This is a genomic window from Streptomyces sp. NBC_00385, from assembly GCF_035917155.1.
Lineage (GTDB): Bacteria > Actinomycetota > Actinomycetes > Streptomycetales > Streptomycetaceae > Streptomyces > Streptomyces poriferorum.
In genome coordinates this window covers 3973625-4200257 of the sequence record NZ_CP107951.1, presented here as the reverse complement: position 1 = coordinate 4200257, position 226633 = coordinate 3973625, and the positions used below count along the sequence as shown (strand labels likewise).

The window sequence follows — 226633 nt, the reverse complement described above, 5'->3', positions numbered from 1 at the left end:
ATCAGGGCTGCCGCCTCCTTGCGTCCGGCCCCCGGGGCCAGGTCGAAGGCGATGAGGTGGCCGCGGGCCTGAAGCGGAGTGGTGATCCCCGGTTGATGTTTCCCGTGAAACATCACCTCGGTGGAGCCCACCGAGGTCAACGCCGCCGGTGCCTCGTCCCGGGTCGCGGCGTAGCCGGTGGCGCCTCCGGCCGCCCCGAGGACCAGGCCGGTGGCACCGGCCGCTCCCGCGGTGCCGAGCAGTCGCCGCCGGGTGATCGCGCCGGTCGCCCGGGCGGCGGAACCGGAATCGCTTCCGGTACGCCTGTTCCGGCCGTCCGCGCCGCCCGACGTGTCTGTGCTGTCTGTGCTGTCTGTCCGGTGTCCGCTCACGGTGTTGCTCAGCCGATCCTGACGTTCTTGTCGACCGTGGTCTGGTCGATGTCCGAGGTCCTTACGGTGACCGCGACGTTCCAGTTGCCCGCGATCGGGATCTGGATTCCGGTGGCGGTCCAGTGGCCCTCGGTCAGCCGGACGGGGACGGCGGGCAGGGGCCCGATGTCCTTGGACTTCAGGGTGAAGGCGAGCTTCACCTCGGGGACGTCCATGGCCTTCCCGTCGATACCGTCGATCCAGAGGTGCACCACGTTGGCTCCGGTGCGCCCGGGGTCCAGGTCCATGCGAACCGTGCCCTTGCCGTTCGCGCCGCCGGTGTCGAAGGGCAGGGTGAGGTTGACGGGGCCGCTCGCCACCGGCGCGGCGGCCGGTGCGGACGAGCGCGCCGCCTCCTCCTCGGTGCGGCCGGGCTCGGTCGAGGTCAGGATGGTGGTCACGGCGAGCAGCACCACCGCGACCCCGACTTCGGCCAGCACCGAGCGGCGCAGGCCGGACCGGTCGGGGTCGGCGTCACGTATCCGCTTCTTCTCCGCGGTGGCCACGGCCGCCTGCTGCCGCGCGAGCTGGGCGGCGCGAGCGGGATCCTCGGGGGCCGCGGCCTGCGGGCTCTCCTTGCCGGCGGTCTCGGGGTCCGCCACAGGGGTGTCCGCGTCCGTACCCCCACTCGTCGCCAGCCGGGCGGTCCACCGGCGCGAGATCCCGGCGAGCCCGACGAGGACGGCGACGAGGCCCACCTTCACCAGGAGCAGCTGCCCGTATCCGGTGCCGGTCAGCGCGGACCAGGAACCGACCTGGCGCCAGGACTGGTAGATCCCGGTCGCGGTGAGGACGAGCACGCTGATGAACGCGATCCGTGAGAAGCGGCGTACCGCACCGGCGGTGATGTCAGGGGTGCGGTACAGCGCGATCAGCAGGGCGGTGAGCCCGCCCAGCCAGGCAGCGACGGCCAGCAGGTGGAGCACGTCGACCGGCATCGCGATACCGGGCTGGATCCCCGTCGAGGCGTGTTCGGCCAGGGCCCAGGTCCCGGCGATCCCGGCGGCGATGACCGCACCGCCGATGGCGAGGCCGAAGGTGAGGTCCTTCTTCTCGCGTTCGTCCTCGCGCTTGGCGTACGCGCCGAACAGCACCGCGATGAACAGCGCACTGGCGCCGAGCAGCAGCAGCCGCGAGACCAGTGCGGCACCGGGCTTGGTGTCCAGCACCGCCTTGAGGCCGTCGAGGTCGAACGCGTCGCCGAGTTTCCCGGAACCGGTGTACGGGCTGCGCAGCAGAAGCATCGCGAGCGTGGCCGCGGTGAGGGTCATCCAGCCTCGGACCACGAGACGCTGCAGCGGACGGGCGCCGGCTCCGCGCTGCCAGCAGGCCAGCACGAACGCGGCGCCGCCCGCGAGCACGATGAATCCGGCGTACGCGGCGTAGCGGGCGATGCCGTAGAGCGTGCCGACCAGGCCGCCGCCGGCCTCGCTGTCCGGGAGGGCGACGGCGGTGTCGGAGGGCGCGCCGATGGAGAAGGTGAATGCTCCGGAGACGGGGTGGCTGTCGGCGGAGACGGCCTGCCAGGCGACGGTGTACGTGCCGTCGGGCAGCCCGGCGTGCAGTGAGACGCCGTACTTCACGGTGGAGCCGCTGCGCAGATCACGCGGCGCCTCCTCGGTGTCCGCGCGCTTCCCGGCGGGGTCGAGGACGCGGATGGAGCCCTCCCCCATGGCGACCTGCTCGGAGAAGGTGAGCGTGACTGCCTTGGGCGCGGTACCGACCACCGCCCCGTCCTGCGGGTCGCTCCCGGTGAGCGCTGCGTGCGCCGACGCGGGGCCCGCGACGGCCAGCAGCAGACCGAACACCACGCCGGCCAGGGCGGCGAGGAGCCCGGCGACGGCGAGCGGCCGGCGTGGGGCGGATGCGGACGGGGAGCGCCCGAAGGGCGGGGCGGTGGCTGTCATGGTGTGTCAGTCCCTCACTGCTTCTTCGGGTTGTGGGTGGTCTCCTTCACGGGAAGATCGACCTTCATGGGGCCGGCCTTCTCGAAGTGCAGTTCCACGGACACGGTCTCGCCCTGCTTGGGCTGCTGCTTGAGCTTCATGAACATGATGTGGTTTCCACCGCGTTCCAGATCCAGCTCACCGCCCGCGGGTACGTCGAAGGACGTCACCATGCGCATGGCCTGGTTCTTCGTCTCGTGGATCGTGACGTCGTCAGACAGCGGACTGGTGACCGAGGTGAGGCGGTCGGAGCTGCCGCCGTCGTTCCGCACGACGAGGAAGGCCGCTGCCATGTCGTTGACGGGCTGCGGCATGAACGCGCCCATGACCTTCAGCTCCGGTGCGTCCGAGGACGAGCACCCCGCCAGCGTCAGCCCCGTGGAGAGGGCCAGGACGCCGGCGAGGGTCGAGCGGCGGTTCACGGCTTCTCCCCCTTGACGAGCTTGGGGAGGTCCTTGGTGTAGTCGTCGGGCGTCGTGTCCTCGCTGTACAGCACGTAGCCCTGGTCGGTCTTCGGGGAGAAGGCGATGACCTGGGAGCCGTGCATCGAGACGACCGTGCCGTCCTTCTCCTTCTTCGGAGCGTCGATACCGATACCGATCTGCCGCGCGCCCGCCTGGATGGTCGGGAAGTCGCCGGTGAGACCGATGAAGGAGGGGTCCTGGGCCTTGAGCCAGGAGCCCAGCGAGGCCGGGGTGTCCCGCTCCGGGTCGGTGGTGACGAAGACGACCTGGAGCTTTTCCTGGTCGGCCTTGGGGAGGGACTTCTTGGCGATCGCGATGTTGCTCATGATGAGCGGGCAGACGTCGGGGCAGTTGGTGTAGCCGAAGTAGATGAGCGTCGGCTTGCCCTTGGTCTGCTCGCGCAGGTCGTACTTCTTGCCGTGGGTGTCGGTCAGGACGAGGTTCGGCTTGGTGAACGGCTGGTCGAGCACCGTCGCGGCCTGCGTCTTCGCCTCCACCGACACGTCGGCGATGGGCTTCTTGCTGTCGTTGTCACTGCCGCCACAGGCGGACAGGGTGAGCGCGGCCGCGGCGACGAGCGCCGCGGCCAGCACAGACTTCTTAACCATGGAGCACTGTTCCTGATGGGTCGGTGGAGCGGGTGGGACTTACGGGTGGGACGTGTGCGTGGAACCGGTGCATAGGTGTTCAGGCGGTACGGCGACGGCCGGCCAGGACGCCGAAGGCGACGCCCGCGACGCCGATGACGATGCCGACGATGCCGAGCACACGGGCCGTGGTGTCACTGGAGGAGGACGCCGAGGCCGTCGTCTGCTCGTCCTTCGCGTGGTCGTCCGTGGCGTTCTTGTCGGCGGAGTCCGAGCCGGAGGCGGCGGTGGCACCGTGCGCGTCCTCGGCGGCCGCGGTCAGCTTGAGGACCGGAGCAGGGCTCTCGGGCTCCTCCGCGCCGTCCTTCTGCTCCTCGATCCAGCGCACGACCTCCTTGTTGTCGTACGTCTGGATGGCCTTGAACACCAACTGGTCGGCGTCCTCCGGGAGCTGGCCGACGGAGAGCGGGAACTGCTGGAAGCGACCGGGCTCGATCTTGCTGCCGTCGGCGGTCCAGGTGACCTTGGAGACGGCCTCGTTGATCTTCTTGCCGTGCATGTCGAGCGGCTTGGCCAGCTTGCTGGTGGTCACCTTGATGTCCCAGCCGGGCACGGGCTGCGGCATGACGGACGCCAGCGGGTGGTCGGTGGGGAAGTTGACTTCGAGCTTGGTCGTCGAGGCGTCGTCGCGCTCGTTGGGGACCTTGAAGTTGATGACGGCGTAACCGCCCTTGGCGGCCTCGCCCTGCGGCTGGACGCTGACGTGGGCCGAGGCCGTACCGGCGAGGATCAGTACGGTGGACGCGGCGACGCCGCCGGCGAGGGCGATGCGGGAAACGTTCATGGCAGGGATCACTCCACAGATGCACGAAGGAAGGGTGCTCCGGCGCGCGGGTGCGCGACGGGGTCGCGACACCTCTTCCTCACGAGCGGCGTGCGTACGAGGACCCGTACCGGCACCGGGGGTGCGTGGCAGGGGCGCGCGGGCATCGCGTGGAGGGCGTCGCGTCAGGCTGCGAGGGTGAATACGGAGGGCGGCCCGCGCCTGATCACCATGTGCTGCAAGGGATCCCCGGTGGCCGGGCACGGCGCGTCCACGGCGGTACGGGAGATGCGCGGCCCCGTCGTCGGCCCGCCGGGAAGCCCCGCGCGCAGCGCGGCCACGAGGACGAGCGCGGCGCGCAACGCCCGCAGCCGCGCTCCGGCCGCCACCTGCTGGGCGCCGTGGAGCGACAGCCGGGCGAGGCGGAACAGGGCGACCTCTCCGCGTCGCAGCAGCCAGCCGGCAGCCAGCGCGGCCAGCAGATGGCCGAGCACCATGGGAAGGTCCGGCAGCATCCCGGCAAGGCCGGCCGTGTCGGTGGAGGGGGCGGCCGCCAGGTGCTGATGGGCCTGCCCGGTCACCGACGCCGGGTCGATGCCCGCGGTGGTGACGATGCGGTGGGCGTCGGCGGCGTTCAGCCGGTCGGGCCCGGCACCGCAGACGAGGTTCGCCGCGAACCGGATCAGCGCGTCCTCACCGGCCGGTACCCGGGGCGAGGCGGTGTGCGTACCCACGCCGAAGAGTGTGTGCAGGACGAGCTGTCCGCCGGCCAGGGCGCCGGCGATGGACGGCAGGGAGCGTTCGCGTCCGGCGAGCGGGGCCGTCACCGCGAGGATCCCGAGGAATCCTGCGAGCAGCGTCCACCAGGGGACCGTCGCGCAGGCGGCCAGCGCGTGCCCGGCTGCGGACAGCGCGACACAGACCGCGGCGAACACCGCGGCCCTCAGCAGCCGCATACCGGCTCCGGCGCGTCCCACAGACGTAGTCATGGCCGAGACATCATCCCACTGCACCCCCCGTCCCCGTACGGCAGGTCCGGAAGGTCGTCTTCCGCCCGAATGGGCGGGAGCCGGGCACGTTCGGACCGGTTACTGACGGGGCAGAACGGTTCTATGGGGCGGGGATGCACAGGTGTGGCGCATACGGGTATCCGCCGAATGAGCGGTCTCACACCCCGCCCGCGCTTACGAACGGCCTCGGGCGGCAATACGTATCGGTATGTCGAGCCGCAGCCAGGAGGCTGGAGCATGAGCATCTGGTGGTCACTCCATTTGCGGCGCGAAGCTGCGAGCGTTCCGCTCGCCCGACGGTTCCTGCTCGGCACGATGGAATCAGCGGGCGTGGACCCGGACGTCTCCTTCGACCTGTCGCTCGCCCTGAGCGAAGCCTGTGCCAACGCCGTCGAGCACGGCGGGGCACGCGGAGACCGGGGCGAGGGAGCGGACACCTGGGAAGCCTGGGAGGAGCCGTCCGGTACCGCCTGCGGGCAGTACCGGGTCACCGCGTATCTGGACGGCGAGAAATGCCGTATCGAAGTCGCCGATTCCGGACCGGGGTTCCCCGCGAGGCGCGCACTTCGCACCGCCGCACAGCAGCACGAGGCAGAGCAGCCGTACGCATCCACGCAGCAGTACCCGCCGCAGTACGCCGAGCACCCGCCGCTCACCGCCGAGGACGGGCGCGGGCTGTGTCTCATCGAGCAGCTCGCCGATCACGTCCACTTCGGCAACCGGCCGGGGCACGGCGGGGCGGTGGTGAGTTTCGACAAGGTCCTGAAATGGCGGGAGGGCGCCCTGCTCATGGTCTCCTGAGCAGGGCGCCCTCCGGCGCGCGGTACGGGGCGGACGGTCAGCCCTTGAGCCGGGCCATCCACGCCTCGACCTCGTCGGCCTGCCGCGGCAGCTTGTCCGAGAGGTTCCGGTTGCCGTCCTCGGTGACGAGGATGTCGTCCTCGATCCGGACGCCGATGCCGCGGTACTCCTCGGGAACGGTCAGGTCGTCGGCCTGGAAGTAGAGGCCGGGCTCCACGGTGAGGCAGACGCCGGGCTCCAGCGTCCCGTTGACGTACGACTCGGTCCGCGCGGCGGCGCAGTCGTGGACGTCCATGCCGAGCATGTGACCGGTGCCGTGCAGCGTCCAGCGGCGCTGCAGCCCCAGCTCCAGGACCTCGTCCACGGTCCGGTCGCCGAGCAGACCCCACTCGATGAGCTTCTCGGTGAGCACGCGCTGCGCGGCGTCGTGGAAGTCGCGGAAGCCTGCGCCGGGCTTCACCGCGGCGATGCCGGCCTCCTGCGCCTCGTACACCGCGTCGTAGATCTTCCGCTGCAGCGGCGTGAACGTGCCGTTGATGGGAAGCGTGCGGGTCACGTCGGCGGTGTAGAGGTCGTTGGTCTCCACGCCGGCGTCGAGCAGCAGCAGTTCGCCCGAGCGCACCGCGCCGTCGTTGCGTACCCAGTGCAGGGTGGTGGCGTGCGGGCCGGCGGCGCAGATCGATCCGTAGCCGATGTCGTTGCCCTCGATGCGGGCGCGGAGGAAGAACGTTCCCTCGATGTAGCGCTCGCTCGTGGCCTCGGCCTTGTCGAGGACCTTCACGACGTCCTCGAAGCCGCGCGCGGTGATGTCGCAGGCCTTCTGCAGCTCAGCGATCTCGAAGGCGTCCTTGACCAGACGTGCCTCGGAGACGAAGACACGCAGTTCCTCGTCGCGCTCCGCGGTGACCTTGTCGGTGAGCGCGGCCTCGATGCCGGCGTCGTGACCACGGACGTTGCGGACCGGGCCGGTGGCCTCGGTCAGCGCGGCGGGCAGCTCGCGGACGTCCTTCGCCGGAATGCCGAGCAGCTTCCCGGCCTCGGTCAGGGAGTGACGGCGGCCGACCCACAGCTCGCCCTGGCCGTCGAGCCAGAACTCGCCGTTCTCCCGGTCGGAGCGCGGCAGCAGGTAGACGGTCGCCTCGTGGCCGTCGTCCTTCGGCTCCAGGACGAGGACGCCGTCCTGGGTCTGGTCGCCGGTGAGGTACGCGTACTCGGTGGAGGCGCGGAAGGCGTACTCGGTGTCATTGGACCGGGTCTTCAGCCGGCCTGCCGGAACGACCAGCCGCTCGCCCGGGAAGCGCGCCGAGAGCGCGGCGCGGCGGTCGGCGGTGTGCGCGGCCTGGGCGATCGGCTCCAGGCCGTGCAGCTCGGTGTCGGCCCAACCGGACTTCATGTTCGCGGCGAGCTCATCGGAGACGCCCGGGTACAGGCCGTTCTTCCGCTGCTTGACCGGCTCTGCCTCTTCGGTCTCCGGGTTCTCCGGGGTGAGCTCCTCAGACACGACTTGTCTCTCCTTGATACGACACTGGACCCCCTCCATCGTACGGGCGTACGGAAGGGGGCCCAGGGCCGGAAGACCTCTTACACAGGGTGGCCCGCCGCTACCGGCCGGCGGGCGGCCGGCTCAGTCGAAACGCGCCGCGAGCAGGACCACGTCCTCGGTGCCGTCGCCCCGGTCGATCCCGTCGGGCAGCACGGTGCGCACCACGTGGTCGGCGACCGATCCGGCGTCGTGGCGCAGCGCCTTCGGGACGCTCGCCGCGGCCGAGTGGAGCCGCGCGAACGCCCGGTCCATCGAGTCACCGGCGCGGCGCAGCAGACCGTCGGTGTACAGCAGGACCGTCTCCCCGGGAGCCGGGGCGATCTCCACGCTCGGCGCCTCCCAGCACGCGAGCATGCCCAGGGGAGCGGAGAGGGTCGTCTCGACGAACTCGGTGCGCCGGTCGCCGACGATCAGCGGCGGGGTGTGCCCGGCACCGGCCAGCAGGATCTTGCGGCGGGTGGGCTCGCAGTAGGCGAAGAGCGCGGTCGCGGAACGGGCCGGTTCGGTCAGCCGCATCAGGAGTTCGAGATCGGAGAGCACGGCGACCGGATCCTCGCCCTCCATCACCGCGTACGCCCGCAGGCCCGCGCGCAGCCGGCCCATGGCGGCCAGGGCGCTGGGCCCGGAGCCGCCGACCGAGCCCACGGAGAGGCCGAGCGCTCCTTCCGGCAGCGCCAGCGCGTCGTACCAGTCGCTGCCGCTCTGCGGCGCGGCGTGATGGCGTACGGCCAGCTGTACGCCGGGGACGCGGGGCAGCCGGCTGGGCAGGAGCTCCTCGGCGATGGTGGCGACGTCGGTCCTGGCCCGTTCCAGTTCCAGCAGCCGGGCCAGGTGTTCGGCGGCGTATCCGGCGTACAGGCCGACGAGGTGGCGCTGGCGTTCGAGCGGCTCGGCGGGTTCGTCGTAGAGCCAGACCGCGGCGGCGAGCCGTCCGGTCCGCTCGGTGGTGATGGGCAGCGCGTAACTGGCGGCGTAGCCCAGACGGGCGGCGACCTCTCGCCTGCGGGGGTCCAGGCTGGTGTCGCCGAGCAGATCGGGGGTGGTCAGCGGGCCGTCGGCGTTCGGCAGACCTTCCAGGATGCGGCCGTAGGAGGTGGCACTTCGCGGAACCGTCTCGATCTGGCCGAGCTCCGCGTGGGCCAGACCGAGGCCGATGGTGCTGACGGGGCCGCGGCGGTCGGACGGCTCGAAGGCGATCAGCCCGCGCCGGGCGCCCACGAGTGCGGCCCCGGCATCGAGCAGCTCGTGCAGGGCGTCGTCGAGGGTGCTGGTTCTGGCCAGCCGCTCGGTGAGCTCGTGCAGCGTCGTGAGGTCGGAGACCCAGCCCGCCAGACGGTCCTGGATGAAGGCGCCGGGCGCGGCCGGAACCTCGGAGAGAGGCCCGGCAGTGTGCGCCGAAACCGGAACTGTGGGATCGATTCCAGCCACTTTCGGCAGGTGTGGGGCGCTCATGGTCGCCGGCTTTCCGACTGGTTTGTTTCGTCGAATAGCATCGCAAACCCCCATGTCATTCTGCGCCGCTATCAGTGCATCCACATGTACACGCACAAGTAAGGCGATGTCCAGCATTGTCCCCACGGGATTTGTGGTGTCCGGGGGGTGAGTAACTTGGCCAAAAAATGCACCCTGCGGCAGTCATTTGCGGTCGACTGATGGTGCTCGACCGGGGGTTGCCCCCGGGTGAAGTGCCAGGGGGAGCGTCATTCCGGGCATGCTGGGTACGTAAATCGGTAGATGGCCAGAGGCGGTTCCGACCGCCTCCGGAACCTGGCAGCGGGCCCGGACGTCCTCACCTGTGACGGCCAACGCCCCACCCCCGAGTGGCGGGGTCGTACGACGGACGGCAGGCGCGATACGCGCCCTGCACCTCGCGACATTCTCGACTGGAACCGGCTCGATTCGGCTCAGCACAGCTCAGGCTCGGTACCGACGACCAACCCGTACCGCAGGCTCGACGGGCATGTACACACAGTGAAGATCCGCACACGTGTTGTGACGCGCGCGTGGTGTGATGTGGACCCTCGGCGTTCAACGGAAAGGAACGAGCGCTCATGCGCGAGATCCTCGGAAGGCGACGCAGGCTCCGGCTCGGACGCAAGGGCGGGACCGCCCGGCTCGACGCGGCCCTGACCTGTGCCACCGCATGGCAGTGGCCCGTGCTCCCGGGGGTGGGCCTCCAGGCGGCCGGCGGCCGTGGTGAGCGCGGCCGCGGCTGCGCCTGCCCCGACCCCGAGTGCGCCGTTCCCGGCGCTCACCCCTTCGATCCCGGACTGCTCGCCGCGACCACCGACGCCCGGATGGTGCGCTGGTGGTGGACGAACCGGCCCACCGCTCCGCTTCTGCTGGCCACGGGCGGGCGCGCGCCGTGCGCGCTGAGCCTGCCGGCGGTGGCCGGTGCCCGTGCACTGGCGGAACTCGACCGGATGGGCATGCGGCTGGGCCCCGTGGTGGCGACGCCGACCCGATGGTCGCTGCTGGTCGCTCCGTACACGCTCGAACGGCTCGGTGAACTGCTGCACGCTCAGGACTGGGTGCCCAGTTCGCTGCGGTTCCACGGCGAGGGCGGCTATCTCGTTCTTCCGCCGTCGGGGATCGGCACGGGGCAGGTGCGCTGGGAGCGGGCGCCGGAGCGGGTGTCCCGGCCGGGCTCCGGCGGCGGGGCGCCGGTCCGGGCGGTGGCGTCGCCGTGGCTGCCGGACGTGGGGGCGCTGCTCGACGCGCTGGTCGAGGCGAGCAACAGCGCCCCGGACGGCGGAAGCCGGCTCGCGTACTGAGCTGCGGGCCGCCGGGTGGTGGGTGGTGGTGCTTCTTCGTCCGCTTCTTGGCCCCCTTCTTGGCCCCTTCTTCGCCCGCCGTCATTACCCAGCGCTGTCGGATCCCCGGCGTATCACTTCCGGGTGAGGTGATCGGCGGGGTTCGTTTCGGTCATTCCGTGCGGGCCGTTTCGGTCATGCAAAGTCTGCCGGTGCAAAGTCCGCCGGTGGTCGGCTTTCTGATGCGCTTTCCGGAAACCGTTCGATCGCTCTTCGAAGATCTCTTCGGGAGCTGTTTCGCGGAGAAATCGGAAAGGGGAGCCTCCGACGACTTCTGTCCGATTCCGAGCGGTCCGGTGATCGTGCGGAGGCGTTGTCGACGCGGGACCCAACAAGGCGTCCGCGGTGGTGGGTTGACGCCGGGCCACGTGGAAGGCGTCTCCAGGCCGTCGAAGGACGGCCGAGGCGGGGTGTGGGGCGGGCGAGGAAGCCGGGGGCGCGACCAGTTGCTGTGCAGGGCCTGTGCGCGGTTCGTGCGCCGTGTGATGCGCCGTGGTGCGCCGTGCCCGGACATGAGGATGCCCGATCGCTGGCGACGGGGGATGCACCAGCGACCGGGCTTCTAGAACGGTAACAAGAGATCTGCCGTTCGCAAATTCGATCTCGCGTATTCGGACAGCGATTTACCTGTGAGTACGGCGAGTTGTGACGGGCGTCACCGTACGGTCCGGGCGGTGGTCACTGTCAGCTGAGGGTCACTTGGCGGTTGGTGAGCCCACCACGTGCCCGACGCTCCTCGGCGGTGAGCGGCGCGTCCGACGCGAGCGCCGTCGTGAGCCGCTCCGCGAACGCGACGGCGGGCTTCTCGCACTCCTCGGCACCCATCGAGCTCGGCAGGTCCCAGACCGGGACCATCAGGCCGTGCGCACGGAAGGAGCCGACCAGTCGGGTCCCTTCCCCGAGTGAGGAGGCGCCGGCGGCGTGCAGCCGGGCGAGCGCGTCCAGGAGCCGCTCCTCGGGGTGCGGCATGACCCAGCGCAGGTGGTTCTTCTCCGGGGTCTCGCACCAGTAGGCGGCGTCCACCCCGGAAAGCAGGACGGTCGGGAGCGCCGCGTCGTTGGCGCGCTCCAGGGACGCGGACACCTCGGCCGTGGCGTTCTCCGCGTCCGGCACCCAGAACTCGAAGCCCGAGTGCACGACGGGCGCGAACGGGGCGTCGGCGTCCAGGAGGTCCTGGAGCCGCGGCCCTTCGGCCGGTACGCGCCGGGCGGCGACGGGCGAGCCGGGATCGGCCTCCAGCGCCCGCTGGAGCGTGTCGGCGAGGTCGCGGCTGAGGTCGCCGGAAGAGGTGTCGTTCTGCAGGGCGAGCAGGACCGACCCGTCGTCGCGCCGCAGTGCGGGCCACGCCATCGGGAGAACGGTCGCGAGCGTCACCGACGGCACGCCCTCGGGCAGTCCGTCCTTCAGGGTCAGTTCGACCGTGGCCGCGGGCACCAGCTCGCGCAGCGCGACCCAGTCGCATTCGCCGGCCAGGCCCTCGAAGGGGCGCTGGACGAGTTCGGCCACGGCCTGGGCGGCGGCGCGGCCGTGGCAGGCCTTGTAACGGCGGCCCGAACCGCACGGGCAGGGCTCGCGAGCCCCGACCACCGGGATCTCGCCGTCGTCAAGCTGCTGCTTCCCGGCCTTGGTCTGAGGGCGCTTCTTCGCCATGGTGGGCTTTCTCCCGATTGCGACAGTGCGGTCTGGGCCGCGAGCCTAGCCGTCCGTGCGCCGTACGGGGGCACGGCCGACCCGGCAGCCGGCTTCCCGGCGACAGCGCTCCCGGCTTTCCGGCCTCCCGGTCTTCCGGCGTCCCGGCTTTCGGGTATCCCGCCGCGACCACCGCGGTGCGCCGCCCAGGTTCAGCCCACGTCGTCGAACGCGCCGGCGAAGTCCAGCCCGTCGAGACCCGCCGCACCGTTCACCCCCGAGCCGCGGCCCGATGGCCCTGTCGTGCCTACGCCCCGTCCATTGCTTCGCGTGCCGCCCCGTGCGGCAGGCCGTTCGTCGGCATGACCGTGCCCCTCGTTGACCAGGACCCAGACCGTGACCTCGCCGGACGAGTTGTCACGCACACCCCACTCCTCGGCGAGGGCGCTGATGATGTTGAGGCCCCGGCCGCCGTGAGCGGTCACCGAAGGAGTGGCTGGAACCGGCCGCGTCGGGCCGCCTCCGTCCGTCACCTCGACGGTCAGCCCGCCCGTTCTGTCGACGCGCCAGGCGGCGCGCACATCACCGTCTCCGACATCGGTGTGCCGGCCCAGCGGCCTGCCGTGCCGGCAGGCGTTGCTGAGCAGTTCGGAAAGGATCAAAACAGCATCGTCGACGACCGAATCCGACACCCCGTGGCTGCGCAACTGCTCACGCATCCGGTGCCGTGCCTGACCCACGCCCGCAGGGCCATGGGGTACGGCCATGCTCGACGACGTGGGCACTTCCTGTGCCACCACCAACGCCACCCCCGAGACCTCCTTTGCCCCACGCCACGGAGTGGATGCCCCCCTGGGCTGGACCGGAAACCGGCCAATGGCCTGCGAGTGACGCACTCGTAACGATCGGGTACGGGGCGAATGCGCCGGTGTACTCCCTGTGACCGAAAGTGCGGGGGTGCCTCCCCGGTTGTTCCCCGGCCGGCGCTCCCGGCCGGCGCCCTGGCTACGCGCGCCCCAGCTGGGCCAGAACCTGCTTCGGACGGTTCGTGATGATTGCCTCGACCCCGAGCCGGATGCAGAGCTCGACGTCCTCCGGTTCGTTGACCGTCCAGACGTGCGCCCGATGACCGGCGCGGTGCAGGCGGTCGATGTACCCCGGGTGACTGCGTACGATCCGCATCCCCGGCCCGGCGATCCGGGCACCGGCCGGCAGCCGTCCGTCACGCAGCCGCGGCGAGACGAACTGCATCAGGTAGACGCTGGGCAGCTGGGGCGCGGCGTCCTGGATGCGGTGCAGCGAGCGGGCCGAGAAGCTCATGATGCGGACCGGCGAGGGGGCGTCGGAGGGCGGCACGTCGAGCGCGAAGCGCTTCAGCAGGTGCAGCAGGCGTTCCTCGACCTGGCCCGCCCAGCGCGTCGGGTGCTTGGTCTCGATGGCCAGCTGCAGCGGCCGGCCGGCGGCCCTGGTCTCGACGAGGAGCTCGAGGAGCCTTTCCAGGGTGAGCACGGAGGTGAGTTCGCCAGGCACCGGGTCCCAGTCCGGGGACTCCGCCTCCTCGCGGTCCTTCCACGAGCCGAAGTCGAGGGCCGCGAGTTCGTTGAGCTCCAGGGCGGAGACCGCGCCTCGCCCGTTGGACGTGCGGTTCACCCGTCGGTCGTGTACGCATACGAGATGACCGTCGGCAGTGAGCCGTACGTCGCACTCAAGGGCGTCGGCCCCGTCCTCGATCGCCTTCCGGTACGCGGCCAGGGTGTGCTCGGGGGCGTCGTCGGACGCGCCCCGGTGTGCGATGACCTGGATGGGATGCTGGCTGGGGCGCTGCTGCCGTGCTTGGGTCACCCGCGTCATGGTGTCACCGGGAGACCAGGGATGCGTACACCTGGTGACGTGAGGCCGTTTTGTCCGATGTAAGGGGCCGTGCACAGATGCACAGGTCCTGCTTACAGTGGCCTGACGTGCTGTGGGAAAAGCTGACTCCAGACACGTACACAGCGGATCTCTTGCCGAATGATGATGTGGAACCGAGGAGTAAAGAGCTGTGAGCACAGAGAACGAGGGCAACGAGGGCAACGCGGCCGAGGCCGCCCCGTCCGTTCCGTCCGCACCTCCAGTGCCGGCCGACGCTCCCCAGGGGCTCCCCGGGAGCGCGCCCGACGCCCCGCCGCACCCGGACGCGACGACCACACAGCACCAGCCGGCCTCCCCCGCCCAGGACCCGCCGACCACGCCCATGGCACCGGTTCCGCCGACCGCGCCGCAGTACGCGCCCCCGGCCGCACCGCAGTCCGCGGCGGATGCCGGCTGGCCCCCGCCCCCGCCGGCGGTCCCGTCGTACGCCCACGGAGCGCAGGGCGGCGGCCCCGTGTGGGGCGCGCCCGCCCAGCCGCACACGCCTGACGCGCCGCGCAAGCGGGGCGCGGGCGGCCTGGTGGCCGCGGTGGTCGTGGCGGCACTCGTCGCGGGCGGAGTCGGCGGAGCCCTCGGCTTCTGGGCCGCCGACAGCAACAACGACTCCGGCTCCTCCGGTTCGACCACGGTCGCCGCGTCGGGCACCCCCCAGGACCTCAAGCGCGACCCGGGTACGGTCGCGGGCGTCGCGGCCAAGGCGCTCCCCAGCGTGGTCACGATCGACGCGCAGGGCGGTGACGGCGAGGGCGGTACGGGCACCGGCTTCGTGTACGACAAGGAAGGCCACATCCTCACGAACAACCACGTGGTGGCCTCCGCGGCGGACAGCGGCCAGCTCACGGCGACGTTCTCCAACGGCAAGAAGTACGACGCCGAGGTGGTCGGGCGGGCCCAGGGGTACGACGTGGCCGTCCTGAAGCTCAAGAACCCGCCGCAGGGGCTCACGCCGCTGCCGCTGGGCAACTCGGACCAGGTGGCGGTCGGCGATTCGACGATCGCGATCGGCGCCCCGTTCGGTCTGTCCAACACCGTCACCACGGGCATCATCAGCGCGAAGAACCGCCCGGTCGCCTCCGGTGACGGCTCCGGAGGCAGCAACTCGTACATGAGCGCGCTGCAGACCGACGCCTCGATCAACCCGGGCAACTCCGGCGGTCCGCTGCTGAGCGCCGGCGGCGCGGTCATCGGGATCAACTCCGCGATCCAGTCGACCGGAAGCACCGGCCAGAGCCAGGCGGGTTCCATCGGTCTCGGCTTCGCGATCCCGATCAACCAGGCGAAGAACGTCGCCCAGCAGCTGATCAAGACCGGTCAGCCGGTCTACCCGGTCATCGGCGCCACGGTGACGATGGACGAGAAGACCGGCGGTGCGGTCATCTCGGACCAGGGCGCCGGTGGCACGGAAGCGGTCACGAAGGACGGTCCCGCGGCCCGGGCCGGCCTCCGGGCGGGCGACGTCATCACGAAGTTCAACGACACCGTCGTCGACAGCGGGCCGACCCTGATCGGTGAGATCTGGACCCACAAGCCGGGCGACAAGGTCACGCTGACGTACAAGCGCGACGGCAAGACGTCCACGGTGGAAGTCACCCTGGGCGAGCGCAAGGGCGACAGCTGACCGGTTAGGCTGTCCTCCGCGTCGAAACCGGTCCTCACCGGCTGCTGACGCGGGGTGGGTTGCCCGAGCGGCCTAAGGGAACGGTCTTGAAAACCGTCGTGGCAGCGATGTCACCGTGGGTTCAAATCCCACACCCACCGCATGTGAACGGCCCCTGACCAGGACGTATGGTCAGGGGCCGTTGCCATGCCCGCTCCCTGCCGGTCACCGCTGTTCCCCCTGGTTTCCCGCTCTATCGGGCACGGAAGGGGCACGCGGGGGGCACGGCTGCGCAGTGCTTTGGAGCTGCCGGGGACTGCCCGCTACCGGCTGATTGGGATCTCGTAGACGATCTCGCAGTGCGCTGCGGGCACCACGATGTCGGCTGTTTCCACGGGACGGCCCTGGTCGCTGTAGTACGTCCGCCGGATGTGCGTCACGAGTGCGGCCTTTTGGATGCCGAGTAGCGACGCCTCCTCGGCGGTCGCCTGCCGGGGCTCCGGCTGCTCCACTGCATGGCTGACGGTCACTCCGATCACGGCCATGCGGTTCACGACACCTGCCCCGGCGTGCGGCCCTCCCTCGGGAAGGACGACGAGAGTGCCCGCGGTGAGGTCGTAGGGCTCCCAACTCGTCGACAGCTGCACCGGCCTGCCGTCCGCCAGGAACTCGTAGGTCGTCCGCACACACAGCTCGCCCTCGGCAATCCCCAGCCGCGCGGCGATCTCGGCCGGGGCCGGCACCTTCGCCTCGGTCCGGCTCTCCCAGTCGCTCTGCCTGCCGAGAGCCTTCATGTCCTGGCGAAACGGGGAGCCGCTGGGCTGTTCGCGTGCGGACGACCGCACGACTCGAACCCGTTTCCGGGCTTCGGCGACATAAGTGCCCGATCCGGCCCGACCCTCCAGCACCCCCTGGGAGATCAGCAACTCCTGCGCCCGGCGCACCACGTTCTCGCCCACGCCGCACTCTTGGCCGATCTGCGCGCGGGAGGGGAGGCGGTCCCCCGGTCCCCAGACGTGCTCCGCGATGCGCTGCCGGAGTTCGTCGGCGATGCGGAGATACGGCGGTTGCTCAGACATATGGAAAATCTAGTCCACTAGCTCTAATCTAGTTAACTAGATTCACTGAAAGTGATCGCTGGTGACGGAGGCTGCCCTGTGTCCGCTTCGGGAGTGAGTGCGGCGGCCATCGCCGCCCGGCTGTCCGCCGCCGGGCTCCCCACGCGCGTGGAGGAGCACACCCGGTTCACGACGGTCGAGGCGGAAGTGCCGGAAACGCTCTCCGCCGAGTCATGGCGGGAGGTCCTGGACGTTGTGGCTGAGGCCGATCGATTCGGACTCCTGGCCACCAGCTTGAACGGCCGCACCTTATGGGCGGTCGTACGCAAAACGGTCCCCACGACAGGCGACGTCGGGGGACCGGACTATCAGCGATAGGAGCTGAACAGCATGCTCAACCGTATCCGCCGTGCCGCCTCGCTCACCAGAGAGCGGCACTTCCCCAAGGGCCGGCACCGCCGCCCCTTACCGCCTTCCCGGCCACTGGCCGCACCCACCTCCACCGTGCCCGCTGACGTATCCACCGTCGTCCTGGGCCAGGCTTCGGTTGGCGCGGTCCACCGTCGCCCCCTGAGAGGTGAGGACGTCGCGCTTGTCCGTCCGTACCTGGTGGCGTGGGAAGCGCGTGTACGGACGCGAGCGGTGGACGTCGCGCCTCGTCTGCCGGCCGATGCCTGGTCGGCACTCGCGGGGGTTCACTGATGCCCCCTCGTCGACAGCCGCCCGCTGCGGACACGACTTCCGTCCCCTACCGCTCAATCGCGTGCCGGATCGGCACGCACTCTTCCTGTGTTGAGTCCTCCCCGCTCTTGGTCCCGGTCGACGTCCCGGTGATCTACGAAGCCTGCGACTGCCCGTGCCACTCGACGCCCGACCTGCCTGCGTCCGGGGAGGTGACGCTGTGAGGCCTCAAGTCCCCATCGGTGCACTGGTTTCCCACATCGAGGTCACCGCGGCCACCGTGCAGCGCGGCGACATCATCCAACTCGGCGGCCAAGCCTGCCGGGTGAGAGACCTCTTTCAACTCCCCCAGGGAGCCAAACAACTGGTCTTCGAGTCGGGCGAGCTGCTGGCCATACACACGCGTACCCGGCTCGTCGCCGTACGACTGCTGAGAAGGCGGTGACCGGCTCCGTGCCCCCTCGTCACCACGACATCGCCGACGATCTCCGTCGCCAGATCACGACAGGCCGCATCAAGCTTGGCGAGCGCCTACAGTCCGAAACCGACCTGGCCAGCCGGTACAAAGTCAGCACGGTGACTCTGCGACGCGCCCTCGCCGTGCTCCAGGGCGAAGGGCTCGTCGAGAAGATCCACGGCAAGGGCAACTTCGTGCGTGGCCCACGTCGCAAGATCATGTACGTCGGTGGCTGGGGCACGCTGGACCCCTGGACCGCTGCTGAGCCCACGGTGAGCGTCACGGTTCGCAGCGCAACGGTTCCGGCCTCCGTGCACCTGACGACGTTGCTGAAGGTGCCAACGGGCAGCCCCCTCGCGGAGTACTCCTGCCTCAGCCTCGAACAAGGGACGCCGCACGGCCTGGCTCGCATCTACATACCGCGCGACCTGGCCCCGGCCGGAGTGTTCGACTACGACTCTGTGAGCCGGGGAGCGGTCACGAGATTCGCCATCCTCGGCCCGTCGCCGGCCACTGTCCGAGAGACGGTCTGCGCCCGCTCTCCAACCCCGGACGAAGCCTCGGCCCTCCGGATCGGATCGACCACGGCCGTCCTCGCTATCACCCGCATTGCCACCGACTCCACCGGCCGCGTCATCGAAGCCGCGATTCTGGCCTTCCCAGGAGACCGCGCCGACGCCGTCTTCACCGCCCACCACGTACTTGACGGAAGGCCGACCCGAAAATGACAGCACCGAACGAACTGCGGCTCCTCCCGTGGTCGGGCCCGGAGGGGAAGCCCTGCTACCTGAGCACCGACGACCGGGGCGGCTACATGTCCCGCCTGGCGGACAACATCGAAGCGGTCCAACTCTGCATGGCCGCACACCTGCTGGAAGAGGCCTGGAAAACCCTGGACGACCAAAGCACGGACTCGGATGACCTGCGCCACCTGGGGCACGACCTGACCGGCGCACTGAGAGACGTGCTCCGCGTTGCGGCCAGCCGAGGACAGCTCCGAGGTTAGTGAACCAGCCCGAACCTGATGAAGCGGCGGTAAAATGCGTTAGCCGAAACTGGCCGTCCTTTTGCGTGGGGAGGGGCACCCGACCACAGATTTGGGGTTCTCCTCCCCATTGCGCTATGCCGGCCTGGCTTCGCGCCGCAAGCCGCTTTATCGCTAAACCTTGATGGGTCGCGGTTGCATGCCAGGTTCACTTGGCAAGCGAACCTGGCATGCTGCTAATGGAGGCGAAATTAGACCAATTGCAGGAGTGGCCTGACGTCCCTGGACGGCGCTTCCATGGCGTAGACCCAGGCCCGCCCATCCATGCGCTATTTAGTTAGTGTTCGTCAAATCTACGAGTGACGTCTCTCCGCGAATCCAACTCTGCAAGAATTCGAATGTTCTTTCGCTCAAGCTCAATGAGCGCAGAGTGGCGAGAGCCCCAGGGACGAACTCTTTTTCGCGGCGAGCCTTGGCCCACTTTGAAATCATCGTTGGAATAACACCGTAGGTTCTTCCAAAGCCGTAAGTCTGCTCGTCTGTGAGCAGCTCGCCCAGCGGGCAGAACATCAAGATCACGCCTTCCAGCTCCTTGCCTCTCAGGTCTGCGCGAGACGCGTAAGAGCTGTGGAGAATGGGGAAGGACAGCTCCTTTAGGGAGTTGCTCGCAGAGAACCAAGGGGTTGGCAAATCGAGGAGGTAGGTACCCACCTCCTCGACGGCCCGTTTCAGAATATTGATGTCCTCATAATGGCTTGAATCTCCATAGAAAGGGCCTCGCAAGGCCGGAATGGAAAGAACGAACGGTCGAACGAAAGGCTGGAATAGATTCGCATCTACTCCATATAGACCCTGTACGCCAAAACGTTGCAGGGTTTCCGTAATCGAAATCTCACCCAAAATAGCCCGCAACTGCGAGGCCCAGTGGCCTTCATCGCTATGCAGTGACAGGTTGCCTCGCACTTGGGTAAAAAGCTCTCGTTGCAAGTCGGTCCAGACCGCGGAATTTGCAGGAGGGAGAGCAGCTGAATGCCCCATCGTCAATTCAGGAATACGCGCCAAGAATAGACACTGACACAATGCGCGCGCATTGTGCGGCTCCTCTGCTACCAGCCTGAGTGCCGCATCTTTAACGGCCTTAGATACAGAGGGAAGGTTTTCCGCGCTTGAGTGTAGAACTGACTCAAGGGGGGCGAAGTCCCTAGGTGTCAGCAACATGTGCGGCTTTTCTCCTTCCCTCGCCACACTGGAAATTCTGACCGCCTGGTCGCAAATTTCCCGAATAATGGCCGGCCGTGGAACGGTGAAGGAGAGTGCCCGCCCGCAAAAGGAGATAATATTTCGCGCTGCCGGGCTTGAACCTTCCTCTGTAGCCTTGTCGAGCGCAAGCTGGAGGAAATCATCGGCACCGTCGTCGACATTATTTCCAAGAATTTGAAGACTCAATTGTGCAACGACATCCCACTCCGCGGCCGCAATTTTCGGGGCAAGCAACGAAAAGAGAGCTTCAGCGGAGGAGTTTTGCCGAACTATTTGGTTAGCTGCGAAGTATTCCAGAAACGTTCGATGAGTGAAACCATAAATGCCTTGATTTGCGTCTGACCCAACGTCAGTGAGTACCCATGCCCGGCCCGTGCAAAAGTCTACGAATTTGGTGGCAGCATTCTCTGCCTCCACTTCGTCATCAAATCGCTTGTCCAGCAGGAACTTGCTGACGAAGGTGATTAGGGCTTCCCTTTTCAAGCCGTGCTGCGCCCCTGGGCTGGAGTACATCCATAGGGCAAGGGCATTTAGAGCATGTTTGACATGGGCGTCGAAAGGAAGCGGGATGCCGATCCCACGCTGTTTGTCCCATTTTTCAAAAAGCAACTCTGCACACTTTTTGTAAACATCAGGGCGATTAGCGGGGATGTAGTTTTCAGAGGCGTAGATGCCGCACATCAAGGACAGCATTAGTGGATTCTTTCGCAGGTCTGATACGAATTCACTATCCTGCAAAAATGACCCTGCAAGCTCAGTCCGGCGGCCTCTCTCAATCGTCTCATCCAGAATGAACCACTTGTTTGCGTAATCTTTAACCTGCTCTCTCCCGAGTTCAGCAAGATTCACGGTGCTGAAAAGGGAGTCATCAAGGGGTGCTTCGTCGTAACCAACCCGTCGAGATGTCACGAGAACAGGAACGCTTGGGTGCATGTAAACAAAGGATTCGACGAACTCGACAACTCGACGCCTGAGCGAGGTGTCAGTTAGTTCATCGAGTCCATCAAAGATCACGAAAGCTCGCCCATTCTGAAGGAGATGTTCAACTGCTCCAGCAGGCGGGTCAACGTTGTATGGCTTCTTGCATACATTCTCAAGGTGCTCAACCAGGGTGAGGTTATTTGCTTTGAAGTCCTCTACATGGTCACGCAAGATAAAGAGAAGGGGGACTAGCGCACTCGTTGCCTGTGCAGTTGATCGTGCAATTTCGTAGGCGAGTTTCAAAGATAGAGTTGATTTACCTCCTCCGGGGTCTCCCAGAATCACGGTCCTGTGAGAGGTCGACAGGACGCTCTGTAGGTCAATAGGGGGTACGTGATTATCTTGCTCTCGTTTGACTGCTACTTCCAGCTTAGGTTCCACGAAAAGCTTGCTGTATGGAACCTTCTTGGTAGTACCCGCGTGCGGGAGTTTCATTGTTGCGTGCAGGTTCTTCACCTGATCACGCAGCTGGTTTTCGAACTGATGAAACTGTGTTAGGTCCTCTACATCGCGCAAGGCTTTGGCCGACTTCGCATCAGAGGCCGCGTAGCAGGCGGCAACTTTGAGCATAGCGGCGCGAGTGAGGGGAGATTCGCCCTGAGTAGCTACAATTCTTGAAGCATTCTCAAGGCTCTTTTCCAGCAGGGCTTGCCATGTTGCTTCACTTACATCACTAAGAAGCTCGGAGTCCGCTTCGACATTCAGTCGAATTGATTTTCCAAGCTTCTCCTTGGTCTCCGTGAATTTTTGTTCCTGTTTTTTAGTTCCGCTGCTCGCCCAAATCTGCGTAACCAAAGATAGGGCGATGGCCTCAAAATCTGGTGAGTTCAGATACTCGGCAAGAGAGTGCGCCGTCTCCGGGGGGAGGTTGAGGCTGATAGATGACTCTGTCTGTCGAGTCAGAGCTGCGCGAGTTTTCCGATTTCGCCACCGCATGGCCATTGCAGCTCCTGGAATGCCAGCAAGCTTAGCGGCGCCTCCACCGGCAGCTCTTCCGGCCGCAGTTGCCAGAGCTTTACCAATTGCAATCTCGACACCAACCACAGTTCACAGCCCCCTAGTCAACGTGCGACTTTTCTATCATGGTCGCCTTGACTGCGCTGGCGTTTCAGTAGTTGAACCACCGAAGGTCGGCGGAGCGGCTTTGGGCTGGAGCTGCTTTGGGGCGAGTGATCTTGGCCCCGTAAGCTGATGGCGAGTCGGGCAGTCTGTGGACCTGCCCGTTAAAGCACGACGCTGGGGCCAAGATCTTAGAGGCTCGCCCCAAAGTGGCTGCCTAAAGCCGTGGAGCCGACCGCCCCAGCCGCAGAGGGTGTCTCCCCACTCCATGCCCGCAGACGCCGAGCGCGCCGCCGGGCGCGGCCAGCCGGGGCGGAGACAGGAGGCAGGCCGCGCCGCAGAGGCGGTGCGCGCCCGCGCCGTGCGCGGGCCTTGATGAAGTAGAGAAAGTCTTATCCCGCTGGGATGAGCTGCTTGCCGTCGTGGCTCCGCACGTGGGGGCCGTTGCCGTCCAGGGCGTCCAGGAGGCGGACCGCGTAGACCTCGGACATGCGCTCGCTGACCTCGTCGGGTGTGAGCCAGGAGACGGCTGTCGACTCGCTTGATGTGCGCTCGGTGCCGCCGGAGGGCTTGCAGCGGAAGACCAGGGCGACGATGCCTCGGGTCGTGTTCTTGTAGACGCCGGTGAGTTGGTCCACCTCGACGCGGATGCCTGTCTCTTCCCAGACCTCTCGGGCGACGCCGGCTTCGGGTGTCTCGTTGATTTCGAGGATGCCGCCCGGGAGCTCCCAGGTGCCGTTGTCGGCTCGGCGAATCGCCAGGAGGCGGCCATCCTCACGCACCACTGCTCCGGCTACGGACACTGAGTGCAGGGGAGCGGGTGGCGCTTCCTGTGATTGACTCATGTAGAGGAGCATAGGAGGCAGGGAAGGACTATGGGAACTGCGGCGGGAGGGGCCGGTTCCGGTCCTCGATATGTGCAGATCGCTGATGACCTCGTGCAGCAGATCCGGGCGGGAGTCCTCAAGGCCGGCGACATGGTGCCGAGCGAATCCGAGCTGGTGGACCGCTACGGCGTCTCCGGCGGGACGATCCGTAAGGCCATGGTCGAGGTACGGGCGAGTGGGCTCGTCGAGACCCGGCACGGCAAGGGCTCGATCGTGAAGAACCGGCCCCCCGTACGGCACCGCTCCTCCGATCGCTTCCGGCGCTCGCTCCGGCAGGGCGGCCAAGCCGCCTACCTCGCGGAGTCCGCACAGTCCGGCGCCACCGCGAAAGTCAGCGTCCTCTACATCGGCCCCATGGACGCGCCCGAGGATGCCGCCGAGCGTCTGGGCGTCCCCGCCGGTACGCAGGTGTTGGCCCGCCGGCGCCTCTACTTCCGTAACGGCACCCCGGTCGAGACCGCCTCGTCCTACCTGCCCTGGGACGTGGTGAAGGAGATCCCGGAGCTGTTCGCCGAGAACCCCGGGGGCGGTGGCATCTACGCCCGACTCGAAGACCACGGGCATGAGTTCGCGGAGTTCGTCGAGACGCTGCAAGCGCGCCCAGCCTCGAAGGTGGAAGCGTCGGAACTGGCGCTCAGCCCGGGTGCGCCCGTGGTTCACCTGATCCGGGAGGCCCGTACGACCGCGGGTCGCGTGGTCGAGGTGTGCGACACCCTCATGGCCGCTGACCAGTTCGTTTTCGAATATCGGATCCCTGCCGGCGACTGACGCGCGCTCAACTCCCCTCAACCCGCCGCGAGTTCTTCTTCGCGGCGGGTTGACTCATGTACAGGAGTGATGCACTCTTCTTCATGTCACTCATGTACATGAGTGGCGGAGTTCAGCATCTATAGAGGAGTGATCTGCTGTGCGTCAGATTCCCGTCGACACCTCCAGCGCTGTCGTGATGGTCGCCAAGACTCCGCAGGTGAAGGTGCGTGACCGTCGTACCGGTGAGATCGCCACCGACATGGAGACCGGTGCTCAGCTCATGACCGTGGACGTGATGTTCGCGGCGAACGAGGAGGTGGAGATCCTTTCCGTCACAGTTCCGGAGCCCGGGATCAGCGGTGAGCTGTCCATGGGTACGCCGGTCGCGCTCACCGGCCTGGTCGCCCGTCCGTGGGAGAACGACTTCAACGGCCAGCGGCGGCACGGCATCGCGTTCCGCGCGGTCGCGGTCACTTCGCTCGCCGACGTCGCCGCCGCAGGGTCGAAGGCGGCCTGATCATGACCGCCTTCACGGTCGCTCTGGTGCTGGTCGTCGCCGCTGCGGGTCTCCTGCGGTGGCGGCGGCCCGCCTGGTACTGGCTGGCCTTCGGTGTCACTCTGGCCGCGCTGCGGGTCTTGGTCCGGTACCGCTCGGTCATGGACGCGTGCGGGATGACCGTTCCGCCGGCGCGTTGGCGGTTATCTCTGGCTCGGGCCACCAACCGTCCGATTCCTGAGCCCCGCCCTCCGCGTATCCGGCGACTGCGGCCGACTCGCACCGGCCTGGTCCTCCGACTCAAGCTCCGTCCCGGCCAGGACGTCTTCGACATCGCTGCGGCCTCGGACCGGCTTCGGCACTCGTTCTCGATGTTCGGCGTGACCTCGCGTGAGGTGCGGTCCGGTGTCGTAGAGGTGCGGATGACCGGATACGACGTGCTGAAGCGGGTGCAGATGCCTGCTGAGACGGAGACCCGGGCGATGCGGGTACCGGTCGCCCTTCGGGAGGACGGGTCGGTGCACTACCGCGACTACCGCGCGATACCTCACGCCCTCACCCTCGGCGCCACGGAGTCCGGCAAGTCGGTCTACCAACGCAACCTGGTCGCCGGCCTTGCTCCTCTGGACGTTGCCCTCGTCGGCATCGACTGCAAGCAAGGGGTCGAACTCTTCCCGCTGGCGCGCCGGTTCTCAGCGCTGGCCGACAGCCCGGACACCGCTGCCGAACTCCTCGATGCACTCGTGGCGCGGATGGCGGACGTCTACCGCCTCATCCGTACCCAGCAGCGCATCACCGTCGATGTGCCGGACGCGGAGATCGCCGCCGACATCTGGGACCTGCCTGATGAGCTCCGCCCGACCCCGGTCGTCGTCCTGGTCGACGAGGTGGCCGAACTCGCCCTGTACGCAACGAAGGAGGAGGAGAGGCGGCGGGACCGCATCATCACCGCCCTGGTCCGTCTCGCGCAGCTCGGCCGCGCCGCCGGTATCTACCTCGAAATCTGCGGACAGCGCTTCGGCTCCGAACTCGGCAAGGGCATCACCATGCTCCGCGCCCAACTCACCGGCCGCACCGCCCACCGCCTCAACGACGAGACCTCCGCCAACATGGCCTTCGGCGACATCGCCCCGGACGCGGTCCTCGCCGCCATCCAGATTCCCGCCGAACTGCGAGGCCTCGCCATCGCGGGAGACGCGTCCGGCGGCTGGCACCGCATCCGCGCTCCGCACACCTCGCTCCGCCAGGCCGTGAACCTCTGCAACCGGTACGCCGACAGAACCCCGGACCTGCCCGAGCTGGCCCCTTTCCGGCCCACCACCGGTACCGCCACCGAGCCTGTGCCATCGGCGAAGGCCTCTCCGGCCACCGTCTGATCTCTCCCCCATCCGGTAGGCGTGACCGTCTTCGCGCCGAGTCCCTACCACTGCCATGCCCAGAGAAGGGAGAACCGCCATGTGCCCCGACTGCGAGGACTTCGCCCGGACCGTGCTTCTGCTCGGCCAACTCGCCCTGTACGCCGACATGGCCGGCGCCGACCTCGACTTCGTGGACGTCGTCAGCCCATCCCTCGTCGTGTCGCTGCCGGAGCCGCCGCCGGGCACGTTCCCGGATGGCTCCGACCCCGCTGAGGACTCCTGATGGGCGCCCGGCACGGTCTTCGGATCGACGCGGTGTTGATCCAGGCGGTCATCGCCGGAGCCTTGTCCTTCGCCCACCTGCACGACCTCGCTGCCGCGGCCGGACAGGACGGCTGGAAGGCATGGGCCTACCCGGTGAGCGTCGACCTGCTCCTTGTCGCCGCCTGGCGTCGGCTCCGCAGTGAGGGCCCGTCCCCGTTGGCCTGGTGCTGGTTCCTGATTGCCCTCTTCGCCTCACTCGGCGCCAACGTCGCCACCGCCGGGTTCCTCGACCTGGCCGACCCGCCGGCCCCGCTCCGGCTCGGCATCGCCGGATGGCCCGCACTCGCCTTCCTCGGTGGCACTCTCCTCGCCCACTCGTCGGGGAAGCCGGAGCCAGCTCCGCCAGCCGCCGTCACGGAGACAAAGGACGTCGGGCCGACGCGTGTGCCTGACGCCGCCCCGATCCCATCCCAGGCCGACGAACCCCCTGCGACAACGGCCCTGTCCTCGCCCCCGTCCCCGGAGCCGCCCGTTCCCGCCGTGCTGATCGACCACGCCCGCAAGGTCGCCGACGAGTACCGCACCCGCACCGGATCACCGATCGACACCGACACCCTCCGCTCCCGCCTCGGTGTTCCGCCCCACCTTGCCGACGCCATCGCCGCCCGCCTCAGCTGACCGCGAAGGAGAACTGAGATGACCCACGATCCCGCCGACCTGACCGTGGCCGACTACCTCGACGGAGCGCGTGAGATGGCTGCAACCGGACGCCCCTTCCTCGCCCACCTGCTTGCCGAGGAAGCCGCCCGACGCGTCGACGACCCGGCCAACGCCCGCAGCATCCGCGCCCAGTACACCGACCCGACGACCGACAGGGGCTGACCGGCATGCCCGCCCGCGACAGCTTCCACTCCGTGATGCGTATCGGCCCCGTGCAGATCGGCACCCACCGCAACCGCACCGGCCGCACCGTCCACGCCGCCGTCTGCACTGCCGACCGCTGCGGCTGGTCCGCCGACTACTCCAGCCGGACCGCCGCCCAACTTGCCGCCCGTACCCACCGCTGCACCGTCCGTTAGGAGACAGCGTCCATGGACGTCCCCCTCTGGATCGCCCTGCTGGTCGTCGGCTACCTCGGCATCAAGCTCTTCCGTCCGCCGGTGTGGCTGATCTGCGTGCTCCTCCTTGGCGGCTACCTCCTCGCCGACAGTCTCTTCGCCTCTGTCATCGACACCGCCGTCAAGTAGCCCGTGCCCGGGAGAGGAGAACCACCCATGTTCCAGCCCAAGATCCCGACCATGCCGCAGCCCTCGGGCCTGGTCACCCAGCCCGCCGTCGTCCAGCCGACCACCATCACGCCCGGCACGCCTGCCCCGGCACCCGCCGCCGCCCCTGAGCCGTCCCGTCCGGTCGTACAGCTGACCCCCGGAACCGCGGTCGCGCTCGTCGGCGCCGGTACCGCCGTCGTCCTGGTCGTCGGGACCGTCCTGGTCTCGCTGCTCCTGGCGGTCGCCGTCACCAGCGCATCGGTCGCCGTCTGCGCGGTCGTCGTGCGCTCCCTGATCGCGTCCGACGCCAAACGCCGCTGACCGGCCCCCGGGCGGCCTCGATACCGCCAAGCATCCGCCGCCCGGGAGCCGTGCCCACCGATCGATCTCGCAACCGGAAGGAACCCCCAGCATGGCCCACCGGCCCTCACCCTCGAAACAGAAGCGGTCCATGCCCGCCCCACAGCTCGACCCGACCGTCCTCGGGGACGTCCTCCGGGTGGCCTCGGCCTCCGACTACACCCGCTGGGAGGACCAGATCCGCCGCACCGGCGGCTGTGCCGACCCCGTCCATCTGAGCGGCTGGGTAACCCACAAGGACAAGACCACGGGCGAGACCCTGCACCGCTACTCGACCGCGTACGAGCCGGGCAGGCGCCTCCGCATCGCCTGCGGCAACCGCCGCGCCTCCCGCTGCCCCTCCTGCGCCTGGACCTACGCGGGCGACACCTATCATCTGATCCGTGCCGGCCTCGCCGGAGACGACCGCCACGACATCACCGCCGCCGTCCGCGACCACCCGCGCGTCTTCGCCACCCTCACCGCACCCTCGTTCGGCGCTGTCCACAACCGCCCCGACTGGGGCACCTGCCGGTGCGGCACGGCGCACGCCTCGGACTCCGGGGACCTGGGCTCCGCCCTTGACCCGGAGACCTACGACTACGCGGGCGCCGTGCTCTTCAACAACCACGCCGGGGAGCTCTGGCAGCGTTTCACCACCCGACTCCGCCGCGAACTCGCCATCCACGCAGGAATCCCACGCCGTGAGCTCGGCGACCATCTTCGCGTCTCCTTCGGCAAGGTCGCCGAATTCCAGAAGCGCGGAGCCCTGCACTTCCACGCCGTCGTACGTCTCGACGGCCCGGAGGGGCCTTGTACACCGCCGCCCTCTTGGGCCACGGTCGATTTCCTCACCGACGCGATACGCGCCGCAGCCGCGCACTCGTACACGTCGGTCTCCGTTCCGGCTGCCGGTGAACAGTCGTCCCGGACCTTTCGATGGGGCCGACAGCTCGACGTCCGCCCGGTCAAGGCCTTCGGCGACGGTTCAGACGTCACCGAACAGGCTGTCGCCTCGTACGTGGCCAAGTACGCCACCAAAGCTGCCGAGAACACCGGGACCCTCGACCGTCGTATCGGTGAACTCGCCGAACTCGACCGCCACCGCGTTCCCGATCACACCCGTCGACTCATCACCGCGTGCCGTGAGCTCGACAGGCTCTATCCGGACCGGCGCCTCTGGGCCTGGGCCCACATGCTCGGCTTTCGCGGCCATTTCTCGTCCAAGTCCCGCACGTACTCGACCACCCTCGGTGCCCTCCGCCAGGAACGCGCCGACTACCGCGCTTCACAGGAAGCGACCGTCCTCGGCCTGGCCGACCGTGAACCTGACACCGTCCTCGTTCTGACGGACTGGCAGTACGTCGGCCACGGGCACACCCCCGGTGAAGGAGCTCTCGCCGCCACCATCGCCCGTGACCTCCAGACCAACCGCGAGACCGCCCGCGACGCGCTGAAGGAACGCACTGCCAACGAGGGGGAGTGGTGACCGTGGCGGACCGACTGCTCACCGTGAATCAGGTCGCCGAACGCCTCGGCACCGGTCTCCGCTTCCCACGGCGGCTCATCGAGGAACGCCGCATCACGTTCGTCAAGGTCGGCCGACATGTCCGCATCCCCGAGAGCGCCGTGGAGGAGTACGTCAGTGCCCACACGGTGGCGCCGATCGTCCTGCGGCCCGCGTCGGCGTACTCGTACCGGAGGGCTGCCTGATGGCCGCCAAGCGTAAGCCCCGCCGCGCCTTCGGCCGGATTCGGAAGCTGCCGTCCGGCCGGTTCCAGGCTCGGTATCCGGGGCCTGACGGTGTGCTGCGTGCCGCTGATCAAACGTTCGCGACAACGACGGACGCCGATCGCTGGCTGGCACGGAAGCGTATCGAGATGGAGGAGGGACGCTGGCTCGACCCCGCCGAGGGACGGACCACCGTCCGCGACTGGTCGGCACGATGGCTCACCGCGGTCTCCCCGCAGCTCAAGCACAAGACACAGGCGTCGTACCGATCCCTGATCAACTCGCTGATCGTTCCGGCGCTCGGTGATCGTGAGCTTTCCAGCCTCCGGCCGATCACCATCGTCGAATGGGTCGGTGCGATGAAGACCCGTGGCCTCAGCGCCTCGCGGATCAGGCAGGCATACCGGGTGCTCTCGCAGATCATGCGGGCGGCCGTCGACAACGAGATGATCGGGCAGACCCCGTGCAGGGGCGTGAAGCTGCCTCGCATGCCGCAGACCGAGCCGCACATCCTCACCCCGCTGGAAGCCTCACGGATCGTGCGGAGCGCGACGAAGCCGCATGATCTGCTGATCTCCTTGCTCGCCTACGCGGGTCTGCGGGTAGGGGAGGCGTTCGCGCTGCGGCGAGCGAACATCGACGTGTCGGGCGGCCTGGTCCTCGTCGATGAGAACCTGGCCGAAGCGAACGGCACCCTGGTCTTCGACACTCCCAAGTCCCATCAGAAGCGGATCCTGCGGATCGGGCCGTCACTGGCGGCGCGGATTGGCCGGCACTTGGAGACGCTGCCCGGCGGGGAGGATGCTCTCCTCTTCGTCACGCCCGGCGGCAAGCCCCTGCGCTACAACCAGTGGCGTAAGGCCTACTTCGACCCTGCGGTGGCGGCGGCCGGGCTCACCGACGTCACGCCGCACGATCTCCGCGCCTCGCACGGCACATGGGTCGCTGACCGGTACGGGGTGATGACCGCCGCGCACCGGCTGGGCCACTCGAACGCGAGCGTCACTACCCGGCACTACGCCCGGCCGGTCGCCGGTCGAGACGACCAGGTTGCCGAAGCGGCTGACACGTGGCTCGGAGGGCAAGAAGAGGATGGGCCGAACAAGGTGCACAAGCCACTGTGAGGCCCTGTAACTCCTGTCGCCCCTGGCCGAGAACATGGCCAGGGGCGCCGCGCTGCACGGCATCCGAATGTCGCTCTACTGCTCGGTGGGGCGGTTCTCACCGTCAATCTCGTAAATCCGCCCCTGAAGCTGTTCACCGGCCCAGTCCAGATGGACGCCCAGGTCAAACCAGTGCCGGTCCTTGCGAATTCCGGGCGGTGAGAGGTTGACCGCCGCCCAGGTGAACACTCCTAGCAGGACCGAACGCCCGTGCTGCGCCGTACGCACGGACAACGCAAACGGCGCGGCGAGTGCCGCGCGGGTGACCAACACGACTTGGTCGTTCTCGGAAGGCTGACGCGCGGCCGTCAGAAACCGGGGTGTTTCAAGGATCTTGATCCACTCGACCACTGCGTCAGCCACCTGGGCCCGCAAGGACTCTTCGATGCCCTTCCGGACGGCGGCCGCGGGGCTGTCGCCTAGCCAGCCAAGCCAGTGATCGGGCTCGGTGAGCTTGCTGAAGTCGTCTTGCGGCGCCCCGTGGCGGGGATTCTCCTGGTACTCGCCTGTCAGTTTCCCGCTGCTGTCCACCAGCCAAGCGCCACGGATCGCCTCCGGAGGCACGTAGCCGTTCGGGTCGTCGATGTACGCCGGGTCGATCTCGGCGACGCTGCCACCGGGGTTCTCAGCAGCCTCAGCCAGTAGTGCTGTGTCCTTCGGTATGCCCTTGCGTTGGCCGCGCCAGCCGAAACTCACCACGTACCCACCCCTGTCATCGCCCGTCCAGTTGTCCGCGATTCTGCCTCACCGGTCAGGACAGGCTGAGGGGCATTTGAGACGGTGACAGGGGGGTGAGGCCTCCCCAGGGGCACGTAGCGGGCACGGTATGCGCGGCGGAGGCTGCGGTGAGACGGTTTCCTGCGTCTGACCTGCACGGGAGCTGGGACGCCACGTGACTTCCGAAAGGTCTTGAAAACCGTCGTGGCAGCGATGTCACCGTGGGTTCAAATCCCACACCCACCGCCAGGTCAGAGAAACAGCAGGTCACAGGGCGGGTCTCCGGTTCGGAGGCCCGCCCTGTGCGTGTGCTGCGGGCGCCTGCACCACGTTCTCACCCGCACATACGGGCCAGGAGCGGGCCCGGCTCACATGCTCCAGCCGGTCTCGGCGGCCCATCGCTCGGCTGCGGCCATCAGGACCTCCGTGGCGGGGGCCTTGATCTGCCCGTAGTCCGAGAGGTCCGGCACGCTCGGCGCCAGCCGCTGCTTGAAGGCTCCCCAGGCCCGGCGGGTGGTCTCGTCCGCGCGCAGGTAGTCCCGGAACAGCAGCGCGAACCGGGCGTTGGCGCCGGCGCTCGGGCGCAGGTGGATGTTGCAGGGGCGCGCGCCGACCGGCGGTGCGAAGACGAGTTTGTGGCACCGCTGACCGCTGGAGACCTCGACGCGGTTCCACGGCTCGGGCCGGCACCGGTAGCCGATGGCTGTCATCAGCGGGGCGACCTGTGTCTCGTCGACGGACCTCATCCGCACCTGCACATCGATGCAGTCCTTGGCGGGCAGGCCGGGTACCGAGGTGGATCCCACGTGATCGATTGCGACAGCGAGGCCGCCCAGCGCATCGCGCAGGGTGCCGGCAAGCGACTCGAACTCCACCGGCCACTGGGGCCGGTAGTCGACCACGAGCAGGGGACCGAGCTCATCGGGAAACGGCATGGCGCCAGACGCTACCTCCAGTCCGGGCGGCTCCGCGGGTGGACGGTACTCATCGTGGGGGCTCGCAGCGGGTGTGGGTGAGGCGGGCGGCGGAGGCGATGGTGGCCCGCGCCTCCTGTTCGGGGAGGCCGGTGCCGACGGCGGCTCGGATGAGGGCGTCGGCCAACGCGTCGCCGAAGCCGTGTTCGTAGGCGCGGCAGGCCGCCCAGAAGAGACGGGTGTTGCGCTGGCCCTCGGCCGCGGCCAGAACGAACTGGACCAGTCCGCGCCCCTGGTCGGGATGACCGTGGCCGGAGCGGGTTCCGTCGGGATCGCCGTGGTGGTGACGTGGGTGCGCCGGAGGCGTCAACAGGTGGAGCAGGGCGCTCGGGCAGGGCGCGGGCGGGAGGCTGCCGGTGCCGGGGACGAGGCGGTAGGTGCCGTGGGCGGTGACCGAGCCGGGGCCGACGAGGTAGCCGCCGGAGCCGCGGATGTCGATGCCGGGGGCGAGGCGGCCGGCGGAGTTCGGTACGGCCACGCCGGGTGGGCCGGACAGCCAGAGGTGGCGGCCGCCGCTGGGGGTGAGCACCGTGACGGTCGGCGGGAGGGTGAACAGGTGCTGCAGGGCCAGTTGTCGCAGGGACGCCACGGAGTCGGTCCGGCCGTCGGAGTCGATGTCGAGGTCGATGCCGATGAGGTGGTGCGGGGCGCGTCCGCAGGCGATGCCGTAGCCGGTGGCCCAGGGGGCGGCGGCGAACAGGGCGCGGACGGCGGTGGGGTCGGTGGTGGCGTCGTGGACGCCGTGTCCGGGACGGCCGCAGGCGCCCCGGCAGCCGGACGAGGGGTGCTCGTCGCGGTGCGGGGATCGCAGGGCGGGGAGCTTGGTGGCGGACAGCGGGATGACGGGGAGCCCGTGCTCGGCGGCGGAGAGCGCGTGGGCCAGGGCCAGGGTGGCGGTTCGCCGGTCGGTGGTGGCCATGGTTCCATGTTCGTACGAATGTTCGAATAAGGGAAGAGGGTGAGGGTGTGACGAGGTGGCTGGAGCTCGGTGGTGGAACGCTTCTTCTCCCGTGGGGCGCGGGCTCGCGTCATGAACCGGGCTGACCTGGGGGTTTGTAGGATCCGGGGGTTTATCTTCGCTTCCTCATGCTTGCGAGGGAATCGGATCGTGTGGGTGGTTCGCCGGTGCGGCGCTGGGCAGCTTTGACCTCGCGACGTCGTGACCATCGCCGGGGCGGTCGGCCAACTGGCCCGGGTTCAGCCTTACTTTCGGTTCCTGGAGGAATAGACATGGCAAGCATCCGTACCGCTCGTGCCCTCGCCGTTGTTGCCGCCCTGCCTCTTGCCGCCGTTCTCTTCAGCGGTGTGGCCCAGGCCGACAACGGCTCGTTCGCGAACGACGGATCGAATGCGGGAGTGGCCACGATCGGCGGCAGTGGGGTCGGTGGGGACAACTTCGGTAACTCGTCCACCTCGCAGCAACAGGCCACCGGCTCCGGGGCTTCGAACCAGAGCAACTCCGCCCAGGTGAACGGCTCGGCGTTCACCGACATCGACCAGTCCACGCACAACCTGGCGGTGAACTTCACCAACCTCTGGTGATCCGGTGCCTGCCGCGGTCCGGTCGGGGGGTCGGGCCGCGGTTGGGGGAACGACGGCCTGCGTGCCGCCACCGCGGTGGCGGCACGCAGGCCGTTGGGTCTTCGGGGCGGGGTGGGAAACCGGAATCGGAACCGCGTGGGGGCGGGGCAGGGGGCCGGGTGTGGAGGTGGAGGGGGGAATCGAGGCGGGTCCGGGCGTCCGGTGCCTTGACAGGTGAACGGAATCTGACGGACAGTCAGAAACCCTGATCCTCAAGCCCGTTACCGGGAGGCAGTCGACGTGCATCTGGCCCCGACCGAGCGCCAGCAGGAGCTGCGCGCCGAACTCCGTGCCTACTTCGGTGAAGTCATGCCCGCAGGCGGCGGGCGCCCCGGACCCGCCTCCCCGGACCCGGACCCGGACCCGGAGAAGGACCCCACCCCGGACGCGCAGCGGCGGCTGCTGCGTCGCATCGGGGCCGACGGGATGCTCGGTCTCGGCTGGCCCGTCGAGTACGGGGGGCAGGGGCGCGGCGCGGACGAGCAGTTCGTCTTCTTCGACGAGGCCTACCGGGCCGGCGCCCCGGTCTCCATGGTCACCCTGAACACCGTCGGCCCGACACTCATGAAGTACGGAACGGAGGCCCAGAAGGAGTACTTCCTGCCGCGCATCCTGATGGGCGAGCTCGTCTTCGCCATCGGCTACAGCGAGCCGGAGGCCGGCACCGACCTCGCCGCGCTGCGCACCCGGGCCGTACGCGACGGCGACTCCTGGGTCATCGACGGGCAGAAGATCTTCACCAGCAACGCGCAGAACGCGGACTGGATATGGCTCGCCTGCCGTACGGATCCGGACGCGCCCAAGCACCGGGGCATCTCGATCCTCCTCGTGCCCACGGACGCGCCAGGCTTCAGCTGGACGCCCATCGAGACGGTGGGCGGGCTGACCACGACCGCCACCTACTACGACGGCGTGCGCGTGCCCGTGACCGCGCTCGTCGGCGCTGAGAACGCCGGCTGGGGGCTGATCACCAACCAGCTGAACCATGAACGGGTGGCGCTCGCCGCGATCGGCATGCAGGCCGAGGACTTCTACGAAGCGGCGCTCACCTTCGCCCGCACCCCCGACCCCGTGACGGGGAGGCGGCCGGCCGACGAGCCGTGGGTGCGTTCCCGGCTGGCCGAGGCGCATGCCCGGCTGGCGGCGACGCGCCTGCTCAACTGGCGGCTGGTGGGGGACGTGGGGGCGGGAGCGCTGGCGCCCGGCGACGCGAGCGGCGTGAAGTTCGCGGGAACCGAAAGCGCCGTGGAGGTGTATCGCATGTGCCAGGAGGTCACGGGCGATGCCGGATCGCTCCGGAGCGGTTCGCCCGGCGTCTTCGGGGGCGGGGAGCTGGAGCGGATGAACAGGGCGGCGCAGATCAACACCTTCGGGGGCGGGGTGAGCGAGGTGCAGCGGGAGATCGTCGCGACGATGCGGCTCGGAATGAAGAGGGGGAAGCGGTGACGGCCGGGCAGGGCGTTCGGGACGAGCTGTACGAGCGGCTCAGGGCGTACGAGGGCCGGGCGGCGGCCACCGAGGGCGTCGGCAAGGACCGCGTCAACGAGCCGATGATCAGGCACTGGTGCGAGGCGATGGGGGACGCGCACCCCGCCTACGGCGGACCCGACGCCGTCGCACCGCCGACGATGCTCCAGGCATGGACGATGGGCGGGCTGTCCGGGCACACGGACCGGAGCGGGGCCTATGACGAACTCTTCGGGCTCCTCGACGGGGCCGGATACACCTCCGTGGTCGCGACCGACTGCGAACAGGAGTATCTGCGGCCTTTGCGGCCCGGGGACCGGATCACCTTCGACGCGGTGATAGAGGCGGTTTCGGAGCGCAAGACGACGAAACTGGGGACGGGTTATTTCGTCACCACGCGCATGGACGTCAGGGCGCAGGAAGAACTCGCCGGTACGCATCGCTTCCGCATCCTCAAATACCGGCCCGCGAAGCCGAAGCCGAGGCAGAAGACCAATCCCGAACCCGGGGTCGAAGCCAAGGGATCGGTAACGGGAAATGGGAATGCGAGAGGGAACGCGCTGCGTTCCAGGCCGGTGGTCAACCGGGACAACGCGGGGTTCTGGGAGGGTGTCGCCTCCCGCCGGCTGCTGATCCAGCGTTGCACCGCGTGCGACGCACTGCGCTTCCCCTGGCTGCCCGGATGCAACGCCTGTGGGTCGCCCGACTGGGACACGGTCGAGGCCTCGGGTGAGGGCACCGTCTTCAGCCACGTCGTGATGCACCACCCGTCCTTCCCCGCCTTCAGCGAGGACGGCGAGGGCGGGCCGTACGCCGTGGCGCTGATCGAGCTCGCGGAGGGGGTCCGGATGGTCAGCAACGTCATCGGGGTGCCCTGCGACAAGGTGCGGGTGGGTATGCCGGTGCGGCTGGAGTTCCTTCGTACGGACCCCGATCTGGTCCTTCCGGTCTTCCGGGGAAGTGAGGGCTGACATGGATTTCACGCCGAGCGAGGAACAGGCCGCGGCGCAGGGTCTGGCCGCCCGGATCTTCGGTGATCTGTCGACGCATGACCGTCTGGTCGCGGCCGGCAGCGGTACGGACGCCGGACTCTGGAAGGAGATCTGCGCCGCCGGACTGCCGGGCGCGGCCGAGGAGACCGGGCTTCTCGGACTGGTGCTGCTGGCTGAGGAGCAGGGCCGGACGACCGCGCAGGTGCCCTTCGTGGCGAGCTGCGTGTACGGGCTCCTGGCCGTCGCCGAGCACGGTACGGACGAACAGCGCGAGCGGCTGCTGCCCTCGTTCCGGGACGGGACGGCGGTGGCGGCGGGGGCGTTCCCGGCCGGCGGCACGGTGCACGCGGAGGCGGACAGAGGGCCGGACGCCGAGGAGGGCTGGCGGCTGAACGGCACTGTCCCGCTGGTTCCGTGGCTGCGGGACGCCACCCATGTCCTGGTCGCGGCCGCGGACCGGAGCCTGTGGGTCGTGCGGACCGCGGGCCCCGGAGTGGTGACGGAATCCGTGGAGACCACGGCCCCGTGGTCGGCGGGGCGGCTCGTGCTGGACGGGGCGCCCGCGGAGCGGCTGGGCGGATCGGGGGCGTACGAGGAGGTGCTGGCCGGCGCACGGACGGCGTTCGCCGGAGTGCAGGCAGGGGTGTGCGCCGGTTCGCTGGCCCGCGCGGTCGAACACACGGGCACGCGCGAGCAGTTCGGGCGTCCACTCTCGACGAATCAGGCGGTCCTGCTGCGGGCCGCCGACGCGTACATGGACACCGAGGCGATACGCGTCACGGCGTACGAGGCGGCATGGCGGCACGACGAGGGGCTGCCCTACGCGGAACAGGCGCTGACGAGCGCGTGGTGGGCGTCCGAGGCCGGAAGGCGGGTCGTCCACGCGGGTCAGCATCTGCACGGCGGCACGGGCGCCGACCTCGACCATCCCGTACACCGCCACTTCCTCTGGGGGCGTCAGCTCGACGCCCATCTCGGCGGCAGCGGCACGGTACTTCAGGAACTCGGCGAACTGCTGGTGAAGGAGGGACCGGAGTGAAGGCCGGTGAGGAACTGGCGCCGCTGGAGATCGCGGTGACCCGCACACTGATCGTGGCGGGCGCGCTCGCCTCCCGCGACTACCAGGACGTCCACCACGACGCGGAACTGGCACGGGAGAAGGGGGCCCCGGACATCTTCATGAACATCCTGACGACCAACGGCCTGGTCGGGCGGTACGTCACCGACCGGTTCGGCCCCTCGGCCGTGCTCAGGCGGGTCGCCATCAGGCTGGGCGCCCCGAACTACCCGGGCGACACCATGGTGCTGAGCGGCACGGTCACCGCGGTGCGCGACGACGGTACGGCCGAGGTGGCGGTCGTCGGCGTCAACGGGATCGGCAGACATGTGACCGGCACGGTGACCGTCGCCGTTCCGGAGGGGGCCGCATGAGCGTGCGCAGAGCCGATTCGCTCGGCGGGAAGGCGGCGGTGGCCGGGATCGGGGCGACCGAGTTCTCCAAGGACTCCGGCCGCAGCGAACTCAAACTGGCCGTCGAGGCGGTGCACGCCGCGCTCGACGACGCGGGCCTCGCGCCCGCCGACGTCGACGGACTGGTCACCTTCACCATGGACACCAGCCCCGAGATCACCGTCGCCCAGGCGGCCGGCATCGGTGAGCTGTCGTTCTTCTCGCGCATCCACTACGGGGGCGGCGCGGCCTGCGCCACCGTCCAGCAGGCGGCACTCGCCGTCGCCTGCGGGGTAGCGGACGTGGTCGTCTGCTACCGGGCGTTCAACGAGCGGTCGGGCCGCCGCTTCGGCTCCGGGGTGCAGCAGCGGGAGCCCACGGCCGAGGGGACCGCGCTCGGCTGGAACCTGCCCTTCGGGCTGCTCACGCCGGCCTCCTGGGTGGCCATGGCGGCCCAGCGCTACCTGCACGCGTACGGGCTGACGCCCGAGGCCTTCGGTCATGTAGCGGTCACCGACCGGCGCCATGCCGCCAACAACCCGGCGGCGTACTTCTACGGGAAGCCGATCACCCTCGCCGACCATGCCGCCTCCCGGTGGATCGTCGATCCCCTTCGGCTGCTCGACTGCTGTCAGGAGACCGACGGCGGGCAGGCGATCGTCGTCACCAGCGCCGAACGGGCCCGGGACCTGCGGCAGCCGCCCGCGGTGATCGTCGCGGCCGCCCAGGGCGCCGGTCGGGCGCAGGAGCAGATGACGAGCTTCTACCGCGACGATCTGACGGGGCTGCCGGAGATGGGCGTCGTCGCCCGCCAGTTGTGGCGGAACTCGGGGCTGGCCCCCGCGGACATCGACGTGGCGATCCTGTACGACCACTTCACCCCGTTCGTGCTGATGCAACTGGAGGAGTTCGGTTTCTGCGGACCGGGTGAAGGCGCGGACTTCGTGGCCGCCGACGCACTGCCCCTGAACACCCATGGCGGTCAGCTGGGGGAGGCGTATCTGCACGGGATGAACGGCATCGCGGAAGCGGTCCGGCAGATCCGGGGGACGTCGGTGAACCAGATACCCGGCACGGACACCTCCCTGGTCACGGCGGGCACGGGGGTGCCGACCTCGGGCCTCGTGCTGGGCCGGGCAGGGTGAGGCGCGCCGGCCCTGTCCCACCGCGGGAAGGCCGGGACCGGTCCGGTGGTCTCGGGGGCGACCCTGAGTTCAGAAGGAGCGCCGCCTCCACCTACAGGAGGTGGAGGCGGCCCCGGCCCTACACCCTGAGGCGGACGTCGTTTCGGGACCTGGGGGCGATCCCCGCGGCGGCGTCCGCTCCTAGCGTGGAGTTATGACCACGCCAGTCTGCACGGGCGCCTCCAGGGGAGCCGCTGCCACCACCCAGGCCGTCCCGCGGAGCCATGCCGTCCCGCGCGTCCACGCCGCCACGCGCCTTCCGGCCACCGCGCGAGGGACGTACGGCGCGCGTGCGCCGCACGTCCCGTATCCGTCGTTCACGTCCTTCGTGAAGGCCCGCGGGCCGGTGCTGCTGCGGGCCGCCCGCTCGCTCACCGCGAATCCCAGCGACGCCGAGGACCTGCTGCAGACCGCGCTGACCAAGACGTACGTCGCCTGGGAGCGGATCGAGGACCACCGGGCACTCGACGGCTATGTCCGCAGAGCCCTGCTGAACACCCGTACCTCGCAGTGGCGCAAGCGCAAGGTCGACGAGTTCGCCTGCGACGAGCTGCCCGAGCAGGAGGCCGCGCCCGGGCCCGATCCGGCCGAGCGGCAGACACTGCACGACGCCATGTGGCGTGCCGTGCTGAAGCTCCCCGACCGCCAGCGGGCCATGGTCGTCCTGCGCTACTACGAGGACCTCAGCGAGGCCCAGACCGCCGAAGTGCTCGGGGTGTCCATCGGCACGGTCAAGAGCGCGGTGTCCCGGGCGCTCGGCAAGCTGCGCGAGGATCCGGAGCTGGCCCCCGTCCGGTGACGCGCAGGTCCGTCGCCGGGGCACCCGCCCGTCCCCCGGGCACCCAGCCGTCACCGGCAGAGGGGTCACCGGCATGAGTGGCACGGACACGCATGTCACGAGCATGCCGAGAAGCGTCCGCCGGACTGTCCGGCTGGAGTGAAATTGACCGGCGACACCGATTCGTTCCCTCGGGAGTAGTGACATACCGCTTGGTATGTGCGCAGAATCAGCGGACCCTTACTGCCGCGTAGCGCCCACCGGGAGGACGCCGTGCTCAGCACCATGCAGGACGTACCGCTGACTGTCACCCGCATCCTGACCCATGGGATGACCATCCACGGGAAGTCGCAGGTCACGACCTGGACCGGAGAGCCCGAGCCGCACCGGCGCAGCTTCGCCGAGATCGGCCGGCGGGCCATCCAGCTCGCCCACGCCCTGCACGACGAGCTCGGTATCGACGGGGACCAGAGGGTCGCGACCCTCATGTGGAACAACTCGGAACACGTCGAGGCGTACCTCGCCATCCCGTCGATGGGTGCCGTCCTCCACACCCTCAACCTCCGGCTCCCCGCCGAGCAGCTGATCTGGATCGTGAAGCACGCCGACGACAAGGTCGTCCTCGTCAACGGCTCCCTGCTGCCGCTCCTCGCCCCGCTGCTCCCCCAGCTCACGTCGCTGGAGCACGTGGTCGTCTCGGGCCCCGGTGACCGCTCCGTCCTGGACGGCGCCGCGGTACGGGTGCACGACTACGAGGAGCTGATCGCCGGCCGTCCCACCACCTACGACTGGCCCGAGCTGGACGAACGCCAGGCCGCCGCCATGTGCTACACCTCCGGCACCACCGGGGACCCCAAGGGCGTCGTCTACTCCCACCGTTCGATCTACCTGCACTCCATGCAGGTCAACATGTCTGAGTCGATGGGACTGACGGACAAGGACACCAGCCTGGTGGTCGTGCCGCAGTTCCACGTCAACGCCTGGGGCCTGCCGCACGCCACGTTCATGTCCGGCGTCAACATGCTGATGCCGGACCGCTTCCTGCAGCCCGCACCGCTCGCGGACATGATCGAGCGCGAGCGTCCGAGCCACGCCGCCGCCGTCCCCACCATCTGGCAGGGACTGCTGGCCGAGGTCACCGCGAACCCCCGCGACCTCACCTCGATGGCCAACGTCACCATCGGCGGCGCCGCCTGCCCGCCCGCTCTCATGGAGGCGTACGACAAGCTCGGCGTCCGCCTCTGCCACGCCTGGGGCATGACGGAGACCTCGCCGCTCGGCACCATGGCCAACCCGCCCGCCGGGCTGACCGAGGAGGAGGAGTGGCCCTACCGCATCACGCAGGGACGCTTCCCGGCCGGCGTGGAGGCGCGGCTGGTCGGCCCCGCCGGCGAGCACCTGCCGTGGGACGGCGAGTCGGCCGGTGAGCTGGAGGTACGCGGCGCCTGGATCTCCGGCGCGTACTACGGCGGCGCCGACGGCGAGGCGCTGCGGCCCGAGGACAAGTTCAGCGAGGACGGCTGGCTGAAGACCGGCGATGTCGGTGTGATCAGCGAGGACGGCTTCCTCACGCTCACGGACCGGGCCAAGGACGTCATCAAGTCCGGTGGCGAGTGGATCTCCAGCGTCGAGCTGGAGAACGCGCTGATGGCGCACCCGGATGTCGCCGAGGCCGCGGTCGTGGCCGTCCCCGACGACAAGTGGGGCGAGCGTCCGCTCGCGACCGTCGTCCTCAAGGAGGGCGCCACCGCCGACTACGAGGCGCTGAAGGCGTTCCTCGCCGAGTCGGGCATCGCCAGGTGGCAGCTGCCGGAGCGCTGGTCGGTCATCGCGTCCGTGCCGAAGACGAGCGTCGGGAAGTTCGACAAGAAGGTCATCCGCAAGCAGTACGCGGAGGGCGAGCTGGACATCACCCAGCTCTGATCCGGCCGGCGAGCCGGAACGCGAAGACGACGAGGGCGGTACGGGAGTGATCCCGTACCGCCCTCGTCCGTGGGTGCCGACGACCGCGCGCGGTCAGTTCGTGCCGATCTTCGCGAGCAGGTCGACGATGCGGGACTGCACCTCGTCGCTCGTCGAGCGCTCGGCCAGGAAGAGGACCGTCTCGCCCGAGCTCAGCCTCGGCAGCTCCGACCGGTTCATGTCGGCCGAGGTGTAGACGACCAGCGGGGTGCGGTTCAGCTGGCCGTTAGCGCGCAGCCAGTCGACGATCCCGGCGCGGCGGCGGCGTACCTGCATCAGGTCCATCACGACCAGGTTCGGCCGCATCCGGGTCGCGAGCGAGACCGCCTCGCTGTCCGTCGCGGCGCAGGCGACCTGCATGCCGCGCCGCTCCAGGGTCTGCGTCAGCGCGAGCGAGATCTCCTCGCTCTCCTCGATCAGCAGGACGCGCGGCGGATGCTGTTCGCTGTCGCGCGGGGCGAGTGCCTTCAGGAGTACGGCGGGGTCGGCACCGTACGCCGCCTCCCGTGAGGCCTGTCCCAGACCGGCGGTCACCAGTACCGGCACCTCGGCCGCCACCGCCGCCTGACGCAGCGACTGCAGGGCCTTGCGGGTGATGGGCCCGGTCAGCGGGTCCACGAAGAGCGCGGCGGGGAACGCCGCGATCTGCGCGTCGACCTCCTCGCGCGAGTGCACGATCACCGGCCGGTAGCCGCGGTCGCTCAGCGCCTGCTGGGTGGAGACATCGGGGGCCGGCCAGACGAGGAGCCGGCGCGGGTTGTCCAGCGGCTCCGGGGGAAGTTCGTCGTCGACGGGCTGCGGGGACGGGCGGTTGGCGACCTCGACGGCGCCGCCGGGCCCGTCCAGCGGCTCCGGTCCCTCGACGGCACCCTCGTCGGGCGCCCCTATCGCGTACGCACGTCCTTCGGCCGCCGGAGCGGCGAGCAACTGCCCCGAACCCTGGCCCTGCACGGTGCCGGCACCGCCGACGGGGCCCGCGGTGCCACCGGGTCCGGTCTGCGCGGCGGGCGGCTGCGGTGCGGGGGCGTGGGCGTGGGGCGCGCTGGTGGCCGCGGGCGGCAGGGCGGCGCGTTCGCTGCGGTCGCCCTCGGGCGGTGCGGCGAGCTTGCGGCGCCGGCCGGCCCCGCCCGCGCCGCCGAGGGTCTGGTTCTGCTGGTGGGCGATGTGCTGGGCGAACGGCACGCCCTGTCCCAGCGTCCGCACGCTGAACGCACGCCCCTGCGTCGAGTCCGGCGACCCGGGTGGCATGGGCGCCTCGGCGGGCAGCGGCTGTCGCCGCGCGTCCGGACCGGGCGAGAGTGTCCGCGGCCGGCTTCCGTCGTGGGCGGCGGACAGGCCTGCCGGGCCGACCGGTTCCGCAGGGCCGTCAGCGCCCTCGGGAGCGGCGCCGCGGGCGTTGCCGGCGGTGGTCGTCCCGGTGGTGTGCGTGGTCCGCCCGGAGGCGGGCAGACCCGAGTCGGCCTCGGGCCCGTCCTGGGCGGCCGGGCCCTGACCCGACGCGTCGTCCATGCCCCAGCCGCCGGGCTGCGCGGGCGACGACGGCTGGTCGGAGGGGCCGGGGCCGGTCGCCTGCCCGCCCTGCTCCTCCTGCGGCGCCTGGGGCGCGTCGGAGTGCCTGGCTCGGCGACGCCCGGTCGGGAGCGGGTGCGCCTGCGGCGGGGTGTGGTCGTGCTCCGGCGCACCGGTCACCGCGTCATGGCGCCCCGGCAGTGCGTCATCCCGCCCGGGCAGTGAAGCGTCCGCCTCACCTGCGGTGGGCGGGATCCGGTCGGCATCCGCCGGCGGGAGCGCGAAGGGGACGCGCGGGCCCGCCTCGGCCTGGGCGGCCCGGTCCTGGGCGGCCGACAGAGCGCGACGGGCGCGCCGCCCGGTCGGCTGCTGCGCCGGAGCACCGGCCTGCGCCTGTCCGGCCTGCGCCTGTCCGTACGCCGGCTGCCCACCCTGAGCCTGCTCGGCAACCACCTGACCGTGCGACGCCTGCCCCTGAGCTCCCTGCCCGTGCGACGCCTGTCCGTGCGACCGGGCGGAGTCGTCGTGTCCGGGGTAGGCCGTGGTCCCCCCGGCCTCCACGGTGGCGCCGGCGGCCGGAAGCGCCAGTTGGTCGCCGCCGCCCCGGTGCGCCCGGTGTCCACCCGCCGGCACCGGCATCGGCGCCTCGGCGGGAACACCCTGCGGCGGGACGGTCTGACCGCGCTGCGGACGGCCACCGGCACCCTGGGCACCCTCGGCCGCCGTCACCACGGACCCCTCCGAAGGCGCGGACGCCGCGGCCGCGGGGAGGGCGAGTGCCTGCCCCGGGCCCTGCTGTACGGCGTCGGCCGGGGCGCCGGTCTCCGCCGGGCTGGGCCGGCCGCGCCTGCGGCCGGAGCCGCTTGCCTGCGGGGCCGGAACGAGTTCGTGCGGGCCCGCCGCATCGGGTGCGGGCGCGTTCGCGGATGCTTCGACGGACTCCGGGGCGGGGTTCGCGCCCGCCTCCCGGCGCGCACGCCGGCGCCCGGTGGGCTCGGCCGCCCCCGTGTCAGAGGCGCCGATCTCGCCGGTGCCGTCGGGGCCGCCCACAGGGCTCTCCAGGAACGCGTCCGTGGAGCTCCGGCGCGCCCGGCGGCCACGCCTGCCGCCCTCGGCGACCGCTACCTCGCCCGACGCCCCGGAGTCGCCCACGGCCTCGGGCACCGGCGGAACGACGGCGGTCTCGGGGGCCATCGGCGGAGCCACGGCCGGGTCGGGCACCATCGGCTGAGCCACGACGGTCTCGGGGGCCATCGGCGGCATCACGGTTCCGGAACCCGCGCCGAGCGGGACTTCGAGCACGTACGCGCTGCCGCTCATCCCCGGCATCTCATGGGTCTGGAGCACACCGCCGTGCGCCCTCACGATCCCGCGCACGATCGGCTCGTGCACCGGGTCTCCCCCGGCGAACGGCCCGCGCACCTCGATCCGTACGACGTCACCGCGCTGTGCCGCTGCCACGACGACCGTCGAGTCGACGTACCCGCCGCCCGGCGTCAGCCGGGCCTTGCCGGTGGAGTCGACCCCGGCGACGTCCGCGACCAGATGCGCGAGAGCGGTCACGAGCCGTCCCGCGTCGACCTCGGCCTCGATCGGCGGCGCGTGCACGGCGAACTGGGCACGGCCGGGGCCGATCAGCTCGACCGCTGCGTCGATCCCCGCCGTCACCACGCCGTCGAGCAGCACGTTCGTCTTGACGAGCGCCTCGGAGCCGCCGTCCAGACGCTGATAGCTCAGCACGTTGTCGACGAGCGTCGTCATCCGCGCGTAGCCCGCGGCCAGGTGGTGCAGGATCTGGTTGGCCTCGGGCCACAGCTGGCCCGCGGGGTCGGCGGCGAGCGTGGACAGCTCGCCCCGCAGCTCCAGAAGCGGCCCGCGCAGCGACTCGCCGAGCACGGCGGTCAGCTGGGTGTGCCGGGCGGACAGGTCCGCCAGCCGTTCGGCCTGCTCCTCCAGCTCGGAGGCGTAGCGCTCGGTGCGGTCCGCGAGTTCGGCCGCGTGCTGTTCCGTCAGTCCGGTGACCTCGGCGGTGTGCCGCTCGGTGAGTTCCTTGACCTCCGCGGTGTGGCTCGCGGTCAGCTCGGCGACCTCGGTCCTGCGCTTCGCGTCGAGCTCTTCGTACGGCCGGCGGTCGGTGAACGTCATGACGGCGCCGACGAGCTGGTCGCCGTCGCGCACGGGCGCGGTGGTCAGGTCGACGGGCACCTGCGCGCCGCTCTTGGACCACAGGACCTGTCCGCGCACCCGGTGCTTGCGCCCCGACTTGAGGGTGTCGGCCAGCGGCGACTCCTCGTACGGGAACGGCTCGCCCTCGGCCCGCGAGTGGAGGATCAGCGGATGCAGCTCCTGGCCGCCCAGGTCGGTGGCGCGGAAGCCGAGGATCTGTGCGGCGGCGGGATTGACCAGCACGACACGGCCGTCCGTGTCCGTGCCGACGACACCCTCGGACGCGGCCCGGAGGATCATCTCGGTCTGCCGCTGGGACCGCGCCAGCTCGGCCTCGGTGTCGACGGTGCCCGACAGGTCGCGCACGACGAGCATCAGCAGCTCGTCACCCGTATAGCTGCCGCTGTACGTGTTCTGGACGTCCCGGTACGCCGCCTGCCCGTCCTCCAGGCTGGCGCTCGTCACCTCGACGGGGTACTCGTTGCCGTCGGTACGCCGCGCGGTCATCCGCGTGGGCTTGGTCCGGCCCCGCTCGTCCGCAGCCTCCGGCCTCCGCATCGACCCCGGGATCAGCTTGGAGTCGAACTCCGGCAGCAGATCGAGCAGTCCGCGACCGACGAGCGCGGTGCCCGGCGTCTCGAACATTTCGAGGGCGATGGTGTTGGCGTTGACGACCGTACCGTTGCAGTTGACGAGCAGAAGCCCGTCCGGAAGGGCGTCGAGTATGGCTGCGAGGCGAGCAGCGCCTCGGGATGGCCTGCTGCTCACGACGACGCTTCCTCCCTGATTACTGCACCTTGCCGACAGCGGGCCCCATCTTGCCCCTCGGGCCTCAGGCTGTCACTGGAGGAGTCTAAAGGCAGGGGAGGGGCAAGAGGCGGCGGATGAGGGGGAGCTCTCACCAAGGTTCTGTGCATACGGTGTACGACTCTGGCCCATTACGTGCCCCGCAAGCTGCCCCGAACCCGGCACAGCCGCAGCTCACCGGACGTTGGGGAGCACCGGCCGCAGGCTGTTCCAGCGCCCGATCTCGCACCCGTTGGTCCGCTCGAACGCGGAGTCGATGCTTCGCCCTTCCCACGTGCCGGTGATCCGCGCGGTGGCCCCTCCGCCGAACTGCTGCGTGCACATCGCGTTCCGGGACACCGGTGCGAACGGGTCCGCGCTCTCGGCCGGCAGCTGCGCCAGCCGGTCGCAGGCCTGCTGCGCCACGGGGTGGCTGCCACCGGCCGGGTCGCAGTCCAGCTCGTACGTCCCGTCGGCCTCCGGGTTCCCCGACCCGGAGACGACCACGGTGAGGTGCGTGCCGGCGTCGTCGTTCTGCAGCACGGGCAGCGGAAGCGGCAACGGCAGGGGACCGGCCACGGCCGTCGCCGCAGGGGCGGCGGCGGACAGCGCGGCCAGCGACACGACGGCAGTGAGGGCGAGACGACGCATCATTGCGGACTCCTGTGGTCGTACGTGTCGCCGGCACCGGCCGGCGACGAAGAAGAACGAAGGGCGGACGCCCCGCCCTGACTAACGCTCCGCACGCCACGGCGTTGCGCAACCGGAGGCGCTTTGCCCTCGCGGCCGACTGCCTAGTACCGTAGGCAGCGATTGGTGACGCAACACTCAGCTGTGTCATCATCTGCACGCACCACTCGCGCTCGCGCGGGGTGTGCTGGAGGCGTCGCCTAGTCCGGTCTATGGCGCCGCACTGCTAATGCGGTTTGGGTCTTAAAGCCCATCGAGGGTTCAAATCCCTCCGCCTCCGCTTGATCACCGAAGCCCCGTGCCACTGGCCGGGGCTTCGGTCGTTCCCGGGGCGGGCGGGGCCTGGGAGGGGTGCGGCGGGGGCCGATCGAGGGGCGTCCCGAACCGGTGATCTCGCAGCTCAGCAGCGGTGCGGCTAATGGATTTCGCGTCACGGCGCAGGTCATGTAATGTTGTTCTCGCAACGCCGACGGGGCAGAAAAAAGCCCGGAACGCACAAGCACTCGTAGCTTAACGGATAGAGCATCTGACTACGGATCAGAAGGTTGCAGGTTCGAATCCTGCCGAGTGCACACAACTCAGAGGCCCCCTGGACATCGTCCAGGGGGCCTCTGGCGTCAGCGGGTGACGGGGTGGGCGGCGGTCTCTTCGTGTCGGAAGAGTGGTCAGGCTCTGGCAGCGGCACCGGCGTCCGCCCTGGGGGGCCTGCCGGCCAGTCCGGGGATCAGCACCGCGGCCACCGCCAGGTGCATGAGGGCGAGGGATGTCCGGGTGCCGCCGTCCATGGTGTCGCCGGTGAACGGTACGAAGGAGACGGCCAGTACGGCACCGGCCGCCCACATCCAGATGGTGCGGGCGCGCCCTGCCGTGAAGTGTTCCAGGGCGGCCAGCAGTCCCCAGCCGGCGAGCGACGCGAGCAGCGCGACGACCGCCACGGGCGCGGCGCCGATGTCGAGCGTCCGGTCGCCGTCGACCATCCGCAGCCGGTGTCCCAGCAGCGGTTCCGTGACCAGCCACACCAGGACGGGGGCCAGGACGGTCAGGGCCGCCGCACCCAGGCGCCTTCGCCGCGGGCTCACTTGGTGGCCCCCGAAAGGGCTCCGTGCAGAAAGAAGTCCACCAGTTCCTGCGGGGTCAGGTCGGGTTCGTCGTCCGTGCGCGGCTGGACGAAGAGCAGTCCGAAGAAGAGGGCCGCGATCTGGTCCGGCGGTCGGCGCAGGGCGGCCCTTTCGGGCTCCAGCAGATCTGCGAGAGCCGCACGGATGCGGGTCGTCGACTCGTCGCGGCCCGCGCCGCGGACCGTGCCGGGGTGCTTGCCGCCGCGATGACCCAGCGAGCCGACGATCGCGCCCATCCTGGCCATGTGCGCCTGCAGCGCCTCGGCCGCCTCCGCGAGCCGGTCGGGCAGCGGTTGGGACACGTCGATCGCGTCGAGCTCGCGGACCGCGTGATCGGGGGAGAGCGCCTCGGCCACGCAGGCCTGCAGCAGTTCGTCCTTGTCGGCGAAGACCCGGAAGATCGTGCCCTCGCCGATGCCCGCGGCGCGGGCGATCTTCGCGGTCGTCACCGCGGCGCCGTACTCGGCGATCAGCGGGATCGCCGTCCGGATGATCATTTCGCGGCGCTGATCCGGCGACATGGCGGGGGCTCGGCGGCGGGTGGTCCGGTTTTCCTTGGGTTCTGTCATGACTCCAAGATACGGAGTGAGTCCTCACTCCGTCAATGAGTGAGGACTCACTCCGCTTGCCGCGTCCACTTCACCTCAACTTCCCGGTCGCCGCCTCCCGCCCGGCAGCCGTGGTGGCGCGGGGATCGTTCCAAGCGCGTCCGTGGGATGTCATGACTCCGTCACTGCCATGGCCCGGGCGCCATCCAGACACCACCATGTGCCTACGTGCATCACGCCAGGGGGGACCATGCGCATCCGTACCACCACCGCGGCCATTGCCGCCGTACTCGCTTTCGCCGTCGTCGGTTGCAGCAGCGGCAACGACAGCGACAGCAAGGCCGACACCGCCCCGAGCAGTGCGGCCGAGGCTTCGAGCGGGGCGGACGACCGTGTCACCACAGCGGACGACAGCGGCGCCGGCAAGGAGACGGTCCTTCCGCCCGAGCCCACGGGAGCCGAGCGGGACGCCGTCCTTGCGGCGGTCAGGGATGTCAACGGCAACCTCACCCATGACGAGGACAAGGCCATCGACGCCGCTCGCAACCAGTGCGCGGCCCTCGACGGCGGAGCCGCGAACGCGGACCACACCGCCGCGCAGCGGTTCTCGTACGACGGCATCACGCTGACCGACGACGACGGCAGCCACATCAACATCGGGCTGCGCAAGACGCTCTGTCCGGCGTCCTGACGTCGGTGGGCGGTCCGGGAGAGCCGGTCCGGGAGGGGCAGACAGGCAAGGGCCCTCAGGAGAAGTCCTGAGGGTCTTGCGCGTTGCCCGTGCAGCGGCGAAGCGCCTCTTCTCAGCCCAGTTGCTCGGCCAGCCCGACGATGATGCCCTCCGGCCCACGGACGTAGCAGAGCAGATAGCTGTCCTCGAACCGGGCGATCTCGCCGAGGAGTTCGGCGCCGTGAGGGCGCAGGCGGGCAACGGTGTCTTCCATGTCGTCGACGGCGAACATGACCCTGTGCGTGCCGAGGATGTTGTGGGGCCGGTTACGCGGCCCGTCGCTGGTCGCCTTGGGGCTCCGGTACTTCGCCAGTTCGAGCCGGCTGTGACCGTCCGGGGTCCGGACCATCGCGATGTCGCAGCGGACGCCGTCGAGTCCGGTGCACTGGTCGGCGACGAGGCCCTCGACCGTCGCCCTGCCCTCCAGCTCCATCCCGAGCTCCACGAAGAACGCGATGGCGGCGTCCAAGTCCTCGACCACGATGCCGACGTTGTCCATCCGCTGAATCGCCATGCTGGCTTCTCCTTCTTCCCTGTACGGCCGGTGGCGGCCCCTGATGCTCCTGGGACGGAGCCGGTGGCACGTTCTCGACATCCCCGGATCGCCGGACTCCGAAGAATCTTGGCCGCTCCGCTGGCGAGATTCGTCCGGATGGACGTACACGCCTGTTCCTTCGGGCAGGAGCGGCGCCCTCGTAGGGCCACTGATCAGGCGTAGCCGTCTCGGGGAGGTGTTGTCAGTCCTCGTCCCTAGGATCACGGCATGCCTGACGCCTTCACCGTCCTGTGGACCCATGACACGTGCCGTGCGCTGCGCAAGGCTGGGCGCGTCGGGGAGCGGCCGCCGGTCGCCTTCAGTGGCGTTCACTCGTCCTTGCCCGCGTGGTCGGGTGCCCGTGCCGGTGACGAGGTGTACGCGCTGCACGTCAACCGGCGCGAGGTCTTCGTGGTGAGCCGGATGCGAGTGATCGACGTGGAACGAGGCGACTGCTGCGGTACGGCTCCCGCGGCCTGGGAGGACCCCGCGTATCCCGGGCACGGTGACTGGTCGATGCTCGGTGCCGAGGGCTGCGGGGCCGAGGCGGTGCATGTGGACGCGTCGCCCGTGCGCTTCGACGTGGCCATCCCGGGCGAGCTGCTTGCGCGCCTGACCTGGCGCAACCGCCGAGGTCGGACCCGTGCGCTGAAGTACGTGGTGGACGGCCGTCTCGAGAACTCGGTCAGTCTTCATGGGTTCTACCGGCTGACCCCCGAGGGCGCCGACGAGTTGGCGGCCCTGCCGGCTGGTTCAGGGACCTGAGCGGACTGCTTCCGGTCAGGTGGAAGAGGGGAGCTGTTCGCGCACCCACGAAGGTTCGGGGTTGGTGTGTGACCGGCCGGCCACGACGACGGTCGGCACCGTCTCGTTGCCCTCGTTGACTGCCCTCACCGCTGCCGCTCCATCCGGGTCCTGCCAGATGTTGACCCAATGCAGCTCGCGGGCACGACGGCCCAACCGGAAGCGCAGGCGAAGGCAGTACTTACACCCCGGACGCCAGTAGACGATCGGCCGGCCGTCGACCGCGCTGCGGCGTTGTGCCTCCGGCGCGCTCATGGAACGCGGGAAGACCAGGGACGAGTGCATGCCTGCGAGCAGCACGAACATCAGCAGGAGCGCTGCGGCTTCGCCGGGGCTCCCACTGAGGACCAATCCGGTCGCAACGAACAAGCCGCAGAGGGCGAACAGTGCCGGCAGGATCCAGGTGCGCATCATGATGGCGCAGGCTATCGGCGAGCCGAGCTGCTTCTCGAACCAGCCCGTTCACGTGGGAGCTCGACGGTTACGAGGCGTCGCGGGAGACGGCGGCCGAGACCGTGGCGGAGGGCAGTACGCCGCGTGCACGGTGAGCGTGCCGCCCGCCCCCGACGCTCCGTGGATCGTCACGCGTTCCTCGGCGCCGGCGGCGACCGGCTCGCCGCAGCGGTCGCATGTCATCGGCACGCCTCTTCCGCCGGGCAGGACGGGCAGCTGCGCGGAAACCACTGGACCACCGATCCGTGCGCCTCGGTCAGCTGCGGGCCGAGGTCGCGGACCGCCCCGGTGTGCAGGGCCGTGCCGCAGAAGACGCAGTGCACGCCGCGCTGCTGCTGGGCGGACAGTGTGACGACCGGAGGCAGCGTGACGAGCCGCCTGTCAGGTGGGGGGTCCGGGGTGGAAGGATGGCGCATGGTCGGTCTCCTGGTGATCTCAGGGTTCTGACTGGCCCCGGCCATATGGAGGTACGAACTCCGGTCCGGGGCCTTTCTGTTGCTGGTGGCGTCGCCACTTGACGGCAAATTTATGGGAGTCCCATAATGCAAGTCAAGCGGCACGCCCGATTCGAAGGAACGGGATGGCCGAGACAGAGAGTGAAGGGCCGGTCGAGAGGGAGGAGGTGCAACGTGTCTTCGATGGCCTGGACGCCGTCGAGTCGATGGAGGACTCGCTAGAGAAGGCGCAGATCATCAGCCGCCTGCTCAGAGATCAGACCGAGCGCACCAAAAGGCTGAAGGAGCACCGTCGGAGGATCGTGCTGCGCCTGCGGTCGCAGAAGGTGACGTACCGGGAGATCGCCGAAAACCTGGGGGTCTCGATCGGAACCGTGCAGGACATCGAGCGCGGCTATTCCGGTTCGGGGAAGAACCGTCCCAAGAAGAGCACCGAGACCTCGGCCGGGTAGCAGAACGGCCGAGCGGTGTAGAGACCGCCCGGCCGTAGTGACCAGCGGGTGATCACCCCGCCGATCCGAAATCCACCCTGAAGAGAAGGATTCGTCCTCGATCGTAGGTCCGGTACCCGCGTGGTGACCATTCCCATGCCCTGAGTCGCCCGGAAAAAGATCTCTTCTGCGGCCCGACGGGCCGCCCCTCACCCACGGACTGTGATGCGCCATCCCACCGGCGCGGCTTCGTGCTGCGCTTCTCCGTCATGCCCGGATCCGGCATGGATTCCCGTTCCCCGCGTCCATCAGGAGCTGGAGGCGACGGCCTCCCGGCAGGCCCGGCCGCGTGCGTGGCTGCGGGCCGTCGTGTGGCTCGTCGAGGCGGGGCTGCACCGCCGGGCAGGGGCGACGACGCTGGCCGTCGCGCGGGACCTGGCCGGGCGGATGGACTACCGGCTCGGCTTCGTGCTGTACGACCTGGAGGGCACCGCTGCCCGGTGCGGGGTCTCGGCGGCGACCGTGAAGCGGCACGTCCGGGTGTTACGGGAACTGGGTGCGCTGGCGTGGCAGCGGCACGGGACGAAGCGGAACCTGCACCTTCCCGGCCGCCGGTACGCGGGTACGGCGACGGTCTACGCGGCGACGATTCCGGCCGTGTACGACGCGGCGATGGGCCACCGGCTGGAGGGCGCGGGGTACAGCGCGCGGGTGTGCGGGGTGACGGACGCGGGCCGGGAGCGTGCGGTCGGGGCCGCGCAGGCGAGGTCCCGTCCTGTGGATAACCCGCCTGCGGGAAACCGCAGTTCAGGCAGCCGTGCGCCCCATTCTTCCGGGCGCCACCACCACGTACCCGAAGCTGATGTGGAGGAGAAGGGGAACTACACGAACGACACCTCGCGCAGGTCCCCGCTTCAGGTCGCCCGGGACATCGCCGTCGCCCGGCAGGTGCGGCCGCTCGTCGCCTGGACCCAGCACGAAGGGCTGCGCCGTCTCGCGTACGCGCTGCGCCCGCTCATCGACCGGGGCCTCGGCGCCCGCGCCATCGCCGCCGAGCTCCACGGCCTGGCTGCCGGATGGCGACCGGTCCGGCCGGCGGCCTGGATCACCGCCGCTCTGGGGCGGGATCGGGAGGAGCCGGTGGCTCATGGGCGTACGGATCCGCCCGAGGCGTTCCAGCGCGCCGTTATCGGTACGCGGGAGCCGGAGTCCGTGGTGGGTGCCGATAGTCCGTCGTACGGTATCGAAGGGCTGACCCGTGGGGAGGTCGTCGATTTACGCTCGGCCGCCGCGTCGGACCCCGGACTGGTGTTGGCTGCCCTGGAGAACCTCGGCGAGCGCGACACCCGTCGGCTGTACACGAACCGGCTCGTGGACGAGGTGCTGCTGTACGAGTTCACCGGGGTGCGCCGTGGGCGCATCGCGGCCGGGCATGACCCCGCCTTCATGTGAGCGGTAGGTGTGGCGAGAGGATCCGCACACCACAACGACGGAGAAGATGAGGAAGAGTTGATGAACAGACAGACCCCGCGCGGCGCTGCGGCTTTGTATGGGTCGGCCGTAACCAGTGCCATCGTCGGAGCCCTGTTGTGGCTGCGCAGCCGGAACAGCCCGGCAGATCATTTGGTCCGGTACGGATCCTCCTCCTGGGAATCCGATGGTCACACTCCGTCGGCCTGGAGGATTTGGTCGCCGGCGATGACCGAGGAACGCCTGGGCATGTATCTCCTTGCGGCAGCACTGGTAATGGCTCTGGCGGCGCGCTTGGTTGCCACCTGGCGCGAAGGACGCGAAGGACGCCAGGTACGCGAGGTACGCGAGGTACGCGAAGGAACCGTGCTGGAGTGATCTTCCTTGCGGCTGTGCCGGCCGGTACGGTGCTGCCGGAGAGCGGGGGCGTGCACGGGGGTGGTGGCGCGGCATGAGCCGACGACGGTACGTGGCCAGAGGGGTGCCCGGGGGGTACCGCATCTGGGACAACAGGGGCGGCCGTTGGTGGGGCGACCACTACGAGCTCTGCCCCGATGATCTCCTCGCGGCGTTGAACAAGGGCGCCGACTACGCGCAGATCACCGCCATGCTCAAGAAGTACCGGGCACAGAAGCGCTGAGCCGCTGCGCCCGGCATGGACTCCGCATGGATTCCGCGCGGACCGGCGCGGACCGGTACACCGCCGTGGGTCAGGCCTCGGCGTTGGCGATCACGGGCGCCTGGGGCTGCTGCTCGGGCCGCACGACCGGGCGGCGGCGGGACGGGACGCCGAGGGTCGGGTGGGCGACGCCCCAGGCTGCGCCCTTGCAGACCAACTCCTTGTAGACCGCGGCGAGACGGCCGGTCAGGGCTGTACTCACGGAGCGGTCGTCGGCGGTGACGTACTGGATGAGGCCTTCCTTGCGGCCCAGCGAGATGCACTGGTTGAAGTAGCGGAGCGGGGTCTTCGGCAGCTTCGTCCCCGTCAGGCGGGCCGCGATGGCGTCGGCGGCCTGCCAGGCGGTGGGGACGCCCGAGGCGCACGACATCCGCAGGGGCTTGTCGCCGGGGCCGGCCACCAGGGCCGCGTCGCCGATGGCGTACACGTCCGGGTGCGAGAGCGAGCGCATGGTGGCGTCGACCACGATCTGGCCGGTGTCGGAGACCTCCAGCGCGGTGGCCTGCGCGATCGGGTGGACCGCGAAACCGGCGGTCCAGACGGTGACGGCGGCGGGGATGGGGGTTCCGTCCGCGGTCGTCACGTGGTCGGGCGTCACCTCGGTGACGGCGGTGTGCTCGTGCACGGTGATGCCGAGCTTGCCGAAGACCTTCCGCAGGTGCCCGCGGCCCTTGGGGGAGAGGGTGTCGCCGAGGCCGCCGCGGACGGCGAGGGCGATGTCCAGGTCCGGGCGGGCCTCGGCGAACTCGGTCGCGGCCTCCAGACCGGTGAGGCCGCCGCCGATGACGAGGACCTGCTGCCCGGCGTCCAGGCCGGCGAGGCGTTCACGCAGCCGGAGCGCGCCTGGGCGGCCGGCGATCTCGTGGGCGTGCTCGGCGGTGCCGGGGACGCCCTGGCTGTTCCAGCCGCTGCCGAGGGCGTACACGAGGGTGTCGTACGGCAGTTCCTCGGCGCCGTCCGCGTCCGCGTCGACGACCGTGACGTGCTTGCGGTCGGGGTCGACGGCGGTCACCTTCGCGTACTTCAGTGCGACGCCGGTGCCCGCGAACATCTCGCCGAACGGCCTGGGTGCCAGCTCCTGGCCGGTCGCCAGCTGGTGCATCCGGACGCGCTCGACGAAGTCGGGTTCGGCGTTGACGAGGGTGATGGCGACGTCTTCGCGGCGCAGCCGCTTGGCGAGGCGGCCGGCGGCGATGGCTCCCGAGTATCCGGCGCCGAGGACGATGATGCGGTGCTGCTGCTGCATTTCCCTGCTCCTGTCTCGCGCGGTTTCGCCCCTTGAACCGGGCAGCCCGCCGTTTCCTGACAGGTGGGGAATGTGAGCCACGTCACATCATGGTCAGAAGGCGCTGAACAGGGGTTCTCCGTGGTCGGATGCCGCCCAGCGCCGGGTGGCGCGTTCGAGTTTGTCGGGGTTGACCTGGCTGCGGAACGCGGCGATGCCCTCCGCGGTGATCTCCGGACAGATGACGCCGATGATGCGGCCGTCGACGACCGCCAGGAGGGCGGAGGTGCCGTTGGCGCTGGTGGCGTAGATGTCGACCGTGCCGCCTGCGAGGGCGCGCTGGGCCTTGCCGGGCTTGAACAGGCCGCGCATGAACTTCGCGACCGCGAGGGCGCCCTCGAACGCCTTGGCGCGGGCCGGGACCTTGCCGCCGCCGTCGCCGACCGCGATGGCGTCCTCGGTCAGCAGCCGTACGAGCGGCTCGGTGCGGCCGCTGGTGGCGGCCGCGAGGAACTCCTCGACGATCCGCCGCGCAGTCGCCTCGTCGATCTCGGTGCGGGCCTTGCCGGCCGTAATGTGCTTCCTGGCCCGGTGGAGGATCTGCTGGGCGGCGGCCTCGGTGATGTCGAGGATCTCGGCGATCTCGCGGTGCGGGTAGCCGAACGCCTCCCGCAGCACGTACACCGCCCGCTCGTTGGGGGACAGCCGCTCCATGAGGGTGAGGACCGCGTACGAGACGGAGTCGCGCTGCTCCACGGTGTCGGCCGGCCCGAGCATCGGGTCTCCGGCGAGCAGCGGTTCGGGGAGCCACTGGCCCACGTACGTCTCGCGCCGGGCGCGGGCCGAGGTGAGCTGGTTGAGGCACAAGTTGGTGAGGACCTTCGTCAGCCAGGCCTCGGGGACCTCGATCCGGTCCACGTCGGTGGCCTGCCAGCGCAGGAACGTGTCCTGCACGGCGTCCTCGGCCTCGCTCGCGGAGCCGAGAAGGCGGTAGGCGATGGCCTCCAGACGCGGCCGGGAGGCCTCGAACCGCTCCACGTCCTGCACGGTCAGTGGCATGGCCCGGATCCTAACGCGCGCGGGGCCCGCCCGGCCGAAGTGGTGTGGTCCGCAGGGTGTTTCACGCTGCCGCGGACGGCGCGATGTTCTGGTTGGCGCGGAAGAAGTTGTCCGGGTCGTACGTGTGCTTGGCGGCGGCCAGGCGGTCGTACGTGCCGCGGTACGTGGACCGGACGCGGTCCGGCTCCTCGGACTCGCCGAGGAAGTTGACGTACGCGCCGCCCATCGAGTGCGGGTGCAGCTCGGTCCAGTAGTCGACGCACCACTGACGGATGAGGCCGGCGTTCGCGGTGTCGGGGTCGATGCCCGCGATGACGCCGGACCACGTGGCGTCCCGGTAGGCCCACGGGGTCGCGTCGGGGGCGACGCGGTGGGCGGCTCCGTCCACCGGGTACAGGTGCATGGTCGACAGGCCGGTGGGCAGGTCGCGGCCGTACTTCGCGTGCACCTCGATCGCCGCGTCGGAGATGGCGTCGAAGAAGTCACCGCGCCAGTACCACTGGAGTCCCTTGGGGAGCAGGCCGTCGAACATGCTCTGGAGGGCTGGGTACGGCATGGGGCTGGTGAAGTGGAAGGCGGGCGCGGCCGGGTCGTTGACCGCGGAGAGGGTCTCCTCCAGGCGGCCGGACGCCGGGTCGCCCGTGTAGCACCAGACGACGCCGCACATCTTCTGTCCGTGGATCGGCTCAGGGAAGGGCGGTGCCGGCGGGACGGTCAGCAGGGCGAAGAAGCCGTACAGGTCGTCCGGTGCGGCGGGAAGGAAGTCGCGGTACCAGCGCAGCACCTCGGCCGTCCGGTCGACCGGCCACACGGTCACCCCGACGCCGACCGTGTTCACCGGGTGCAGCCGGTACGTGAACGAGGTGACCACGCCGAAGTTGCCGCCGCCGCCGCGCAGCGCCCAGAACAGGTCCGGGTGCTCGGTCTCCGAGGCGGTGACGAAGGTCCCGTCGGCCAGGACGACGTCCGCGCCGATCAGGCTGTCGACCGTGAGGCCGTAGGCGCGGGTCAGATACCCGTGCCCGCCGCCCAGCGTGAGGCCGCCGACGCCCGTCGTCGACATGATGCCTGCCGGTACGCCGAGACCGAAGGTGTGTGTGGCGTGGTCCAGATCGCCCAACTGGCTGCCCCCGCCCACCTGCGCCGTTCCGGCCCCGGGATCGACGCGCACCCAGCGCATCGGGGAGAGGTCGAGGGTCAGTCCGTCCTCGACCAGACACAGCCCCGGGCCGCTGTGACCGCCGCCGCGTACGGCCAGGTCGAGGCCCTCGTCCTGGGCGAAGGCCAGGGTGGTCCGCACGTCCGCGACGTCCACGCACCGGGCGAGGGCGGCGGGGCGCCGGTCGATCATGGCGTTGTAGAGGGCGCGGGTCCCGTCGTACTCGGCGTCACCCGGCGCGATGACAGGTCCTCTCAAGGCGGTGCGCAAGCTGTCGAGAGCAGTGCCGTCGATGCTGGTCATGGTCGAACACCTCTGAAGAACCTGGGATCGAATCCACCACCTTCCAGTGTGACGCAGATCACATCAACTGGCCATGTGTGGGAGCATTGCGGGTTCGTCCGTCCGTATCCACGTCCAGGAGTCCGGGAGTTCGCCCATGGGATGGCAGTGCACCGGCCTCCGCTGGCCCGACGCGCAGGGCGCACCCGTCCTCGGGTGGTGCAGGGGCCGGCAGACGCGGGGGAGCGTGCTGGCGTACGGGACGGAGCTCGGGTTCCGGGCGGCGGGGGTGCGGACCTGTATCGGTGCGCGGGGCAACGCCTGCCCGATGGCGGCCCCGGTTCCGGAGCGCAGTACCGGTGCGCGCTGTGCCGAGTGCGGGCGGCTGGACCGGGCGCACTCCGTGGCCGCCGACACGATTCCCGATGATCCGCGGACGTACCGCGTGTACCTGGCCTGGTTCGGGGCCGGGATGGTCAAGGTCGGGATCACCGCCGAGGAGCGGGGCGCGGCCCGGCTGCGGGAGCAGGGGGCGGTGGTCTTCAGCTGGCTGGGTCGGGGGCCGCTGATGGCGGCGCGGCGGGCCGAGGAGGTGCTGCGGGCCGCGCTCGGGGTGCCGGACCGGATTCCGTACGCGCGCAAGCGGGCGGTGCGGGCGGACCTTCCGGACCCTGACGCGCGGGTCGCCGAGGTGGCGGAGCTGTACGGACGTGCGGCGGCGCTCGACGGGCGCGGCTGGCCCGAGGCGCTGGAGCGGCTGCCGTTCGAGGCGGTCGATCACGCGGGGATCTTCGGGATCGGGAGGGCGGACGGGCCGGCCGGACCCGTGCGGGCGGTGACCGGGCTGGTGGACGGGGGTACGGTCGCCGGGCGGCTCGTCGCGGCGGCCGGGCCGGATCTGCAGCTGGACGCGGGCGGGGACGGGGTCGTCGTCGTGGACACCCGGCTGATGACCGGCTGGGCACTGGCGGCGGCCGGTGAAGGGGCCGGGGTCGGTGTGCCGACCGTGGTGGTCGGGGGCGGCGCGTTGCAGACCGGGCTGTTCTGAGACCGTCGGGAGCGATCGAACGAGGGGAGCGCCGTATGAGTGGCGAGTGTGCCGGGCGTGAGGAACGTGTCCCGCGCGATGAACGCGCCGAGCGGGACGACGTGGTGCGGTTCCGGGAGCGGCTCGGGCTGCCCGGGATCATCGATGTCCATACGCACTTCATGCCGGAACAGGTGCTGCGCAAGGTCTGGGCGTACTTCGACGCGGTCGGGCCGCTGACCGGGATGGACTGGCCGATCGCCTACCGCCACGACGAGGACGAGCGGCTGGCGCTGCTGCGTTCGTTCGGCGTGCTCCGGTTCACCTCGATGATCTACCCGCACAAGGCGGGCATGGCGGCCTGGCTGAACGGCTGGGCGGCCGACTTCGCGGCCCGGGTGCCCGACTGTCTGCACACCGCGACCTTCTTCCCCGAGGAGGGCGTCGAGAAGTACGTGGCGGAGGCCGTCGAGGCGGGGGCGCGGGTCTTCAAGTCGCACGTCCAGGTCGGTTCGTACGACCCGAACGATCCACTGCTGGAGCCGGTCTGGGGGCTGCTCGCCGAGGCCGGGGTGCCCGTCGTGATGCACTGCGGGTCCGGGCCGGCGCCCGGCACGCACACCGGGCCGGAACCGATCGGCCGGCTGCTCGCCCGGCACCCCCGGCTGCCGCTCGTCGTGGCGCACATGGGGATGCCGGAGTACACGGAGTTCCTGACGCTCGCGGAGACGTACCCGGAGGTGCGGCTCGACACGACGATGGCGTTCACCGACTTCACCGAGGACTTCCTCCCGTTCCCGGTGGCGGAGCGCGGGCGGCTCGCGGCGCTCGGGGACCGGATCCTACTGGGGACGGACTTCCCGAACATCCCGTATCCGTACGCCCACCAGCTGCACGCCCTGGAGCGGCTGGGGCTCGGGGACGACTGGCTGCGTGCGGTCTGCCACGACAACGCGAAGGCGCTGTTCGACTGCTGAAACCGGGGGCCGGCCACCCCGCACCCTTTCTCAGGTTCTCAGGGAATTCACAGAATCGGGAAAGAACTCTCTCAGGGGCGTCTCACAAGGTTGAGGCATGACGACGACGACCTCGCCCCAGGGGCGTACCGAACTGCTCAGGCCGGACCGGACCCCCGTCCGGGTGCTGGTCGTGGACGACGAGGCCCCGCTGGCCGAGCTGCTCTCCATGGCGCTTCGCTACGAGGGCTGGGAGGTCCGCAGCGCGGGCGACGGCGCCGGCGCGCTGCGTACGGCCCGGGAGTTCCGGCCCGACGCGGTGATCCTCGACGTGATGCTGCCCGACATGGACGGGCTCGCCGTCCTCGGCCGGCTGCGCCGGGAGCTGTCCGAGGTGCCCGTGCTTTTCCTGACCGCGCGGGACTCCGTGGAGGACCGGATCGCCGGGCTCACGGCCGGCGGGGACGACTACGTCACCAAGCCGTTCAGCCTGGAGGAGGTCGTCGCCCGGCTGCGCGGCCTGATCCGGCGGTCCGGCACGGCGGCGGTACGCAGCGAGTCGACGCTCGTCGTCGGCGACCTGATGCTGGACGAGGACAGCCACGAGGTGAGCCGGGGCGGCGCGAACATCCACCTCACCGCGACCGAGTTCGAGCTGCTGCGCTTCCTGATGCGCAATCCGCGCCGGGTGCTGAGCAAGGCGCAGATCCTGGACCGGGTCTGGAACTACGACTTCGGCGGACAGGCCAACGTCGTCGAGCTCTACATCTCGTACCTGCGCAAGAAGATCGACGCCGGCCGGACGCCGATGATCCACACCCGGCGCGGGGCCGGGTATCTCATCAAGCCCGGTGAGTAGCCGCGTGAAACGGCTCGGCAAGGGGCCGTGGACGCTGCGGACCCGGCTCGCCGTGTCCTCGGTGATGCTGATCGCGGTCGTCGCGGCCGTGATCGGGACCGTCACCGCCATCGCGTTCCACACCTACATGTACGGCAAGCTGGACGGCCAGCTGCGGGACATCAGCATCCGGGCCGCCCGCATGCCGGGTACGCCCGAGCCCGGCGGCCCCAAGGACAAGGATCCGCTCGGCTTCATCGGCATGGGCGGCGGCCAGCCCCTCAAGACGTTCGGCGCGCTCACCGCGGACGGCGAGGTCACCGACTCGGCGGTCGCCACGGGCGGCGGCTTCGACGCCTCGGAGAACACCGAACCGCTGACCGGCGCGCAGCAAGGCGCGCTGGAGGCGGCCCATGTCCCCGCGAACGGCAAGGCGCACGACGTCGAGCTGCCCGGACTGGGCGGCTACCGGGTGCAGGCCGCGGCCCCCGCGAGCGACGGCACGACCGTCCTGGTCGGCATCCCGACCTCGGAGGTGAGCGGAGCCCTCAACACGCTGATCCTCGTCGAGGTCTGCGTCACCGGGGCCGGACTGATCGCCGCCGGAATCGCCGGAGCCGCCATGGTCGGGGTCGCCCTGCGGCCGCTGCGCCGGGTGGCCGCCACCGCGACGCGCGTCTCCGAACTCCCTTTGCACAGCGGCGAGGTCACCCTGTTCGAAAGGGTCCCGGACGCCGAGGCCGACCCGCGGACCGAGGTCGGGCAGGTCGGCGCGGCCCTCAACCGGATGCTGGAGCACGTCGGTTCGGCCCTGGACGCGCGGCAGAAGAGCGAGATGCGGGTACGCCAGTTCGTCGCCGACGCCAGCCACGAGCTCCGCACCCCCCTGGCCTCGATCCGCGGGTACGCCGAACTCACGCGGCGCGGACGGGAGAACACCGGCCCCGACACCCGGCACGCGCTCGGGCGGATCGAGTCCGAGGCGCAGCGCATGACGGGCATGGTGGAGGACCTGCTGCTGCTCGCCCGGCTGGACGCGGGGCGCCCGCTCAGCTGTGAGAGCACCGATCTCTCCCCGCTCGTCATAGACGCGGTGAGCGACGCGCGTGTCACCGGCCGGGCCGCATCCGGGGACGGGGCCGGCCCCGCCCATCACTGGCGGCTGGACCTTCCCGAGGCGCCCGCGACCGTATGCGCCGACCCGACCCGGATCCAGCAGGTCCTGGTCAACCTGCTGGCCAACGCCCGTACGCACACCCCGCCCGGGACCACGGTCACGGCCCGGGTGCTCGCGGAGGCCGGGAACCCCTGGGTGACCCTGGAGGTCCGGGACAACGGGCCCGGCGTCCCCCCGGAACTGCTGCCGCACGTCTTCGAGCGGTTCGCGCGCGGGGACGCCTCGCGGTCCCGGCACGCCGGTTCGACGGGGCTCGGGCTCGCCATCGTGCAGGCCGTCGTCGTCGCGCACGGCGGAGTCGTCGAGGTGCGTTCGGTACCGGGGGACACGGTGTTCGCCGTCCATCTGCCGGCGGATCCCGGGCACCCGGAAGACACGTACAAAAGCGGTCCTTCCACCTCACAGCAGGACCACAGGCTCAGCACACGGGTGTGACAGCGGGGTTGGCGAGTGTCGATGTCATGCGAACCGACACTCCTTGGAGCACCTTGCCGGCCCGGGACCACCTCCTGGCCGGCGCGGGCGATGCGGCAGGTGCCCCCGTACTCGATGTGGTGGTACCCGTCTACAACGAGGAGAAGGACCTGGAGCCGTGCGTGCTGCGGCTGCACGACCATCTGGCACGTACCTTCCCCTACGCCTTCCGGATCACCGTCGCGGACAACGCGAGCACCGACCGGACGCCCGAGGTGGCGCAGCGGCTGGCCCGCACGCTGCCGGGGGTGCGTTCGTACCGGCTGGAGGAGAAGGGCCGGGGGAGGGCGCTGCGTACCGTCTGGTCGCACTCGGACGCCCCGGTCCTCGCCTACATGGACGTGGACCTGTCCACCGACCTCAACGCGCTGCTCCCGCTGGTCGCCCCGCTGATCTCCGGTCACTCCGACCTGGCCATCGGCTCGCGGCTCGCCCGCAGTTCGCGGGTGGTGCGGGGGACGAAGCGGGAGTTCATCTCGCGGGCCTACAACATCATCCTGCGGTCCTCGCTGGCCGCCCGGTTCAGCGACGCCCAGTGCGGGTTCAAGGCGATCCGGCGCGAGGTCGCGCAGCGGCTGCTGCCGATGGTCGAGGACACCGGCTGGTTCTTCGACACCGAGATGCTGGTGCTGGCCGAGCGGGCCGGGCTGCGCATCCACGAGGTGCCGGTCGACTGGGTCGACGACCCGGACTCGACGGTCCACATCGTGCGGACCGCCACCGAGGACCTGAAGGGCGTGTGGCGGGTGGGGCGTGCGCTGGCCGTCGGCGCGCTGCCGCTGGACCGGCTGGCGCGGCCCTTCGGCGACGACCCGCGCGACCGCGGGATCGGCGGGGTGCCGCGCGGGCTGGCCCGGCAGCTGGTCGGGTTCTGCGCCGTGGGAGCCCTCTCGACGCTCGTGTACCTGGTCCTGTACTCGCTCTTCCGTCAGGGCGTCGGCCCGCAGATCGCCAACGGCGGCGCGCTGCTCGTGTCCGCCGTCGCCAACACCGCGGCGAACCGGAGGCTCACCTTCGGCGTACGCGGCCGGGGCGGAGCCGTCCGCCACCAGGCGCAGGGCCTGGTGGTCTTCGCCATCGGCCTGGTGCTGACCAGCGGTTCGCTCGCCGCGCTGGGCGCGGCCTCCGGCTCCCCCTCCCACGGCACCGAACTCGCCGTGCTGATCGCGGCCAACCTCGCGGCGACGGTGCTGCGGTTCCTGCTCTTCCGCGCCTGGGTCTTCCCGGACCGCGACCGGAGCGGTGACGCGTCCCGCACGGCCGCGGTACCGGTGGACGCCCCGGCGTCCCGTCCGGCCGCGGTCCCGGCCGACGACACCCACCACGAACTGAGGAACGTCCGATGACCACGCTCGACCATCTCCCGGCGCCGCCCCAGGGCGCGGCGGGCCACGCACTCCCCGGCCCCTCGATGCCGCACCGCGTGTGGCGCGGCCGGCCCGAGGACCCCCGCTGGGCGCGCCCGGCCTTCCTGGCCATGCTGCTGGTCATCACGCTGGCCTACCTGTGGAACCTCAGTTCCTCCGGCTACGCCAACTCCTTCTACTCCGCGGCCGTGCAGGCCGGCAGCCAGAGCTGGAAGGCCTTCTTCTTCGGTTCGCTGGACTCGGCCAACGCCATCACCGTCGACAAGCCCCCGGCCACGCTCTGGCCGATGGCGCTGTCGGTGCGGATCTTCGGCCTGAGCTCCTGGGCGATCCTGGCCCCGCAGGTGCTGATGGCCGCGGCGACGGCCGGGGTGCTCTACGCCTCCGTGCGCCGCAGGTTCAGCGCAGCGGCCGGGCTGATCACCATGGTGGTGTTCGCGCTCACGCCCGTCGCCGCGCTGATGTTCCGGTTCAACAACCCGGACGCGCTCCTCGCGCTGCTGATGACCGTCACCGTCTACTGCGTGCTGCGCGCGATGGAGAACGGCCGCACCAAGTGGCTGGTCTGGGCGGGCGTCGCGGTCGGTCTGGCGTTCCTGTCCAAGACCCTCCAGGCGTTCCTGATCCTGCCGCCGCTGGCCGTGTTGTACGCGGTGTTCGCTCCGGTCTCGGTACGCAGGAGGTTCGGCCAGCTGGGACTCTCGGCGCTGGCGATGGTCGTCGCCGGCGGCTGGTGGGTCGCGATCGTCGAACTGTGGCCCGCCTCCTCACGCCCGTACATCGGCGGCTCGCAGAACAACTCGTTCCTGGAGCTGACCTTCGGCTACAACGGGCTCGGCCGGATCAACGGCGAGGAGACCGGCAGTGTCGGCGGTGGCGGGGGCGGCGCCGGTGGCGGCGGTCAGTGGGGCGAGACCGGCATCGGCCGGATGTTCAACTCCGAGATCGGCAGCCAGATCTCCTGGCTGCTGCCCGCCGCACTCATCCTCCTGGTCGCCGGTGTCTGGCTGACCTGGCGGGCGAAGAGGACGGACACGGCCCGGGCGGCCTTCCTGGCCTGGGGCAGCTCGCTGCTGATGACCGCGGCCGTGTTCAGCTTCATGGCCGGCATCTTCCACCAGTACTACACGGTGGCCCTGGCCCCCTACCTCGCGGCGCTGATCGGCATGGGCGCCACGGTCCTGTGGGAGGAGCGGTCCCGCTGGTGGGCGGGCGCCGCGCTCGCGGTCACCGTGGGCGTGACGGCGTACTGGTCGTACGTGCTGCTGGGGCGTACCCCGGACTACCAGCCGTGGCTGCGGCCGACGGTGCTCGTCGCCGGGATCACCGGCGCGCTGGGGCTCCTGCTCGTGTCCCGGCTGGGGCGTCAACTGGCGCTCGCCGCCGTAGGTCTGGGTTTTGTCGCGTCACTGGCGGGACCGGTCTCGTACACCGTGAGCACGCTGAACACCGGACACCAGGGCTCCATCGTCACGGCGGGCCCGTCCTCCGGCGGGATGGGTGGCGGTCCCGGCGGCGGTGGCGGTGGCCGTGGTCCCGGCGGCGGTGGTGGCGGGATGCAGCCGCCCGGGCAGGGCACCCAGCAGGGCGGCACGCAGGGCAACCGGCAGGGCGGCGGCATGGGCCAGCCCCCGACCGGCACCCCGCCCGGCCAGGGCCAGACACAGGGCCAGACACAGGGCCAGGGGCAGGGGCAGAACCAGGGCGGCCCCGGCGCGGGGCAGAACGGGCAGCAGCCCGGAGCCATGCCCGGCATGGGCGAAGGCACCCGGGGCGGTGGCGGTGGCGGCATGGGCGGTCTGCTCAACGGCGCGACCGTCGACGCCGCGGCGAAGAAGCTCCTGGCGGCGAACGCGGACGACTTCACCTGGGCCGCGGCGGCCATCGGCTCGCAGAACGCCGCCAGTTACCAGCTCGCCACCGGCGACCCGGTGATGGCGATCGGCGGCTTCAACGGAAGCGACCCGTCCCCGACGCTCTCCCAGTTCAAGAAGTACGTCGAGGACGGCCGGATCCACTACTTCATCTCCAGCGGCACGGGCGGCGGTGGCGGCATGGGCGGCAGCAGCGGCACCTCGTCGCAGATCTCCACCTGGGTGGAGAAGAGCTTCAAGAAGGTCACCGCCGGCAGCGCCACCTTCTACGACCTGACCCGGCACACGAGCAGCTGAGGGCTGGTACTCAGGAGGCTCAGCGCCGCAGCAACAGGTCTGCGACAACGGGGCGGTGGTCCGAGGCGAGTGTCTCGGCCACCGCCGCGTCGCGTACCCGCACGGTGTCCTTGGAGACCGCCACGTAGTCGATGCGCTGCACCGGATCCAGCGCCGGGTATGTCGGGCCGCCGGGCTCCGCGTCGGTGAGCGTCTCCCACAGGGGGGCCAGCTCGGGAGCGGCCGGGGCCGCGTTGAAGTCGCCGAGCAGGATCTGGTGCACCGGCCGCCGCTCCGACTCCTGGTCCTCGGCCATGATCCGGCGGGTGTCGGCCACCTGGGCGATCCGGACGGACGGGTCGCCGCGGTAGTCGAGGTGCGTCGCGTACACGTGCACGGGGACGCCCTTCACCCGCACCACGACCTCGCCGAAGCCGGGCGCGAGCGCCGGGACCGGGTTCGGGTCCTGGGTGGAGAGCCGGGTGATGGCGTGGTTCTCGGCGCTCACGATCCGGTACCGGGACAGCACCGCGACGCCGAACTCGCGTCGGGGGGCGCCCGCAGCCTCCGGGTCGAAGCTGTAGATCGGGGCGAACGACACGTGCATGTCCAGCCGTTCGGCCAGTTCGGCCGCCAGGTCCCGCCCCTGACTGCGGTCGCCCCAGTGGACGTCGACCTCCTGGAGCCCGATCACATCCGCGTCCAGCGAGCGGAGCTCGGCCACCTGCCGGTCGACATCGAAGACGTTGTCCATGCCGGACCCCGCATGGATGTTGTACGTGGCCACGCGCAGGGGCACCAGCTGCCCCCGGCCGTGCCCCGCGGCTGCCGCGGGAGGCGCGAGCACCGTCCCCAACAGGCCTGCGGTCAGCAGGACTTCCACCGTGCGACGACGCAGTGACATACCACTCCAGCCCTTGTCGGATCAGCGACCGGAAACGTATCGCGGGAAAGTCGGTTGTATGTGTCCCCTGCACAGCTATACGGTGTACATCTCGTTCCTGTACACCGTATAAGACCTTGATCGCGCCGCTTGCGAGCCCGTACCGAACCGCTTGGAGTCCGTATGACGGCGACCTCCGCCGAGTCGAACCGCCTTTCGGCGCCGAGCCATCCGCAGCGCTGGCTGATCCTCGGCGTCATCTGCCTCGCCCAGCTCACCGTGCTGCTGGACAACACCGTCCTCAACGTCGCGATCCCCTCCCTCACCCGGGAGCTGGACGCCTCCACCGCCGATGTGCAGTGGATGATCAACGCCTACTCGCTCGTCCAGTCGGGGCTGCTGCTGACCGCGGGCAGCTCCGCCGACCGCTACGGCCGCAAGAAGATGCTGATCGCCGGACTCGCCCTGTTCGGTATCGGCTCACTGGTGGCCGGGCTCGCCCAGTCGTCCGCGCAACTGATCGCCGCCCGGGCCGGCATGGGCATCGGCGGGGCGCTGCTGATGACCACGACCCTCGCCGTCGTCGTCCAGATCTTCGACGAGACCGAGCGTGTGAAGGCGATCGGCATCTGGTCGACCGTCAGCTCCCTCGGCTTCGCCGTGGGGCCCCTGATCGGCGGGGTCATGCTCGACCACTTCTGGTGGGGCGCGATCTTCCTGATCAACATCCCGGTCGCGGTGATCGGCCTGGTGGCCGTGGCGCGGCTGGTCCCCGAGTCGAAGAACCCGAGCGGCGAGCGCCCCGACCTCCTCGGCGCCGTCCTCTCCACCATCGGCATGGCGGCGGTCGTGTACGCGATCATCTCCGGCCCCGGACACGGCTGGACGTCCGGCCAGGTGCTGCTGACCGCCTTCGTCGGGGTCGCCGTCCTCACCGGGTTCGTGCTGTGGGAGCTGCACATCCCGTACCCGATGCTGGACATGCACTTCTTCCGCAACCAGAGGTTCATCGGAGCGGTCGCGGGCGCGATCCTGGTCGCGTTCGGGATGGGCGGCTCGCTCTTCCTGCTCACCCAGCAGCTCCAGTTCGTCCTCGGCTACGGGCCGCTGGAGGCCGGTCTGCGTACGGCCCCGCTGGCGCTGAGCGTCGTCGCGCTCAACCTCACCGGTCTCGGCGCACGGCTGGTGCCCAAGCTCGGCACGCCCGTCACCATCGCCTCCGGTATGGCGCTGCTCGCCGCCGGACTGGGCGCGATCGCGCTGCTGGGCGGGGACGGCTACGCGGGAACGCTGCTCGGCCTGCTCGTGATGGGCGCGGGCATCGCGCTCGCCATGCCCGCCATGGCCAACGCGATCATGAGTGCGATCCCGCCCGAGAAGGCCGGTGTCGGCGCCGGGGTAAACGGCACCCTCGCCGAATGCGGCAACGGCCTCGGGGTCGCGGTGCTCGGCGCGGTCCTGAACTCCCGGTTCGCGGCGCTCGTCCCGTCGGCCGTCGGCGCGGCCTCGCTGCCCGCCGCCCTGGCCGCCGCGAGTGGTGACGCGGAGCGGCAGCGGATCACGGACGCGTTCTCCTCGGGCCTGGAGACCAGCATGCTGGTCGGGGCGGTGGCGGTGCTGGCCGGCGGGCTGCTGGCCGCGGTACTGCTGCGCCGGGCGGAGCGGGGAGAATCGGACCGGGCCCGGACCGACCGTCAGCTGGGGGACGCCGCCGCCATGTGACGGTCGGTCCCACCCGGCCGCGGCAGCGGCATAGCATCGGACGGGGGCCTACCGGACCGTACTGCTCCGCTTCCGGGGCAGACGGTACGCGCCCGGTGTGTCCCGCCGGCGAGACGAGGGAGTGCGCCATGGTGTCCGCGGCCGACCGTGCGAAGGACCCTGCCCGGACCAGCGTGTGGCTGAACCACCGGCCACCGTCGCGCGCCCGGAAGTCCGACCAGCCCGCCGGGCTCGACCGCGACCGGATCACCGCGGCGACGCTCCGGCTGCTGGACGCCGAGGGCCTCGCGAAGTTCTCCATGCGCCGGCTCGCCGCCGACCTGAACGTCACGGCGATGTCCCTCTACTGGTACGTCGACACCAAGGACGACCTCCTGGAACTGGCCCTCGACTCGGTCTACAGCGAGATCGACCCGCCGCAGGAGGACGCGCCCTGGGAGACCCGGCTGCGCGCGCTGGCGACGTCCTACCGGGCCCTGCTGGTCCGGCACGCCTGGGTCTCCCCGCTCGTCGGGAAGTTCCTCAACGTGGGCCCGCACGCGATGCTCATGTCGTACGCGATCCAGGACGTGATCCGGGCGACCGGCCTCCCCCTGGGGCGGCAGACCGGTGCGCTCTCCGCGGTCTTCCAGTTCGTGTACGGATTCGGGACCGTCGAGGGCCAGTTCGCCCAGCGCAGCGCCGAGGCGGGGCTGACCCAGGACGAGTACTTCCAGCAGGCGATGGCGGCCATCCAGGGCCAGCCGCACCTGGGCCCGATCGTGGAGGACTCGCAGGACCTCATCGCGGCGCGGGGGGCCGACACCGTGCACGACATGCACGAGCGGGACTTCGCGTTCGCGCTCGACCTGCTGATCGCCGGGATCGACGCGATGCGCGAGCGGGAGCCGGCCCCGGACGCGGAGGAGACCCGGCCCCGTCAGTAACCGCGGGCCGTGTCCACGGCGAGGGCGGGGATCCGTCCCGCCGTCAGTTCCCGCAGGCAGGCGGCGAAGTCCGTGACGATGTCGTCGTCCGCCGTGATGCCCGCGGAGTGCGAGGTGACCACCGTACGGGGCAGCCGCCAGCAGGCGTCGCCGGGTGCGGCCGGCTCGTCGGGCAGCACGTCCAGTACCGCGCGCCCCACCGAACCCGCGTGCAGCGCCGCCTCCAGCGCCGCCAGGTCCACGGTCGCGCCCCGCCCCACGTTGAGGAACGTGGCCCCGCCCATGGCCGCGAACCGGGCCGCCCCGAAGTACCCGGCCGTCGCGTCCGTCAGCGGCAGCGCGGCCACCACCCAGCGGGCGGCCACCGGTTCGTCCGCCACGGCCACCGCGTCGAAGCCCGGCGGGACGGTGCGCGGGGTGCGGACCACGCCCACGGTCCGGATGCCGCACGACCGCAGCAGCCCGGCGACGGCCGAGCCGATCCGGCCGGTGCCGTGCACCACGGCCGTCTGCCCGGCCGCGAGTTCCGAGGGGATGCGGCGCCACTCGGCCCGGGCGTGCTGCGCGGCGAACTCCGGGACCGACTGGCACTCCGCCAGCACCCAGCCCAGCACGTACTGCGCGATCCGGTCCCCCATCCGGCCCACCGTCCGGGTGAGCAGCGCCCCGCCCGGCCACGGCCCGGCGCCCAGCAGGGCGTCCGTGCCGGCGTTCACGCTGTGGAACCACAGCAGACCGTCCCCGCGCAGCGCGTCGGGCAGCGCGGCCCCCACGTACACATAGGGGCCGCCGCCGGCCGGACCGCCGCGCTCGACCGTGCGCCCGGTGGTCCGCTCCAGGGCCTCGGCCACGACGTCGCCCACCTCGGGACCGGCCAGCAGCCGGGCCCGGGCGAGCAGTCCGGGGGGCGGAAGCGTCACCGCGGTCAGCTGCCCGTGGCCAGGTGGGCCGGGAAGCCGCCGGTGGCGACGGGGCTCCACCGCTCGGGGGTGATCCTGATGATCGACTTGCCCTGCTTCACCATCGCCGCCCGGTACTCGTCCCAGTCGGGATGCTCCCCCGAGATGTTCCGGAAGTACTCGACGAGGGGTTCGACCGAGTCGGGTGAGTCGATCACCTCGGCCGAACCGTCGATCTGTACCCAGGGCCCGTTCCACTCGTCCGACAGGACGATCACGCTCACGCGCTCGTCCCGCCTCGCGTTGCGGGTCTTGGCCCGTTCGGGGTACGTCGAGACGACGATCCGGCCCGCGTCGTCGACGCCGCAGGTGAGCGGGGAGCCCTGGGGACGGCCGTCGGACCGGGTGGTCAGCAGGATCGCCCGGTGCCGGGGCCGTACGAACTCCAGCAAGTCGTCGAGTTCCACGGCGGTGTTGGTCGCGATGTTGGATGCCATGGAACCGACCCTACGACTGCCGGGATCAGACGGCGGGCAGGGAGTCGCCCTGCACCGCCTGGATGTCGAGTTCGATCCGCAGTGTGGTGCCGATCGCCGAGATGCCCGCCTGGAGGACCTGGTTGTAGTTCATCGCGAAGTCCTCGCGGCGCAGCTCCGCGGTGGCGCTGAACGCCGCACGGACGCCGCCCCACGGGTCCGGGCCGGTGCCGAGGTAGCTCAGGTCCAGGTCGACCGGGCGGTCCACGCCGTGCAGCGAGAGTTCGCCGTGCACCGTCCAGCGGTCGGGGCCGGCCGGAGTCAGCCCGGTGGAGCGGTAGGTGATCTCCGGGAAGCGCTCGGTGTCCAGGAAGTCGGGCGAGCGCAGGTGCTTGTCCCGCATGCCGTTGCCGGTGTCGATGCTGGCCGCGTTGATGACCGCGTCCACGCGGGACTGCTGGACGTCCTCGGCGATCTCGATCCGGCCGCCGAAGTCGGTGAACCGGCCGTGCACGCTGGAGATCCCCAGGTGCTGCGCGACCGCGCCCACCGAGGAGTGCGCCGGATCCAGCGACCAGGCGCCCGGCGGCGGCAGCTCCACGCCGCCCTGGCGGGCCAGTACCACCGTGCCGGCCTCGACCCGGCCGCTCGCCGTGACGAGGGCGGTGGAGGCGGCGGGGGCGTACCCGACCGCCGTCACGATCACGGTGTACGCGCCGGCGGACAGCGGTGCTTCGGTGCGCACCGCCCCGTCCTCGTCGGCGGCGGCGCGCAGCACCTGCGTCCCGGTCATGTCGGTGACCGTCACGACCGCGTGCTGGACGGCCCAGCCGTCCCGCGTGCGTACCTGTGCGCGAAGTCCCATCCCGTTTTCTCTCCTTGCTCAATGCCCCGCCCCTTCGAGGAACGGGTCACTCAATGAGTCGGGCCCCGGGGCGGGGACGGCAGGCCGTCCCCTGCCTGCCGTCCCCACCGCCGGGGCCCATTTCCGCCGGCCTGGACAGACTCTCCGCTCGAAGTGCCGTCCCGCCAGGGGTCTTACGTGTCCGGGGGAATCCCGGACGGGTTACTCGCCCGGGTGGGCGAGCTCGATGTCGTGGCCGTCGACCCCGTGACCGGCCACGGTCAGGGAACCGGCCACCGGCGGGTAGCCGGTCGCGATGACCGAGTACTCGCCCGCGTCCAGGTCGGCGAAGGCGTACGCCCCGTCCTCCCCGGTCGTCGAGGTGGCGATCACGTTGCCGGCCGCGTCGACCAGCGTGACGCGGGCGTCGGGCAGCGGCCGCCGGCCGGAACCGGCCCGCACCACGCCCTGGACCAGCGCACCGGACTGCAGTGCGGCGTCGACCCGGGTGACACCCTGGCCGCCGATCTCCACCGGCAGGGCCAGCGGACGGAAGCCGGCCGCGTTGACCGCGACGGTCACCGCACCGGGGACCAGCTCACCGAAGGTGAACTCGCCCGCGTCACCGGACTTGCCGGTGGCCAGCACGTCGCCGCGCACATCGGTCACGATGACCATGGCGCCCTCGACCGGCAGACCGCCGTCGGCGGCCCGTACGGAACCGGCCAGGCCGCTCGTACCGGCGAGCAGGATGTCGTACGAGAGCGGCTCGTCGCCGACGACCACGGTCGACGCCTGCGGCTGGAAGCCGTCGGCCGACGCGATCAGCACGTACGAACCGGCGCCCGGGGCGTCCAGACCGTAGGAGCCGTCGGGCTGCGCGACCGAGATGCCCAGCTGCCGGCCGCCGAGCGAGATCAGCGTGACGGCGGCCCGGTCGACGGGTGCGCCCTCGGCACCGCGCACCACACCGCGGACCGCGGTGCCCTGCACGGTCGCCACCGGAGCGGCCACCGGAGCGGCCACCGGGGCGGCCTCCAGGGTGTCGACGGCGGTGACGCCGGCGGCTCCCTCGGAGACCAGCGCGGCCGTACCGTCCGGGGTCTTGGCGAGCTCCACGGCCTCGGCCGGAGCCGGGGCGTCGTTCGCCGCGTTCGTCTTCAGTGCGACCTCCTTGATGAAGATCGTGATCAGGAAGGCGACCAGCGCGGCCGGAGCGGCGTACAGGAAGACGTCACCGACGCCGTGCCCGTAGGCGGCCTCCACGACCGTACGGAACGGCGCGGGCAGCGTGTCCAGGTCGGGGATGCCCCCGCCGCCGGTACCGCCGTGGCCCAGGGCCGCGCCCTGGGGACCGAGGTCCGCCAGGCCGTCCTTGACGTAGTGCGTGACCCGGTTCGCCATGACGGCGCCCAGTGCCGAGACACCGATCGCACCACCGAGCGAACGGAAGAACGTGACGACGGAGCTGGCGGAGCCGAGGTCGGCGGGGTCGACCTGGTTCTGGGTGGCGAGGACCAGGTTCTGCATCATCATGCCGATGCCGAGACCCATCACGAACATGAAGATCGCGATGTGCCAGTACGCGGTGTCGTACCGGATGGTGCCGAGCATGCCGAGCCCGGCCGTGATCAGGAAGCCACCGCTGACCAGCCACGCCTTCCAGCGGCCCGTCTTGGTGATGATCTGGCCCGAGAGGGTCGAGGAGAGGAACAGACCCGCGATCATCGGGATCGTCATCACACCGGACATCGTCGGCGACTTGCCGCGCGCCAGCTGGAAGTACTGGCTGAAGAAGACGGTGCCCGCGAACATCGAGACACCGACGAACAGCGAGGCGAGCGAGGCGAGCGTGATGGTCCGGTTGCGGAACAGCCGCAGCGGGATGATCGGCTCGCTGGCCCGGGACTCGGTGAAGACGAAGAGCAGCGCGAGGACCACGGAACCCGCGAGCATCGCACCGGTCTGCCAGGACATCCAGTCGTACTTGTCGCCCGCGAAGGTCACCCAGAGGAGCAGCAGCGAGACGGCGGCGCTGATGAAGAACGCGCCGGTCCAGTCGACCTTGACCTCACGCTTGACGACCGGGAGCTTCAGGGTCTTCTGGAGCACCACGAGAGCGATGGCCGCGAACGGCACGCCGACGTAGAAGCACCAGCGCCAGCCCATCCAGCTGGTGTCGGTGATGACACCGCCGAGCAGCGGGCCGCCGACGGTGGCGATGGCGAAGACCGCGCCGAGGTAGCCGCTGTAGCGGCCGCGCTCGCGCGGGGCGATCATCGCGGCCATCACGATCTGGGCGAGGGCGGAGAGGCCGCCGACGCCGATGCCCTGGACCACACGGCAGACGATCAGCATGCCGCTGCTGGTCGAGAGACCGGCGACGACCGAGCCGGCGACGTAGATGACGAGTGCTATCTGGACCAGCAGCTTCTTGCTGAACAGGTCGGAGAGCTTGCCCCACAGGGGGGTGGTCGCCGTCATCGCCAGCAGCGAGGCCGTGACGACCCAGGTGTAGGCGCTCTGGCCGCCGCCGAGGTCGGAGATGATCTCCGGCAGGGCGTTGGTGACGACGGTGGACGACAGAATCGCGACGAACATGCCGAGCAGCAGCCCGGTCAGCGCTTCCATGATCTGCCGGTGTGTCATCGGCACGCCGTTGGAGGGTTCGTTCCCTCCGTGCTTGGCGTGGCCGCCCCGCACACCGGTTGGTGTGGTCGTAGCCATTTAAATCCTTGTCTTTGCTTCTGTTACACGGGTGTACGGGTGTACGAGCCGTCGTGGCTGTCGGTGGGCCGGGAGCGGCAGTCGCCGCTGTGCTTTCCGGGGGCGCACCCGCCGGAGCTGCGACAGGAGAAGCTGTCGCGCAGCCGGGCCAGCAACGTGTTGAGCTGTCCGACCTCGTCGTCGGACCAATCCTGAAGGTTGTGGGCGAACATCTCGGTCGTCCGGCAGTTCAGATCCTTGAGTACTCCCTCGCCCGCGGGGGTCAGCCGCAGGATGCGGGAGCGCTTGTCCGCCGGGTCCGGGGAACGCTCGATCCAGCCGCGTTCCGCCACGTGGGCGACGTGTCGGCTGGTCACCGACATGTCGACGGCGAGGAGCTCGGCCAGTCTGCTGATCCGTATCTCTCCGTGCTGGCTCAGCAGAGCCAGTACGGCCGCCGAGCCGGCAGGGCATTCGGCGGGGAGGATGCGGGCCAGGCCCCGTTTGACGGCGCCGACTGCGCTGAGCTGCCGGGCCAGTTCTTCGTACTGACTCCGCGCGGCCACGGGACCCCCAGACATTCACGTCATCTTGTTGCTTAGGGCAACCATAGAAGCCGTTGGTTGCTGCAGGCAAACGAAAAGGGGCTTGCAGAAGTAAAGGAAAACAAAAGGCTCCGTAGGGCGCGGGTCAAACGCCCAGCGTGTGCGGTGCGTACGTGGCAGATGTGTCCTGCGCCACTCCGGATGCGGGCCGGGCAGGCTCCGGGGGCCACCTCCCCCGTCTTATCGGCTTCCGGCGCGGGCGGAGGGTCACCGTTCGCGCATATATACGGGAGCGCGGGGGTGGCCCGGCGCCACGATTCTCAACTGGGTTCCTCTGTGCGGAGGTTGGTCGCCGACCGCCCTCGGCGGCTCCGTACGGGGTGCGGTGGTCCGGGCCGGGTCCGGGCGGGTCTGCCGCGCGGCCTTCACCGGTTCCCCGGTTATGGCCCCGCCCCTTCACCGCCCGGGGGTTGGGCGGTTCCGCCGAGTTCGCTAGGGTCCTGCGACATGGCACACAATCCCCACGCTCCGCAGGGTCCCGAGGGCAACAGCGACCCGGCAGGCAACACCCAGATGTTCCGCGCCTTCGTCGACGAGGGCGAGCCGCAGCGCCGGCAGCAGCCCGCCGCCGTGTCCTCCGGCCCGAGGACCGGACTGATCGCCGCCGTCGTCGCGGTGGTCGTCGTGCTCGGCGCGGTCGCCTGGCTCGCGCTCGGCTGACCGGCACACCGGTCATCGCGTAGTCCCCCGTCACTTCCAGACGGCGGTCACGTCCCGGGTCTCGACATGCATGCCCAGGGGCACCCGCCAGGCGTCCACACAGACGGTGTACGTCATCTTCCGCGCCGCTCCCGCGCCGATGGGCACGGGCAGCGGCGCTGTCGATTCCCGGGTCGCCCAGTCGATCCCCAGCCCGCCGATGATGTGCGTGGCGAAGGTGACGGTCCCCGAACGGGCGGATGAGCCGCCGGTGTTGCGGAACTCCACGGTGACCTTCTCGCACCACCGCTCGTCCGCCGCCGCACGCACCGGGGCGCCGGCCTCGATGACGGCGGGCCCGGCGGGGGCCGTGGAGCCGGGTGCGGACGGTGACGCGGGGCCGGTCGGGTCCGTGGTCCCTGCGGAGCCGTCCGCCGAGCCGGACCCGTTCGACGGAGCGCCGCTCGTCGCTGCGCCGCCCGGTCCTCCCGGGGTCCGTGCCGGGCTCCCGGACGCACCGGGACGCGCCGTGTCCGGGCCGGGGCCGCCCGCAGTGCCCGCACCGCCCCCCGCGTCCGGGGCTCCGGGGGAGGACGAGGGCGAGGCGCCCGAGGGCTCCCCGGCGCCGCTTCCGCTCGGTCTCCCGGCCCCGTCCAGCGGGATCAGCGTGACCTTGCCCGAGGGCGCGACCGCCCCCGAAGGAGCCTTCGCCGGGCCCGTCGCCGCCGCGCCGACCGCCGTGTAGCCGTCGCCGCCCGCCCGGTCTCCGCAGCCTGTCAGGGCACCGCCCAGACACAGCACGGCCGCCGAGGCGGCGATCACTGTGCCCCGGCGGCCGGACCGGCCGAATGTCTGACGTCGCATCGCGACAGTGTGTCTGACGGACCGTCAAATCGGAACCCTCGGGATCGGGGTTCCCGGTCAGTCGGCGATGAGCCCCTCCCTGAGCTGGGCGAGGGTCCGGGTCAGCAGCCGCGAGACGTGCATCTGGGAGATGCCGACCTCCTCGCCGATCTGCGACTGGGTCATGTTGGCGAAGAACCGCAGCATGATGATCTGGCGCTCACGCGGCGGGAGTTTGGCCAGCAGCGGCTTGAGCGACTCGCGGTACTCGACGCCCTCCAGCGCCGCGTCCTCGTAGCCCAGCCGGTCCGCCAGCGAACCCTCGCCGCCGTCGTCCTCGGGCGAGGGCGAGTCGAGCGAGGAGGCGGTGTAGGCGTTGCCGACGGCCAGGCCGTCGACGACGTCCTCCTCGGAGACGCCGAGCGCCTTGGCCAGCTCCGGAACGGTCGGCGAGCGGTCGAGCTTCTGGGCGAGCTCGTCACTGGTCTTGGTGAGGGCGAGCCGCAGCTCCTGGAGCCGGCGCGGCACCCGCACCGACCAGGAGGTGTCGCGGAAGAAGCGCTTGATCTCGCCGACGACGGTGGGCATCGCGAACGTGGGGAACTCCACGCCGCGTTCGCAGTCGAACCGGTCGATCGCCTTGATCAGGCCGATCGTGCCGACCTGGACGATGTCCTCCATGGGTTCGTTGCGGCTGCGGAACCGTGCCGCGGCGTAACGCACCAGCGGCAGGTTGAGCTCGATGAGTGTGTCCCGCACATAGGCGCGCTCCGGGCTGTCCGTTCCGTCGGGGCCCGGTGCGGGACCCAGCGCGGCGAGCCGCAGGAACAGGGAGCGGGACAGCGTGCGGGTGTCGATGGCTTCCGACGAGCTGGTGAGCACAACGGGTGCGGGTGCGCTCTTGGTGAGCGTGAGCACCTTCGAGCTGCCCTGTTCTGCGGACATGCCACCCCCTTGAGGTCGCGGACGGTCGCGGTGGCCGCGACCATCGGAGGAACGCAGCCTCCACCTGAATACCGGAGGGGAGGCAGCGGCAAACGCGGTTCCCGCAGAATGTCACATGTCGGCAACACGCTGTAGTGACTTGTCGACAAGTTCCGGGGGAGTCTGCCCAGTTAACAGGGGGTGTACGGCTTTTGGTCCGCGGGGAACGCCTCAGGACCGGTCTACCCGATCCGGTTACGCTTCGATCCTGTTTGCGGATCGAAGTCGGGCGAAACTTCGGGCGAGGAGTCTTGACACATGCATCTGTGAGACTCCGAGTTCCGCGCTGATCTGGGACTGCGTCAGGTTGCTGTAGTACCGCAGCAGCAGGATCCGCTGTTCGCGTTCGGGCAGTTGTACGAGCAGATGGCGGACCAGGTCGCGGTGCTCGACGCCGGCCAGCGCCGGATCCTCGTAGCCGAGCCGGTCCAGCAGGCCCGGCAGCCCGTCACCCTCCTGGGCGGCTTCGAGTGAGGTCGCGTGATACGAGCGGCCCGCCTCGATGCAGGCCAGCACCTCGTCCTCGGAGATCTTCAGCCGTGCGGCGATCTCCGCGGTGGTGGGGGAGCGGCCGTGGGCGGTCGTCAGGTCCTCGGTGGCCCCGGTGACCTGGACCCAGAGTTCGTGCAGCCGGCGCGGTACGTGGACGGTCCGCACGTTGTCCCGGAAGTACCGCTTGATCTCGCCGACGACGGTGGGCATCGCGAAGGTGGGGAACTGGACCCCGCGTTCGGGGTCGAACCGGTCGATGGCGTTGATCAGGCCGATCGTGCCGACCTGGACGACGTCCTCCATCGGCTCGTTGCGGCTGCGGAACCGCGCGGCGGCGTACCGGACGAGGGGCAGGTTCGCCTCGATCAGTGCCGCCCGCACCCGCCCGTGCTCCGCGGTGCCCGGCTCCAGCCCCTGGAGGCGGCCGAAGAGCACCTGGGTGAGCGCCCTGGTGTCGGCGCCCCGGGTCCTGGCGGGCGCGACGGTGTCGTCGGGCGTCTCGGTCTGGATCGTCTCGGTCGCGACCGCCTGGGCCTGGACCGCCGGGGCCGCCGGGGACGCCGATGTCGGTGACGCCGGAGTCGGCGACACCGGTGTCGTCCGTGCGGCCTGGACGGCCTGCACGGTCTGGGGAGGCACTTGAGGCGCTGTACTGGCCGGCACGATGACGCCACCCCTTTGCGGTCAACTTCGGTCAACTCATCCTTCAAAAGCGGTCATAGCATCACAAGACATGTCCACTATGTGCAAGCACCCCATAGCGCCGTGTTGACCTCGAATCGGTTTAAACACAAAGAAAAGCCCCTCACCGTCATGGTGAGGGGCTCGCAGGGCCGAAGCCGTCAGAACGGGTAGTCGGCGATCACCCAGGTGGCGAATTCACGCCACTGACCGGCGGCGGCCTGGTGGGCCGGATGCTCGATGTAGCTCTTCAGTGCGGCCTCGTCAGCGACCGCGGAGTTGATGGCGAAGTCGTAGGCGATCGGCCGGTCGGTGATGTTCCAGGCGCACTCCCAGAACTCCAGCCCGGGCACCTTGTCCGCCAGTTCCCGGAAGGCCTGGGCGCCCGCGACGACCCGCGGTTCGTCCCGCCCGACGCCGTCGTTCAGCTTGAACAGGACCAGATGGCGGATCATGGGGGGTACTCCTACTTCACGAGCTCGGACATGAAGTCGCCGACGCCCTGAGCGGCGTCCGAAACGCCCTCGAACCCTACCTGGACGAGATCCGCGGCCCGGGCGGGGGACGTGATGATCGTGTAGAGCACGAAGACGACTATCAAGTAGAGAGCGATCTTCTTTGCTTGCACCATCAGCCCCTGACTCCCCTTCGATCCCCTGCGCGATCGGGCGAGTCTATCCGCACACATGGCCGTATCGGCTTGCTGATTCCGATCACTCATGCGGTCTTTAGGGACCAAGGACCCGGCGATCGAGGCCCTTTGCCCGCCCGCGCGGCTTCTGTGGAGGGGCAGGATGGTGAACGAGCCCAGCGGATCCGGCAGGAATCCGAGGGGCGAGGAACAGGACCTCTCTGTGGGGTTCTCACCGCGGCCATCCCCCGATCGCGGTGAGGGCTGGTAGGGCCTGTTCTCATCGGGGGGAGCGGCTTGTCCCCCCGATGCCGCTTCCCCCGACCCAGCCTCGCAGCCGGCCCCGGGCCCGACCTCCGTCGGCCCCGGGGCCACTGTCGTACCCGCACCCGCGCCATGGCGGGCCGACCGTCCGGGCGGAAAACTCGAAGGGCCCGACGCTGTGCGTCGGGCCCTTCACAAGAGCGGTAGCGGAGGGATTTGAACCCTCGGTGAGTTTCCCCACACTCGCTTTCGAGGCGAGCTCCTTCGGCCGCTCGGACACGCTACCGAGAGAGAGCTTAGACCATCTCGGCCGTCCGTCGAAATCCGATTCCCGGCAAGCCCGCGTGTGTGCGGGGGACGCAGGTCAGCGGTCGCGGAAGAAGGCCGTCAGGAGGGCCGCACAGTCCGCCTCCAGGACGCCGTGGATCACCTCGGGGCGGTGGTTGAGCCTGCGGTCCCGTACGACGTCCCAGAGCGAACCGGCCGCTCCGGCCTTCTCGTCCCGGGCGCCGTAGACGACCCGGCCCACTCGGGACTGCACCAGGGCGCCCGCACACATGGTGCAGGGCTCCAGGGTGACGACGAGGGTGCATCCGGACAGCCGCCACTCGCCGAGCGCGGCGGCGGCCCGGCGCAGGGCGAGGACCTCGGCGTGCGCGGTCGGGTCACCGGTCGCCTCGCGTTCGTTGTGGCCGGTGGCGAGCAGGCCGCCGTCCGGGGCGAGGACGACGGCGCCGACCGGCACATCGCCGGCCGCCGCCGCCAGCCCGGCCTCGTCCAGGGCACGGCGCATGGATGCCCGCCACGGGTCCCTCACGGGATCGTGCGGGGGGTGCTGCGCCGGGGACGGGTCGTGCGGGTGCGGTGCTTCGGTCACCCGCGGACCCTAACGGACGGTCTCCAGGACCTCGGCCGCTCCCAGCGCGTCCGCGATCTCGGCCAGGGCCTCCGTCCGCAGCATCAGCAGCTCCGCCTCGGGGAGCCCGAGGTCGGACAGCACCCCGGTGTCGCCGAGCGGACCTGCCGGTACGGCGTCGGGGTCCGGCCCGTCGTCGTCATCGTCGGTGGAATTGTCGGGGGTTTCGGGTTCGCCGTCCTCCGTACCGTCGAGGCCGACGAGTTCTTCGAGGGCGGCAATCGAGTCCTCGGCCCCGGGTTCGCGGCCGAGCAGTTCATCCGTGAGCAGGATCTCCCCGTACGAGGAGCGGGCGGCGGCGGAGGCGTTGGAGACGTAGATACGCGGATCCTCCTCACCGTCCACGCGGACGACGCCGAACCAGGCGTCCTCCTGCTCGATGAAGACGAGCACCGTGTCCTCGTCCACCGAGGCCTCACGGGCCAGATCCGTCAGGTCGGACAGGGTCTCCACATCGTCGAGATCCGTGTCGCTCGCTTCCCACCCGTCTTCGGTGCGCGCGAGCAGTGCGGCGAAGTACACCGTGACTCTCCCACTGGTCTTGGAGGCTCTCGTTCGGATCAGGCCGGATCAGGGAGCGGGGTCCGATCCCAACGAATGCCCTGGGTGTGTCGGTCCGGCGGGAGACAGCCGGGGTCCGGCTGCCCTGCGTCCCGCCCATCGGAATCGTGGCAGAAACGAGGGCCTCGCGAGAGCAGTTCCGTCGTTGCGTCGGCCATCAGTTCTCTCCGGCGCCGCCACCCGGGGGTTCCTCCGACGGATGGCCGGCTACCAGCGGAACGTCCGCATCCGCATGGCCTGGCGCATTCTGGCGGCCTTGACCCGGCGCGGCTGGACCCGGTCGCGGAGCGCCTTGGCCTCGTGAAGCTCGCGGAGGAACTGGGCGCGGCGCCTGCGGCGCTGCGCGTCCGTCTCCGGCGCGTCCTGCGGGTCCGGGCCTTCCCGCTTGTGCTCCGCCCCGTCCGGCATCGGCTCTTCACCCCCAGGCTGGGTCCGTATGCCCCCACCTTCCCCCCGAACGTGCGGTTGATGCCAGCGCACGGGTGCGGGAGGCGCGGCTACTGTGGGTGGCATGCGGATCCACGTCGTCGACCACCCGCTGGTCGCGCACAAACTCACCACCCTGCGCGACAAGCGCACCGACTCCCCGACCTTCCGGCGCCTCGCCGACGAGCTGGTCACCCTGCTCGCGTACGAGGCCACCCGCGATGTGCGCACCGAACAGGTCGACATCGAGACCCCGGTGACACCCACCACCGGAGTGAAGCTGTCGTACCCGCGGCCCCTGGTCGTACCGATCCTGCGGGCCGGCCTCGGCATGCTCGACGGCATGGTCCGGCTGCTGCCGACCGCCGAGGTGGGCTTCCTGGGCATGATCCGCGACGAGGAGACGCTCCAGGCGTCCACGTACGCGACGCGCATGCCGGAGGACCTCTCGGGCCGCCAGGTGTACGTCCTGGACCCGATGCTCGCCACCGGCGGCACGCTGGTCGCGGCCATCCAGGAGCTGATCAAGCGGGGTGCGGACGATGTCACCGCGGTCGTGCTGCTCGCGGCGCCCGAGGGCGTCGAGGTGATGGAGCGCGAACTGGCGGGGACGCCGGTCACCGTGGTCACCGCCTCGGTCGACGAGCGGCTCAACGAGCACGGCTACATCGTGCCGGGCCTCGGTGACGCCGGGGACCGGATGTACGGCACCGCCGGCTAGGCCGGCCCGCCAGCAGTTGCGGGACAGCCCTCAGGAACCGACCGGTGGGACGGCGACGGCCGGGGCGCTCATCGAGCACCCCGGCCGTCGCGTACTGCCGACCCGCGCGTCCTCAGCAGGAGGACGGCGCCGGGGCCGGCTTCGTCAGTGCGGTCAGCGCGGTGGCTGCCGCCTGCGGCGGGCTGAACGCCTTGAACTTCGTACCGATGATCAGATCGATGTCCGCGCCCTTGCGCGCGTCGGTCTTCGTCGCCGCGCCCGGCAGCTGGGTGCCGAGCACCGGGAACGTGCCGTTGACCGCGGCCGGGGCGCCCAGCAGCAGGGCGGTGCCGGCGACCTTCTTGTCGTACGCGGCGGTGGCGTTGCCCACCTTGCCGATGGTGAAGCCGCGCTTCTTCAGCTCGTCGGCCGCCGCCTTGGCCAGCCCGCCACGCGGAGTCGCGTTGTAGACGTTGACCGTGATCTTCGCGGGCTTCGGCAGGACCTTCGCGGGCGCGGACGGCGCGGCGGTCGGGCAGTCCGCCTTGCGGTCGGCGGCGCTGGCCTGTTTGTCGCCGCCCGTGAAGACATCGATGAGCTGCAGCGTGCCCCATCCGGCGAGCCCGAGGGCGACCACGGAGGCGATGGCCGCGAGGACCAGTTTGCTGCGGCGGCGGGGGCGCCGCATGCGCGGGTACTTGTCACCCGTGATGCGGTACTTTCCGCCCATGCCGGGGGGAGTGAGCATGCTCATGGGCGCAGCGTAGTGCGGCCCGGTGATGATGACTATTTGATGATCGACGGATCGCACCCGTCCGAGTGCGAAAGCACCCGAACGAACCCCGTCGGAGTCGAACGCGACCCGGGGAAGCGGCTCAGCCGAGTTCGAGCACGCGGGCGTGCAGAACCTGGCGCTGCTGGAGCGCGGCGCGGACCGCGCGGTGCAGTCCGTCCTCCAGGTAGAGGTCGCCCTGCCACTTCACGACGTGTGCGAACAGGTCGCCGTAGAACGTGGAGTCCTCGGCGAGAAGCGTTTCGAGGTCCAGCTGGCCCTTGGTGGTCACGAGCTGGTCGAGGCGGACCGGGCGCGGCGCGACATCCGCCCACTGCCGGGTGCTTTCCCGGCCGTGGTCGGGATAGGGCTGCCCATTTCCGATGCGCTTGAAGATCACACGGAAAGCCTACCGGTCAAGACCCTCCGGGCGCAGCCATGGGGCGGGACTGCGGTGTGGCCCAGGGCGGCATATAAGCGTCCATTCCACGATTGAGCCAGTGATGAACGAGAGCCCCGGCGGCCCCGGTGCGCGGCCCGGCGGCCCCCGGCGCACACCAGGGGCGCCCCGGGGGCGGGCTCACTTGCTCCTGGCCGCCGCCTTCGCCGCCTTCGCGGCCTGTTTGGCCTCCTGCTTGAACGCACGGACCTCGGCGAGCGACTCGGGCCCGGTGATGTCGGCGACCGAACGGTGCGAGTCCGCCTCCCCGTAGGGCCCCGCCGCCTCCCGCCAGCCCGGCGGCCGGACGCCGAACTGCTTGCCCAGCAGCGCGAGGAAGATCTGCGCCTTCTGGGTACCGAACCCCGGCAGAGCGTTGAGCCGCTTCCGGAGATCGGCCCCGGAGGTGGCCCCGGTCCACACCGCGCTCGCCTCGCCGTCGTACTGCGCCACCAGGTACTGGCACAGCTGCTGCACCCGCTTGGCCATCGAGCCCGGATAGCGGTGCAGGGCGGGTTTGTCGGTGAAGAGTCCGGTGAAGGCCTCCGGCTCGTACGTGGCGATCTCATGGGCGTCCAGGTCGTCCCCGCCCATCCGCTGTGCCAGTGCGTACGGACCGGAGAACGCCCATTCCATCGGCACCTGCTGGTCCAGCAGCATGCCGACGAGGGCGGCGAGCGGACTGCGCGCGAGCAACTCGTCCGCCTCCGGCTGCTGAGCGATCCGGAGGGTGATGTCTCGGCCCTGGTTGCTGTTGGTCATGGCCCGATGATTGCGAGCCGGGGGTGCGACGGCCAGTGAAACCACCGCCGGTCCGGCTGTTTGCAGCCGTTTGCCGCTGTTCTCGGCTCCTGTCGACCCCTTCCGGGGCGCCGCGCACGCCTGACGCGCGGGCGCACGGACCCGTTTCAGCCGTCGAGCCGGTCCGTTTTCAGCCGTCGAGGCGGTCCGCGCGCCCGTACAGATAGCGGGCCTCCGGGATGCTCAGGGTCCCGGAGGCGGCCGCACGGTACGCGGCGCGGGCGCCCTCCGTGTCTCCCGCCCGTTCCAGCAGGTGCGCGCGGACGGCGTCCAGCCGGTGGTGGCCCGCCAGCCGGTCCGCGAGGGCGTCGGCCTCCGCCAGCCCGGCCCGGGGCCCGTGGACCATGGCGACGGCGACGGCGACGGCCCGGCTCAGCCCGGCCATCGGCTCGGGGGCGATCCGTACGAGGACGTCGTACAGCGCCAGGATCTGCGGCCAGTCGGTGTCCTCGGCGTGGGCCGCCTCGTCGTGCAGTGCCGCGATGGCCGCCTGCACCTGATAGGGCCCGGCGGGCCCCTCGCCCAGCGCCTCCTCGACCAGGGCGAGGCCCTCGGCGACGGCCGCCCGGTCCCAGCGGGTGCGGTCCTGCTCGTCGAGCGGGATCAGCTCGCCGTGCGGTCCGGTGCGCGCGGCGCTGCGGGCGTCGGTCAGCAGCATCAGCGCCAGGAGCCCGGTCACCGCCCCGTCCCGGGGCAGCAGCCGGCGTACCGAACGTGTCAGCCGGATCGCCTCCCTGGCCAGGCCGGCGCGGTGCAGGGAACGCCCCGAGGTCGCCGTGTAGCCCTCGTTGAAGATCAGGTAGAGCACCTGGAGCACGGCCGCGAGCCGCTGGTCCCGGTCGGCGGGCCCCGGCTGGACGAAGGCGACGCCCCGGACCTTCCGCTTGGCCCGGCTGATCCTCTGGGCCATCGTCGCCTCCGGCACCAGATGCGCGCGGGCGATCTCGGCGGTGGTCAGCCCGCCGACGGCCCGCAGCGTCAGGGCGATCTGCGCGGCCGGGGCCAGGTCCGGATGGCAGCACAGGAAGAGCAGGGTGAGGGTGTCGTCCTCGGACGGCGCCCGGCTGCCGCCCGGTACGGACGCGTCGGGCGCCGGCGCGGTGAAGGCGTCACGCGGCGTGAGCGCGGCCGCCTCCTCCTCCCGGGCCCGCCGGGCGGCGTCGCTGCGCAGCCGGTCCACGAGCCGCCGTGAGGCCACCCTGATCAGCCAGCCGCGCGGATTGGCCGGCACCCCCTCCTCCGGCCACTGCCGGGCGGCGGCGATCAGGGCCTCCTGCACCGCGTCCTCGGCCGGATCGAAGTGCCCGTACCGGCGCACCAGCGCGCCGAGGACCTGCGGGGCGTGCCGCCGCAGCAGGTCCTCGACCTCGGTCGTCGTCCGTCTCACACATCGCCTCCGCCGTCGGCGATGGGCCGGATGACCACCGGACGGACGGGCGCACCGGCGGGCGCCGGGCACTGTGTGACACGCGCGGCGATCTCGGTGACCCGCTCCAGGCTCTCGCATTCGAGCACCCAGTACCCGGCGAGCAGTTCCTTCGTCTCCCCGTACGGTCCGTCGGTGATCACCGGACGCCCGTCCTCGCCCGCGGTGACGCTCCGGGCCTTCGCCGGTTCGCCCAGGCCCTGGGCGTCGATGAGCTCGCCCGTCTCGGCGAGATCGTTGTTGACCGCGCCCATGAACCCGAACATCGCCTGCACGTCCTTCTCGCTCCAGGCCGGATTGCCGGCGGACGCGTTCCCGCGCATCGCCTCGTAATCGGCCTGCGAGCCCTGCACCATCACCAGGTACTTCATGATTCCGCTCCCTCTCTGTCCATTCCCCCGCCGCCCCTCGTGGGCGACTCTCACAGGGGACGTCGGAGCGGAGCGGTCGTTCTCGACACCGCGCCGGAGAGTTTCCCGGAAGTACCGAGAATTCCCGGAACGGCCCAGGGACGGAGGGGCATGGTGGGCGGGGGCCCGCGGCCGTTCGGGAGACCGCCGCGGCCCACTCGTTCGTACCTGTGGGACCGCCCGTCAAGGGCGTTGCGTCAGCCGTGCGACATCCGTGCGATGTCCGAGTCGAAGGAGCCGCAGTGAGTGCGCGCATATTGGTCGCCGAGGATGACGAGAAGCAGGCGCGGCTGATCCGGATCTATCTGGAACAGGCGGGGGACGAGGTGCAGATCGTCTCGGACGGCCGTTCGGCGATCGACCGGGCCAGGTCGTCGAGGCCGGACCTTCTCGTGCTCGACGTGATGATGCCGAACGTCGACGGTCTCGACGTCTGCCGCATCCTGCGCGCCGAGTCGCAGGTCCCGATCCTGCTGCTCACCGCGCGCAGCACCGAGGAGGACCTGCTGCTCGGCCTGGACCTCGGCGCCGACGACTACCTGACCAAGCCCTACAGCCCGCGAGAGCTGACGGCCCGCGTGCGGGCACTGCTGCGGAGGTCGAAGGCGGCGGCCCCGGCCGTGCCCACCGTGCTGAGCGCGGGGGAGCTGGAGGTGGACACGACGCGCTTCGAGGTACGGGCCGCCGGGCGGCCGGTGGCGCTGACCGGCAAGGAGTTCGCGATCCTGACGCTGCTGATGGGGGAGCCGGAGCGGGTGTTCACGAGGGCGCAGATCATCGACCGGGTCTTCGGGTTCGACCGGAACGTCCTTCCGCGCACGGTCGACGCCCATGTCATGAATCTGCGGCGCAAGCTGGAGAAGGGCCACGAGGGTACGCACTACGTGGAGACCGTCTACGGACGCGGCTACCGTCTGGAGCAGGGCACGCAGGGCACGCAGGGCACGCAGGGCGCCGGGACCGTGCGATGAGTTTCCGGCTGCGGGTGCTCGGGCTGATCATGCTGGTGGCGATGGCCGCCACCGCGGCGACCGCCTGGCTCACGCTCCGCCAGGCCAACAGCCAGGTGGAGGAATCCGCCCGGGCCGGCCGCCAGGAGGTGTCCCGGATTCTCGAAGGGCTGACCGCGTACGGGTACGCGCACGGCACCTGGGAGGGCGTGGCCCCCACCGTGCGTTCCCTGTCGGCGGCCACGGGGCAGCGCATCCGGGTCGTCACGGAGACGGACGTCCTGGTCGCCGACTCCGACGTGCTCGCCGGCCACCGCCCCCGGGAGGTGAGCGGGCAGCCGCCGGTGCTGGCCGATGCCCGCCCCCAGCTCCGGCTGCCCGCGGCCAAGTTGGCGCGCGCCTCCGTCAAACGCACGGTGAGTGCGATGGCGGAGTACCGGACGGCGGTGGCCCATGCGGCCTGTCTGACGAGGGCCGGGGCCGCGGTGACGGCACGGCCCGACAGCATCGGTCTTCCCCGCTTCGGAACGGACCGGCGTCCGGAGCAGTGCAGGGAACCCACGGAGGCCGGCCCCGATCCGTACGCCACGCAGGACAGTTTCGCCGCCGTGAAGTGCGAGAGCGATCCGCGTCTCTCCGCCTGTCTGCAACGGGTCTTCAACGAGCGCACCGCCTCCGTGGCACCCCCGCGCCTCCAGATCAGCCTCGGGGCGCGTGACGAGTCACCGGCGGGCCTGGCCGCGGCGCCCACCGTGGCCGTGGCGGGCGGGGTCGCCCTCGCGGCGATCATCGCGGCCCTGATCCTGAGCCGGGCCGTACTGCGCCCGGTCCGTGCGCTGACCGCGGCCGCGCGCGGCCTGGGCGGCGGCGATCTCGAACACCGCGTCCCCGTGTCCGGCCGCGACGAGATCGCCGAACTCGGTCGGGCCTTCAACCGGATGGCGGACTTCCTCCAGGGTGCGGAGGAGCGCCAGCGACGGATGACCGGCGACATCGCCCATGAACTGCGCACCCCGCTGGCCAATCTCCGCGGCTATCTGGAGGCACTCCAGGACGGGTTCGTCGAGCCCACGCCCGAGCTGCTCGACTCCCTGCACGAGGAGGCGATGCTGCAGCAGCGGATCGTCGACGACCTCCAGGATCTGGCCCTGGCCGAGGCCGGGGTGCTGACCTACCACCGGGCGGTCGCCGACCTGCGGGACGTCCTCGACGCCTCGCGTACCGCGCACCGGGCGGCGGCCGAACGGGCGGGTGTCACCCTGGAGCTGACGGCGCCCCGGCCCGTGCGTGCGGAGGTCGACGCGGACCGGCTGCGTCAGGTCGTCGGCAATCTCGTCGGCAACGCGTTGCGCGCCACGGCGCCGGGCGGCACCGTGGCCCTGGAACTGCGGCAGGAGGAGCGCGCGGCGGTGATCCGGGTGCGGGACACCGGCAGGGGTATACCGGCGGAGCACCTGCCCCACCTCTTCGACCGCTTCTGGCGCGCCGATCCGGCCCGGGGCCGGGCCACCGGGGGCAGCGGCCTCGGGCTCGCGATCGCACGGCAGATCGTCACCGACCACGGGGGCACGATCGCGGTGGAGAGCACGGTGGGATCCGGCACCACGTTCGTCGTCTCCCTCGCGGCCGCCGCCGGCTGACCGGGGAGGCCTCAGACCGCCCGCCGCCGGCTGACCGGGGAGGCCTCAGACCGCCCGCCGCCGGCTGACCGGGGTGGGGTCAGGGCGCGGCCGCTCAGGTGCCGGCCAGCGCCTGTGTCGGGGCGAGCCGCCCGGCGCGTACCGCCGGATAGAGCCCGGCGACCGCGCCGATCACCAGGGTGACGGTGATCCCGGCCGCCGCCGCCCACATCGGCACCGCGGTCGGCCAGTGCCGCACATACGCGTACCCGGCGGTGATCGCCGTACCCAGGACCGTCCCGCCGAGCCCGCCGAGCGCCGACAGGAGCAGGGACTCGGAGACGAACTGCCCGCGGATCTGCCCGCTGGTGGCGCCCAGGGCACGGCGCAGACCGATCTCCGGCCGGCGTTCGAGGACCGAGATGACCATGGTGTTGCCGACGCCGACCCCGCCGACGAGCAGGGCGACGCCCCCGAGCCCGAGCAGCAGACCGGTCAGCGCGGATTCGGTGGCCTCACGGGCGGCCAGCGCGTCCGAGGGCCGGGAGACGAGCACAGCGCCCGGCTTCTGCGGATTCGCCGTGGCGGCGAGCACGCCGCGTACGGCACCGACCCGGTCGTCGCGGGCGCGCACGTACACGGTCGACGGGTGTCCGTCGAAGTGCAGATAGGTACGTGCCGCCTGCAGGCCGACCAGCGCGGAGCCGTCGATCTCCGGTGCGAGGGGGGCCGGCCGCAGCACTCCGACGAGCGAGAACCAGGTGCCGCCCAGCCACAGCCGGGTGCCCGGTGTGTACGCGTCGAGCCGGCGGGCGGCCTGAGCGCCGAGCACGACGGCCGGATACTCCTGGGTCGCCTCGTCCAGCCAGCGGCCGGTCCCCACCGTCGCCCCGATCGCGGTCGGCAGCTCCGGATCGGCGGCCGCCACCCGGATGCTGCCCGTGCGGCCGACGGGTATCCGGTCGTTGCGGTAGACCGCCGCCGCCTTGATCTCACCGGTCGCGGCCACCTCCCGCACCGGCCCGATCCGCCGGATCATCGCCGCCGCCTCCCGGGGCAGCCTCGTCGTCTCTCCGTCGGGCGACTGCCCGGGGGCGACCCGCAGCATGTTGGTGCCGAGCCGGTCGAGCTTCCGGTCGACCTCCGCACGACCGGAAGTGGAGATGCCGACGACGGCGACCATCGCGGCCACTCCGATGGCGATGCCGAGGGCGGACAGGAACACGCGCACCGGGCGTGTGCGCAGACCGGTGCCGCCCAGCCGCACGAAGTCCGCCGGGCTCAGCCGGGCGGGCCGCAGCCCGGACGCGCGGCTCATCCGTGAACCCCCTGCCCGGCCGTCGTGCCGGCACGGTCGCCGACGATCCGGCCGTCCCGCATCTCCACCTTCCGGTCGAACACCTCGGCCATCTCGCGGTCATGAGTGATCACCACCACCGTGGTGCCTGCGGTGTGCAGTTCGCGCAGAAGCGCCAGGACCGCGGCGCCGGAGGCGGAGTCGAGATTGCCGGTGGGCTCGTCGGCGAGGAGCAGGGCCGGTCCACCGATCACGGCACGGGCCACCGCGGCCCGCTGCCGCTCGCCGCCCGAGAGCTGGTGGGGCAGATGACCGAGACGATGGCTGAGTCCGACGCGGGTCAGCGCCCGCGCGGCCCGGCGCCGCCGCTCCCGCAGCGGCTCCCCGGCGTACAGCAGCCCGTCGGCGACGATGTCGAGCACCGGCATCCCGATGGCCAGATGGAACTGCTGGAAGACGAATCCGATGCGCTGCGCGCGCAGGGCGGACACCTCGCGATCGGACAGGTCGGCGACGTCGTGGCCGTCGATGACCACGCGTCCGGCGGACGGCCGGTCGAGCGTGCCCATCAGATGCAGCATGGTCGACTTTCCCGATCCGGACGGGCCGACGATGCAGACGAGTTCGCCGTACCGGACGGTGAGATCGGCGCCGTCGACGGCCGTCACCCGCCCCGGATAGTGCTTGGACACCGCGGCGAACTCGATGACGGCGCGGGGGACTTCCCGGTCCGGGCTCATTCGGGCACCCGCACCTTCATGCCTTCGCGCACCCGGGGGCCGCTCACTTCGACCTTGCCGCCCGCGAACAGCCCGGTTTTGACCGGGACGAAGTCAAGGGACGCGCCGTCGCCGGTACCGCCGTCGCCCTCTCCGGAGATCTCCAGCCCGTATCCGCCTTCCGCGAGTGCCACCAGGGCGGCGACCGGGACGGCCAGTACGTTCCTGCGCTGCTTGACGGCATAGCGCACGGTGACCGGTCCGCTCTGCAGCCTGCCCAGCGACGCCTGGTCCCCGAAGACGATCACCACCGCCACGGTGGCGGCCGGGTCCCCTCCTCCGTCGCCCCCGCCCGCCGTGCCACCGTCCTTTCCTGCGTCCGACTCCGGTGCGGCGGCGTCCTTGCTCACGCTCGCCACGGTTCCCGGTACGGCTCGCCCGTCGGGCAGCTCCACGCTCACCGTGGTGCCGCGCTGTGCCCAACGTGTCTCGGTGGCCTGCGCGTTGACGGTCACCATGCGGGAGGTCCCGGTGTAGGTGACCGGAGTTCCCGTCGCCTCGGCCCCCACCCGGGCAGAGGTGCCGGCGATACGGACCGCTCCGGGCGCGTACACGACGGAGCCGGCGTCGACCGTGCCGGTCTGCGGAAGCCCGAGATCCTTCTGCCAGCGCTCGACCGCCGCGGCCGTCAGCTCGGTGTAGGAGTCGTCGACGGTGAAACCCGAGTAGCCGAGAGCGCTGAGGTTGCTCTCGAACTGCTTGACGTCCATTCCGCGCAGGGAAACCGGCCGCCGGCGCGCATCGGATGCCGGCTGTCCGGAGTCCGGGCCGCCGGACGAACTGCCGCCTCCATCCGCAGCGGGGCCGGACTCCGTACCGGAGGAGGCGCCGTCACCGGAATCCGCTCCGGCTCCGGCTCCGGACTCGGACTCGGACTCGGACTCGGACTCGGCGGCTCCGGACCCGCTCCCGCCGCCCGCGCCGTCCGCCGTCTGCCGCAGACCGAGATCGCGGTACATGGGCAGGCTCCCGTACAGCAGCACCACCGGCCGGTCGTCGATCCGCAGCACCTGCTCCCCGCGCCGCGCGGTGGTGCCGGAGGCGGGGAGCCACGTGATCGTTCCCCGGGCCTTCACCGGGAAGGGCACCTCCGGACCGTGGCCGAGCTGTCCGTCGGTCTCCGTCCGGTCGGTCAGGGTCTCGCGTGACACCTGAACCAGCCGGCCGCCTCTGCCCGGGGCCTCGGCATCGTCCGAACCGCCTCCGCCGAGCCCGAGGGCGCCCACCGTGCTGACCGCGGCGACGAGGAGAACCCCTGCCGTGATCAGGAGCGGCCCGCGCCGGCGCCGCCCCGGCTCCTTCATGTCGTCCATGCGCCTGGCCCCGTCAGCCCTGGGGTGCGGGCGCGTCGTCCGGAACACCGATGATGGAAGCGCAGGTCCGTGCGGCGCGCTTCGCTCCGGCCGACGTCGGGTCCCAGGCGACGTCCTGGAAGTGCCCCGACGCGTCGGTGTCGGGGAAGTCGGGCGCCCCGTGCTCCTGCATGCAGGTGGCGTACCGCTGTTTCGTGCGCATCTCGTCCTTGGACAGTTCGGGCTGCTGCGCCTTCTCGACACTGTCCGGTACGGCCACGCTGAGGCCGGCGCACCTCTCCTGAGCCCGCAGGGCCTTCGGGTCGCGCTTCCACTTCGTCCGGTCGCCGAGATCGACCATGCCCCGGGCGTCCGGGTCGGGGGCGTCGAGTCCCGCCCAGCGCAGACACGAGACCCATCTGCGCTGGGCGTCGACGTACTCGGACAGCTCACTGGAGGCACCCGGGGACGCGGTGGCGGAGCCCTTCGAGGTCGCTGCCGAAGCCACCTCGCCACCGCTGCCGCCGTCACCACCGCAGCCCGTCGTCAGGGCCAGCGCTGTCAACGACACCGCGCCCATCAGCCACCGCCGGCCCTCGGACCTCCGCCGTGCTCGCATCCCCAGGTGCTCCTCACCGCCGTCGCCGGCCACCCACTGCGTCCGGCGGGACGAACGTAGAAGCGCACCCATGAAGGACCTGTGAAGAAGCAATCAAGAAGTGTCCCGGAGCCGGAGCACCTCGTTCAGCCCCGCTGCAGCGCGGCGAGGCCCTTCTGCATGTCCTCGGTGTTCATGACCGGCTGGATCTCGATCTCCGCGCCCAGGCCCTCGAAGAGGGGCTCGGCGATGGACGGCAGGAGCGAACTGTCCTGCATGTCGAAGACGAACGTGCAGCACCGCTTTCCCTCGCTGGGCCCGAAGTAGGCCGCCTCCGGCTTGAGCCGCTCCGCGAGCGACTTCATGATCTTCGGCAGACTGCCGTTCTTGACCGCCTCGTTCGCGAGCTGGGTGTCCAGCTGTGCTCGCAGCATGACCCTCATGGTGTGGCTCCTTCCGTCCCCCGGGGCCGGCGCGGATCCGTCCGCGCGCTCAGGACCCCGGCGACGTCCCGCTCAGCGTCACCGCGGGCGATCGGGGCAGCCAACATCTCGTGCACCATCCGGAGACCCGGCTGACTCATAAAGGTCGCCCCACACGCCATCGGCGCCCTCCGACTGACGTGCTACGGGTGAATATGCGCGCAACGCGGTGCGCCGTGGGCTGGGCACCGGCACTCTGCTGAGTGCGGAGCAGCCGGGGGGATGCGCAGGCCAGGGGCGCGCCGCCGCCGCTCTCCGCAACCGGAGTCACGGTCCCGGCGAAGCCCGGCGGACGCGAGTCGAGGGGGGCGCTTCAGTGACGTTCGGTGCAGCGGGACCATGCGGTCACACGCACGCGACGGGCGAGCCGGCCGACAGAGGCGGCGCGCAGCCGGAGGCCCTCACCGTCGGCACTCAGCCGGGGGTCCCCGCCGTGCGGACGGTTCCGGTGCAGCCCGGCCGCCCGCCCGGTGAGCAGGGGCGGCGGCCGGTGCCTCGCCATGTGGCCTGCGTGATGGACGGGAACGGCCGGTGGGCCCAGCAGCGCGCCCTGCCGCGTACGTCCGGGCACAGCGCCGCGGAGGCGACGGTGATCGATGTCATCGAGGCGGCGCGGTCGGCGGGGGTCGAATGGCTCAGCCTGTACGCCTTCTCCACCGAGAACTGGCGGCGCCCGGACGAGGAGATCGACTTCCTCATGCGTCTGGTACGCCGGGTGGTGCGCAAACACGCGCTGCTGCTGCACGCACGCGGCATCCGGTGCCGGCTCCTGGGGGCCGAGGACCCGAGAATTCCGGCTCCTCTGGCCCGGGACTTCGCCGACCTGATGACGCTCACCGAGGCCAATCGGGGCATGACCTTGACCGTGGCGTTCGACCACGGAGGGCGTCAGGACATCGTCGCCGCGGCACGCTCCCTCATCCGCGCCGGCGTGCCCGCCGATGCCGTCGACCAGGCGTGCTTCGCCGCGCATCTGCCGGTCCCCGACACGCCTGACGTGGACCTCGTGATCCGTACGTCCGGCGAACAGCGCATCTCCAACTTCATGCTCTGGCAGGTGGCCTACGCCGAGTGGATCTTTCCGCCGGTGCTCTGGCCCGACTTCCGTGCTCCGCACCTTCTGGAGTGCCTGCACGAATACCGGCGCCGCGACCGCCGCTTCGGCGGAGTGGCTCCGCAAGCGAAGGGATGACCTCAAAGGTGAAGGACACGGACAGCAGCCACTGCGCGGCGGCCGGGCCCGGCACCGGGATCCCGTACGAAGACCCCGGCGGGGAGACCACCGCATCACCGGCCGAATCCCTGTTCGGGCCCGGCTCGCAGTTCCACCGCTTCTTCAACGATCCCCGTTGGGCACTGGCCGTCGTCAGAGCCACCGTGCTGGAAGCCGCCCATCCGCAGATCGGCGCGGCGCTGGCGGACAACTCCTCCTTCGTGGTGCACCCGTGGCGACGGCTGAGCAACACCCTCGTGAGCCTGCAGCGCATGTTCGGAGCCGACGAACACGTCAGGCAGAGGGAGGCGGCACGGCTCAACCGCCTCCACGCACGGCTGAGCGGCACGGACGCCAGGAACCAGCCCTACGACGCGATGGACCCCGAGGTGCGGGCGTGGGTGGTCGCGACGCTCTTCGAGAGCTCGGTCACCATGTGCCGGCTGAGCGGACAGCCGCTGGACCAGGAGACCATGGAGGGGCTCTACGCCGAATTCCGGGCCTTCCTCGCCGCCTTGGGGGACCGGGCGGGCCATCTGCCGCCCACCCTGCCCGAGTTCTGGCAGTACTACGACCGCATGGTCGCGGAGGAACTGCAGAACACGGAGGCGCTGCGCATCATCCTCTACAAGCTCTTCGAGCACCTGCCGGCGCCCCCGCTGTTCGCAGGGATGCCCACGGTCTGGGCGACCGGCCGTGCGCTCGCGGGGCCGGTCATCGGCACCGTCACCGTGGCCTCCCTCCCCGAGGTCTTCCGCCGCAGGGCGGGCCTGCCGGAGGTCCCCGGTGCCCAGACGCTGATGCAGGGCGCCTATATGGCCGCTCGTCTGGCCCGCGCCCTGCCCGACAACTGGGTTCAGGCGGAGAACGTCGTCAGTCTGCTCAACCTGTCGCCGGACGGCGACGGCCCCTGGGCCGAGACCCTCACCACCCTGCGCGCCCGGACGAAACGGGCCGGCGCACTGTTCCGGCTGATCACGCCGGTACCGGCCCCACAGGGTGCTACGGGCGGCCCGGACGGCGCCGGGAGCCGGCGGGACGCCCGCGCGTTCTTCGCCGAGGTACTGGACCAGACCGGGGACGGCTCCCTGGACTGGCCCGATCTTGCCGCCATGGCCCGGGAACTCTGCTCCCGTCTCGACCTGGACGAGCCGGAGGAGACCCGCCTGTACGACGCCTTCGCCGCGTGGTGGAGGGAACTCCAGACAGCCCTGGACAGCGACGGCGACGGACGGGTGAGCGAGGACGAGTACGTGGCCGCAGTCCCGTCCCTGGCAGGACCGGCGCTGATCAGGGTCGCCGAGACCCTCTTCGACGCCGCCGACGCGGATGGTGATCAGTCCATCGACGCGGAGGAGTACCGGGCCCTGTTCAGGAGAGGCTTCGGACGAACCGTCCTGGACGCCGAGGGATGCTACTCCCGGAGCGCTTTCGTCCGGGACTTCCTGTCCTTCATGTCAGGCCGTCAGCGTTCGACCCCTTACGACCCGCTGCTCTCGGACGCGTAGCACCTCGGACCGCCCGGCCGCCCTCGCCCGCATGTGACCCAGCGAAGCCGGGGACGAGGGACCCGGGCGCCGGGCCTTCTTCGTGCAGGGCGCCTCGCTTCCGAGGAACCCGGAGGCCGCAGCTGGGAGGACGCCGAGGCGTACGGCTTCGTGTCAGCCGGTGGTGGGGACTGGTTCTCCCGGACGCTGCGCTCCCTGCCTGTAGGGGCACGGGTTTTCACTCACCAAGGGCACTATGCGCTCGGACGTCCCGAGCTCTGCGTAGCGTTTGCGCCAGGCAGGAATCGGATCGCTCTGCAGCGCCTCCCATTCGTCAGCGATACAACTTCGCAGCTACCGGGACCTCAACACCGATGGACCGCGAGCCAGGGAGCGATGCATGATGAAGATCATGAAATTCCTAGATCTTCATACATAGCCGTAAACCGGAGTTTGGGTGCTGAGGCCAAATGTGGCAAATCCCGCTCTCGCGCGGCCCACGCCGCGGTAATCCCCTTCTCGAGGGCGATTTTGCAGTCATCGAGGCTCATTTTAGGAATACCCCACTCATCTGCCAGTCGCCGCTGGCGCGAGAAGAAGGATTTTGCAGTTCTGCTGAGGTCGAGAAGGTGTCCCAGTGTCTCTGCGGCTCGAACGCCCGTGGCGAACTCATCCCGCGGTACCTTCTGGTGCATCGTTGCCATGGTTCCACCCACGGCTGCAAGGGCGGTTTCAATGTGACGCGATCCAGGGGAGTCGCTCTCGTGCAAATCCGATAGAGAGATCGATGAGAGCCATATGGAAATGGCCGGGTTCCCGAGGACGCCTTCGGTGGTCGCCCATTCTCGGTAAAATACTCTCTCTTTATTTGAGAGATTCCTGTCCTGCATTGAAGGGAGCATCTTGGATGTTTTCTCCGAGATGAACGCCGCTTCATCGGCCTGCCCCGTCTTGCGAAGAATGTGCGCGAGGTTGTGGATGTAGCCGAGGGAGTTCTTCTCCTCGTCTACGGCCGCTCTTGCTGCGGCAATGGCAACATCCGGCCGTGATTTCTCGAAGAAGCGGCATAGGTTCGTATATTTTTCGTAATCGCGAATAAAGTGATGCCGTCCGACGCGGAAGGCGGACTGCACCAACCTGCTGTATGTCTCTGCAAGATTTGCATTAACCTGTTCCGCGACAGTGATGCATGCTTCGGCGATCAGCCTGTGCCGGGTTAGTACGCCGCCCCCTGCAACAGTGACTGCCGCCTCATCACGGAGAGGGCTCACGATTTCGCTCATGATGCGGGAAGTCGGTACGCCAAGTGCTTCTGCGAGAACGTTTGGCGGGAGTTGCAGACGTGCCAAATGCGCAGCCGCGATGTAAAGGAAGGCGCTGGACAAGGTAGAGCCTGAAGGGGTTCTCTGGGCGGCAAGGGATCTCATCAGATCCCTCACGCGATCCGTGAAGTAGTCGCCATAGCGAACACGAATCATTCCGCCGAGGAGGGCTCCGTCTTCTACGGCTGCCTCTTCGCGAATTGCCTTGAGGAGTTCCGACACCCGTGCATCGTTGTGATCCCACTCGGCAAGGCGGCCAAGCCCCTTTTCGCCATGTCGGCTCCAGGTGGCGACTACCAACTTGGCGTCAGCCTCGTCCAGCCCTGTGAGGTAGGTCTTCCGGTACCCGATGTGCGTCGCCCACGGATACGCATCGCCGCGGACATGGGCCCAATCGATCGTGCGAGCAACTGCGACATAGGAAATATCGGGGCGAGTGACTTTGTTGACGACCTCGAACAGGTCGCGGGCGATTTCTTCTGCGTCGTCGCTAAATAGGATGTAATGTCTACCCGCAGGTAGAGATTGCACAAGCTGCGTGTCGAGGCCTGCTCCTGGATTTCTCCACAGAACGTAGGAATCGGGTGCAGATCTGGCTATTTCTGCCGCGCACTGCATGGCGGCCGTTGTCTTTCCTTCGCCGCTTGCACCGTGGATGAGCCGCAGTCGCCCTACCGGTGATTTCGGCGAGTAGTTCATAAGTTCTGTGGCCAGAGCTTTGGATACGCCTCGCTGCGGAAGGCCTCCATTGACGATGTCGCTCCATGTGGGCGGACGTCCGTCGAAATATGCCAGAATATCCTGTCCGGAATAATCGGAAGGGGTCGGCTGCAGAAAATCGCCATCTAAGCGGAGCCAGCCTTGTTTCAGAATGGACGTCACCTCCCATGTGCTGTGTGCCGTAGTGGCTGCGGCCTGTACCGTTACGCTAGCCGAAGGCTTGCGGTGTTCCTTTGCTTTCCCCGGGAATCGGACCAGGACACCGTGCAGTTGACTTGTGCGGCACTTGCGAGACTGGCGTAAATCTTGAAGCGAACTTCGCTTCGTGGCGCGAGAACACCGAGATCGGGGCTGTCGCCTGTGCGTTCGGTAGCGATCTCCCACGGGTCGCCATTTGAAGAATCCGTATCGACCTCGATACGGACATCCCGGGCCGGCCCATCGCCCGTGTTGTTGAGGACGAGGTACCAATTTCGCTGACCTGAGCGATCGACCGAGTCGACGTGCGGCCACACCTCCGCAGTCGGGCCTCCTCCTGTTTGGGTATTCTGCAATTGGAAGTCGTTTCTGGCCTCCTCGCGAGAGACAGCCGCAACCAGAATTGTTTCCACGTGGCGGGCCAGGTCGGCATCATTGGCATAGTCGAGAATCAGGGCCGATGATTCGATCCCCGCGATATATTCACTCAGGCGCGTCGCTTGAGCCAGATCGATTGTGCTGGCATCTACGGGGCGGCGACATCTGAGGACAGCCACGTACTTTCCACTCTCATTGAGCCGGGAGATCTCCTCTGCAGTACCCGATTCGTGGAGCTTCGTAGCAGTCCCCAGGCGATTGGCGAAGATCGCGATGCATGCATCGCACTTATCGACGAGCTGTCGGTTCAGGATTTTCTGAGGTGGCTGGCCGAACTCTGCTGCCGCGTGAGTTCCCCAGGAGATCGGCATGATGATTGACCCGAATTGCTCACCGTATACGCCGTTCCAGCGGTTGATCGACTGCTGGATGATCGGCAAGTCCGTGCGCGGCACGTCACCGGGCGAGGAGATGAGCAGGCGTCTTACCGAGGCGCTGAAGGCCATGCAAGCTCCTGGTGGCAGTGGTTCCCAAGCCGTGAGCCTACCGAAGAGACCGTCGCGGGGCAGAGGATGTGCACCGAACGACCGCCGGGGCGGCCACACTTGGAGACCGCGTCAAGGGACGATCAGGAAACGTCCTCGCCTCCACCGACGGCGTGAACGTCTCCCGCCGCCTGCCTGCCGGACCCTCGGCCGGACGCCGAGAGTCTCCTGACGATCACGGCGATGGGGTGTCGCGAGAACGGCGCCGCTGATCCCCTCGGGAGACCGGTGATCTGCTCACCGGATCCGCCGGCCTCGGCCGTTCAGCGGACCCGTAGGGCGGAACCGCAGCCACGGAACACAAAGGGCTCCACCGCAAGCGGTGGAGCCTTTCAACGTATTGCCGCGGATGATGGCCGACCAGAGCGGTCGGGCCCTGGTCGAGGTGGTGAGGGCCACCAGAAGAGGCTGCTGGAGGACCCCGGGGTGCGTGAGGCGCGGCTACATGACGCCCGTCACGCCGCTGCCACCGTCCTCATGCTGCTCGGCATCCCGGACCGCGTGATCGACCAGATCATGGGCTGGGAGGCAGGCACGTCCTCCGGGGTGCGCGCGCTACCTGCACGTGCCGGACGCCATGAGGGAGGTGGCACAGAAGCTCGCGGATGCCATCCGGGGCCCCGCACCGAGTGCGCCTGTGGACAAAGACGCAGGACAACGAGAGCTGAGACAACGCCGAAGGGCCCCACCGCGAACGGTGGGGCCCTTCAACGTATTGCCCGGTGAGAGCAATGGCGGAGGATACGAGATTCGAACTCGTGAGGGGTTGCCCCCAACACGCTTTCCAAGCGTGCGCCCTAGGCCACTAGGCGAATCCTCCGCGGCAAACAATACAAGACGTTGAGGAGTGCTCGCGAACCCGTTCCGCCCCGGACCCCTCCGGTCCGCTCCGGAGGGGTCTCCGGAGGCGGGGGAGGTGGACTTGCGGGGGTGGGGATCGGCTAAGGTGGGCGTCAGCCCCTCACGTGGCGCTATCTGACTGAACTCCCCCAGGGCCGGAAGGCAGCAAGGGTAAGTTGGCTCTGGCGGGTGCGTGGGGGGCCCTTGCGTTGTCCGGGCCCGTTCGCGGCAAGGACTTCCGGTCGTGGCAAGGGCCGGGGGTGTTCGGAATCTCCGGGGTGACGTTTCCCGCAGCCGGCGGAGTGCCCGGTCCGGGGCCGGTTGTCAGTCCGCCCCGATAACCTCGTATGTGTGTCGTCCCTTGCGCTGTACCGCCGCTACCGCCCCGAGTCGTTCGCCGAGGTCATCGGTCAGGAGCATGTCACTGACCCACTGCAGCAGGCCCTGCGGAACAACCGGGTCAATCACGCGTACCTGTTCAGTGGTCCGCGAGGCTGTGGCAAGACGACCAGCGCGCGCATCCTCGCGCGCTGTCTGAACTGTGAGCAGGGGCCCACGCCCACGCCCTGCGGGGAGTGCCAGTCCTGCCAGGACCTCGCGCGCAACGGGCCGGGATCGATCGATGTGATCGAGATCGACGCCGCCTCGCACGGTGGTGTGGACGATGCCCGTGATCTGCGGGAGAAGGCGTTCTTCGGGCCCGCTTCGAGTCGTTACAAGATCTACATCATCGACGAGGCGCACATGGTCACGTCGGCGGGGTTCAACGCCCTGCTGAAGGTGGTCGAGGAGCCGCCGGAGCACCTCAAGTTCATCTTCGCGACCACCGAGCCCGAGAAGGTCATCGGCACCATCCGGTCGCGTACCCATCACTACCCGTTCCGGCTCGTGCCGCCCGGGACGCTGCGCGAGTACCTCGCCGAGGTATGCGGCAAGGAGAACAGCTACGTCGAGGACGGGGTGCTGCCGCTCGTCGTGCGGGCCGGTGCCGGATCCGTGCGTGACTCCATGTCGGTCATGGACCAGCTGCTGGCCGGTGCCGCCGACGACGGTGTGACGTACGCCATGGCGACGTCCCTGCTCGGTTATACGGACGGCTCCCTCCTCGACTCGATCGTGGACGCCTTCGCGGCCGGCGACGGCGCCGCCGCCTTCGAGGTCGTGGACCGGGTGATCGAGGGCGGCAACGACCCGCGCCGGTTCGTCGCCGACCTTCTGGAGCGCTTGCGCGACCTGGTGATCCTGGCCGCCGTGCCGGACGCCGGGGAGAAGGGCCTCATCGACGCACCGGCCGACGTCGTCGAGCGGATGCAGGCCCAGGCGTCCGTCTTCGGCGCCGCCGAGCTCAGCCGCGCCGCCGACCTGGTCAACGAGGGACTCACGGAGATGCGGGGCGCGACCTCGCCGCGGCTTCAGGTCGAGCTGATCTGCGCCCGGGTGCTGCTGCCCGCGGCCTTCGACGACGAGCGTTCCCTCCAGGCCAGGCTCGACCGGCTGGAGCGGGGCGCGTCCTTCGCCACCACCGGACCGGGGCCCTCGATGGGGTACGTCCCCGGGCCCGAGGCGCTGGCCCACGCCCCGGTCGCACCGCAGGCCCACGCCCCCGCCGCGCCCCAGGCCGCCCCCGTGCCGCCCGCCTTCTCGCAGCCGGACGCCGGATCGGGGCCCGCGGCCGCGCGTGCGGCGGCGCGTGGGGACGCGCCCCCGGCCGCTCCCGTGCCGCCTGCTCCTGTTCCCGCTCCCGTGCAGCCGCCGCCCGCCGAGGCGCCCGTGGCCGGACAGCGCCCCGGCGCCTGGCCCGCCGCCACCGCGCCCGAGCAGGGCCGGCGGCCCGGAGGCTGGCCCACCGCCTCCACCCCGGGCCAGGCCCCCGCACCCCAGGCCGCCGCCCCCGCGCCGGCTCCTGCCACGTCTGCCGCCGCCCCGGCGCCCGTCGCCGCCGAGCCCGCTGCGGGTTCGACGCAGGGCGCCGCGCAGGTGCGCAACATGTGGCCCGACATCCTGGAGGCGGTCAAGGGCCGCCGCCGGTTCACCTGGATCCTGCTCAGCCAGAACGCCCAGGTCACCGGCTTCGACGGCAGCACGCTCCAGATCGGCTTCCTCAACGCCGGCGCCCGCGACAACTTCGCGAGCAGCGGCAGCGAGGAGGTGCTGAAGCAGGCTCTGGCCGAGCGGTTCAACGCGCAGTGGAAGATCGAGGCGATCGTCGACCCGTCGGGCGGCGCCGGACAGCCCCCGCAGGTAGGCGGCGGCCGCCCCTCCGTGTCCGCGTCACCGGCACCGCAGCGCCCTGCGGCCCCCGCCCCGCAGCAGTACGAGCCCCGGCCCGCGCCGGAGCGGCAGCAGCCCGGCGGCGGATCCGCCCCGGAACCCGCACCCCCGTCGTACACCGCTCCCGAACCGCCCCGGTCGGTCGCCCCCGAGGACGACACCCCCGAGGCCGACGACCCCGACCTCGTCGATTCGGCGCTGTCCGGCCATGACCTGATCGTCCGCGAACTGGGCGCCACGGTCGTCGAGGAGTTCACCAACGAGTAGGGCGCGCGGCGGGGACCTTCCGTGAGCGGCCCCCGCCCTGCCCGTCCGGGCCCCCGCTGTCCACGGAGCGGCGTCCGTCAAGGGGGCGGCGCCCCGGCGGCTAGGCTGCACCCCGTGAAGGTCCTCGTCATCGGCGGCGGCGCCCGCGAACACGCCCTGTGCCGCTCTCTCTCCCTCGACCCCGACGTCACCGCTCTGTACTGCGCTCCCGGCAACGCCGGCATCGCAGAGGTGGCCGAACTGCACCCGGTCGACGCCCTCGACGGCGCTGCCGTCGCGCGCCTCGCCACCGAACTGGGCGCCGAGCTGGTGGTCGTCGGCCCGGAGGCACCGCTTGTCGCCGGGGTCGCCGACGCCGTGCGCGCCGCCGGTGTCCCCTGCTTCGGCCCGTCCGGGAAGGCCGCCCAGCTCGAGGGTTCCAAGGCCTTCGCCAAGGACGTGATGGCCGGAGCGGGCGTCCCGACAGCCCGCAGCTATGTCTGCACCACGCCCGCGGAGATCGACACCGCCCTCGACGCGTTCGGTGCCCCGTACGTCGTCAAGGACGACGGCCTCGCCGCAGGCAAGGGCGTCGTCGTCACCAACGACATCGAGGCGGCCCGCGCCCACGCGCTGGCCTGTGACCGCGTGGTCATCGAGGAGTTCCTCGACGGCCCCGAGGTGAGCCTCTTCGCCATCACCGACGGCACCACCGTGCTGCCGCTCCAGCCCGCCCAGGACTTCAAGCGGGCCCTCGACAACGACGAGGGCCCGAACACCGGCGGCATGGGCGCGTACTCCCCGCTGCCGTGGGCCGACCCGAAGCTGGTCGACGAGGTCATGGAGTCGGTCCTCCAGCCGACTGTCGACGAGCTCCGCCGCCGCGGTACGCCCTTCTCCGGGCTGCTGTACGCGGGCCTCGCGATCACCTCGCGCGGCGTACGGGTCATCGAGTTCAACGCGCGCTTCGGCGACCCGGAGACCCAGGTGGTCCTGGCCCGTCTCAAGACCCCGCTGGCCGGTGTCCTGCTCGGCTCCGCCAGCGGAACCCTGGACGAGCTGCCCCCGCTGAAGTGGCGCGACGAGGCCGCGGTCACCGTGGTCATCGCCTCCCACAACTACCCGGACACCCCGCGGACGGGCGATCCGATCGAAGGACTCGACGAGGTCGCGGCACAGGACGCGCCGCACGCGTACGTCCTGCACGCCGGGACCCGGCAGGACGGCGACAAGGTCGTCAGCGCGGGTGGCCGCGTGCTCTCCGTGACCGCGACGGCCAAGGACCTCGCGGGGGCCCGTGAGCGTGCCTACGCGGCGGCTGCCCGTATCCGGCTCGATGGCTCCCAGCTCCGCACCGACATCGCCAAGAAGGCCGCGGAGGCCTGACCCGTACCTGCCCGGAGAGGGCCGCGGAGGCCTGTCCCGCAACGGTCGGAGAGGGCCGCGGAGGCCTGACCCGTACCGTCCCGACCCACCACTGACGCGCCGCTGCCCTATGGACAGCGGCGCGTCAGCACCTTTGCCCAAAGCCATTCCATCGAGTGACGGCTGAGCCATCCGGATGACGCCCGCCGAAGGCCCAACTAGGGTGCGGCGCAAGCGTTCCGGCACTTGGCCCACCGGCATTGCGATGTCAGTGACGGGTGCCACAGTGGGGGAGTGAGCAACACCGCCGTGGGGGCAGAGGGGGTGACGTCCGGCCGTGTCCGGTACCGGTACAGGTGAGGAGCTGGGTGCGCAGGCAGCGCGTGCCCGGGCTCTCGTGCTGCTGCGCATCCGCAGCAGGGCAACGGCAGTGGCGCTGCTGCCGGCCGCGTTCGCCGTCATGCTGTTCGCCGCGGGCGCGCAGGGCTTCGCCGAGGGCGGCGGCTGGGACGCGGTGCGCTGGGCCGTGACGGCCTGCGCCGTCGTCGTCCTGCTCGTCGCCGCGGCTGTCGCGATCGCGGTCGTACGGGCGAAGCCGGCGGTCAGCCCGACCGTCCCGCTCAGCGAGGAGGCCGCTCCGGATCTCTACCGGCTGGTGCGCGACCTGGCGGAGCGCCTCGGCGTGCCCGCGCCCTCGGCCATAGCGCTCACGCCCGACTGCGACAGCTGGCTGGAGGACCGCACCCACCCGGCTGCGGACCGCGCGGCCCGCGAGGCCGCGAACCGGGACCGGAGCGGGCCGGCGGACGGTTCGGGCCGTCGACCGGGGCGCCGTCGCCGGGTCCAGGCGGCACCCGTGCTGGTGATCGGCTCCCCGTTCCTCTGGTGGATGCGGGTCGCCGAGCTGCGGGCGGTGCTCGCGCCCGTCGTGGCCGGCACCGGCCCCTCCGCCCACCCCGACATAGCCGCGGCCCGGCGCTTCGTACGCGGGCTGGACGGAGCGGTCGCCGATGCGGCGGCACCCGTCCAGGGGTCGCTGCGCAAGGTACTGCGGCTGCCCGGCCGTTTCGTCGGCCGGATCGCCCGGCTGCTGCTGCGCAGTTGCCGTGGCCATGCCGCCGAGATGGAGCGGGGCGTCGCCGCCGCCGCGTCGACACGGGCACAGGCCGTGGACTACGGGCTGCGGGTCGTTGCCCAGGAACAGGTCGGTCTCGCCTACGCGGGCTGGGACCGGCTGCTCACCCGTGTCGCGCTTCCCGCCTGGCGGATGGGGCGCTGGCCGTCCCGGCTGGACGCGGGCGTCGTCTCCGCTCTCACCGAGCTCTCCCGCCGTGACCGGCTGGCCGAGGGGTTCACCACCCGGCTCGGCGAGCGTCCCGCCTGCGACCTCCTGGAAGAGCCGGGAGCGGCCGACGAGGCGGCGTCCCTGCTGGCCGCGAGGCTCTTCCACGGCGGCCCCGCGGAGACCGGGCCCGACTGGGCCCCGGTGGACTGGCAGCAGTATCCGGAAGAGGTCGTCGACCGGAAGTGGCGCACCGAGGCGGCGCGGCTGCACCGGGTCCTGGACGGCATGGGCGTACCCCCCGCTTCCGGCACCGGTTCCGACACCGCGTGCGCAGGGGTGCCCACACTGGCGCGCGTCGTCGAGCACCTCGCCGCGGGCCAGGACGGCGGCGAGGAGCTCGCGGCCGGTATCAGCGCGGCCGTGGCCCGGGACGAGGCACAGGCCCCTCAGCCGGTCAGCGGCGGCGCAGGGGACGCGGGCGGCGATGTGCTGGACCTGTGGGGGCCCGATCCGCTCCCGCTCTTCCCGCTCCAGCCGCCCCGTACCGGTACCGAACTGCTGGCGGACCATGTCGCGGCGATGGTCTGCTGCGCCGCGGTCGACACGGCGGGCGCGGCGCCCGGGCTGGACTGGCTCGACGGACCCGCACTCCTGGTGGACGGTGAACGTCCGGCCGACCTCGGCAGCCCGGTCCTCAGCCTGGTCGAGGACGGGGACGCGGGGCCGCTGCGGTCCTGGCTCGCCTCGGTCGGCGTACGTACCGACAAGCCCGTGCGTCTCGTCTGAAACACGCGAAGGCGGACGGCTGTTCAGGCCGCCCACCCCGGATACCCGGAACGACAGGTTCCGTTCACGTCAATTCGCGACGAACGGTGACGGAGTGCATGCGTTATGTGATGTGCTGGGGATCGGCGCTGACAGTCGGCGCACCACTGTTGTTCCGGGGGCCTGAGGGAGGGATGCGCCATGGGGGCGGAGCAGATTCGTCGTTGGGAGTCGGGTGCCCTGGCGCACGCCGTCACCGATCCCTTCGGCCAGGGACCCCTTCCCTGGCTGCGCGGGAGTGAGAACTACTTCGACGACACCGGTCAGGTCGTGCCCTGGTACGCCGACCCCACCCTGCCCCGCGGCTCCACCGGCGGAGGCACCCGCACCGCCGACGACGTCCGCCGCCAGATCAAGGGATTCATCTCCACCGGCGCCGCGGCCCCTGGCGAGGCGATCGACTTCCACATCACCGTGGACCCGCCCCAGCAGTTCTCCGTGGACATCTACCGGATCGGCCACTACGGCGGCGACGGAGCCGCGAAGATCACCACCAGCCCGCGGCTCTCCGGCATCGTCCAGCCGGCTCCCCTCACCGCCGACCGCACGGTCTCCTGCCACCACTGGTGGCAGTCATGGCGGCTGCAGATCCCGACGTACTGGTCGATCGGCGCGTACGTCGCCGTCCTCACCACGGTCGACGGCCACCGCTCCCACATCCCCTTCACCGTCCGGGACGACCACCCGGCCGACCTGCTGCTGGTGCTTCCGGACATCACGTGGCAGGCGTACAACCTCTATCCCGAGGACGGTGTGACCGGCGCGAGCCTCTACCACGCCTGGGACGAACAGGGCCGGCTGCTGGGGGAGGAGGACGCGGCGGTCACCGTCTCCTTCGACCGCCCCTACGCGGGCGCCGGGCTTCCGCTCCACGTCGGCCACGCCTACGACTTCATCCGCTGGGCCGAGCGCTACGGCTACGACATCGCCTACGCCGATACCCGTGACCTGCACGCGGGCCGGATCGACCCGACGCGCTACCGGGGCCTGGTCTTCCCCGGCCATGACGAGTACTGGTCCGTGCCCATGCGCCGTACCGCCGAACGCGCCCGCGACAATGGCACGTCCCTCGTCTTCCTCTCCGCCAACACCATGTACTGGCAGGTCAGCCTCGCGCCATCGCCCTCGGGCGTCCCCGACCGGCTGCTCAGTTGCCGCAAGCGCCGGGGCCCGGGCAAGCCCGCGCTCTGGCGCGAGCTCGACCGACCCGAGCAGGAACTGCTCGGCATCCAGTACGCGGGCCGGGTGCCCGACCCCCACCCGCTGGTCGTGCGGAACGCGGAGCACTGGCTCTGGGACGCGACCGGCGCCACCGAGGGCGACGAGATCGACGGCCTCGTCGCGGGCGAGGCCGACCGCTACTTCCCCCGCACGACGCTTCCCGAGCACGACAACCGCATCCTGCTCGCACACTCCCCGTACCAGGACAGCGACGGGGTGACGCGCCACCAGGAGACATCCCTGTACCGGGCCCCGTCGGGTGCGCTCGTCTTCGCCTCCGGCACCTTCGCCTGGTCTCCGGCCCTGGACCGCCCCGGCCATGTGGACCCGCGGATCCAGCGGGCGACCGCCAACCTCCTCGACCGCATCTGCAAGCGCGCCTGAGGACACGGCCGCCCCTCTGCCCCAGGCAGCGCGTCCGTACCCCCTGCGCGGCTGTCCGCACCCTGATACGGGACAATCGGAGCAGCTCCTGGATCAACCTACGCGGAGGCAGCGTGTCCGGATTTGTAGAAAAGCCCGAGCCCGTGCAGGTTCCGGGGCTCACCCACCTGCACACAGGCAAGGTGCGCGACCTGTACCGGAACGAGGCGGGTGACCTCGTCATGGTCGCCAGCGACCGGATGTCCGCGTACGACTGGGTCCTGCCCACCGAGATCCCGGACAAGGGCCGCGTCCTGACCAGGCTCTCGCTGTGGTGGTTCGACCAGCTCGCCGACCTCGTGCCGAACCACGTCCTGTCCACGGAGCTGCCCGCCGGCGCCCCGGCGGACTGGGCCGGCCGCACAACGATCTGCAAGTCACTGCGGATGGTCCCCGTGGAGTGTGTAGCCCGCGGCTACCTGACCGGCTCCGGCCTGGTCGAGTACAACGCGTCCCGCACCGTCTGCGGCCTCGCCCTTCCCGAGGGCCTCGTCGACGGCTCCGAGCTGCCGGCGCCGATCTTCACCCCCGCCACCAAGGCGGCCGTCGGCGATCACGACGAGAACGTGAGCTACGAGGAAGTGGCCCGCCAGGTCGGAGCCGAGACCGCCGCACTGCTGCGCCGCACGACCCTGGACGTATACAGCCGGGCCCGCGACATCGCACGCGAGCGCGGGATCATTCTCGCGGACACGAAGTTCGAGTTCGGCTTCGCGCCCACCGCCGACGGCGGCGAGGAACTGATCATCGCGGACGAGGTGCTCACCCCGGACTCCTCCCGCTTCTGGCCGGCCGCCGGCTGGGAGCCGGGCCGTGCCCAGCCGTCGTACGACAAGCAGTTCGTGCGCGACTGGCTGACCTCGCCGGCCTCCGGCTGGGACCGCAAGAGCGAGCAGCCGCCGCCGGCGCTGCCCCAGGAGATCGTGGACGCGACCCGCGCCAAGTACCTGGAAGCGTACGAACTCCTCACGGGCACGCCCTGGAACTAGTGCCTCCCGGTACACGAAGAAGCCCCCGGCCGAAAGGCCGGGGGCTTCTTGCTGAACCGAGCGGACGACCAGGTTCGAACTGGCGACCTCAACCTTGGCAAGGTTGCGCTCTACCAACTGAGCTACGTCCGCAAGCGCCGAAGCGCGAGAACTACTATACCCATCCCCGCTCGCGTGCGAGACGCACTGCGGCATGACGATTCTCCGCCCCGAGCTTCGCGGCCGCCGCCGAGAGGTAGTTGCGCACCGTCCCCTGGGACAAGGAGGCCCGCTCCGCGATCTCGGCGACCGGCGCCCCGTCGGCCGCCAGTTCCAGCACCTCGGCCTCGCGCACGGTCAGCGGCGAGTCGCCGGCGGCGATGGCGTCGGCCGCCAACTCCGGGTCCACATAGCGGTTTCCGGCATGCACGGTGCGGATGATGCCGGCCAGTTGCCGGGCGCTGACGGTCTTCGGTACGAACGCCCGCACGCCCGCCGCGAGGGCTCTCTTGAGATGCCCCGGGAGGCCGTGGCTCGTCACGATCATGGTTCTGCAGCCAGGGAGTTCGGACCGTATCGATGTGGCGACGCTCACACCGTCCGCCCCCGGCATCTCCAGATCCAGGACCACCACATCGGGACGGTGCGCCCGGGCCATGGCCAGCGCCTCGGGACCGGTCGCGGCCTCGGCGACCACCACCATGTCGTCCTCCAGGGCCAGCAGGGCAGCGAGCGCGCCCCGGATCAGGTGCTCGTCATCGGCGAGCAGCACGCGTACCGCGGTCATCGTCGTTCCTCCAGAAGGGCCGTACGCGATCGGTCACCGGCAGCCGCGTACGGGACATCAGCGGACTCCGCGCGGGCCAGCGGGATCCGCGCGCTCAGCCGGAAGAGGCCGTCCGCTGCCGGACCCGCCTCCAGCGCCCCGTCGAGCGCACCGAGCCGCTCGCGCAGCCCGGCCAGCCCGGAACCGGCTCCCTCCGGAGCTGCCGCAGGCGCCCCGTCGTTCTCCACGTCCAGCACCACCGCGTCCGCCGAGACGCCGAGCCGGATGGTGCAGCGGACCGGATCGCCGTGCCGCAGCACATTGGTCGCGGCTTCGCGCACCACCCAGCCGAGCGCCGACTGGACGGGCCCGGGCAGCCCCGTACCATCGCTGCCCGTCACCGCGCACTCGATGCCCGCTGCTCGCAACACTCCTTGGGCCCCGGCCAGTTCCGTGGCCAGATCGGCTTTCCGGTACCCGCGTACGACGTCGCGGACCTCCTGCTGCGAGGCTCGGGCTATCCGCTGCACCTCCACCATCTGGTCCAGCGCCTCGGGCCTGCCCCGCTGAGCGAGTTCCACCGCCAGTTCGCTCTTCAGCGCGATCACCGCGAGATTCCGGCCCATCACGTCGTGCAGGTCCCGCCCGAACCGCAGCCGCTCCTCGGCGACCGCGAGCCTGGCCTGCACATCCCGGGCCTCCTCGGCCTGCCACATCACGCTCAGGCTCCAGGCGCTGGGCCGCACCGAGATCAGGACGAGCACGCAGCCGAAGAGTGTGGCCGGGACCACGCCGGCCAAGGTTCCGCCTCGTACCCCGGCCGCGGCGAGTGCGCCGGTGGTCAGGGCGGCGAGGAGGAGCGACTCGATCACGAACGTGCGGACCGGAACCAGGAGTACCCGCGTGATCACCCATGCCATCGGCGTGTTCAGCCCCATGAGGAGCAGTCCGGCGCCGGCTACGCCGTCCACCGCGGCCAGTATCGCCAGCAGGCCCACCTGGAGCAGGAGCAGGGCCAGTGGTGCCAGCATCCGTCGTCGGGGAAAGACGGAAATGCCGAGGTAGTGCGCGTACGACGACTCCACATTCCGGTTGCTCAGCAGGCACTGCACGAGGCTCACCACAAGCAGCGCCGAGCCCAGCACCAGCGGAAGCGGCTCATGGCGGATGTCGGACTTGAAGGGCGCCAACTGCCACGACAGGGAGAAGAGCCATGGGATCGAGGAGATGGTCATCCGCGAGTACAGATCGATCCGCTCCAGCTTGCTGCGCTCCTGCCAGCTGCGGCGCCATCCCCGTACGTTCATCAACGCGCCACAACCTCTCTCAGCGTCGGGGATCCCAACGGAACCACCGCTGCACAGCAAACACCGCAAGCGCCGTCCAGACCAGTCCGGTCAATGCCGCCCCGAGCAGGTCAGCGCCCTCGGGGACGCCCAGCCAGCCCGAACGTACGAGCGTCATCACGCCGGTCAGTGGAAGGAACTCGCAGGCCGACGCGAGCGGGTCGGGAAATATCTCCAGGGGGACGAAGAGCCCCGAGCCCATCATCGAGACGAGGAACAGCGGCAACGTGGTGAGCTGTGCCGTCTGCACGGTGCGCGTCACTATGGAGGTGACAGCGGCCAGCACCGTCAGCAGCACCACGGCCAGCAGCAGCCCCGCGAGGAGTAGTTCGGGCCGTTGCGGTGCGGTGACGCCGAAGAAGGCCGCGCCGGTCACGATGATCAGCACGGACTGCGTCAGGGCCAGAGCGGCCGAGGGCAGCGCGGTCCCGGTCAGGATCTCGCCGTCGCTGACCTCGCCGGTACGCAGCCGCTTCAGGACCAGGTCCTCGCGCCGGGCCACGTAGGCGGCGACCAGGTTCATGTAGACGGCCTGGATGAGCACCGTTCCGATGCCTCCGGTGAGCGCGGCTGCGGCGACCGTCAGCCCGGTCCCGCCGAGATCCACCTGTTCGAGCGTCGACTTCATCGCCATGATCATGGCCGAGGGCACGAGCAGCGCGACGATCACGGCTGTTCTGTTACGGGCGAGCAGCGTCAATTCGGCCCGGCCAAGGGCCATCAGCCGGCCCCGCGCCGTTGTCGTGGTGCGGACCGTCGCGGTCGGCGTGGTCGTCGTTGCGGTCGTCATCACACGGTCACCTCTTCGGCCTCTGCCGCGGACTTGGCGATATCGAGGAATGCCTCTTCGAGTGAGGCGGACCGGGCGTCGAGGCCGGTCAGCGGAACCTGCGACTCTGCTGCCCAGCGCAGCAGTTCGGTCAGCGACTCCTGGAGCCGATGGGTACGGATCTCGATCCGTCGCCCTTCGGCCGCTGCGCGCAGGCCCAGCGGCAGCTGACCCGGCGCGACCCCGGCGGGCAGCTCGAACCGGATCCGCGCCGGGCGCGCGGCCGTCACCTCGGCAGTGCTGCCCGTGGTCACGATCCGCCCCCGGTGCATGATCGCCAGCCGGTCGGCCAGTGCCTCGGCCTCTTCCAGGTAGTGCGTGGTCAGCAGGATGGTGATGCCGTCCTCCTTGAGCCTTCGCACCAGCTCCCAGGTGTCGCGCCGCCCCTCGGCGTCGAGGCCGGTGGTCGGTTCGTCGAGGAAGAGCACCTCGGGCCGGCCGAGCAGGGCCAGCGCCAGGTCCAGCCGTCGCCGCTCACCGCCGGAGAGTTGCTTGACCCGGACCCCGGCCCGGTGGCCGAGCCCCACCAGTTCCAGAGCCTCGACGGTGGGCCGGGCCCCGCTGGTGCAGCCTGCCCACATCCGTACGGTCTCCGCCGCGGTCAGGTCGGACGGGAAACCGCCCTCCTGAAGCATCACCCCGATCCGCGGCCGGACAGCGGCGCGATCGGCGTACGGGTCGTGGCCGAGCACCCGTATCGCGCCGCTGTCGGGACGGGCCAGGCCTTCGAGGAGTTCGACGGTGGACGTCTTGCCGGCGCCGTTGGTCCCGAGCAGGGCGAACAGTTCGCCACGTGCCACGGAGAACGAGACGCCGGTCACGGCCTCGAAGCCGCCCGCGTAGCTGCGCCGGACACCGTCCACCTCGATCACGGAGGCCTGGGGAATTTCGTCGCTGGTCATGGACTCAAGGTTTCCGCCCGGACCGGACCAGGAGCAGTGCGAGCTGTCATCACTGCCCATGACAAACGTCATGTATCGCCGGCTGATGGCAAACGCCGTGTGTGAAGACGGTCGAAGAGGGGAGGGATATGGTTAGGGCCGAATACGACGAAGGCCCCAGTCGAAATCGACTGGGGCCTTCGATCAAGAGCGGACGACCAGGTTCGAACTGGCGACCTCAACCTTGGCAAGGTTGCGCTCTACCAACTGAGCTACGTCCGCATTGCAGCCACTCGGCTTTCACCGGTGGAGCGAGCACTACTCTACCTGATCCACTGGAGTGGTTGAGAAGAGTGATGCAGAGCGGGTGACAGGAATTGCACACTGCGCCTTCCCCCTGGAAGGGGGATGTTCTACTACTGAACTACACCCGCACGCTGCGTGAGGTTCGGCTTTGCGGCCTTGCCCCTCGGCGTGCTCCAGACTCTAGCCGACCTGCAGGGGTGTCGCGCAAGTCGGCTCCCGCGGGGTGTCGCCCGGGTGGCCGGTGACGGGCGGTCCGACGCCCGCCGATCGGCCGGCCGTCACCGCCCGTCCGCTCAACTTGCTTCCTGGAACGCCTCGTAGACCTTCTTGGGGATCCGGCCCCGGGCCGGCACCTCCATCCGGTGCGAGCGGGCCCAGGCGCGGACGGCCGCCGGGTCGGGCGCGAGCGAGGTGTGCCGGTACGAGACGGGAACCTTGCCGTGCTTGCCTGCGTTTGTCTGCTTTCGGCCGGCCGCCATGTACGGCGCCAGGGCCTTACGCAGCTTCTTTGCATTGGAGGGATTCAGGTCGATCTCGTACGACTTCCCGTCCAGGGCGAAGGTGACCGTTTCCGCCGCTGCTCCCCCGTCGATGTCGTCGGAGAGCGTGACCACTACGCGCTGAGCCACGGATATCGGTCCTTTCCTACGGCATCCTCGTCTGACATGCGTGGATGCCGGCCTTCCGGCTGTGAGCGCGGATGTGGGCCGACCGGTGTCGGCCGTTTAGGGGCAATGTCGCTTTCCCCGGTAATCATTTGTACAGCGGCGGGCCCCGCATTGTGAAGCCCGCCCAATTACCTGCGCGTGTCAACCTGATTTGTGTGCCGCTGGTGGGGATTTTTGTCGCAGGATTTTTCGCCCCCGTTGTCGCGCTCGATATCCCGGCGTGATGTGGTCCGCATCCGGGCGTGATGTGGTCCACCTGATATCTACCCGCGTAGAATTTCCGGCCAGGTACGCTGAGTGGACCCGCGGGGGTCTGGGGAACCCCCCGGAGAAACAGCCGCACCACACCACCACACCGGGAGTGCCAGTGGCACGCGTCGTAGTCGACGTCATGCTCAAGCCCGAGATCCTCGACCCGCAGGGACAGGCTGTGCAGCGTGCGCTGCCCCGTCTCGGCTTCGAGGGAATCGCGGACGTACGTCAGGGAAAGCGTTTCGAGCTGGAGATCGAGGGGCCGGTCGATGACGCCGCGCTCGCTCGTATTCACGAGATGGCCGAGACGTTCCTCGCCAACACCGTGATCGAGGACTTCACCGTGAAGGTGGAGAAGGCCGAGGAGTCGAAGTGACTGCTCGTATCGGAGTCGTCACCTTTCCGGGCACGCTCGACGACCAGGACAGCCTTCGGGCCGTACGGGTCGCCGGTGCCGAACCCGTATCGCTGTGGCACCGCGACAAGGACCTGCACCAGGTCGACGCGGTCATCCTCGCGGGCGGTTTCTCCTACGGCGACTATCTGCGGGCCGGAGCCATCTCCCGCTTCTCGCCGGTCATGGAGACAGTGATCGAGCAGGCGAAGGCGGGCATGCCGGTTCTCGGCATCTGCAACGGCTTCCAGATCCTGACCGAGGCGCATCTGCTGCCCGGTGCGATGCTGCGCAACAACCACCTGCACTTCATCTGCCGCGACCAGAAGCTCCGCGTCGAGAACGCGGAGACGTCCTGGACCTCGGACTACTCCGCGGGCCAGGAAATCTCCGTACCGCTCAAGAACATGGACGGTCGCTACACCGCCGACGCGCGCACGCTCGACGAGCTGGAGGCCGAGGGCCGTGTCGCGTTCCGCTACGTGGACGTGAACCCCAACGGCTCGCTGCGTGACATCGCAGGCATCACCAATGCCGCGGGCAACGTCGTCGGCCTGATGCCGCACCCGGAGCACGCCGTGGAGCCGCTGATCGGCACCGGTCGTACCGACGGTCTCGGTTTCTTCACCTCGATCATCAAGAAGCTGGTCAACGCATGAGCCTGGACACGGTCAAGCACGCGGCCGAAACCCCGGACGTGGAGCAGCCCTGGAAGGAGCTCGGCCTCAAGGAGGACGAGTACGCCAGGGTCCGCGAGATCCTGGGCCGCCGCCCCACCGGTGCCGAGCTCGCCATGTACTCCGTGATGTGGTCCGAGCACTGCTCCTACAAGAGCAGCAAGGTCCACCTCAAGCAGTTCGGCGAGAAGGTTCCCGAGAACGACGCGATGCTCGTGGGTATCGGTGAGAACGCCGGTGTGGTCGACGTCGGCCAGGGGTACGCGGTCACCTTCAAGGTCGAGTCGCACAACCACCCCTCGTACATCGAGCCCTACCAGGGCGCGGCCACCGGCGTCGGCGGCATCGTCCGCGACATCCTCGCCATGGGCGCCCGTCCGATCGCGGTCGTCGACCCGCTGCGCTTCGGCGCGGCCGACCACCCGGACACCCGACGCGTCCTGCCGGGCATCGTCGCGGGCATCGGCGGCTACGGGAACTGTCTCGGCCTGCCCAACATCGGCGGCGAAGTCGTCTTCGACGCCTGCTATCAGGGCAACCCGCTCGTCAACGCCGGCTGCATCGGTGTGATGAAGCACGAGGACATCCACCTGGCCCAGGCCTCCGGCCCCGGCAACAAGGTGATCCTTTACGGCGCCCGCACCGGCGGCGACGGCATCGGCGGCGTCTCCGTGCTTGCCTCGGAGACCTTCGACGACACCAAGCCCACCAAGCGGCCCGCCGTGCAGGTCGGCGACCCGTTCCAGGAGAAGCTCCTCATCGAGTGCACCCTGGAGATCTTCAAGGAGAAGCTCGTCGCGGGCATCCAGGACCTCGGCGGCGCCGGGCTGTCCTGCGCCACGTCCGAGCTGGCCTCCGCGGGCTCCGGCGGCATGCGCGTCGAGCTGGACACCGTGCCGCTGCGCGACTCCTCCCTCTCGCCCGAGGAAATCCTCATGAGCGAGTCGCAGGAGCGCATGTGCGCGATCGTAGAGCCGCAGCACGTGGACCGCTTCCTGGAGATCTGCGAGAAGTGGGATGTCATCGCCACCGTCATCGGTGAGGTGACCGAGGGCTCCCAGCTGGAGATCTTCTGGCACGGCGAGCAGATCGTGGACGTGCCGCCGCGGTCCGTCGCCCACGAGGGCCCGACCTACCACCGTCCGTTCGCCCGTCCGTCCTGGCAGGACGCGCTGCAGGCCGACGACGCCGGCAAGCTGGCCCGTCCGGCCAACGGCGCCGAGCTGCGCGAGCAGGTTCTGCAGCTGGTCTCCTCGCCGAACCAGGCGTCGAAGGCCTGGATCACGGACCAGTACGACCGGTTCGTGCAGGGCAACACCGTGCTCGCGATGCCCGAGGACGCCGGCATGGTCCGCATCGACGAGGAGTCCAATCTCGGCGTGGCCATGGCGACCGACGGCAACGGCCGGTATGCGAAGCTCGACCCGTACACCGGTGCGCAGCTCGCGCTGGCGGAGTCGTACCGCAACGTCGCCGCCTCCGGCGCCAAGCCGCTCGCCATCTCGGACTGCCTGAACTTCGGTTCGCCCGAGGACCCGGACGTCATGTGGCAGTTCGCCGAGGCCACCCGTGGCCTGGCGGACGGCTGCCTGGAGCTGGGGACCCCGGTCACCGGCGGCAACGTGTCGCTGTACAACCAGACCGGTGAGACGGCTATCCACCCGACGCCGGTCGTGGCCGTGCTCGGTGTGATCGACGACGTCACGCGGCGTACGCCGGTCGCCTTCAAGGAAGAGGGCCAGCTCCTCTACCTGCTGGGTGACACCCACGAGGAGTTCGGCGGCTCGGCCTGGTCCGAGGTCGTCCACCAGCACCTCGGCGGCATGCCGCCCAAGGTCGACCTGGGCCGCGAGAAGCTGCTCGGCGAGATTCTGATCTCTGCGTCCCGCGACGGCATGATCGACGCGGCGCACGACCTGTCCGACGGCGGCCTGATCCAGGCGGTCACCGAGTCCTGCCTGCGTGGCGGGAAGGGTGCCCGGCTGGTCGTGCCGGACGGACTGGACGCGTTCACGTTCCTGTTCTCCGAGTCGGCGGGACGCGCGATCGTCTCGATCCCGCGCAGCGAGGAGCTCCGCTTCAACGACATGTGCGGGGCGCGGGGTCTGCCCGTGACCCGGATCGGCGTTGTGGACGGCGAGGAGATCGAGATCCAGGGCGAGTTCAGCATTCCGCTGAGCGAGCTGCGTACGGCGCACGAGGGGACGATCCCCGCGCTGCTCGCGTAGCCGGGCGGATACGTCCGTCACCTTCGCGCAAGCCCCCGTCCGGTTTCGACCGGGCGGGGGCTTGCGCGTGCGGCTCCAGTGCTGCCGCGCGCCCGTTCCGTGGACGGGTTTCCCGCAGGCCCTTGACGGGAATTACGTAATTACGTAATTCTTGGTCTATGGAGCTGGAGGAACGGGTCTCGGAACTGGAGCGGCGGCTTGAGGCGCTCGTGGGTGAGCGTCCTGACGCGCCGTCCCCGACAGGGGTCGATTTCTGGGCTCTGGAGGGGTTGAAGCAGCAGTTGGAGGGGGCGGCCGGTGGTGGGGTGCTCTATACGGGTGCGGTGCGCCTGCCCACGGGTGAGCGATACGAGTGGCAATACGGCGCTCTGACGGAGCAGTTGCTGGACGGGCGAGACGGCGACCCGGAGGAAGCGCACGACGCGGAGGAGGGGGTCGGCCGGGCGCCCGCAGGCCCCGACTGGGCGGATATCGCCGAGTCGTTCGCCGCGCTCGGTCACCCGGTGCGGCTGCGGCTGCTCCGGGAGATTCTCGGCGGCCGGCGCACGGCGGCGGAGCTGGCCGCGCTCGACGAGACCGGGACGACAGGGCAGATCTACCACCATCTGCGCCAGCTGACGGGCGCTGGCTGGCTGCACACGAAGGGGCGGGGGAGATACGAGGTTCCCGGCACCCGTGTCGTCCCGCTGCTGGTGGTCCTCGCGGCGGCGAGGCCCTGAGCCGCGCGGAGGCGGCCGCGCCGCGAACCGAGCGCTGACGCCGGAACCGGGCGGGGCGCCGAACCGCGAGGGAAGCGGAACGAGGAACTGATCGGGTGCGAACCGAGAGCCAGTTGAGTGCGAGTCGAGAGCGCGACGAGGAGCGAGCGAAAGCGAATCGACGACCAGACCGACGATTAGGCCGACGACCAGGCCAATGATCAGACCGACGATCAGGGGAAGTCATGTCTGTCCGTAAAGCTGTCATGGTGCTGTACCGGGTCTGCTGGATCATCTTCTTCGCCATGGTGGTCCTCAGCCTCGTCACTCGCCCGCCGTTTCCGTACTGGCTGACCTGGGTGCCCGCGGCGGTGGCCATTGCGCTGGTCCTGGCAGCGGGCCGCAGGGCCCGCTCGGCTGCCACGAACCCGCGACCCGCGGTGGAGGTCGATCCGCCGGTGTCCGGGCGATGGGTGGCGCTGAACAGTCCGGCGGACAAGGTGCCCAGTCACGGGATACACGGCTACGGGCAGACCTACGCGATCGACATCGTGGCGGAGCCGGAGCCGGAGCCGGAGTCAAGGTCGAAGCCGAAGGTCGAGGCACGGTCGGGGGCTGAGCCCGATGCGGAGGTCGATGCGGGGAAGAGCGGCGGCGTTCAAGGCGGCCCGTCCCGCCCGAAGTTCCGCTATCTCTGGCCCGTCGTCCGGCGCAATCAGCACTTCCCGGCCTTCGGGGCCCCGCTTCTCGCCGTCGCTGACGGCACGGTGGTGCACGCATCGCACAGCCGGCGTGACCATCTCAGCCGGAATTCCGGTCCCGCGTTGATCTACCTGATGCTGATAGAAGCGTCCGTACGGGACGTGCTCGGTCCCGGCGCCATCGTCGGGAACCACCTCGTGCTGGATCTGGGTGACGGTACGTACGCCATGTACGCCCATCTGCGCAGCGGCTCGCTCCGGGTGCGCGTGGGCGAGGAGGTCCGGGCCGGGCAGATGCTCGCCGAGTGCGGAAATTCCGGGAATTCCACCGAACCGCATGTGCATTTCCAGCTGATGGATGATCCGGACCTGGACATAGCGATGGGAGTTCCGTTTACCTGGCGGGGGATAGGCCTTCCGGCCAACGGTGAGGCGTTCACGGCCGGGGATGCCGCTGGCGGGCGCCCCGTTCCGGGTTCGGGTGCGATCCGGGCCCTCTGAGGCCGGCTGGCGCGGAAGCCCAAAGCCGAAGCCGGAAGCCGAAGCGGGGCGGCTGGCCCGGAGTCGGATGACGGGGGTGGCGAGGGTGCCGTGTCGGTGGAAGGTGCCACCCTCTGCGCGGGCATGCGCCTGGGCAAATATTTGCCTTAGTATAAGTTTCATCCTGGTACAGTGATGCCATGCTGACCGAGGGGATGGGCCTGCGCGAGCGCAAGAAGATCCAGACGCGACGCCGTCTGCTTGCCGAGGCCGCGAGGCTTTTCGGAGAGCGCGGATTCGACCAGGTCTCCGTTGCGGAAATCGCGGAAGCGGCCGACGTGTCGAAGATGACCGTCTTCAACTACTTCGACAGCAAGGAAGACCTGGTTCTCGCTCCCATGGAGGAGCACATCGGGGATGTCGCCCAGGTGGTGCGGGACCGGGTGCACGGCGAGTCCGTAGTGGACGGCATGCGCCGTCAGTTCCTGGCCGCTGTCGAAAACCGGGACCCGTCGGTCGGGATGAGTGATTCACCGGTAGCGCTCGGGCTCCTCCAGCTGATCCAGCAGACGCCTGCACTGCTCACCCGCGCCCGTGCGTTCTTCGCCCGCAGCGACGAGTTGCTCGTCGACGTACTGGTCGAGGAGGGGGTGGACCGGGCTGTCGCGCGCATCGTGGCAGCCCAGCTGATCGGTACCCGCAATGCCCTGATCAGCGAGAACCACCGGCGGTTGTTGACCGGCGAGTCGGCCGAGGTCATCGCCTCGGATGCTGCGGTTCTTGCCGGGCGGGCGTTCGATCTGCTCGAGAACGGTTTGGGTGACTTCGCGACCCGGCGCTGACCCCGACCCCGGCGCTGACCCCGGACCCCGGCGCGGACCCCGGACCCCGGCGCTGGCCCGGGACTGGGCTGTGGCGGTGCCGTTGCCGGTGCTGTGGCACTGGATGCGGCGGTACGCCGTAGGCTCCCGTTCATGCCGCCGTCCCAGAAGCGCGCCCGCCGCTACGACCCGGTCAGGACCCGTGCCGCCGTCCTGGCACAGTTCTCCCAAGTCCAGTCCGCTGTACGCACCCTGACGCCCCAGCAACTGGATGGGCCGAGCGGGCTCGGGGCGTGGACGGTGCGCGAGCTCGCCGTCCACCTGACCATGGCGCTCTCGCACGTCAGCAGAAACCTGGAGCTGCCCGAACCCGTCCTCGCCAAGCCGGAGGTGACCCTGCTGGAGTGGCCGTTCTCCACGGCGGGCAGGGCCGGTCGGATCGCCGACGACACCGTGGCGGCTGCCGCCGCCCACCCCGATCTGGACGCGCTGTACGGGGACGTGGCCGACCGGTTCGAGGCGCTGGTGCAGGGCGTCTCCGATGACCGGTTGCTACCCACCCGGGTGGGTGCCATGCGGCTCGGGGACTTCCTGGTGACCCGCACCGTGGAACTCGTGGTCCACACGTACGACCTCAACGAGGCGACCGGGCTGGGCATCCCGTACGACCGTCAGGCGCTCGCGGCCTGCACCCGGTTGCTTGCGGACGCCCTGGCGGAGAAGGCGCCGGGGGGTTCGGTCGAGGTGCGGGTGCCGCCCTTCGCGGTGGTCCAGTGTGTCCAGGGGCCCCGGCACACCCGCGGTACGCCGCCCAACGTCGTCGAGACCGACGCGCTCACCTGGATCAGGCTCGCCACCGGACGTACGCAATGGGCGCGTGAGCTCGACGAGGCCAAGGTCGGCGCCAGCGGTGAACGGGCGGATCTTGCCGCGCTGCTGCCCCTTATGGGGTGACGGGAACCGGATCGCCGGTGCCGGCCGTCCCATGGCCATGCACCGTCAAAGTCTGGCTGTCAGCGTTCTGGCCCTGTTCACCCTTGCCGCCTGCGGTACGGAGCCGGGGGCCGGCCACAGTTCCGGTTCCGGCGACAGTGGCGGCAGCGGCACCGTGCGGAGCGACGCCCCGCTCACCGGCATCCGCTGGGAAATCGAGTCGGTGACGGACGGTGGGAAGCGTTCTGCGGCCCCGGCCGGGGCCCATGTCGAAATCGATGCCAAGGGGCGGGCGAGCGGGAACTACGGGTGCAACCGGTTCACCGCCGAGGCCCGGCTCGAAGGCGACACGCTCACCGTCGAACCCGGCACGACCACCGAGATGGGGTGCGAGCCGGACATCCAGCGGTTCGAGGTCCTGCTCTCACAGGCCTTCAGTGGAAGGCTCACCGCCGCGGTCAAGGGCGACAGCCTCACCCTGACCACGGCGAAGGGCGGCACCATCGCGCTCACCGCACAGCCCCCGGCCCCGCTCACCGGAACGACCTGGCGGATCACCACCCTGGTCTCCGGTTCCATCGCCTCGTCCCTGCCCGCGGGTACGGCGAACAAGGCGCACATCTCGTTCGGCAAGGACGGTTCCGTCCAGGGTGCCCTCGGCTGCAACAGCTTCCGCGGCACCGCGGACGTCTCCGGCACTGCCATCGCCTTCGGTCGTCTCGTCACCACCCGCAAGATGTGCCCGGACCACGAGATGCGGCTGGAGCGCGCCGTGCTCGACGTGCTCGACGGGAAACGGACGGCCTACGGGATCACCCACCACACGCTGTCCCTCACCGCACCGGACGGCAAGGGACTCGCGGCCTCGGCTCAGGAGAAGAAGGAAGAGGCGCCGGAAGGGTAGAGAAGGTGCAGCGGCGGCAGGGGATCAGGAGGCTTTCGGGTAGGGCAGCAGCCCGGCGTCCGTCCGTTCCCAGGCCGCCCGGAGTTCGGCCAGAAGCTCCGGCTCGGCGGCGGCCCGGTCGGCCTGCTCCCGCTGGTCGTGTGCCAGGTTGAAGAGCTGATCCGCCCCGCCATCGCCCCGGTAGTACTTCCAGTCGCCGCGTCGCAGCGCCCGCTCCCCACGCACCCGCCAGAACAGGTTCCGTTCCTTCGGCTGCTCGCCACGCAGCAGGTAACCGGCCAGGCTGATGCCATCCAGCGGGTAGGCCGGGTCGGGCCGAGCTCCGCCCAACTCGAGCAGTGTCGCCGTCCAGTCGGGAGAGAACAGCGGCAGGCCGCTCACCTGGTGTGCATCGATCCTGGCCGGCCAGCGCAGTACGGCCGGGACCCGGATGCCGCCCTCCTGGAGGGAGCTCTTGTTGCCGGAGAGAGGCCACTGGTACGAGAAGCGCTCGCCGCCGTTGTCGCTGGCGAAGAAGACCAGCGTGTCCTCCTCCTGGCCGGACCGCTTCAGCGCCTTCAGCACCTCGCCGACCGACCGGTCCAGGTCCTCCACCATCTCCTTGTACTTGGCGAGCGAGCCCCCGTCGGCGTGGAACAGCCCCCCGAGACCGCCCTCCTTGATCTTCCGTACGATCTCGGCGCTCTCGGCCGTGTCCCCCTCGGCGATCCAGGGCCAGTGGGGGGTGGTGAAGTTCAGGTTCAGCAGCCACGGCTTGTCGTGGTCGCGCCGCACGTACTCGCTCGCCCGCTCGGTGAGGATGCGGGTGTAGTACCGCAGGTCCTTGTACTCGGCATCGCCCTCGTACAAGTCGTACTCGCCGCCGAGACCGAGCTTCGAGTAGTACTCCAGAGCCCCGCCGAAGTTGCCGAAGAACTCGTCCCAGCCGGACTTGGTCGGGCTGTAGTCCGGGAGATAGCCGCAGTGCCACTTCCCGATCAGCGCGGTCGCGTACCCGACGCCGCGCAACAGCGAGGCGAGGGTCGGGTGGGTGGGGTCGAGACCGACCGAGCGGTCGGCGATGGGTTCGGCGAGACCGCCCTTCGTGCGCCCGGGATAGCGGCCGGTGTACAGGCTGAACCGGGTCGGTGAGCAGGTCGCGGACCCGGCGTAGGCGTCGGTGAACCGCACGCCCTGCCGGCCGAGCCGGTCCAGGTTCGGGGTGCGGATGTCAGGCGATCCGTAGGAGGAGAGGTCGGCCCAACCGAGGTCGTCCCCGAGGATGAAGAGGATGTTGGGCCGCCGCGAGTGCCGGCCCCGGGCCGCCCGGAAGGGCTGCGCGTCTGTGGCCGTCGCTGCCGGTGCGGCGGCGGCAGGGGCGGCGGGCAGGCCCACCGCGGCGGTCGCGGCCGTGGCGCCCAAAGCCGTTCCGAAGGCGCGCCGCGACAAGGGACTGCCGGAACCGAGGTTCGAGTTGCGAAGAGGCATGACTGCTCCAGGGCAGGGCTCGGCCGCGCAGGGCGGCAAAGGCGAAGGGGGCCGTCCCGCTCGTCGACGGCGGGTGCCGAAACGGGTGCGGGCGCGGGTGTGGAGGCGTGCGGAACCGGCTGAGGGGTGCCGGACACGTGCGGGCCGGATGGTGAGTTACGGACGCGCAAGGGGTGCAAGGGGCGCAGGGGGTGCAAGGGGCGTAATCGGCGCAAGAAGTCTCAGGGACCTCGAAGACCCGAGTTCACGAAGCCCAGCAAACCCAGCAGGCCCCCGCAGGCCCCGCAGGCCCCGCAAGCCCCGCAAGGCCAGCAGTCCCATCAAGCTCGCCAGTCCCATCAGGCCCGACACGCACAGCGCGCCTGTGGGGCACGGGAGCACGGGAGCACGAGACAAGCGAGAGAACGAGGTGCAGAGAGGCGAAGAGAAGCGAGAGCCCTCGCGCGCGCCGGTGACTCAGGCGTGGCGACAGATGGCGCTCGAGACACGTCCCAGATCGACGTGACGGCGCTCCACGAGCGTGACCGAGTGATCACCGAGGGGCTGCATGAGGCAGGAGCCTGCCAACGAGGCATGCGCCTGTCAACGCCGGTCTCGCACTCCGGACGGGCCCCGAGGCCGGCCGAACGGCTTCCCCGGCTTGCGCAGGAACCTCTTGGGGCGTCGCCAGAAGCCGCATACCGGTCGCGCCCGCGGACACCCGGTGTGAGGCTCACCACGAAACGAGCGTTCGGCCACCCCGTGCGGGGCTGTGGCGAGGCTCCTCACGGAGGGCCACGAACCGGCCCGGCCACTCTGCCGTTCCATGGCCGGAACCCGTCGGTAACCCGCCGTCGATCCGGGCGGCGACTGCCCCGAGGCGTCTGCGGCCGACCGTTCACCCTCGGGCGGTGATCACTCCGCGTCACCCGTCGGCGCGGCTGCGGAGGGGGGCCCGGGGGCGCTTCTTCCGCAGTCCGGCGGGGCGTCCCCAATTCGGACCAGTGGTCGATCTCGCCTACACTCGGTGGCGTGCCTCGTGGTGATGGACGACTCAACCACGACCTGCTCCCCGGAGAGAAAGGCCCCCAGGACGCTTGTGGCGTCTTCGGTGTCTGGGCTCCGGGTGAAGAGGTCGCCAAGCTCACCTATTTCGGACTGTATGCCCTGCAGCACCGTGGACAGGAGTCCGCGGGCATCGCAGTGAGCAACGGGTCCCAGATCCTGGTCTTCAAGGACATGGGACTGGTCTCGCAGGTCTTCGACGAAACGTCTCTGGGATCGCTCCAGGGCCATATCGCGGTCGGTCATGCCCGCTACTCCACCACCGGTGCCTCGGTGTGGGAGAACGCGCAGCCGACGTTCCGTGCGACCGCGCACGGCTCGATCGCCCTGGGCCACAACGGCAACCTGGTCAACACGGCCCAGCTCGCCGAGATGGTCGCCGACCTTCCGCGCAAGGACGGCCGCGCCACCCAGGTCGCAGCGACCAACGACACCGACCTGGTGACCGCTCTGCTCGCCGGCCAGACCGACGAAGACGGCAAGCCGCTCACCATCGAGGAGGCCGCCTCCAAGGTGCTTCCCGAGGTGCGGGGCGCCTTCTCCCTCGTCTTCATGGATGAGCACACCCTCTATGCGGCCCGTGACCCGCAGGGCATCCGCCCGCTGGTCCTCGGCCGGCTGGAACGCGGCTGGGTGGTGGCCTCCGAGTCCGCCGCCCTCGACATCTGCGGCGCCAGCTTCGTCCGCGAGATCGAGCCGGGCGAGCTCGTCGCCATCGACGAGAACGGCCTGCGCACCTCGCGGTTCGCGGAAGCGAAGCCCAAGGGCTGCGTTTTCGAGTACGTCTACCTGGCCCGCCCCGACACCGACATCGCCGGGCGCAACGTCTACCTCTCCCGGGTGGAGATGGGCCGCAGGCTGGCGGCCGAGGCCCCGGTCGAGGCCGATCTGGTCATAGCGACACCGGAGTCCGGCACCCCCGCCGCGATCGGTTACGCGGAGGCCAGCGGCATCCCGTTCGGCGCCGGACTGGTGAAGAACGCCTACGTGGGCCGGACCTTCATCCAGCCGTCCCAGACCATCCGGCAGCTCGGCATCCGCCTCAAGCTGAACCCGCTCAAGGAAGTCATCAAGGGCAAGCGACTGGTGGTCGTCGACGACTCGATCGTCCGCGGCAACACCCAGCGCGCACTCGTCCGGATGCTCCGCGAGGCCGGCGCCGCCGAGATCCACATCCGGATCTCGTCCCCGCCGGTGAAGTGGCCCTGCTTCTTCGGTATCGACTTCGCCACCCGCGCCGAGCTGATCGCCAACGGCATGTCCGTCGACGAGATCGCCACGTCGATGGGGGCCGACTCGCTCTCGTACATCTCGATCGACGCGATGATCGAGGCGACGACGATCGACAAGCCGAATCTGTGCCGCGCCTGCTTCGACGGCGAGTACCCGATGGAGCTTCCGGACCCGGAGCTGCTCGGCAAGCAGCTGCTGGAGACCGAGCTGGCGGCAGGCCCTGCGGCGACCGCCGCGGCCGACGCGCTGCGCCGTCCGTGACCCGGACCGCTCGGCAGCCTTCCCACCAGCCCCGTATTTCCACACGAAAGATCCCAGGCAATGTCTGAGACAACAGGTGCTTCCTACGCGGCAGCGGGCGTCGACATCGAGGCCGGCGACCGTGCCGTAGAGCTGATGAAGGAGTGGGTGAAGAAGACGCAGCGCCCCGAGGTCGCGGGCCTCGGCGGTCTCGGCGGCTTCGCCGGGCTCTTCGACGCCTCGGCGCTCAAGCGCTACGAGCGTCCGCTGCTCGCCTCCGCCACGGACGGCGTCGGTACGAAGGTCGACCTCGCCCGCCAGATGGGCGTGTACGACACGATCGGCCACGACCTCGTCGGCATGGTCGTGGACGACCTCGTCGTCTGCGGCGCCGAGCCGCTCTTCATGACCGACTACATCTGCGTCGGCAAGGTGCATCCCGAGCGTGTCGCGGCCATCGTGAAGGGCATCGCCGAAGGCTGTGTGCTGGCAGGCTGCGCCCTGGTCGGCGGCGAGACCGCCGAACACCCCGGCCTGCTCGGCCCGGACGACTTCGATGTCGCCGGCGCCGGTACGGGCGTGGTCGAGGCCGACCGCCTGCTGGGCCCGGACCGCATCCGCAAGGGTGACGCCGTCATCGCGATGGCGTCGTCCGGTCTTCACTCCAACGGGTACTCGCTCGTCCGCCACGTCGTCTTCGACCGGGCCGGCTGGACGCTGGACCGCGAGGTCGAGGAGTTCGGCCGGACGCTCGGCGAGGAGCTCCTGGAGCCGACCCGGATCTACTCCCTGGACTGCCTGGCGCTGACCCGTACGACCGAGGTGCACGGCTTCAGCCACGTCACCGGCGGCGGTCTGGCCAACAACCTGGCCCGGGTCATCCCGGACTCCCTGCACGCGACGGTGGACCGTTCCACCTGGACGCCCGGCGCGGTCTTCGACCTCGTCGGCAAGGCCGGCCAGGTCGAGCAGCTGGAGCTGGAGAAGACGCTCAACATGGGCGTCGGCATGATCGCGATCGTCCCCGCCGAATCGGTGGACGCGGCCCTGACGACGCTGGCCGACCGCGGCGTCGACTCCTGGGTCGCGGGCGAGATCACCGACCGCGGTGCGCACACGACAGGCGCTGAGCTCGTGGGCGGGTACGCGCGCTGAGTGCGGGCCGCGCAGGATGCCCTCAGGTGGCGGCGGGCGGGCCGCGGAGGCCCGCCCGGACACCACGGCCACCACAGCGCGGACCCGTCCGAACGTCATGGACACGCACGACGGGCGCATCCGAAGGCCATGGACAGGCACGACGCCATGGACAGGCACGACGGGAGTGCCGTCCGAACGTCATGAACACGTATGACGCGGAATACCGTCCGAACGCCATGGGCATGATCCCCGTATCGCCCACGGTGGCCGAGAACGCCGCACGCTCCGGACCGGGACAGCACAGAACCCGGTCCGGGACGAGCCCGGACCGGGTTGATGTGTCAGCGCGAGGTCAAGCGCCGCGGCGCTGTGACGACGGACCGGACTGATCGTCCTCGTCCGCGTCCTCGTCGTCGTTGTACTGATCCGCGTACTGTGCGTACGGGTCATCTTCCTCGTCGTCGTCCTCGAACGGCTCGGCGTTCGGTGGTTGACTCGAAGGTGATGCGCCCAGCTCATTGGCCAGACGCGACAGGTCAGTCCCGCCGCTGCTGTACTTCAGCTGACGGGCGACCTTGGTCTGCTTGGCCTTTGCCCGGCCGCGCCCCATGGCTCGACCCCCTCGGTGACGGGGCTCGACGGCCCCAGAGTCTTGACACGCGTTCATGTTTCAGGACGGACTCTCGGCAGAGAGGCCGTACCTGTGCTTTAACGGTACCTGCTTCCGCGGCCATACGGTACGCCGCCCGCATCACGTGCCTCGGAAGAGGACCCGCGAGGAGCTTGTCCGCGCTGGTCAACTGCGATTTTAACCTCATATTGGCATGCGACCCGCCGACCGGAGTGAGTCTTGTCTCGCCGGTCGGCGGGTCGCTGTGCCTCGCGCGGAGATAAGGCCCCGCTGGGGCCCCGCGCGGTCACCTTCGTGCTCGGCTGTGCGGTCAGCCGCGGTGGGCTTCGGCCATCCGCTGTTCGGCGATCCGGTCGGCCGCCGCGGCCGGCGGGATGCCGTCAACCTTCGCGCGTGCAAAGATCGCCAAGGTCGTGTCGAAGATCTTCGACGCCTTCGCCCTGCACCGGTCGAAGTCGAAGCCGTGCAGCTCGTCCGCGACCTGGATGACACCGCCCGCGTTCACCACGTAGTCGGGGGCGTACAGGATCGACCGGTCGGCCAGGTCCTTCTCGACGCCAGGGTGCGCGAGCTGGTTGTTGGCCGCGCCGCACACCACCGAGGCGGTGAGCACCGGAACGGTGGCGTCGTTGAGAGCGCCGCCCAGCGCGCACGGCGCGTAGATGTCCAGACCCTCGGTACGGATCAGCGCCTCGGTGTCCGCCGCGACGGCGACCTCGGGGTGCTTCTCGGTGATCCGGCGCACGGACTCGTCCCGTACATCGGTGATCACGACCTCGGCGCCGTCCGACAGCAGGTGTTCGACGAGGTGGTGCCCCACCTTGCCGACGCCCGCGACCCCCACTTTCCGGCCACGCAGCGTCGGGTCGCCCCAGAGGTGCTGGGCCGAGGCCCGCATGCCCTGGAAGACGCCGTACGCGGTGAGCACGGAGGAGTCGCCGGCGCCGCCGTTCTCGGGGGAGCGGCCGGTGGTCCAGCGGCACTCGCGGGCCACGACGTCCATGTCGGCGACGTACGTGCCGACATCGCAGGCCGTCACGTAGCGCCCGCCGAGCGAGGCCACGAAGCGGCCGTAGGCCAGCAGGAGTTCCTCGGTCTTGATCTGCTCGGGGTCACCGATGATGACGGCCTTGCCGCCGCCGTGGTCGAGACCGGCCATGGCGTTCTTGTACGACATGCCGCGCGCCAGGTTCAGCGCGTCCGCGACCGCCTCCTCCTCGGAGGCGTACGGGTAGAAACGGGTGCCGCCGAGGGCCGGGCCCAGAGCGGTGGAGTGGAGGGCGATGACGGCCTTGAGGCCGCTGGCACGGTCCTGGCAGAGCACGACTTGTTCGTGGCCCCCCTGATCCGAGTGGAACAGGGTGTGCAGGACGCCGTTGGTCACATCGGTCACTGTGGTGACTCCCAAGTACGAAGCGGCGGGAAGACCCTCCTGAAGGTGGGGAAGGTCCGGGCGGGCCGACCGGCACGGCCGGTCCGTCCGGGCAAGAGCGTAAGTCCTCGGCGGACGTAGATCTGTTCCAGTGCCGAGGATCACCCCCTACAGGAGTACGGGCGTGACACGATCGCTGCATGTCGGTGGTGTCTTCGGTGCTCGTCCCTTACGCGTCCTACCTCCGGGTGTACGAGCCACTGGCGGCCTTCCCGGCGGCCGAACGTGCTCACTGGGCCCGTTATGCGGGCCGCGAGCGGATCCCCACGGCCCAGGACGAACTGCGCCGTTCCCTGGCGGACTTGGCGGCGACCCCGCCGGTCGGCGTGCCGGCGCACGAGAGTGCCGACGCGTTCGTCGCCGAGGTGGACGGTGTGGTGTGCGTCTGTCCGTGGCGGACGCGGCTGCGCGGATGGCTGGCGCTGGACGGGCTGACGGACATGTTTCCCGGTGCGGTGCTCGACGCGGTGCTGCCGCCGGTGGTGCGCGGGCAGGCCGTGGCCGACCACGAGCGGTGGGCGGAGCGCAATCCGGATGCCCGTCCGTGGATCAGGACCGCGGTGTGGCAGGTCCCGGTGCGGTGGTTCGTCCTGTTCTCGGACGAGGAGCGCGAGTACCTGGAGGCGGGGGAGGACGGCGAGCCGCCCCTGCTGCGGTACCGGACGCCGATGGTCCAGGCGCGGCGCCGGCTGGCGCGGGGGCTGAAGACGCTGCGGGACTCCATGGACGACGGCCCGCTGACCGAGGGACTGGTGGACGTCGGGCGGTGGCTCGAGGAGTTCCATCCGCGCGCGCTCGTGGAGCTGGACTACGGAGGGCTGGTGCATGCCCTGCCGGCGAAGCAGCTCGCGGCGGACCGGAGCGCCGCCGACGTGGCCGAGGGCATCGCGGCGCTGGGTGCCGGGGACGCCGAGAGGGCGAGCGAGGCTTACGCGCGTCTCGCGGAGCGATGGCGTGCCGTGAGGGACCGCCAGTTCGCGAACTGACGATCGAACTGACGAGCCATGAACCTGTGACCCGTGTGACACGTGAGGGTGAAGGGGCGGATCGGTACCTCAGTGGCCTCGGGACCTACGTCCCGAACCGGGCCTTTGCCTCAAGCGTGATGGATAGCACTTACGGGGCCCTTGCGTCCTTCCCTACTCCTCGTGCCAAAATAGGACAAGGAGTCCGGGGAGGGCTCCTTCCGTCCAAGTAAGGGCGGAATGCTCAGCATTGCACTCTATGGGGGGTCTGATGACTCCTGATCGCTCTGTGACTGATCGTCACGGTGGTGTGACTGTCCGCTATGGCATGGTCCATCGGCTTCCGTCGCTGATGAACACCTGGGAGGGCAATTCCATCGGTTTGGCCGACGTGGCTGGACGGATGGTGTAGTTGTAGTGCCGAGGACAAGCCGTTCGTCCTATAACCGACTCGGCCCGCGTCCGCCATTTCGGGCAACGCGGGTCAAGGTGCAGAATTTAGAGGAAAGAACCGAGATGGTTCGGTTCTCCCGAGGAGGCCGCTCATGACCGCTCGCACCCCTGATGCCGAGCCGCTGCTGACCCCGGCTGAGGTTGCCACGATGTTCCGCGTGGACCCGAAGACGGTTACCCGTTGGGCCAAGGCAGGCAAGCTCACGTCCATCCGCACGCTCGGTGGACATCGCCGGTACCGCGAGGCAGAGGTCCGCGCACTGCTTGCGGGTATTCCGCAGCAGCGCAGCGAGGCCTGACATACCCCTGTCGCCGCGTCACAACTGGGCTTTTGGGTCCCCCAACCCGCATAGCCCACCCATAGCTCCATATGACGGGCGCCCGCCCCAACGGGCGCCATACCTGTGTCATACGGGTTCCGTCATGAGATCGCGCTGGACTCCGCCGGGTCCAGCGCGATCTTTTTTGTCCGCGCGACCGACGTGGCACCCTCGTCGTGCCCCTGACTCCTGTCCGCGATCCGCCACTGGAAACCGGGCGTCCGGTTGGCTCCGGACGGGCCTCCCGCGGGTGCGGCGGACTCTGTGCGAGGCGTCGAACCTCGCCTTCCCGAGGGTCGGCACGGGGTGAGTCAGAGGATCCTGGGGGCACTCCTGCCGAGTGGTGCAATTGCACATATTAAATTCGCCAGTTGTAGGAAGGGTGTAAAGCCACCCCTTCTGAAAACTGATTCGGTGACACCCGTCACATCGCATGAGTCTTGCCAACTACGAGCCTGCCACTGTTGAGGAGCGGAAGAACACGCCATTGGTCACGCGGCGGGAGGACTTTCGTCCTCCGCCCAGCCGTGGCCGCGCCGCCCGTCGGGGCCCGGATCGCCATCGGCGGGGCTTGCGTGGCCGCCGCCGGGCGACGTCGAGGTGCGTGCGGGGACGAGGCGCGGGGCCGTCCGGGCGGAGGCGGGCCGCCTCGCGAGGGCGTGAGGGCCGGCGTCCGGAGCCGCGGAGTGGGCCGTCGCCGGTCCCGTCACGGGTGACGGAGCGGGGCTCGGTCCCGTGGCGGGTGACGGGAACTGCCTCGATCCCGTCACTGGCTGCACGGTCTGTTCCCGCGCTTCGGAAGGCATCACATGCACTCCGGTCTGTTCCGGTGGCGGCTCCGGGGCCGCCACGGACGGCGGAGCCGCTCCGGGCGCTCCAGGGCCTGCCGGGGGCGCCTGCGCCGTTCCTGTCGGTCCAGGGCTCGTCAGGCCCGCCTGGGGCGGCTCCTGGGGTCCAGGGACTGCCAGGCCCGCCCGGGGCGGCTCGGGCTGCCCGGGGGCCGCCAGGGCCGTCGAGTCCGTTTCCGTCGCCCCGGAGGCCGCCAGGGGCTCCATGGCGAGCCTCAGTAATCGGGCGCAGACCGCGCAGTGCCGGGTGAGGTGGCGATAGCCCGAGGCCGCCGCCAGATGGGCACGCAGCAGGGCCCGGATCTCGTGCCGGGGCGTCCTCCCGCGCACCGGCGCCGGGGCGGTGCCCGAGGGCTGTGCCGGGTCCGGCCCGCGGGCTCCGGACCGGTCCGGCAGGAAGTTCTCGCTCGTGGATGCCGCCATCCGCGCCACCTCCCGGTGGATGCGCGCCGCCCCTCCCGGAAAACCAGGGGCAGCCCTTGGTTCTGAGTACTCGTCGGCGGACACCGGAGTCAAGACGCGCGAAAGCCCGGATCCAGAGGATCCGGGCTTTCGTTACTGCGGTCCTGACGGGATTTGAACCCGCGGCCTCCACCTTGACAGGGTGGCGAGCACTCCAAACTGCTCCACAGGACCAGGTTTTCGCGGCTGCCTTGCGGCTGGCTGCGAAGACAGACTGTACAGGAGGTCGGAGGGTGCGGTCGACCTCACTCCTGGTGGTGGAGCCGTTACGCGCCCACCGCCGGGCGCCCTACGGGGCGGCGGCGTCGATCGCCTTCACGATCCGCTTGTCGGAGACTGGGAACGCGGTGCCCAGGGCGTGCGCGAAGTAGCTGACCCGCAGCTCCTCGATCATCCAGCGGATGTCCAGGACCTCCTGCGGAACGGGCCTGCCCTGCGGCAGTTGCTCCAGCAGCCAGGCGTACTCGTCCTGCATCTCGTGGACCTTCTCCATGCGCGTGGTGTCGCGCTGGACGTTCGTCGGCATCTGCTGGAGCCTGCGGTCCTCGGCGACCAGGTAGCGCATCAGGTCGGGGAGCCTGCGCAGCCCGGTCAGGGTGACGAACCCGGTCGGCACGAGCCGGGCCAGGTGCTCCCGTACGTCCGTGACGTTGTTGATCAGGACCAGGCTGCTGGTGGACTTCAGTCGTCGCTCGCAGGCCTGCCAGGCCGCCAGGATCTGCTGGACCTGGCCGATCGTGCGGACGGTCAGGTCCACCAGGTCGGCACGGACCTTGTCGTACAGCTTCCGGAACGACGCCTCGTCCCAGGCCGGACCGCCGTGCGCGGCGATCAGCCGGTCGGCGGCCGCCGTCGCGCAGTCGTCGAAGAGCGCCTGGATGGAGCCGTGCGGATTACGGGACAGAGCGAGCTTCTGCTGGTTGGTGAGCTTGTCCGAGGCGAACTTCGCCGGGTTCACCGGGATGTTCAGCAGGATCAGCTTCCGGGTGCCGCGCCACATCGCCTGCTGCTGCTCGGCCTCGGTGTCGAAAAGCCGTACGGCCACGGTCCCGCCCTGGTCGACCAGGGCGGGGAAGGCCTTGACCGGCTGCCCCGCCCGCCGCGTCTCGAAGACCCGGTCCAGCGTGCCGATCGTCCAGTCCGTGAGCCCCGAACGCTCGATGGACTCCCCGGACGGCCCCGCGGTCGCCGCGGCGGCCTGGGAGAGGGCCTTGCGGGCCTTGGGGCGCAGCTGGACCCGCAGCGCCTCCAGGTCCTTGTCCTCGGCGACCTTGCGGCGCCGCTCGTCGACGACCCGGAAGGTGATCTTCAGATGGTCCGGGACCCGGCTCAGGTCGAAGTCGTCCGCGGTCACCGGGACGCCGACCATCCGCTGGAGCTCACGGGCCAGGGTGAAGGGCAACGGCTCCTGGAGGGGCACGGCCCGGTCCAGGAACTTGTCCGCGTAGTTCGGCGCGGGGACGTAGTGCCGGCGGATGGGCTTGGGCAGGGAGCGGATCAGCTCGGTGACCACTTCCTCGCGCAGGCCCGGGATCTGCCAGTCGAAGCCCTCGGACGTGACCTGATTGAGCACCTGGAGCGGGATGTGGACGGTCACACCGTCGGCGTCCGCGCCGGGCTCGAACTGGTACGTCACACGGAACTTGAGCTTCCCCTGCCGCCAGGAGTCCGGATAGTCGTCCTTGGTGACGGCCCCGGCCTTCTCGTTGATGAGCATCGAGCGCTCGAAGTCCAGCGCGTCCGGCTCGTCCTTGCGCTTGTGCTTCCACCACGAGTCGAAGTGCGCGCCCGAGACGACGTGTTCGGGGATCCGCTGGTCGTAGAAGTCGAACAGCGTCTCGTCGTCCACCAGAATGTCGCGGCGCCGGGCACGGTGCTCCAACTCCTCTACCTCGCCGAGGAGTTTGCGGTTGTCGTGGAAGAACTGGTGGTGCGTGCGCCAGTCGCCCTCGACCAGGGCGTTGCGGATGAAGAGATCCCGCGAGGCCTCCTGGTCGATCCGGCCGAAATTGACCTTGCGCTGGGCCACGATGGGTACGCCGTACAGCGTCACCCGCTCGTACGCCATCACCGCCGCCTGGTCCTTCTCCCAGTGCGGCTCGCTGTAGGTGCGCTTCAGCAGGTGCTGGGCCAGCGGTTCGATCCACTCGGGCTCGACCCGGGCGTTGACCCGCGCCCACAGCCGGGAGGTCTCGACCAGCTCGGCCGACATGACGAACCGCGGCTGCTTCTTGAAGAGCGCCGACCCCGGGAAGATCGCGAACTTGGCGCTGCGGGCGCCCAGGTACTCGTTCTTCTCGGTGTCCTTCAGCCCGATGTGCGACAGCAGACCCGCGAGCAGCGAGGTGTGCACCGACTGCTCCGGAGCATCGTCCTCATTGAGTTCGATGCCCATCTGCTTGGCGACCGTACGCAGCTGCGCGTAGATGTCCTGCCATTCGCGGATGCGCAGGAAGTTCAGGTACTCCTGCTTGCACATCCGGCGGAAGCTGGAGGAGCCGCGCTCCTTCTGCTGCTCACGGATGTAGCGCCACAGGTTCAGGAACGCCAGGAAGTCGGACGTCTCGTCCTTGAACCGGGCGTGCTGCTGGTCGGCCTGTGTCTGCTTCTCGGACGGCCTCTCGCGCGGGTCCTGGATGGAGAGCGCGGAGGCGATGACCATGACCTCGCGGACACAGCCGTTCCGGTCTGCCTCGATGACCATCCGGGCCAGCCGCGGGTCCACCGGGAGCTGCGAGAGCTTGCGGCCGAGCGGGGTGAGCCGCTTTTTCGGATCCTTCTCTTCCGGATCCAGCGCGCCCAGCTCCTGGAGGAGCTGCACGCCGTCGCGGATGTTGCGGTGGTCCGGCGGGTCGATGAAGGGGAACTTCTCGATGTCGCCGAGACCGGCCGCGGTCATCTGGAGGATGACGGAGGCCAGGTTCGTCCGCAGGATCTCCGGGTCCGTGAACTCCGCGCGGGTCAGGAAGTCGTCCTCGGAGTACAGCCGGATGCAGATGCCGTCCGACGTACGGCCGCAGCGGCCCTTGCGCTGGTTGGCGCTGGCCTGCGAGATGCGCTCGATCGGCAGCCGCTGGACCTTGGTGCGGTGGCTGTAACGGGAGATGCGGGCGTTGCCCGGGTCGATCACGTACTTGATGCCGGGAACGGTCAGCGAGGTCTCGGCGACGTTCGTCGCGAGGACGACCCTGCGTCCGGTGTGACGCTGGAACACGCGGTGCTGCTCGGCGTGCGACAGGCGTGCGTAGAGAGGGAGCACCTCGGTATGTCTGAGGTTGCGTTTGCCGAGCGCGTCGGCGGTGTCGCGGATCTCGCGCTCGCCGGAGAGGAAGACCAGGACGTCGCCGGGCCCCTCGTTCTGGAGCTCGTCGACGGCGTCGCAGATCGCGGTGATCTGGTCGCGGTCGGAGTCCTCGCTGTCCTCTTCGAGGAGCGGCCGGTAGCGCACCTCCACCGGGTACGTACGCCCGCTGACCTCGACGATCGGGGCCTCGCCGAAGTGCCGGGCGAAGCGCTCCGGGTCGATGGTCGCCGAGGTGATGACGACCTTCAGGTCCGGGCGCTTGGGCAGCAGCCGGGCCAGATAGCCGAGCAGGAAGTCGATGTTCAGCGACCGCTCGTGGGCCTCGTCGATGATGATCGTGTCGTACGCGAGCAGCTCGCGGTCCGTCTGGATCTCGGCGAGCAGGATGCCGTCCGTCATCAGCTTGACGAACGTCGCGTCCTGGTTGACCTGGTCGGTGAAGCGGACCTTCCAGCCCACCGCCTCGCCCAGCGGGGTCTTCAGCTCCTCGGCGATGCGCTCGGCCACCGTGCGCGCCGCGATCCGGCGCGGCTGGGTGTGCCCGATCATGCCGCGGACGCCACGGCCCAGCTCCATACAGATCTTCGGGATCTGGGTGGTCTTGCCGGAGCCGGTCTCACCGGCGACGATCACGACCTGGTGGTCGCGTATCGCCTCCAGGATCTCGTCCTTCTTCTGGCTGACCGGGAGCTGTTCGGGGTACGAGAGAGCAGGCATCCGCCCGGCCCGCAGTGCGAGCCGCCCGGCTGCCTTCGTGGCCTGGGCCGCGATCTCGTCCAGCACGGCCTGCTGGGCCTCGGGCTTACGAATGCGGCGCGCGCCTTCGAGGCGGCGGCCGAGCCGGTGCGCGTCGCGGAGCGAGAGCTGCCCGAGCTGGGACTGGAGATCGGCAAAGGAAGTAGACATACGGGTCCCAGGATCTCACCCGGGCCCGAGGAACGGCGAACCTATTTCCCGCGGTCTCGGTCACCGGACCCGTACGGCCGGGGACGGAGCGATCACAGCACGTACCATTCCGGACAGTCGATCTCTGTGCCGAGCCCCTGCCGGAAGGCCTGTCCGCCGTGTCCCGTTCGTCGTGGTGCTGCCTGGTGGCGGCCCTCGCTGTCGTCCTGGGGCTGTTCTGCGGGCCGTCGACGGCTTCCGCGTCGACGCCACCTTCCGCGGGTCCGTCCGTGGTCGGCTCGATGAGCGTCGGGCACGGGGACGGGCTTCCCGGCTGCGGTAGGAAGGGCAAGCACGACGGCACCGAGCCTGCCGTTCCCGGGCGGGCCCGCGCGGCCTACGACCAGGCGCCGGGCCTCGCCGAATGGGGTCTGCCCGCCGCCACCGTCCCGGTGCCGGTGCGCCGGCTCGTGCCGATGACGCTGCGCGGACCCGACGCGGCCGCGCCGAGCCCGGTGGAACTCTCCGTACTGAGGGTGTAGACGGCTGCCCTCTCCCGGCCGTCCCTCTCCTTCCTCTCGCATCACCAGCTCGGAGTTCCGCATGCCCACGTCCATGCCCAAGCCGTCCCCGAAGCCGTCGTCGCCGGGTAAGCCGTCGTCGCCGGGTAAGCCGTCGTCCCGTACGCCCTCGTCCCGTAAGCCGTCGCCCCGGACGCCCAGCAGGAAGCCGCTGGTCTACGGCGCCGGGGTCGTCGTCGCAGCAGCGCTGTTCGGATACGTGTCCTACCGGGCCACCGCCCCCGATTCCGCCGCCTCCTCCTCGACCTCGGTGGCCGACGTCGCCGCGGACCCGGACGAGGGCGTCTACCCGGAACTGGCGAAGCTCGCCCGGCGCGACGCGGGCGACAAGCTCGCGCTGGGCCGGGCGGACGCACCCGTCGTCCTCATCGAGTACGCCGACTTCAAGTGCGGCTACTGCGCAAAGTTCGCCCGGGACACCGAACCCGCCCTGGTGAAGAAGTACGTCGACGCCGGCACCCTGCGCATCGAGTGGCGCAACTTCCCGATCTTCGGGGCCGAGTCCGAGGCCGCGGCACGCGCCTCCTGGGCCGCCGGGCAGCAGAACCGCTTCTGGGAGTTCCACCGCGCCGCGTACGCCGACGGAGCCAAGGAGAAGGGATTCGGCAAGGACCGGCTGAAAGCCCTCGCCCAGCGGGCCGGGGTGCCCGACCTCGACCGCTTCCTCCGCGACACGGACGGCACAGCGGCCGCGGCGGCCGTGAGCAGGGACCAGGAGCAGGGGTACGGAATCGGCGCGACGTCCACTCCGTCCTTCCTGATCAACGGCCGTCCGATCACCGGGGACAGCCGGCGGAGACCTTCACCCAGGCCATCGAGCAGGCGGCCGACCGGGCGGAGAACCTGGGCAGCGCGGGCCAGGACCCCAAGGGCTCCGCCGGTCCGGAGAGCGCGGAAGACCGTGATGGCTCCGCGTCCCCCGATGGCTCCACCTCCCCCGAAGGCTCCGCGAAGTGACGGCGGACGTCGGTTACTTCGCCGCGTTCCTCGGCGGGCTGCTGGCCCTGCTCAGCCCGTGCAGTGCCCTGCTGCTCCCCGCCTTCTTCGCGTACTCCATCGACTCCGCCTCCCGGCTGCTCGCCCGGACCGGGATCTTCTACGCGGGCCTGGCCACCACCCTCGTCCCGCTCGGCGCCGCGGGCTCGTACGCCGGAAGGCTCTTCTACGGTCACCGTGACGCCCTCGTCCTCGGTGCGGGCTGGCTGATCATCGGCCTCGGCGTCGCCCAGATCATCGGTCTGGGCTTCGCCTCGCGCCGGATCTCCGCGCTGAGCGGCCGGATCCGCCCCACGACCGCGCTGTCCGTCTACGCGCTCGGGGCCGTATACGGACTCGCCGGCTTCTGCGCGGGACCGATCCTCGGCAGCGTCCTCACCGTCGCGGCCGTCAGCGGCAGCGCGGCGTACGGGGGGCTGCTGCTCGCCGTGTACGCGCTGGGCATGGCGGTGCCGCTGTTCCTGCTCGCGCTGCTCTGGGAGCGGTTCGATCTGGGCCGGCGGGCGTGGCTGCGCGGCCGTGTCCTGCGGCTCGGCCGCTTCGAGCTGCACACCACGACGCTGCTGTCGGGCCTCTTCTTCATCGGCCTCGGCGCGCTGTTCCTCGCGTACGACGGGACGACGGCGTTGCCCGGGCTGCTGAACGTGGACCAGTCGTTCGCCGTCGAGCAGTGGGCCCGGGGCATCGGCGAGCGTGTGCCGGACGGGGTGCTGCTGGTGGCGGTGGTGGGCGCGGTGCTGCTGGTCCTCGCGGTGCGGTCCGGGCGGCGCCGGGGCCGGGCCGGCGTGGACGGCACGAACACCGCCGAGCGGGAGGGCGCCTGACACGGCGAAGGCCCCGTCCATCGGACGGGGCCTTCGGGTGGTGGCTGGGGCCGGGATCGAACCGGCGACCTATCGCTTTTCAGGCGATCGCTCGTACCAACTGAGCTACCCAGCCACGCAGCTCACAAGGGCTGCAGCGGTCCTGACGGGATTTGAACCCGCGGCCTCCACCTTGACAGGGTGGCGAGCACTCCAAACTGCTCCACAGGACCAAGCTTTGTGCGACTAAGTGTCGCACAGGTTGTGCGTGCCCCCAACGGGATTCGAACCCGTGCTACCGCCTTGAAAGGGCGGCGTCCTGGGCCACTAGACGATGAGGGCAGAACTGCTGTTACAGCTTGCTTCCACGTCTGTCGCCCGAAGGGAAAGTGAAGAAGCGTGTGACTCCGCTTCCCCTCAAGAGGTTCGGCTTCTCCTTCAACCTTTGAGGTTTCAGAACGGTCGAGCCCTGACCGGCGCCCTTGGGCACGTCGGAGACTGTACACGGGGCTTTCGGTGTCAGCCAAACCGAATAGGGGACGGCGTCGCGTCGGGCCTGCTCTCCTTGGGCAGGTGGCGGCTGACCTCGGCGGTCGTCAGGCCGAGGCCGCCCAGGGTGATCTCGTCCCAGGCCTGCAGACGGCGGGTGGAGCGGTCCAGATAGAGCACCGACGCGAGCACCTGCTCCGGCTTCTCGTTCTGTACGGCACGCAGACCACCGCCGCCCGTGGAGCCCTCGACCATCAGCCGTGTGCCGCCCTTCATGACCTCGTTCTGCCGGTGGTGCACATGGCCGGCCAGAGCGAGGGGGACCAGTCCGTCCGTCTGCCTGACCGCCTCCGGCTCATGGGCGACGGCGATGTCCGCCGGAGTGCCCGCCCGCCGCTGGTCGCGCAGCGCGGCGGCGAGCCGCAGGCCCGCCGCCCGCTCGACCCCCTCCGCCTGCTCGGGTCCCGTGCGGTCCGGGGTGAACTGCGGGTCCCCGATGCCGGCGACCCGCAGCCCGCCGACGTTCACCGTGCGGCCCTCGTCCAGCACGTGCACGTTCTTGAAACGCTTGTTCTTCTCCAGATACTGCTGCGTCACCACCGAGTCGTGGTTGCCGCGGACCCAGACGTAGGGCGCGCCCAGGTCGCTGATCGGGTCGAGGAAGCTGTTCTCCACGGCCGCCCCGTGATCCATCGTGTCGCCGGAGTCGATGATCACGTCGATGTCGTACTGCTCGACGAGCGATCCGATGATGTGCCACGCCGCGGGGTTGAGGTGGATGTCGGAGACGTGCAGGACGCGGAGCGTGGCGGGGTCCGGGCTGTACACGGGGAGCGTCGAGGTGGCGTCGTACAGCTTGGTGACGTTGGTGACCAGACGGGCGAGTTCCTGCTGGTAGACGTCGAAGTCGGTGACGATCGAGCGGGCGTCGCCGACGACGGAGGGGGCGCTGGACAGCAGCCCGGAGAACTTCGGCTCCAGGACCGACTCGGGGTTCCAGGTGGCGTACGCCCCGACGCCCGAGGCGGTCAGCAGGGCGAGCGCGAGCCCTCCGGCGGCCAGGGCGCGCCGGGGCCTGCGGTAGACGGCGAGGCCGAGTGCGGTGGCTCCGGAGACGACCGCGACGCAGGAGCGCACGGCGAGCTCGCGGGCCCCGGTGCCGACGTCGGCACCGACCTCGGCCTCCAGTCCGGCGAGCCGTTCGGGGTGCTGGACCAGGGCCTCGGAGCGGACCGGGTCGAGGCGGTCGATGTCGACGTCGAGCCGGACCGGGGCACGGTGCGAGTCCAGTTCCAGGGCGCCGAGCGGGGACACGTTGATCTTGGTGCCGCCGCTGAGGGAGGGCCGCAGGGTCATGGTCGTGTCCATCGGGCCGACAGGCGCGCGGACGCTGCCGACGACCAGCAGCCCCAGCCAGGCGCCGAACAGCACGACGGCGACCAGGCCGAGCGCCCGGCCGAACGGATGCGGAGCCCCGCCGGTACGGGCGCGGCGGCCGGGCCGTCCGGCGGAGCGCGGTCGTGGGCGGAGGCGGATGAGGTGCCGGACACGGGCTGCTGCGGCACGGAACGGGTCGCGGGCCATTGGGCGCGTATGCCCCGGCGAGGAGGCGGCTATGCGTATCCGGCGCACCGGGGCACATCCGGCGGCCGTACGTGACAATGGCGGGGTGCTGGAGATGACGCGAGAAGCGTTCGAGGAACTGGTCGGTGAGGCGCTCGACCGGATTCCACCGGAGCTCACCCGGCTGATGGACAACGTCGCGGTGTTCGTCGAGGACGAACCGGAATCCGATGACCCGGAACTGCTGGGGCTCTACGAGGGCACGCCGCTGACCGAGCGCGGTGAGTGGTACGCGGGCGTGCTGCCGGACCGGATCACCATCTACCGGGGGCCGACGCTGCGGATGTGCGAGTCGCGCGAGGACGTCGTGGCCGAGACGGAGATCACCGTCGTGCACGAGATCGCCCACCACTTCGGCATCGACGACGAGAGGCTGCACGCGCTCGGCTACGGGTGAGGGCGGTCCCGGGCCGGAGGCTGGAGGCCGGAGAACGCCGGGCCAGGGGTGACATGCGGCACACCGCGAGGTGTGAACGAGGTGTGCGGGCCTGCCCGAGGGCGTGTCCCCGGCGGGGCGGCGGGAGTTGGGCACAGCGCTCCCGGCTCGTTTCCGTGTTGCCTCGTCCTTCTTCGCGCCCCCGGAGGTGCCCCGTGCGCCAGTTGCCCCTTCCCGTCCGCTGGGCGGCCGTCACTGCGGTGACGATCGCCGCGTCCACCGGCTGCATGAGCATCGGCTCCGACGGCGGGAAACCGGCGCCCTCCGGCTCCGCCGTACCGAAGGGTTCGGTGGCCGAGCCGGACGGATCCACGGTGGCCGGGACCGGCCACGCCCGTACGGGGGGCGGCGCCGGGGCGCAGTCGGAGCGCAGGGCGGGCCGGTCCGCCGGCCCGAGTGCCTCCGTCACCCCCTCGGGCAGCCCCGGCGCGGAGTCCGGTCGGTCCGGCCCCGCGAAGGGGGGCCGCCCGCCGGCGCAGACGCCCTCGGCGCCGGGCCCCGGGGTCCCCGAGCAGCCGGAACCTCCGGCGCCGTCCGACCCGGGCCCCGGCACCCCCGCGAGCCCGCAGCCGCCGACCCCGCCGGAGCCCGATCCGGAGCCCTCCGAACCGGAGCCGCCGGTGCCGTCCGCGTCACCGGCCGCTCAGCTCCGTCAGGGCACGACAGGCGCGCCGGACGCGGTGTACGCGATGCGGACTCCGGAGGCATCGCCGCAGGTGGGACCGGCCTGAGGGGATGGCCGGACGGAGCCGGTTTGCGTAATGAGGGTAAGAGTGCGTATGGTTATAGATCGTTTGATCCCATTGCCCGGCGCCGACACAGAAGAGCGCCGTGTGGCGCGTACTCTCCCTTGCCGTGGCTGGACCGCATTGAGGCGGTCGAAATTGCGAAAACACGGAGTTACGGGCGCGTGCCGAGACTCCGAGAGGTTTCGCATTTCGCATGTCAATTTCCAGTTCTGACCACACCGTCATGCCCGAGAACGTCGAGAACGACGTCGAGAGCGCCGAGCTCATCGAGGCCGCTGAAGCCGTCGTCGCCGAGGTCGCTGAGACCGTCGACGCCGTCGAGACCGACGCCCCCCAGGCCGAGCAGGCCGAGCAGCCCGACACCGACTCCGCCGACGAGGCGGACGCCGAGCCGACCATCACGTTCGCCGACCTGGGCCTGCCCGAGGGCATCGTCCGCAAGCTCGCGCAGAACGGTGTGACCGCGCCCTTCCCGATCCAGGCCGCGACCATCCCGGACGCCCTGGCCGGCAAGGACATCCTCGGCCGTGGCCGTACCGGCTCCGGCAAGACCCTCTCCTTCGGTCTGCCGACCCTGGCCTCGCTGGCCGGTGGGCACACCGAGAAGAAGAAGCCCCGCGCGATCATCCTCACCCCGACCCGTGAGCTCGCGATGCAGGTCGCGGACGCGCTGCAGCCGTACGGCGACGTGCTCGGCCTGAAGATGAAGGTCGTCTGCGGCGGTACGTCGATGGGCAACCAGATCTACGCGCTGGAGCGCGGTGTCGACGTCCTCGTCGCCACCCCGGGCCGACTGCGCGACATCATCAACCGGGGCGCCTGCTCCCTGGAGAACGTCCAGGTCGCCGTCCTCGACGAGGCCGACCAGATGTCCGACCTGGGCTTCCTGCCCGAGGTCACCGAGCTGCTCGACCAGATCCCCGGTGGCGGCCAGCGCATGCTCTTCTCCGCCACCATGGAGAACGAGATCGGCACGCTGGTCAAGCGCTACCTGAGCAACCCGGTCACCCACGAGGTCGACTCCGCCCAGGGCAACGTCTCCACGATGTCGCACCACGTCCTGGTCGTGAAGCCGAAGGACAAGGCGCCGGTCACCTCCGCCATCGCCGCCCGCAAGGGCCGCACGATCATCTTCGTCCGCACCCAGCTGGGCGCCGACCGCATCGCCGAGCAGCTCATCGAGGCCGGCGTCAAGGCGGACGCCCTGCACGGCGGCATGACCCAGGGCGCCCGTACGCGCGTTCTCGAGGACTTCAAGAAGGGCTTCGTCAACGCGCTCGTCGCGACCGACGTCGCCGCCCGCGGTATCCACGTCGACGGCATCGACCTGGTCCTGAACGTGGACCCGGCCGGTGACCACAAGGACTACCTGCACCGCTCGGGCCGTACCGCCCGTGCCGGCAAGTCCGGTGTCGTCGTCTCCCTGGCGCTGCCGCACCAGCGCCGCCAGATCTTCCGCCTGATGGAGGACGCGGGCGTCGACGCGTCGCGCCACATCGTCCAGGGCGCGGGCGTCTTCGAGCCGGAGGTCGCCGAGATCACCGGCGCCCGTTCGCTCACCGAGGTCCAGGCCGACTCCGCGAACAACGCCGCCAAGCAGGCCGAGCGCGAGGCCGCCGACCTGACCAAGCAGCTGGAGCGCATCCAGCGCCGTGCCGTGGAGCTGCGCGAGGAGGCCGACCGCCTGGTCGCCCGCGCCGCACGCGAGCGGGGCGACGACCCCGAGGCAGCGGTGGCCGAGGTCGCCGCCGAGGCGGAGGCCGCACTGCTGGCCGCCACCTCCGTGCCGGAGCAGCCCGCAGCGCGCGAGGAGCGTCGCGACGACCGCGGCAACTACGAGCGCCGGGACAACCGCGGCGGCGACCGCGGTGGTTACCGTGGCGGCAGCGACCGTGTCGGCGAGCGCAGCGGCCGTCCGGCCGGCAGCAACGGCTACCGCGGCAGCAGCGACCGCCCGTCGTTCCGCGGCAGCAACGACCGTCGCGAGGACCGTCCGGTCGGTGGCGGCTTCCGCTCCGGTGGCGGTGACCGTCGTGACGACCGTGGCGGCCGTTCCTTCGAGCGCCGTGACAACGACCGCCCGTCGTTCAACCGCGACCGTCGTGACGAGCGTCCCTCGGGCGGTTTCCGCTCCGGTGGCGGTGACCGTCGTGACGACCGTGGCGGCCGTTCCTTCGAGCGCCGTGACAACGACCGCCCGTCGTTCAACCGCGACAACGACCGCCCGTCGTTCAACCGCGACCGTCGTGACGACCGCCCCTCCGGTGGCTTCCGCTCCGGCGGCAGCGACCGTCCGTTCAACCGCGACCGTCGTGACGACCGCCCGTCGGGCGGCTTCCGCTCCGGCGGCGGCGACCGCCCGACCGGCCGCCGCGACGACCACCGCGGTGGCACCGGCACGGGTACCGGCACCGGTACCTTCGGCCGCCGCGACGACAAGCCGCGCTGGAAGCGCAACGGCTGATCGTCCGGCCGCGATCGTCTGATTGCTGAGCAGGGCCCGCATACCGCTTCGGCGGTGTGCGGGCCCTGTTGCATGCGACGGGCGAGAACGGTGAGCTGTTTGGGGCAGAAAGCTCCTTCCGGTGCAGGTGGGGCGGCTGGTATCTTCCGTTCACTTGCATGGGGGCAGTGCGCTGGGGGGCCTTTCCCGCACCTATGCCCGGTGGATTCCCCGGGCACGCGGACGCTGCTGATCCCCCGTGCCTCTCATTTGCCTCAGGGGAGGACCCGAGTGCCTCGTAGCGCTCTTCTTCGTCATTCCGTCGCTGCCGTAGCCGCAGCGACTCTTCTTGCCGGTGTCGGACCGCTGTCCTCGACAGCTGTCGCCGCCCCGGTTTCCGCAACGCCGTCCGCCGGCGCGGCTGTCCTCGACCCGTGGGCGGTGTCCGTGCCGCTGACGGACGGCACATCCATCCAGAGTGTTCTCGACGTCAGGACCGCCAGGAACGGTGCCGTCGTCGCCCTGTGGAACCGACTGCCCAGCGACCGCAGCAAGCGCGAGCTCGTCGTGTCGGTGCGCCCGGCCGGCAGCGTTGTGTGGGGGGCGCCGCACGTCCTCACGACGACGGGCTACGAGCGCGGCAACGCGGATCTCGTAGTCGGGGCCGACGGTTCCGTCACGGCGTCGTGGGTCGAGTACCCGAACGACGTCCCGCCGTACGAGGACAGGCCGGGTGCCGCCTTCCGGATGTCCGTCCTCGCAGCCGGTGCCTCGACCTGGTCGGCCCCGGCCGACATCGTGACCGACCCCAGCAACATCCAGGGAGGCAAACTGGCCGGTTCGCCGACCGGGAGGCTCGTCGCCGTGTGGAGGCACAACTCGGATCGTTCGTCCGAGCTGTACGCGTCGGTCCGTGAGGCGCCCGGGCAGCCCTGGTCGCAACCGGCCCGTCTGGACGAGCAGCCCGTGGGCGGGGAGTCGGTCTCCGATCCGGAACTCGTCTACTCGGACCGGGGCACGGCGACCGTCGCCTTCACGCAGTACTCCGGGAACAGATCGGAGATCAAGGTCGTGGACCGGGTCGGTGAGGGGCCGGGCTGGAGCGAGCCGGCCACCGTCTCCGACCCGAAGGTCCACGCGGCGACTGCCACACTGACACTGGGCCAGGACGGTCGCGCCGCCCTCCTGTGGAGTGCCTGGGAAACGTCCGAGGGCGACAGGACGCAGATGTTCGCGGGGCGTCCGGCCGGAAGCACGGCCTGGACGGCAGGGGAACCGGTCACCGGGTTCGATACCGGTGGATGGCGTAAGGCCGTCGTCGGCCCCGAGGGCGACGTCACGGTGCTGGGGGTCGTCTACACCGAGGCCTCCAGCTTCCACGCCCTGACCACCACCCGCTCCGCGGCGACCGGCAACTGGTCCGCGGTGAAGACCCTTTCCACGGGTTATACGGCGGAGGACCAGTTCGATCTCGCGACCGGTCCCGACGGCAGCGTGCATGCGGTGTGGACCCAGGGCGCCACGTCCCGGGGGCTGATGACCTCCTCTCGGGTGAACGGCGCATGGTCCGCGGCTCCGACGCCGCTGAGTACCGGTGACTACGCCATCGGACAGATCACCGTCGGCAGCGACAACCGTCCCGTCGCTGTGTGGACCCAGGCGACCGGGGACTACACCTCGCAGGTGCGTACCGCCACGACCGCGCCCGTCCCTGCCGCGTCGACGCCCAAGTGGCGTGACTTCAGCGGAGACGGCAAGGGCGACCTGCTCGCACTGACGTCGGGCGGAGGCCTGACCGTACGTACCGGCACGGGCACCGGCGACCTCCGGACGGGAGCCTCCGCGACCGGATGGCCGGCGACATCGACGGTGGTTCCGTTCGGTGACCTGTCCGCGGACGGCTGCAACGACGTGCTCGTACGGAACGCCACCGGGGTGCTGACCCGGCACGACGGCAGCTGCGGGAAGGCCTTCGCTCCGAACGGACCCCGGTTGACCATCGGTTCGGGATGGCAGATCTACAACGCGCTGTCCGCGCCGGGCGATCTGACCGGCGACGGGCGTACGGACCTGGTGGCCCGCACGCCGGCGGGAGAGCTGTGGAGGTACGCCGACGACGGCAAGGGCAAGCTGACCGCGCGCGGGAAGATCGGCAACGGCTGGAAGATCTACGACACGCTCGTCGGTGCCGGCGATCTGAACGGTGACAAGCACGGCGACCTGCTCGCCCGGGACACGGCGGGGGTGCTCTGGCGGTACAACGGCACGGGCAAGGGCGCGTTCGCCGGCCGGACGAAGATCGGCGGCGGCTGGCAGGTCTACAACTCCCTCGCCTCCGTCGGCGACATCACCGGCGACGGCAAGGCAGACCTGGTCGCCCGGGATACGGCCGGTGTGCTGTGGCGGTACAACGGCACGGGCAAGGGTGCGTTCGCCGCACGGGCGCGGATCGGTGGCGGCTGGCAGATGTACAAGACCCTGTCCTGACGCGGTACGACCTGAGGCGCAGGGCTCGTACGGCGAGGAGAAGCCGTACGAGCCCTGCGCGTTGGAGCCGTGTCCCGGTCCATTTGAACGGGTTCGAGAAGAGCCGTCGCGGCGCGCCGGATCGTTGCTAGGATCCGCTCAGCTTTCCGGGCTCATGGGGAAGAGCGAGGCGGGGGCCTGCTCGGATCACCACCACCCCGGCCGTTTCCGCTTCCGTGCCTTAGGAGCCGAAAGGCCGCTGTGGCCCCTGCCCGTTTCTGCTCCTGGGGAGGGACACGGACGTGAGGCGTCGTCGTGCGCACAGAGCCATCTCCACCTTGGTGGTGATCGGACTGATTGTGGGGTCGGGACTGGTCGCGGGAGGTTCGGTGGCTGCCGAAGACCGCCCGTCGGGGTTGGCGTCAGGGGGTACGTCCTTCGGCGTCGACCGGTACATCCCGAGAGTGACGATTCCCTACGGGGCGGGCTCCACCGGCGTGCTCTACCGGCAGGAAGGCCACGGCGGGCTGCTGTGGACGAACTGGGACGGCGAGACCCGCGAGGTCGACGTTCCGGATGACCAGCCGGTGACCTCGTACATCGAGGCGTACAACCGTGCCGGTGGAAGCCGGCCACCGCTCTGGCTTGCCGCAGGTTCGGACGTCATCATCACGCCCGACGCCGAGGCGGGTCAGAATGCCCTGAGGGGCACCGACCTGCGTACCGGCGATTCGAGCGGGTTCTCACTGCCCTCGGGGTGGCGGAGGGCAGCACTGGCGGGGCGGCACATGCTGACGGAGAGCGGCGTGTACGGCGCGTATGTGTTCCGCCTCGCCCAGTGGAACGGGGGGAACTCCACCACGGCCGGAGCGACCGTGGACATTCCGCCGACCGCGTTCGTCCAGGGAGCGTTCGCGGCTGACGATCGCACCATTGTGATCAAGTACTCGGACGCCGGTAGGTACCGCCTGGGTCTGATCGATCTCGGCGACGGCTCCTTCACCGCGGGCCCGGCACTGGCGACTCCTTCACCGGTTCAGATGATCCTCACCTCCGAACGGTTGGCGTGGCTGGAATCCGACGGTGATGTCCGCTGGGTACCGCGGGATTCTGTGTCCGCCACCCCGGAGAAGGTCGACCTGACGCCTCCGGTGAGCTACGCGGTCCCCTACATCGGGGCAGCGGGGGACTCGCTCGCGGTGACGTGGTACTACGCGTCGGCGAACAAGGACTTCTACCCCTTGGGATTCCCCTTGAAGCGGGTGCCGTTCACCGGTGGAGCCCCGGAGACGCTGGTTGCCCAAGTGGCTCCGGTGATGGTGGGTGCAGCCGACGGAAGCCTTGTGGTGGCGGGGGGCACGGACGCCGGCCAGTGGGCGTTCCGCAAAATAGGAGGTGGCTCGCCCGCTTCGACCACCGTGCGGCCGATCACCCCCGTACCAGGGCGGATCGAGCGTGTCTCGCTGGCCAATGGTGTGCTGGCGACCAGCGAGCCGGACGACTTCATGGAAGCGTTCTACCGGCGAACGGTGACGACAACACCTGCGGGGCTCACGCTGACCGACCCGAAACGCCTTTCGTACACATCCGAGGATTTCGTGGGCCCCTTCTCAAGCGGCGACGGTCATGTGATCGAGCTGTTCGACGAGACGGAGAACACCGCGGGGGTCGGTTCGGTGGGTGACGAGGACGATCCGCGTTGGTTCCGTATGCAGTCGCACCTGGGCTCACTGGTGGATCTCACCGGGCGCTACGCCGTGGTCAACGGCACCAACCCGGTGCTTCAGCACATCGGTGATCTCGGCGGATACGACACCGAACCTCTGACCCGCCGGGTCGGAGCAGCCTCTGTCTGGGGCACGAAACTGTGGTCGGCCACAACGGTGAAGGGCGTGCTGACCGCGCAGGATCTCAAGACGAAGAAGATCACCCGGACGATCAGCACCGGCCTGCCCTGTGTCTTCAAGGAACTTCAGGCGGTCGGACGCTGGATCTACTGGTCGTGCGGGGCGACCGGACCGGCCGGGGTCTGGGACCTCATGGCCGAGAAGAGCATGGACGTGCCCCACGGCGAGGCCTTGATCGGTGACGGTTATCTGGTTCAGCACGACAAGGGCAGCGGACAGCTGATGCTCTCGAGCTTCCAGGACGGCACAGCGAGCGAACCCCACGCCGTCGGGGAGCTACCCCCCACCGCTGAGCGCGGGGTGACCTGGACGGTCGACAAGTTCGGCGGCCCCGTCGCCTATGTGGCCGAGGACGAGCGCGTTCACCTCGTCCCGACCGGCGTACCGAACCAGCCCGTGGTCCCCATCGAGTCCGAGGTGGGTCTGGACACTGCAGTGGGCGGCGCCCCCTGGAAGGCCCGCTGGCTGATGTCCCGGCCGGTGGCGTCCTGGCAGATCGTCATCAGGAACAAGGCGACCGGCAAGGCCGTCCGCACCCTCTCCGGCAGCCCGAACGCGGGTGGAGGGTCGGTGGCGACCTCCTGGAACGGTCGGACCGACACCGGTGGCTACCCGCCGAACGGCGCGTACACCTGGACGCTGTCGGCGAAGCCGGCCGACGGTGACGGCGCGGCCGCCAGTGCCTCGGGAACGCTGAGAGTGACCGGTGGTGCGGCGGTGCCCCGCGACTTCGTGAAGCGTGATGGGGTCGGTGACCTGCTGGCGTTCACGTCGGCGGGAGCTGCCGACTTCCGGGCCGGTACGGGTACGGGTCTGGTGGATGCCAAGGTGTCGGGTTCGGGCTGGACGGGCGCGAACAGTGTGACGGCTTCCGTTCCGTTCGACGATGTGAGTGGTGACCGGTGCAATGACGTGCTGGTGCGGGTGAAGAGCGGTGAGTTGCGGGCGTACAGGCCTTCGTGCGGTGGTGCGTTGAAGCCCACCACGCCGTTTGCGGAAATCGGCCTGGGCTGGAACATCTACGACACCCTGACGTCGCCGGGTGACCTGACCGGGGACGGGCGTGCGGATGTGATCGCGCGCGAGACGTCGACCGGTTATCTGTACCTGTACGAGAGCACGGGTGTCGGCGCCTTCAAGGCGCGGGTGAAGATCGGTACGGGCTGGAAGGGCTATCTGCTGGCCGGCGCGGGTGATCTGAACGGTGACGGCAAGGGTGATCTGCTGGCTCGGGACAAGGCCGGGGTGCTGTGGAGGTACGCCGGGACGGGGAAGGGGACCTTGGCGGCCCGGGTGAAGGTCGGTGCCGGGTGGCAGGTCTACAACGCGCTCGTCGGCGTCGGTGACGTGAGTGGTGATGGCAAGGCCGACCTGCTCGCCCGCGACACGTCCGGGGTGCTGTGGGCCTACCGGGGTGACGGCAAGGGGCTGTTCGGGTACCGGGCGAAGGTCGGTGGCGGCTGGCAGATGTACAAGTCGCTGGTCTGACCGGATGACCGAGCGCGGGGCCCGTACGGCGTTCTCCGCCGTACGGGCCCCGCGTCTTTGAACGGGTTCGAAATACCCTGTCGGGGTGTCCGTGGCTGCTGTTAGAGTCGCCCCGTCTGCTCGGGGGTGGTGGTGCGAGCGCTATCGGCCGCACCACGAAGACAGCGTGTCCACCACGTCCACTGCGTGCCGCCCCCGTGCCATGTTTCCCGGGGAGGGACTTTCACATTGACTCGCTCATCCAGCGGGTGGAGACGTCGGCGTGCGTCCGGCCGTATCGCCCTTTTGGTCACCCTGGCGATCACCGCCGGGACCAGTGCGGCCACGACGGGGACGGCTGCCGCCGACACGTCTGACGAGACCGTCGTGGTGAGCCCGGGCGCACGCTTCGTGCCCCGCGCCACGCGTGTGCTCAACGCCGGTGAGACCGGCTTCCTGACGGCGCAGGAGGGCGACGACCGCCTGCGCTGGATCGACTACGCCACCGGGGCGGCCACCGTGCTGGCCGACCGGCTTCCGAAGCCTCTTGAGTACGACCCCGAGGAGGGCCGCCCCCGCGGCGGCTGGCCCACCGGATTCGGCCACGGGTCCGACACCGTCGCCGTGTACGCGCAGAGCCCGAGCCCGCACATCACGCTGCAGCAGCGTGCGGGCGGCGGGGCGACCACCACCGTCCCGATTCCGGAAGGCCAGTCCTACGTCGAGACGTACGGCACGACGGTCATCACCCGGACCGGCACCCAGCAGGCGACGACGGGTCTCCATCTGCTGCGGACCGAGGCCGGCGAGGTCACGGACCAGCGGCTGGAAGGGCTTCCCGAAGGGTGGAACCTGACGGTCTCGGAGGGCGACGCCCGGTCGGCCGTCGTCCGGGGGATCCTCTGGGAGGACACCACCATGAAGAACGGGTGGTGGCTGGTCGACCTGGTGAGCGGAGGGGTCACGCCGCTGGCCGCGAACGCGCACCGGGTGACCCTCGGGAAGGACACCCTTCTGCAGGTGGGCCCGGGTGACGGCACGGGTGACCTCGCCGAGGTCTTCGACCGGAACGACCTGTCGGCCCCGCCCCGTGTCCTGGACATCAACAACTTCCCGGGCGACGCGATGCGCCTGGTCGGGAACGCGCTCATCGGCGTCCAGGCCGCCAACTCGGGCAGCAACCAGTACCGCGGGCAGCCGCTGTACCGACTGGGCGCCGACGGCAACACCGGGGAAGAACTGCTGGCCGCCGCTACCACCGAACTCGCCTGGGCTCCCGACGGCTCCGTCCTGGTCGCCGGGGCCGAGACCGTGACCGAGCGGGGCCCCCTGGACTGGGGCTACTACCGGTTCACTGCCGCCGCCGACGGCACCCTGACGCGCAAGCGCGTCGCGGACATCGAGGACATGCCCGCACAACCCGCGGGCATCGCCCTGGGCAGCGGCATCCTCACCACGGCCGACGACTCGAACCTCTTCGAGCCGCACACCTATATCGGCGGCTACCGCAGCACGTGGCTCAAGACCTCGGGTCGTCCCGACGAGATCCGGACCACGGTGGACGGTCTCACCAGCGGCCGGGAAGCGGACTGCGGATGGCTGGAGGCCTCCTACTGCGTCACCATGCTCGCGAGCGGGGACGGATTCTTCGGCCCCCAGGAGGGGACCGAGCAGGCGGACGGCAAGACCAAAACGATCCTCTTCCCGAACGGCACCGCGAAGTGGGGACCCCGGGTCACCACAGGCATGTCCGCTCCGGAACTCATCGACCTCTCCGGTCGGTTCGGTGTCGTGAACGAGTCCGCGACAGCGGGCAGCCAGGCGGTCGTCGAATTCCAGGGCGCCGACTCCGGCACCGTGCTGGAGAAGCGGACGCAGGCCGCCGTGGCGCTGTGGGGAAACACCTTCTGGAGCAGTGCTCCGAACTCGTCCACGGTGTCATCGAAGACGCTGCCGGCGGGCACGGCGGGCACCTCCTTCACCACGCTCAACAAGTGTGTTCCCAGCGAGCTGCAGGCCGTGGGCCGCTGGGTGTACTGGGAGTGCCGGGACAACGCGAACTGGCTTCAGGGCGCAGGCGTCTACGACCGCCAGTCCGGCCGCTCGACGACGGCTCCCAACGCCAAGGTCCTCCTGGGTGACGGCTACTTCGTCGCGTACACGGAGGAAGCCGGACTCACGCTCTTCGACCTGCACAACGGCCTGCCGGCCGGCGGCACGTACACGGACCTGCCCCAGCGCACGCTGGTGAGCGCGGCGGACCTGAGTGAGAACACGGTGCGCCGTGCCGGCTGGACCGTCGACCGCTTCGGCGGCCATGTCGCGTACACCGGTGACGACCGACGGGTCCGCGTCGTCCCCACGGGCGTTCCGGCGTCGCCGCTCTCGGTGATCGACGCGAAGGCGCCCGTGACCTCGCTCGATCTGCGGGCGGCCGCTCCGAGCTGGGCAGGCACCTGGTGGCTGTCCAAGCCCGCCGCTTCGTGGCAGCTCACGGTCAAGAACAAGGCGTCCGGCCAGGTCGTTCGCACGGTTTCCGGAGGCGAGGCCCGCGGTCTGGTCGGTGCTTCGTGGGACGGCAAGGACGCGGCGGGCCGACTCGTCGCCAATGGCGCTTACGCCTGGAGCCTGTCGGTCGTGCCGGCTGACGGGCAGGGCGGGGCTCTGGCGGTGTCGGGCGCGGTGAAGGTGACGGGCGGCGCGGCCGTCACCCGTGACTTCACCGGCAACGACGGCTTCGGTGACCTTCTGGCGTTCACGCCGGCGGGCGTTGCCGATTTCCGGGGCGGTACGGGCAACGGGACCGGAACGGTCGACGCGAAGGTCTCCGGTTCGGGCTGGACGGGCGCGAACAGTGTGACGGCTTCCGTTCCGTTCGACGATGTGAGTGGTGACCGGTGCAATGACGTACTGGTGCGGGTGAAGAGCGGTGAGTTGCGGGCGTACAGACCGTCGTGCGGTGGGGCGTTGAAGTCGACGACGCCGTTCACGAAGGTGGGTCTGGGGTGGAACGTCTACGACACCCTGACCTCGCCGGGTGACCTGACCGGGGACGGGCGTGCGGATGTGATCGCGCGCGAGACGTCGACCGGATATCTCTACCTGTACGAGAGCACGGGTGCCGGCGCCTTCAAGGCGCGGGTGAAGATCGGTACGGGCTGGAAGGGCTATCTGCTGGCCGGCGCGGGTGATCTGAACGGTGACGGCAAGGGTGACCTGCTGGCCCGGGACACGGCCGGGGTGCTGTGGCGGTATGCCGGGACGGGGAAGGGCACCCTGGCGGCCCGGGTGAAGGTCGGCAGCGGCTGGCAGGTCTACAACTCGCTCGTCGGGGTGGGCGATGCGAGTGGTGATGGCAAGGCCGACCTGCTCGCCCGCGACACGTCCGGGGTGCTGTGGGCCTACCGGGGCGACGGTAAGGGGCTGTTCGCGACGCGGGTGAAGGTCGGCGGCGGCTGGCAGACGTACTCCAAGCTCTACTGACGCGGGCGCGGTCCGCCGCTTCCCAAGAAGGCGCGACGCGTTCGGCCCACACACCGGTCCGCGTCCGACGCATGTCGTGCCCCCGGCGAGGGAATCGCTGGGGGCATGACAAGCAACCCACCTGGAGCGCCTTCCGAACAACAACCGTCCCCAGCTACCCCACAGAGCCTGTCGAAGCCCGGGGCCGACACAACGTCCCCGCCCGCCGGCTCCGACGAGGCGCGGCTGGCCGAGCTCGGCTACACGCAGGTCCTCGCCCGCCGGATGTCCGCCTTCTCCAACTACGCGGTCTCGTTCACGATCATCTCGGTGCTCTCCGGCTGCCTGACGCTCTACCTGTTCGGCATGAACACCGGTGGCCCGGTCCTGATCACCTGGGGCTGGGTCGGTGTCGGGCTGATGACTCTGTTCGTCGGACTGGCGATGGCCGAGATCTGCTCGGCGTACCCGACCTCCGCCGGCCTGTACTTCTGGGCCCACCGGCTGGCCCCACCCCGCTCGGCGGCCGCGTGGGCCTGGTTCACCGGCTGGTTCAACGTGCTGGGGCAGGTCGCCGTGACCGCCGGGATCGACTTCGGGGCGGCGTCGTTCCTGGGCGCCTACCTGAACCTCCAGTTCGACTTCGAGGTCACGCCCGGCCGCACGATCCTCCTCTTCGCGGCGATCCTGCTGCTGCACGGCCTGCTGAACACCTTCGGCGTGCGGATCGTCGCGATCCTCAACAGCGTCAGCGTCTGGTGGCACGTGCTCGGCGTCGCCGTCATCGTCGGCGCGCTGACGTTCGTACCCGACTCGCATCAGTCGGCGTCGTTCGTCTTCACCGAGTTCGTGAACAACACCGGGTGGGGCAGCGGCTTCTACGTGGTGATGATCGGGCTGCTGATGGCCCAGTACACCTTCACCGGGTATGACGCCTCCGCCCACATGACCGAGGAGACGCACGACGCCGCGACCGCCGGCCCGCGCGGCATCGTCCAGTCCATCTGGACCTCCTGGATCGCCGGATTCGTCCTCCTCCTCGGCTTCACCTTCGCCATCCAGTCGTACGACGGAGCCCTGGCCTCCCCGACCGGCGCCCCGCCCGCCCAGATCCTCCTCGACGCCCTGGGCGCCACCACGGGCAAGCTCCTGCTCCTCGTGGTGATCGGTGCCCAGCTCTTCTGCGGCATGGCGTCCGTGACCGCGAACAGCCGGATGATCTACGCGTTCTCCCGGGACGGCGCCCTGCCGTTCTCCCGCGTCTGGCACACGGTCAGCCCCCGCACCCGCACCCCCGTGGCCGCGGTCTGGCTGGCCGCCTTCGGCGCGCTGGTCCTGGGCCTTCCGTACCTGATCAACGTCACGGCGTACGCGGCCGTCACCTCCATCGCGGTGATCGGCCTCTACATCGCGTACGTCATCCCGACCCTGCTCCGCCTCCTGCGCGGCGACGACTTCCGCCCCGGCCCCTGGCACCTCGGGCGCTGGTCCCGTCCCATCGGCATCGTCGCGGTGGCGTGGGTGGCGGTGATCACCGTGCTCTTCATGTTGCCCCAGGTCTCACCCGTCACGTGGGAGACCTTCAACTACGCCCCGGTCGCCGTCCTGGTGGTCCTGGGTTTCGCCGCCACCTGGTGGTTCGCCTCGGCCCGTCACTGGTTCCTCAATCCGGATCACAAACGCACGATCGCCCGCGGCAACGGCCGTTGACCGCGGGTGCTTCCACGGTGACGGGGCCCGGCAACCGATACCCGATCGGCGGCCGGGCCACGGCGGGCTATGCTCGGGGGTGATTCGCCGAGGGCCGTTAGCTCAATTGGTCAGAGCAGCGGACTTTTAATCCGTTGGTTGTGGGTTCGAGTCCCACACGGCCTACTACTGGACCCCAGCTCAGAGCGCATGTGAGCTGGGGTCCGCTGTCGTTTCGGGTGGCATGCGTGAGCGCTGCTGGCCCGCTGCTGGCCCGAAAGGCTAGCGATCATGCATGACGAAACCCCGGCGACAGATGGCGGCCGGGGCCTCGATGGTCAGGGGAGCGGGTCCATGAACCCGACGAAGCCGGGCGGAGGGCGCACGCTCTCCCACGCGGCCACAAGGTCCGCGTAGCGCTGGTCAGTCCACTCTGTGGCGACTCGGGCCGCCTCGCCTCCGGGCGGCTCTGTGCCGGGCGGAGGGGGCTGTCGAATGAGGTACAGGGGCACGCGGCCTCCTTCGCTGTGGGTTCGTGGGGGCAGCGCTCATGATCGAATAAGTACCATCGATGGTACTGACATAGATCTCCGCAGACCAGAGCGTTAACGGGGTGCCGACCGACCCCCTACCCGACTGGGTCCCCGCCCGTCGCCGGGTCATCGGGGACCGCATCCGAGCCGCCCGTGTCGCCGCCCACCTCACTCAAGAGGCAGTGGCTGGCCGTAGCGGGCTGGATAGGAAAACCGTGAACCGGCTGGAGCAGGGACACACCTCGCCGCTCCTCGATCACCTGCTCCTCGTCGCCGACGCGATCGGTGTGCCGGCCGCCGACCTCATGCGGGAGTAGCGGGGCCCCGGCCGACCAACGGGGGGTGGCCGACCGGGGCCAGCAAACCGCCCGGACCCCGGCCACCGCCGGCCCCGGGTGCGGGCGGCCCACCCGCAACTGTTGCGCGAACTCCAGCTGCGGGTGGGAGTTCAGCGGGCGGGGGCCTTCTGCGGCCACTCGGCGCCGGGCCCGGCCCATGACGGGCGGGTGTACCAGTCGTAGTGCGGCCCCTGGTGGCCGATGTTCAGGACGCAGCGCCCGGCCGCGGTCGGGTTCTGGTGCCAGCAGTAGTTCGAGATCGTCTTCGTCACGGGGTAGCCACCGTCCTGCTCGCGCATTCCTCCGTGTCGGCGCACGCCCGCGGGAACCAGGAGTACGCGGCACCATTGGCAGGCGTGGCGCGCTGCTCGCCGAGGTCGACGTCCGCGCCGGTCGCGAGCGGATGCCGGCACCAGACACAGCGCCATCCGCGCTGCTGCTGCTCGGTGAGTTCAGTGACTGCTGGTAGGGCTCTGACGCTCATGACGCTGCCTTTCTCCGACCCGACTCGGCTGTGAGCGTCATCGTCCGAGGGGCAACTGGCCGATCCGATATGCAGGCCCTATCAGGCGGGCATATCGTGCCGGAATGAGTAGTCGGGGACTCTGGGCAGACGTCGCTCTGCGCGCCGCCTGGGCGCGCCAGGACTGGGCCGCCATCCTTCGCGAGTACCGCCGGGCCGCCGGGCTATCCCAGCGCGGCCTGGAGCCGCTCGTGGGGCTTGCGCAGCCGGACATCTCTGCGATCGAGTCGGGCCGCCGGCAGGTGACGTCAGCCGAGGTAATGGCCCGCATCACCGAAGGACTACGCGTGCCCCCCGAGTTGACCATGGTGCCTGCCCGATCCGAACTCAGCGGTTGGGAGCCGCCAGCCGAACTACGCGAACGGATCGCGCACGGGCACGCCACCGGCCGCACCGACCTCCGCACCGCCGACTGGCTCGGAGAAGTCCTCGCGCGGCACCGCCGCGCCGAGGACGAGACTCACGGTCTGGACCTGTGGCCCGTCGTCCGGGCCCAAATCGACAGCGTCACCCTGATGCTCCCCGGCACGACCGGCGCGGCCGCGGACCGGCTGCTGCTCCTGGCGGCCGAACACGCGCACTGGCTGTCGTGGGTGGCCGCCCAGCAGAGGCAGATGGGTGCTGCCCTCGCCTGGATTGATCTTGCGCACGGGTGGGCGGTCGACGGCGGGCATACCGACATGGCGTCATGGGTGCACCGCATCCGCTCGTACTACAGCCTGCGCCACGGCGACCCCGTGCGGGCGCTCCGCACCGCCGAGGCCGCACGCCTGGCCGTCGGCCTCTCTCCGGCCGCCGCTTCCGTCGCCACGCACCAGGTGGCCACCGCGGCCGCCGCGCTCGGAGAGCGGGATCGGGCCCGGCGCCTCGCACACGAGGCGGTCGAACTGGCGCTGCAGACCAGCGACGAGGAGGAGCGGCCAGGCTGGTTGTACTGGCTCACCCCGACCCGGGCCATGTTGCAGCTGGCCGACACCGCGTACAGCTGCCAGGACTGGCAGGTCGCGGTCGATGGGATCCGGGCCGCCCTCCCCGAACTCGTCGGCTACCCGCGGGACCACGCCTACTACCAGGCTCGGCTGGAGGACGCGGCCCGCCGCGCTTAGCCCTCGCCCGGGTCTCGCACGGACAGGATCGCCACGCCGGAGCCAGGAGGTAGCAGCGCCTTGACGGTGGAGTGGATGGTGGCCACAGAGGGCTGCTCTCCAGGGACGTCGACGAGATGCTCGCGCTGTTCCAAGTCGGCCGGCTCGTAGTCGTCGGGGCCGAGGCCGGGCGGGATGATGCTGTACCTGATCACGTACTCGCTCATGGCGCCCGATCGTAGCGGTGGCCGCGGACAGGCCAGCGCCCCCCGCGGAGTCGGGTCCGAGGAGGGCGCTCCCGCCAGAGTAGCGGCCAGAGTTGGGGCCTGCCCCAGAACGCAGAAGAGCGCCCCCTGCCCAGCCCCAGGAAGGGGCCGACAGGGGGCGTGCTCATGTGCGGCGGCGGTCGACGGGCAGACCGAGGACGGTCGTGGTCGATGCCGGGTCAGGTGATGTCGGGACGTCCCGCCGGCAGACCAGCGCATCAGGATCGGTCGGCGGCGGCTGGAGCGAATACCCAGCCGGGCACGTCTGGCCGGATGCGCCGTCGCGTCCGTCCGCTCCGTCCTTCCCTGCCGCTCCGTCCTTGCCCGCAGGGCCTGGAGCTCCGGCGGGCCCTTGCTCGCCCGGCGGTCCGGCCGGGCCAGCCGCGCCCGGAACACCCGCTGCACCCTCCTGCCCGGTTGCGCCGGACGGGCCCGGTGACGGGGTGCCCGCGGCACCCGTGGCGCCGCGCTCGCCCGGCTCGCCCTTCGGCCCCGGCGGTCCGGGGATAGGTACGGGCACTTCGGCCCGCGCGGGCAGATCCTCGACCGCCTGCTCCGGGTCGGGTGCCTCGGGGGTGCCGCCCTTCGCCTGGATCTGCGAGCGGAGCGTCCGCACGTCCGTCGCCAGGGTGGACACTGCCCCGCCGCGCCGGTCTGCCTCGGCGGCCAGCTGGTCAGCGCGGGACTCGGCGCGTCCGATGAGCAGGAACGCCACGGCCAGCCCGCCGCCCAGGAAGAGCAGCGCCGCCGTGACCCAGAGGCCGCGGCGGCGCCGGTACAGGAGTCGCTCCGTTCTCGTCATGGCGTCCCCCCGAGCTGGGTGACCAGAATCCGCAGCCGTGACACTTCCAACTCCAGGGCGGCGACCTTCGCTTCAGCCGTCGACTGGTCCAGCTCTGCCTTGTCCCGTTCCTTCACCAACCGATCGGTGAGGCTGTCGTATCCGGTAATGACTCCGCCCTCCCGGGTCGCCCTGGCCGCGCCTCGGGAGCCGTAAGCGGCCGCTGCCGCGGTGAACAGCGCAGCCAGCACCGCAGACAGCGCGGCCGCCATGGCAGCGTCCATACGTACTCCCGTGGTGCTCGGTGGGCAGCTCAGATACCCGTCGGGTGCGACGCCGGGTCCACAGAGGCGGGCAGCGTGGACGCGGTGCCCTTGCGGCCGAGGCGTCCGGCCACCCACGACTTCGCGGCGGCGAGGGCAAGGCCGATGGGTGCGGCCCACCACACGGGGATGTTGGCGAGGTCGGTGATGGCGACACCGAGCGCGGCCTGCGCGCCGGTCCAGCCCGCGCGCTCGGCGCTGTCGAGGAGCAGCTGCTTCGTCACGGGTCAGCCCTTCTTCACGAGGTTGATGAGGGTGGTCATGTCCTTGCGGAGCCCGGCCACCTCGGCGCGCAGCGCGTCGACATCCGCAGCGGTGCCGGTGAGGTAGCCGTAGGCGTCGGGGATCTTCCCCTTCGCGTTCTTGTTGCGGTAGTTCCAGAACTGGAGCGGGGTCGGCATGTCGTCCTCCTCGGACGGTGTGGCGCCGCCGTCGGCAGCGGCGAGGATGGCGTCGATGGGGAAGCGGCCGGGGTCTCCGTGGTCGTTCTCAGGGACGTGCTGGTGCCCGCAGTGGCCCTTGAAGGACAGCCACTCGGCGTTCGTCATGCGGGTCTTCGTGGCCCCGTAGCTGGCCGGGTAGGCGACGAACGTCTGCCCGGAGGAGAGCGGGACGCCGTGGTGGTCGCGGGCCCAGCGGGCGAACGCGGCCAGATCGCGGATGACCCAGTCCGGGAGCTCCGGGGTGTAGAGGTGCGGCCGGGAGCCCCAACGCTTGTGCGCGGTCGGGTCGCACGTGCCGACGAGCTCCACCTGCACGGCGTTGAGCGTGTTCGTTTCCACGCCGCCGGCCTTGTTCACGAGTGCGCGCGACGAGACGTCGAAGTCGAAGTGCTGGTGCCAGCGCAACACCTTCGCGGTGAAGTCGGGCACCGCGGTGAAGTTCGGGGCGCTGGTGCCGCCGCCGTAGGTGGGCAGCGACGTGCCCTCGGTGGTGTGCCAGACGACGACGTTGGACTCCATCACGTCGCCGCCGTAGGTGTCCTGGTACCACGATGATCCGGTAGCGGAACCGGGGTACCTCTGCGGGCCGGTCTTGGCCATCAGCCCTCCAGGGCATGAGAAAGGCCCCGGCCAGGCGGCTCGGGGCTCGGGGTGGTTGGGGGTTACACGACGGGTTCGTACAGCCACACGACGAGCTGGCTGTTTGCACCGACCGCGGTCACGGTGCCAGTGCCGGCCGAGGTACGGGCCGCGGCCAGGCGGATCGTGTGGCTGCCCGCGGCGAGGTTCGTGAGGTCCCACTGCTTGCTGGGCGTGCCCTGGGCACCGATCACGGTGTCGCCCCATCGTGCGAATCCGGGCATCGTCACGCCGTCGAGGGTGAGTTGGGCGCTGCAGTAGCTGGACGCGCTCAGCGTGACGCCGCCGACGAGGAAGTTGACCGATCCGTCGGCGATGATGCGGGCCCCGGCCGTTTCCACGGTGAGGGTGATCTCGCACCCGGGAACGAGGGTGGTCGTTCCGGTGACGGTGAGATCGCTACTGCCCGACGCCGAAACCGGCTCCGGCCGCAGCCGATTGAACATGCGGGCGCTGACGTTCTGCCCTGCGTAGATGGTCAAGGCTGCCTCCTACAGGGCTGCGCGCATCGGGTGGGTGAGAGACAGCGGCGTGCCCGCGGCCTGGGCCTTGGCGATGCCGTTGACGGACCGGGTCACGGTCATCTGCTGCGGGCCGACGCGCAGGTTGTCGAATCGGAACACCCGCGGCGTGCTCGCGGAGCTGCCGAGGAGGGTCCGGACACCGACCGCCGCCGACCCGGTGAGAGCACTGTCCGTGGTGGTGATCTGCCAGTCCGGCTCGGACGCGGCCTGCGCCCAGACCTTGCAGCGCAGGGTGGTGCCTGAGCGGGCGATACGGATCGTGTACCAGGCCCCCGCCACGTAGGTACCCACTGCGTATGAGGACCCGAGGGTGGTTTCCGAGCCGTTTCGCTTCCGGACCGTCAGCGTCATCGCTCCGGTCGTGCTGATCTGTACCCGGCCCAGGTACATGTGGGTGGGGTCGGTGTACTGCAGCACTGCGAAGAGATACGCGCTGTCGCCGACGGGCAGGGCGTTCAGGGAGAAGTCGGCGTACAGGTCGGCATCCGTCGCCGCCCATGCGGTCGTGGTCGTGCGGAAGACGTTCGTCGTTCCGTGGGTGTGCAGGCCCGTGGTCCCGTCGGCGGAGAAGTCCCCGGCGGTGCCCTCTGAGACCGCCCAGGCCTGCCCGCTGTCAGCAGTGCCCCACCCGGACGACACGATCCGGCGGAAGCTGTCCTGCACGCCGCCCGTGACCGCGGCGACGGTGACCTGCTCGCCTCCCACGTTCACGTCGAACGGGAACTGGGCCGGGTGCACGGCGGTCGTCACCCACTGCGGGCCGGCCGTCGTCGTCACCGGCAGGGTGGTGGCCGTCGAGGACACGGCGGCGGCCAGGACGCAGCCTGCCGTGTCGGCGCGGCCGAGGATGGGGTCCCCGGCGATGCCGACTGTCCAGGGCTCGCCGGGCATGCAGGTGTACGTGATCTTCCATGCGCTGGCGCCCACCTCCTCCTCGTATCCGGTCACAATCAGATCGACGTCGCCGGGCTGCTGGTCCGCGGGCAGGCGGCGGAGGCGGATGAGGTCGCCGACGTCCACGGCCAGGGCCTCGTTGACGAGTGCGTAGGCGCGCTCGTTGCCGAGGTCGACGGTGATTTTGGTGTAGCGCAACCCGTCGTAGGTGCCGACGGCCAGGCGCCAATACGCCTGCTGGACGGTCTGCCCGTCGGTGGCGAGCGACACGTCGGGGGCGACGTCGTACCGGCCGATCGCGTCCACGGACAGCGGCCCGTCCGTCCGCACCGCGGTCGAGGACGCCCCGCCCTTTCGCGTCACCGTGACGTCGTTCTCGGTGAGCTTGTCGTCGTCGATCGGCGCGAACGGGGCGCTGATCTCCCCGTTCGCAAAATCCAACGTCAAGGTCGGGACCTGGTTGTACAGGGTGTGCCGGGGCCGGTAGATGAGCGCCCGGGCGTCCCGCTGTTCCAGCACCATCCCGAGGTCGGACGCGGCGATCGTGTCCAGCGTCTCCAGGAAGCGCTGCGGCTCCTGCGTCCCCATCTCCTCCGAGATGTCGACCACGCCGACGAGCGAGGCAGGCACGCCGTTCTCTGCGGACAGGCGCATGGCGCGCGCCCCCGCAGTCTCCCCGGGGAACCCGAGGAGCGCCTGATACATGTCCTCCGGGCTCGGGGCGGTGGCGCCCCAGGCGGTGATGTAGCCGAGCGACAGCGTGTTGCCGAAACCCCACGCATACGAGATCTGCCGCAGCGGCCGCCCGTGGCCGGCCACGGACCCGGCGGCGACCGATTCGCCGTCGACGTACAGGGTCCAGCCGGTGCTGCTGCCCACCTCCTCGACGCTCAGGCGCACATGGTGGGGGCGGTCCTCGAACAGCTCGGGCAGGGTGATGTCGGCGAGCATCGACGTTGAGCCGGCGTCCGTTGTGTACACGTCGCGCGTCAGCTGCACCTTGTCGGTGGTACTGAGAAAGAGCAGGTTCCAGACGGTGAACGGGTCAGCGTCCGTTCCTCGCCCGCTGTCTCGGATGCTCGGGAACTCGGCTGTCGTGGCGCCGCCGCGCACGACGTCGACTGACCATTCGTTGGTCGCAGTCGGCGCCTGGAGCGTCGCCAGGATCTGCCCGCTGGCCTGGTCGGTGGTCAGGAGCGTGGGCTCCAGCCACGATGCCACCTCGCCCCGGCCCCACAGGGGCGGGACGTCGCCGACGAACCGGGCCGCCGGGGACCCGAGCAGGGAAGCGGCCTGGGTGGCCTGCTCGCCGTCGGTGAGGGGCCAGCATTCCGCCGGCACGTTGCCGATGATGTACCGGCGCAGGGCCGAGTCCAAGGGGCGGTTGCCGGAGCCCAGGCGGCGCATGATTCCGGCCGGGGCGATCTGCACCGTGCGGTCCGCACCGGACAGATCCCTACTCGGCGGCCACGCCGGCACCTCCCCCTCCATCCGGATGTGCCGGTTGGACAGGGACGCGCCCCCGGTCAGAGTCCAGACCCGGCCGGTGCCGTCCGTCATCGAGGACGTGCCGGGAGTGGCCTGGTCCTCGGGGGCGACGTCCACGCGCAGGACACCGCCGATACCGGCGTAGACCTGAACCCCGTAGACGCTGCCGACGAGGCGCCCCATCGGGTCCCCGTCGGGCGTCTGGGCGATGGCGACGGGGTCCCCGATGTGCAGGGGCGCGGTGGCGTTGTAGATCGACGTCGTGCCGGCGCGCACGACAGGGTCCCCGAGCTGCACCCAGCCGCCCGTACTGCCCGCCACGTAGAACGTCGTGGTGTTGCCGGAGGCCCCGTTGTTGACGTCGAGGGTGGCGCGCAGCTGGCGGCGGCGCCCGCCCGGAACGGGGATGGTCGACTTCGCCCATGTGGCTCCGGACAGCCCGGTCGCGGACCAGTTGAGGATCAGGTGGCCGTCGGGGGCGAGCATCAGCGACCAGGCGAGGTTCCCGCCGACGGCGTACCGGTTGACGAGCATCTGCCCGCTGGTCCACGTGGTCGGGGCGACGTCGATACGGACGTCGATGTCGCCGAGGATGTCGAGGCTGGACGCGTCCGGAGTCGACAGGGTGTACGTGCTGCTGGTCAGGTCCAGGCGCGGGCCGCCGGCGTTCACGGAGAAGCGCCACGGGGTGTTGCGGCCGATCTTCCCGAACAGGGCGGAGAGCGGGTTGCGGGGGCTGTAGTCCCCGGACCGGTTATCGAGCGTCGCGGTGGCCGCGGTCGGGTCTGCCCGCTTCCCGATCGCGGTGGCGCCCCGGCTGATTTTGACTGGGGTGCTCTCCCGCATGTCGCCGCTGATGGTGTGCCACGCGCCCCCGTAGTACAGCTCGGTGGTACGCGGCGGAGGCAGGCTCGGCATCGGCTACCCCTCTTCTGCGAGTCGGATGATGCTGCCGCCCGCACGGTCGCGGGTGATGGACCGGAGGAACTGGATGAACTCGGAGTCGCCACCCACGAACTCGATGACGCCGGCCGGTGCCTGCTGGCTACCGGTGTTGCGGACTGCCCCGGCGACGGAGCGCAGCATGCCGTCCAGGTTGGACAGCGGCAGTACGGCCTCCTGTTCCCGGCCCTCCCCGATCATTGCGAGCGTTGGCCCGGTCGTGACACCACCCTCGGCGAGGTAGGGAATGTCCGGGGTGGCGAGGGTTACCGATGGGATGTCGACGCCCATGAACGACCCGCCACCGAGAGTGAAGGACAGCCCGTTCCACATGCTGATCAGGGAGTTCACGGCGGACTTGAATCCCGACGTGATCGAGTCCCACATGCCTGATGCGGCCTTGGCGATGCGGCCCGGCAGGCCGGCCACCCAGCCGATGATCTGCCCGAACCATCCGGCGACCCTGCCGGGGAGTTTCGCCAGCCAGCCGACTGCGTCCATCTGGACCTTGACGGCGGCCATGACCTTCTTGGAGATCCAGTCCCACGCGGCGGACGTCTTGTCGGAGATCCAGTCCCAGACCCCGCTGACCTTCGCCTTGATCCAGTCCCACGCCTGGCTGAGCTTGCTGACGATCCAGTCCCACACTCGGGCGGTGGCCGCAGCGATCTCGTCCCACTTGATGATGATCAGCGCGACGACCGCGATCAGCGCGATGATGCCCGCGATGATCCAGGTGCCTGGCCATGCCCAGAGGGACGCATTCCACAGCCACTGCGCTGCCACCAGGATCCCGATAACCGCGGCAAGGCCAAGGAGTGCTGGTACAGCGATCTTGAGGAGGGCGGGGTTCTCTGCGATGAAGTCGCTGAACTTCGTCAACGCGGGCAGGAACAGCTCACCCAGGGTGGTGCTCACCTGTCGCCACACGGTGTCGAGGTTCTTGGATTGCTCGACCGATTCCGTGATCTTCTTCATGGACCCGTCGGCCTGGTCGAGGCCGGCCGCCGCGTCCGCCCCGGTCGCCTTGATGTTCAGCAGGCTGTTGCCCATGTCCTCGCCGGGGCCGCCGAAGAGCGCCGCCTGGAGCTTGGTGCGCTTGGTCTGGTCTTCCACGCCCCGCAGCGCTGTGGTGACCTGATCGAACGCCTTGGTGCCCTGCCCCTTGTTCATGAGGCCCTGGATTTCCTTGACGTTCAGTCCCAGCGCCTTCAGCGGGTCCTTCACCGCGTCGGTGTCCGCCATCAGGAGGGTGAACTCCTTCAGCGCGTCGCCCATCTTGTCGATCTCGAAGGTGGGGTTCTTCGCGGCCTCGGTCAGCATGCCCATCATCTCCGGGCCGGTGAAACCAAGCTGGTCGAAGAACTCGCCGTACTCGCGGACGAGGGTGGGCAGTTCCTCCTGCATGGCCTTGGGCAGCTTCTGTGCGGTCGCGGCCAGGAGGTCCATGGCTTCCGTGCCGTCCTTGGCCAGCCCGGTCTTGAGTAGGGTTCCCATGGCCTGGGTGGACTCGCCCACGTCGAACTCGAACGTGTCCGCCAGGGCAATTGCGCTTTTGGTGAGCTGGGCCAGTTCGGCGTCACCGACCTTGCCCATGCCGCCCATGTTGGACACGACCGCGCCCAGGGCCTCGTTCACGCCCTCGATCGAGTCGGAGAACCCGGCGGTGTACACCTCCCCTGCGATGTCCCCGGCCCGCTGTGCCTCCTCGCTGGTGAGGTTGAGCTGGTTCGTCAGCTTGGTGGTGGCGGCCTTCATGTCCATGCCAGCGGTAAGGCCCTCAATGAACAGGGCGCCGACGGCGGCGCCGGCCGCCGCCATGGCCATGCCCCGGAACGCGCCCTCGGTCTCGGCTGCAGCGTCCGCGGCGCCCTGCGCGGCCTCGTCTGCCGAGGCCCCGACGTCGCCCATGGCGGCGGCCGCCGCGTCGGCCGCGTCCGCGACGTCCCGGGCGGCCTGGTCGGCGGCGTCCCCGATGCCCGCCAGGGACCGCTCCACGTCGTCGGCCGCCCCGGCGGTGCCGCCCGTCAGGTCGTCGGTGGAAACGCCGATGTCTACGAGCAGTTCGGACAGCGTCGTCACGCGCTCTCACCTCCTGTGGTGTGGTCGGCGCCGCCCAGAGCCGCGGTCACGGTGCGGACGGTGGCGAGCATCCGCTCGACGTCGGGCTCGCGGTCGCGGTCCCACTCGGGGATGAAGTCGCCCGGCTTGGCCTTGCGCCCCTTGGCAGCCGCTGTGTTGGCGACGACGGCGGTGTGGATGCCGTGCAGGACGTCGCCCCGGCGGGGGCCAAGCGGGCCCGTCACCCGCTCGTAGGCGATCCACTCGGTGAGTTCGTCCGAGGCGATGTCGGCGAGCATGTGGCGCACCGACCGGGCCCCGAGAGCCAGCGCTAGTCGGAAGTGGAACTGCCGCTCGGGGTCGGTTCGGATTTTCCCGCCGCATCGTCCACGGCCTCCTCGCCGAGCCCACTCACGCGCTTGGCGATGGTGGCCAGGCGCTCCAGGACCGCGCCGTTCTTCGCGCCGAGCCCCTTTACCTGCTTGTCCGTGACGTACAGGCGGCGGAAGTCCTCGTCCACCAGGCACTTGGCCAGGAGGCGGGCGTACTGGTCGGCGAGGTCGACGCCCTGCGGCCGGCCGTTGGAGCCGAGGATGAGCATCTGCTTTTGGTAGGCGTTGCGATCGGTGCCGGACATGGACGCGACGCGGACGGTGCCGCCCCACTCGGGGACATCGACGTCCTCCCAGCGGCGGTCGTCTGCGGCGCCGATCTGGTCGGGGGTGAGCAGTGCCATGGCGTTCCTTAGCTGATGGTGGGCTTGCCGGAGACCTTGTAGGTGATCGACGCGGTCAGCTTGTCGTCGAAGGGTGCGGACGGTTCGAAGCCGGTCATCACGGCGGCGAACGCCCATGTGACGGGCGGGGTGGTGGGGAACACCAGCTGGTAGTTGCCCGGGTCCTCCTCGGTGAGGTCGGCCACCAACTCGTCGTGCTGGGCGGGGTCGTAGTTGACGTCGACCGTCACCTCGCCGGGGTCGACCAGGCTCCCGACGAACTCGCGGTGCTTGTCCGGGCTGTCGTGGGAGCTGACATCGACGGTGTCCCGGGACAGGCCCGGGCCGCTGATGTTGGTGGCGTTGGCGATGGCGGCGAACACCTCGGGTTCCGCGCCGTCGCCTCGCTTGAGTGCTGCTCCGAAGCCGTCGTAGCCAGGCATGGGTGCCTCCTCGGGCATGAAGAACGCCCCGGCCGATAGCGCGGGGCAGAGGGTCAGATGGGTTTCTCTGTGACGATCCGGTGCCTGAGCACCAGGTGCCGGATGTCGCCCGGGGGCTCCGGGTCGGTGAGGGTCTGGGAGAACTCGAACCGGATGGCGATGAGGTCGTACCCGGGGATGGTGAGCCGCTGGTGATCGAGCACTTCACCGATCCGGCTTCCGATCCGCAAGACTCGCGAGTAGCCGCGGTACTGGTCCCAGATGTGCAGGGTGGGAACGGTCTCCCACCCGTACCGGTCCTGCGAGTTGCGGGGTACCTCGGTGGCCTCACCGATCACGATGTACGGGTAGACGGCCGTCTCGGGCACGTAGTCGTATACCCCGGTGATCAGGCCCTTCAGGGCGCTGTCTCCGTTCAGTGCTCCGTACATGGCGGTCTGGATAGGAAGGAGGGGCGACTGTGCGCTCATCGCAGGATCCTTTCGACCTCGGCCCGCAGCCGTGCTTCGAACCGGCGCCGCTCCGCCTCCGCTGCGGGCCCGAGTGCAGGGTGCGCGGGGATGCTCTTCGTGCCGAGTTCCTGCGCGACCGCGTACCAGTCGGCCCGGTTCTTCCACCCGACGGACGCCTTCAGGTGGTCGCTGGAGTAGTGGATGGCGACCTTGTCCCGCAGGTTGCCGGTCTTCACTCGGACGTTCTGCCGGGCTTCGCCGCGGACTGCCTCAGCTGATGCCTCGACTGCCCGCTTGGACGCCTCGATGAGCTCGGGTTCCAGGTCGGCCAGGCGCTCGCGCAGCTGCTCCAGGCCGACGATGCGCACCGTGGCCCCGCCGCGGCCTCTCCGGCGGGGCATCAGCGCCGCTTCGCCAAGGCTCGGCGGAGGGCCACGATTTCGCCAGCCACTGCCAGGACCGCCCACAGCAGGCGCTCCGTGTCCGGCAGGGAGCTGTCCTCGGCCCGCTGACGGCACTCCAGCGGCTCGGCGGGCAGCGGCGCGCGCTGCGATGTCTCGTCCGCCATGTCAGGCCCCTCTCTGTGTCAGTTCGGCCTCGGCCTTGCTGTAGACCGGTGCGGACGGTGCCACGACGTACCCGACGTGGAACACCTGTCCGTCGCCGCGCAGTTCGTCACCACGCTGCACGTCGGCGTCCGGCAGGAGGTAGATGTCGTGGGTGTGTGCGGCCCCGGCCTGCTGGGCCAGCAAACGGTCACTGGCACTGGGCTGGTCGACCTTCGCCGGGACGTCGGCCAGGCGGACGAGGCTGGTCTCTTCCCCGCCCGCCCCGTCCGGGACGGTCGCGGTTCGCCACACCTCAAGAACCCGGTTGAGCAGGTGCGTGATGTCCACGGCTCACCTGCTCTCTGGCCCGCGGCCGTAGGGGCCGAGGATGCGGAGCTCGTAGTCGCTCAGCGCCTCCCCGGTCCGGTCCTTGTCGTAGGTCACCGACCGGTCGCCGAGCGACTCGGCGGCCAGCCCCGTGCTGGGGCGCACCCACGCCCGTCCGGCGACTTGCAGGCAGACCTGCTTCACCGGTGCGGGCGTGGTGGCGTACCCGTAGTCGCAGAGCACGGTGACCGCGGCGTCCAGCGGCCAGCAGCCGCCGAGCCGAGTCAGGATGCCGTACCGGTTCCACCGGTACTCGGTACTGATGAGCGGTGTGTGGCCGTCGATCGTGACCGAGGCGACAGCCGTCACCGGCCTCTCCGGCAGGTTGATGACCCGGCGTCCGTTGCCGACCAGGTCGATCGCGGCGCCCGCCACCGCGTCGATGCTCTGCTGGAGCTCGGCGCGGATGACGGTCTCGGCTGCCGCGATCTTCTCGGCGGCCTGCGCCTCGTCGATGGTGGCCAGGCGCAGGTGGAGCCGCAGCTCCTCCGGTGTGGCCCACGGCTCTGCCACGGCTCCACCTCCCTCGGTCAGTTGTCGCCGGCCGTGCTGTCGTCCTCATCGCCCGCCGGGCCCGATTCGCTCGGAGGCTCGGCGTCGCCGTCGTTCTTCCCTGCCTCGGGTGAGGTGGCCCCGGCCGCTTTCTTCGCGGTGTTGCGCTGCGGCGGCCGGGTGGCCTGCTGGCGGCCGCCGCCCTTGCCGGACCGACGGGCGGTGTAGGCCTCGGCGTGCCCTGCCGCGATCCACGCGGTGGCCAGCTCGTCGGGGACCTCTGGGGTCTGGTCGTGGGTATAGCGGCGGCCAGTCCCATCGGCGACGGAGGTTACGGAGGTGATCCGGATGCGCCTCATCACGAGGCCGCCATGGTGAGGATCCGCAGGGCCTGCGGGCGGACGACGTCGCCGCCCACGCGCTTGCGGATCTTCCAGCCGATCATGCCGTCCTCGGAGTACAGCTCGGTGAGGACCTTGACCGTCATGCCCTGCCGGTCGTAGATCCGGTATCCGGCGTTGAAGTCGCCGAACGCGGCCACGCGCGCGCTGGCTGCGATCGCGGCGATGTCCTCCTGGTTCTCAACCGCGTAGCCGAACAGAGAGTTCGGGCGCCCGGCCTGCGCGTTGGGCTGCCAGATGTACTGGTTGTTCCCGTCCTTGAGCAGGGAGATCGCCAGCTCGGTTCCGGACGGGATGGCGAAGCGCCCGTTGCGCCGGTACTGCGCCGGGGTGGCGTAGATCAGCTTCTTCAGGTCGTCCGTGGTGAGAGCGGCCGCCCCTGCGGCGGCGACGGTGGGAACGCCACCGCCCGCGGTCATGAAGCCGACCGGCTGATGGGCGGCGTGCCCGGTGCCGACGGTGCAGCCGGTGTCCTCCGCCTCGGCGCAGGCCCGCGCGAAGCTGTCGCGGATGAACGCCTCGATGTTCACGTCGGAGTCGTCGAGCTCGTCCTCGCCGACCTTCGCGAGGCCGTAGAGGTCCTCGATGTAGGTGTACTCGTCCGTCGGAGTCGACGGCATCGAGTCGGTGAGGTCCTGCTCGTTGGTCTCCAGCTTGCCCCAGCCCACGGCCACCTCGGCCAGGCTGCGCCGGCGGACCCGGTTGGTGGTGACGGACCGCTGCGAGGCGATGCCGCGCATGATGGTCAGGTCCGGCAGAGCCCGGTTGATCTCGGTCTCCAGGTCCTCCGGGACGAGGATCTCTCCGGCCGTGTTCTCGACGAGGGCGCGCTGCTCCGGAGCCATGCGGGGCAGGCCGCGGCGCAGGGCCTGGAAGAACGCACTGCGCTGCTCCTGCGCTCGCTGGTCGCTGGTGCCGCGGCCGCCGTCGTCGGGCCGGTTGCGGCCGCGCTGGATCGGCTCGGCCATCTCGGCGGCCCGCTGCTCTTCGGCCTCCAGGCGCTCGATGCGCTCGGTCAGGCTGCGGAAGTCGGACTCGTGCCGGTCGTAGGACTGGCGCTCTTCGGCCTCCAGGCCGCGGTTCGCGGTCTCGGCCGCCTCGGTGATGGACCGCATCGACTCGACGACGCCGGCCCGCTGCTGCCGCAGCTCCACGCTGGTGGGCATGGGGTTCTCCTCATGATGGGTTGGGTGGTGCGTCCCGGGCCGGTCGGCCGGGAGGTTCAGAGGCTGGCGAGCATCTCCAGCTCGCGCAGTCGGTGGCGGGCCCGCTCGTGCGGGTACGCCTGGGGGCCTGGGGCGGAACGGTCGGCGGCCTCCAGCAGCGCGCCGAGCGCGTCGTGCGCATCGGCGACCAGCTGCCGGTTCGTGGCGCTGAGGACCTTGCCCGCGCGGACCTCGGCCAGGGCCCGGGTCACAGCCTCCGGTTCGGGTGCGGCCTCCTGCCCGGTGTGCCGCGCGGCCGCACTGCGCAGCTCGGCCGAGGTCGCGGCGAACGCCGGGTACGTCACTACCGAGACGTCGCCGCCGTCGAGGTCGATGCCGAACACCTCGTGTGTGTTCCCGGCCCAGCCGTCGGCGGTGACCCAGAACCCGAAGCTCATCTGTGTGATGTCGCCGCGCTCCAGGGACACGGCGAGGTCGCGGGCGTAGGACACGTCCGCCATGTCCGCCTCGACCATCACCCCGCCTTCGTCCTCGGCCAGGGTGGCGGTGCCGGCCGCCGTTCGGGCCAGCAGGAGGTTGGGGTCGTGGTTGATGAGGAACCGCACATCCGGGGACTGGCCCAGCGTGCGCGTCGCGGCGCCGGGCACGATGCGCTCCCGCCAGCCGCCCATGTCCTCGGATAGCGAGTCGTAGACGATGGCCCGCCCGGTGAAGCGCAGGGTCTGCGCTTGGTCGTCGGCGGCCCGGACTTGGAGATCGGTCAGCGGGAAGGCCCGCACCTCACGTGTCCGCATTGGGGTCCTCCCGGTTGAACTGCAGTCGGCATGTGCACCCGGCGATCTCGTCGACACCGAGCCGGTGATCGTGCGGCCAGCGGCCCTTCCGCTTGCCCACGGTGAAGTCCTCACGGATACCGACGGTCTGTCCGTCGGCCCGCTGGTGGGTCTTGCGCGGGTTCGCGTCCCAGACGCGCCAGGTCTTCGTGCGGGCGCCGCCCTGCTTTGCGCCCTCGTGTGCAGCGAAGTTCGAGGTCTGGGAGACGCGGGCCTGCGCGAGGACGCGCGCCCTGGACTCGGTCATCCCGTCGAACATGGCCCGGGCGTCCTTGCGGACGTCGGCCGGCGCGTCCGCAAGCTTGATCGTGCTCGCCAACTTCTCGACCGTGGTGGCGTTGACGTTCGCCGCGGTCGACGCAGCCGACGCGGCGAGCGCTGCCGACGTCTCACCGGCGGTGAACGTTCCGCCGAGCGAGGCCGCCGTCGCCGCCCCGACCTCCTGCGTGAGGCCGAGAGCAAGCTGATAGAGGATCTCCGTCAGCACCTCGTTGTCCACCACGAGGTCGACGAGCTCCTCGGCTGTCGCGCCCGGTGTGACGCCGAGCGTGGCCAGGACGCGATCGCCCTGCTCGGCGAAGAACGCCGAGATGGCCTCGAAGTGACGGGTGATCCAGGACGGCAGTTCCTCGGCAGACGGCGTCTCGGCCATCTCGCCCGCGCGGACCTGGCGGGCAGGGAGTTCCCGCTGCTCGGGCGGTGCGGTCTGCCCGGCCGGCGACATGTTGAGCGGGACCACGTACTCGTCACCGCCCTCGATCGGCGGCTCGTCCTCCTTGGCCCGGATGTCGTTGACGGAATACCAGCCCCACTGGCGGCCGAGCGCGTACCCGGCGTTGCGCTGGGCAGAGTCGCCGCGCAGCAGAGCGTCCGGGTTGAACTTCATATACAGCGACGGGTCACCGAGCAGGCGCTGCACTGTGCGCTCCATGCGGGTCAGCCACGGCATCAGCGAGTAGATGACGTAGCCGAGGGACTGCTGCTCGATGCCCGAGCCCCACGACGTCGACCGCTCGACGTCCCCGATCAGATGCGGAGGCACGCCGTAGATTCCGGCGATCTCCGACCGGGTCATTTTGTAGACCTCGAGGAACTGGGCATCCGCCGGACTGAGCGACGTCTTCTCCCACTTCGCGCCGCCCTCCATCACCCCGATGCGGTGCGCGTTGTCGAACCCCTCGTGGTTGTCGTTCCACTGCCGCAGCAGGCGCTCGAACTGCCCGTCGGTGAGCGCGCCCGGAACGGAGATCGTGCCGCCCGGGGAGGCGTCCCGCTGGAAGAACGATCCGATGTACGAGGTTGCCGCCCACCCGGTGCCGATCGACTGGCGAGCCATGCCGATCGGGGACAGGCCCTCGGTGCCGCCCACCCCGAAGCTGCGGAAGTGCAGCAGGTTCTCGGCGCGGACCAGGCCCCCGTCCTCGCGGATCGGCGCCCACTCGTCGTCATCGACGGTCACCTGATAGACCAGTTCGCCTGTAGCCCTGACCCGGCGCGTCTCCACGTTGGGCCAGGACACGGGCCACAGACCGACCGGACGCCCGCCGTTGTTCCGCTCGATGTACACCGCGGCGTTGCCCCGGGTGAGCATCCACCCCATGACCTGCGCCCAGAACTCTCCCGCGACCAGCTGGGGGTTGGCCTGGTAGGTCAGCAGCGGCGCAAGCGGGTGTTCCATCGCGGGAAGTCGCGTGTTGCCGGACCGCTGGAACACGCCGGTGGGGAGCATGCTGCCGGTCTCGGCCAGCAACCGGACCGAGGAGAACACGGCGGCGACCTGAAGGGCGCGGTCCGGGGAAACGTTGACGCCGGCGGACGTTGACCGGCCGTCCAGACGAGGGATGCTCGATCGGCTGCGCCTGGTCCGGCCGGTCAGGAGGTTGCGGATGAGTGGCATCAGCTGTCCCCCTTGCGCAGGTTGCCGAGAACCAGGAGCGGCAGCGATACCGCGAGCAGGGAGAGGCCAGCTCCGAGCACGTTCCAGAGCGCGATGGCCACTACCACCACACCGGCCACCGCTGCGATCAAGCCAGCCAGTTCGCACACCCATTGGGCGCGGTCGTTCATGGCACCCCCTTGGGATGGTCAGCCGATGTACCGCACGTTCGGCTCGGGTTCCTCTTCCGGCTCGGCCCGCAGCAGGTGCATCGCCAGTGCATTCAGCCCGGACGCCACACCGTCGATGCGCTTGGACGAGACCTGTCGGTCGGGCTTGACCGGCTTCACGTAGCCGTCCGAGTTGGTCTTGATGCCGACGCAGTCGACGTTCCACCGCAGGATCGGGTGCCCGCCGTGGGAGATGCGCTGAGACAGCACGAAGCGCTGCAGCTGCTGGCACGGCTGGTTCAGGCCCGCGTATCCCTGCGAGACCTGCTCCATTTCCACGCCGGCGTCCATCAGTTCGCTGACGGTCTCGGTGGCGTTCCACCGGTCGTAGCCCACGGCCAGGATGTTGAACCGGGACTTCAGCTTGTCGGTGACCAGGGCGCGCACCGCGCGGTAGTCGACGACATTGCCTTCGGTCAGCCGGAGCGCCGGCCCCTCGTGAGCCGCGGTCTCCGACCAGCGCTTGAGCGGCACCTTCGTGGTGCGCTCCAGGGCCTTGACGTTGTCCTCCGGGAGCCAGAACCAGGGGACCCAGATGTGCGGCTCGGCGGGGTCGTCCGTCTCCGGGGGGAACCACAGGGAGAACGACGTCAGGTCAGTGGTGCTGGACAGGTCCAGGCCGCCGTAGCAGTCCCGGCCCTCCAGGTCCGCCAGGTCGACGGAGATCGGCAGGTTCGAGACCGGCTCCCGGGCCGAGCGGTCCCAGTCGTCCATGCTCAGCCACCTGGTGGTCTGCTTGGTCCTCACGTTGAGGTGCAGGCGCAGGTACCGGTTCAGCTGCGCGGGGGAGCGCTTCGCTTGCGCGGCCTTGCCCGCCAGGTAGTCGGCGAGCACGGTGATGTTGTAGCCGGGGTTCGCCGTGCGCAGTGCGTCCTCGGAGAACGCGTCGAAGTCCTTGGCTTCGTGGTCGGCTCCGAACACGACGCCGAACACGGTGTCGTCCTCGGCGTGCCCGCCCGCCAGGGCCTCGATCTCCTCGCGCTTGGTGGCGTAGACGCTGCCGGTCTCGGCTCCGTCGTCCGCCGTGGTGATGAAGATGATGAGCGGCTGCGAGCGGGAGCCGGTGCCGGTCTCCAGCGCGTCCACGACGTCCGGGTTCTTGTGGACGTGGACCTCGTCGATGACGCCACCGTGGACGTTCAGGCCGTGCGCGCGCAGGCCCTCGGACGAGAGGGCCCGGAAGATCGAGTGTGTGACCGGGTGCTCCAGCAGCTTGCGCTGGATCCCGCGCCTGCCCAACTTCTTCTTCAGCGGCGGGCTCCCGCTCGCCATGTTCGCGGCGGCGCGGAAGACGATGTTCGCCTGGTCGCGGTCGCCAGCCGCGGCGTACACCTCGGCCCCGGCCTCCCGGTCGGCGAACGCGAGGTACAGGCCGAGCCCCGAACAGATGGTGCTCTTGCCGTTCTTGCGGGGGATCTCGAACCAGACCGTACGGATCACCCGGTACCCGTCCGGCCGTTTCAGGCCGAACACCGGGGCGATGAGGTAGCGGACCTGCCAGTCCATCAGCCGGAAGGAGCGCCCAGCGTGACGCCCGATCAGCTGCTTCAGCAGGAGGAAGAACTTCAGCAGCCGCTCGACCGCTTCCGGGTCGAACCAGACGCCGGGCGACGCGGGCAGCGGCGTCACCATCAGTGGCTGGCGACCTTGCGCCAGCCACTCAGTGCCGTCGACCAGGCCCTCATCGACCCAACGCGCGATGGCCTGATCGATCTCGGCGGTGAGCTGGGCCCGCAGGCCCTTAGTCGAGGATGTCGTCTTCCCCATCGTCGTTGTCCTCCGGCTTCACCGACCGCAGGCGCGAACTCGGGGTGATGAACAGCTCCTTCGCCAGCGCGGACACGGTGGTGGCGGCCTCGCGCCACACCTGCCACGCCGGGTGTTTGGCCGGCCCGTTGCCCGCGCGCCGCTCGGCCACGAGGTCGTCCTCCTGGAGCAGCCGCTCGGCGCGCACCCACACGGACCAGGCCGCGCAGTACGTCGACAGGGCGGCCCGGTCGACGAGGGCGAGGACACCGAGGCGGTCCAGGTCCGGCACGATGCGGTCCCACTCGGCCAGGGCCTCGGCGTCCAGCCACTCCGGTGCGTCCGGGACGCCGGGCGCGGCAGTCACGCGCTTCGGTGCGGGCCGGCCGCCGGGGTTACCGCGCAGAGCCCTGACGTTGTCCGGTTGCCCGATGGGTCCGCGCTCGCCCATGACGCACCCCCAGCCCTGTCACGCAATGTGATGGTCGGTCACAGGATCCTCATAAAGGCGGCCCAAACTGGCGGTCGTGCGCGCGGCACCCCCGCCTGCGATTGGGGTCCCCCCCACCGGAAAGATCCGTAACCCCCCTGGGGGTTGGATCACCTCGGTGAGAGGCGGTATCAGTGCTGGTCAGCGCGGTGTGTGCGCCACCATGACTCGATAGCTTCGATCGTACCCGCTGGCCTGCTGTCCTGTCTGGCTCTGCGTACACACTCGTCCTCGTCGGTCGCGAGGACGACAACGGTCGCGCCGGCGGGGGCGAGGCGCTGGCGGTCGGCGTCACGCGGTGCGGTCGCGATGAGCCACGCGTTCTCGACGGCGTGGCTGCGGCCGAGCCGCGCGGTCACTGCGTCGCGCGCCTCGGCGATGAACGGGGTGAGGGGGGCGGGGTGGTCCCAGGGGTGGGGGGACCCCAGGGCCTGGGCCAGTGCGTCCCAGTCGACGACGAGGTCGCCGGGCTGGGCACGGTCGCGGACGTAGGTGGTCTTGCCTGAGCAGGGCGGGCCGCAGACCAGCGTGACCTTGGCCGGGGCGAGGCGCTTGGGGCCGCCTCCTGCGAACCCAGTCTCTACGGCCGTCTTGCTGTCGTGGCACGGCTTGCACATGGCCTGGAGGTTGGCACGGTCGAACGCCAGCTGTTCGTCCCCGCGGTGCGGTCGGATGTGGTCAACGACGCCGGGCGGGCGGCCGCAGCCTGCACGGCACAGTGCCTCCTCGGAGAGGACCTGATCGCGCAACGGCGGCCATCGCTTGTCGTCGTACACCCAGCGCCAGTCAGCTCGGGTGTGGGCGGCCTTGCGCTGCGAAGCGGGGCGGCAGTTGGGGCAGTTGCCCCGGGCGTCGCGGCGGGTGCCGCAGCTGGTGCACCGAGATGGCGGACGAGACGGCATGGTCAGCTCCTGTGAATCGCCCTGATGTGTGGCTCAGGTGACGATCGGCACGCTGGTGCCTCCCGTGGTGAGCGGGGTCTCGCCTGCTGGGTCGGGGTATTCGCGGGTCGTGGTGAGATAGCGGCCGGCCTCGATCAGGAGCTCGCCCAAGCGCCCGCGCAGCTGGTCTTCGGAGATCGCGCCGTCGGTGATATCGAGGTCGATCGTGCCGAGGTTGCGGCCTACGAGGTCGTCGCCGAGCACGTCCACGGTCAGATGGACGGGCACCGTGATGCTGAAGGGCATGGGCTCCTCCTGGCGTGCGTGAGCCCGGCCTGCCTGTGCGGGCCGGGCTCGGGTGCGACTGGGTCAGAAGTCGGGGCAGAGCTGCTTGTGCGTCACGGTCAGGATCTTCTTGGCCGTGGCGAGACCGTGCCCTTCAGGGTGGGTGGGGCTGGACCAGCGCTTGTTGGTCTGGTCGGCCTGCTTGGTCTCGTCGCTGGGGAACCGCTTGATGAGGCCGCAGGTGTCCATGCCGCGGCTGACGGCCTTGTCCGTCTTGCCGTGGGCGATGTCTGTGTCGATGGCGTCGAGCGCCTTGACGTACGCCGCTGCCGCTGCGTCGTCGGGCCGGGGCGGCAGGCCGGCAGCCTTGAGCGCTGCGTCGCGGTCGGCCTGGCTGAGTGTGCTGGGGCTTGCTTCCGGCTTGGCGTCGTCGTCGCTGCTGCCGCATGCGGTGAGCGTGGCGAGGAGCAGGCCGGTCGCGATGGCGGCGGTGGTGATGCGGGTGCGCATGGTCCCCCCTGGGACTGAGTGGTGAGGGGGCCACGCTGCCACATGTGGGGGAAGAGTGAAGGTGCGTCGCTGTTCCGTGACACACGAAAACCCCCGGCGCTGGCCAGGGGTTCGATGTCCGGGCATGCCGAACGCCCCTTGAGTGTTACACCGGGTGATCAGCGGGTCAAGCTGCGTTTGCCGTGGTGGCGGTGGGCTGGAGTTCGTTCAGGTCGACGAGGGCTCGGCCGGCGCGGTCGTGGCCGTGGTGGGTGAGCTTGCCGCGGTGGAGCCAGACGCGGAGAGTTCCGGCCTTGATGCCGGTGGCGGTCTGGGCGGCGTAGATGTCGACGAGGATCGGCATGTGTCCAGTGTGGCTCATGGGTGAGGCCCCGCCCGGGGGGAATTTCGGGCGGGGCCTCGGTCCGAGTAGCTGCGGCAGCCAGCACGCATTCCATTCGGATTTGTGTACTGGTTCCCACGGTACGGCGGGGGTCTGACAACGGGCTACGGAGCAGTGGTGTAGCTACACCTACTCCTTGTCCCCGGCGGCTTTCTCGGCGTCCCGCTGCTGCTGGGACTCAGCGTTGCGACGCTGGAGCTCTTCGATGCTGATCGGGTCCATGGGGTCCTCCTAGTGGGTGGGAACGGGGTCTACAGCCCGCTCTACGCGGGGTCTACGGCCTCTTCTGCGGGCTGCTGACCTGCGTCTACAGCGTCAGAAGGGGTGTCTACGGGTGCGGGGGAGAGGAGCGCCTCGATGTCGGCGGACTTGATGCCGCTGCGGCCGGTCTTGTCCGCGCTGACGCGGACGCTGCGGTGAACGGTGATGCCGCACTGAACGAGGACGGCGCGCAGCCGGGCGTCGTCGAGGTGGGCCGCTGCGGGCCGGGCCTGGAGGGCGTCGTACACGTCCCGGACGAACACGGCGGGGTTGTCGGCGAGCAGCTGCTGCACGCCGAGGACGACCCGGCGGCGCAGCTCCTCTTCGGTTGGTGGGGTCGGTGGTACGGGGCGGCCGGCACGCCAGGCGCTGACCGCGTAGGCGCTGGCCGCGATGGTGAGGAGCTGCGGTTGCTGGTGCCCGGTGCGCCAGGCGAGTAGGGCGGCGGCAGAGAGCCCGGCGATACGGCGCGAGACGGCCGCGCCGCGGGCCGGGTGGTCGGTGGCAACGGTCCAGGCGCGGAGCCGGGCCCACTGGGCGAGGTGGCCGTGGGCAAGGCGCCGGGGGTGGATGCGGTGGGCGGCCCACCGGGGCCTCCCGTTCCCGAACTCGGGGACGGGAGGCAGTTCGATGGTGTCGGCCTCGGGCTCGGCCATGGTCAGGCGTTGCTGGCGAACTGGGCGATCATCTGCGCGAAGGTGCCGAACAGCTGGTTGACCATGGTGCCGATCTGGGTGCCGGACATGGAGAGGCCGAGGCCGAGGCAGACGAACCCGGGGGCGAGGTGGAGCTTCTTCGTCTTGTCGCCGTGCTTGAACATCCACCAGGCGATTCCGCTGAGCACGATGATCAAGAGGACGCTGATGGGGATGGATCCGCCGGCGCCCCCGGCGGCGGGGGGTGCGGCCATGGTGTGCGCGTGGGCGGTGTCGATGGCGGCGATGAGGCTGGTCTTCACGGTGTGGTCCTTCAGTACGAGACGCCGACGATGGCGGCGATGACGAGGAGCGCGCCCAGGACGGCGCGGGCGAGCAGGCGGTGCGCACGGCATCCGTCGGGCAGCAGCGTCAGGAGGACGGCAGCGCCGAGGATGCCGAACAGGCCGTAGTAGCCGAGGTCGTGGTAAGTCATGGCGCACCGCCGGTCTCCGTTGCGCCGGGGTAGTAGTCGGCGAACTGGTCGGCGTGCGCCAGGAGCTGCGCCGCGGTGGCGCGCAGCTCCGTCCACCAGCGCCGGGCCGTCTCGTCGTCGGTGATGGTGTGCGCCGGATCGGCGCCGAGGGCGGCCTGAGCTGCGGCGCTCAGCGCTGCGACAGCTGTCTCAACCTGCGCCACCCGGTACGCCAGGGCCTCCGCCCGCGTCTCGATCGGGGCGGCCAGGATGCGGGCCACGGTGTCCTTGCCCACGCCGACCTGCGCCGCGATGGCGCGGTTCGAGATACCTTCCTGCGCCATCTGGCGCACCTTCGCGCGCCGCTGCGCCAGGGTGAGTGCGCCAGTCATCGGCTTGCCCCCTCGTCTGCGTGGGGGTAGTTGGGCGGGTGCTCGGCAAGCTTCCGGCGGAGGTAGTCGACGTTCCACGCGATGTCGGCCGGGGCCTCGGCGAGGGCGCCGCGGGCGGTGCCGACGGCAAGGATGACCCGCCGGTCGAGGAGCGCGTAGAACTTGTCGAGGTCGCCGCCGGTCGCCGGGAACGGGATGTCGATCGCGTCGAGGACGGTGTCGAGGAGGGCGCGGAGGTCGTCGGTGTTGCTCATCCGGCGCTCACCCCCTGTGCGATGAGCCGGAGCGAGGCTGCGTACTCGCCGCGGGTGGTGCCGGGCCGGACGCGGGGGGCTGCGGCGAGGAGGTCCTGTTCGGCGTCGAACGCGGCCTCGGTCGGTCCGTGGAGCTGCTCGGCGAGGACGAGGGCGCGGGCGAGGCGGATCGGCTCGCTCATCTCGGCGTTGGGGCGGCGGGCGTCGAGGGTGTCGGCGAGGTGGCCGAGCAGGGTGATGGTGTCGTCGCTGAGGACGAGGGGCGTTGTCATCGGGCACCGCCAGCCAGGCGAATGGTGCCGGTGACGCCGACCGGGGTGGCTCGCACGGTGATGGTGCGGCCGCCGCAGCGGCGGGTGGTGCCGACGGCGATCAGGCGCCGCTCGGGCGGGGTGCTGCTCTGCGCAGCGGGCATGCGAAGATGCCGACGGTCCATGAGGAGGTTCCATCTCTCTCGTGGTCAAGTGCCGGAGCGTTGACCCGCTCCGGGGCGTTGGGGTCGGGCGACGCGCGCGCCTCGGGTGTTCCACCACCCGGGAGCTGTCGCCCGGCCCCGTTCTATTCGGTTGTCGGGCTGGGCCCGTTCTTCTTGATCGCCGCGTCAACGGCGTTCCAGCTCTTCCCGAGTTCCCTGGCCACGTCGGCCACGGTCCCGAGTTCGGCTACGCCGTCGAGCAGGGCGATCGCTCGACGTTTGGCGGATTCGGAGACGAGGATTTGCAGCTGTTCCACCAGCTGATCCTCCCCGCGGACCCGTTCCCGCCATGGGATCGCGTTCACGGGGAGACTCTATCTAACCCAGGCTTAGACGCGCAAGGGTTCTGCGGAATCGCGCGCCTTCTCGTCCTCGGTCATCCACGCCTTCAACTGGTGCCAGACGTACGGCGGGTAGCGGGTGTCGCACCACTCGCACCTCACTGCTTTCTCGCCGCGGGGAAGCCACAGCACGGCGCCGCACAGCGTTCCGGACGGGTCCATCGCCGGGCAGTTCCCGAGCCGCTCGCCACGGTCGACGGCGGGCTCCGGCGCGATGATCGAGCGGACGGACCGCGTCAGGTCGCGGATCTCTCCGGCGAATGTGCCGGCCTCGGGCCAGGACACGGAGATCCACGGCATGTTGTCGCGCAGTCCGGCCACGGCGGCCTTGAGCCTGGTCTCGACCGAGCCGACGGGGACCAGCCTGCGCATGCCGCGCTCCTGGCGGACGGCGGCGAGGTGGTCCTCGACGACACCGACCATGCCGCCGGGGCCGCGCAGGTCGAGGGTCTCCGTGCGCACCGGGAGCGGGGCGGGGCCGCCCTTCCCGCTGCGCCCCAGGGCCACGGCCGTGGACGGGGCGAGGAACGGCAGCAGCCCGTCGTACAGGTCGGGCAGGCACTCCAGCCGCACGACGGTGTTCTTGGTGCAGGCGAGGCAGAGGTATCCGCCGGCGCTGTCGTTCGTGTCGCAGAGCAGGCACGTGCCCATGTCGTTCTCCTTGCTGATCTGGCGGGTGTTGTGCGGGGTGCCCGGCCGGGTGGGGTCCGGCCGGGCGACGGGTCAGGCGGTGGGGCGGCGGGGTCCGGGGTGGTTGCGGCCGCAGCGGCAGACGGGCTTCCTTCGGCGGGCCCGGTCGGATCGGTGGTGGGTCCGGAGCCGGTACAGGACGGCGCTCAGCACGGCGCCTCCGTGGTGGTGGGCTGCTGCGCCTGGTCGAGGGCGTCGGTGATGCGGTCGGCGCGGACTTCGGCGTGGGGCCAGTCGCAGAGCGCGAGCTCGGCCCGCACGCGTTCGATGGCGGCCTCGGCCTGCTCGGCGCGCTGCTCCAACCCGGTGATGTGGGCGGTCGCTCGGACCTCGGCAACCTCGGCTCGGTCGCGCATGCGGGAGTGGGCAGCCTCGTAGAACTCGGCTGTCTGCGTGGCGTTGACGACCTCTTCCGTCAGCTCGGCCATGGCGTCGGCGAGCAGTGCCCCTTCGGCGGGAAGGAGCACGCCGCGGCGTGCCCGCTCGGCGAGGTGGAGCAGCTGCTCCCGGGTGGGGTCCTCGGTCACTGTGTCCTCCGTCGTGCTGTTCGCTGTGCTGCTCGTCGCGTGGCCCGGTTCGGGCGAGGCGCGGGGGCGGCGTCATCGACCAGCTGCTCGCCGGCCCATCCGACGGTCGTGGTCGCCCAGGTGACGCCAGGGCGGGGCGCGTGCTCGCCCCGGGGGCTGCTGCTCGGTCGGGTCACAGGTAGCTCCCGGTGGGGACGTCTTCGATGGGTCGGGGTTCGGGTGTGATGTCGTCGTCTTCGCAGGGGCAGATGCCGGCGTCGTCGTCGTAGGCGCAGTTGTTGGTCCAGAGGCAGGGCGGCGGGCTGCTCATCGCTGCGCCTCGGTCTCGGTGTCCGGCTGGTCGGCGGCGGGCTGCTCTTCGACGGCCTCGCGGGCGTGCCATCCCCGGGCGTCGCCGCAGGACGCGCACAGGCCGGGTGCGCGAGGCGTGTCCGGCACGAACCTGCCGCAAATCTCGGCCTCCGGTTGCCCGGTGCAGGTGTGCACCGTGGTGCCGAGCATGAATCGGTGGCCCGGGGCCAGGCAGTCAGCCCGGCCGCAGAACCGCGCGGGCTCGGGCTGCTGCGCCTCGTCGGCCAAGCGGCTCCCGCTGGCCATGAGACCGAGCTCCCACTCGACGGCCCGGGCGCCGCCCGCCCTGTCCAGTTGCGTCTGGGTGGTGCCGTCGCCCCAGAGCTTGGCGACGATCTCCCGCGCCTTCGCCTCGGCCTCCCGGAGCACGGCGGCCCGGTCGGCTCGCAGCTGGTCCCGCTCAGCCTCGGCTCGCTCGGCGCGCTTGCGCAGCGTCTCCGTGCGCCGGGTGAGCAGGGCCTTCGTGTGGGCGGTGACGCTGTCGGCGATGTCGGCCTGTCGCTCGGCCTCGGCGGTTGTGGGCTGCTGGTCGGTGGTGCCGAGGACCAACCGGGCCGGGGGCAGCCCGGCCGCCGCGGCGATCCCGGCCAGCACCTTCGGCAGGTCGCCGACCGGAACGTGTGCCGACTGCGGCTCGTCACTGCCCTCGATCGTGATCGACAGCGTGGCGGGCAGGTTGAACACCAGGTGGGCGGACAGGTGGAAGTCGTCCTCGTCGACGTACCGGAACGGTGCGGGCGTGGTGGGTGTGGTGTCGGGCATCAGGGACTCCTCGGGTGCGGGTGGAAGGATGGGAAGGCGCCCCGGCCGGATAGCCGCCGGCCGGGGCGTACTGCTGGTCACGGGGTGAGGGCGAGCTGCTGTGCGGCCGGTTCGCGGGCCCGCACCAGGAACTGCTCGCCGATGTACTGCGCGTAGGCGGGCGGGATCGCCTCGGCCAGCTCCTTGCGCACGTCGGTCCAGTGGATGCCCATGGCGTCCTGCCACTCGCGGACTGTCCCCTTGCCCCCGCCGTCGCCATACACGGCGACGTACGGGCCGTCGAAGTACTGGCCGTGGCGCCAACCGCGGACGCGGCCTCGGTGCGGGATGTGGGCGGGCTGAGGGGCCTCCCAGAAACCCAGCTCGAAGTCCCGGTGACGGATCACGCCGAGCCCGAACTGCTCGCCGCACAGCGTCAGGTCCTTGCGGATCTTCGCCTTGCCGATGGGCTGCTCAATCACGTACGGGACACCGATGTGGTCCAGCGCTCTCCTGGTCGGCCCCACCAAGTCGATGTGGTCGCTGCCGGCGCCCCACTTGCGCGACCGGTTGGTGCCCACGGTCAGGGAGCACTCGCTCTGGCACGGTGGGCTGGCGTGGATGAAGTCGTAGTCGCGGCCGTGGGCCAGCAGGCACTGGATCGCGTCGTCCAGCGTGAACGGGAACGGGTAGCGCGGGCGGTGGACGATGTCCACGCCGCGGGCCACTTCCAGTCCAGCGGCGTTGTAGCCCCATGCCGCGCCGCCGGAGCAGGAGTACAGGTCGAGTACACGCACGGCGGGGGGTGAGCTGACGGTCAGGTCGGTCACGGTGTGCTCCAGGTCGAGTTGCCCAGGGATGGGGTCGGGTGGCGGGGTGTCGAGGAGGGCACGGGCCACGGCGGCGGTCACGCGGCAACCAGCGAGGTAGCGGAGAGCCGGGCGAGCACGCCGTTCACTCGGTGCACGGCCTGGAGGTCACCGACCTCACCAGCCGTGGCGCCCTGCTGGACAGGGATTCCGCGGCTCCGGCAGTAGCCGATCTGCCGAGACGTCGCGGGCTGGTTCCGCCATCTCGCGTCCTTCGCGACGAAGTGCGCCGGGGCGAGCGCGCGCCCCGCCCGCTCGGCCCACTGCATGGCGTCCGGCAGCGGCATCGACGGGTCCGGGTTCGGCGGCCGTGAGCCCTCACCGGCGTCCCACCGCCGTACCCGGTACGTTCGGCCGCCGGGGTCACGGACCAGGAAGAGGAAGAGGTCCTGGCGGAGCGGGATGAACCACGTGCCAGCCTCGGTGCGGAGCCACTGCGTACTCGACTGGCCGAAGAGGTTGAACTCCTCCATGTGCAGCTGCTGCACAACCAGGCGCCGGGCCTCTTCCACGCGGTACTCCTCGACGACCTCGCGCAGCGGCCGGTCCTCGGGAACCTCGTCGATCTCCTGGGTGGTCAAGTCGACGATGCTGGCCAGCTTGTGGCGGGTCGAGGCGCCGACCACGTCGAGCACCAGGGCGTCCCGCTTCCCGTCGTGCAGGCGCAGACCGCGGCCCACCATCTGGCAGTACAGCCCGGGGGACTTGGTGGGGCGGGCGACGACAACGCACGACGTCCACGGGGCGTCGAACCCTTCGGTGAGCACCATGCAGTTGGTGAGGACCTGCACGGCCCCAGACCGGTACCGGGCAAGCTCCTGCGCGCGCTGGTCGCGCGGCATGTCGCCCCAGATCGGGGCCGAGGAGATCCCGGCGGCAGCGAACGCGGCCGCCATGGACCGGGCGGTCGCCACCGTCGGGGTGAACACCACGCCCGGCCTGTCAGCGGCGTGCTGGGTGTACGCGGCCGCGATGGTGGCGGCCGCGCCGGAGTCGTCGAGCGCCTGGCCCAACTGCCCGTCCGCCAGGTCGCCGTTGCGGGTCTTCACCGCGTCGAGGTCGAGGCCGGCCACGGTCACGCGGCGCCCGCGGACGTCGCAGAGAAAGCCGTCGCCGATCATCTCCAGGATGTCGAGGCTGAAAACGACGTCTTGCCACACCTCGGCCAGGCCGCCGTCGGTGCGCGTCATCGTCGCGGTGAACCCGGCGACCGGCGTGCCGTCCCAGGCCCCGAAGTGCTCCAGCACCTTGCGGTACGTGGCAGCGGCTGCGTGGTGGCACTCGTCGACGATGACCAGCCCGATGTCCTGGATCTGCTCGCGGCGCCGCTTCACCGCCAGCGTCTGAACGGACGCCACGATCACATCCATCACGCGGTGGTGGTTGCGCTCGGCCTTGACGATGCCGACGCGCAGGTCCGGGCACACGGCGCGGATCTTCGCGGCGGCCTGCTCGATGAGCTCCTCCCTGTGGGCGATGACCAACGCCCGCTTGCGACCTAGCTGCTGGCGCATCTGGGCGATGAGGTTGGCGAACACCACGGTCTTGCCGGCACCGGTCGGCAGGACGACCGCCAGGCGGTTCGACGGGCCAGCCCATCCGGCGGTGAGTGCCTGGATGGCGGCGGTCTGGTAGGGGCGGGGGCGGAAGGTCTCGGGCACGGTCGTCGTCACCTCGTTGTGGGTGCTGGGGCTTTGCAGGGAGTGCAGGGAGCCGCAGGGAGTGGTGCAGGGACCTGCGGAGCGCTCTTGCGGCGCTCTGGTCTGCGGTTTTGCAGGGACGCAGGGACTTGCAGGGAGATATCCGTAAGCCAGTGCATTAGTGGAGCTGGAGAACGTCGCACCACATGCAGATGAATGTGTGTTGTGTGATGTGTGTGTGATGCGCGTGGTGTTAGGGGGCTGGGGCCAAGTCCCTGCAAGTCCCTGCCTCCCGGCAGAGGTGCAGGCCAGGGGCCGTGCAGGGAGCTGGCTGGCTCCCTGCACGGGTCCCTGCAAGGTCCCTGCGGTCCCTGCATCGCGCGGGGTCGTCACTGCTCGGCCTCGGGGCGCTGGTGTGCTTCGACGCGCCACTGGTTCGAGCAGCGGTGGGAGTCCCACACGCGGACGATGCGGAGGTTGCCGAAGAAGCGGCCGTCCCGCGCTTTAAGCCAGGCGCCCAGAGCGTTCGCGCTCGGCAGTTCGCCGGTCTTCGGGTGGCGCGGCGCGTGCTCGGCGAGCGTGCTGCCAGCGGCCCCGGCGGTGATCGTCTCCCCGCCGAACCGCTCGTGCCAGGCGATGAGGAAGGCGGCCCACTCCGCGGTCTCGCTGTCCTGCTTCATGGCGTCGGCCCGGTCGGTCATCCACCCGGAGACGCCGAGGAAGTCGAGCAGGCCGGCAATCATCGACGCCCACTCGGAGTAGTCGCCCTTGCGGGTGCGGATGGTGGGGGCTCCGGCGGCGACCCAGGCACGGACCATGGTGACCAGGGCGGCGACGACGGTGGACGCGTTGGCGCGGAGCCAGGGGCGCAGGTCGCCGACCCTGAAGTTGTCGCGCTGGTCGGGGTCGGGGACGTCGGGGTCGAGGCGCACCCACATGGCGCGGCGGGCGTTGTCGCCGCCGGTTTGCAGGCCGTTGCCGGTGAGGATCCACAGCCGGTCGTTCGGCATGGTGACGGAGGCGCTGGCGCCAAGGACGCGGTCGCCCCACGTCTCGGCGGTGAGCAGCGCGGACAGTACGGGGCTTTTTACGGTGTAGCCGTTGGGCAGGTTGTCGAGGACGATGACGGGCTGGCCGGTGGTGTACAGCTGCGTCGTGATGCTCTTGCGGAGCTCGGTGTCGTTCTCCGGCCACGGCGTGTCCGAGCTGCCGTAGGCGTACTTGAAGATGTCCTTCAGCAGCGTCTTCCCTGACCCGGCCGAGGTGGACGAGATGATGAACATCGGGGTGGCCCCGTGGAAGTACGGGCGCAGGATCGGTGTCAGCAGCGCGCCGAGGTAGTGAGCCCCGTCGGACGGCTGCACCCACGGGAAGTCGGCCAGCATTTTGTGCAGGACGATGTCCTTGGCCTTGGCCAGCGAGTCCGCGGTGACCTCGGCCCTCAACCGTCGGAGCGCGACGCGGGGGTGGAGGTAGAGGCCGGTCTCGCGGTCGTACCCGGGGGCCTGGAGCAGGGATCCGTCGGGGCGGATCACGGGGGAGGTGACGATGCCGCGCAGGGTCGGCAGCGGCCAGTCCTTCCGGCCGAGGAGCGTCCCGCACGTCTTGGGCATGAGGAGCTCTCGCTCCTCCGTCTCGATCTCCGTCTTCGGGTCGACGCGCACGGTGTAGCTGGTCAGGTGGTCGGCCAGGTAGGCGCGCAGGTTGTCCGTGCCGAGCGCCTTGACCTCGGGGTTCCCGCTGTCGTCGTGGTGGACCCAGCACGGCCCGCCGGACCGCTTGTAGAGGTCGGGCAGTTGGTCGGTCCGCATGAGATCGAGGACCCCGTCGATAGCGTCGACCTCGTTTGTGATGTCGAGGTCCGGCCGCACGGCCGGGACGACCTGGAGGTCCGGCTGGGTGTGCCCGGGGGCCTGCTCGGCCGCAGTGTCGTGATCGAGCGCGGCGGACCCGTCACTGAATGGGCCGCTCGGCGCCGGGGCGGCTGCCAGCCGGCGCCGAGCGGGTTCGGAACCGAAGCCGCGGCGGCGCAGCTCGGCGGCCGCGGCCTTGAAGTTGCCGCCGTGGTGCAGGTGCGCGTAGGCCCCGAACTTCGAGTAGGGCACCTCGGGCAGGAAATCGGAGCTGGTGGTGAAGACGAACAGCCGGTCCGCGTCGGCGGCGCGGCCGGTGGTGGCCTTCACCCCGCCCTGCCCGTCGGCCCAGCCCCAATAGGTGGTGGTGCCCCGGGTGATGACTGGGCGGAAGAGGCCGTGCAGGATCTCTTCCCAGTCGGCGCGGCGCTCGTAGTCCTCGCCGGGGCGGAGGCCACCGTCGGGCAGGGGAGGCATGGGTCGCGGCGTCGCCTTGGCCACCTCGGGCTTCGGCAGCTTGTCAACCATCCGGCACACCTCGTGGATGGCGTCGAGGACGTCTGCCGCGATGGTGGGGATGGTGGCGGGCCCGCCCGCGATGCGCAGGTACGGGCGGCCGGTGGCGTGCACGGTGCCGCAGCTCGGTTCGACGAGCCCGTATCCGCCCTCGCCCCGCGTCTCGATCTGCACACGGACGATGCGGGAGTTGGGCTTTTCCGCCAGGCGCTGCTTCTCCTCCGGGGTGTACTCCTCCGGCCAGGCGAGCCTGGACGCCAGCTTGATGTTGCCGCTGACAGGCGCGCCGTCGGGACGGACACGGAAGTGCCGGCCGCCGGACGGGGACTCGCTCGCCCAGCCGGTGAGGATGGCCTGCCATTCCTCGCCCAGGCCGGACGCTCCCATGATTTCGGTGACGTCGTCGAGGAGGCCGTCGGCGATGGCGGTCCCTTCGAACTCGATCATCTCGACGTTGCCGGACACCGCGCCGTAGACGACGGCGATGCCCGCCGTGCTGTCCGCCGGGAACCAGGCGTCGTGCTCGGCCACGCTGGAGCGCGTCACCTTGTACGGGGTCCAGGAGCGAACTGCCGGCGCCTTGGTGCCGTCGGCCTTGATGGTGAGTACGCACAGCCCGGCGTCGTCGTACTCGCGGGCGGAGGCCCGCATGTCGGGGTTCTGCACGTCGGTCACAGGTGGGTCTCCTGGCGTGAGGGGCAGACTGCGCGGTGGGCGTCGGCCGCGGTCTCGACGAAGGCGGCTACGGCGGCGGCGCCGGTGACGACATGGCTGCGGTAGTTGCAGGGGACGCACTCGTAGCGAGCGCGCGGGGGGCGCTGTTCTTCTTCGGGGCCCCGGTCGACGCCGAAGTCGACGAAGAGCGCGGCGACGACTTCAAGCTGGGGGGCCGGGGCCCGGCGGCCGGGGGTGTTGCCCCCGGCCGCCGTGGTGCGAGTCATCAGACAGCCACCGCCTGCGTGACGGGGGTGGCGTTGTGCTCGCGGCTGTAGCGGTACTGGGGCGTCCGAGCGTGGGGGTTCTCGCGCCAGTCGATCGGGCCGTGGCACTTCCGGTACGGGTCGTGGAACCACTCGCGGCGCATGGCCTGTCGGCCGCAGCCGGGGCACGCGATGACCGGGCCGATCGGGGCGCCGGTCAGGCTGTCTCGCTGGTAGCGGTCGGCGCGGCGGATCTCGAACCCGCCGTCGATCGCCTGCTCGCCGTCCAGGTCGGGGTACTCACCGCTGTCGGCCCAGTACGCGAGGGCTTCGTCTTCGGTTTCACCCGGCGCCTTGATGACGTAGACGCTGGTGACCTCAACGACGATCGGCCACTGCCGCTCGTCCAGGTCCCAGATGCCGCGCTTGCGGGCGGCCGCCTCGATCAGATCGGCGATCTCCGGGTCCAGACCGTCAGTCGCCTCGGGGCGAGGGAACCTCTCCCCGAAGTAGTCGTGATCCCCGGGGTGGCCCAGCTCCAGCGGGCAGTCGCGGTAGGAGTAGTCCTCACCGGGGCGAGACAGCGGCTCGTCGCACCTCATGCGGCACCGCCAACGGACTGCGTGGTGTCAGTGGTCTCTCGTACAGTGGTCATCGAGCGCTTCCGTTCTGCTTCGCGGCTGTATCTGTGTTGCGTTCGCTCGATGCCGTCAGGGCTGGACCCCTGGCGGCATCGCTGTTTTCCAGGCCGAGGAAGGCCAGGAGGTCGACCCGGCGGACGCGGAGAGCGCGGCCGATGGGGACGACGGTCAGCGGGAACTCCTGCTGGCGGATGAGCTTGTAGCCGAGGTCACGGCCGATCCCGAGCGCGGCGAACGCCTGCTCGGCGGTCGTCATCGCGGGGAGGGCGAGCACTTCGGCTTCCGTCAGTGCGGTGGCGGTCTTGGCGCTCATGCCGGCACCGCCATGGGTGCGGTGGTGTCGACGAAGACGCGTCCGGCCCGCTCGCACGGGACGAAGACGACCATCAGGTCCACGCCGATCGCGGCGGCGATTCGCTGGGCCTTGTCGCGGGAGATGAACCGCTGGTCCCCGTTGAGCAGCGCGCCGACGGTCCCGTGGGGGAGCCCCGCGACGCTGGCCAGGTCACGAGTGGTCAGCCGCGCTCCGGTGCCGGTCCTCTTCATGAGGCGGGCCAGGAGGTCGCGGTCGTAGATGCGGCACATGGGTGCCTCGCTCATGTTCACCTCGCTGAGTGGTCCGTTCATTTTTCTGAACGGTGCGAGGAGCATTGCACGATCTGAACACTCTGTCCAGATAGTTGAAGATGGGGCGCGTCGCGCCCCCAGTGCGCCCTGAAAGTGCTCTAGCGCTTCCGTGTCATTGCCTGAACAATCCGTTCAGGTCGCGCAATGTCGCACGCCTGCGACATGGTGAGATAAGCCAGCACTCAAGTGATCACCCTGAACAGCCATGCACCTGGAGTGACAGGATGAGCGTCATGATCGAGAACGAGGCCGAGGTCGAGACGACGGAGTTCGCCGACCTGATTCGCGGCCGCCGTGCGGAACTCGGGCTCTCGCTCGCGCAGTTCCAAGAGCGCAGCATCGACCCCCGCACCGGGACTCAGGTGAAATCGGGGTGGGTCTACCGCTTGGAGAGCGGAGAATCGGTTATCCCGCCAAGGCTGCCCCAGCTCAGGGCGTTGGCCGCAGCGGTAAACCTCCCGCTGAGTCAGCTGCAGGACGCAGCCTCCGCGCAGTTCTTCGGGATCGAGCGGGTGTGGGCGGAGAGTGGCGAAGCGTCGGCCCTCGTAAGGCGTGCCGGCAGGTTGACTCAGGACCAGCGCGAGCAACTCCTGCGGCTCATCGACGCGTTCGCGCCACCAGGCCAGGAAGACGACTGACCGCCGCCCTTGACCTGAACGTTACCTACGGTGATGCCCCCCGAAAGGGTGTAGGCACCAACCCTTCGTAGTGACATGATGTCGGCATGTGACGGAGCGCACCTAAAGCGGAGTGGAACGCTCCAAGATTCGAACGTATGAGCGAGCGGGGGCGACGATGAACAGTGCATCGACGACGCAGTCCACTGTGAGGTATGCCACGAGCCCGAATCTCCCCGCAGGGCACGGCGTAGTAGTGGTCCAGACGCCCAACGGACCCGTAATGGTTGTACGCCAGGGCAGAATTACGGCAGACCTCGTCGAGGAGATCGTCGAGATGTGGGACGCGCTGACCGCGTGCGGCGTGGTGGAGCAGCCCGAGAAGGAGTGACCTATGGCGACCTCCCGCCGAGCCGGTGGCATCAGTAAGCGGTGTGAATGCCGCGGCCCCGATGGTCGCCTGCTCGGCACGGCATGCCCGAAGCTGCCGAAGAAGGCGCACGGCGCCCACGCTGTCCGGCAGGAACTGCCCCCCACCGCCGACGGCAAGAGACGCACGTTCAGGCGCACCGGGTACGCCATGGTGAAGGACGCCCAGAAGGATCTGACTCGGCTCGGCGCCATCCTCGACCTGGTCGAAGACGACGTGGACGGCGCGGTGCGCGTGGGCGACCTGCTCGCCTCCGTGATGCGCGAGCGCGCTCCCATCCCCGAGGCGGCCGAGGTCCGGCGGCGCCTCGGCGTAGGCGTGGACCTGGACGGCAAGATGACGATGAGCCAGCTGTTCGAATCCTGGCTCGGATCGAAGAAGACACGGCAGACGACGACCAACGGCTACCGCTCGCACATCCGCGTCCACCTCGACCCCGGCGTCGGCCACTACCGCGTCGACCGATTCGGTGTCGGCCAGGCGCAGCAGCTGTTCGACGAGATTGCCGACCGGGCCGACGTCATTCGTGCAGAGAACGCCGCGCGCCGCGAGCAGGTAGAGCGGGCGAAGTGGGCGAAGGGCGGGCGGCCGCCGGCCGCCGAGCGTGAGCGCCTGGCGGAGGAGCGCGCGAAGCTTGCCAAGATGCCGCCGTTCCGAAAGGCCACGGGGCCGGCCACAGTGCAGAGCATCCGCCGCACGCTGCGAATCGCCCTGAACTACGCGATCTCCAAGCAGGTCACGACGTTCAACGCGGCCAAGCACGTCGAGCTCCAGCCCGCCGCCCGGCCCAAGGGGATGCTCTGGACGGACGAGCGAGTCGCACGGTGGCGGGAGACCGGGAAGCGGCCGAGCCCCGTCATGGTGTGGACCCCGGCACAGCTTGGCCAGTTCCTCGACGCGGCCGAGGGGCACCAGTTCTACCCGTTCTTCCATCTCGTGGCGTACCACGGGTTCCGTCGCGGCGAGGCTGCCGGCCAGGACTGGGAGAACATCTCGTTCGAGCGCCGCACGGTGACCGTGGCCAAGGAGCTGGTGGTCGACGGGTGGACTGCGATCGAGACAGACCCGAAGACAGCCGGGTCGGCTGGCACCGTCAAGGTCGACGCCGGAACCGTCGAGGTGCTGCTCGCGCACAAGGAGCGCCAGGAGCAGGAGCGCGCCGCACGGCTTGCGGCCGAGAAGTCGTGGACCGACACGGGCAAGGTGTTCGCGAAGGAGGACGGTTCGTGGGTGCACCCCGAAACGTTCTCCGACACCTTTCGGGAGATCCTCGCCTCCACTGAGCTGCCACCCATCAACCTGCGCGACCTTCGGCACGGCGCGGCGGCCCTGGTGAAGGCCGGCGGCGGCGACCTGCACGACGCGAAGGTGAAGCTGCGGCACTCCACGATCGTGCTGACCAGCGATACGTACATGGAGCTGTTCGAGGAGTACGAGGACGAGCTGACCGAGCGCGCGGCCGCCGTTGTACCGCGGGCCAGGAAGGCGGCCGAGCAGCCCCCGGTGAAGGCGCCGGAGGAGTAGTCTGGTTATGGAACGAGCGAGGCTCCGTCACCGCAGGTGGCGGGGCCTTTCTGCTGGCTCCGTGCTGGCCCCAACGCCACCCAACGGCACCGCACGAGACCGCACGAGACCGCATGTAGGGTGACCGGAAACGGAAACCGCATCCCGCTGACCAGCACGGGAGCGTACGGGGCCGACCGTGGTCAACGGGACCGCACGAGACCCTATGGGGCCTCCGCAGACTTTTAATCCGTTGGTTGTGGGTTCGAGTCCCACACGGCCTACGCGATGCAGGGTCGGGCGCAAGCCCGGCACCTGCGAAGAAGCGCCTCCACCCGGTCCCGGCCGGGTGGAGCCGCTTCGGCCCGAGTCCGCCGCCTGGGACGACCCGGTCGTCATGCGGGCGCGTGCCCGCATCCGCCACCTCGTCCAGCCCGCCGACCAGGCCTACGGCACCGCGGAGGTGCGCGCCCGGGTGGCGTCCTGGCCGGCGGAGCACCCGGACTTCGCGCCCGGGTACGACGGCCCCGCCCGTGAGGAGTGGGAGTCGGCGATGGACACGCGCCAGGACACGCCATGACACGGCACCCCATGACACGCCACGGCGAGACAGGGCACGGCGAGACACGCCACGACACGGCGACGGTGCCGGCCGTGGAGCAGCCGGCACCGTCGCCGTGTCGGGTGGTCAGACGAGGAGCTTCGTCTTCGCCCGCTGGTATTCCTCTTCCGAGATCGCGCCCTTGTCCTTGAGGTCCGCGAGCTTCGAAAGGTCCTCGACGTGGCTGCTCTTCGGCGCGCCGTTCGCGTCGGACGAGCCCGCGGCCTCTCTCACGTACGCCTTGAAGGCCGCATCGCGTTCCTTCGCGTCCTTCACGTCCCGCTGGCCCATGGATTTGCCACGAGCGATCACGTAGATCAGAACGCCCAGATACGGCAGCACCAGTGCCAGGACCAGCCAGCCCGCCTTGGCCCACCCACCGAGGTCGTCACTGCGGAAGATGTCCATGATGACCCGGAACAGGAGGAAGAGCCACATGATCCAGAGGAAGAACCAGAGCATGGTCCAGAACAGGTTGAGCAGAGGGTAATCGTCCATCGTCCACTCCAGGCGCCGCGTCGAATGGCTGAATCTGAAATCAGTCATATCACCGCATTTGGGCGTTCGCCCGTTGAGGTTTCCCCTGTTCCGCCAGGAGGGGGAAGAAGGACGGGCGGGTGTGATGCGGCGCGGCGCGGCGGGGAGCGGTGGCTACTTCTCCGGTACGGCGGCGGTGCCGGAGGCCTCGGCGGAGACCGTGTCGGAGGGCTGCTCGGCGGGATCGGACGGCTGCGGGGCGGCGGGCGCGGTCGTGGCCTCCGCGGCGCGTGCGGCCGCTGCGGACTTTCGGCTGTGCACCAGGATTCCTATGAAGCCGGCGATGAACCCGCTGATCAGGCCCGATATCGCATGGTTGAGCGCGTTGACCGATTCACTGTCCGGGAGGCCGACGGCGACGTAGTTCACCGCCGCGCTCATCACCGCACCCATCAGGCCGCCGATGACGCCGCTGATGACGGCGCCGCGTACGGGCGAGGGCGGTGTGGCCGGTGCGGCCGGGGCAGAGGCGGGAGCGGGAGTGAGCGGTGCGGTCATCGTCGAGGGCCCTCCAGACAGGCTGCGATGAGAGACCGGGAGTGGCTTGTGGGGCGCGGTGACTGCGCGTTCCGGGGCCTGCTCGCACGGGCAGCCCACCGGTCCGGGGGATGCAGCAGTTACCTTGCGGCAGAACACGTGTTCCTTGCAACACCTTCTCGTTTTCGACACGTTGACGGGCCGGTGAAGTCCCTCCACGGGAGGCGGGCTGTCCTCTGCTGCCGGTGTGCGCCGTCAAGGCGGCCACGGGGATGGTTTGTTCGGGTTCGCCGACGTGGATTCGCCCTCCAAGCCGTGTGGTTGGGGGAACGGGTGCCGAATGCGGGTAGGGGTGCACAGGGCGGGCCTGAGGGCGGCCGACAGGTCCGATCAGGGTCCGATCAGCAGGTCCGGGGCGGGTCGGGCTGTGGGCCAGGGCTGTGGGCCCGGGCGTCGCCCGTGGGGGTGCGCGCGCCGGGGTGTACGCCGGGTGGTCATGAGGGTGGTCATGAGTGCCTCGAACATGCCGTAGAGTTGTGTTTACCGACGCGGGGTGGAGCAGCTCGGTAGCTCGCTGGGCTCATAACCCAGAGGTCGCAGGTTCAAATCCTGTCCCCGCTACTGAAGAATCAGGCCCGGCATGCATACAGCGTGCCGGGCCTGATTCGTTTGTACGGCGTGGGCCCCTGGCCCGTCGGTCCGTGGCCCGCCGGGTTGGCCGGTGCGGGGTCGTATCGCGTTCGCGTACCCCCATTGGCCGACGAGGAGTCGCCCCGCGACCCTGCTCCGGGAAGCCTGGGGGTGGTGCGCGGTACCGTCCGCGGCCGTGGACACACCGGGCAGGAGAGCAGTAGGTGGGGAAGCGGGAGAAGCGGCGGACGAGGCGGGCCGGGGGTGTGCGGACCCGCCGGTTCGTCAGGTTGCTGCCCACGCTGATGATCGTCGGGGGCGTGCTGTTCGACGGTCTCACCCCGCCCGTGTTCACCGCCATTCCGTTGTTCGCGGCGGCCCCGCTGATCGCCGCGCCGTTCTTCTCGCTGGCCAGCACGGTCCGTACCGGCGTCGCCGCGCTGCTGGCCGTCGCCGTGCTGCGGCTGTCCAGCGGCACCCTGCTGCAGGTCGTGCCCTCCATCGAACTGCTCACCGTCCTCACCGTCTCCGTCCTGGCTGTCGTGATCAACGGGGTCGTGCGGCGCAGCAACGAGCAGCTTGCCTCCGCCCGCGTCATCGCGGAGACGGCCATGCGGGCGGTGCTGCCGACACCGTCGGACCGGATCGGCGGGCTTCAGGTGGCCGCGCGGTACGAGGCGGCGCAGGCGGACGAGTTCGTCGGCGGCGACCTGTTCTCTGTGGCGGACAGCCCGCAGGGGGTGCGGCTGGTGGTCGGGGACGTGCGCGGCAAGGGGCTGGATGCCGTGGAGGCGGTGGCGGTGGTCATCGGGGCCTTCCGGGAGGCGGCCGAGCAGGAGGAGACGCTGGAGGGCGTCGCGCTGCGGCTGGAGCGCGCGCTGGCGCGGGAGTCGGACCGGCGTGGTGGCCTGGACGCGTTCGAGGGGTTCATCACCGCCGTGCTCGCCGAGGTCCCGCCGGGGTCGGGCCTGGTGCGGATCGTCAACCGCGGTCACCCCGAGCCTCTGCTGCTGCACACGGACGGGGAGCTGGAGGTGCTCGGTCCGTCGGTGCCGGCGCTGCCGCTGGGGATGGACCTGGGGGTGTGGCCGGACCGGGCCGACGAGTGGGACCTGCCGGCCGGGGCGACGCTCCTCCTCTATACGGACGGCCTCTCCGAGGCCCGTAACGTCGAAGGCGTCTTCTACGACCCTGCCGAGCGGCTGCGGGGACGGATCTTCCCGGGGCCCGAGGAGCTCCTCTCCGCACTGACCGATGACGTGCGGCTGCACACGGGGGGCGAGTCGACGGACGACATGGCGCTGCTCGCGGTCGTGCGGCCCGCCGAGGGGCAGCCCGACCGGCGCAGGACCGTGAAGATCGTCGGTCTGGGCGACGGCGGCGGCTGAGCCGGGTCCCCGCGGTCAAGGTGCGGTGGGAGCAGTGGACGGCGATGCCACCGTCCGTAACCGAAGGGCACCCCTCCGCATAACATTTGACGCAACGTCAGAAACCGGGTGATGACCGAGGGGCGATCAACTCGCCCGATTGCACCCGGTTGTGTCCCGTAAAGTCCAGGCCAAGGACGTGAACGATCAGTGGGAACGGCTTGGAATCGGACCCCGGTGTCTATTAACGTTCGATAACGCAGCGCGGTTGTCCCAGCCGCCGTCAGTGGCGGCACCGTGCGCGAGCGCCGAATTCCGCAAGGGAACCGGGGAACCACCTACATGGGGTGAATCGGGCATCTCTGTCTTGTTTGTGAGACGGAGGAACCCGTAGGAGACCTTCCTGCTCCGAACCCGTCAGCTAACCCGGTAGGCGAGAAGGAAGGAAAGGAGTGCGCCCCCGTGGCGTCCAACAAGCCTGCCCCCGAAGCTCCCTCTCGGTTCCGGTCCGAGCACGGCGATGACTTCGCCACCCGGCCCGCCACCGCATTCGGTACGGAGTGCGGGGCCGACTACGCGACCGATTACGGGACCGATCGGGGCAGCGACTTCGGAAACGACTTCCGCACCGACGAGGCCGGGCCCGACAGGACCTGGGAGGAATGGAACCCCACCGAGGAGTCCATCCGTCCCGTGCGCGGCAAGCACCGCGTCGCCAAGCAGCGCAATGGTCTGGCCCGCAGCTCCACCGTCCTCGGTGTCGGCGTCATCGCGGCCGTCGGTGCGGGTGGCATGGCCACCGCCCAGAGCAAGCCGCCGGTCTCCATCTCTCTTCCCGATTCCATCTCGGACAATCTCCCCGACGCCAAGTCCCTCCCGGGCGTCGGCGCACTGTTCTCGGGAGAGTCGGAGTCCGCTGCGGAGAAGGCTGCGGCCGAGACCGCTTCCGCGCCGCTGACGACCGCCGGTATCACCACCGCCGAGGCCGAGCAGGGAACCACGGACGCCGGTGAGGCACTCCGCGCCCGCATCCTCCAGCAGGCCGAGCAGCAGCAGGACGCCGCCGACGCCGAGGTCAAGGCGGCCGCGGAGAAGGCGGCCGCCGAGAAGGCCGCCGCCGAGGCGAAGAAGCAGCAGGACGCGGCCGAGGCCAAGATCGCCGCCGAGAAGAAGAAGGCGGCGGAGGAGGCTGCGAAGAAGGCGGAGGCGCTGCGGCTCGCCAAGCTCGCCGCCAGCTACGCCATCCCCACCTCCTCGTACACGATCACCTCGACCTTCGGTGAGGCCGGATCGATGTGGTCCTCCGGCTACCACACGGGCCTCGACTTCGCGGCGCCGACCGGTACCCCGATCAAGGCCATCCACACCGGCACGGTCAAGTCGGCCGGCTACTCCGGTTCCTACGGCTACCGCACGGTCCTGGAGTTGGAGGACGGCACGGAGCTGTGGTTCTGCCACCAGTCCTCGATCGACGTCAGCATCGGCCAGAAGGTCACGACGGGCGACACCATCGGACGCGTCGGCGCGACCGGCAACGTGACGGGCCCGCACCTCCACCTGGAGGTCCACACCCCGGACGGCACCGGCATCGACCCGATGGCCTGGCTGCAGGCCCGGGGCCTGACGGTCTGAGACCGCTTCCTGCGGAACGGTCCGAGGGGACCGTTTCCCCGGGACGGTCCGAGGGGGCCGCTTTCGGAGGACGGTCCGAGGGGACCGTTTCCTCAGGACGGTCCGAGACCGCCCCCTTCACGCCGGTTCTCCGGCCACGAAACCCCGGCAGCCCTGACGCTCACCCCCCGACGTCAGGGCTGCCGGTCTGTCCCCGCCACTTCCACATCCGCTGCCGGTCTGTCTCCGTCACTTCCGCATCCCCGCGTCCACCGGTTCAGATGTACAGGCCACGGAATAGCGGAGCCCGTGGAGGTGGTTGTTCCACCCATGACTTCTCTCCGCAAGCTCGGTTCCTCCAGCCTCCAGGTCTTCCCGCTCGCCCTCGGGGGCAACGTCTTCGGCTGGACCGCCGACGAGGCGCAGTCCTTCGCGGTGCTCGACGCGTACGCGGCGGCCGGCGGCAACTTCATCGACACCGCCGACGCCTACTCGGCCTGGGTCCCCGGCAACGAGGGCGGCGAGTCGGAGACCCTCATCGGCAAGTGGCTCGCCGCACGCGGCAACCGCTCCGACATCGTCGTGGCCACCAAGGTCGGCTCACACCCTGCCTACAAGGGGCTCTCCGCCACCACCATCAAGGCGGCTGTCGAGGAGTCGCTGCGCCGGCTCGGCACCGACCACATCGATCTCTACTACACGCACTTCGACGACGAGACGGTCCCGGTCGAGGAGATCATCACCGCCCTCGACCAGCTGGTGAAGGACGGCAAGGTCCGCGAGATCGCCGCATCCAACATCAGCCCGGAGCGGCTCCGCGCCTCGCTGGACTTCTCCGAGCGCGAGGGGCTTGCCCGCTACGTGGCTCTGCAGCCCCACTACAACCTCGTCTCCCGCGACACGTACGAGGGCGAGCTCCAGGACACCGCAGCCGACGCCGGGCTCGCGGCCGTCCCGTACTTCGCCCTCGCCTCCGGCTTCCTCACCGGCAAGTACCGTCCGGGTGCGGCTGTGGAGAGCGCCCGCGCCGGGAGCGCGGCCACGCACCTGGAGTCGGAGCGGGGACAGAAGGTGCTTGCCGCACTCGACAGGGTGGCACAGGAGCGGGACGCGGAGATCGCGACCGTGGCGCTGGCGTGGCTGGCCGCCCGGCCGACCGTCGCCGCACCGATCGCCTCCGCCCGTACGGTCGAGCAGCTTCCCGCGCTGGTCGCCGTCGCCGAACTGCGGCTGACGGACCAGGAGCTGGCGGACCTCACCGAGGCCTCCGCCTAGTCCTCCTGGCCCAGTCCTCCTGGCCTAGCCCTCCTGCCCGCCGTATCCCTGCGGGTTCGTGTACGGGGGAGGGGAGGGGGAGTACGGCGGGTTCGCGTACGTACCGGGGAGCGGGTGGTACGGCGCGTTCGCGTACGGCGGCGCGCTGTAGGGCTGCCCGGCGTACGGGTGCGCGGGCTGCGCGTACGCCGCGTGCGGGTACGGAGGGTGTGCCGCGGGTGCGGAACGGGGGCGCAGGCGGCCCGTGGCCTGCGCCGCGAAGGTCAGGGCGGGGCGGGCGGTCTCCTTGCGCTGCCACAGGTGATGCAGCAACTCCCGCTCACGTTCGGCGAAGTCCGGGCCCGCCGTGCCGCGGCGGGCCTGGCGGCGCAGAAAGGCGAGCGAGGTCGCGAACGACTCGTACTCGGCCACCGCCCGGGCCGCTTCCCTGCCCCGGGCCTTCACTTCCTTCCGCGCCGCAGCGGATATCGGAGGGTGGGCGTGCGCGGGGCCATGGGCGTGCGCGGGAGCGTACGCCGGGTGGTGGGCGTGGCTGTGGGGCCTGCCGTACGGGCCTTCGGCCGCCGCTGCCGCCGCGCGTCGGCGGGCGATGTCCCTGGCCATGCCGCGGGCCCGCATCGAGGAGAGGGCGAAGGGCTCGGCGGGGGACAGCCAGCCGGCCGCCGCGTACTCCGGCAGCTCGATGCCGAGGGTGCGCAGCTCGCGCAGGCGGGCCCAGACCGCCAGCCAGGTCACGAGCCCGAAGACCGGGACCATGAAGGCCCCGTACACGGCGTAGAAGCCGTACGGGCCGAACGAGGACGAGCCGTTCCACAGGGCGTGCATGCCCATGGCAAGGAGCAGCCCCAGCAGCGGGAGCGCGAGGCGCCGGACCCGCTGATGGCGCGCACTGCTCGCGGCGATCCCGAAACCGATGCCGGTCAGCACGGTGAAGAGCGGATGGGCGAACGGTGACATCACCGCACGTACGAAGAACGTCGCCGCGGTCACCGAGGCGAAGCCCGAGCCGAGCTGCTGGTCCTCGCCGAAGGCGTTGCCCAGATAGAGGATGTTCTCGGTGAAGGCGAAACCCGTCGCGGTGAAACCGGCGACGACCACGCCGTCGACGATCCCGCCGAAGTCCCGTCGCCGGAAGAGGAAGAGGAGCAGCACGGCCGCTGCCTTGGCGCTCTCCTCCACCACGGGCGCTATGACCGTCGCGCCCAGCGTGTCCGCGCTGCCCGGGTCGGCCGTGGCCGTGGCGATCCACCGCGTCGCGAAGGAGTTCGCGAGGATCGCGACCAGGGCGGCCGCGCAGGCTCCCCAGGCGAAGGCGAACAGCATGTTGCGCCACGGCCCCGGTTCGACCCGGTCGAGCCAGCGGAACGCCGTCATCAGGACCGGGACGGGCAGCACGGCCAGACCCAACCCGACGAGGAACCCGTGCGTCCCCGTCTGGTCGCGGACCAGGGCGAGGATCACCAGGCCGCAGAGCGCCAGCACGGTGAAGACGGCGACGACGCGGAGCGTCCTGCTCCGCCACAGCATGCCGACGCGGCGCGGGCGGTAACGCCACTGGCTCCGGTCCGGCACAGCGGTCAGGACCCCGCCGCCGGCCAGCTGCTCCTCGAGCGACGGGACGGCCGGCTGAGACTGTCGCTGCTGAACAGACCCGTCGGACACCCCACGACCCTAACGAGCGGCACTGACAACGGCCATGGCGCGTGGTGCGCTCCCGCGGACAACGGCCATGGCGCGGGGGCGGCTCCTGCACCGACGGCCGTGACGCGCGGGCGGCTCCCGCGGCCGGCATCCCTGGCGCGGGGTCTACTCCCGGGACCCCGGAAGACCGCCCGGGCCCCTGGAAGACCGCCCGGCCCCCGGTTCCGTCAGCGGCGGGCGAAGAGAAGGTCGTGCACCACGTGGCCCTTGTCCAGGCCCTGTCCCTCGAACCGGGTCAGCGGCCGGAACGCGGGCCGTGGCGCATAGCCGCCGTCCGCCGACGTGTTCTCGAAGCGGGGGTGCGCGGTCAGCACTTCCAGCATCTGCTCGGCGTACGGTTCCCAGTCGGTCGCGCAGTGCAGGACCGCCCCGGGCTTCAGGCGCTGTGCCGCCAGGTCGAGGAACTCCGGCTGGATCAGCCGGCGCTTGTGGTGGCGCGACTTGGGCCACGGGTCGGGGAAGTACACCCGCAGCCCGTCCAGGGCGTCCGGCTCCAGCATTTCGCGCAGCAGGATGATCGCGTCACCGTTGGCCACCCGGATGTTGGACACGCCGTTCCGGTCCGCGAGACCGAGCAGGTTGCCCTGGCCCGGGGTGTGCACGTCGACCGCGAGGATTCCGGTGCCCGGGTCGTCGGCGGCCATCTGCGCGGTGGCTTCGCCCATGCCGAAGCCGATCTCCAGGACCACCGGGAGCCCGTCGAACAGCTCGGGCAGATCGAGGACGCGCAGCCCGTCGATGTCCAGGCCCCACTTCGGCCAGAGCCGCTCCAGGGCGTCCTGCTGGCCGGGCGTGACCCGGCTGCGGCGCGGCTGGAAGCTGCGGATCCGGCGCTCGTGGTGCGAACCGGCCGGATCGGCCGCGGGGCCGCCGGGGAAGCGGGGTTCCTGGCGCAGCCTGCGGGCACGGTCCAGGGCCGCGGCGCGCAGCTCGTCCGGGATTCCGGCGGTGGCGGGCGCGGCGTCGTCCGCACCGGTGGAGGCCGTGCCGTCCGTCCCGGTGGCGGGCGGATCGGTGGGGAGCGTCCCGGAGGGGAGCGTGCTGTCCGTCTCGGCAGCGGCGTCGCCGGGCGTCGCGGGGGAGGGGTTCAAGGGCTCAGACACAATGCCCTGATTCTACGGCGGGCGGCTTCCACCCCGTCCCCTGTGCCCGGAGCAGCGCCCTGCGTGCCACCTCCCGCCCGATGGGCAGTGCGGCCGTGGCGGCGGGCGACGGGGCGTTGAGCACGTGCACGGTGTGCGGGGCCTCACGGATCAGGAAGTCGTCCACCAGCGTGCCGTCCCGCAGCACCGCCTGGGCCCTGACCCCGGAGGGGGAGGGGCGCAGGTCGTCCTCCGTCACCTCCGGCAGCAGCCGCCGGACGGCCGACGTGAACGCGCGCTTCGACAGCGAGCGGTGCACCTCGCCCGCCCCGTACCTCCAGTGCCTGCGGGCGATCTGCCAGGAACCAGGCCAGCTCACGGTGGACAGCAGCTCGCGTGGCCGTACGACCGGCCAGCCGTATCCCTCGCGGGCCAGCGCCGGTACGGCGTTCGGCCCGACGTGGACGCTGCCGTCGTGGCCGCGGGTCAGATGGACGCCGAGGAACGGGAACGCCGGGTCGGGCACCGGATAGACGAGGCCGCGCACCAGCTCGGGGCGGGCCAGCTCGTAGTACTCCCCCCGGAAGGGCACGATGCGCATCCCCGGGTCGTCCCCTGCCAGCCGCGCCACCCGGTCGCAGTGCAGCCCCGTGCAGTTGACCAGCACCCGGGCCCGCACCACCAGGCCGTCCGCCGTCCGTACCGCGACGCCCCACGGCCGCCGGTCGATCTCCGTGACCTCGGCGCCGAACCTGATCAGGCCGCCGCCGCCCCGCACCTCGGTGGCGAACCGCTCGGCGACCGCGCCGAAGTCGCACACCCCCGTCGTGCCCACCCGGATCGCGGCGAGCCCCCGCACCCGCGGTTCGTACTCCGCGATCTGCGCGGGCCCCAGCTCGCGCACCGGAAGCCCGTGCTCCCGGCCGCGCTGCACCAGGGCGTGCAGCCGGGGAAGCTCGGCGCGGCCGGTCGCGACGATCAGCTTGCCCGTCACGGCGTGGGAGATGCCGTGCTCCCGGCAGAAGTCGACCATCTCCGCCGCGCCGCGCACCGCGTACCGCGCCTTCAGCGAGCCCGGGGGGTAGTAGATACCGCTGTGGATCACCCCGCTGTTGCGCCCGGTCTGGTGGCGCGCGGGGCCCCACTCCTTCTCCAGCACGGTCACCCGTGTGCCCGGTGCGGTCCGCGTGATCGCATACGCGGCCGACAGGCCGACGATCCCGCCGCCGATCACCAGCACATCGCAGTCGTACGCCGCGTGCGTCATCATCACGCCACCTCCCACCCCGATAGTGCACTGACCCACTGACAACGCACTCAAACCAATGCGGGCACAGCGTGGCGGATCCCGCACCCGGCCCGGCCGGGCGCGGGATCCGGGGCCGGGCCGGTGCGGGGCCGGCTACGCGGGGGCGACCAGCAGCGGGCGGGCGCGCTCCCGCAGCTCGACGACGCGCGGCTCGTCCCCGTAGGGCTCCAGCCGGTGCAGCAGGTCGCGCACGTACTCGGTGGTCCGTGCGGACGAGATGCGGCCCGCGACCTCCACGGCCCGGGTGCCCGCCGCGCAGGCCGCGTCCAGGTTTCCCGACTCCAGTTCGGCGACGGCCGAGACGACGAGCCGCAGACCGTGCGAGCGGACGAACTCCTCGGTGGGTCTGGACAGCGCCTGCTCGGTGAAGCGCCGCACCTGCCGCGGCGCCTTGAGGTCGAGGTGGCACTCCGCGGCGTCGGCGGCGAAGCGGTCGTACGAGTAGAAGCCCAGCCACGACGGGTCCGCGTCGCCGTCCCTGGAGCGCTCCAGCCACCCCTCGGCGGCCTTCAGCGCGGATCCGGCGGCCGGTGCGTCGTTCGCCTTCGCGTGGGCCCGGGCCTCCACGAGGCGGAAGAAGCTCATGGTGCGTGCCGTCGCGAGACCGCGGTTGCGTTCGACCGCCGCCTGCGCGAGGTCGACGCCCTCGTCGGCGAAGCCGCGGTAGGTCGCCTGGAGTGACATGGAGGCGAGGACGTAGCCGCCGAGCGGTACGTCGGCCGCGGCCCGTGCCAGGCGCAGCGCCTGGATGTAGTAACGCTGGGCCGCTTCCTGCTGGCCGGTGTCGAAGGCCATCCATCCGGCGAGCCTGGTCAGTTCGGCGGCCGCGCCGAAGAGCGCCCGGCCGACCTCGTCGCTGTACGAACCCAGCAGCAGCGGTGCCGCGTCAACCCGTAAGCACTCCGGGACCATGGACGAACGCCAGTCCCCGCCGCCGTACTTGGAGTCCCAGCGGCGCGCGTCCTGAGCGGCCTCCCGCAGTTTGGACACATCGCTGTGGCCGACCCGCAGCGGCGAGACGGCGTGAGCGGAATCCGGGCCCGGCTGGACGGGGATCGACGGGCTGTGCCCGGACAGCAGCGAAGCACCAGGAGGCAGCGGAGCGCCGGGCGGAAGTGCGGCACCGGGCGCGTTCGACGTCCCTTGCGCCCCTGCTGCGCCCTGCGCGCCCTCTGCGCTGTGCGTACCCAGGATCTCTGCCACCGCCGCCGTCGAGGCGCGGGCCACCGACGGGTCGGCGGGGGATATCAGCCAGCGGGACGCGGGGGTCGCGTACGCACTCACCGAGAACGAACCCGCCAGCGACTGCCAGATCCCGCCACTGCCCGCCCGGCGCCCGGCCAGATCCAGCCGGTACAGCTCGGTCGCCGAACGGACCGCCTCACCCACATCGCGGGGGAACGCCAGTCCGACCTCCGGCGCCGGGTCGGCGTCGGCCAGCCCGATCTCGTGCAGCGGGACCGGCCGGCCGAGCTTGGCGCCGATCGCCGCGGCGATGAGATGGGGCGCGGCGCCCTGCGGCACCATGCCCTTGGAGACCCACCGGGCCACCGAGGTCTTGTCGTACCGAAGTGTCAGTCCGCGCTGCGCCCCGAGGTCGTTGACCCGCCGGGCGAGCCCGGCGTTGCTGATTCCCGCGAGGGCGAGAACGGTTCCGAGCTTGTCGTTCGGTCCGCGTTGCTCCCTGGACATGCGCCACCCCTCGACACACAGACGGCAGCCGCGTCACCGATGCGGCGCGCGGCATTCGTACCGGGTTCTCCCCAGGGACGAACCCCGGCACTCCGGCCGCACACGCATTTGGCCGAGCCCCGAGGAATATGCCGCCCTGCTGAGAACATCAGTAAACCCAGCGTAGTTCGCCGCATCCCTACCGTTAAGGGCCGGACGTCCGTATGGCGGGATTGTTGTCCGTACCGGCCACGCGCGGGGGACGGCGGGAAGCCGAGCGGCGCGAGTGACGGAAGTGGCGGGCCGGGCGAGCGGGAGGCGAACGTCGCGCGAAGGAAGGGCGGAGGAACCGCGGAGAGGGCGCGGGGGTGCGGGGGAGGGTCTGTGGAGCCCCTCAGTGCCCCCGCGCGGAGATCGCCGGGGCGGCGCCCGGAGGAATCGGCCGAGACTGTGGACGGGGGCCCGCGAGTGGGCGGGGAGGGGCGGTGCGGGCTCTACGGTCGCCCGCCGACCAGCCAGGACCCGAGCGCCGGGGTGCTTCCGACGCCCGGCCCGTACGGCCTCCGGGAGCCTCGGCGGGGCCCTCGTCCGGGGTGTCGGCGCGTGCTCCTGGTGTGTGGCCGTGCGCCCGGCCGTGCGCTCTGGTCCGGTCCCCGCGGGAGCGCTTGCATGGGTGCTGCGTGGGTCGGCCCGCTGCACTGGACGCGGCGGGCTGGGGGAACACCGTCGCCTCATTCCCCGCAGGCGGCGGACCGGTCCGGGAGGCGGACTGCGCCTCCCGGACCTGGCGTGGAGCTGCTGCGGCTCTCGCTGTTCGTGTGGGTCCCGGGGCGACCGCCGAGTCCGTCCCGAACCCCTCTCTGGCCCTTCCCGACCCGGACGGGGTGTGCCACAGGTCTTGCGGCAGCACAGAGCGAACCGGTACGAATGCCTGCATACATGCCCGTGAGGTGCTGGCCGATCGGTTCCGGAGCCTCCTGAAATTGGCCGGATGTCGCCGGTCGGACGAGGTTGGGCCGACGGATTCGCGGACATCCCGACCGTCCTCCCGGTGGGGTGCCGGCCGTGGCCGGATCCGGGTCGTCACCCCAAGGCATGTGCGGGAACCCAACGCCCGGAATCCGCGACTCCGTTGCCTTCGGGTCCGACGCGCGCGGGCCGTTCACGGAACACCAGGTCCGGCGGCCGCGCTCCGGCCTTTGCCAGGGGCGCATGCGCTCGCGACGTGCGCCGTCCGTAGCCACTCCTGCGCGCCGTTGTCGTGGCAGCATGTCCGCAACGGCGCCGCGCGTTACCGGAGTTCTCCCGATACTGCCCTGCTGCGCCCTTTTGTCCACAGCCTGTGGAGGCGGCGATGCGTTGGTTGGTGGGTTGGAGCAGTATCGCCGCGAGCTTCGGCACGGTCGGAGCGGTCGGCGGCAGCGACGAGGGGCGCACGATGCACCCCGTGGGCTCCCAACTCCTGTGGGGGGACCCGGATCCGCTCTGGGCGGTCGGTGACTGGCGGCCCGACGAGATCCGCACCGTCCGGGTGGACACCGCCGAAGGCGCCCCCACCGCACGGCTCGCGGTGCTCGGCTGCTGCGGTGCCACGGACGAGCAACTGCGCGTCGGCCTGCTCGCCGCACGCGGCGGAGCGCTGCGCCACCTCACGGCCTGGACCGGCAGCTACACGGCAGTCGTCCAGATAGGCCGCCGGATCACCGTGGCCGGAGACCTCGCCGGTGCCCGCCCGGTCTTCTACACGCCCTGGGCCGGCGGCACCGCCTACGCCACCGCCGCGCTCCCCCTCGCCGACCTCATCGAGGCCCAGCTGGACATCGGCCACCTCGCCGCTCTGCTCGCCTGCCCCGAAACTCCGGAGGCGCTGCGCGACGGCACTCCGTACGAGGGGGTGAAGCGCATTCCGCCCGGACACGCGCTCATCCTCCGCGAGGGCTCGCGGGAGATCACGGGGTACGAGGCGGTGGCCTCCCTCGCCGTGGCCGCGCCCGAACTCGACCCGGTGAGCGCCGTCGACGGGGTGCGCGACGCCCTCGTCGAAGCGGTGCGCGCCAGACTCCTGGCCCCCCGCCACGCCCCGGAGACCCTGCCGCCCGACCCCGGCCCCGTCCCCGGAATGGGCCCCGCCGAACGCCGCGCGGCCAGGGGCGCACCCGTCCCCGGAATCGGCTCCGACCTCTCCGGGGGCAGCGCGTCGGCGACGCTGGCCCTGCTCGCCGCCGGGCTGCCCGGCCTGCCCGGGACGATCCTCGGCCACGGCACCGGTGCGGGGGAGCGGCTGCTCGCCGTCACCTTCAACGACCTGACGACCCGCGCCCACGAGGACGAGCTCGAACGCGCCCGGGTCATCGCCACCAATCCGAGGCTGCACCACGTCGTGGTCGCGGCGGGCGAAGAGGCGCTGCCCTACGCCGATCTGGACTTGGAGAGCGGTCCGCTCACCGACGAGCCCGCCCCCTCCCTCGTCCTCGTCGAACGCAACCGCCGCCGCCTCTCCGCGGGCAGCGCGGACCACTTCGTGGGTGACGGTGCCCGGCAGGTGCTCGACGCCCATCCGGCTCGCCTCGCCGACCTGCTGATCGATCGCAGACGGCGCCATCTGGTGCGCCCCGTCGCCGCGCTCGCCAAGGCCGAAGGCCCTTCCGCGCACTCCTTGTTCGTGCCGCTGACCGTCTACCGGGCGGCGCGCCGACTGGCCCGCACGTCCTACCGCACCGGTCTCGAAGCCGCTGCCGGCCGCCTGCCCGACGCCAACCGCCTCACCCCCGACCTGGACACCCCCGCCGACGCCTCGCTCGCCGCGCTGACCTGGTCCCGTCCGGGCCCCGCTGCCCGGTGGCTCACCGGAGAGGCACTGGCTGAAGTATCGGTTCGTCTCCAGGAAGCGGCGATCCGCCCCACCTCCGTCCAGCGTCCGGGCGAGGCCCGGGCCAGAGCCGCGCTCGCCCGGCACGCCGCCGGTCACCGCATTCTGGAACAGGCCGCCGAGGTCCGCAGCCAGCGGCTGCACGCCCCCTTCCTGGACAACCAGGTCGTACGCGCCGCCCGCGCGCTCCCCGAATCCCTCCGGGTCCAGCCGGGCGCCCGCGCGGCAATCCTGCGGCGGGTCCTGGCGGGTGCGGGTATCCACGAGCTGCCGCCCGGCTGGGGTACCCCGTCCCAGGCCACCTCGACCGCCGCCACCCGGACCGGCCTGCGCGCCTCGCTGCCCGAGCTGATCGCCCTGTTCGACGCCCCGCTGCTCGCCGACGCGGGCCTGGTCGAGGCCCGCGTCGTCCGCAAGGCCCTGCGCGCGGCCTCCGAGGGGGAGCCCCTGCCCCTGGACGGCCTGGCCGACCTCGCCTCCACGGAACTGTGGCTGCGCCGCCTCATCTCGCGGCGCGGCACCTGCTGGACGGGGACGGCGGCGCCACGGCAGCGCGCGGTCGCCGGCGGGGTGGCCCCGGCCCGACGGTCGCTGCAGGGGTAGTCGGCGGGGGGCCCGGCCCGACGGGGTCGCGGGTAGTCGGCGGGGGGCCCGGCCCGACGGGGTCGCGGGTAGTTCGGTGGGGTGGCTCCGGCCGACGGGGTCGCCGGGGAGTCGGCGGGGTGGCCCCGGCCCGACGGTTGTCGCAGGGGTGACCCGCAGGCCCGGGTTCGCTGCGCGTGACCTGGTGAGGCCGTCATGGCCCCGTTGCCCGGGCGGCGGGACACAATGGCGGAGTGCGGTATCTGATCCTGGGCATCACGGAGGCGCGAGACCAGCGCGGCGCTGCGCTGCCCCTCGGCGGTACGCGGCTGCGCGCCCTGCTCGCCGCCCTCGCCCTGCGGCCGGGCCGCGCCGTACCCGTCACCGAGCTCGTCGCGGACGTCTGGGCGGACGAGCCCCCGGCGGACGCCACCGCCGCGCTCCAGGCCCTCGTCGGGCGGCTGCGGCGGGTGCTGGGCAAGGACGCGCTGACCAGCGGCCCCGGCGGCTACCGCCTCGCCGCCCGTCCGGAGGACGTCGACCTGTACGTCTTCGAGCAGCTCGCCCGGCAGGGCGGGACTGAACTGGAGGCCGACGCCCCGGCGGACGCCGCCCGTACGCTGCGTACCGCACTCGCCCTCTGGCGCGGACCCGCACTCGCTGACCTGCCCGACGGGGACCATGGCCACGCCCTGCGTCCCGAGGCCCATCGACTGGCCGCACTGGAGCGCCGGATCGAGGCCGACCTGCGCTGCGCGGCGTCCGGGATGCCCGTGGCATCGGGGGCGTCCGCGGTTCCTGGGGCAGCTGCGGCGTCAGGGACCCCCGATGCCGCTCCCGCCCCTACCCCCGCGGCTCTCGTCGCCGAACTGACGGAACTGACCGCCGCCCACCCGTACGACGAACGCTTCCGTGCCCAGCTCATCCGCGCCCTCCGCGCCGACGGCCGACAGGCAGACGCGCTCGCGGCGTACGAGGACGCGCGCCGCACCCTTGTCGACGGCCTCGGCACCGACCCGGGGCCCGAACTCGCCGCTCTGCACCACGAACTGCTGGCCCCCGCATCGGCCAACCCCGCCGCGACCGGCACGTTTCACGTGAAACCGGCCCGGGGCAACCTGCGCCCCCGGCTCACCTCCTTCGTGGGGCGCGAACCGGAACTGCGCGCCATCCGGGACGACCTGGCGCGGTCTCGCCTGGTCACCCTGACCGGCCCCGGCGGCTCGGGGAAGACGCGCCTCGCAGAGGAGTCCGCGGCTCGAGAGGACCGGACGGCCGCCGAGCCCCGAGACGTCTGGCTCGCCGAACTCGCCCCGGTGGAGGATGCCGACGCCGTCCCGGGAGCCGTGATGTCCGCGCTCGGGTTGCGCGAGACGGCGCTGCTGCGGGACGGCAGCCACGACGGGCCCTTCACGCGCGCCGACCCGGTCGACCTGCTCGTCGACCGCCTCGGTTCGCGCGCACGGCCCGGCGCTGCTGCGGGACGGCAGCCACGACGGGCCCTTCACGCGCGCCGACCCGGTCGACCTGCTCGTCGACCGCCTCGGTTCGCGCGCACGGCCGGTCCTCCTCATCCTCGACAACTGTGAGCACGTCATCGGCGCGGCCGCCACGCTGGCCGAGACCCTGCTGACCCGCTGTCCGCAGCTGCGCGTCCTCGCCACCAGCCGCGAACCGCTCGGCGTGCCCGGCGAGTCCGTGCGACCGGTCGACCCGCTGCCCGCCGCCCCCGCCCACCGCCTGTTCACCGAACGCGCCAGGGCCGTTCGCCCCGGATTCGACCCCGAGCACGAGCCGGAACACGATGCGGACGTCGTCGACGAGATCTGCCGGCGGCTGGACGGTCTGCCGCTCGCCATCGAACTCGCCGCCGCGCGGTTGCGACTGCTCGGCCCACGCCAGATCGCGGACCGGCTCGACGACCGGTTCCGCCTGCTGACGGGGGGCAGCCGGACCGTACTGCCCCGCCAGCAGACCCTGCGGGCGGTCGTCGACTGGTCCTGGGACCTCCTCGACGAGGACGAACGCACCGCTCTGCGCCAGGTCTCCGTCTTCGCGGGCGGCTGGGACCTGACGGCCGCGGAAGCCGTCATCCGTACTCCTGCCGGGGCCGGCCCGCACATCCGCGCCGACACCGCCGACCTGATCGGTGCCCTGGTGGACAAATCCCTGGTCGTCGCCGCCCCGGCCGCCGACGGCACGATGCGCTACCGCCTCCTGGAGACCATCCACGAGTACGCCGTCGAGCGCTGCGCCGAGACCCCGGACATACGGACGGCCGCCGGACGGGCGCACACCGCGTACTTCACCGCGCTCGTCGAGGAGGCCGAGCCACGTCTGCGCTCCGGCGACCAGCTCCCCTGGATCCAGCGCCTGGAGACGGACCTCGACAACATTCGCGCCGCACTGCACCGCACCACGGCGGCCGCTCTCCCCTGCGAGCAGGACGCGACACGACTCGTGCTGGGCATGGGCTGGTTCTGGTGGCTGCGCAACTACCGCCCCGAGGGCCTCTCCTGGACCGAGCGGGTCCTGGCGCTCGGCCCGGATGCCGCGGACGACACGGACCCGCGGTACTGGGACCGGATGAACCTCCACATCCTGTGGTTCTTCTACGCGGCGGAGCGCGGGGAGACCGGCATGGACCAGAACGAGGCCCGGCTCCACGCGTTCGTGGAACGGGTGGCCGGGGCGTTCGCCTCCGCCGGGACGCGGGGTGCCCGGTTCCCCGGCCTGCTCTGGCCGATGACCTCATTCCTCACCGGGACGCCGGACGACGTACGGAGAAAGATCGACGCAGCCGTCGACAACGCCCGTATCCACGGTGGCGCGTGGGAATACGCCATCACCCTGATGTTCCGCACCCACATGATCGTCGACATGCCGGGCGGCATGCCCGGCATCGACGACGACCTCGCCGAACTGCGCGCGCTGAGCCGCCGCATCGGTGACCGGTGGATGCGTGCCCAGGTCGCCGGCGCCGCGGCCGAGGCGGGCATGATGCGCGGGCGCTACGACGAGGCGCGTGCGGCCTACGAGGAGGCGCTGCTGCTCGCCCGCGAGGTCGGCGCCCACGCCGAGGCCCCGTTCCTCCTGGCCCGGCTCGCCGAACTCTCCTATCGCACCGGCGACCTGGAAGCCGCCGCCGAGGGGCTGGACCGGTCGGAGGCCGAGGCGGAGAGCCATCAGGTGCACGAGGCCGCCGCGTACATCCACTACATCCGGGCCATGATGGCGTTCCACCGCGGCGATGCGGCGGTGGCCCGGCAACTGCTCGATGCCGCCCAGGGCGAGGCCGGGCGCGGTGGCCCGCCGTCACACTTCACCGTGGCGCTGGAGGGGCTGTCGGCCCGGATCTCGGTGTGCGAAGCCGGGCCTGCGGGCGGTCCCGTCGCCGGGCTGCGGGGGCTGCTGGCGGCGCTGGTCGCGGCGAGGGAGGCGCGGTGCCCCGAGATCGTCACCGGATACCTGGCGGACGGCGTGGCAACCGTGCTGCCGCAGCTGGGCCGCTACGAGGCCGCCGTACGCGTCCTGGCCGCCGCCGACAGCTGGCGGATGTCCGGCCCCAGGGCCGCGGCGGAGCAGACCGATGTGGACGCGGCCGAGCGGCTGGCCCGCAAGGAACTGGGGGAACCGCGGTACGAGAAGGAACGCGACGCAGGCCTCGGGCTGACCCTCGACGACGTCATCGGCCTGCTGGAGGGCATCACCGCTGACCTTCCGTGACCCGCGAGATCACGGAGCCGCCATGCCCTCCGAGGGCACGGGGGCGGGGCCCCGGCCCACATCCGCCACCAGGTACGGGACTGCTCCTGCCGCTCATCGGCAGCTGATACGCGATTCGGCCCAGTCGGCGAGGGCGAATCCGCCGAACGGGGTCGTCGGCTCCACGACGAGCCGGATCCGCTCCTGGCCCTCGATGCCGACGTCCACCGGAACAGCCGGGTCATCGCCCTGCATCACAGGGGACTGCCACAGCCGCGCCCCGTCGCCGTCGAACACCGAGAACCGCACCGAGCCGAGCCCCATGGTCAGGTCGTCCACGCCGACCATCGCCTCGTAGCGCGTGCACGAGCGGTTCAGCTGGATGGAGACCGAGGAACGGCTGTGGACGGTCACCCCGTGCGTGTACCGCGTGCCACCGATCGACATACCGGAACGCTGCCAGACCCAGCTGCTCTCACCGAGCACCACCTCGGGGCCGGTGTGGTCGCCGAGCAGGGTGTAGTCCAGCTCGCTGACCTGGTACACCTCCGGGGCCGGAGCGGGAGGTGGCGGAGCCGGCGCCGAGGGCGTGGGTTTCGGGGTGGGGGACGGTGGAGGCGTGGGGGTCGGAGTAGGTGCCGGCGTCGGGGTCGGCGTAGGCGTCGGGGTGGGTGTGGGCGTCGGGGTGGGCGTGGGCGTGGGATCCGGCGGTGCGGGAGCCGGTGGAGCGGGAACGGGGGGCGTCGGTGTCGGCTTGGGAGGCGTGGGGGTCGGCACCGCGGGCGCCACGGCCGGGGGCCGGGCGACCGGCTTCGCCTCGGGGCGTGGCTGGTCGTCCCCGACCAGGGCCCAGACCAGCCCGGCCGCGGCAGCGACGGCGACCGTGGCCGCGATGCCGGCCTTCGCCGGAGCCCCGAGCCCCTCGGAGGCGGCGGCGCCTCCGGCGGAGCCCGCCGACGAGCTGCCTCCGGTCGCCGCGGCGGCGGCCCCCGCACCGGCGGCACCGACAGCGCCCCCTGCCACGACTCCGGCTGCCTTGAGCGCGTACCCGGCTGCGAACCAGCCGATGACCGCGACCGGCAGCAGCGCGGGGATCCCGGCGTTGACATGGGCCAGTTCGCCTGCCGCGAGCCGGCACTTCTCACAGGCGTCCAGATGGCCGCGCAGACCCCGCTCGGCCCGCATCCGAAGGCCCCCACGGGCGTAGGCGCCGAGCCGGTCCGCGTAGCGGGCGCAGTCGCCGCCGGAGGTGAGCGCCTGGCTCACATGGGCCTGCAGGTAGGCCTGCTTGAGCCCTTCACGGGCACGGCTGGCCAGCACCGACGTGGCGTTGGCCGTCAGTCCGAACAGCGGGGCGATGTCGCTGGGCGACTCCTCCTCGACGGTGGTGTGCCACAGGACGGCCTGCCAGCGCTCGGGGAGGCTGCGGAACGCCTGCATCGCCATCGACTGTTCGGCCTCGTGCATCGCCATCACGTCGGCACCGAGGTCGAGCGTGTCCGCGTCCGACACCTCGGAGGTGCGCGATGCCTGCGCGGCGAACACCGCGAAGTCGTCGACCAGGTGCTCGCGCTTCGCGGTCTTCGTCCACGCGGCGGCGACATGCCGGACCGCCGTCATCAGGTAGGCCCGTACGGCCTCCTCGGGTCCCTTGCCGCCCCGCACCGCCTGCAGGGTCCGGGCGAAGACCTCGGCCGTCAGGTCGTCGGCGGTGTGCGCGTCCCGGCAGCAGGTACGCGCATAGCGGCGCACGGCGTCGGAATGGCGGCGGAACAGCTCCTCGTACGCGAGGTCGTCGCCCTCACGCAGCCGCCGGATCAGCTGGGCGTCGGAGGGGGCGAGCCCGGAGGCGTCCCCGGCAGGCGTGCTGAGGGGCGCCCGCTGCATGGGTACCGCGGCCGCCGCGGCGGCATCGGTCGCGTCCGTGTCCACAGCCGGCGACTTCTCGACGGGTGCGGGCGGCCACGGCCCGGGCAGGACGGTGCCGCCGCCCTCGTCCCCGGCGTCCTCTTGGCCGGTGACGTCGCCGCCGGCACCCGGGCGCCGGGGCCCGGCCTGGCTCGGCACCTGATGCCCGGACAGTCCGCCCGTCTCCGTGCCGCCGACGGCGGACCCACCGTCGAGCGACTCTTCCTGCTGCCCGTCACCGCTCATCGCGGACGCCCCCGTATGCGCTGTCGGACCCGAACACCGGGCAAGCGTGCCACAGGGCGCACGCACGGCGGCCCCTCAGCCTCGGCAACCACTCATCCGGGGCGCATTCCCGATTGCGCGCACTAGTGGGCACCCTTTTGGGGAAGGAGTAACGGGATAGGTTGACGGGGCAGTTGGGGCGGAACACCACGATCGCGACGGAAGTGCCCTATCCGGACCCAGGCGGCCCACCGAGGCAGGAACGCCTTCATCCGGACCGGGGCGGCCCCGGCCGGGGCCGCCCCACCACCGGGCAACACCACCGGGCAACACCACCCGGCTGCACCACCGGGCAACGTTCACCCGGCAGCACCACCACCCGGCAACGCCACAGGGCAGCACGCCCTCACACGGGGCGCGAGCGCAGTCCCTCCAGCAGGATGTCCAGCAGCCGGGCCGAGGCCGCCGCCTGCTGGGCCGCGTCGGGCAGCGAGGGCGCCGCCGTCGCGATGACCAGCAGCACATCGGCCACCGTCACATCACGGCGCAGCTCACCCGACGCCCGAGCCCGGTCGACCAGCCGGCCCACGACCTCCAGCAGATCGGCAGCTCCGGGGCCGAGGTCCTCGCTCCCGTCCGCCGGTACGGACGGGTGATCGGCCACCCGCAGACCCGCCTGGCCCGCGGCCTGACCGGTCTCCTGGCGCTGCTGGGGCACCCGGGGTTCGTCCCACGAGTCACCCGGCGCCGCGTCCGCGGCCCGCGCGGCCGCATCGCCGACCACCGCGGACTCGTCGGCCTCGACACCGACCCGCAGTATCTGCGGAGGCAGCAGCCGCCCGGCACCCGAGGCCACCGACGTCCGCAGGAAGCGCGACAGCGCCGACCACGGCTCCTCCTCCTGACCCAGCGCGGACCGGGCCTGGTCGGTCAGCCGGGCAGTCTCCTCCTCGGCTATCCGCCGCACCAGCACGTCCTTGCTGGGAAAGCGCCGGTACACCGTTCCGACCCCGACCCGGGCGCGCCGTGCCACGTCCTCCATCGGAGCGCCGTAGCCCAGCTCGCCGAACACCTCGCGCGCCGCCCGCAGCACATGCTCCAGATTGCGCTGCGCGTCCACGCGCAGCGGCGCCGAGCGGCCGTGTGTGCCGGCCCCGCCGACCTGCGCGCCGAGCGCGGCTCCGAGCGTGCTCACGGTCCCCGGCGATGCGCCGGGCCCGTCCGCCCCGAGCCCGCTCACTGTGCCGACTGCCCCGATCCGTCCGTTTCCTTCGGACGTGACCGCAGCAGTCGGCCAATGCGATTCCTGAATATGCATAACTGTTCCCCCGGTTATGACGTCTCCCCCCGGAGACTCCCGCCGTATCAGTCGAGGGTGGACCGATGGTCACCGTCCGACACCCCGACGACACACGAACATAGTTGAGCCAGGGTCAATTCAGAAGGGGGCAGCCCCCCGGGAGCGCCCTCCGGCCGGAGCGCCGACCGGCCGGTCACCCGCCCGAACCCCTTCCGCCGCCCTCCCCGCAACCTCTGACCTGCGGTACTTCCGCACATACGGCACTGCCTCGGGCCGCGGCCCGTACAGAACCTCCGGTCACACAATTTGCCGGGGCTGTGGACAAACTCCTGCGCACGTTGCGTCATGGGGTGGTGATGGCTTCAGATTCCGGGGGAACACCCCCCGGCCCCCCGCCGGGTGTGCGCATTCTCGTCGTCGGTGGGGGCTATGTCGGGATGTACACAGCGCTGCGTCTCCAACGGAAGCTGAAGCAGAGACTGAGAAGCGGTGAAGCGGAGATCACCGTCGTCACCCCCGACCCTTATATGACGTATCAGCCGTTCCTCCCCGAGGCCGCCGCAGGTTCCATCTCACCGCGTCACGTCGTCGTGCCGCTGCGCCGGGTCCTGCCGCACTGCACCATCGTCGTCGGGGAGGCCCGGCGCATCGATCACACCAAGCGCACCGCGACCGTCACCACCCTCGCCACGGCCGAGGACGGCACCGGCGCCGTGGAGATCCCGTACGACGAGCTCGTCCTCGCCCCCGGCTCCGTCTCTCGCACCCTCCCGGTCCCCGGCCTCGCCGAGCACGGCTTCGGCTTCAAGACGATCGAAGAGGCCATCGGGCTGCGCAACCACGTGATCGAGCAGATGGACATCGCGTCGGCCACCCGCGACCCCGCCATCCGCGACGCCGCCCTCACCTTCGTCTTCGTCGGCGGCGGATACGCGGGAGTGGAGGCACTCGCCGAACTGGAGGACATGGCCCGCTACACCGCGCGGTACTACCACAACATCAAGGCCGAGGACCTGAAATGGATCCTCGTCGAGGCGACCGGCCGCATCCTCCCCGAGGTAGGGGAGTCGATGGGCAAGTACGCGGTCAGAGAGCTGCGCGGCCGCAACATCGACGTACGCCTCGACACCCGGCTGGAGTCCTGCGAGGACCGGATCGCCGTGCTCAGTGACGGCTCCCGCTTCCCGACCCGCACGCTCGTGTGGACCGCCGGGGTCAAACCCGCCCCGCTGCTCGCCCACACCGGTCTGCCCCTCAACGAACGCGGCAGGCTCGTCTGCACCGCCCGGCTCACCGTCGAGGGCACCGAACACGCCTGGGCCGCAGGTGACGCCGCCGCCGTCCCCGACCTGACCGCCGCCGAACCGGGCAGGGAGACCGCGCCCAACGCCCAGCACGCGGTCCGCCAGGCCAAGGTCCTCGCCGACAACCTCGTCGCCGCGATCGACGGCAGCCCGCTCAAGGAGTACCGGCACAGGTACGCGGGATCCGTCGCCTCCCTCGGACTCCACCAGGGCGTCGCGCATGTGTACGGCCGCCGGCTCAAGGGGTACCCGGCCTGGCTCATGCACCGCACGTACCACCTGAGCCGCGTCCCGACGTTCAACCGGAAGGCCCGGGTGCTGGCCGAATGGACCCTGGCCGGACTCTTCAAGCGCGAGATCGTCTCGCTGGGCTCCCTGGAACACCCCAGGGCCGAGTTCGAGATCGCCGCAGGCAGGCGCCCCCGTCCGGACGACGGCGACTGTCAGTAGGGTCCGACACACTGGACGTGTGACCATAGGTGGGCTCACATCTGCACAGAGTGACCCGGCAGGCAGCGACCGACAGTGACCATCGAGGAAGACCGTCCCAGGGGCAACAGACCGCCACCGCATACTTGTGACGCCCCGGCAGAGGAAGCAGCCCGCCCGAGCGGACCAGACCGACACACGAGGCAATGGATTCCGTGAACTTCACGCGTTGGAGCGCCCGCCTACCCGGTACGCAGCGCCGAGCCGCCCGGGACGACCGCAGTCCCGTACCGGCGGCCCGTGCCGAGTACGCACAGGCCGACACCGGGTCGGGCCCTCCGGGCGGCGATCCCGGCGGCCCCGGCAACCGGCCCACCGGACCCGCTCTGGAAGACCTCTCCGCCCGCGACATCCTCAGCCGGCTGCCGGCTCTCGTCGCCCTGGTGCACGGGCCCGATCACTGCATCACCTACGTCAACGACGCCTACACCGCGGCGTTCGGCCCGCGCCCCCTCGACGTCCCCGCGGCCGAGGCGATGCCCGAACTCACCGAGCTCAGCCTGCTGCCCCTGATGGACCAGGTCCTGCGCAGCGGTACGCCGCGCACGGTCAAGTCCCGCAAGGCCGGCAGCGGCAACTCGTACACGGTCACCTGCACCCCCGTGCGACACGAGAAGGGCAAGGGCCACGAGGGCGGCGTCCTCGTGTACGCCGCGGATGTCACCGACCACGCGGAAGCGGCAGAGCGGCTGCGCACCAGCGAGAGCCGGCACCGCAAGACGGCCGTCACCCTTCAGCGCTCGCTGCTCCCGCAGGAGCTGGAGCAGCCCGACGACCTGCGGATCGCCGCCACCTACCAGCCGGGCGGGACGGACGCCGCGGTCGGCGGCGACTGGTACGACGTCATCACCCTCGGGGCGGGCCGCACCGCTCTGGTCATCGGGGACGTGATGGGCCGCGGGGTGCGCGCCGCGGCGGTGATGGGCCAGCTGCGCACGGCCGTGCGCGCCTACGCCCGTCTCGACCTCCCGCCGCACGAGGTGCTCCAGCTGCTCGACGGCCTCGCCGCCGAGATCGACGCCAGCCAGATCGCGACCTGCGCCTACGCCGTCCACGATCCCAACGAGGGGCTGCTCGTCTACTCCTCAGCCGGCCACCTCCCGATCCTGGTGCGGGACGAGGACGGCACGGTCCACCGCGCCGAGGACCCGACCGGCCCCCCACTCGGCACCGGCGGCTGGATCCACACCTCGGGCACGATCGCGCTGCCGCCCGGCTCCACGGCCGTCCTCTATACGGACGGCCTGGTCGAACGCCGCAGCGAGGACATCGACGAGGGCGTGGCCTCGCTGGAGCGGGCGCTGTCCGGTGCGAAGGGGTCGCCGCAGGTGGTCTGCGACCGTCTGATGCGCTCCCTCAACATCACCGCCGAGCACGACGACGACGTGGCGGTGCTGGTCGTCCAGCACCCCGCCCGCACGGGAGCGACGGCCGAGCTGTTCCACAACGCCTCGCTCGATCTGCTCGGCGGCATCGAGGCCGCCCCGCGCGCCCGCGCCTTCGCGACGGGTGTGCTGACGTCCTGGCGTTTCCCGATGGAGCTGTGCGAACTGGGCGTCCTCGCCGCCGGTGAGCTCGTGGCCAACTCCCTGCAGCACGGGACACCACCGATGCGCCTGGCCCTGCGGCGCACGGACCGCAGACTGATCATCGAAGTGACCGACGGCGACGACCACCTGCCGCGTCGCCGCCGCGCCGAACCGGGGGACGAGGCGGGCCGGGGCATCTCCATCGTCGAGTCGATCGCCACGTCCTGGGGCAGCCGCCGCACACCCGGCGGCGGCAAGGCGGTCTGGTGCGAATTCGCCCTGCCGCAGTAGCGGACCGAGGCTCGCGGACCCGTACGGTCAGTGCACGGCGGCGACGGGCGCCGGCCCGTCGGCCGACGCGTTCTCCGGCAACGACACGGCCACCACCCGCGACGGCACGGCCGCGAGCGAAGGCTGGTCCTGTACGGGGGTGAGCCGCCGCCCGAGCCGCAGCGCGAGCACCGTGATGCCCAGCGAGAACAGCACGAACGTCACGATGTACGGCCCGTGCAGCGAGGCCCCCATCGGTCCGCCCACGGCAGGTCCGACCGCCAGCGCCAGCTGCTTGCAGAGCGCGAACGCCGAGTTGTACTGACCGACCATCGACTCCGGCGCGAGATCGGCGACCAGAGGCGCGACGGTCGGGGACAGCATCGACTCGCCGAGCCCGAACAGCGCGTAGGTGGAGATCATCGCGGCGGTCGCCATGGTCTGGCTGCCGTGTCCGAGGCCCGCGTAGCCCGCCACGATCCAGGCGAACGCCCAGATCAGGCCGACGGAGGCGATGACCCGGCTGCGCTTGCGGCGCTCCACCAGGCGCAGCACCACGAACTGGGCCACGACGATGACGGCGGTGTTGGCCGCCAGTGCGATCCCGAGCGTCGAGGGCTGGATCCCGGCGGCCTCGGTGCCGTAGGCGGCAAGGCCGGATTCGAACTGTCCGTAGCAGGCGAAGAACACCACGAAGCCCAGCACGCACAGCTGCACCATGGCCCGGTGCGAGAGCAGCACCCGCAGTCCGCCGCGAGGAGCGCTCCCGTCGGCCGCTGCTTCCTTCGCGAGGGCAGTGGGGCGGGGCATCCGCACGGTCGCCGCGATGGCGCCGAGCACGAGGAACATGACCGCTTCGATCAGGAACAGCATCGTGAAGGAGGAGGCCCGGCTCGTGTCCACGATCAGCCCGCCGACCAGGCCACCGATCCCGAGCCCCAGGTTCTGGAGGAAGAACTGCATGGCGAAGGCGCGGGTACGGGTGGTGGCGTCGGAGCAGCGGACGAGCATCGTGGCGAGGGCCGGCTGCATGACGGCGGTCCCCGCGCCGAGCACCGCTGCCGACAGGACGGCGGCAGTGACCTGCGAGGAGAAGCCCAGCGCGACGGCCCCCAGGGAGGCGACGGCAGAGGCGACGACCAGTACGGGCAGTGGCCCGCGACGGTCGATGACCCGGCCGGTGAACGGTAGGACGGCGAGCGCTGCCATGGCGAAGACCGCCAGTACGACTCCCGCCGTACCGGCACCGAGATCCCGTACCTGCGCCACGTAGACGTACAGATACGGAACGGTGAACCCGAGCCCGAACGCGCTCAGCGCGCTCCCCAGCTGGATCCGCCGCAGTGCTGCACCCATTTCCCTGGTCACACTCACCTACCTCAAGGTCTAGAAACCACGTCGCGAACGACTTGAACCCGAAGACTTTAACACTAAAGTTAGAACCTCAACAATACAGAGCGAAGGACTTCGACGGGTACGGAGGGCGTGCCATACTGCCCGCCATGTCTGACACCACGGAGCCCGAGCTCCAGGAGCCGAGCCTCGACGAGCAGATCGCCGCCTACCAGCGCGAGTTCCGCGACCTGGACCCGCAGGTCGAGCAGGTCGTCTCGGCCCTCGGTCGGCTGAACCGCCGTATGAACGTGGCGTACGGACGGCAGGTCGCCGCCCTCGGCATCAGCAACGCCGAGTGGGAGGTCCTCAAGACCCTCGTACTGTCCGGTGCGCCCTACCGGCTGGGCCCCGGCGAACTCGCCAAGCGCCTCGGCCTCACCCCGGCCGCGATGACGCACCGCATCGACCGCATGGCGGGCGAAGGTCTCGTCACCCGCGACCGCGACGAGAACAACCGGGTACGCGTCATCGTCGAGCTGACGGACGAGGGCCGTACGAAGTGGCTGGAGGCGATGCGGATGGCCACGGACTTCGAGGAGGACCTGCTCCAGGACCTCTCGGGCGACGAGCGCGGAGCCCTCGGCGAGATGCTGATCCGCCTCCTGCGCCGCGTCGAGCACGCCCAGCCGGACGCCGGCGGACGCCTCACCGACCTGGGCTGAGACGGCGGGGTGCGGCCCTGCGGGGGCTGCCAGGGAGGGGGTTGACACGACCCCACGCGATCCGTAAGGTTCTTCGAGTTGTCCCCGAGCCGGAACGGTTCTTCGACAACCATCCGCCGCGAATGCGGCAACCACTCTCGACACGATCTCTCCCACTCGGGACCAATTTCGGCATGCCGAAATTGATTGCGAAGACTCGATTATGAGTCGCCGGGAAAATTCGCTAGAGTTTGGGGCGTCGGAACGGCCCAACAGCCGGAAAGACAAAACCCGCTGACTGGGAATCAGGCCCGAAAGGATCTGATAGAGTCGGAAACGCAAGACCGAAGGGAAGCGCCCGGAGGAAAGCCCGAGAGGGTGAGTACGAAGGAAGCGTCCGTTCCTTGAGAACTCAACAGCGTGCCAAAAGTCAACGCCAGATATGTTGATACCCCGACCTGTTTCGGCAGGTTCGAGGTTCCTTTGAAAGTCCTGCCAGGCCTTTACCGGCTTGGTAGGCAATGCACACAGCGAGGACATAGCGAACGACCGGTCCTATTCCGACTCGGTTGTTCCGCTCTCGTGGTGTCTACCCGATTACGGGAAAACATTCACGGAGAGTTTGATCCTGGCTCAGGACGAACGCTGGCGGCGTGCTTAACACATGCAAGTCGAACGATGAAGCCTTTCGGGGTGGATTAGTGGCGAACGGGTGAGTAACACGTGGGCAATCTGCCCTTCACTCTGGGACAAGCCCTGGAAACGGGGTCTAATACCGGATAATACTTTCTCTCTCATGGGGGAAGGTTAAAAGCTCCGGCGGTGAAGGATGAGCCCGCGGCCTATCAGCTAGTTGGTGGGGTAATGGCCTACCAAGGCGACGACGGGTAGCCGGCCTGAGAGGGCGACCGGCCACACTGGGACTGAGACACGGCCCAGACTCCTACGGGAGGCAGCAGTGGGGAATATTGCACAATGGGCGAAAGCCTGATGCAGCGACGCCGCGTGAGGGATGACGGCCTTCGGGTTGTAAACCTCTTTCAGCAGGGAAGAAGCGAAAGTGACGGTACCTGCAGAAGAAGCGCCGGCTAACTACGTGCCAGCAGCCGCGGTAATACGTAGGGCGCAAGCGTTGTCCGGAATTATTGGGCGTAAAGAGCTCGTAGGCGGCTTGTTGCGTCGGTTGTGAAAGCCCGGGGCTTAACCCCGGGTCTGCAGTCGATACGGGCAGGCTAGAGTGTGGTAGGGGAGATCGGAATTCCTGGTGTAGCGGTGAAATGCGCAGATATCAGGAGGAACACCGGTGGCGAAGGCGGATCTCTGGGCCATTACTGACGCTGAGGAGCGAAAGCGTGGGGAGCGAACAGGATTAGATACCCTGGTAGTCCACGCCGTAAACGTTGGGAACTAGGTGTTGGCGACATTCCACGTCGTCGGTGCCGCAGCTAACGCATTAAGTTCCCCGCCTGGGGAGTACGGCCGCAAGGCTAAAACTCAAAGGAATTGACGGGGGCCCGCACAAGCAGCGGAGCATGTGGCTTAATTCGACGCAACGCGAAGAACCTTACCAAGGCTTGACATCGCCCGGAAAGCCGTAGAGATACGGCCCCCCTTGTGGTCGGGTGACAGGTGGTGCATGGCTGTCGTCAGCTCGTGTCGTGAGATGTTGGGTTAAGTCCCGCAACGAGCGCAACCCTTGTTCTGTGTTGCCAGCATGCCCTTCGGGGTGATGGGGACTCACAGGAGACTGCCGGGGTCAACTCGGAGGAAGGTGGGGACGACGTCAAGTCATCATGCCCCTTATGTCTTGGGCTGCACACGTGCTACAATGGCCGGTACAATGAGCTGCGATGCCGCGAGGCGGAGCGAATCTCAAAAAGCCGGTCTCAGTTCGGATTGGGGTCTGCAACTCGACCCCATGAAGTCGGAGTTGCTAGTAATCGCAGATCAGCATTGCTGCGGTGAATACGTTCCCGGGCCTTGTACACACCGCCCGTCACGTCACGAAAGTCGGTAACACCCGAAGCCGGTGGCCCAACCCCTTGTGGGAGGGAGCTGTCGAAGGTGGGACTGGCGATTGGGACGAAGTCGTAACAAGGTAGCCGTACCGGAAGGTGCGGCTGGATCACCTCCTTTCTAAGGAGCATCTAGATTCCGCAAGGAATCCAGAGACCATTTCGTCGGCAAATGTTCGACGGTGGTTGCTCAAGGGTGGAACGTTGACTATTCGGCACGATGAGCACGGTTTCGTTAGTACTGCTTCGGCGTGGAAAACGGGAACGGGTTGATCGGGTCGGGCACGCTGTTGGGTATCTGAAGGTACGGGCTCATTTGAGTCTGTCCTTCGGTTGCCGGCCCCAGTGAACTCGTTCTTCGGAGCGGGGTGATGGGTGGCTGGTCGTTGTTTGAGAACTGCACAGTGGACGCGAGCATCTGTGGCCAAGTTTTTAAGGGCGCACGGTGGATGCCTTGGCACCAGGAACCGATGAAGGACGTGGGAGGCCACGATAGTCCCCGGGGAGCTGTCAACCAAGCTTTGATCCGGGGGTTTCCGAATGGGGAAACCCGGCAGTCGTCATGGGCTGTCACCCGCTGCTGAACACATAGGCAGTGTGGAGGGAACGAGGGGAAGTGAAACATCTCAGTACCCTCAGGAAGAGAAAACAACCGTGATTCCGGGAGTAGTGGCGAGCGAAACTGGATCAGGCCAAACCGTATGCGTGTGATACCCGGCAGGGGTTGCGCATGCGGGGTTGTGGGATCTCTTTTTCATGGTCTGCCGGCCGTGAGACGAGTCAGAAACCGTTGATGTAGGCGAAGGACATGCGAAAGGTCCGGCGTAGAGGGTAAGACCCCCGTAGCTGAAACATCAACGGCTCGTTTAAGAGACACCCAAGTAGCACGGGGCCCGAGAAATCCCGTGTGAATCTGGCGGGACCACCCGTTAAGCCTAAATATTCCCTGGTGACCGATAGCGGATAGTACCGTGAGGGAATGGTGAAAAGTACCGCGGGAGCGGAGTGAAATAGTACCTGAAACCGTGTGCCTACAAGCCGTGGGAGCGTCGCTGTGTGTGCTTGCACATGCAGTCGTGACTGCGTGCCTTTTGAAGAATGAGCCTGCGAGTTTGCGGTGTGTTGCGAGGTTAACCCGTGTGGGGAAGCCGTAGCGAAAGCGAGTCCGAATAGGGCGATTTAGTAGCGCGCTCAAGACCCGAAGCGGAGTGATCTAGCCATGGGCAGGTTGAAGCGGAGGTAAGACTTCGTGGAGGACCGAACCCACCAGGGTTGAAAACCTGGGGGATGACCTGTGGTTAGGGGTGAAAGGCCAATCAAACTCCGTGATAGCTGGTTCTCCCCGAAATGCATTTAGGTGCAGCGTCGTGTGTTTCTTGCCGGAGGTAGAGCACTGGATAGGCGATGGGCCCTACCGGGTTACTGACCTTAGCCAAACTCCGAATGCCGGTAAGTGAGAGCACGGCAGTGAGACTGTGGGGGATAAGCTCCATGGTCGAGAGGGAAACAGCCCAGAGCATCGACTAAGGCCCCTAAGCGTACGCTAAGTGGGAAAGGATGTGGAGTCGCAGAGACAACCAGGAGGTTGGCTTAGAAGCAGCCACCCTTGAAAGAGTGCGTAATAGCTCACTGGTCAAGTGATTCCGCGCCGACAATGTAGCGGGGCTCAAGCGTACCGCCGAAGTCGTGTCATTCACACATATAGGGCCAACGCCTGTGTGGATGGGTAGGGGAGCGTCGTGTGCCGGGTGAAGCAGCCGCGGAAGCGAGTTGTGGACGGTTCACGAGTGAGAATGCAGGCATGAGTAGCGATACACACGTGAGAAACGTGTGCGCCGATTGACTAAGGGTTCCTGGGTCAAGCTGATCTGCCCAGGGTAAGTCGGGACCTAAGGCGAGGCCGACAGGCGTAGTCGATGGACAACCGGTTGATATTCCGGTACCCGCTTTGAAACGCCCAATACTGAATCAGGCGATGCTAAGTCCGTGAAGCCGGCCCGATCTCTTCGGAGTTGAGGGTAGTGGTGGAGCCGACGAACCAGACTTGTACTAGGTAAGCGATGGGGTGACGCAGGAAGGTAGTCCAGCCCGGGCGGTGGTAGTCCCGGGGTAAGGGTGTAGGCCGTGTGGTAGGTAAATCCGTCACACATTAAGGCTGAGACCTGATGCCGAGCCGATTGTGGTGAAGTGGATGATCCTATGCTGTCGAGAAAAGCCTCTAGCGAGTTTCATGGCGGCCCGTACCCTAAACCGACTCAGGTGGTCAGGTAGAGAATACCGAGGCGTTCGGGTGAACTATGGTTAAGGAACTCGGCAAAATGCCCCCGTAACTTCGGGAGAAGGGGGGCCATCACTGGTGAGGGAACTTGCTTCCTGAGCTGGGGGTGGCCGCAGAGACCAGCGAGAAGCGACTGTTTACTAAAAACACAGGTCCGTGCGAAGCCGTAAGGCGATGTATACGGACTGACGCCTGCCCGGTGCTGGAACGTTAAGGGGACCGGTTAGCTGACTTTCGGGTCGGCGAAGCTGAGAACTTAAGCGCCAGTAAACGGCGGTGGTAACTATAACCATCCTAAGGTAGCGAAATTCCTTGTCGGGTAAGTTCCGACCTGCACGAATGGCGTAACGACTTCTCGACTGTCTCAACCATAGGCCCGGTGAAATTGCACTACGAGTAAAGATGCTCGTTTCGCGCAGCAGGACGGAAAGACCCCGGGACCTTTACTATAGTTTGATATTGGTGTTTGGTTCGGCTTGTGTAGGATAGGTGGGAGACTTTGAAGCGGCCACGCCAGTGGTTGTGGAGTCGTCGTTGAAATACCACTCTGGTCGTGCTGGATGTCTAACCTGGGTCCGTGATCCGGATCAGGGACAGTGTCTGATGGGTAGTTTAACTGGGGCGGTTGCCTCCTAAAGAGTAACGGAGGCGCCCAAAGGTTCCCTCAGCCTGGTTGGCAATCAGGTGTTGAGTGTAAGTGCACAAGGGAGCTTGACTGTGAGACCGACGGGTCGAGCAGGGACGAAAGTCGGGACTAGTGATCCGGCAGTGGCTTGTGGAAGCGCTGTCGCTCAACGGATAAAAGGTACCCCGGGGATAACAGGCTGATCTTCCCCAAGAGTCCATATCGACGGGATGGTTTGGCACCTCGATGTCGGCTCGTCGCATCCTGGGGCTGGAGTCGGTCCCAAGGGTTGGGCTGTTCGCCCATTAAAGCGGTACGCGAGCTGGGTTTAGAACGTCGTGAGACAGTTCGGTCCCTATCCGCTGTGCGCGTAGGAATATTGAGAAGGGCTGTCCCTAGTACGAGAGGACCGGGACGGACGAACCTCTGGTGTGCCAGTTGTCCTGCCAAGGGCATGGCTGGTTGGCTACGTTCGGAAAGGATAACCGCTGAAAGCATCTAAGCGGGAAGCCTGCTTCGAGATGAGTATTCCCACCCTCTTGAAGGGTTAAGGCTCCCAGTAGACGACTGGGTTGATAGGCCAGATGTGGAAGCCCGGTAACGGGTGGAGCTGACTGGTACTAATAGGCCGAGGGCTTGTCCTCAGTTGCTCGCGTCCACTGTGTTAGTTCTGAAATAACGAACGGCCGTGTTTTGTTCCGGTGTTGGTTAATTTCATAGTGTTTCGGTGGTCATTGCGTTAGGGAAACGCCCGGTTACATTCCGAACCCGGAAGCTAAGCCTTTCAGCGCCGATGGTACTGCAGGGGGGACCCTGTGGGAGAGTAGGACGCCGCCGAACTCCTTTTGATAGTTAAGCCCCGTGCCCTTGTGGCACGGGGCTTTTCTGCGTTTACAGGGCCTTCAGCCTGCGGCCGGCGAGCTGGACTGGTCAGGTACATGCGCGGGGGTGCTTGGTTTATGTGGCTGGCCCGGGCGGTGCGGTCTACCGGACGCGAACGGCTTCGTTGGAGGACCTGGTCGAGTGGCGAGAACCTGCTGGCCCGTCATGCCACGATGATGGGATGCAGGTGCCGGATGCCCTTGTGGATCTTCAGTTGTTGGTCTATCGGGAGCGGAGTGCGCTGGCCGGTTTCGTCAGATCCAGCGGTCCTAGCAACGGCTGGAGTTCCGGCGTTCGAGAGGAACCCGTTCGGCGCCAGCGTTCCCTGGAAGAGTCGGAGCGCACGCTGAAGGACGCTGTGCGAGGCGAGGCGCGCACGGAGGACCAACAGCGAGAGCTGCGACGCGTTCTGCGACGGCAGGCGGGGGCCGGACTCGCGACGAAGGATGTGGATCAGCCAGGGAGCGTGTCTGCGAGCGAAGGCTCGGTCTGATCACGCGGCGAGGGTTGGCCGTCCGCCCCAGCGAATGCCTCCTCGATCGGGTTTGCCCAGGGCGCGCAGGTCCGTGTGAAGCACAGCTCGACTCAGTGCTTCCTGGCCCAGTGCCGGATCGTCTCGCCCTTGTGGGCGGATGAATTGTCCAGGATGACGTAGATCGGGGCGCCGTCCG

207 protein-coding genes, 14 tRNA genes, 3 rRNA genes, 1 other RNA gene, 3 pseudogenes and 1 riboswitch (2 of these 229 cut by a window edge) are annotated in these 226633 nt (G+C 70.1%); of the genes and pseudogenes, 96 read left to right on the top strand and 132 right to left on the bottom strand.

Features of this window, described 5'->3' with window-relative positions:
* The 6 genes from efeB to OG959_RS18665 form a co-directional block, all read right to left on the bottom strand.
* A protein-coding gene (gene efeB / locus OG959_RS18690) for an iron uptake transporter deferrochelatase/peroxidase subunit (protein ID WP_326666467.1) crosses the window boundary here: on the bottom strand, positions 1–257 show its start. Its footprint begins 991 nt before the window's first position; 257 of the gene's 1248 nt are visible here — the first part of the coding sequence; its start codon is at positions 255–257; its stop codon lies beyond the left edge, outside the window.
* Positions 258–379: 122 nt separating this feature from the next.
* A complete protein-coding gene (locus OG959_RS18685; RefSeq protein ID WP_326659873.1) occupies positions 380–2317 on the bottom strand; it encodes a copper resistance CopC/CopD family protein in 1938 nt (645 codons plus the stop codon).
* A 14-nt stretch (positions 2318–2331) separates the two neighbouring features.
* Complete coding sequence (locus OG959_RS18680; protein WP_326659871.1) at positions 2332–2778, bottom strand: copper chaperone PCu(A)C; 447 nt, start codon at positions 2776–2778, stop codon at positions 2332–2334.
* On the bottom strand, positions 2775–3428 hold the full coding sequence (locus OG959_RS18675; protein ID WP_219573950.1) for an SCO family protein: 654 nt from the start codon (positions 3426–3428) through the stop codon (positions 2775–2777). The genes OG959_RS18680 and OG959_RS18675 overlap by 4 nt, the downstream gene beginning before the upstream one ends.
* A gap of 79 nt (positions 3429–3507) precedes the next feature.
* On the bottom strand, positions 3508–4251 hold the full coding sequence (locus OG959_RS18670) for a YcnI family copper-binding membrane protein (protein WP_326659869.1): 744 nt from the start codon (positions 4249–4251) through the stop codon (positions 3508–3510).
* Positions 4252–4415: 164 nt separating this feature from the next.
* Positions 4416–5219: a hypothetical protein gene (locus OG959_RS18665; RefSeq protein ID WP_326659867.1), complete on the bottom strand. Its 804-nt coding sequence runs from the start codon at positions 5217–5219 to the stop codon at positions 4416–4418.
* Between the two features lie 258 nt (positions 5220–5477).
* On the opposite strand from OG959_RS18665, the gene OG959_RS18660 reads away from it, so the two are divergent.
* Positions 5478–6041, top strand: a complete 564-nt coding sequence (locus tag OG959_RS18660) for an ATP-binding protein (RefSeq protein WP_326659865.1) — start codon at positions 5478–5480, stop codon at positions 6039–6041.
* 37 nt (positions 6042–6078) lie between these two features.
* Here the strand turns inward: OG959_RS18660 and OG959_RS18655 are convergent, their stop codons facing one another.
* Together OG959_RS18655 and OG959_RS18650 are read right to left on the bottom strand one after the other, a co-directional pair.
* On the bottom strand, positions 6079–7542 hold the full coding sequence (locus OG959_RS18655; protein ID WP_326659863.1) for an aminopeptidase P family protein: 1464 nt from the start codon (positions 7540–7542) through the stop codon (positions 6079–6081).
* Positions 7543–7665: 123 nt separating this feature from the next.
* Positions 7666–9153 (bottom strand): PP2C family protein-serine/threonine phosphatase, encoded by a 1488-nt coding sequence (locus OG959_RS18650; protein ID WP_326659861.1) that lies wholly within the window; start codon positions 9151–9153, stop codon positions 7666–7668.
* A gap of 482 nt (positions 9154–9635) precedes the next feature.
* Between OG959_RS18650 and OG959_RS18645 the strand changes: the two genes are divergently transcribed.
* The gene (locus OG959_RS18645; RefSeq protein WP_326659860.1) at positions 9636–10358 is read left to right on the top strand and encodes a bifunctional DNA primase/polymerase; all 723 of its coding nucleotides are present in this window, start codon (positions 9636–9638) and stop codon (positions 10356–10358) included.
* 723 nt (positions 10359–11081) lie between these two features.
* Here the strand turns inward: OG959_RS18645 and OG959_RS18640 are convergent.
* The 3 genes from OG959_RS18640 to OG959_RS18630 form a co-directional block, all read right to left on the bottom strand.
* Complete coding sequence (locus tag OG959_RS18640) at positions 11082–12047, bottom strand: DUF5926 family protein (RefSeq protein WP_326659858.1); 966 nt, start codon at positions 12045–12047, stop codon at positions 11082–11084.
* A 191-nt stretch (positions 12048–12238) separates the two neighbouring features.
* Positions 12239–12922: an ATP-binding protein gene (locus tag OG959_RS18635; protein ID WP_326659857.1), complete on the bottom strand. Its 684-nt coding sequence runs from the start codon at positions 12920–12922 to the stop codon at positions 12239–12241.
* Positions 12923–13031: 109 nt separating this feature from the next.
* Entirely contained in the window at positions 13032–13877 is an 846-nt protein-coding gene (locus OG959_RS18630; protein ID WP_326659856.1) for a glycerophosphodiester phosphodiesterase, read from the bottom strand.
* A 190-nt stretch (positions 13878–14067) separates the two neighbouring features.
* On the opposite strand from OG959_RS18630, the gene OG959_RS18625 reads away from it, so the two are divergent.
* Together OG959_RS18625 and OG959_RS18620 are read left to right on the top strand one after the other, a co-directional pair.
* Complete coding sequence (locus tag OG959_RS18625) at positions 14068–15555, top strand: S1C family serine protease (RefSeq protein ID WP_326659855.1); 1488 nt, start codon at positions 14068–14070, stop codon at positions 15553–15555.
* A gap of 53 nt (positions 15556–15608) precedes the next feature.
* Positions 15609–15695 (top strand) — tRNA-Ser (locus tag OG959_RS18620).
* 162 nt (positions 15696–15857) lie between these two features.
* Here the strand turns inward: OG959_RS18620 and OG959_RS18615 are convergent.
* Positions 15858–16613 (bottom strand): GntR family transcriptional regulator, encoded by a 756-nt coding sequence (locus OG959_RS18615; RefSeq protein ID WP_306070878.1) that lies wholly within the window; start codon positions 16611–16613, stop codon positions 15858–15860.
* Between the two features lie 78 nt (positions 16614–16691).
* Here OG959_RS18615 and OG959_RS18610 point away from each other — a divergent pair, with 78 nt between their 5' ends.
* The 4 genes from OG959_RS18610 to OG959_RS18595 all read left to right on the top strand — a co-directional run bounded on the left by OG959_RS18610 (position 16692) and on the right by OG959_RS18595 (position 18736).
* The gene (locus tag OG959_RS18610) at positions 16692–16970 is read left to right on the top strand and encodes a hypothetical protein (protein WP_326659853.1); all 279 of its coding nucleotides are present in this window, start codon (positions 16692–16694) and stop codon (positions 16968–16970) included.
* Between the two features lie 523 nt (positions 16971–17493).
* Positions 17494–17718, top strand: coding sequence for a hypothetical protein (locus tag OG959_RS18605; protein WP_306070880.1), 225 nt, complete (start codon positions 17494–17496; stop codon positions 17716–17718).
* Positions 17715–18458 (top strand): GntR family transcriptional regulator, encoded by a 744-nt coding sequence (locus tag OG959_RS18600; protein ID WP_306070881.1) that lies wholly within the window; start codon positions 17715–17717, stop codon positions 18456–18458. Before OG959_RS18605 ends, OG959_RS18600 begins: the two co-directional genes overlap by 4 nt.
* On the top strand, positions 18455–18736 hold the full coding sequence (locus OG959_RS18595) for a hypothetical protein (protein WP_306070882.1): 282 nt from the start codon (positions 18455–18457) through the stop codon (positions 18734–18736). The genes OG959_RS18600 and OG959_RS18595 overlap by 4 nt, the downstream gene beginning before the upstream one ends.
* 312 nt (positions 18737–19048) lie before the next feature.
* On the opposite strand, the gene OG959_RS18590 is transcribed toward OG959_RS18595, so the two are convergent.
* On the bottom strand, positions 19049–22000 hold the full coding sequence (locus OG959_RS18590) for an NACHT domain-containing protein (RefSeq protein ID WP_306070883.1): 2952 nt from the start codon (positions 21998–22000) through the stop codon (positions 19049–19051).
* A gap of 407 nt (positions 22001–22407) precedes the next feature.
* Complete coding sequence (locus tag OG959_RS18585; protein ID WP_306070884.1) at positions 22408–22872, bottom strand: NUDIX hydrolase; 465 nt, start codon at positions 22870–22872, stop codon at positions 22408–22410.
* Positions 22873–22890: 18 nt separating this feature from the next.
* On the opposite strand from OG959_RS18585, the gene OG959_RS18580 reads away from it, so the two are divergent.
* The 12 genes from OG959_RS18580 to OG959_RS18525 all read left to right on the top strand — a co-directional run bounded on the left by OG959_RS18580 (position 22891) and on the right by OG959_RS18525 (position 30232).
* Complete coding sequence (locus tag OG959_RS18580) at positions 22891–23670, top strand: GntR family transcriptional regulator (protein WP_306070885.1); 780 nt, start codon at positions 22891–22893, stop codon at positions 23668–23670.
* Between the two features lie 139 nt (positions 23671–23809).
* Positions 23810–24169 carry an SCO3933 family regulatory protein gene (locus OG959_RS18575; protein WP_326659849.1) on the top strand — a complete coding sequence of 120 codons (360 nt, stop codon included), beginning with the start codon at positions 23810–23812 and terminating at the stop codon, positions 24167–24169.
* A 2-nt stretch (positions 24170–24171) separates the two neighbouring features.
* Complete coding sequence (locus OG959_RS18570; protein WP_306070887.1) at positions 24172–25524, top strand: FtsK/SpoIIIE domain-containing protein; 1353 nt, start codon at positions 24172–24174, stop codon at positions 25522–25524.
* Between the two features lie 79 nt (positions 25525–25603).
* Positions 25604–25789 carry a hypothetical protein gene (locus OG959_RS18565; RefSeq protein WP_306070888.1) on the top strand — a complete coding sequence of 62 codons (186 nt, stop codon included), beginning with the start codon at positions 25604–25606 and terminating at the stop codon, positions 25787–25789.
* Positions 25789–26448, top strand: coding sequence for a DUF2637 domain-containing protein (locus tag OG959_RS18560; RefSeq protein ID WP_306070889.1), 660 nt, complete (start codon positions 25789–25791; stop codon positions 26446–26448). The genes OG959_RS18565 and OG959_RS18560 overlap by 1 nt, the downstream gene beginning before the upstream one ends.
* Before the next feature lie 18 nt (positions 26449–26466).
* A complete protein-coding gene (locus OG959_RS18555) occupies positions 26467–26652 on the top strand; it encodes a hypothetical protein (RefSeq protein ID WP_306070890.1) in 186 nt (61 codons plus the stop codon).
* A 5-nt stretch (positions 26653–26657) separates the two neighbouring features.
* On the top strand, positions 26658–26849 hold the full coding sequence (locus OG959_RS18550) for a mobile element transfer protein (protein WP_306070891.1): 192 nt from the start codon (positions 26658–26660) through the stop codon (positions 26847–26849).
* A gap of 12 nt (positions 26850–26861) precedes the next feature.
* Complete coding sequence (locus OG959_RS18545) at positions 26862–27017, top strand: hypothetical protein (protein WP_010060553.1); 156 nt, start codon at positions 26862–26864, stop codon at positions 27015–27017.
* A gap of 27 nt (positions 27018–27044) precedes the next feature.
* On the top strand, positions 27045–27359 hold the full coding sequence (locus OG959_RS18540; protein ID WP_306070892.1) for a SpdD-like protein: 315 nt from the start codon (positions 27045–27047) through the stop codon (positions 27357–27359).
* A 91-nt stretch (positions 27360–27450) separates the two neighbouring features.
* On the top strand, positions 27451–28866 hold the full coding sequence (gene repSA, locus OG959_RS18535; protein WP_306070893.1) for a replication initiator protein RepSA: 1416 nt from the start codon (positions 27451–27453) through the stop codon (positions 28864–28866).
* 2 nt (positions 28867–28868) lie between these two features.
* Complete coding sequence (locus tag OG959_RS18530; protein ID WP_014155129.1) at positions 28869–29090, top strand: helix-turn-helix domain-containing protein; 222 nt, start codon at positions 28869–28871, stop codon at positions 29088–29090.
* Entirely contained in the window at positions 29090–30232 is a 1143-nt protein-coding gene (locus OG959_RS18525) for a tyrosine-type recombinase/integrase (RefSeq protein ID WP_306070894.1), read from the top strand. Before OG959_RS18530 ends, OG959_RS18525 begins: the two co-directional genes overlap by 1 nt.
* Positions 30233–30307: 75 nt before the next feature.
* Here OG959_RS18525 and OG959_RS18520 read toward each other — a convergent pair whose 3' ends face one another.
* The 3 genes from OG959_RS18520 to OG959_RS18510 all read right to left on the bottom strand — a co-directional run bounded on the left by OG959_RS18520 (position 30308) and on the right by OG959_RS18510 (position 32881).
* Positions 30308–30970, bottom strand: coding sequence for a hypothetical protein (locus OG959_RS18520; RefSeq protein WP_306070895.1), 663 nt, complete (start codon positions 30968–30970; stop codon positions 30308–30310).
* A gap of 386 nt (positions 30971–31356) precedes the next feature.
* Positions 31357–31923 (bottom strand): GrpB family protein, encoded by a 567-nt coding sequence (locus tag OG959_RS18515; protein WP_326659838.1) that lies wholly within the window; start codon positions 31921–31923, stop codon positions 31357–31359.
* Positions 31924–31972: 49 nt separating this feature from the next.
* Positions 31973–32881, bottom strand: a complete 909-nt coding sequence (locus OG959_RS18510) for a bifunctional DNA primase/polymerase (protein ID WP_326659836.1) — start codon at positions 32879–32881, stop codon at positions 31973–31975.
* A gap of 311 nt (positions 32882–33192) precedes the next feature.
* Here OG959_RS18510 and OG959_RS18505 point away from each other — a divergent pair, with 311 nt between their 5' ends.
* The 8 genes from OG959_RS18505 (at position 33193) to OG959_RS18470 (ending at position 41336) form a co-directional block, all read left to right on the top strand.
* Positions 33193–33504 carry a hypothetical protein gene (locus OG959_RS18505; protein WP_326659834.1) on the top strand — a complete coding sequence of 104 codons (312 nt, stop codon included), beginning with the start codon at positions 33193–33195 and terminating at the stop codon, positions 33502–33504.
* A 279-nt stretch (positions 33505–33783) separates the two neighbouring features.
* The gene (locus tag OG959_RS18500; protein ID WP_326659832.1) at positions 33784–34989 is read left to right on the top strand and encodes an acyl-CoA dehydrogenase family protein; all 1206 of its coding nucleotides are present in this window, start codon (positions 33784–33786) and stop codon (positions 34987–34989) included.
* Positions 34986–35981: a bifunctional MaoC family dehydratase N-terminal/OB-fold nucleic acid binding domain-containing protein gene (locus OG959_RS18495; RefSeq protein WP_326659830.1), complete on the top strand. Its 996-nt coding sequence runs from the start codon at positions 34986–34988 to the stop codon at positions 35979–35981. Before OG959_RS18500 ends, OG959_RS18495 begins: the two co-directional genes overlap by 4 nt.
* A 1-nt stretch (position 35982) precedes the next feature.
* Entirely contained in the window at positions 35983–37041 is a 1059-nt protein-coding gene (locus tag OG959_RS18490) for an acyl-CoA dehydrogenase family protein (protein WP_326659828.1), read from the top strand.
* Positions 37038–37433 (top strand): MaoC family dehydratase, encoded by a 396-nt coding sequence (locus OG959_RS18485; RefSeq protein WP_326659826.1) that lies wholly within the window; start codon positions 37038–37040, stop codon positions 37431–37433. The genes OG959_RS18490 and OG959_RS18485 overlap by 4 nt, the downstream gene beginning before the upstream one ends.
* A complete protein-coding gene (locus OG959_RS18480) occupies positions 37430–38596 on the top strand; it encodes a lipid-transfer protein (RefSeq protein ID WP_326659824.1) in 1167 nt (388 codons plus the stop codon). Before OG959_RS18485 ends, OG959_RS18480 begins: the two co-directional genes overlap by 4 nt.
* 193 nt (positions 38597–38789) lie before the next feature.
* Complete coding sequence (locus OG959_RS18475; RefSeq protein WP_326659822.1) at positions 38790–39434, top strand: SigE family RNA polymerase sigma factor; 645 nt, start codon at positions 38790–38792, stop codon at positions 39432–39434.
* Between the two features lie 252 nt (positions 39435–39686).
* Positions 39687–41336 carry a long-chain fatty acid--CoA ligase gene (locus tag OG959_RS18470; protein WP_326659820.1) on the top strand — a complete coding sequence of 550 codons (1650 nt, stop codon included), beginning with the start codon at positions 39687–39689 and terminating at the stop codon, positions 41334–41336.
* Positions 41337–41429: 93 nt separating this feature from the next.
* Here OG959_RS18470 and OG959_RS18465 read toward each other — a convergent pair whose 3' ends face one another.
* Together OG959_RS18465 and OG959_RS18460 are read right to left on the bottom strand one after the other, a co-directional pair.
* The gene (locus tag OG959_RS18465; RefSeq protein ID WP_326659818.1) at positions 41430–45818 is read right to left on the bottom strand and encodes a PAS domain-containing protein; all 4389 of its coding nucleotides are present in this window, start codon (positions 45816–45818) and stop codon (positions 41430–41432) included.
* A gap of 213 nt (positions 45819–46031) precedes the next feature.
* The gene (locus OG959_RS18460; RefSeq protein ID WP_326659816.1) at positions 46032–46490 is read right to left on the bottom strand and encodes an SSI family serine proteinase inhibitor; all 459 of its coding nucleotides are present in this window, start codon (positions 46488–46490) and stop codon (positions 46032–46034) included.
* Between the two features lie 225 nt (positions 46491–46715).
* On the opposite strand from OG959_RS18460, the gene OG959_RS18455 reads away from it, so the two are divergent.
* Together OG959_RS18455 and OG959_RS18450 are read left to right on the top strand one after the other, a co-directional pair.
* Positions 46716–46806, top strand: a tRNA-Ser gene (locus OG959_RS18455).
* Between the two features lie 219 nt (positions 46807–47025).
* Positions 47026–47098, top strand: a tRNA-Arg gene (locus tag OG959_RS18450).
* 93 nt (positions 47099–47191) lie between these two features.
* On the opposite strand, the gene OG959_RS18445 is transcribed toward OG959_RS18450, so the two are convergent.
* Together OG959_RS18445 and OG959_RS18440 are read right to left on the bottom strand one after the other, a co-directional pair.
* Positions 47192–47605: a DUF6069 family protein gene (locus OG959_RS18445; protein WP_326659814.1), complete on the bottom strand. Its 414-nt coding sequence runs from the start codon at positions 47603–47605 to the stop codon at positions 47192–47194.
* A complete protein-coding gene (locus OG959_RS18440; RefSeq protein ID WP_326659812.1) occupies positions 47602–48213 on the bottom strand; it encodes a TetR/AcrR family transcriptional regulator in 612 nt (203 codons plus the stop codon). The genes OG959_RS18445 and OG959_RS18440 overlap by 4 nt, the downstream gene beginning before the upstream one ends.
* A gap of 229 nt (positions 48214–48442) precedes the next feature.
* Between OG959_RS18440 and OG959_RS18435 the strand changes: the two genes are divergently transcribed.
* Positions 48443–48883 carry a hypothetical protein gene (locus OG959_RS18435; RefSeq protein ID WP_326659810.1) on the top strand — a complete coding sequence of 147 codons (441 nt, stop codon included), beginning with the start codon at positions 48443–48445 and terminating at the stop codon, positions 48881–48883.
* Positions 48884–48995: 112 nt separating this feature from the next.
* Here the strand turns inward: OG959_RS18435 and OG959_RS18430 are convergent, their stop codons facing one another.
* Positions 48996–49436: a VOC family protein gene (locus tag OG959_RS18430; protein WP_326659808.1), complete on the bottom strand. Its 441-nt coding sequence runs from the start codon at positions 49434–49436 to the stop codon at positions 48996–48998.
* A 249-nt stretch (positions 49437–49685) separates the two neighbouring features.
* On the opposite strand from OG959_RS18430, the gene OG959_RS18425 reads away from it, so the two are divergent.
* Positions 49686–50222 carry a hypothetical protein gene (locus OG959_RS18425; protein WP_326659806.1) on the top strand — a complete coding sequence of 179 codons (537 nt, stop codon included), beginning with the start codon at positions 49686–49688 and terminating at the stop codon, positions 50220–50222.
* Positions 50223–50237: 15 nt separating this feature from the next.
* On the opposite strand, the gene OG959_RS18420 is transcribed toward OG959_RS18425, so the two are convergent.
* Both OG959_RS18420 and OG959_RS18415 read right to left on the bottom strand, forming a co-directional pair.
* A complete protein-coding gene (locus tag OG959_RS18420) occupies positions 50238–50675 on the bottom strand; it encodes a glutaredoxin domain-containing protein (RefSeq protein WP_326659804.1) in 438 nt (145 codons plus the stop codon).
* A gap of 218 nt (positions 50676–50893) precedes the next feature.
* Positions 50894–51130: a hypothetical protein gene (locus tag OG959_RS18415; RefSeq protein WP_326659802.1), complete on the bottom strand. Its 237-nt coding sequence runs from the start codon at positions 51128–51130 to the stop codon at positions 50894–50896.
* Between the two features lie 164 nt (positions 51131–51294).
* On the opposite strand from OG959_RS18415, the gene OG959_RS18410 reads away from it, so the two are divergent.
* The 4 genes from OG959_RS18410 to OG959_RS18395 all read left to right on the top strand — a co-directional run bounded on the left by OG959_RS18410 (position 51295) and on the right by OG959_RS18395 (position 53710).
* A complete protein-coding gene (locus OG959_RS18410; protein WP_219571455.1) occupies positions 51295–51621 on the top strand; it encodes a helix-turn-helix domain-containing protein in 327 nt (108 codons plus the stop codon).
* 204 nt (positions 51622–51825) lie between these two features.
* Complete coding sequence (locus OG959_RS18405) at positions 51826–53052, top strand: cell wall protein (protein WP_326659798.1); 1227 nt, start codon at positions 51826–51828, stop codon at positions 53050–53052.
* A gap of 246 nt (positions 53053–53298) precedes the next feature.
* On the top strand, positions 53299–53448 hold the full coding sequence (locus tag OG959_RS18400) for a hypothetical protein (protein ID WP_326659796.1): 150 nt from the start codon (positions 53299–53301) through the stop codon (positions 53446–53448).
* A gap of 73 nt (positions 53449–53521) precedes the next feature.
* On the top strand, positions 53522–53710 hold the full coding sequence (locus tag OG959_RS18395; protein WP_326659795.1) for a hypothetical protein: 189 nt from the start codon (positions 53522–53524) through the stop codon (positions 53708–53710).
* Positions 53711–53780: 70 nt separating this feature from the next.
* Here the strand turns inward: OG959_RS18395 and OG959_RS18390 are convergent, their stop codons facing one another.
* From OG959_RS18390 to OG959_RS18380, 3 genes are all read right to left on the bottom strand, one after another.
* Entirely contained in the window at positions 53781–54995 is a 1215-nt protein-coding gene (locus OG959_RS18390) for an NAD(P)/FAD-dependent oxidoreductase (RefSeq protein ID WP_326659793.1), read from the bottom strand.
* 93 nt (positions 54996–55088) lie between these two features.
* Positions 55089–56033, bottom strand: a complete 945-nt coding sequence (locus OG959_RS18385; protein WP_326659791.1) for an RNA polymerase sigma-70 factor — start codon at positions 56031–56033, stop codon at positions 55089–55091.
* A gap of 61 nt (positions 56034–56094) precedes the next feature.
* Positions 56095–57495 (bottom strand): FAD-binding oxidoreductase, encoded by a 1401-nt coding sequence (locus tag OG959_RS18380; RefSeq protein WP_326659789.1) that lies wholly within the window; start codon positions 57493–57495, stop codon positions 56095–56097.
* Between the two features lie 136 nt (positions 57496–57631).
* Here OG959_RS18380 and OG959_RS18375 point away from each other — a divergent pair, with 136 nt between their 5' ends.
* The 6 genes from OG959_RS18375 to OG959_RS18350 all read left to right on the top strand — a co-directional run bounded on the left by OG959_RS18375 (position 57632) and on the right by OG959_RS18350 (position 65484).
* Positions 57632–58522 (top strand): DUF2797 domain-containing protein, encoded by an 891-nt coding sequence (locus OG959_RS18375; RefSeq protein WP_326659788.1) that lies wholly within the window; start codon positions 57632–57634, stop codon positions 58520–58522.
* 35 nt (positions 58523–58557) lie between these two features.
* Positions 58558–59478 (top strand): amidohydrolase family protein, encoded by a 921-nt coding sequence (locus OG959_RS18370; RefSeq protein WP_326659786.1) that lies wholly within the window; start codon positions 58558–58560, stop codon positions 59476–59478.
* Positions 59479–59575: 97 nt separating this feature from the next.
* Entirely contained in the window at positions 59576–60316 is a 741-nt protein-coding gene (locus OG959_RS18365; protein ID WP_306070916.1) for a response regulator transcription factor, read from the top strand.
* 64 nt (positions 60317–60380) lie between these two features.
* Positions 60381–61907: a HAMP domain-containing sensor histidine kinase gene (locus OG959_RS18360; RefSeq protein ID WP_326666465.1), complete on the top strand. Its 1527-nt coding sequence runs from the start codon at positions 60381–60383 to the stop codon at positions 61905–61907.
* A 26-nt stretch (positions 61908–61933) separates the two neighbouring features.
* Positions 61934–63292 (top strand): bifunctional glycosyltransferase family 2/GtrA family protein, encoded by a 1359-nt coding sequence (locus OG959_RS18355; protein WP_326659781.1) that lies wholly within the window; start codon positions 61934–61936, stop codon positions 63290–63292.
* The gene (locus tag OG959_RS18350; protein WP_326659779.1) at positions 63289–65484 is read left to right on the top strand and encodes a glycosyltransferase family 39 protein; all 2196 of its coding nucleotides are present in this window, start codon (positions 63289–63291) and stop codon (positions 65482–65484) included. Before OG959_RS18355 ends, OG959_RS18350 begins: the two co-directional genes overlap by 4 nt.
* A 19-nt stretch (positions 65485–65503) precedes the next feature.
* Here OG959_RS18350 and OG959_RS18345 read toward each other — a convergent pair whose 3' ends face one another.
* Positions 65504–66367, bottom strand: coding sequence for an endonuclease/exonuclease/phosphatase family protein (locus OG959_RS18345; protein ID WP_326659777.1), 864 nt, complete (start codon positions 66365–66367; stop codon positions 65504–65506).
* A gap of 162 nt (positions 66368–66529) precedes the next feature.
* Here OG959_RS18345 and OG959_RS18340 point away from each other — a divergent pair, with 162 nt between their 5' ends.
* Both OG959_RS18340 and OG959_RS18335 read left to right on the top strand, forming a co-directional pair.
* Positions 66530–68068, top strand: a complete 1539-nt coding sequence (locus tag OG959_RS18340; protein ID WP_326659775.1) for an MFS transporter — start codon at positions 66530–66532, stop codon at positions 68066–68068.
* A 128-nt stretch (positions 68069–68196) separates the two neighbouring features.
* Positions 68197–68994 (top strand): TetR/AcrR family transcriptional regulator, encoded by a 798-nt coding sequence (locus OG959_RS18335; RefSeq protein ID WP_326659774.1) that lies wholly within the window; start codon positions 68197–68199, stop codon positions 68992–68994.
* Here OG959_RS18335 and OG959_RS18330 read toward each other — a convergent pair.
* The 5 genes from OG959_RS18330 to OG959_RS18310 form a co-directional block, all read right to left on the bottom strand.
* Positions 68988–69914 (bottom strand): NAD(P)-dependent oxidoreductase, encoded by a 927-nt coding sequence (locus OG959_RS18330; protein ID WP_326659772.1) that lies wholly within the window; start codon positions 69912–69914, stop codon positions 68988–68990. The two genes, OG959_RS18335 and OG959_RS18330, sit on opposite strands and share 7 nt — an antisense overlap.
* A gap of 5 nt (positions 69915–69919) precedes the next feature.
* Positions 69920–70390, bottom strand: a complete 471-nt coding sequence (locus OG959_RS18325) for a PPOX class F420-dependent oxidoreductase (protein ID WP_326659770.1) — start codon at positions 70388–70390, stop codon at positions 69920–69922.
* A gap of 25 nt (positions 70391–70415) precedes the next feature.
* On the bottom strand, positions 70416–71234 hold the full coding sequence (locus OG959_RS18320; protein WP_326659768.1) for a YceI family protein: 819 nt from the start codon (positions 71232–71234) through the stop codon (positions 70416–70418).
* A gap of 201 nt (positions 71235–71435) precedes the next feature.
* Complete coding sequence (locus tag OG959_RS18315; RefSeq protein WP_326659766.1) at positions 71436–73940, bottom strand: MFS transporter; 2505 nt, start codon at positions 73938–73940, stop codon at positions 71436–71438.
* A 23-nt stretch (positions 73941–73963) separates the two neighbouring features.
* Positions 73964–74485, bottom strand: coding sequence for a MarR family winged helix-turn-helix transcriptional regulator (locus OG959_RS18310; protein ID WP_326666463.1), 522 nt, complete (start codon positions 74483–74485; stop codon positions 73964–73966).
* A 486-nt stretch (positions 74486–74971) separates the two neighbouring features.
* Between OG959_RS18310 and OG959_RS18305 the strand changes: the two genes are divergently transcribed.
* Positions 74972–75184, top strand: a complete 213-nt coding sequence (locus OG959_RS18305) for a hypothetical protein (protein WP_326659764.1) — start codon at positions 74972–74974, stop codon at positions 75182–75184.
* A gap of 30 nt (positions 75185–75214) precedes the next feature.
* On the opposite strand, the gene OG959_RS18300 is transcribed toward OG959_RS18305, so the two are convergent.
* From OG959_RS18300 to OG959_RS18260, 9 genes are all read right to left on the bottom strand, one after another.
* Complete coding sequence (locus OG959_RS18300; protein WP_326659762.1) at positions 75215–76027, bottom strand: hypothetical protein; 813 nt, start codon at positions 76025–76027, stop codon at positions 75215–75217.
* A gap of 57 nt (positions 76028–76084) precedes the next feature.
* A complete protein-coding gene (locus tag OG959_RS18295; protein ID WP_148019555.1) occupies positions 76085–76951 on the bottom strand; it encodes an RNA polymerase sigma factor SigF in 867 nt (288 codons plus the stop codon).
* A gap of 234 nt (positions 76952–77185) precedes the next feature.
* The gene (locus OG959_RS18290) at positions 77186–78145 is read right to left on the bottom strand and encodes an RNA polymerase sigma factor SigF (protein WP_442805594.1); all 960 of its coding nucleotides are present in this window, start codon (positions 78143–78145) and stop codon (positions 77186–77188) included.
* A gap of 179 nt (positions 78146–78324) precedes the next feature.
* On the bottom strand, positions 78325–78618 hold the full coding sequence (locus OG959_RS18285; protein WP_326659758.1) for a Dabb family protein: 294 nt from the start codon (positions 78616–78618) through the stop codon (positions 78325–78327).
* 11 nt (positions 78619–78629) lie between these two features.
* Entirely contained in the window at positions 78630–78794 is a 165-nt protein-coding gene (locus OG959_RS18280) for a hypothetical protein (protein ID WP_187285206.1), read from the bottom strand.
* Positions 78795–79259: 465 nt separating this feature from the next.
* Positions 79260–79344, bottom strand: a tRNA-Ser gene (locus tag OG959_RS18275).
* Between the two features lie 78 nt (positions 79345–79422).
* Positions 79423–79935 carry a tRNA adenosine(34) deaminase TadA gene (gene tadA, locus OG959_RS18270; protein WP_442805593.1) on the bottom strand — a complete coding sequence of 171 codons (513 nt, stop codon included), beginning with the start codon at positions 79933–79935 and terminating at the stop codon, positions 79423–79425.
* Between the two features lie 9 nt (positions 79936–79944).
* On the bottom strand, positions 79945–80496 hold the full coding sequence (locus OG959_RS18265) for a tRNA adenosine deaminase-associated protein (protein WP_326659754.1): 552 nt from the start codon (positions 80494–80496) through the stop codon (positions 79945–79947).
* Positions 80497–80742: 246 nt separating this feature from the next.
* The gene (locus OG959_RS18260) at positions 80743–80943 is read right to left on the bottom strand and encodes a hypothetical protein (RefSeq protein ID WP_219573449.1); all 201 of its coding nucleotides are present in this window, start codon (positions 80941–80943) and stop codon (positions 80743–80745) included.
* Between the two features lie 103 nt (positions 80944–81046).
* Here OG959_RS18260 and upp point away from each other — a divergent pair, with 103 nt between their 5' ends.
* Positions 81047–81682, top strand: coding sequence for a uracil phosphoribosyltransferase (gene upp, locus OG959_RS18255; RefSeq protein WP_219573448.1), 636 nt, complete (start codon positions 81047–81049; stop codon positions 81680–81682).
* Between the two features lie 112 nt (positions 81683–81794).
* On the opposite strand, the gene OG959_RS18250 is transcribed toward upp, so the two are convergent.
* The 5 genes from OG959_RS18250 to OG959_RS18230 form a co-directional block, all read right to left on the bottom strand.
* On the bottom strand, positions 81795–82391 hold the full coding sequence (locus OG959_RS18250) for a LytR C-terminal domain-containing protein (RefSeq protein ID WP_326666457.1): 597 nt from the start codon (positions 82389–82391) through the stop codon (positions 81795–81797).
* 145 nt (positions 82392–82536) lie between these two features.
* Entirely contained in the window at positions 82537–82833 is a 297-nt protein-coding gene (locus OG959_RS18245) for a type II toxin-antitoxin system VapB family antitoxin (protein WP_073736427.1), read from the bottom strand.
* Positions 82834–83013: 180 nt separating this feature from the next.
* Positions 83014–83634, bottom strand: coding sequence for an HhH-GPD-type base excision DNA repair protein (locus OG959_RS18240; RefSeq protein ID WP_326659750.1), 621 nt, complete (start codon positions 83632–83634; stop codon positions 83014–83016).
* 169 nt (positions 83635–83803) lie between these two features.
* Positions 83804–85060 (bottom strand): RNA polymerase sigma factor, encoded by a 1257-nt coding sequence (locus OG959_RS18235; protein ID WP_326659748.1) that lies wholly within the window; start codon positions 85058–85060, stop codon positions 83804–83806.
* Positions 85057–85470, bottom strand: a complete 414-nt coding sequence (locus OG959_RS18230; RefSeq protein WP_326659745.1) for a YciI family protein — start codon at positions 85468–85470, stop codon at positions 85057–85059. The genes OG959_RS18235 and OG959_RS18230 overlap by 4 nt, the downstream gene beginning before the upstream one ends.
* Before the next feature lie 281 nt (positions 85471–85751).
* Between OG959_RS18230 and OG959_RS18225 the strand changes: the two genes are divergently transcribed.
* Complete coding sequence (locus OG959_RS18225) at positions 85752–86480, top strand: response regulator transcription factor (RefSeq protein ID WP_326659743.1); 729 nt, start codon at positions 85752–85754, stop codon at positions 86478–86480.
* The gene (locus OG959_RS18220; protein ID WP_326659741.1) at positions 86477–88099 is read left to right on the top strand and encodes a sensor histidine kinase; all 1623 of its coding nucleotides are present in this window, start codon (positions 86477–86479) and stop codon (positions 88097–88099) included. The genes OG959_RS18225 and OG959_RS18220 overlap by 4 nt, the downstream gene beginning before the upstream one ends.
* 94 nt (positions 88100–88193) lie before the next feature.
* Here OG959_RS18220 and OG959_RS18215 read toward each other — a convergent pair whose 3' ends face one another.
* The 5 genes from OG959_RS18215 to OG959_RS18195 form a co-directional block, all read right to left on the bottom strand.
* Positions 88194–89396: an ABC transporter permease gene (locus tag OG959_RS18215; protein ID WP_326659739.1), complete on the bottom strand. Its 1203-nt coding sequence runs from the start codon at positions 89394–89396 to the stop codon at positions 88194–88196.
* Complete coding sequence (locus OG959_RS18210) at positions 89393–90115, bottom strand: ABC transporter ATP-binding protein (RefSeq protein WP_326659737.1); 723 nt, start codon at positions 90113–90115, stop codon at positions 89393–89395. Before OG959_RS18210 ends, OG959_RS18215 begins: the two co-directional genes overlap by 4 nt.
* Positions 90112–91467, bottom strand: a complete 1356-nt coding sequence (locus OG959_RS18205) for a peptidoglycan-binding domain-containing protein (protein WP_326659735.1) — start codon at positions 91465–91467, stop codon at positions 90112–90114. The genes OG959_RS18210 and OG959_RS18205 overlap by 4 nt, the downstream gene beginning before the upstream one ends.
* A 13-nt stretch (positions 91468–91480) precedes the next feature.
* Entirely contained in the window at positions 91481–92065 is a 585-nt protein-coding gene (locus tag OG959_RS18200) for a hypothetical protein (protein ID WP_326659733.1), read from the bottom strand.
* A gap of 125 nt (positions 92066–92190) precedes the next feature.
* The gene (locus OG959_RS18195; protein WP_326659731.1) at positions 92191–92487 is read right to left on the bottom strand and encodes a DUF3303 family protein; all 297 of its coding nucleotides are present in this window, start codon (positions 92485–92487) and stop codon (positions 92191–92193) included.
* 553 nt (positions 92488–93040) lie between these two features.
* Between OG959_RS18195 and uppS the strand changes: the two genes are divergently transcribed.
* Both uppS and OG959_RS18185 read left to right on the top strand, forming a co-directional pair.
* On the top strand, positions 93041–93718 hold the full coding sequence (uppS, locus tag OG959_RS18190; protein ID WP_442805750.1) for a polyprenyl diphosphate synthase: 678 nt from the start codon (positions 93041–93043) through the stop codon (positions 93716–93718).
* Between the two features lie 8 nt (positions 93719–93726).
* The gene (locus tag OG959_RS18185; protein WP_442805592.1) at positions 93727–95247 is read left to right on the top strand and encodes an oxygenase MpaB family protein; all 1521 of its coding nucleotides are present in this window, start codon (positions 93727–93729) and stop codon (positions 95245–95247) included.
* Positions 95248–95636: 389 nt separating this feature from the next.
* Here the strand turns inward: OG959_RS18185 and OG959_RS18180 are convergent, their stop codons facing one another.
* The 3 genes from OG959_RS18180 to OG959_RS18165 form a co-directional block, all read right to left on the bottom strand.
* On the bottom strand, positions 95637–97430 hold the full coding sequence (locus tag OG959_RS18180) for an ATP-binding protein (protein ID WP_326659728.1): 1794 nt from the start codon (positions 97428–97430) through the stop codon (positions 95637–95639).
* A 41-nt stretch (positions 97431–97471) separates the two neighbouring features.
* Positions 97472–98350: a hypothetical protein gene (locus OG959_RS18175; protein WP_326659727.1), complete on the bottom strand. Its 879-nt coding sequence runs from the start codon at positions 98348–98350 to the stop codon at positions 97472–97474.
* 771 nt (positions 98351–99121) lie between these two features.
* Positions 99122–99209: transfer RNA gene (locus OG959_RS18165), tRNA-Ser, on the bottom strand.
* Positions 99210–99342: 133 nt separating this feature from the next.
* Between OG959_RS18165 and ffs the strand changes: the two genes are divergently transcribed.
* From ffs to OG959_RS18135, 6 genes are all read left to right on the top strand, one after another.
* Positions 99343–99437, top strand: an RNA gene (gene ffs / locus OG959_RS18160) — signal recognition particle sRNA small type.
* Positions 99438–99580: 143 nt separating this feature from the next.
* Positions 99581–101767, top strand: coding sequence for a DNA polymerase III subunit gamma and tau (locus OG959_RS18155; RefSeq protein ID WP_326659726.1), 2187 nt, complete (start codon positions 99581–99583; stop codon positions 101765–101767).
* Between the two features lie 114 nt (positions 101768–101881).
* Entirely contained in the window at positions 101882–103132 is a 1251-nt protein-coding gene (gene purD, locus OG959_RS18150; protein ID WP_326659724.1) for a phosphoribosylamine--glycine ligase, read from the top strand.
* A gap of 316 nt (positions 103133–103448) precedes the next feature.
* Positions 103449–105182, top strand: coding sequence for a hypothetical protein (locus OG959_RS18145; RefSeq protein ID WP_326659722.1), 1734 nt, complete (start codon positions 103449–103451; stop codon positions 105180–105182).
* Between the two features lie 180 nt (positions 105183–105362).
* Positions 105363–106826 (top strand): N,N-dimethylformamidase beta subunit family domain-containing protein, encoded by a 1464-nt coding sequence (locus OG959_RS18140; protein ID WP_326659720.1) that lies wholly within the window; start codon positions 105363–105365, stop codon positions 106824–106826.
* Positions 106827–106939: 113 nt separating this feature from the next.
* Positions 106940–107854 carry a phosphoribosylaminoimidazolesuccinocarboxamide synthase gene (locus tag OG959_RS18135; protein WP_326659718.1) on the top strand — a complete coding sequence of 305 codons (915 nt, stop codon included), beginning with the start codon at positions 106940–106942 and terminating at the stop codon, positions 107852–107854.
* 59 nt (positions 107855–107913) lie between these two features.
* Here OG959_RS18135 and OG959_RS18130 read toward each other — a convergent pair.
* The 8 genes from OG959_RS18130 to OG959_RS18095 all read right to left on the bottom strand — a co-directional run bounded on the left by OG959_RS18130 (position 107914) and on the right by OG959_RS18095 (position 112590).
* Positions 107914–107986, bottom strand: a tRNA-Gly gene (locus tag OG959_RS18130).
* Positions 107987–108008: 22 nt separating this feature from the next.
* Complete coding sequence (locus OG959_RS18125) at positions 108009–108620, bottom strand: response regulator transcription factor (RefSeq protein WP_326659716.1); 612 nt, start codon at positions 108618–108620, stop codon at positions 108009–108011.
* A complete protein-coding gene (locus tag OG959_RS18120; protein ID WP_326659714.1) occupies positions 108617–109906 on the bottom strand; it encodes a sensor histidine kinase in 1290 nt (429 codons plus the stop codon). The genes OG959_RS18125 and OG959_RS18120 overlap by 4 nt, the downstream gene beginning before the upstream one ends.
* 19 nt (positions 109907–109925) lie before the next feature.
* On the bottom strand, positions 109926–110735 hold the full coding sequence (locus OG959_RS18115; RefSeq protein WP_442805591.1) for an ABC transporter permease: 810 nt from the start codon (positions 110733–110735) through the stop codon (positions 109926–109928).
* The gene (locus OG959_RS18110; RefSeq protein ID WP_326659712.1) at positions 110735–111676 is read right to left on the bottom strand and encodes an ABC transporter ATP-binding protein; all 942 of its coding nucleotides are present in this window, start codon (positions 111674–111676) and stop codon (positions 110735–110737) included. The genes OG959_RS18115 and OG959_RS18110 overlap by 1 nt, the downstream gene beginning before the upstream one ends.
* Positions 111677–111864: 188 nt before the next feature.
* Positions 111865–111937, bottom strand: a tRNA-Gly gene (locus tag OG959_RS18105).
* Positions 111938–112017: 80 nt separating this feature from the next.
* Positions 112018–112089, bottom strand: a tRNA-Gly gene (locus OG959_RS18100).
* A 165-nt stretch (positions 112090–112254) separates the two neighbouring features.
* Positions 112255–112590 carry a histone-like nucleoid-structuring protein Lsr2 gene (locus OG959_RS18095; RefSeq protein ID WP_185092256.1) on the bottom strand — a complete coding sequence of 112 codons (336 nt, stop codon included), beginning with the start codon at positions 112588–112590 and terminating at the stop codon, positions 112255–112257.
* A 406-nt stretch (positions 112591–112996) separates the two neighbouring features.
* Here OG959_RS18095 and purS point away from each other — a divergent pair, with 406 nt between their 5' ends.
* From purS to OG959_RS18055, 8 genes are all read left to right on the top strand, one after another.
* Complete coding sequence (purS, locus tag OG959_RS18090; protein WP_136330173.1) at positions 112997–113257, top strand: phosphoribosylformylglycinamidine synthase subunit PurS; 261 nt, start codon at positions 112997–112999, stop codon at positions 113255–113257.
* Positions 113254–113934, top strand: coding sequence for a phosphoribosylformylglycinamidine synthase subunit PurQ (gene purQ, locus OG959_RS18085; protein ID WP_326659700.1), 681 nt, complete (start codon positions 113254–113256; stop codon positions 113932–113934). The genes purS and purQ overlap by 4 nt, the downstream gene beginning before the upstream one ends.
* Positions 113931–116180, top strand: coding sequence for a phosphoribosylformylglycinamidine synthase subunit PurL (gene purL / locus OG959_RS18080; protein WP_326659699.1), 2250 nt, complete (start codon positions 113931–113933; stop codon positions 116178–116180). Before purQ ends, purL begins: the two co-directional genes overlap by 4 nt.
* A gap of 158 nt (positions 116181–116338) precedes the next feature.
* Positions 116339–116899, top strand: a complete 561-nt coding sequence (locus OG959_RS18075) for an ArsR/SmtB family transcription factor (protein WP_326659696.1) — start codon at positions 116339–116341, stop codon at positions 116897–116899.
* A gap of 224 nt (positions 116900–117123) precedes the next feature.
* Positions 117124–118080, top strand: coding sequence for a M23 family metallopeptidase (locus tag OG959_RS18070; protein ID WP_326659694.1), 957 nt, complete (start codon positions 117124–117126; stop codon positions 118078–118080).
* Between the two features lie 182 nt (positions 118081–118262).
* Positions 118263–118901 carry a TetR/AcrR family transcriptional regulator gene (locus OG959_RS18065; protein WP_326666451.1) on the top strand — a complete coding sequence of 213 codons (639 nt, stop codon included), beginning with the start codon at positions 118263–118265 and terminating at the stop codon, positions 118899–118901.
* 132 nt (positions 118902–119033) lie between these two features.
* A complete protein-coding gene (locus tag OG959_RS18060; RefSeq protein WP_326659690.1) occupies positions 119034–119834 on the top strand; it encodes a maleylpyruvate isomerase family mycothiol-dependent enzyme in 801 nt (266 codons plus the stop codon).
* A gap of 31 nt (positions 119835–119865) precedes the next feature.
* Complete coding sequence (locus OG959_RS18055) at positions 119866–120717, top strand: META domain-containing protein (protein WP_326659688.1); 852 nt, start codon at positions 119866–119868, stop codon at positions 120715–120717.
* 24 nt (positions 120718–120741) lie between these two features.
* Here OG959_RS18055 and OG959_RS18050 read toward each other — a convergent pair whose 3' ends face one another.
* Positions 120742–122184 carry a sulfatase family protein gene (locus OG959_RS18050; RefSeq protein ID WP_326659685.1) on the bottom strand — a complete coding sequence of 481 codons (1443 nt, stop codon included), beginning with the start codon at positions 122182–122184 and terminating at the stop codon, positions 120742–120744.
* 456 nt (positions 122185–122640) lie between these two features.
* Complete coding sequence (locus OG959_RS38720) at positions 122641–122733, bottom strand: putative leader peptide (RefSeq protein WP_356741706.1); 93 nt, start codon at positions 122731–122733, stop codon at positions 122641–122643.
* 462 nt (positions 122734–123195) lie between these two features.
* Between OG959_RS38720 and purF the strand changes: the two genes are divergently transcribed.
* Together purF and purM are read left to right on the top strand one after the other, a co-directional pair.
* Positions 123196–124722: an amidophosphoribosyltransferase gene (gene purF, locus OG959_RS18045; protein WP_326659683.1), complete on the top strand. Its 1527-nt coding sequence runs from the start codon at positions 123196–123198 to the stop codon at positions 124720–124722.
* Between the two features lie 60 nt (positions 124723–124782).
* On the top strand, positions 124783–125856 hold the full coding sequence (purM, locus tag OG959_RS18040) for a phosphoribosylformylglycinamidine cyclo-ligase (RefSeq protein WP_326659682.1): 1074 nt from the start codon (positions 124783–124785) through the stop codon (positions 125854–125856).
* Positions 125857–126190: 334 nt separating this feature from the next.
* Here the strand turns inward: purM and OG959_RS18035 are convergent, their stop codons facing one another.
* The gene (locus tag OG959_RS18035; RefSeq protein WP_033296941.1) at positions 126191–126448 is read right to left on the bottom strand and encodes a DUF3073 domain-containing protein; all 258 of its coding nucleotides are present in this window, start codon (positions 126446–126448) and stop codon (positions 126191–126193) included.
* A 331-nt stretch (positions 126449–126779) separates the two neighbouring features.
* On the bottom strand, positions 126780–127862 hold the full coding sequence (locus tag OG959_RS18030) for a Leu/Phe/Val dehydrogenase (RefSeq protein ID WP_326659678.1): 1083 nt from the start codon (positions 127860–127862) through the stop codon (positions 126780–126782).
* 179 nt (positions 127863–128041) lie between these two features.
* On the opposite strand from OG959_RS18030, the gene OG959_RS18025 reads away from it, so the two are divergent.
* Positions 128042–128887, top strand: coding sequence for a hypothetical protein (locus OG959_RS18025; RefSeq protein WP_326659677.1), 846 nt, complete (start codon positions 128042–128044; stop codon positions 128885–128887).
* 524 nt (positions 128888–129411) lie between these two features.
* Positions 129412–129618 (top strand): developmental transcriptional regulator BldC, encoded by a 207-nt coding sequence (bldC, locus tag OG959_RS18020; protein WP_003949541.1) that lies wholly within the window; start codon positions 129412–129414, stop codon positions 129616–129618.
* A 512-nt stretch (positions 129619–130130) separates the two neighbouring features.
* Here the strand turns inward: bldC and OG959_RS18015 are convergent.
* The 3 genes from OG959_RS18015 to hrpA form a co-directional block, all read right to left on the bottom strand.
* The gene (locus tag OG959_RS18015) at positions 130131–130910 is read right to left on the bottom strand and encodes a DUF6274 family protein (RefSeq protein ID WP_442805590.1); all 780 of its coding nucleotides are present in this window, start codon (positions 130908–130910) and stop codon (positions 130131–130133) included.
* Positions 130911–131048: 138 nt separating this feature from the next.
* Positions 131049–131123 (bottom strand) — tRNA-Asp (locus tag OG959_RS18010).
* Between the two features lie 115 nt (positions 131124–131238).
* Positions 131239–135159 (bottom strand): ATP-dependent RNA helicase HrpA, encoded by a 3921-nt coding sequence (gene hrpA / locus OG959_RS18005; RefSeq protein WP_326659675.1) that lies wholly within the window; start codon positions 135157–135159, stop codon positions 131239–131241.
* Positions 135160–135317: 158 nt separating this feature from the next.
* Here hrpA and OG959_RS18000 point away from each other — a divergent pair, with 158 nt between their 5' ends.
* The 3 genes and pseudogenes from OG959_RS18000 (at position 135318) to OG959_RS17990 (ending at position 137539) form a co-directional block, all read left to right on the top strand.
* Complete coding sequence (locus OG959_RS18000; protein ID WP_326659673.1) at positions 135318–135680, top strand: hypothetical protein; 363 nt, start codon at positions 135318–135320, stop codon at positions 135678–135680.
* 73 nt (positions 135681–135753) lie between these two features.
* Positions 135754–136676: pseudogene (locus OG959_RS17995) on the top strand (DsbA family protein).
* Entirely contained in the window at positions 136673–137539 is an 867-nt protein-coding gene (locus tag OG959_RS17990) for a cytochrome c biogenesis CcdA family protein (protein ID WP_326659671.1), read from the top strand. The pseudogene OG959_RS17995 and the gene OG959_RS17990 overlap by 4 nt, the downstream one beginning before the upstream one ends.
* 38 nt (positions 137540–137577) lie before the next feature.
* Here OG959_RS17990 and OG959_RS17985 read toward each other — a convergent pair.
* The 4 genes from OG959_RS17985 to OG959_RS17970 all read right to left on the bottom strand — a co-directional run bounded on the left by OG959_RS17985 (position 137578) and on the right by OG959_RS17970 (position 139591).
* Positions 137578–137654 (bottom strand) — tRNA-Phe (locus OG959_RS17985).
* 22 nt (positions 137655–137676) lie between these two features.
* A tRNA-Asp gene (locus tag OG959_RS17980) sits at positions 137677–137751 on the bottom strand.
* Positions 137752–137787: 36 nt separating this feature from the next.
* Positions 137788–137860 (bottom strand) — tRNA-Glu (locus tag OG959_RS17975).
* Positions 137861–138037: 177 nt separating this feature from the next.
* Complete coding sequence (locus tag OG959_RS17970; protein ID WP_326659668.1) at positions 138038–139591, bottom strand: metallophosphoesterase family protein; 1554 nt, start codon at positions 139589–139591, stop codon at positions 138038–138040.
* A gap of 85 nt (positions 139592–139676) precedes the next feature.
* Here OG959_RS17970 and OG959_RS17965 point away from each other — a divergent pair, with 85 nt between their 5' ends.
* The 9 genes from OG959_RS17965 to OG959_RS17925 all read left to right on the top strand — a co-directional run bounded on the left by OG959_RS17965 (position 139677) and on the right by OG959_RS17925 (position 155099).
* Complete coding sequence (locus OG959_RS17965) at positions 139677–140027, top strand: metallopeptidase family protein (RefSeq protein WP_206309567.1); 351 nt, start codon at positions 139677–139679, stop codon at positions 140025–140027.
* Positions 140028–140221: 194 nt separating this feature from the next.
* Positions 140222–140797, top strand: a complete 576-nt coding sequence (locus tag OG959_RS17960) for a hypothetical protein (RefSeq protein ID WP_326659666.1) — start codon at positions 140222–140224, stop codon at positions 140795–140797.
* A 241-nt stretch (positions 140798–141038) separates the two neighbouring features.
* Complete coding sequence (locus tag OG959_RS17955; RefSeq protein ID WP_326659665.1) at positions 141039–143279, top strand: DEAD/DEAH box helicase; 2241 nt, start codon at positions 141039–141041, stop codon at positions 143277–143279.
* Positions 143280–143699: 420 nt separating this feature from the next.
* Positions 143700–145745, top strand: a complete 2046-nt coding sequence (locus OG959_RS17950) for an FG-GAP repeat domain-containing protein (RefSeq protein WP_326659663.1) — start codon at positions 143700–143702, stop codon at positions 145743–145745.
* 443 nt (positions 145746–146188) lie between these two features.
* Complete coding sequence (locus OG959_RS17945; RefSeq protein ID WP_326659661.1) at positions 146189–149119, top strand: FG-GAP-like repeat-containing protein; 2931 nt, start codon at positions 146189–146191, stop codon at positions 149117–149119.
* Between the two features lie 285 nt (positions 149120–149404).
* Positions 149405–152581, top strand: coding sequence for an FG-GAP-like repeat-containing protein (locus OG959_RS17940; RefSeq protein ID WP_326659659.1), 3177 nt, complete (start codon positions 149405–149407; stop codon positions 152579–152581).
* Between the two features lie 105 nt (positions 152582–152686).
* Complete coding sequence (locus OG959_RS17935; protein ID WP_326659657.1) at positions 152687–154270, top strand: amino acid permease; 1584 nt, start codon at positions 152687–152689, stop codon at positions 154268–154270.
* 91 nt (positions 154271–154361) lie between these two features.
* Positions 154362–154435 (top strand) — tRNA-Lys (locus OG959_RS17930).
* A 427-nt stretch (positions 154436–154862) separates the two neighbouring features.
* Positions 154863–155099: a helix-turn-helix domain-containing protein gene (locus tag OG959_RS17925; RefSeq protein WP_326659655.1), complete on the top strand. Its 237-nt coding sequence runs from the start codon at positions 154863–154865 to the stop codon at positions 155097–155099.
* A 131-nt stretch (positions 155100–155230) separates the two neighbouring features.
* On the opposite strand, the gene OG959_RS17920 is transcribed toward OG959_RS17925, so the two are convergent.
* Positions 155231–155392, bottom strand: a complete 162-nt coding sequence (locus OG959_RS17920) for a hypothetical protein (RefSeq protein WP_326659653.1) — start codon at positions 155390–155392, stop codon at positions 155231–155233.
* Positions 155389–155604, bottom strand: coding sequence for a hypothetical protein (locus OG959_RS17915; protein WP_326659651.1), 216 nt, complete (start codon positions 155602–155604; stop codon positions 155389–155391). The genes OG959_RS17920 and OG959_RS17915 overlap by 4 nt, the downstream gene beginning before the upstream one ends.
* Before the next feature lie 104 nt (positions 155605–155708).
* Here OG959_RS17915 and OG959_RS17910 point away from each other — a divergent pair, with 104 nt between their 5' ends.
* Complete coding sequence (locus OG959_RS17910; RefSeq protein WP_326659650.1) at positions 155709–156749, top strand: helix-turn-helix transcriptional regulator; 1041 nt, start codon at positions 155709–155711, stop codon at positions 156747–156749.
* Here OG959_RS17910 and OG959_RS17905 read toward each other — a convergent pair.
* The 46 genes from OG959_RS17905 to OG959_RS17680 all read right to left on the bottom strand — a co-directional run bounded on the left by OG959_RS17905 (position 156746) and on the right by OG959_RS17680 (position 189134).
* Positions 156746–156955: a hypothetical protein gene (locus OG959_RS17905; protein ID WP_326659648.1), complete on the bottom strand. Its 210-nt coding sequence runs from the start codon at positions 156953–156955 to the stop codon at positions 156746–156748. The genes OG959_RS17910 and OG959_RS17905 overlap by 4 nt on opposite strands.
* A gap of 163 nt (positions 156956–157118) precedes the next feature.
* The gene (locus OG959_RS17900) at positions 157119–157796 is read right to left on the bottom strand and encodes a collagen-like protein (RefSeq protein ID WP_326659646.1); all 678 of its coding nucleotides are present in this window, start codon (positions 157794–157796) and stop codon (positions 157119–157121) included.
* On the bottom strand, positions 157793–158059 hold the full coding sequence (locus OG959_RS17895) for a hypothetical protein (RefSeq protein WP_326659644.1): 267 nt from the start codon (positions 158057–158059) through the stop codon (positions 157793–157795). The genes OG959_RS17900 and OG959_RS17895 overlap by 4 nt, the downstream gene beginning before the upstream one ends.
* Before the next feature lie 29 nt (positions 158060–158088).
* Positions 158089–158322, bottom strand: a complete 234-nt coding sequence (locus OG959_RS17890; RefSeq protein WP_326659642.1) for a hypothetical protein — start codon at positions 158320–158322, stop codon at positions 158089–158091.
* A 3-nt stretch (positions 158323–158325) separates the two neighbouring features.
* Positions 158326–159141: a hypothetical protein gene (locus OG959_RS17885; RefSeq protein WP_326659640.1), complete on the bottom strand. Its 816-nt coding sequence runs from the start codon at positions 159139–159141 to the stop codon at positions 158326–158328.
* Positions 159142–159203: 62 nt separating this feature from the next.
* Positions 159204–159662 (bottom strand): hypothetical protein, encoded by a 459-nt coding sequence (locus OG959_RS17880; protein ID WP_326659638.1) that lies wholly within the window; start codon positions 159660–159662, stop codon positions 159204–159206.
* A 9-nt stretch (positions 159663–159671) separates the two neighbouring features.
* Complete coding sequence (locus tag OG959_RS17875) at positions 159672–163004, bottom strand: hypothetical protein (RefSeq protein WP_326659636.1); 3333 nt, start codon at positions 163002–163004, stop codon at positions 159672–159674.
* Positions 163005–163007: 3 nt separating this feature from the next.
* Complete coding sequence (locus OG959_RS17870; RefSeq protein WP_326659634.1) at positions 163008–165110, bottom strand: phage tail tape measure protein; 2103 nt, start codon at positions 165108–165110, stop codon at positions 163008–163010.
* On the bottom strand, positions 165107–165388 hold the full coding sequence (locus tag OG959_RS17865) for a phage tail assembly protein T (protein ID WP_326659632.1): 282 nt from the start codon (positions 165386–165388) through the stop codon (positions 165107–165109). The genes OG959_RS17870 and OG959_RS17865 overlap by 4 nt, the downstream gene beginning before the upstream one ends.
* A gap of 32 nt (positions 165389–165420) precedes the next feature.
* Positions 165421–165825, bottom strand: coding sequence for a hypothetical protein (locus OG959_RS17860; protein ID WP_326659630.1), 405 nt, complete (start codon positions 165823–165825; stop codon positions 165421–165423).
* Positions 165826–165833: 8 nt separating this feature from the next.
* Positions 165834–166247 (bottom strand): phage tail tube protein, encoded by a 414-nt coding sequence (locus OG959_RS17855; protein ID WP_326659628.1) that lies wholly within the window; start codon positions 166245–166247, stop codon positions 165834–165836.
* 53 nt (positions 166248–166300) lie between these two features.
* A complete protein-coding gene (locus OG959_RS17850) occupies positions 166301–166717 on the bottom strand; it encodes a DUF3168 domain-containing protein (protein WP_326659627.1) in 417 nt (138 codons plus the stop codon).
* Positions 166714–167100 (bottom strand): HK97-gp10 family putative phage morphogenesis protein, encoded by a 387-nt coding sequence (locus OG959_RS17845; protein ID WP_326659624.1) that lies wholly within the window; start codon positions 167098–167100, stop codon positions 166714–166716. The genes OG959_RS17850 and OG959_RS17845 overlap by 4 nt, the downstream gene beginning before the upstream one ends.
* Positions 167100–167267: a hypothetical protein gene (locus tag OG959_RS17840; protein ID WP_326659622.1), complete on the bottom strand. Its 168-nt coding sequence runs from the start codon at positions 167265–167267 to the stop codon at positions 167100–167102. Before OG959_RS17840 ends, OG959_RS17845 begins: the two co-directional genes overlap by 1 nt.
* Position 167268: 1 nt before the next feature.
* Positions 167269–167595, bottom strand: a complete 327-nt coding sequence (locus OG959_RS17835) for a phage head closure protein (protein ID WP_326659620.1) — start codon at positions 167593–167595, stop codon at positions 167269–167271.
* Between the two features lie 3 nt (positions 167596–167598).
* A complete protein-coding gene (locus tag OG959_RS17830; protein WP_326659618.1) occupies positions 167599–168147 on the bottom strand; it encodes a hypothetical protein in 549 nt (182 codons plus the stop codon).
* A gap of 17 nt (positions 168148–168164) precedes the next feature.
* A complete protein-coding gene (locus OG959_RS17825; protein WP_326659616.1) occupies positions 168165–168488 on the bottom strand; it encodes a hypothetical protein in 324 nt (107 codons plus the stop codon).
* On the bottom strand, positions 168485–169693 hold the full coding sequence (locus tag OG959_RS17820) for a phage major capsid protein (protein ID WP_326659614.1): 1209 nt from the start codon (positions 169691–169693) through the stop codon (positions 168485–168487). Before OG959_RS17820 ends, OG959_RS17825 begins: the two co-directional genes overlap by 4 nt.
* A 56-nt stretch (positions 169694–169749) precedes the next feature.
* On the bottom strand, positions 169750–170487 hold the full coding sequence (locus OG959_RS17815) for an HK97 family phage prohead protease (protein WP_326659612.1): 738 nt from the start codon (positions 170485–170487) through the stop codon (positions 169750–169752).
* The gene (locus tag OG959_RS17810; RefSeq protein WP_326659610.1) at positions 170474–172423 is read right to left on the bottom strand and encodes a phage portal protein; all 1950 of its coding nucleotides are present in this window, start codon (positions 172421–172423) and stop codon (positions 170474–170476) included. Before OG959_RS17810 ends, OG959_RS17815 begins: the two co-directional genes overlap by 14 nt.
* A complete protein-coding gene (locus tag OG959_RS17805; protein WP_326659608.1) occupies positions 172423–172593 on the bottom strand; it encodes a hypothetical protein in 171 nt (56 codons plus the stop codon). The genes OG959_RS17810 and OG959_RS17805 overlap by 1 nt, the downstream gene beginning before the upstream one ends.
* A gap of 18 nt (positions 172594–172611) precedes the next feature.
* Positions 172612–174399, bottom strand: a complete 1788-nt coding sequence (locus OG959_RS17800; RefSeq protein ID WP_326659606.1) for a terminase large subunit — start codon at positions 174397–174399, stop codon at positions 172612–172614.
* The gene (locus OG959_RS17795) at positions 174374–174829 is read right to left on the bottom strand and encodes a phage terminase small subunit P27 family (RefSeq protein ID WP_326659604.1); all 456 of its coding nucleotides are present in this window, start codon (positions 174827–174829) and stop codon (positions 174374–174376) included. The genes OG959_RS17800 and OG959_RS17795 overlap by 26 nt, the downstream gene beginning before the upstream one ends.
* A 170-nt stretch (positions 174830–174999) precedes the next feature.
* The gene (locus tag OG959_RS17790; protein WP_326659602.1) at positions 175000–175770 is read right to left on the bottom strand and encodes an AAA family ATPase; all 771 of its coding nucleotides are present in this window, start codon (positions 175768–175770) and stop codon (positions 175000–175002) included.
* 33 nt (positions 175771–175803) lie between these two features.
* Positions 175804–176055: a hypothetical protein gene (locus OG959_RS17785; protein WP_326659600.1), complete on the bottom strand. Its 252-nt coding sequence runs from the start codon at positions 176053–176055 to the stop codon at positions 175804–175806.
* 63 nt (positions 176056–176118) lie between these two features.
* Entirely contained in the window at positions 176119–176544 is a 426-nt protein-coding gene (locus OG959_RS17780) for a hypothetical protein (RefSeq protein WP_326659598.1), read from the bottom strand.
* 166 nt (positions 176545–176710) lie between these two features.
* Positions 176711–176887, bottom strand: coding sequence for a hypothetical protein (locus OG959_RS17775; RefSeq protein WP_326659596.1), 177 nt, complete (start codon positions 176885–176887; stop codon positions 176711–176713).
* A 302-nt stretch (positions 176888–177189) separates the two neighbouring features.
* Positions 177190–177843: a hypothetical protein gene (locus tag OG959_RS17770; protein ID WP_326659594.1), complete on the bottom strand. Its 654-nt coding sequence runs from the start codon at positions 177841–177843 to the stop codon at positions 177190–177192.
* A gap of 2 nt (positions 177844–177845) precedes the next feature.
* Positions 177846–178145, bottom strand: a complete 300-nt coding sequence (locus OG959_RS17765; protein WP_326659592.1) for a hypothetical protein — start codon at positions 178143–178145, stop codon at positions 177846–177848.
* A gap of 11 nt (positions 178146–178156) precedes the next feature.
* On the bottom strand, positions 178157–178318 hold the full coding sequence (locus OG959_RS17760; RefSeq protein WP_326659590.1) for a hypothetical protein: 162 nt from the start codon (positions 178316–178318) through the stop codon (positions 178157–178159).
* Positions 178315–178689 carry a helix-turn-helix domain-containing protein gene (locus OG959_RS17755; RefSeq protein ID WP_326659588.1) on the bottom strand — a complete coding sequence of 125 codons (375 nt, stop codon included), beginning with the start codon at positions 178687–178689 and terminating at the stop codon, positions 178315–178317. Before OG959_RS17755 ends, OG959_RS17760 begins: the two co-directional genes overlap by 4 nt.
* Positions 178686–178943: a hypothetical protein gene (locus tag OG959_RS17750; protein WP_326659586.1), complete on the bottom strand. Its 258-nt coding sequence runs from the start codon at positions 178941–178943 to the stop codon at positions 178686–178688. The genes OG959_RS17755 and OG959_RS17750 overlap by 4 nt, the downstream gene beginning before the upstream one ends.
* Complete coding sequence (locus OG959_RS17745; protein ID WP_326659584.1) at positions 178940–179215, bottom strand: hypothetical protein; 276 nt, start codon at positions 179213–179215, stop codon at positions 178940–178942. The genes OG959_RS17750 and OG959_RS17745 overlap by 4 nt, the downstream gene beginning before the upstream one ends.
* Complete coding sequence (locus OG959_RS17740; RefSeq protein ID WP_326659582.1) at positions 179212–179379, bottom strand: hypothetical protein; 168 nt, start codon at positions 179377–179379, stop codon at positions 179212–179214. Before OG959_RS17740 ends, OG959_RS17745 begins: the two co-directional genes overlap by 4 nt.
* Positions 179380–179501: 122 nt before the next feature.
* Complete coding sequence (locus tag OG959_RS17735) at positions 179502–179723, bottom strand: hypothetical protein (RefSeq protein WP_326659580.1); 222 nt, start codon at positions 179721–179723, stop codon at positions 179502–179504.
* A gap of 24 nt (positions 179724–179747) precedes the next feature.
* The gene (locus tag OG959_RS17730) at positions 179748–180410 is read right to left on the bottom strand and encodes a hypothetical protein (RefSeq protein WP_326659579.1); all 663 of its coding nucleotides are present in this window, start codon (positions 180408–180410) and stop codon (positions 179748–179750) included.
* Positions 180411–180595: 185 nt separating this feature from the next.
* Positions 180596–180976 (bottom strand): hypothetical protein, encoded by a 381-nt coding sequence (locus OG959_RS17725; RefSeq protein ID WP_326659577.1) that lies wholly within the window; start codon positions 180974–180976, stop codon positions 180596–180598.
* A gap of 172 nt (positions 180977–181148) precedes the next feature.
* Positions 181149–181286: a hypothetical protein gene (locus OG959_RS17720; protein WP_326659575.1), complete on the bottom strand. Its 138-nt coding sequence runs from the start codon at positions 181284–181286 to the stop codon at positions 181149–181151.
* Positions 181283–182089 carry a hypothetical protein gene (locus OG959_RS17715; protein ID WP_326659573.1) on the bottom strand — a complete coding sequence of 269 codons (807 nt, stop codon included), beginning with the start codon at positions 182087–182089 and terminating at the stop codon, positions 181283–181285. The genes OG959_RS17720 and OG959_RS17715 overlap by 4 nt, the downstream gene beginning before the upstream one ends.
* A gap of 77 nt (positions 182090–182166) precedes the next feature.
* Positions 182167–182889 carry a DNA methylase gene (locus OG959_RS17710; protein WP_442805749.1) on the bottom strand — a complete coding sequence of 241 codons (723 nt, stop codon included), beginning with the start codon at positions 182887–182889 and terminating at the stop codon, positions 182167–182169.
* Between the two features lie 86 nt (positions 182890–182975).
* On the bottom strand, positions 182976–184610 hold the full coding sequence (locus OG959_RS17705; protein WP_326659570.1) for a DEAD/DEAH box helicase: 1635 nt from the start codon (positions 184608–184610) through the stop codon (positions 182976–182978).
* A 356-nt stretch (positions 184611–184966) separates the two neighbouring features.
* Positions 184967–187621, bottom strand: coding sequence for a bifunctional DNA primase/polymerase (locus tag OG959_RS17700; protein ID WP_326659568.1), 2655 nt, complete (start codon positions 187619–187621; stop codon positions 184967–184969).
* Entirely contained in the window at positions 187618–187887 is a 270-nt protein-coding gene (locus tag OG959_RS17695; protein ID WP_326659566.1) for a hypothetical protein, read from the bottom strand. Before OG959_RS17695 ends, OG959_RS17700 begins: the two co-directional genes overlap by 4 nt.
* Positions 187887–188468 (bottom strand): hypothetical protein, encoded by a 582-nt coding sequence (locus OG959_RS17690; protein ID WP_326659564.1) that lies wholly within the window; start codon positions 188466–188468, stop codon positions 187887–187889. Before OG959_RS17690 ends, OG959_RS17695 begins: the two co-directional genes overlap by 1 nt.
* Before the next feature lie 49 nt (positions 188469–188517).
* On the bottom strand, positions 188518–188820 hold the full coding sequence (locus tag OG959_RS17685; RefSeq protein WP_326659562.1) for a DNA-binding protein: 303 nt from the start codon (positions 188818–188820) through the stop codon (positions 188518–188520).
* Complete coding sequence (locus OG959_RS17680; RefSeq protein WP_326659560.1) at positions 188817–189134, bottom strand: helix-turn-helix domain-containing protein; 318 nt, start codon at positions 189132–189134, stop codon at positions 188817–188819. The genes OG959_RS17685 and OG959_RS17680 overlap by 4 nt, the downstream gene beginning before the upstream one ends.
* Before the next feature lie 233 nt (positions 189135–189367).
* Between OG959_RS17680 and OG959_RS17675 the strand changes: the two genes are divergently transcribed.
* From OG959_RS17675 to OG959_RS17665, 3 genes are all read left to right on the top strand, one after another.
* A complete protein-coding gene (locus tag OG959_RS17675) occupies positions 189368–189772 on the top strand; it encodes a helix-turn-helix transcriptional regulator (protein ID WP_326659558.1) in 405 nt (134 codons plus the stop codon).
* A gap of 373 nt (positions 189773–190145) precedes the next feature.
* A complete protein-coding gene (locus OG959_RS17670) occupies positions 190146–191705 on the top strand; it encodes a site-specific integrase (protein WP_326659556.1) in 1560 nt (519 codons plus the stop codon).
* A 328-nt stretch (positions 191706–192033) separates the two neighbouring features.
* A complete protein-coding gene (locus OG959_RS17665; RefSeq protein WP_326659554.1) occupies positions 192034–192264 on the top strand; it encodes a hypothetical protein in 231 nt (76 codons plus the stop codon).
* 108 nt (positions 192265–192372) lie between these two features.
* On the opposite strand, the gene OG959_RS17660 is transcribed toward OG959_RS17665, so the two are convergent.
* Both OG959_RS17660 and OG959_RS17655 read right to left on the bottom strand, forming a co-directional pair.
* On the bottom strand, positions 192373–192783 hold the full coding sequence (locus OG959_RS17660; protein WP_326659552.1) for an SHOCT domain-containing protein: 411 nt from the start codon (positions 192781–192783) through the stop codon (positions 192373–192375).
* Between the two features lie 153 nt (positions 192784–192936).
* The gene (locus OG959_RS17655) at positions 192937–193320 is read right to left on the bottom strand and encodes a hypothetical protein (RefSeq protein ID WP_326659550.1); all 384 of its coding nucleotides are present in this window, start codon (positions 193318–193320) and stop codon (positions 192937–192939) included.
* Positions 193321–193846: 526 nt separating this feature from the next.
* On the opposite strand from OG959_RS17655, the gene OG959_RS17650 reads away from it, so the two are divergent.
* From OG959_RS17650 to OG959_RS17635, 4 genes are all read left to right on the top strand, one after another.
* A tRNA-Met gene (locus OG959_RS17650) sits at positions 193847–193920 on the top strand.
* 233 nt (positions 193921–194153) lie between these two features.
* Entirely contained in the window at positions 194154–195317 is a 1164-nt protein-coding gene (locus OG959_RS17645; protein WP_326659548.1) for a PP2C family protein-serine/threonine phosphatase, read from the top strand.
* A 275-nt stretch (positions 195318–195592) separates the two neighbouring features.
* Positions 195593–195747: riboswitch (cyclic di-AMP (ydaO/yuaA leader) on the top strand.
* Between the two features lie 11 nt (positions 195748–195758).
* The gene (locus tag OG959_RS17640) at positions 195759–196928 is read left to right on the top strand and encodes a M23 family metallopeptidase (RefSeq protein WP_326659546.1); all 1170 of its coding nucleotides are present in this window, start codon (positions 195759–195761) and stop codon (positions 196926–196928) included.
* Between the two features lie 309 nt (positions 196929–197237).
* Positions 197238–198182, top strand: a complete 945-nt coding sequence (locus OG959_RS17635) for an aldo/keto reductase (protein ID WP_326659545.1) — start codon at positions 197238–197240, stop codon at positions 198180–198182.
* A 24-nt stretch (positions 198183–198206) separates the two neighbouring features.
* On the opposite strand, the gene OG959_RS17630 is transcribed toward OG959_RS17635, so the two are convergent.
* The 4 genes from OG959_RS17630 to OG959_RS17615 all read right to left on the bottom strand — a co-directional run bounded on the left by OG959_RS17630 (position 198207) and on the right by OG959_RS17615 (position 203966).
* On the bottom strand, positions 198207–199844 hold the full coding sequence (locus OG959_RS17630; RefSeq protein ID WP_326659543.1) for a PrsW family intramembrane metalloprotease: 1638 nt from the start codon (positions 199842–199844) through the stop codon (positions 198207–198209).
* Positions 199845–200050: 206 nt separating this feature from the next.
* Positions 200051–200986, bottom strand: coding sequence for a tRNA (guanosine(46)-N7)-methyltransferase TrmB (trmB, locus tag OG959_RS17625; RefSeq protein ID WP_442805589.1), 936 nt, complete (start codon positions 200984–200986; stop codon positions 200051–200053).
* Positions 200979–202235 carry an L-2-hydroxyglutarate oxidase gene (lhgO, locus tag OG959_RS17620; RefSeq protein WP_326659541.1) on the bottom strand — a complete coding sequence of 419 codons (1257 nt, stop codon included), beginning with the start codon at positions 202233–202235 and terminating at the stop codon, positions 200979–200981. The genes trmB and lhgO overlap by 8 nt, the downstream gene beginning before the upstream one ends.
* A gap of 132 nt (positions 202236–202367) precedes the next feature.
* Complete coding sequence (locus OG959_RS17615) at positions 202368–203966, bottom strand: sporulation protein (RefSeq protein WP_326659540.1); 1599 nt, start codon at positions 203964–203966, stop codon at positions 202368–202370.
* 1333 nt (positions 203967–205299) lie between these two features.
* Here OG959_RS17615 and OG959_RS17610 point away from each other — a divergent pair.
* Entirely contained in the window at positions 205300–207417 is a 2118-nt protein-coding gene (locus tag OG959_RS17610; RefSeq protein WP_326659538.1) for an asparagine synthase-related protein, read from the top strand.
* A 233-nt stretch (positions 207418–207650) separates the two neighbouring features.
* Positions 207651–211122 (top strand): annotated as a pseudogene (locus OG959_RS17605) (BTAD domain-containing putative transcriptional regulator).
* Positions 211123–211215: 93 nt separating this feature from the next.
* Here OG959_RS17605 and OG959_RS17600 read toward each other — a convergent pair.
* Together OG959_RS17600 and OG959_RS17595 are read right to left on the bottom strand one after the other, a co-directional pair.
* Positions 211216–213255, bottom strand: a complete 2040-nt coding sequence (locus tag OG959_RS17600; protein ID WP_326659536.1) for a sigma-70 family RNA polymerase sigma factor — start codon at positions 213253–213255, stop codon at positions 211216–211218.
* Positions 213256–213640: 385 nt separating this feature from the next.
* Entirely contained in the window at positions 213641–214552 is a 912-nt protein-coding gene (locus OG959_RS17595; RefSeq protein WP_326659534.1) for a TetR/AcrR family transcriptional regulator, read from the bottom strand.
* Between the two features lie 419 nt (positions 214553–214971).
* Here OG959_RS17595 and OG959_RS17590 point away from each other — a divergent pair, with 419 nt between their 5' ends.
* Positions 214972–216288 (top strand): NAD(P)/FAD-dependent oxidoreductase, encoded by a 1317-nt coding sequence (locus OG959_RS17590; protein WP_442805588.1) that lies wholly within the window; start codon positions 214972–214974, stop codon positions 216286–216288.
* 194 nt (positions 216289–216482) lie between these two features.
* Positions 216483–218147 (top strand): ATP-binding SpoIIE family protein phosphatase, encoded by a 1665-nt coding sequence (locus OG959_RS17585; RefSeq protein WP_326659529.1) that lies wholly within the window; start codon positions 216483–216485, stop codon positions 218145–218147.
* A gap of 27 nt (positions 218148–218174) precedes the next feature.
* Here OG959_RS17585 and OG959_RS17580 read toward each other — a convergent pair whose 3' ends face one another.
* Positions 218175–219482, bottom strand: a complete 1308-nt coding sequence (locus OG959_RS17580; RefSeq protein ID WP_326666440.1) for an MFS transporter — start codon at positions 219480–219482, stop codon at positions 218175–218177.
* Between the two features lie 146 nt (positions 219483–219628).
* Here OG959_RS17580 and OG959_RS17575 point away from each other — a divergent pair, with 146 nt between their 5' ends.
* The 4 genes from OG959_RS17575 to rrf all read left to right on the top strand — a co-directional run bounded on the left by OG959_RS17575 (position 219629) and on the right by rrf (position 225920).
* Positions 219629–220183, top strand: a complete 555-nt coding sequence (locus tag OG959_RS17575; RefSeq protein ID WP_326659527.1) for a MarR family winged helix-turn-helix transcriptional regulator — start codon at positions 219629–219631, stop codon at positions 220181–220183.
* 589 nt (positions 220184–220772) lie between these two features.
* Positions 220773–222298, top strand: a 16S ribosomal RNA gene (locus OG959_RS17570).
* 301 nt (positions 222299–222599) lie between these two features.
* Positions 222600–225724: ribosomal RNA gene (locus tag OG959_RS17565) — 23S ribosomal RNA — on the top strand.
* A 79-nt stretch (positions 225725–225803) separates the two neighbouring features.
* Positions 225804–225920 (top strand): 5S ribosomal RNA (rrf, locus tag OG959_RS17560).
* Together the 16S, 23S and 5S rRNA genes form the textbook arrangement of a ribosomal RNA operon.
* 567 nt (positions 225921–226487) lie before the next feature.
* Here the strand turns inward: rrf and OG959_RS17555 are convergent.
* A pseudogene (locus OG959_RS17555) lies at positions 226488–226633 on the bottom strand (transposase); its annotated part runs 384 nt beyond the window's last position; the annotation flags it as partial.

What these genes read in the sequence shown, in the direction of transcription:
- OG959_RS18685 (WP_326659873.1), bottom strand. Translation starts at nt 2,317, where the DNA reads ATGACAGCCACCGCCCCGCCCTTCGGGCGCTCCCCGTCCGCATCCGCC.
- OG959_RS18675 (WP_219573950.1), bottom strand. Translation starts at nt 3,428, where the DNA reads ATGGTTAAGAAGTCTGTGCTGGCCGCGGCGCTCGTCGCCGCGGCCGCG.
- OG959_RS18670 (WP_326659869.1), bottom strand. Translation starts at nt 4,251, where the DNA reads ATGAACGTTTCCCGCATCGCCCTCGCCGGCGGCGTCGCCGCGTCCACC.
- OG959_RS18665 (WP_326659867.1), bottom strand. Translation starts at nt 5,219, where the DNA reads ATGACTACGTCTGTGGGACGCGCCGGAGCCGGTATGCGGCTGCTGAGG.
- OG959_RS18660 (WP_326659865.1), top strand. Translation starts at nt 5,478, where the DNA reads ATGAGCATCTGGTGGTCACTCCATTTGCGGCGCGAAGCTGCGAGCGTT.
- OG959_RS18650 (WP_326659861.1), bottom strand. Translation starts at nt 9,153, where the DNA reads ATGCTGGACATCGCCTTACTTGTGCGTGTACATGTGGATGCACTGATA.
- OG959_RS18645 (WP_326659860.1), top strand. Translation starts at nt 9,636, where the DNA reads ATGCGCGAGATCCTCGGAAGGCGACGCAGGCTCCGGCTCGGACGCAAG.
- OG959_RS18640 (WP_326659858.1), bottom strand. Translation starts at nt 12,047, where the DNA reads ATGGCGAAGAAGCGCCCTCAGACCAAGGCCGGGAAGCAGCAGCTTGAC.
- OG959_RS18630 (WP_326659856.1), bottom strand. Translation starts at nt 13,877, where the DNA reads ATGACGCGGGTGACCCAAGCACGGCAGCAGCGCCCCAGCCAGCATCCC.
- OG959_RS18615 (WP_306070878.1), bottom strand. Translation starts at nt 16,613, where the DNA reads ATGTCTGAGCAACCGCCGTATCTCCGCATCGCCGACGAACTCCGGCAG.
- OG959_RS18595 (WP_306070882.1), top strand. Translation starts at nt 18,455, where the DNA reads ATGACAGCACCGAACGAACTGCGGCTCCTCCCGTGGTCGGGCCCGGAG.
- OG959_RS18585 (WP_306070884.1), bottom strand. Translation starts at nt 22,872, where the DNA reads ATGCTCCTCTACATGAGTCAATCACAGGAAGCGCCACCCGCTCCCCTG.
- OG959_RS18580 (WP_306070885.1), top strand. Translation starts at nt 22,891, where the DNA reads ATGGGAACTGCGGCGGGAGGGGCCGGTTCCGGTCCTCGATATGTGCAG.
- OG959_RS18570 (WP_306070887.1), top strand. Translation starts at nt 24,172, where the DNA reads ATGACCGCCTTCACGGTCGCTCTGGTGCTGGTCGTCGCCGCTGCGGGT.
- OG959_RS18565 (WP_306070888.1), top strand. Translation starts at nt 25,604, where the DNA reads ATGTGCCCCGACTGCGAGGACTTCGCCCGGACCGTGCTTCTGCTCGGC.
- OG959_RS18560 (WP_306070889.1), top strand. Translation starts at nt 25,789, where the DNA reads ATGGGCGCCCGGCACGGTCTTCGGATCGACGCGGTGTTGATCCAGGCG.
- OG959_RS18555 (WP_306070890.1), top strand. Translation starts at nt 26,467, where the DNA reads ATGACCCACGATCCCGCCGACCTGACCGTGGCCGACTACCTCGACGGA.
- OG959_RS18550 (WP_306070891.1), top strand. Translation starts at nt 26,658, where the DNA reads ATGCCCGCCCGCGACAGCTTCCACTCCGTGATGCGTATCGGCCCCGTG.
- OG959_RS18545 (WP_010060553.1), top strand. Translation starts at nt 26,862, where the DNA reads ATGGACGTCCCCCTCTGGATCGCCCTGCTGGTCGTCGGCTACCTCGGC.
- OG959_RS18540 (WP_306070892.1), top strand. Translation starts at nt 27,045, where the DNA reads ATGTTCCAGCCCAAGATCCCGACCATGCCGCAGCCCTCGGGCCTGGTC.
- repSA (WP_306070893.1), top strand. Translation starts at nt 27,451, where the DNA reads ATGGCCCACCGGCCCTCACCCTCGAAACAGAAGCGGTCCATGCCCGCC.
- OG959_RS18525 (WP_306070894.1), top strand. Translation starts at nt 29,090, where the DNA reads ATGGCCGCCAAGCGTAAGCCCCGCCGCGCCTTCGGCCGGATTCGGAAG.
- OG959_RS18515 (WP_326659838.1), bottom strand. Translation starts at nt 31,923, where the DNA reads ATGCCGTTTCCCGATGAGCTCGGTCCCCTGCTCGTGGTCGACTACCGG.
- OG959_RS18510 (WP_326659836.1), bottom strand. Translation starts at nt 32,881, where the DNA reads ATGGCCACCACCGACCGGCGAACCGCCACCCTGGCCCTGGCCCACGCG.
- OG959_RS18505 (WP_326659834.1), top strand. Translation starts at nt 33,193, where the DNA reads ATGGCAAGCATCCGTACCGCTCGTGCCCTCGCCGTTGTTGCCGCCCTG.
- OG959_RS18490 (WP_326659828.1), top strand. Translation starts at nt 35,983, where the DNA reads ATGGATTTCACGCCGAGCGAGGAACAGGCCGCGGCGCAGGGTCTGGCC.
- OG959_RS18480 (WP_326659824.1), top strand. Translation starts at nt 37,430, where the DNA reads ATGAGCGTGCGCAGAGCCGATTCGCTCGGCGGGAAGGCGGCGGTGGCC.
- OG959_RS18475 (WP_326659822.1), top strand. Translation starts at nt 38,790, where the DNA reads ATGACCACGCCAGTCTGCACGGGCGCCTCCAGGGGAGCCGCTGCCACC.
- OG959_RS18460 (WP_326659816.1), bottom strand. Translation starts at nt 46,490, where the DNA reads ATGATGCGTCGTCTCGCCCTCACTGCCGTCGTGTCGCTGGCCGCGCTG.
- OG959_RS18440 (WP_326659812.1), bottom strand. Translation starts at nt 48,213, where the DNA reads ATGACAGAACCCAAGGAAAACCGGACCACCCGCCGCCGAGCCCCCGCC.
- OG959_RS18435 (WP_326659810.1), top strand. Translation starts at nt 48,443, where the DNA reads ATGCGCATCCGTACCACCACCGCGGCCATTGCCGCCGTACTCGCTTTC.
- OG959_RS18430 (WP_326659808.1), bottom strand. Translation starts at nt 49,436, where the DNA reads ATGGCGATTCAGCGGATGGACAACGTCGGCATCGTGGTCGAGGACTTG.
- OG959_RS18425 (WP_326659806.1), top strand. Translation starts at nt 49,686, where the DNA reads ATGCCTGACGCCTTCACCGTCCTGTGGACCCATGACACGTGCCGTGCG.
- OG959_RS18420 (WP_326659804.1), bottom strand. Translation starts at nt 50,675, where the DNA reads ATGATGCGCACCTGGATCCTGCCGGCACTGTTCGCCCTCTGCGGCTTG.
- OG959_RS18415 (WP_326659802.1), bottom strand. Translation starts at nt 51,130, where the DNA reads ATGCGCCATCCTTCCACCCCGGACCCCCCACCTGACAGGCGGCTCGTC.
- OG959_RS18410 (WP_219571455.1), top strand. Translation starts at nt 51,295, where the DNA reads ATGGCCGAGACAGAGAGTGAAGGGCCGGTCGAGAGGGAGGAGGTGCAA.
- OG959_RS18405 (WP_326659798.1), top strand. Translation starts at nt 51,826, where the DNA reads ATGCGCCATCCCACCGGCGCGGCTTCGTGCTGCGCTTCTCCGTCATGC.
- OG959_RS18400 (WP_326659796.1), top strand. Translation starts at nt 53,299, where the DNA reads ATGACCGAGGAACGCCTGGGCATGTATCTCCTTGCGGCAGCACTGGTA.
- OG959_RS18395 (WP_326659795.1), top strand. Translation starts at nt 53,522, where the DNA reads ATGAGCCGACGACGGTACGTGGCCAGAGGGGTGCCCGGGGGGTACCGC.
- OG959_RS18390 (WP_326659793.1), bottom strand. Translation starts at nt 54,995, where the DNA reads ATGCAGCAGCAGCACCGCATCATCGTCCTCGGCGCCGGATACTCGGGA.
- OG959_RS18385 (WP_326659791.1), bottom strand. Translation starts at nt 56,033, where the DNA reads ATGCCACTGACCGTGCAGGACGTGGAGCGGTTCGAGGCCTCCCGGCCG.
- OG959_RS18380 (WP_326659789.1), bottom strand. Translation starts at nt 57,495, where the DNA reads ATGACCAGCATCGACGGCACTGCTCTCGACAGCTTGCGCACCGCCTTG.
- OG959_RS18375 (WP_326659788.1), top strand. Translation starts at nt 57,632, where the DNA reads ATGGGATGGCAGTGCACCGGCCTCCGCTGGCCCGACGCGCAGGGCGCA.
- OG959_RS18370 (WP_326659786.1), top strand. Translation starts at nt 58,558, where the DNA reads ATGAGTGGCGAGTGTGCCGGGCGTGAGGAACGTGTCCCGCGCGATGAA.
- OG959_RS18365 (WP_306070916.1), top strand. Translation starts at nt 59,576, where the DNA reads ATGACGACGACGACCTCGCCCCAGGGGCGTACCGAACTGCTCAGGCCG.
- OG959_RS18360 (WP_326666465.1), top strand. Translation starts at nt 60,381, where the DNA reads ATGCTGATCGCGGTCGTCGCGGCCGTGATCGGGACCGTCACCGCCATC.
- OG959_RS18355 (WP_326659781.1), top strand. Translation starts at nt 61,934, where the DNA reads ATGCGAACCGACACTCCTTGGAGCACCTTGCCGGCCCGGGACCACCTC.
- OG959_RS18350 (WP_326659779.1), top strand. Translation starts at nt 63,289, where the DNA reads ATGACCACGCTCGACCATCTCCCGGCGCCGCCCCAGGGCGCGGCGGGC.
- OG959_RS18345 (WP_326659777.1), bottom strand. Translation starts at nt 66,367, where the DNA reads ATGTCACTGCGTCGTCGCACGGTGGAAGTCCTGCTGACCGCAGGCCTG.
- OG959_RS18340 (WP_326659775.1), top strand. Translation starts at nt 66,530, where the DNA reads ATGACGGCGACCTCCGCCGAGTCGAACCGCCTTTCGGCGCCGAGCCAT.
- OG959_RS18335 (WP_326659774.1), top strand. Translation starts at nt 68,197, where the DNA reads ATGGTGTCCGCGGCCGACCGTGCGAAGGACCCTGCCCGGACCAGCGTG.
- OG959_RS18325 (WP_326659770.1), bottom strand. Translation starts at nt 70,390, where the DNA reads ATGGCATCCAACATCGCGACCAACACCGCCGTGGAACTCGACGACTTG.
- OG959_RS18320 (WP_326659768.1), bottom strand. Translation starts at nt 71,234, where the DNA reads ATGGGACTTCGCGCACAGGTACGCACGCGGGACGGCTGGGCCGTCCAG.
- OG959_RS18315 (WP_326659766.1), bottom strand. Translation starts at nt 73,940, where the DNA reads ATGGCTACGACCACACCAACCGGTGTGCGGGGCGGCCACGCCAAGCAC.
- OG959_RS18305 (WP_326659764.1), top strand. Translation starts at nt 74,972, where the DNA reads ATGGCACACAATCCCCACGCTCCGCAGGGTCCCGAGGGCAACAGCGAC.
- OG959_RS18300 (WP_326659762.1), bottom strand. Translation starts at nt 76,027, where the DNA reads ATGCGACGTCAGACATTCGGCCGGTCCGGCCGCCGGGGCACAGTGATC.
- OG959_RS18295 (WP_148019555.1), bottom strand. Translation starts at nt 76,951, where the DNA reads ATGTCCGCAGAACAGGGCAGCTCGAAGGTGCTCACGCTCACCAAGAGC.
- OG959_RS18285 (WP_326659758.1), bottom strand. Translation starts at nt 78,618, where the DNA reads ATGATCCGCCATCTGGTCCTGTTCAAGCTGAACGACGGCGTCGGGCGG.
- OG959_RS18280 (WP_187285206.1), bottom strand. Translation starts at nt 78,794, where the DNA reads ATGGTGCAAGCAAAGAAGATCGCTCTCTACTTGATAGTCGTCTTCGTG.
- OG959_RS18260 (WP_219573449.1), bottom strand. Translation starts at nt 80,943, where the DNA reads ATGCCGGACGGGGCGGAGCACAAGCGGGAAGGCCCGGACCCGCAGGAC.
- upp (WP_219573448.1), top strand. Translation starts at nt 81,047, where the DNA reads ATGCGGATCCACGTCGTCGACCACCCGCTGGTCGCGCACAAACTCACC.
- OG959_RS18250 (WP_326666457.1), bottom strand. Translation starts at nt 82,391, where the DNA reads ATGGGCGGAAAGTACCGCATCACGGGTGACAAGTACCCGCGCATGCGG.
- OG959_RS18240 (WP_326659750.1), bottom strand. Translation starts at nt 83,634, where the DNA reads ATGACCAACAGCAACCAGGGCCGAGACATCACCCTCCGGATCGCTCAG.
- OG959_RS18230 (WP_326659745.1), bottom strand. Translation starts at nt 85,470, where the DNA reads ATGAAGTACCTGGTGATGGTGCAGGGCTCGCAGGCCGATTACGAGGCG.
- OG959_RS18220 (WP_326659741.1), top strand. Translation starts at nt 86,477, where the DNA reads ATGAGTTTCCGGCTGCGGGTGCTCGGGCTGATCATGCTGGTGGCGATG.
- OG959_RS18215 (WP_326659739.1), bottom strand. Translation starts at nt 89,396, where the DNA reads ATGAGCCGCGCGTCCGGGCTGCGGCCCGCCCGGCTGAGCCCGGCGGAC.
- OG959_RS18210 (WP_326659737.1), bottom strand. Translation starts at nt 90,115, where the DNA reads ATGAGCCCGGACCGGGAAGTCCCCCGCGCCGTCATCGAGTTCGCCGCG.
- OG959_RS18205 (WP_326659735.1), bottom strand. Translation starts at nt 91,467, where the DNA reads ATGGACGACATGAAGGAGCCGGGGCGGCGCCGGCGCGGGCCGCTCCTG.
- OG959_RS18200 (WP_326659733.1), bottom strand. Translation starts at nt 92,065, where the DNA reads ATGCGAGCACGGCGGAGGTCCGAGGGCCGGCGGTGGCTGATGGGCGCG.
- OG959_RS18195 (WP_326659731.1), bottom strand. Translation starts at nt 92,487, where the DNA reads ATGAGGGTCATGCTGCGAGCACAGCTGGACACCCAGCTCGCGAACGAG.
- uppS (WP_442805750.1), top strand. Translation starts at nt 93,041, where the DNA reads ATGGACGGGAACGGCCGGTGGGCCCAGCAGCGCGCCCTGCCGCGTACG.
- OG959_RS18175 (WP_326659727.1), bottom strand. Translation starts at nt 98,350, where the DNA reads ATGGCCTTCAGCGCCTCGGTAAGACGCCTGCTCATCTCCTCGCCCGGT.
- OG959_RS18140 (WP_326659720.1), top strand. Translation starts at nt 105,363, where the DNA reads ATGGGGGCGGAGCAGATTCGTCGTTGGGAGTCGGGTGCCCTGGCGCAC.
- OG959_RS18125 (WP_326659716.1), bottom strand. Translation starts at nt 108,620, where the DNA reads ATGACCGCGGTACGCGTGCTGCTCGCCGATGACGAGCACCTGATCCGG.
- OG959_RS18120 (WP_326659714.1), bottom strand. Translation starts at nt 109,906, where the DNA reads ATGAACGTACGGGGATGGCGCCGCAGCTGGCAGGAGCGCAGCAAGCTG.
- OG959_RS18115 (WP_442805591.1), bottom strand. Translation starts at nt 110,735, where the DNA reads ATGACGACCGCAACGACGACCACGCCGACCGCGACGGTCCGCACCACG.
- OG959_RS18110 (WP_326659712.1), bottom strand. Translation starts at nt 111,676, where the DNA reads ATGACCAGCGACGAAATTCCCCAGGCCTCCGTGATCGAGGTGGACGGT.
- purL (WP_326659699.1), top strand. Translation starts at nt 113,931, where the DNA reads ATGAGCCTGGACACGGTCAAGCACGCGGCCGAAACCCCGGACGTGGAG.
- OG959_RS18075 (WP_326659696.1), top strand. Translation starts at nt 116,339, where the DNA reads ATGGAGCTGGAGGAACGGGTCTCGGAACTGGAGCGGCGGCTTGAGGCG.
- OG959_RS18070 (WP_326659694.1), top strand. Translation starts at nt 117,124, where the DNA reads ATGTCTGTCCGTAAAGCTGTCATGGTGCTGTACCGGGTCTGCTGGATC.
- OG959_RS18060 (WP_326659690.1), top strand. Translation starts at nt 119,034, where the DNA reads ATGCCGCCGTCCCAGAAGCGCGCCCGCCGCTACGACCCGGTCAGGACC.
- OG959_RS18055 (WP_326659688.1), top strand. Translation starts at nt 119,866, where the DNA reads ATGGCCATGCACCGTCAAAGTCTGGCTGTCAGCGTTCTGGCCCTGTTC.
- OG959_RS18050 (WP_326659685.1), bottom strand. Translation starts at nt 122,184, where the DNA reads ATGCCTCTTCGCAACTCGAACCTCGGTTCCGGCAGTCCCTTGTCGCGG.
- OG959_RS38720 (WP_356741706.1), bottom strand. Translation starts at nt 122,733, where the DNA reads ATGCAGCCCCTCGGTGATCACTCGGTCACGCTCGTGGAGCGCCGTCAC.
- purM (WP_326659682.1), top strand. Translation starts at nt 124,783, where the DNA reads ATGTCTGAGACAACAGGTGCTTCCTACGCGGCAGCGGGCGTCGACATC.
- OG959_RS18035 (WP_033296941.1), bottom strand. Translation starts at nt 126,448, where the DNA reads ATGGGGCGCGGCCGGGCAAAGGCCAAGCAGACCAAGGTCGCCCGTCAG.
- OG959_RS18025 (WP_326659677.1), top strand. Translation starts at nt 128,042, where the DNA reads ATGTCGGTGGTGTCTTCGGTGCTCGTCCCTTACGCGTCCTACCTCCGG.
- bldC (WP_003949541.1), top strand. Translation starts at nt 129,412, where the DNA reads ATGACCGCTCGCACCCCTGATGCCGAGCCGCTGCTGACCCCGGCTGAG.
- OG959_RS18015 (WP_442805590.1), bottom strand. Translation starts at nt 130,910, where the DNA reads ATGGCGGCATCCACGAGCGAGAACTTCCTGCCGGACCGGTCCGGAGCC.
- hrpA (WP_326659675.1), bottom strand. Translation starts at nt 135,159, where the DNA reads ATGTCTACTTCCTTTGCCGATCTCCAGTCCCAGCTCGGGCAGCTCTCG.
- OG959_RS17970 (WP_326659668.1), bottom strand. Translation starts at nt 139,591, where the DNA reads ATGGCCCGCGACCCGTTCCGTGCCGCAGCAGCCCGTGTCCGGCACCTC.
- OG959_RS17955 (WP_326659665.1), top strand. Translation starts at nt 141,039, where the DNA reads ATGCCCGAGAACGTCGAGAACGACGTCGAGAGCGCCGAGCTCATCGAG.
- OG959_RS17935 (WP_326659657.1), top strand. Translation starts at nt 152,687, where the DNA reads ATGACAAGCAACCCACCTGGAGCGCCTTCCGAACAACAACCGTCCCCA.
- OG959_RS17915 (WP_326659651.1), bottom strand. Translation starts at nt 155,604, where the DNA reads ATGAGCGTCAGAGCCCTACCAGCAGTCACTGAACTCACCGAGCAGCAG.
- OG959_RS17910 (WP_326659650.1), top strand. Translation starts at nt 155,709, where the DNA reads ATGAGTAGTCGGGGACTCTGGGCAGACGTCGCTCTGCGCGCCGCCTGG.
- OG959_RS17905 (WP_326659648.1), bottom strand. Translation starts at nt 156,955, where the DNA reads ATGAGCGAGTACGTGATCAGGTACAGCATCATCCCGCCCGGCCTCGGC.
- OG959_RS17900 (WP_326659646.1), bottom strand. Translation starts at nt 157,796, where the DNA reads ATGACGAGAACGGAGCGACTCCTGTACCGGCGCCGCCGCGGCCTCTGG.
- OG959_RS17895 (WP_326659644.1), bottom strand. Translation starts at nt 158,059, where the DNA reads ATGGACGCTGCCATGGCGGCCGCGCTGTCTGCGGTGCTGGCTGCGCTG.
- OG959_RS17885 (WP_326659640.1), bottom strand. Translation starts at nt 159,141, where the DNA reads ATGGCCAAGACCGGCCCGCAGAGGTACCCCGGTTCCGCTACCGGATCA.
- OG959_RS17875 (WP_326659636.1), bottom strand. Translation starts at nt 163,004, where the DNA reads ATGCCGAGCCTGCCTCCGCCGCGTACCACCGAGCTGTACTACGGGGGC.
- OG959_RS17865 (WP_326659632.1), bottom strand. Translation starts at nt 165,388, where the DNA reads ATGCTCGCCGACATCGCCTCGGACGAACTCACCGAGTGGATCGCCTAC.
- OG959_RS17860 (WP_326659630.1), bottom strand. Translation starts at nt 165,825, where the DNA reads ATGGCACTGCTCACCCCCGACCAGATCGGCGCCGCAGACGACCGCCGC.
- OG959_RS17855 (WP_326659628.1), bottom strand. Translation starts at nt 166,247, where the DNA reads ATGCCTGGCTACGACGGCTTCGGAGCAGCACTCAAGCGAGGCGACGGC.
- OG959_RS17850 (WP_326659627.1), bottom strand. Translation starts at nt 166,717, where the DNA reads ATGAGCGCACAGTCGCCCCTCCTTCCTATCCAGACCGCCATGTACGGA.
- OG959_RS17845 (WP_326659624.1), bottom strand. Translation starts at nt 167,100, where the DNA reads ATGCCCCGCCGGAGAGGCCGCGGCGGGGCCACGGTGCGCATCGTCGGC.
- OG959_RS17840 (WP_326659622.1), bottom strand. Translation starts at nt 167,267, where the DNA reads ATGGCGGACGAGACATCGCAGCGCGCGCCGCTGCCCGCCGAGCCGCTG.
- OG959_RS17820 (WP_326659614.1), bottom strand. Translation starts at nt 169,693, where the DNA reads ATGCCCACCAGCGTGGAGCTGCGGCAGCAGCGGGCCGGCGTCGTCGAG.
- OG959_RS17815 (WP_326659612.1), bottom strand. Translation starts at nt 170,487, where the DNA reads ATGCGGACACGTGAGGTGCGGGCCTTCCCGCTGACCGATCTCCAAGTC.
- OG959_RS17810 (WP_326659610.1), bottom strand. Translation starts at nt 172,423, where the DNA reads ATGCCACTCATCCGCAACCTCCTGACCGGCCGGACCAGGCGCAGCCGA.
- OG959_RS17805 (WP_326659608.1), bottom strand. Translation starts at nt 172,593, where the DNA reads ATGAACGACCGCGCCCAATGGGTGTGCGAACTGGCTGGCTTGATCGCA.
- OG959_RS17800 (WP_326659606.1), bottom strand. Translation starts at nt 174,399, where the DNA reads ATGGGGAAGACGACATCCTCGACTAAGGGCCTGCGGGCCCAGCTCACC.
- OG959_RS17795 (WP_326659604.1), bottom strand. Translation starts at nt 174,829, where the DNA reads ATGGGCGAGCGCGGACCCATCGGGCAACCGGACAACGTCAGGGCTCTG.
- OG959_RS17790 (WP_326659602.1), bottom strand. Translation starts at nt 175,770, where the DNA reads ATGCCGTCTCGTCCGCCATCTCGGTGCACCAGCTGCGGCACCCGCCGC.
- OG959_RS17785 (WP_326659600.1), bottom strand. Translation starts at nt 176,055, where the DNA reads ATGCCCTTCAGCATCACGGTGCCCGTCCATCTGACCGTGGACGTGCTC.
- OG959_RS17780 (WP_326659598.1), bottom strand. Translation starts at nt 176,544, where the DNA reads ATGCGCACCCGCATCACCACCGCCGCCATCGCGACCGGCCTGCTCCTC.
- OG959_RS17775 (WP_326659596.1), bottom strand. Translation starts at nt 176,887, where the DNA reads ATGCCGATCCTCGTCGACATCTACGCCGCCCAGACCGCCACCGGCATC.
- OG959_RS17770 (WP_326659594.1), bottom strand. Translation starts at nt 177,843, where the DNA reads ATGGCCGAGCCCGAGGCCGACACCATCGAACTGCCTCCCGTCCCCGAG.
- OG959_RS17760 (WP_326659590.1), bottom strand. Translation starts at nt 178,318, where the DNA reads ATGACTTACCACGACCTCGGCTACTACGGCCTGTTCGGCATCCTCGGC.
- OG959_RS17755 (WP_326659588.1), bottom strand. Translation starts at nt 178,689, where the DNA reads ATGACTGGCGCACTCACCCTGGCGCAGCGGCGCGCGAAGGTGCGCCAG.
- OG959_RS17750 (WP_326659586.1), bottom strand. Translation starts at nt 178,943, where the DNA reads ATGAGCAACACCGACGACCTCCGCGCCCTCCTCGACACCGTCCTCGAC.
- OG959_RS17745 (WP_326659584.1), bottom strand. Translation starts at nt 179,215, where the DNA reads ATGACAACGCCCCTCGTCCTCAGCGACGACACCATCACCCTGCTCGGC.
- OG959_RS17740 (WP_326659582.1), bottom strand. Translation starts at nt 179,379, where the DNA reads ATGGACCGTCGGCATCTTCGCATGCCCGCTGCGCAGAGCAGCACCCCG.
- OG959_RS17730 (WP_326659579.1), bottom strand. Translation starts at nt 180,410, where the DNA reads ATGGGCACGTGCCTGCTCTGCGACACGAACGACAGCGCCGGCGGATAC.
- OG959_RS17720 (WP_326659575.1), bottom strand. Translation starts at nt 181,286, where the DNA reads ATGAGCAGCCCGCCGCCCTGCCTCTGGACCAACAACTGCGCCTACGAC.
- OG959_RS17715 (WP_326659573.1), bottom strand. Translation starts at nt 182,089, where the DNA reads ATGCCCGACACCACACCCACCACGCCCGCACCGTTCCGGTACGTCGAC.
- OG959_RS17695 (WP_326659566.1), bottom strand. Translation starts at nt 187,887, where the DNA reads ATGACTCGCACCACGGCGGCCGGGGGCAACACCCCCGGCCGCCGGGCC.
- OG959_RS17690 (WP_326659564.1), bottom strand. Translation starts at nt 188,468, where the DNA reads ATGAGGTGCGACGAGCCGCTGTCTCGCCCCGGTGAGGACTACTCCTAC.
- OG959_RS17685 (WP_326659562.1), bottom strand. Translation starts at nt 188,820, where the DNA reads ATGAGCGCCAAGACCGCCACCGCACTGACGGAAGCCGAAGTGCTCGCC.
- OG959_RS17680 (WP_326659560.1), bottom strand. Translation starts at nt 189,134, where the DNA reads ATGAACGGACCACTCAGCGAGGTGAACATGAGCGAGGCACCCATGTGC.
- OG959_RS17675 (WP_326659558.1), top strand. Translation starts at nt 189,368, where the DNA reads ATGATCGAGAACGAGGCCGAGGTCGAGACGACGGAGTTCGCCGACCTG.
- OG959_RS17670 (WP_326659556.1), top strand. Translation starts at nt 190,146, where the DNA reads ATGGCGACCTCCCGCCGAGCCGGTGGCATCAGTAAGCGGTGTGAATGC.
- OG959_RS17660 (WP_326659552.1), bottom strand. Translation starts at nt 192,783, where the DNA reads ATGGACGATTACCCTCTGCTCAACCTGTTCTGGACCATGCTCTGGTTC.
- OG959_RS17655 (WP_326659550.1), bottom strand. Translation starts at nt 193,320, where the DNA reads ATGACCGCACCGCTCACTCCCGCTCCCGCCTCTGCCCCGGCCGCACCG.
- OG959_RS17635 (WP_326659545.1), top strand. Translation starts at nt 197,238, where the DNA reads ATGACTTCTCTCCGCAAGCTCGGTTCCTCCAGCCTCCAGGTCTTCCCG.
- lhgO (WP_326659541.1), bottom strand. Translation starts at nt 202,235, where the DNA reads ATGATGACGCACGCGGCGTACGACTGCGATGTGCTGGTGATCGGCGGC.
- OG959_RS17615 (WP_326659540.1), bottom strand. Translation starts at nt 203,966, where the DNA reads ATGTCCAGGGAGCAACGCGGACCGAACGACAAGCTCGGAACCGTTCTC.
- OG959_RS17610 (WP_326659538.1), top strand. Translation starts at nt 205,300, where the DNA reads ATGCGTTGGTTGGTGGGTTGGAGCAGTATCGCCGCGAGCTTCGGCACG.
- OG959_RS17600 (WP_326659536.1), bottom strand. Translation starts at nt 213,255, where the DNA reads ATGAGCGGTGACGGGCAGCAGGAAGAGTCGCTCGACGGTGGGTCCGCC.
- OG959_RS17595 (WP_326659534.1), bottom strand. Translation starts at nt 214,552, where the DNA reads ATGCATATTCAGGAATCGCATTGGCCGACTGCTGCGGTCACGTCCGAA.
- OG959_RS17590 (WP_442805588.1), top strand. Translation starts at nt 214,972, where the DNA reads ATGTACACAGCGCTGCGTCTCCAACGGAAGCTGAAGCAGAGACTGAGA.
- OG959_RS17580 (WP_326666440.1), bottom strand. Translation starts at nt 219,482, where the DNA reads ATGGGTGCAGCACTGCGGCGGATCCAGCTGGGGAGCGCGCTGAGCGCG.
- OG959_RS17575 (WP_326659527.1), top strand. Translation starts at nt 219,629, where the DNA reads ATGTCTGACACCACGGAGCCCGAGCTCCAGGAGCCGAGCCTCGACGAG.